Genomic DNA, 230686 nt, shown 5'->3' on the forward strand with positions numbered 1-230686 from the left:
TTCGGCGCCTTGGTCTTGAGCTGCCCCTGGATGGCGTCGCCCTTGGAGTAGATCTTCGAGACGTTGCCGGCGGCGACCTGCCGGCTGAACTCGGTGTAGGAGACCGTCGGCTCGTTGCCCTCGTTGAAGAACGACAGGACCAGGTTGGCGATCAGGAAGACGATCAGGGCGACGAGGATCAGGCCGCGCCATCCGCCGGCCATCTTCCGCTTCGGCGGCGGGGTGGGCGGCGCGCCCTCGGAACGCCAGGGGGTGTCGGCCCGGTCGCGGGGCGGTGCGGGGGTGGGACTGGGCACGGGGCCTCCTTCTGCCGTCCTCCCGGCCGACCATAAGGGAGATACCGGGCCAATGCCCCCCGAAGGGTTCGTCCTGGGAACGGCGGAGGGCCCCGGCCGGCTGGTCGTTCCCGGGCCGGCCAGGGCCCTTCCCCACGGCGCCGCGCGCGCCGCGCCGCCGCTACTTCATGAACTTCTTGAACTCGTCCGGAAGGTCGAAGTCCTGGCCGGGCTGGGCCCCGCCCGCGGGCAGCCCGAACGGGTTGCCGCCGACGGCCGGCTCGACGGCCTGCGGCCCCTGCTCGCGCCGGGCCGCGGCCGCGGCCTCCTCTTCCTTGCGCTTCATCGGGTTGCCGCTCTTGCGCTTGCCCTTGGCCTGCTTGACCTGCTTCTTCTGCCGGCCGGGGCCGCCGCCCATCCCGGGGATGCCGGGCATGCCCGGCATGCCGCCGCCCTGGGCCATACGGGACATCATCTTGCGCGCGTCGAAGAACCGCTCGACGAGGTTCTTGACGGCGCTGACCTCGACGCCGGAACCCTTGGCGATACGGGCGCGCCGGGAGCCGTTGATGATGTGCGGGTCCTGGCGCTCGGCCGGGGTCATCGACTTGATGATGGCGGCGGTGCGGTCGACGTCGCGCTCGTCGATGTTGTTGATCTGGTCCTTGATCTGCCCCATGCCGGGCAGCATGCCGAGCAGCTTGGAGATGGAGCCCATCTTGCGGACCTGCTCCATCTGGGCCAGGAAGTCGTCGAGCGTGAACTCCTTGGGGCCCTTCGCGAGCTTGGCCGCCATCTTCTCGGCCTCGGCCTGCGAAAAGGTCTTCTCGGCCTGCTCGATGAGGGTGAGCATGTCACCCATGTCGAGGATCCGGCCCGCCATGCGGTCGGGGTGGAAGGCGTCGAACTCGTCGAGCTTCTCACCGTTCGAGGCGAACATGATCTGCTTGCCGGTGACGTGCGAGATGGAGAGCGCGGCACCGCCCCGGGCGTCGCCGTCGAGCTTGGAGAGCACCACGCCGTCGAAGCCGACGCCGTCGCGGAACGCCTCGGCGGTGTTGACCGCGTCCTGGCCGATCATGGCGTCGACGACGAAGAGGATCTCGTCGGGGCTGACGGCGTCGCGGATGTCCGCGGCCTGCCGCATCAGCTCCTGGTCGATGCCGAGGCGACCGGCGGTGTCGACGATGACGATGTCGTACTGCTTGGTACGGGCGTACTCGATGGAGTCCTTGGCGACCTGGACCGGGTCACCGACGCCGTTGCCGGGCTGCGGCGCGTAGACCGCGACGCCGGCGCGCTCGGCGACGACGCTGAGCTGGTTGACGGCGTTGGGGCGCTGGAGGTCGCACGCGACGAGGAGCGGGGCGTGGCCCTGCCCCTTGAGCCACAGGCCGAGCTTTCCGGCGAGGGTGGTCTTACCGGCACCCTGGAGGCCGGCGAGCATGATCACGGTGGGGGCGGTCTTGGCGAAGCGCAGGCGCCGGGTCTCGCCGCCGAGGATCGAGACGAGCTCGTCATTGACGATCTTGAGGACCTGCTGCCCCGGGTTCAGGGCCCTGCTGACCTCTTCGCCGCGCGCGCGTTCCTTGACGTTCGCGATGAAGGAACGGACGACGGGGAGCGCGACGTCGGCCTCGAGGAGGGCGATACGGATTTCCCGCGCCGCAGCGTCGATGTCCTGCTCGGAGAGGCGGCCTTTGCCCCGGAGGGACTTGAAGGTCGCGCTGAGGCGGTCGGAAAGCGTATCGAACACGGTGGTCGCGATTCCTCGGGTCGGGGGCGTGTGGTCGTCCCCCAGGGTATCGGCCCTTCACCGGTGGTGGGCCCTGCGGTCCGTCTCCGGTCCGGGGCCCACCGTCGGGTGCGCCCGGCGCGGGGCCCACCGTCTCAGCGCAGGGCCGTCTCGACCGACGCCGCAAGGGCGGCGGCGGCGCGGGGCGGCAGGGGTTTGCCGTCGAGGTCGACCACGTAGAGGGTGTCCACCGCGTTCGCGCCGAGCGTGGAGACGTGGGCGCTGCGGACGCGGACGCCGCCCGCGTCCAGGGCCCGGCCGATCCGGTGGAGCAGGCCCACGGCGTCGGGGGCCCGCACCTCCAGGACGGTGGCCAGGGAGGACGCGTCGGGCATCACCGTCACCCGGGGCGGCGGCGGGACCACCCCGCGCCGTCTGGGGTACGCGGCCTCCCGGTCGGCCAGCTTCGCCGGGACGTCCAGCGACCCGTCGAGCGCCCGGACCAGGTCCGTGCGCAGCCGGGCGGCCTCCGGTAGGGCCCCGTACTCGGCGGCCACCCGCCAGCGGAACACCAGTACCTCCCCCAGCCGGTCCGGCAGCTCCAGCGAGCGCAGGTCGGCCGCTCGGACGGTCAGCCGGTGCAGCGCCAGCACCCCGGCCAGGGCGGGCAGCACCCCGGGCTGGTCGGGGACGGCCACGACCAGGTCCACCCCGACCCCGTCCTCCTCGTGGCGTGCCTCCAGGGCCAGGACCGGCTCCCCGGTGCGCAGCGCCTCCACCGCGAGGCGTTCCTGTTCGGTGACCGGGATGCCCAGTTCGGTGGGGGCGGGTGCCGCGCCCTTGAGGACCGCCCCCACCCGCGAGACGAGGTCCGCCACGAGCGAGCCGCGCCAGGTGCTCCAGGCCGCCGGGCCGGTGGCCAGCGCGTCGGCCTCGGTCAGCGCGTGGAGCAGCTCCAGCGTGCCCGCCGAGCCGACGGCTTCGGCGACGGAGCGCACGGTGGCCGGGTCGTCCAGGTCGCGCCGGGTGGCGGTGTCGATGAGCAGCAGGTGGTGGCGTACGAGGGCGCCGAGCACCGCCACGTCCTCGGCGTCGAAGCCGACGCGGACGGCCATGTCCCGGGCGATGGTCTCCCCCGCCACCGAGTGGTCGCCGGGCCAGCCCTTGCCGATGTCGTGGAGCAGGGCGGCCATCAGGAGCAGGTCGGGGCGGCTGACGCGGCGGGTGAGGGCGGCGGCCCGGACCGCCGTCTCCACCAGGTGCCGGTCCACGGTCCAGGTGTGCACGGGGTTGCGCTGCGGCCGGCAGTGCACCCGCTCCCAGTCGGGCAGCAGCCGGGTGATCAGTCCCTCGGCTTCGAGCGCCTCCCACACCCCGACGGTCGGCTCGCCCGCGCCGAGCAGGGTGATCAGTTGCTCCCGCGCCTCGGCGGGCCAGGGCACGGGCAGCGCCTTGCCCTGGGCCGCGAGGCGGCGTACGGAGTGCAGGGAGACGGGCAGGCCCGCCTGCGCGGCGGCCGCCCCGAAGCGCAGCGCCAGCACGGGGTCCCGGTCGGGCCGGGCGGCGAGGGCGAGGACGGCCTCGCCGTCGGACTCCACGACGCCCTCGGCCAGCGGTGCCCGTTCCACGGCGGGCCCGCGCGCGCCCAGCAGCAGGCCGCGCAGCTTCGGTCGGGCGGCCCGGGACCGCAGGACCCGCCCGACCTCCCGCCAGGTGACGTCCCCGGCGTAGGAGATGACCCGTGCGGCCTCGTACACCTCGCGCAGCAGCGCGTCCGCGTCGAGCAGCCCGAGCCGCGCCGCGACCTGGTCCTGCTCTTGGAGGGAGAGCCGGTCGGTGGCCCGGCCCGTCACCAGGTGCAGGGCGTCCCGGGCGTCGAGCAGCCGCCGCCGGGCCTCGGCCAGCCCCTCGCGCGGGGCGTCGGCCAGCCACGACGCGGCGACGGCGCGCAGCGCGGCGGCGTCGCGGAGCCCGCCGCGGGCCTCCTTGAGGTCGGGCTCCAGCAGGAAGCGCAGCTCACCGGCCTTCTCGGCCCGTTCGCGACAGAGGGCGTGCAGCTGTGGGAGTCGTTTGGCGGCCTGGTTGCGCCAGTCGGCCAGGACGGCGGTGCGCAGCCCGGCGAGGAGTCCGGCGTCGCCGGCGACGGGCCTGGCGTCGAGCAGTCCGAGCTGCACCTTGAGGTCCTCGGCCGCGGTCTTGCGGGCCTCGGCGGGAGTGCGCACGGAGTGGTCCAGGGCCACGCCCAGGTCCCACACCGGGTACCAGAGGCGGTCGGCGAGCGCGCCGAGTGCCTTGGCGGGGGCCTTGCCGTCGTGCAGGAGCAGCAGGTCGAGGTCGCTGCGGGGGGAGAGTTCGGCCCGGCCGTAGCCGCCGACGGCGACGAGGGCCGCGCCCCGGACGCCGGTCTCCCGCGCGGCCCTGGTGAACAGGGCGTTCAGCCAGTCGTCGGTCAGCGCGGACAGGGCGGAACGCCGGGAGGGCCCGGACCGCGACTCCTCCCGGAGGAGTCGCAGCCGGGCCGCGGCGTAGCCGCCGGGTCCCGAGCCGTCCGGATCGGACAGTTCGGCGGTCGTGTTCTCCACACTCGTCACCCGGGGGCTCCCGTCGCCTAGAGCGCGTCCGCGCCGCGTTCGCCGGTGCGGACCCTGATGATCGAGTCCACGGGGACGCTCCACACCTTGCCGTCACCGATCTTGCCGGTGTGGGCGGCGGTGACCAGCACGTTCATCACGTCGTCGGCCGCGTCGTCCTCGACGACCACCTCGATGCGGATCTTCGGTACGAGGTCCACGGTGTACTCGGCGCCCCGGTAGACCTCGGTGTGGCCGCGCTGGCGGCCGTAGCCGCTGGCCTCGGAGACCGTGAGTCCCTGGACCCCGAACCGCTGGAGGGCGTCCTTGATCTCGTCGAGCCGGTGCGGCTTGACGATCGCGGTGATCAGCTTCATGCGTCAACCTTCTTGGTCGCGGCGGCAACGGGGGTGGGTGCGGCGGTGCTCCGGGAGGAGGCGCCGCCGCCCGCCCCGCTGAAGTCGTAGGCGGTCTCGGCGTGCTCGACCTGGTCGATGCCGGAGACCTCGTCGTCCTCGGAGACCCGCATCCCGATCGTCTTGTCGAGCAGGAAGGCGAGGATCGCGGACGCGAGGAGAGAGTAGGCGAGGACGGCGAAGACGCCTACGGCCTGCTTGCCGAGCTGGTCCAGACCGCCGCCGTAGAAGAGGCCCTTGGCGTCGGACTGGACGCCGCCGGTGGCGAAGAGGCCGACGAGGAGGGAGCCGATGATCCCGCCGACGAGGTGGACGCCGACCACGTCGAGGGAGTCGTCGAAATCGAACCGGTACTTCAGGCCGACCGCCATGGCGCAGACGACACCGGCGATGGCGCCGATGGCGATCGCGCCGAGCGGTGAGCAGGAGCCGCCGGAGGGGGTGATGGCGACGAGGCCGGCGACCGCGCCGGAGGCGGCGCCGAGGGTGGTGAAGGAGCCGTGGCGCAGCTTCTCGTAGCCGAGCCAGGCGAGCATGGCGGCAGCGGTGGCGACCTGGGTGTTGACGAACATGACGGCGCCGACGCCGTCGTCGTTGCCGAGCCAGGAGCCGGCGTTGAAGCCGAACCAGCCGAACCAGAGGAGGCCGGCGCCCAGCATGACCAGCGGGAGGCTGTGGGGGCGCATCAGGTCCCTCTTGAAGCCGACGCGCTTGCCGATGACGAGGATCACGCCGAGGGCGGCGGCGCCGGCGTTGATGTGGACGGCGGTGCCGCCGGCGAAGTCGATGACGCCGAGCTTGAAGAGCCAGCCGCCGGTGCCCCAGACCCAGTGGGCGACGGGGAAGTAGACGAGGCTCACCCACAGGGCGGTGAACAACGCCCAGGCGCTGAACTTGACGCGGTCGGCGAGGGCGCCGCTGATCAGGGCGGGGGTGATGACGGCGAACATCAGCTGGAAGACGGCGAAGACGTAGACCGGGATGGTGTAGCCGTCCCAGAGCTCGGTGATGCCGATGCCGCTCAGTCCGACGTAGTCGGAGTTCCAGCCGATGAGGGAGCCCGCGTCGGTGCCGAAGGCGAGGCTGAAGCCGTAGAGGACCCACAGGATCGTGACGATCCCGAGGCTGATGAAGCTCATCATGAGCATGTTGAGGCTGCTCTTGACGCGGACCATGCCTCCGTAGAAGAAGGCGAGTCCCGGGGTCATCAGCATGACCAGGGCGGAGCAGATGAGCATGAACCCGGTGTTCGCGGCAGAGAGGGAGGGGGCGTCTGCCGCGAGGGTCGTGATGGCTGATGCCATCGGCGTCTCCTCGTCGTCGTACGTGCGCGTGCGGGCGATCGTGGCTACTTGAGCGGCGCGGGGTATGGGGCCCGCTGGTGTGGGCCTGGAGGCCGGCCGGTTAATGCCCCTGAGATTCGCGCAGCCCGGTTTCCGGCGCCGCCGCTCGATGTTTCGCACCGGTGACGAAGGCGCTCGTGGTGTTACGGGGGGATGAACGTCACCAAGCCGGCCGCGGCGGGGACCCGGGTGGCCTGGCTGGGGGAGCCTGATCGGGCTTCACGGGGTCGGCCGCCGCGGCCGGGGCTGGGGGGACGGCTGTCAGGGCCGTCAGACGGCCTCCGCCGCTTCGGGGAGCCGGGAGGCGAGGTGATCGGTGAGCCGGACCACCTCGGCGACGTCGCCGTACTCACGGGCCGCGGTGTCGACGGTCTTGCGCAGCCGGGTGTTCACCCGTTCGGACCGTACCTTTCGGGCCACGTCTAGGGCCTGGTCGACGAGGACGGTCGCCTGCTCGGGCTCGCGCTGGAGGAGGTGGACCGTGGCCATGCCGATGAGGTTCAGGGCGTACGAGCGCTGGTGCTCCGGGTCCTTCGCGAACAGCTCGACGGCCCGTTCCATGACGGGTTCGGCGAGGGAGGCGTAGGTGGGGCTGCGGCCGGCGACGTAGGCGAGGTCCCGGTAGGAGTGGGAGTTCTCGCCGTTGAGCTCGGCCTCGGAGAAGAAGCGGATCCAGTCGGGCTCGGGCTCGCCGTCGAAACCGACGTCGCCGAAGGTGTCCTCGGCCATCCGGACGGCGCGCTTGCAGCGGCTGGGCTGGCCCATGTTGGCGTACGCGCGGGCCTCCATCGCATACAGCATGGCCTGGGTGCGGGGACCGGCGCAGTCGCGGCTTCCGTACTGGGCGAGGTGGATGAGTTCCAGGGCGTCCTCGGGGCGTCCGAGGTGGATCATCTGGCGGCCCATGTTGGAGAGGATGTAGGAGCCGAGCGGCTTGTCGCCGCCCTCCTTGGCGGCGTGCAGCGCGAGGACGAAGTACTTCTGCGCGGTGGGGTGCAGGCCGATGTCATAGCTCATCCAGCCCGCCAGTTCGGCGAGTTCGGCGGCGACCTTGAAGAGGCGTTTCATGACGGGCGCCGGGTGGCTCTCCTGGAGCAGGTCGGTGACCTCGTGGAGCTGTCCGACGACCGCCTTGCGGCGCAGGCCGCCGCCGCACTGGGCGTCCCACTGGCGGAACATCACGGTGGTGGCTTCGAGCAGGTCGAGTTCCGGATCGGAGAGCCCGGCCGGCCGGTAGCCTGCGATGGGTCCCGCCGGCCCGCCCTCGATGCGCGATCCGGGGTCGGCGGCCGGGACCGGGACGAGCCAGCGCTGCATGGGCTCGATGAGGGCGGGACCGGCGGAGAGGGCGAGGGAGGTCCCCAGGAAGCCGCGGCGGGCCAGCATCAGGTCGCTGCGGGAGAACTCGCTGAGCAGTTCGACCGTCTGCGGTCCGGCCCAGGGCAGGTCGACGCCGGACACGGACGGGGTCTGGTGGGCGGTGCGCAGGCCGAGCTGTTCGATGGCGACGACGGAACCGAAGCGTTCGGAGAACAGCTCGGACAGGATGCGCGGGACGGGTTCGCGGGGCTGTTCACCGTCGAGCCAGCGGCGTACCCGCGAGGTGTCGGTGCTGATGTGGTGGGCGCCCATCTGGCGGGCCCGGCGGTTGACCTGGCGGGCGAGTTCGCCCTTGGACCAGCCGCTGCGCACGAACCAGGAACTGAGCTGCTCGTTGCGGACGACGGTGTCCGACGGCGCCTCCGAGGACGCGGACGACTGCCCGTTCCTTCCGCTTGCGCCGTTGCCGCTCACTGGAACGCCCCCATCCGTTAAGCCTCTTCCGCACAAACCCTGACCGGAACGTCGGCCACCGCCACGGACTTCACAAGTCCTTCACGTATTGCCTCCGGCATACCCACGGATGGGGTCGCCTCCGGGGTTCGTGCACCGAAAGTAATCCTACGATCACCCCTCCGGCGAGCCCGACCGTGGAAACGCCACCATTCGCCACCCCTTCGAATGAACTCGCCACGGGCCAGGCGCGATTCACTTGACAGGAAGGCGAAACGGAATGGTTGGACGGGAGCGCGGACGGGGCGCGCGCGGCGAGGAGTGCGCCGGGCAGTCCCGAGGGAAGCCGTACCCCGACCCGCCGGACATCAGGTCTCGCCGCGTCGTAACCACCGGCGCGTCCGACCCGTTGGAGGGGGCATGGGCATGGGCTTCACGATCGGCGGCAGCCGCGGCACCAAGGAGTTCCGTTCCGGCTCGCGGCGGCGCGGACGGACCTCGGAGTGCACCGCGGTGGCCGAGTACACCGGACTGTGGGGCTGGGACGCGGTCCCCGGCGCCCGCGCCGCGGCACCCGGACGCGACTGCTCCTGCGGTCATACGAATTGCCGCGCGCCGGGGGCGCACCCGCTGGACTTCGCCCCCACCGTGCCCGCGGGGGCGACCCTGGGCGAGGTCGCCGAAATCTGGGACGAGTACCCGGGCGCCGCGATCCTGCTCCCCGTCGGCCGCGTCTTCGACGTCATCGAGGTCTCCGAGGAAGCCGGCCGGCGCGCGCTGGTCCGGCTGGAGCGGATGGGCCTGCCGCTCGGTCCCGTCACGGTGACCCCGGACGGCCGGGCGCAGTTCTTCGTGGCCCCGGGCGCGGCGGCCGGGCTGCCGCAGTTGTTGTACCGGATGGGCTGGGACGACGCCGATCTGGACCTGCGCGCCCTGGGGACCGGCGCCTTCCTGACGGCCCCACCCTCCGACCACGCGGGCCTCGGCCCGGCCGCCTGGCTGCGGCCGCCCGCGCTCGACTGCGTGGGCGGCGCCCCGCAGGCCCGGCTGCTGCTCGGGACGCTGGCGTACATCTGCCACCGCTTCCGCCACTGAGGACCTGCGCCGCGCCGCCGTACGTACGTATGCCAGTGCCCCCGCGTCCGGTCCGGATGCGGGGGCACTGGCATACGTACGTACGGCGGCGCGGGCGCGGCGCGGCCCGCGGGGCTCAGTCGCCGATCAGGGCGTCGACGAACGCCTCCGGCTCGAAGGGGGCCAGGTCGTCCGGGCCCTCGCCGAGACCGATCAGCTTGACGGGGACGCCCAGCTCGCGCTGGACGGCGACGACGATGCCGCCCTTCGCGGTGCCGTCGAGCTTGGTCAGCACGATGCCGGTGATGTCCACGACCTCGGCGAAGACACGCGCCTGGGTCAGGCCGTTCTGCCCGGTGGTCGCGTCCAGGACCAGCAGGACCTCGTCCAGCGGGCCGTGCTTCTCCACGACGCGCTTGACCTTGCCGAGCTCGTCCATGAGCCCGGTCTTCGTGTGCAGCCGGCCGGCGGTGTCGATGAGCACGACGTCGGCGCCCTCGGCGATGCCCTCCTTGACCGCGTCGTAGGCGATCGAGGCGGGGTCACCGCCCTCGGGCCCGCGGACGGTGCGCGCGCCGACCCGGTCGCCCCAGGTCTGGAGCTGGTCGGCGGCGGCCGCGCGGAAGGTGTCGGCCGCGCCGAGTACGACGCTGCGGCCGTCGGCGACCAGCACCCGGGCCAGCTTGCCGGTGGTCGTGGTCTTGCCGGTGCCGTTGACGCCGACGACCATCACGACACCCGGGGTGTCCACGCCGCTCTCGGTCTTCACCGCGCGGTCGAAGTCCGTGCCGACCAGGGTCAGCAGCTCTTCCTTCAACAGGGTGCGCAGTTCGGCCGGGGTGCGGGTGCCGAGCACCCGGACCCGCTCACGGAGCCGGTCCACCAGCTCCTGCGTCGGGACGACACCGACGTCGGCGATGAGGAGGGTCTCCTCGATCTCCTCCCAGGTGTCCTCGTCGAGGTGCTCGCGGGAGAGCAGCGTGAGCAGCCCCTTGCCGAGCGAGTTCTGCGAGCGGGCGAGCCGCGCGCGCAGCCGGACCAGACGGCCGGCGGTGGGCTCGGGCACCTCGATCTCGGGGGCGGGCGCGAGCCCGACCACCGGGTCCTCGACGGCGACCGGCGACTCGACGGCGGTCTGCGCGTCGGGAAGCTCGACCTCCTCGATCGTGCGGCGCGGCTCTTCCGCCGTCGGTGCGGCGTCCTCCCCGACCTGCGGTTCGGCGGGCGGGGCAGTGATGGTCGGCGTGCTCGGCGGCGCCGTGGGCGGCAGCTGCTTCTTCTTGCGGCTGCTGACCACGAGCCCGCTGACCGCGCCGACCGCGACCAGGGCGATGACTACAGCGAGAATGAGGATTTCCATAACCCACCCAGTATGGCGTGAGGTCTCCCGGGTCCCCTGAGCCGGAGCTGTGCCCGGGGCCGAATCCTCAATTTGTGCTTTTCCGGGCGAAAATACGATGATGTACGACTCCCCCACATCCCCGGAGTCGTACATGCCTGCCGAGCCCGCAGAGTCCGCGGTCGAGACCCGCGGCCTGGAGCCCGTCCCGGACAGCGAGCGCGGCGGTCGCGTCCGCGAGCTCGTCCCCACCTGGGTCGCCGCGAACATCAGCGTGCTGCTGCTGACCATGGGCGCCGGGCTGGTGATCTTCAACAAGTTGAACATCTGGCAGGTGCTCGTCGTCGCGCTCGCCGCGCCCGTCGTCTCGTACGGCATGGTCGGGCTGATCTCGATCGCGGGCAAGCGCGGCGGCTCCCCGGGCATGGCGCTCTCGCGGGCGGTCTTCGGGCAGCGCGGGAACCTCTTCCCCGGCGCGCTGATCTGGGTGGCCCGCTGGGGCTGGGAGACCATCAACGCGGTGAGCGGCGCCTACGCCGTCCTGACCGTCCTGGACCTCCTCTTCGGCGTGCGGCCCAACACCCCGCTGATCGTCGTCACGCTGCTGTTCTTCGTCACCTGCACGTTCGTGGTGTCGGGGCTCGGCATCAACGCCCTGCGGGTCTGCTCGAAGTGGTCGACGTACCTCTTCGGCGCGTTCAGCGTGCTGGTGCTCGGCTATCTGGTCCTCACCACCGACTGGGCCGCCGTCTTCGACAAGCCGGCCGGCTCCACCGCCATGATGATCGCGGGCATCGGCACGATCGCGGCGGGCGGGATCAGCTGGGTCCCGTCCGGTCCGGACTTCACCCGGTACCTGCCGCGCACCGCGTCCGCCAAGGGCATGGTCGGCGCGACGATCGGTGGCGCGGGGATCGTCGTCCTGCCCATGGTGCTCATGGGCGCGGTGATGGCGGTCGGCACTCCCGACCTGGCGTCCGCCGCGGACCCGGTCTCCTTCATCGGGGAGTTGCTGCCGGTCTGGCTGGCGGTCCCGTACCTGCTGATCGCGCTCGTGGGCATGCTGCTGATCAACTCGATGTCCATGTACTCGGCCGGCTTCACCGCGCAGACCCTGGGCATCAGGGTGCCGCGCGCCTGGGCCGTCAGCGTCAACGCCGTCATCAGCCTGGCGTTCGGCTTCCTGCTGATGGTGGTCGCCAAGAGCTTCTTCGGCTCGTTCATCTCCTTCCTGACGCTGCTGGCCGTGGCCTTCTCCGCGTGGATCGGCGTCTTCGGCGTGGACATGCTGCGGCGCGAGACCTACGACGGCCCCGCGCTGCTGGACACGACCCGGGGCAGCGCCTACTGGTACCGCGGCGGCTTCGCCTGGCAGGCCATGACGGCCTGGGGCGCGGCGCTGGTGGTGGGCCTGCTGTTCACCAAGGTGGACTGGTTCGCCGGGCCGCTGTCCGGGAGCTGGATCGGGCGGAACGGGCTGGGCTGGGCGGTCGGCGTCCTCACCTCCGGTGCGCTGTACGCCGTACTGCCGCGCACCGCGCCGTTCGACGGGGCGGCCGAGCCGGAAGAACCCGCGCTCGCCGGATCCCTGTCCAACTGACGCTACGTCAGCTAACGTCCCCCTTCGCCCGTCCACCCCACCAGGCGAAGGGGGACTCCTCCATGCCCATCACCGTGGCCCGGTTCAATCTGGTCGAGCCGAACGGCACCCCCGAGAGCCTGCGCGACCGCTACCGGGCGGCCCTGGAGATGGCCCGGTACGCGGACGACCGCGGGGTCGACACGATCCAGACCGAGGAGCACCACGGCACCGACAACAACTGGCTGCCCTCGCCCTTCGCCTTCGCCGGAGCGGTGTTCGGGGCCACGCGCCGGATCGCCGTCACCGTCTCGGCGATCATCGGGCCGCTCTACGACCCGTTGAAGGTGGCGGAGGACATCGCCGTCCTCGACCTGCTGAGCGGTGGCCGGCTGGTGACCGTCGCGGGCATCGGCTACCGGCCGCAGGAGTACGAGCAGCAGGGGGTGGAGTGGGGCCGGCGCGGCAAGCTCCAGGACGAGTTGCTGGAGACGCTGCTCCGGGCGTGGACCGGCGAGCCCTTCGTCTTCCGCGGCCGCACGGTACGGGTCACCCCGCGGCCGTTCACCCGGCCGCACCCGCTGCTGCTGGTCGGCGGCAGCTCCGAGGCGGCGGCCCGGCGCGCGGCCCGGCTGGGGCTGCCGTTCTTCCCGAGCGCGCACCTCCCGGAGCTGGAGACCTACTACCGGGCCAGGCTGGCGGAGTACGGCACGGAGGGCTTCTGCGTGATGCCCGCCGCCGAGACCCCGCTGCTGCACATCGCGGAGGACCCCGACCGGGTGTGGGCCGAGCACGGCGCGTGCTTCCTGCACGAGGCGGGCATGTACGCGTCCTGGCAGTCCAAGGACATCCGCAGCGCGGTGCGCTCGACCGCGCGCTCGGTGGCGGAGCTGCGCGCGGAGCGCGTGTACCGGGTCCTGACCCCGGAGCAGGCGGTGGCGTACGCCCGGGGGGCGGGCGACGCGGGGAACCTGGTGCTGCACCCGCTGTGCGGCGGGATGCCCGTCGACGAGGGCCGGCGCAGCCTGCAACTGCTGTGCGAACAGGTACTGCCCCGGCTCAAGGGCCGAGCCGGGGCAGTACCTGTCGAAGAGGAGAGGGGGCGGTGGCGGGGATGATTACCCCATCTCCTCCAACGCCTTGCCCTTGGTCTCCGGCACCCACTTGAGGATGAACGGGATCGAGAGCGCGGCGAAGACCGCGTAGATGACATACGCCCCGGACAGGCTCCAGTCGGCCAGCGACGGGAACGTCACGGTGATGACCCAGTTGGCGATCCACTGGGCGGCGGCGGCGACGCCGAGCGCGGCGGCGCGAATGCGGTTGGGGAACATCTCGCCGAGCAGCACCCAGACCACCACGCCCCAGGACAGCGCGAAGAAGAGCACGAAGGAGTGCGCGGCGACCAGCGCGACCGTGCCTTGGGTGTCGGGCATGGAGATGTTGTCGCCGGTGCCCTTCTTGAAGGAGAACGCCCACGCGGCGATGCCGAGGGAGATCGCCATGCCGACGGAGCCGATGAGGGCGAGCGGCTTGCGCCCGAGCCGGTCCACGAAGATCATCGCGATCACCGTGCCGATGATGTTGATGATCGAGGTGGTGAAGGCGTAGAGGAACGAGCTGGTCGGGTTGATGCCGACGGACTGCCACAGCGCGGAGCTGTAGTAGAAGATCACGTTGATGCCGACGAGCTGCTGGAAGACGGAGAGGCCGATGCCGATCCAGACGATGGGCAGGAAGGCGAAGCGGCCGCCGAGCAGGTCCCGGAAGGTGGACTTGTGCTCGGATCGCATCGCGTGCTCGATCTCGGCGGCCCGCGCGTCGAGGTCGACGCCGGAACCCTCGACCTCGCCCAGCACCTTCTTGGCGTCGTCGGTACGGCCGATCGAGATCAGGAAGCGCGGGGACTCGGGGATGACGAAGGACATCAGCCCGTAGAGGACGGCCGGGACGACCATCACGCCGAGCATCCACTGCCAGGCTTCGAGGCCGCCGATCTTGCCGCGCTGGTCGCCGTCCGCGAGGTTCAGGATGCCCCAGTTGACCAGCTGCGAGACGGCGATGCCGATGACGATGGCCGCCTGCTGGAACGAGGCGAGCCGGCCGCGGTAGGCGGCCGGCGAGACCTCGGCGATGTAGGCGGGGCCGATGACCGAGGCCATGCCGATGCCGAAGCCGCCGATGACTCGCCACATGGCGAGGTCCCAGAGGGCGAACGGCAGGGCGGAGCCGATGGCGCTCACGGTGAACAGGGAGGCGGCGATCTGCATGCAGCGGATACGGCCGATCCGGTCGGCGATCCGGCCGGCCGTGGCCGCGCCGATCGCGCAGCCGATCAGGGCTGCCGCGATCACTTGCGCGAGGGTGCCGGAGCCGACGTCGAAGCGGTCCCGGATCGCGACTACGGCGCCGTTGATGACCGAGCTGTCGTATCCGAAGAGGAAACCGCCCATGGCCGCGGCCGCGGTGATGAAGATGACGTGCCCGAGGTGGTCGGGGTGGGGCGGGCGTCCGCCGCCCGAGGCCGACGCCTGCTCTGTTCTGCTGGTCAAGGTCTGCTCCTGCGTGCCCGGCTGCGGTGGCGGGTGGGGGTGGTTCCTTTCAAGTGGCGCACAAGTGGGGAACCGGCACCACCCGAAGGGATAAGGCAGCGGAGCAGAGCTTATGTCTTCAGTTTGTGAAGTCAACACTTCGCTCGGGTTACGTTCATAAGCCTTGAGGTTCACTTCTTGAATGAACGCTGGTCGGATGCCACGATCCGGTCAGCGCAGCCGCTGACTGATGACCTTCGACACGCCGTCGCCCTGCATCGAGACGCCGTAGAGGGCGTCCGCGATCTCCATCGTCCGCTTCTGGTGCGTGATGACGATCAGCTGCGAGCTCTCCCGTAGCTCCGCCATGATGCGGATGAGCCGCTGCAGGTTGGTGTCGTCAAGGGCAGCCTCCACTTCGTCCATCACGTAGAACGGGCTGGGCCGGGCCTTGAAGATGGAGACCAGCAGGGCCACGGCGGTCAGCGACCGCTCCCCGCCGGAGAGCAGGGAGAGCCGCTTGACCTTCTTGCCCGGCGGCCGGGCCTCCACGTCCACCCCGGTGGACAGCATGTCGTCCGGATCGGTGAGCACCAGCCTGCCCTCGCCGCCCGGGAACAAACGCGCGAACACTCCCTCGAACTCGCGGGCCGTATCCCGGTACGCCTCCGTGAAGACCTGTTCCACCCGCTGGTCGACCTCCTTCACGACTTGAAGGAGATCCGCCCGCGTCTTGCGCAGGTCCGCAAGCTGCTCACTGAGGAACTTGTGACGCTCCTCCAAGGCCGCGAACTCCTCCAGCGCGAGCGGGTTGACCTTGCCGAGCTGCTGGTACGCGCGCTCCGCCGCCCTCAGGCGCTTCTCCTGCCGGGCGCGGTCGAAGGGGCCCGGACGGTTGCGCGGGTGCTCCGGGTCCTCGGGAAGCTCCTCCCCCTCGGCGGGCGGCGACGGCGGCACCGGCTGGTCGGGGCCGTACTCGGCGACCAGCCCGGCCGCCCCCACCCCGAACTCCTCCAGGGCCCGGCTCTCCACCTGCTCGATCCGCATCCGCTTCTCGGCGCCGAGCACCTCGCCCCGGTGCACGGAGTCGGTGAGCTTGTCCAGCTCCCCCTTGAGGTCACGCCCCCGGGCGCGGGCGTCGGCGAGCTCCCTTTCCCGCAGGCCCTTGGCCCGCTCGGCGAGGGACCGTTCCTGCTCGGCCCGGCCGATCGACACCTCCAGGTGCGCGAGCAGTTGCCGCGCGCCGTCGGCGACCGCCCGGGCCACCTCCGCCTCGTGGCGCAGCCGCTGCCGGCGGCGCTCCGCCCGGGCGCGGGCCTCGCGCTCGGCGCGGGCGGCGCGGTCGAGGGAGTCCGCGCGACCCGCCAGCCCGCTGACCCGCTCCTCGTGGGTGCGGAGCTGGAGCCGGGCCTCCATCTCGGTCTGCCGGGCGTTGGCGCCGTCGGCGGCGAGCCGGTCCCGGGCGGAGGTGTCGGGTTCCTGTTGCACGGGCATCTCCTCGGCGACCGCGAGCCGCTCGGCGCACTCCTCGACCTCCAGCCGGGCCTGGTCCAACGCGTCCTGCGCCCGGGCCGCGGCGGCGGCGCTCCGCTCGGCCTCGCCGGCGGCGCCCTTGGCCTGTCCGGCGAGCCTGCCGAGCTGCTGCGCGACCTGGGCGCGGGCCTGTTCGCCGGCCCGGCGCCGCTCGCCCAGCTCGTCCACGAGGGCGGCTGCGGCCCGGCGCCCGTCCTGGGCGGCGTCCTGAGCGGCGGCGAGCCGTGCGCACTCGGCCTCCAGACGGGTGAACTCGGCATCGGCCTCGTCCACGGCGGCCTGCACTTCGAGCAGGCTGGGCGCCCCGGCGGAACCGCCGTGGGCGATGTGGGTGCCGAGCACGTCCCCGTCTGCGGTCACTGCCACGAGGTCGGGGTGCTCGGCGACGACCGCCTCGGCCTGCGCCAGGGTCGATACCACTACGTAGTCCCGCAGCACCCACCCGATGGCCCGTACCACCGCTGTGTCGCCCTCCACCAATACGGCGGCGGCCACGGCCGACTCCAGACCCACGGCCCCGTGCCGCGCCGCGCGACGCTCCTGCCCGGCCGCCGTCACGGCCCGCGAGCCGGCCCCGTCCGGGGCGCCGGCGGAGGAGGCTTCGGACCGGCCTGTGCCGTTCCGGAGCGCGCCGGTTGTCCCGTCGGGGACCCCGCCGGGCCGCGCGGGCTGCGCCGGGACCCCGCCGGGCGGGACGGCCCGGGCGGCGGACGCGCTCAAGGGACCTCCGGCGGTGCCGTGTGCCCCCCGCTGCGCGGCCCCGCCGAGGCAGCCCTCCGACCGGCCGGTCCCGTTCCGGAACCCACCGGCTGCGCCGTCGCAGGTGGCCTCCTGCGCCCCACCGACGGCAGCGTCACCACGCTGCGGGACGGCCTGCCCCGAGGAGGCGCCCGGGACGCCGGCCTCGCTCTGCCCCGAGGAGGCGCCCGGCCCCCCGGCCTCGCCCTGCACCGGGGTGCCGTCCGGGGTGCCGACCTCGGAGTCAGTCCAGCCCTGCGCCGAGGTGCCGTCACGGCTGCCGGCCGCGGGACCCGGCACGCCGGCCTCGGAACCGGCCCCGCCCTGCGCCGGGGTGCCGATCGGTGGCGTGGGCTGCGCCGAGGAGGCGCCCGGGGTGCCGGGCTGGTTCGGGAGGGGGAGCGCGGGGTCGGCGCCCGGAGGGGTGATCAGCAGCGTCGCACGGCCCGCGTCCGCCTCGCGGAGGTGGCGGATGGCCTCCGCCGCCTCCCCCGGCGACGCGACCGCCACCGCGTCGGCCGCCGCGCCCAGCGCCGCCGCCACCGCGACCTCGTACCCCGCCGCCACCCGGACCCGTTCGGCCGCGGGCCCCAGCAAACCGCCCAGCCGGTCCCCGGCGTCCGCGGCCAGCAGCGCCCCGGTGCCGTCCTTGCGCCGCAGGCCCAACGCCAGCGCGTCCCGCCGCGCCGACACCGCCGCCCGCGACCGCTCCGCCGCGGTCAGTGCCTCACGCGCCCCGGCCAGCTCCGCGTCCGCCTGCTCCAGCCGGTTCCGCGCCGCCTCGTACTCCCCCTGCGCCGACGGTTCGTCGAGGCCGCCGACCTCCTCCGCCAGCGCCTCGTACTCGGCCTGCGCGGCCTCCGCCCGGGCCCCCGCCTCGTCCCTGGCCGCGATCAACCGGTCGATCTCCGCCTGCGCCGCGCCCGCCCGGGACCGCGCAGCGCCGAGCCGCCCGGTCAGCCGGGCCAGCCCCTCGCGCCGGTCGGCGATGGCCCGCGCCGCGTCCCGCAGCCGCCGCTCCTCCTCCGCCAGCGCCCGCTCCAGCTCCGCCCGGTGTTCGACGGTGTCCTCCAGCGCCCGCGAGGCCGCCTCCAGCGCCGCGGTCAACTCCGCCTCCTGCTCGCGGATCCGCTCGGCCTCCCGTTCCAGCTCCTCGGGATCACGGCCGCGTCGCTCCTCCTCCGCCGGGGCCGAGGCCGACTTGACCCGCGCCTCGGCCAGTGACGCCGTCCCCCGTACCCGCTCGGCGAGCTGCGACAGCTCGTACCAGGTCTGCTGCGCCCGGTGCAGGCGCGGCGCGAGGTCCCGTACCGCCTCCTCCAGCTCCGCCTCGCGCCGCAGCGCCCCCGCGAGTTCACGCTCCGCCGACTCCTTGCGCTCCTTGAGCGCCGCCTCGTCGGCGATCTCCGCCTCCAGCGCGCCCCGCAGCGCGACGAGGTCGTCGGCGAGCAGCCGCAGTCGCGCGTCCCGCAGGTCCGCCTGGATCACCGCCGCCCGGCGGGCCACCGCCGCCTGCCGCCCGAGCGGCTTCAACTGGCGCCGGAGCTCGTCGCCCAGGTCCTGCACGCGCGCCAGGTTGACCTGCATCGCGTCCAGCTTCCGCAGCGCCTTCTCCTTGCGCTTGCGGTGCTTGAGCACACCGGCCGCCTCCTCGATGAAGGCTCGGCGGCCCATCGGGTCGGCGTGCAGGACCGAGTCGAGTTGGCCCTGTCCGACGATGACGTGCATCTCGCGGCCGATGCCGGAGTCGGAGAGCAGTTCCTGGATGTCGAGCAGCCGGCAGGTGTCCCCGTTGATCTGGTACTCGCTGCTGCCGCCGCGGAACATGATCCGGGTGAGGGTCACCTCGGCGTACTCGATGGGCAGGGCGCCGTCGGAGTTGTCGATGGTCAGGGACACCTCGGCGCGGCCGAGCGGGGGGCGTCCCGTCGTGCCGGCGAAGATGACGTCCTCCATCTTCCCGCCGCGCAGGGACTTGGCCCCCTGTTCGCCCATGACCCAGGACAGCGCGTCCACCACGTTCGACTTCCCCGACCCGTTGGGGCCCACGACGCAGGTGATCCCGGGTTCGAACCGCAGGGTGGTGGCGGAAGCGAAGGATTTGAAGCCACGCAGGGTCAGGGACTTGAGGTGCACGCCGCCGGACTCTACCTTTCACGTTCGGTTTCGCCCTCGAAGGTCGCGGGCAGATCAGACGTTGAAGGAAACAGCCCCCACCTGGCCCAATTCCCTCGGACGGCACATCCGTAACCACGGCGGCGGTGGTGGGCGGCGGGGAGAGGGCGACAGGGGCGCCGGGAGGGCCGGGAAAGGAAGAAGGGACGCCGAAGCGTCCCTTGCAGATCGTGCTGGCTGGAGTCTAGCGTCGACGCGAGAGCGCGGATCAGGTGAGCGCAGGCTCCGCCTGGGATACGTCGAGGGTGTCCAGCAACGTGTCTCCGTGCTGAGCGGCGGCCGCGTTCAGTGCGTCGTTTTCGGACTGAATTCGTCCGAGTTCGGACTCGAGGTCCTGGACGCGCTGCTGAAGCCGTCGCATCTCGGCGAGGAGTCGCGGGTCAGAACCGCCGACGTAACCGAGAAGCGCCTTTGCCATGATGGATGGTCCTCCACACTGAGTGACCGACCGAAGCGGTGTGGGTCGTGAGGGAATCGCACCCGCGGCGGTCCGGCAGCAACTGTCAGTTACTGCGCTTACTACTGTCAGCGCTGCCAAACAGCTCAGGTGCGCGGGGCTTCCAGCGTCTCACCAAAAAGTTTGACGGTCAACACGATCACGCCCTGTATCGGCGGGCGGCCCGGCCCTCGCGGCGGAGGCGGAGATCATCCTCGACTCCGAGCCTTCCACGTTCCGGCGCGCGCGGCAATGCCGCAGCGAGAAATCCGCAGTTCCGAGCGGGTGGGGACCGGCCGCGGATCGGATCAGCGCATGATCGGCCGATCCGTCACCGGATCGCGAACCCGTCGTAGCCACCGCGCGGTGTGCCCCAGATCTCTGTCACTCCGTCCACCCTCCCGGGCGTGTCGGCCGAGCGCAGCCAGTCCAGCAGCCGGTGGCAATTCTCACGTTGACCCTCGGCCACGACCTGCACTCGACCGTCGTCCAGGTTCAGCGCGAAGCCGACCAGGCCTCCGATCTCCAGGGCATTGGCCCTGGTGAACCAGCGGAAGCCCACTCCCTGCACACGGCCGCGCACCCATGCGGTCAGCCGGACGTCTTCATTCATGCGTGAACGCTAACCGGACGATCACTTTCCAGACACATCACCCCCCTGGGCCCATGGCGTACAGTCGCGCACCAATGAACTCACCCATTTGGGTGAGTTAGGGATGATCTTGTAAGGAAGGCCAGCCGGATGGGACGCCACCGACTCCACGCCGCGCCGCCCCGCGGCGGCAAGCGCCGCACCGCCGTGCGCAACGGTCTGCTGGGCGTCTCCGTGGCCGTGGCGCTCGGCACGGCGGCGGTCACCACCGGCCTGGTACCGGTCGGGCACTCCTTCCCCTACGTCGGCACGGACTCCGACCCCAAGACCGAGGCCAAGGCTTCGCCGACCCCGGACAGCGCCGGCTCCCTCCGGCAGCAGGGCGGCCTCACCGGACTCCCGGGCCGGGCCGTCCCCTCCTCCGGGGAGAGCGGCAGCGCCTCCGCGACCCCCTCCGCTTCACCTTCCCCCTCCGCTTCGCCCTCCGCCTCCGTCTCCGCCTCCCCGTCCCCGACACCCACCCCCGCCGCGTCGAAGAAGGCCCCGGCGCCGGTGAAGACCACGGTCGCCCCGAAGCCCCCGAAGCCGGCGGCCCCCAAGCCCCCCGCCCCCCTGCCCGCCACCCCCCTGCCCGCCACCCCCGCGACGGGCAACTCCTCCGAGGAGGCGGCCGTCCTCACCCTGGTGAACCAGGAGCGCGCCCAGGCGGGATGCGGCCCGGTCCGGGCCAACCCGCCGCTCGCCTCCCTGGCGGCGGCGTTCAGCAAGGACATGGCGGTCCGGGGCTTCTTCGACCACACCGACCCCGACGGCCGCACCCCCTGGGACCGCGCCCAGGCCGCCGGCATCTCCGGCCTCGGCGGCGAGAACATAGCCCGGGGCCAGGGTGACGCGGCCTCGGTGATGAAGGCGTGGATGGACAGCCCGGGTCACAAGGCCAACATCCTCAACTGCGAGTTCCGCACCCTGGGCGTCGGCGTCTATCTCGCCGCCGGCGGCCCGTGGTGGACCCAGGACTTCGGCTTCTGACCGAAGCGGTCACAAGCCGGCGCGGGTCAGCCGCCGGGCGAAGCGCGTCAGCCGGCCAGCGCGGCGCGACCGGCCACGATGACACGGGTGTGCTCCGCGACGCGGCGGCCGAGGTGCTCGGCGGTGGCTATGTCGGCCTTGTGGACGTCCTCGACACCGTGGTCGGTGTGGGTCTGGGCGGCCGCGCCCGCGAAGAAGCCCAGACGGTTGAGGTCGTACTCCGAGGCGGTGCTGGAGTTCCAGCCCGGCTTGAGACCGAGGTTGACCCAGCTCATGGCGTGCTGCGCGGCGAGCGTCTGGAAGTAGCCCAGCGTGCCGGACTTGTCGCCGCTCTTCGAGCCGGAGTTCGTGAAGCCGGCGGCGACCTTGTCCTGCCAGACATCGCCGAACCAGCGCTTCGAGGTCGCCTCGGCGAACGCGTGGAAGGCGCCGGAGGCGGTGCCCATGTAGGTCGGCGAGCCGAAGACGATCGCGTCGGACGCGTCGAGGAGCGCCCACTGCGCGTCGTCGATCTCGTCGACCTTGATCAGGTGGACCGTGGCTCCGACCTCGGCGGCGCCCTCACGGACGGCCTGCGCGAGGACCGCGGTGTGCCCGAATCCGGAGTGGTAGGCGATGGAGACGACGGGGGCGTGGGCAAGGGCGGACATGCGGTTCTCCTCAAAGGTCTGACAGTGCCCGCCTCGCGACGGCGGCGAAGCGGCGAACCCAGAGAAGCACTAACTTTTTGAAAGCGCAAGCCCCCGGTGAGCGCTGTGGAGGGGTACGCTTTCCGCATGGAGAAACCCCTCTCTACCGAGACGACCTACACGGACCTGCCGTTCGACGTGTTCGCGCGCACCTGCCCCTCGCGGGAGACCCTGGAGCACGTCACCGGCCGCTGGGGCAGCCTCACCGTGGGCGCGCTGCGCGAAGGCCCGTGCCGCTTCAACGAACTGCGCCGCCGGGTCGACGGCGTGAGCGAGAAGATGCTCTCGCAGACCCTGCACGCGCTGGAGCGGGACGGCATCGTCACCCGTGACGCCCAGCCCACCAACCCGCCCCGCGTGGACTACGAGCTGACGCCCCTCGGTCGGGAGGTCGCCGACCGCCTGCTGTCGCTGATCCACTTCCTGGAGGGCAGCATGTCCGAGGTGCTGTCCTCCCGGCAGTCCTACGACTCCCGACGGTCCTACGAGGGCAGCCGCGGCGGTCGCTGACAGCGCGGGCAGAAGTAGCTCGACCGGTTCATCCACGGCCGGCGCCGCATCGGTGTGCCGCAGCGCCGGCAGGGCTCGTCCTCGCGTCCGTACGCGTCGAGCGACCGGTCGAAGTAGCCGGACTCCCCGTTCACGTTGACGTAGAGGCTGTCGAAGCTGGTCCCGCCGACATCGAGGGCGGCGCTCATGACCTCCCGCACGTGCGTGAGGAGTTCCGTGCTCCGGGGGCGCGTGAGCGTGGCGGTGGGGCGCTCGTAGTGCAGCCGCGCCCGCCACAGCGCCTCGTCCGCGTAGATGTTGCCGACCCCGCTGATCAGCGACTGGTCCAGCAGCGCCCGCTTGAGGGTGGTCCGCTTGGCGCGCAGGGCCAAGTGGTAGGAGGGCTCGTCGAACAGGGGGTCCAGCGGGTCGCGCGCGATGTGCGCGATGACGTCGGGCAGTCCCTCGGGGCTGCCGGGGACGGTCTCGTGCAGCGAGAGCCCGCCGAAGGTGCGCTGGTCGACGAAGCGCAGCTCGGTCCCGGCGTCGTCCGTGAAGCGCACCCTGATCCGCAGGTGCTTCTCGTCGGGCGCGTCGTTCGGCTGCACCAGCAACTGCCCGCTCATCCCGAGGTGGCCCAGCACCGAAAGGTCCCGACCCTCCAGCGGCAGCCACAGGTACTTGCCGCGCCGCATCGGCACCCCGAAGGTCTGACCGGTCAACCGCGCGACGAAGTCGGCACCGCCGCCTATATGGCGGCGTACGGCCCGGGGGTGCAGCACCTCCACGGCGCCGACGGTCCGCCCGGCCACCCAGCGCTCCAAGCCCCGTCGCACGACTTCGACTTCGGGCAGCTCGGGCACGGGTTCCTCCGACGGTCTCGGTTCTGCGGTGCTCACTCGTGAGCGTACCGGCCCGGTCCGCCGGGTCGCCGTCCGAGGCCTGGCGCAGCAGAACGCCCGCCCCTGCCAGGCAGGGGCGGGCGGTGCTGATCCGGAAGGAAGCGTCAGGCGCTCGGCGCCGGACCGGCGGGCGTCGGCGCCCCGCCGTCCACGGCCTCGGCGTCGGGCTCGGCCGAGGCCGGGACCACCGCCGGTGCGGCTGCGGCCGCGGCTGCCGCCGCGATCCGCTCGTCCGCCGCGGCACGGATACCGCGCCACGCGGATTCCGCCGCCTGCTGTTCCGCTTCCTTCTTGCTGCGGCCGGTGCCGGTGCCGTACGAGACACCACCGACGCGAGCGGCAGCTGTGAAGGTCTTCTCGTGGTCCGGTCCGGTCTCGGTGACCAGGTATTCCGGTACACCAAGACCTTCGGCCGCCGTGAGCTCCTGGAGACTGGTCTTCCAGTCCAGGCCGGCCCCGAGGTTGGAGGACTTCTCGATGAGCGGGTCGAAGAGCCGGTGAACCAGCTCCGAGGCCGCGTCGAGACCCTTGTCGAGGTAGACCGCGCCGATCACCGCTTCAAGGGTGTCGGCGAGGATGGATGCCTTGTCCCGGCCACCCGTGCCCTCTTCGCCCCGGCCGAGCCGGATGAAGGAGCCGAGGTCGAGGCCGCGCCCGACCTCCGCCAGTGCGCGCGAGTTGACCACCGCGGCCCGCAGTTTGGCCAGCTGGCCTTCGGGCAGGTCGGGGTGGGTCGTGTACAGCGTGTCCGTGACCACCAGGCCGAGCACGGAGTCCCCGAGGAACTCCAGGCGCTCGTTGGTGGGCAGACCGCCGTTCTCGTACGCGTACGAGCGGTGGGTCAGCGCACGCACCAGAAGGGCGGACTCGAGTTGGTACCCGAGCCGCCCTTCCAGAAGCACGTGGGACGAGGCCGCGTTGTTACTGTCTGCCTGCTTCTCAGCGTTGGACAGCTCAGACATTGCGCCTCTCACCAGCCGCTCAGACCTCGAGGACCTGGCGCTTGTTGTAGGTGCCGCAGCTCGGGCACGCAATGTGCTGGAGCTTCGGCTCCTGGCAACGCTCGCACGAAACCAGGGTGGGGACCGCAGCCTTCCACTGCGACCGGCGGTGGCGCGTGTTGCTGCGCGACATCTTCCGCTTCGGAACAGCCACGGCTACTTCTCCTGCTTCTCGGCGGCGCTCTGAACTCCGTCAGATGCAGTGCCGCTCATGTTGTCCTTCTCGTCGTCCTGATCGGTCACGACGAGTTCCTGCAGTGCCGCCCAACGGATGTCGACGGCGTCATGGTGGTGGTCCGGGTCCTCGTTCAGATTGAGCCCGCATTCGGGGCACAGTCCGAGACAGTCCTCCCGGCACACCGGCTGCAGCGGCAGTGCGAGCACCACCACGTCACGCAGCACGGGTTCGAGGTCGAACAAGCCGTCCTCAAGGTGGAGCGTGTCCTCGTCGTCCTCGGCGTCGTCGGCCGGCTCCGCCTTGGAGCGGCTCCGGTCGTCGGCGTCAGGGTACGAGAACATCTCCTGGAAGTCCGCCTTGAGCTCGCGCTCGACGGACTCCAGACACCTTACGCACTCCCCCACGGCCCGGCCACGAGCGGTGCCTGTGACGAGCACCCCTTCCATGACCGACTCCATACGGAGGCTGAGCTTCAGCGGGGCGCCTTCCGGCACTCCGATGACGTCGGCGAGACCGAGGTCCGCCGGCGCCGCGACCTCGCGGGACAGCCGCTGCATGGCACCAGGACGCCGACCCAGCTCGTGCGTGTCGAACACGAGGGGGTTGCGGTGGTCGAGGTGCGTGCTCAGGGTCGTTCCCGCTTTCACAGATCGCTGAAGATCGAACTCGCTGCGCTCAAAAGGCTGAGCCGCTCAAGGGCAGCATGGATCGCGGTGCATACGCGCGACCGAACAGCCAGGATACCCGGCGCCGCGCCCAGCGCCCAATCCGGCCTAGCGTCCCTCACCGTACTGCCGCAGCTGGTCCAGGTTGATCATGCTCGTGTCGAAGAAGCTGGTCTCGTCGAGCGCGGGCTGCTGGGGCGCCTGGGGCTGGTGGTAGGCCGCGTAGGGGTCCGGCTGCTGCTGGTAGGGCATGCCGTACGGGTCCGGCTGCCCGACCTGCGGCTGGTAGCCGTACGGGTCCTGGTAGCCGGGGTACGGGTCGTGCTGCGGCTCTTGCTGCGCCTGCGGCTGCTGCCCGTACCCGTACGCGTCGTAGACCGGTTCCTGTCGGGCCTGGGCGGGGACGGGCACCGGGACAGCCGCGGGCGCGGGTTCGGCGAGGGCCGCCAGGAAGTCCGCGTCGCTCGCGGAGCGGGACTGCGCGGGGCCCGCAGCGTCCTGGGCGGCCATGTGCGCGCCGAGGTCGTCCGTGGGCACCCGGCCCAGCAGCTTCTGGCGGCCCCGGCCGACGGCCTCCAGGGTCTTGGAGAGCACCGCCTCGAAGGTCGCCAGCTTGGTGTCCACGTACGCGTCCGCCTGCTCGCGTTGGGTCTGCGGGTCTCCGCTGCGCTCGGGGGCGTCCGTTTCGGGGTACCCGTGCTCGTCCAGTCCCGGACCGCGCCCCAGCAGCTTCTCGCGGCCCCGGTCCACGGAGCCGATCGTCTTGCTGAGCACGACCTCGAAGTTCGCGAGCTTGCTGTCGACGTAGTCGTCCGCCTCGGCCCGGATCTCCTCGGCCTCCCGGCGGGCCTCCGCCAGGATCCGGTCGGCTTCCGCCTGCGCGCGCCGGGCGATCTCGGTGTCGGAGACCAGGGAACCCCGCTGGGCGTGCGCGGACTCGATGATGCGGTCCGCCTCCCGGCGGGCCTCCTCGACCATCTGGTCCCGACCGCCGATGAGCTCCTGTGCCTGCGCGAGCGATCCGGGGAGCGCCTTGCGGAGCTCTTCCAGTTCGGAGAGCAGCTCCGCGCGGTTGATCACGCAGGAGGCCGACATGGGCATGGACCGGGCGCCGCTGACGGCCGCGACGATCTCGTCGAGCTTCTTCTGCACGTCCATGGGGGCTCGCACTCTCTCGGCCTCGGGCGGTTCCCGAGTCGGTCGGGACGACTTTAAGGCCGCTGGGCCGACGCGCGGGACCGGCCGGGGAAAGGCGGGACGGTCAGCGTTCGGCGAGCCGGGCGAGGAGGGCCGCGTGGACGTGTGCGGGCAGCAGGTGGGCGACGTCACCGCCCCAGGCCGCGACCTCCTTGACCAGGGAGGACGACAGGAAGCTGTAGGTGGGGTTGGTCGGCACGAACAGCGTTTCGACGCCTGACAGCCCCATGTTCATCTGGGCCATCTGGAGTTCGTAGTCGAAGTCGCTGACGGCGCGCAGGCCCTTGACGATGGCCGGGATGTCCCGCTGCTTGCAGAAGTCGACGAGCAGCCCGTGGAAGGACTCGACCTGGACGTTCCCGTAGTCGGCCGTCGCCTCGCGGATCAGCTCGATCCGCTCCTCCACGGTGAACAGTCCCTTCTTGGACTGGTTGATCATCACGGCGACATGGACGACGTCGTAGAGCCGGGAGGCCCGGCCGATGATGTCGAGGTGTCCGTTGGTGATGGGGTCGAACGACCCGGGACAGACGGCGCGGCGCAAGTGAGGTCCCTCGCTCTCCGGTGCGGGCTTCATGATTCTTCGCTGGTGAAGGCGGCGCGACCGTACCAAAGGGTGCCTTCGCCGTACTTCCGCGACCGGAGCGGCTCGAACCCGTCGGGCCAGGGGAAGGCACCGCTCCTGGTGCTGCGTTCCACGGTGACCAGTGCGTCGTCCGTGAGCCAGCCGTTGGACCGGAGTGTGAGCAGGATCTCCTGAAGATCGTCGTGCCCGACGGCGTACGGCGGGTCGAGGAACACGATGTCGTACGGCTCGCCGTGGGCGGCCGCCGCGACGATCTGCTCCGCCTTCCCGGCCCGGAATTCGGCGCCCGGCAGACCGACCGCCTTGATGTTGTCGCGGATCGCCTTGGCGGCCTTCGCGTCGGGTTCGACGAGCAGCGCGTGGTCCGCGCCGCGCGAGAGCGCCTCCAGGCCGACCGCGCCGGAGCCCGCGTAGAGGTCCAGCACGCGGGATCCCTGTACGCCGTGCAGGGACTCCCAGGTGGAGAAGAGCCCTTCGCGCATCCGGTCCGAGGTCGGGCGGGTGCCGGTGCCGGGCGGCACGGCCAACCGTCGCCCGCCGGCGCTGCCGGCGATCACGCGGGTCATCTGGGTCCTTCGCTGTGGGGAGGGCGGGTGTGCGGGGGCTCCAACGATATGTCGTACCGGTCAGCCCTTCTCCAGGTACTGCTCGCGCTCGGTGTCCAGCAGGGCGTCGAGGGCGTCCCGCAGGCCCGGCAGCGCGGTCAGTTCGGGGTCTTCCGCGACCACGCGGCCGGCTTCCTCGCGGGCCTCGGCGATGACCTCCTCGTCGTCGATGACGGCGAGCATCCGCAGCGAGGAGCGCACGCCCGACTGGGCCTGGCCGAGGACATCGCCCTCACGGCGCTGCTCCAGGTCGATCCGGGACAGCTCGAAGCCGTCGAGGGTGGCGGCGACGGCGGCGAGCCGGGCGCGGGCGGGGCTCGCCTCGTGCATCTCGCTGACGAGCAGACACAGTCCGGGTGCGGAGCCCCGGCCGACACGACCGCGCAGTTGGTGGAGCTGGGAGACGCCGAACCGGTCGGCGTCCATGATCACCATCGCGGTGGAGTTCGGGACGTTCACTCCGACCTCGATGACGGTGGTGGCGACGAGGACCTTGACCTCGCCCGCCGCGAAGCGGCGCATCACGTCGTCCTTGTCGGCGGGGTCCATCCGGCCGTGCAGCACTTCGACCGACAGCCCGGCCAGCGGCCCCTCGACCAGTTGCCCGGCGATCTCCAGGACGGCCAGCGGGGGCCGCTTCTCGCTCTCGTCCTCGGCGGACTTCTTCTTCGGATCATCCTCGCCATCACCGATGCGCGGGCAGACCACATACGCCTGGTGGCCGTTCTCGACCTCCTCGCGGACCCGCTCCCAGGCCCGGGCCAGGAAGTGCGGTTTGTCCTTGGCGGGGACCACGTGCGTGGCGATCGGGGAACGTCCGGCGGGCAACTGGTCGAGGACGGAGGTCTCCAGGTCGCCGAAGACGGTCATGGCGACCGTGCGCGGGATCGGGGTGGCGGTCATGACCAGCAGGTGGGGCGGTTGCTTGCCCTTGGACCGCAGCGCGTCGCGCTGTTCGACGCCGAAGCGGTGCTGTTCGTCGACCACGACCAGGCCCAGGTCGTGGAAGCGGACCTTGTCCTCGATCAGGGCGTGCGTGCCGATGACGATGCCGGCCTCGCCCGTGACGAGGTCGAGCAGCGCCTGGCGTCGCGCGGGCATCCCCATGGAACCGGTGAGCAGGACGACCTTGGTTCCCCGGTCGGAACCGCCGAGCATCCCGCCCTCGGCGAGCTCGCCCATCATCTCGGTGACGGAGCGGTGGTGCTGTTGGGCGAGCACCTCGGTGGGCGCGAGCATCGCCGCCTGTCCGCCGCAGTCCACGACGGCGAGCATGGCCCGCAGCGCGACCAGCGTCTTGCCGGAGCCCACCTCGCCCTGGAGGAGACGGTGCATGGGGTGGTCGGTGGCGAGGTCGTCGAAGATCTCCTTCGAGACGGTCTGCTGACCCTCGGTGAGGGTGAAGGGCAGCTTGGCGTCGAAGGCGTCGAGCAGGCCGCCCGGGGCGGGGCGGCGGGGGACGGCGGGGAGCTGGGAGTCGGCGTGCCGGCGGCGGGCGAGGGCGACTTGGAGGACGAACGCCTCGTCCCACTTCAGGCGCCGGCGGGCGTCCTCGATGTCGGCCTTGGTGCGCGGCCGGTGGATTTTCAGCAGCGCTTCGGGGAGCGGGATCAGGCCCCGCCCCTCGCGCAGCGCGGGAGGGAGCGGGTCCAGGGTCTCGCGGACACCGGGCAGGATCGCGTCCACGCACTTGGCGATCTTCCAGGACTCCAGTTGCTTGCAGGCCGGGTAGATCGGGATGAGTTGGTTGGCGAAGGCGGCCGCCACGGCCTCGCCGCCGTCCTCCGCGTCCTTGCCGAGCGGCTCGTAGGCGGGGTGGGCGAGCTGGAGCTTGTGGTTGAACCTGGAGACCTTGCCCGCGAACATGGCGCGGCTGCCGGGCAGCAGGTCCTTGTGCGGTTTGTGGACGCCCGAGCCGAAGAAGACCAACTGGAGCCGGCCGCTGCCGTCGGTGATGGTGACTTCGAGGCGCTTCCCGCCGCCGCGGCTGCCCTGGTAGGTGAGGAGTCTGGCGTCGGCGACCTGGGCGACGACCGTCACGTGCTCGTCGAGCTGGTCGGCGAGGTCGGCGAGGGGCGTCAGTTCGCCGCGCTCCGCGTACCGCCGCGGGTAGTGGTGGAGCAGGTCCAGGGCCGTGTGCAGGCCGAGCTGCTCGTCCAGCACCTTGGCGGTGGCGGGGCCGAGCGTCTTCTTGAGGTCTTCGTCGAGCGCGGGCACGTGTTCATTGCACACCATGGCGCCGACAACGCGGTTATTCGACCCCGATGAGCAGCGGCGCCGAGTACCGGCCGCCGCGGTAGGTGACGGTGTCGACGGCCAGGTGCCCCTGCTGGACGTACGCCTCCAGGCGCGCGGCGAGCGCGTCGGGGACCTCCGGTCCGAGGACGAGGGTGACGAGTTCGCCGCCGGAGCCCAGCATCCGCGCCAGGACGGCCTCCGCGGTCTCCGGCAGCCCGGAACCGATGACGGCGATGTCGCCGTCGATGAGGCCGAGGACGTCCCCGGCCTGGCAGATGCCGGCGGAGGTGAAGGACTGCCGTTCGGCGACGGCCAGTTCCCCGTAGCGGGTGGCGCCCGCGGCCGCGGTCATGGCGACGACGTCCTCGTCGAAGGTGGCGTCCGGGTCGTGCACGGCGAGGGCGGCCAGGCCCTGGACCGCCGAGCGGGTGGGTATCACGGCCACCCGGACGCCGTCGCCGCGTGCCGCTTCGGCGGCCTCGGCGGCCGCCGCGCGCCACTCGGTGCCGCCCGGCAGCACGACCACCTCGCGGGCGTGGGCGCGCCGGATCGCGTCGGCCAGTTCGGCGACCGCCGGCGCCTCCCCGGGGCGGGCGAGGACGGTGGTCGCGCCCGCCTCCCCGCACAGGGCGGCCAGCCCCTCGCCGGGGACGACGGCGACCACGGCCCGCTGGGCGCGCTCGCCCCGCGCGCGGCGCCGCTCGTCGCCGAAGTGGGTGATGCGGATGCGGTAGGGACGTCCGGCGACCACTCCGGCCTCCACGGCCGCCCCGGGGTCGTCGACGTGGACGTGGACGTTCCAGAGGCCGTCGCCGCCGACCACCACGAGCGAGTCTCCGAGCCCGTCGAGCCGGGCCCGCAGGGTCGCCACCGCGGCTTCGGACGCCTCCAGCAGGTAGATCACCTCGTACGCGGGGCCGCCCCGGTCCTGCGCGTCGCAGGGCCGTGGCGGCTGCGGTACGGGCACGGCGCGGCCCCGTACCGGCTCCGCGGCGGGCTCCTGGCCCGACAGCGCCTGCCACAGCGCCCCGAGTACGGCGACCAGCCCGCAACCCCCGGCGTCGACCACCCCGGCCCGGCCCAGCGCGGCCAGCTGTCCCGGGGTCTCGGCGAGGGCTGCGCGGGCCCCGTCGTAGGCGGCGCGGGCCACGTCGGCGGCGGTCCCCGCCGCTGCCCCCGCCGCCCGGGCCGCCGCGCCGGCGACGGTGAGCATGGTGCCCTCGACCGGGTGCGCGACGGCCTGGTACGCCTCTTCCGCGGCCCGGGTCAGGGCCTGCGCGAGCATGGGCCCCGGCGACCGATCCCCGGGTTCGGTGCCGAGTACGTCGGCCACGCCGCGCAGCAGTTGCGCGAGGATCGTTCCGGAGTTGCCCCGGGCACCTATGAGCGCGCCGTGCGCGTAGGCCCGTACGGCTTCGGGGAGGGAGGGGGCGGGCGTGTCCCGCGTCACGTCCTCGAAGGCCGCGGCCAGCTCGCGGTCGGCGGACTCGGCGGTGAGGTAGAGGTTGGTGCCGGTGTCGGCGTCGGCGACGGGGTAGACGTTGATGGCGTCGATGTCCTCGCGGGCCCGGTCCAGGGCGGCCAGGGCCAGCGAACTCCAGGTGCGCACCGCTTCGGCGTCGAGCTCGTCGGCGGGCTGCGGCTGCGGCTCGTGCGGCACCGGGCGTTCCTCCTTGTGCGGGCCGGGGTTCACCGCAGGGTAACGAAGGCCGGGCGCCCGGGGCGGGGGCGGCGGGGCCCATGGTAGTTTTCTTGGACGGGCGCAGTCGTTGTATGCTGCTCCGGTTGCCCGATGAAAGTCGGGCCATTTCCCCCGGCAAACCACTTCGGATCTCTGATTCCGGTGCGCCGGATTCACTGTAAGTGCATCTGAAGTCTTTGGAGTGACCTGTGGCTGCCAACTGCGACGTTTGCGCCAAGGGGCCGAGCTTCGGCAACAACATCTCCCACTCGCACCGCCGCACCTCGCGTCGCTGGAACCCGAACATCCAGCGCGTCCGTGCCGTGGTCAATGGGACGCCGAAGCGCCTCAACGCCTGCACCTCGTGCATCAAGGCCGGCAAGGTCTCGCGCTGACGCCTCCCGTCGTCGTAGCGCAGCCCTTTCCGGTTGCCAAGAAGGCCGGTCCACCTCGTGGGCCGGCCTTTTGCCTTTCCCCGCGCCTGCCGGCGCCCCTGGGGGCGGGGCCGGTCGTGTGACCGGCCCCGTCCCCGTTCGCCGTTCCGGGAGGGGTCTACGCCCGCCACCGCCAGGCGTGGTCGACGGGTCCGATGCCGGCGCCGAGCGGGAACCCGGCCGCGATGGCGCCGGTGACGTACTCCTTGGCCGCCGTGACGGCTCCGGGTACGTCCAGTCCCCGCGCGAGGCCCGCCGCGACGGCACTGGCCAGGGTGCATCCGGTGCCGTGGGTGTGCCGGTTGTCGTACCGGGGCGCGCGCAGCCAGTGTTCCTCGGCGCCGTCGGTCAGCAGGTCCACGGCCTCGTCACCGTGCGCCGCCAGGTGGCCGCCCTTGATCAGGGCCCAGCGCGGTCCGAAGCCGAGGACGGCGTCGGCGGCCCGCCGCATGTCGTCCTCGCTCTCGACCACGACGCCGGTGAGCTGCGCCACCTCGTCGAGGTTCGGTGTCGCCACCGTGGCCCGGGGCAGCAGCTCCGCGCGTACGGCGTCCAGCGCGGAGGCGGCCAGCAGCGCGTCGCCGTGTTTGGAGACGCCCACGGGGTCCACGACCGCCGGGGCCGCGGTGCCGGCGAGGAGTTCGGCCACCGTCTCCACCAGGACCGCCGAGGACAGCATCCCGGTCTTGACCGCCTGCACCCCGATGTCGTCCACCACGGCCCGGTACTGGGCGCGGACGGCTTCGGCGGGCAGCTCCCAGACTCCCCGCACGCCGAGCGAGTTCTGGGCGGTCACGGCGGTGACGACGCTCATCCCGTGCACGCCGAGCGCCAGCATCGTCTTGAGGTCGGCCTGGATCCCGGCGCCGCCCCCGGAGTCCGATCCGGCGACGGTCAGGCACAGCGGCGGACGGTTCACCGCGGGGGCTCCTCGTCTGCCGGGTCGGCGCCGAAGTGGTCCCAGCCGCCGCTGCTGGTCCAGGGGGCGCCGTCGACGGTCACCTGGGGCAGCGCGGAGCGGTTCTGCACCTCGCCGATGACCTTCCAGCGCGCGGGCAGCTTCACGTCGGGCGGGAAGGTCGCCACGATCGCGTGGTCCTCGCCGCCGGTGAGCACCCACTGGAGCGGGTCCACGCCGACGGCCTGGCCGATGTCGTACATCTGGCTGGGGATGTCGACGGCCGCCGAGCGCAGGTCGATCCGTACCTTGCTGGCCTCGGCGATGTGGCCGAGGTCGGCGATCAGGCCGTCGCTGACGTCGGTCATGGCGGTGGCGCCGAGTCCGGCGGCGGCGGGACCCGCGTGGTAGGGCGGCTCGGGGCGGCGGTGGGCCTCCACGAAGGCCCGCGGGGAGCGGAACCCGCGCGAGAGCACGGCGAATCCCGCCGCGGACCAGCCCAGCCAGCCGGTGACGGCCACCACGTCGCCGGGGCGGGCGCCGGAGCGCAGCACCGGTTCGTGGTTGCGCAGGTCGCCCAGGGCGGTGATGGCCACGGTGATCGTGTCACCGCGTACGACGTCACCGCCGACGACGGCCGCGCCGGCGACCTGGCACTCGTCGCGGATGCCGTCCATCAGCTCGGTGGGCCAGGTCACCGGCAGTTCGGCCGGTACGACGAGGCCGAGCAGGAGCGCGGTCGGCACCGCGCCCATGGCGGCGATGTCGGCGAGGTTCTGCGCGGCGGCCTTGCGGCCGACGTCGTAGGCCGTGGACCAGTCGCGCCGGAAGTGCCGGCCCTCCAGCAGGATGTCCGTACTCGCCACGACCCGCCGGTCGGGGGCCGAGACCACCGCGGCGTCGTCCCCGGGTCCGAGCCGGACCGCCGGGGTGGTGGTGAGCCGTGAGGTGAGCTCCCGAATGAGCCCGAACTCCCCCAGCTCGCCCACAGTGCCCTTCATCGCTGTGCCCCTTCTTGCCCAGTCCGCTTGCGGTCGCGAGCCGTCACAGCTCTGGGTACCGTCAACAGATACGTCAACTTCTGCTCTCCGTGCGCCCCGCGGTGCGTGGTGCCGGGCTCGCGGGTCTCCCCGCGGCGCTCGGCGACGCGGTACCGTGGCGTCCCTTCGTCCCCGGGCCCACCCGCAATTCCGGGGCCCACCCGAAGGTTAGGGGAAATGATCCTCGTGGCCGCCCTGGAGGTTCCGTGGTACAGGCGTACATCCTCATCCAGACCGAGGTGGGCAAGGCGTCGTTCGTCGCCGAGTCCATCGGCAAGATCCCGGGGGTGATCCAAGCCGAGGACGTGACGGGCCCGTACGACGTGATCGTGCGCGCCCAGGCCGACACGGTCGACGATCTCGGCCGCATGGTGGTGGCCAAGGTCCAGCAGGTGGAGGGGATCACCCGCACCTTGACCTGCCCGGTGGTCCATCTGTAGCCCCGTCTACTCTTGGCCGGTGATGTCTGTCCACCACCGGCCGCTGCGTCTCCTGGCCCTGCCTGCCTGCACCGCCCTGCTGGCCCTCGCGGGCTGCGCTACGGACGGTTCCCGGGCCCGGCTGGACCCACCGCCCACGCCGCCCGCCGAGGTCGCGGGGCTCTGTGCGGCACTGCGCAAGGAGCTCCCGGACACGGTGGCCGGCCTGGAGCGGACCGGCACCACACCCGAGTCGCCGCTGACCGCCGCGTGGGGCGGCTCGGCGATCGTACTGCGGTGCGGTATCCCCAAGCCCCCGAAGATGGCCGATCCGAAGCAGGACGGGGTCGAGGTCAACGGGGTGGGCTGGTTGGTGGAGAAGGTGCCCGACGGCGAGGGCGGCGGTTACCGGTTCACGACCGGGCTGCGGCTGGCGTACACCGAGGTCCGGGTGGACAAGGAGCACGCCACCGACGCGCAGATGCTGGTCGGGCTCTCCGCGGCGGTCGCCAAGACCGTTCCCGAGGGCATCTCCTCCTACTGAGGGGCGCCCGCTCACCGCTCCCCGTTCCCACGAGGACCGCCCGCCGGATGTCCGGCGGGCGGTCCTTTCGTGCGTACGGCCCCGGCGGGCTCAGCGCAGTCCGGTGGACCGGCGCAGCGCCGCCTGGATCAGGAGGTCGACCAGCTCCGGGTATTCGACGCCCGACTCCTGCCACATGCGCGGGTACATGGAGATGGGGGTGAAGCCCGGCATGGTGTTGATCTCGTTGATGACGAAGGTGCCGTCCTCGGTGAGGAAGAAGTCGGCACGCACCAGGCCCTCGCAGGACGCGGCCTCGAACGCCTCGATCGCGAGCCGCTGTACCTCGGCGGTCTGCTCGGGGGTGAGCGGGGCGGGCACGATCCCGGAAGCGGAGTCGATGTACTTCGCCTCGAAGTCGTAGAAGTCGTGGCTGGATACCGGCGGGATCTCGGCCGGGGCGCTCGCGCGGGGCCCGTCCTCGAATTCCAGCACGCCGCACTCGATCTCGCGGCCGCGCAGCAGCGCCTCCACGATGATCTTCGGGTCGTGGCGCCGGGCCTCGACGACGGCTGCGTCCAGGGCGGAGGCGTCGTCGACCTTGGTGATGCCGATGGAGGAGCCGGCCCGGGCTGGCTTGACGAACAGCGGCCAGCCGTGTTCGGCGGCGAAGTCCAGGATCTTCCCGCGGGCGGCGTCCGGGTCTGACCACTCGCGGGGGCGGATGGTCACGTACGGGCCGACGTTCAGCCCGAAGGAGGTGAACACCCGCTTCATGTAGTCCTTGTCCTGGCCGACGGCCGAGGAGAGGACACCGGAACCGACGTACGGGACTCCGGCGAGTTCAAGGAGCCCCTGGAGGGTTCCGTCCTCGCCGTACGGGCCGTGCAGCACGGGGAAGACGACGTCGACCTCGCCCAGGGCCTTGGGGACGGCGCCCGGCTCGGTGTAGACGACCTCGCGGTGGGCGGGGTCGACGGAGAGGACGACGGAGCCCTCCTCGGAGTCGGCGAGCGCGTCGACGTCCGGGAGCTTGCGGTCGGCGATGGCCATCCGGGCGGGCTCGTCGGCGGTCAGCGCCCACCGGCCGTCCGTGGTGATGCCGATGGGCAGCACCTCGTACTTGGAGCGGTCGATGGAGCGCAGCACGGCGCCCGCGGTGACGACCGAGATGCCGTGTTCCGAGCTGCGACCGCCGAACACGACGGCCACGCGGGGCTTGCGGCCCCGCTGCTCAGGGGTCTGGGGAAGGTTCTCGCTGCTCATATCGCCACGAGAGTACCCGCTCGAACGTCCGGAAAGGACTCAGCGGCGTTCCGGTTTGGCGCTGCGGCTCATGAGTTCCTTCAATGCGACCAGCGTGGGCTTGCCGTGGTGGACGATGTCGACGACCGTTTCGGTGATCGGCATGTCCACTCCGTGCCGGTGGGCCAGATCCGCCACGGACTGGCAGGACTTGACCCCTTCCGCGGTCTGCTTGGTGACCGCGATGGTCTCCTCCAGGGTCATCCCGCGGCCGAGGTTGGTTCCGAAGGTGTGGTTTCGGGAGAGCGGCGAGGAGCAGGTGGCGACGAGGTCGCCGAGCCCGGCGAGGCCCGAGAAGGTGAGCGGGTCGGCGCCCATGGCGAGGCCGAGGCGGGTCGTCTCGGCGAGGCCGCGGGTGATGAGCGAGCCCTTGGTGTTGTCGCCCAGGCCCATGCCGTCCGCGATGCCGACGGCGAGCCCGATGACGTTCTTGACGGCGCCGCCGAGCTCGCAGCCCACCACGTCGGTGTTGGTGTACGGGCGGAAGTACGGGGTGTGGCAGGCGGCCTGGAGGCGCCGGGCGACGCCTTCGTCCACGCAGGCGACGACGGACGCGGCGGGCTGTCGGGCGGCGATCTCACGGGCCAGGTTGGGGCCGGTGACGACGGCGACGCGCTCGGCCGGGACGCCGGCCACCTCTTCGATGACCTCGCTCATCCGCTTGGCGGTGCCGAGTTCGATGCCCTTCATGAGGGAGACGAGCACGGTGTCGGGGGCCAGCAGCGGCGTCCACGCGGCCAGGTTGCCGCGCAGGGTCTGGGACGGAACGGCGATGACCGTGAAGTCGGCGCCCGCCGCGGCTTCGGCCGCGTCGGTGGTGGCCCGGATGTTCGCGGGGAGTTCGACGCCGGGCAGGTAGTCCGGGTTGGTCCGGCCGGTGTTGACGGCGTCGGCCAGCTCCTTGCGGCGGCCCCAGAGGGTCACCTCGCAGCCGGCGTCGGCGAGGACCATGGCGAACGCCGTGCCCCAGGAGCCGGTTCCGTAGACGGCTGCCTTCACGGGACCTGTCACTTCTTGCCCTCCCCCGCGGCCTTGCGCCGCTGTTCCGCCCTGGCCTTGCGATGGTCGTACGGCTGCTCGGGCGCCTTCTCGCCGCGCAACTCCTCCAGCAGCCCGGTGACGGCCGCCATGATGGTCTCGGTGGCCCCCTTGAGCACCTCGGGGGTGGGTTCCCGCTCGTAGAACTCGGAGAGGTCCACGGGCGGTCCGGCGAGTACCTGGAGGGTCTTGCGGGGGAACAGGCGAACCTTGTTCTCCTTGGCGTAGGGCGGCATCGCGAGGTTCGCACCCCACTGGGCCACCGGAATGACGGGCGCCCTGGTGACGAGTGCCACCCTGGCCACTCCGGTCTTGCCGGCCATGGGCCACATGCCGGGATCGCGGGTGAGGGTGCCCTCCGGGTAAAACGCCACGCATTCCCCGCGTTCGATGGCGGCGACGGCCGCCCGGAAGGCGTCCAGGGCGTTGGTGGTCTCCCGGTAGACGGGGATCTGTCCCGAACCGCGCAGGATCGTACCGACGAAAGGCACCTTGAAGAGGCCGGCCTTCGCGAGCAGCCGCGGCACCCGGCCGGTGTTGTACTGGAAGTGCGCGTAGGACAGCGGGTCCAGGTACGAGTTGTGATTGACCGCGGTGATAAACCCGCCGTCGGCCGGAATGTGCTCCATTCCCCGCCAGTCCCGCTTGAACAGCACTACCAGCGGCGGTTTCGCGATGACCGCCGCCAGGCGGTACCAGAAGCCGATTCTGCGGCGGGACACTCGGACACCTTCCTCTAGGACCGGGGCACGGGTGTACCGCCCAGCGGTGGCTGGGGGACTGGGCACCTCGTGGGCCGGACAAGTCTCGCCCCAGGTCCGGTCTCTGTCGAGAACACCGTACGCCCCAGTCGGGCCGCCGAGTCCACCCGTGTCCGGGTGGAGGGGACAATGGGCCGACTGACGACCGGGCCGTGACTGAGGGCGGCCCACAGGCGTGCGGGGGCGCACCGGAGGGAAGGGGTCGTGACGAACGCCGTCTGGAGCTTGGTGGTGCCGCTGAAGCCGCTCGCGCTGGCCAAGAGCCGGCTCGCCGCGGCCGTCGGCGGCTCGCGCCCGGGGCTCGCGCTGGCCTTCGCCCAGGACACCGTGGCGGGGGCGCTGGCCTGCGCGGTCGTGGCGGATGTGGTGGTCGTCACGGACGACGCGGTGGCGGGCGCGGAACTGGCGCGGCTCGGGGCGCGGATCGTCCCGGACGTCCCGGGCGCCGGCCTCAACGCGGCGCTGGCCCACGGGGCGCGGGCCGTACGGTCGCGCCGGCCCGGGTCGGCGGTGGCGGCGCTGAACGCGGACCTGCCCGCGCTGCGGCCACCCGAATTGCTACGCGTGCTCGATACCGCTTCGGTATTTCCGCGGGCTTTTCTGGCGGATGCGGCGGGAATCGGGACGACCCTGCTTTCCGCTGCTCCGGACGTGGAATTGGCGCCGTCGTTCGGCGGTCCGTCGCGGGCCCGGCATTCGGCGTCCGGGGCGGTGGAAATCTCCCTGACCGGCGTCGACAGCGTCCGCCGGGACGTGGATACGGGCGCCGATCTGCGGACGGCCCTCGCCCTCGGGGTGGGCCGGCACACGGCCCGATACAGTGCCGGTATGCAGGCGACCGCGTACACGTACGACTCCCAGACCCGCAGCGGCAGTGTGCTGCTGGACGACGGCACCCCGGTGCCCTTCGAGGCCGCCGCGTTCGACGCGGGCGGCCTGCGGCTGCTGCGGCCCGGACAGCGCGTGCGGATCGAGACGCAGGGCTCGGGCCCGGACCTGCGCATCACCCTGGTCACCCTGCAGACGTTCTGACGGGGGCCGCACGCCCCTTCCACCCGCGCTGATCGGCCGGGTGAACGCACCGCGGGCCGGCTTCCCCGCCGTGGGGAAGCCGGCCCGGCGTGTGTGACTCGTGCCCTGCTTACTTCTTGCGGGCGGTGGTCTTCTTCGCGGTGGTCTTGCGCGCCGTCGTCTTCTTGGCGGGCGCGGTGGTCTTCGCGGTGGTCTTCTTGGCCGCCGGAGCCGTCTTCTTGGCCGTGGACGTGGCCTTCTTGGCGGTGGTCTTCTTCGCCGCGGCGGTGGAGGACCCGGCCGCCGTCTTCTTCGCGGCGCCGGTGGTCTTCTTGGCGGCCGCGGTGGTCTTCTTCGCGGCGGCCTTCTTGGTGGTGGCGGCGGTCGTGGTCTTCCGCGCGGAGGTCGACTTCGCCGCCGTCTTCTTCGCGGTGGCCTTCTTGCCGACGGCCTTGGCGATGGTGGGCGGGGCGCCCGAAAGGCTGCCCTTGGGCGCCTTCTTGACGGAGACCTCTCCACCCTTGGGGAGCTTCTTGGTGCCGCTGACCAGGTCCTTGAAGCCCTGGCCCGCGCGGAACCGGGGAACCGAGGTCTTCTTGACCCGGACGCGCTCACCCGTCTGCGGGTTACGGGCGTAGCGGGCCGGACGGTCGACCTTCTCGAACGAGCCGAAGCCGGTGACCGAGACCCGGTCGCCCGCGACGACCGCGCGGACCATGGCGTCCAGTACCGCGTCGACCGCGTCCGCGGCCTGCTGGCGGCCGCCGAGCTTGTCGGCAATCGCTTCTACGAGCTGCGCCTTGTTCACGTCTTCCCCTTCGGAGACTTCGCCAGAACGAATGTGTTCAAGCTTATTTCGCACGTTAGGCGGATATATACCGCAAATCAAACACGAAACGGGCTAATCACCCTAGTGCCGCAACGTTGTAAGCCGTTACGGAGTTCCTTCGCATCAGTCGCCTTCAGGGAATCGACCCTCGTCGAGGTCCTTCATCAACCTGTCCAGGCGCCTTGCCGCATCGGCGAGATCATGCTTCGCCGCGGCCGTGACGACCAACAGCTTCCGGGACAGCGCCATCCTTACGCCCTCCGGGACTTGCAGCGTGCGCACCCTTGCGTGTGCTTCTTTCAATCGGCTCGCGACCACTTCGTAGAGCTCAAGTTGACTGTCGCGTTCCATGCACAGATTGTGCCATCTGGGGCGAGTTGTCGCCTCACGGGGCCTCAACACACGGCTGTGCCCCCCGCCGGAAAGCGGGGGGCACAGTGGGGGCGATGTGATCACCCGAGGGTGAATAAGCGCTGATCAGGCAGGAATCACGCCTGAATCGTGCGCGGCTTGAAGGTCGGGCGGGTGCTTTCGTACGTGGCGATGTCCGCTTCGTTCTGAAGGGTGAGGGAGATGTCGTCCAGACCCTCCAGCAGACGCCAACGGGCGTTGTCGTCGAGTTCGAACTCCGCCTCGACGCCTTCGGCTCGGACCTTGCGGTCCACCAGGTCGACGGTGATCTCGGCGGTGGGGTCCGCCTCGGTCAGCTGCCACAGCCGCTCGACGGTCTCCTGCGGCAGGACGACGGTCAGCAGACCGTTCTTCAGCGAGTTGCCGCGGAAGATGTCCGCGAAGCGCGAGGAGATGACGGTCTTGAAGCCGAAGTTCTGCAGCGCCCAGACGGCGTGCTCGCGCGAGGAGCCGGTACCGAAGTCGGGGCCGGCGACCAGCACGGTCGCGCCGGCGCGCTCCGGACGGTTGGTGACGAACTCCGGGTCCTTGCGCCATGCCTCGAAGAGCCCGTCCTCGAAGCCGTCGCGGGTGATCTTCTTCAGCCAGTGGGCCGGGATGATCTGGTCGGTGTCGACGTTGCTGCGGCGCAGCGGGACGGCCCGACCGGTGTGGGTGGTGAAAGCTTCCATGATTCAGACTCCGGCGGGGGCGGTGACGTCGGACAGGTCGGCGGGCGAGGCCAGGTGGCCCAGTACCGCGGTCGCGGCGGCCACCTGCGGGGAGACCAGGTGGGTGCGTCCGCCCTTGCCCTGGCGGCCCTCGAAGTTGCGGTTGGAGGTGGACGCGGAGCGCTCACCGGGGGCCAGTTGGTCGGGGTTCATGCCCAGGCACATCGAGCAGCCCGCGTGCCGCCATTCGGCCCCGGCCTCCTTGAAGACCTTGTCCAGTCCCTCTTCCACGGCCTGCAGCGCGACCCGGACCGAGCCCGGGACGACCAGCATCCGTACACCGTCGGCGACTTTGCGGCCCTCGATGATGCCGGCGACGGCGCGCAGGTCCTCGATGCGGCCGTTGGTGCAGGAACCTACGAAGACGGTGTCTACCTTGATGTCCCGCAGCGGCTGCCCGGCCGCCAACCCCATGTACTCCAGGGCCTTTTCGGCGGCGAAGCGCTCCGAAGCGTCCTCGTACGAAGCCGGGTCGGGGACGTTGGCGGACAGCGGCGCGCCCTGGCCCGGGTTGGTGCCCCAGGTGACGAACGGGGAGAGCGAGGCGCCGTCGATGACGACCTCGGCGTCGAAGACGGCGTCGTCGTCGGTGCGCAGCGTCTTCCAGTAGGCGACCGCCGCGTCCCAGTCCTCGCCCTCGGGGGCGTGGTCGCGGCCCCGGAGGTAGTCGAAGGTGGTCTCGTCGGGGGCGATCATGCCCGCGCGGGCACCGGCCTCGATCGACATGTTGCAGATGGTCATGCGGGCTTCCATCGAGAGCTTCTCGATGGCCTCGCCGCGGTATTCCAGGATGTAACCCTGGCCGCCGCCGGTGCCGATCCGGGCGATGATCGCCAGGATGAGGTCCTTGGCGGTGACGTCATCGGCCAGCGCGCCGGTGACGGTGATCGCCATCGTCTTGGGGCGGGCCAGCGGCAGCGTCTGGGTGGCCAGCACGTGTTCGACCTGGCTGGTGCCGATGCCGAAGGCCAGCGCGCCGAAGGCGCCGTGCGTGGAGGTGTGGGAGTCGCCGCAGACCACGGTGGTGCCGGGCTGGGTCAGTCCCAGCTGCGGTCCCACCACGTGGACGACGCCCTGCTCGACGTCACCCAGCGAGTGCAGGCGGACGCCGAACTCGGCGCAGTTGCGCCGCAGCGTCTCCAGCTGGGCCCGGGAGACCGGGTCCGCGATCGGCTTGTCGATGTCGATGGTGGGGGTGTTGTGGTCCTCGGTCGCGATGGTGAGGTCCAGGCGACGGACCTTGCGGCCGGCCTGACGCAGGCCCTCGAAGGCCTGCGGGCTGGTCACCTCGTGCAGCAGGTGCAGATCGATGAAGAGGAGATCGGGCTCGCCCTCGGCGCGCCGGACGACATGGTCGTCCCAGACCTTCTCCGCGAGTGTCCTACCCATCGCTTTCCCTCCGGCCGGCCGGTTGTGCCGGCGCTTCATAGAGATCTTGTGCGCCTGTATCGCCCGTACCCCACGTCCCGGACGACGGCTCGGACCCAGTGGTTCGTGGACCCGCACATACAGACTCGCTCGTTCTTGGAAAAATTGAACTTGCGTTTCACACTGTGAGACGTGAATATCGTTTCATGGACAACTCTAGCGGCGTCGGCGTTCTCGACAAGGCAGCTCTGGTACTGAGCGCACTGGAGTCCGGTCCGGCCACCCTCGCCGGGCTGGTCGCGGCGACAGGGCTCGCACGACCCACGGCACATCGCCTTGCCGTGGCACTGGAACACCACCGGATGGTGGCGAGGGACATGCAGGGCCGGTTCATCCTCGGTCCGCGGCTGGCAGAGCTTGCCGCCGCGGCCGGCGAGGACCGTCTGCTGGCCACGGCCGGACCGGTGCTCACCCACCTCCGCGACGTGACGGGCGAGAGCGCGCAGCTCTACCGGCGTCAGGGCGACATGCGCATCTGCGTGGCAGCGGCCGAGCGGCTGTCGGGCCTGCGGGACACCGTCCCGGTGGGCTCCACGCTCCCGATGAAGGCCGGTTCGGCCGCGCAGATCCTGATGGCCTGGGAAGAGCCCGAGCGGCTCCACCGCGGTCTTCAGGGCGCGCGTTTCACGGCGACGGCACTGTCCGGCGTACGGCGCCGCGGCTGGGCGCAGTCGATCGGCGAGCGGGAGCCCGGCGTGGCCTCCGTCTCGGCGCCGGTACGCGGGCCGTCGAACCGGGTCGTGGCCGCCGTATCGGTCTCCGGCCCGATCGAGCGCCTGACCCGGCACCCTGGTCGGATGCACGCCCAGGCGGTCATCGACGCCGCCGGCCGGCTGACGGAGGCCCTGCGCCGCTCCGGCTGACCTCCCCCGCCCTTTCCCCCCGTCCCTCCGGGCCCGGGGGCGCGTACGACGCCGCACACGTCCGAACACGCGCCTCCGGGCCCGTACTTCTGCCGCTCCCCGGGCCGGTCATGACGAAGAGGCCCTCCGCGACGATCGCGGAGGGCCTCTTCTTCTGTACCCCCGACCGGATTCGAACCGGCGCTACCGCCTTGAGAGGGCGGCGTGCTAGGCCGCTACACAACGGGGGCAAGCACTGCGTTACTACTGCACTGCGCTGGGCTACCAGGACTCGAACCTAGAATAAGGGAACCAGAAACCCTCGTGTTGCCAATTACACTATAGCCCATAGTGGTCTAGACCATGCCAGACATAGTACCCCCGACCGGATTCGAACCGGCGCTACCGCCTTGAGAGGGCGGCGTGCTAGGCCGCTACACAACGGGGGCCCTAGCGATCCTGCATCAAGACGTCCGGGAGCTACCCGATGGAGGTCTTGCGGGAAGGATCTGTACCCCCGACCGGATTCGAACCGGCGCTACCGCCTTGAGAGGGCGGCGTGCTAGGCCGCTACACAACGGGGGCAAGCACTGCGTTACTACTGCACTGCGCTGGGCTACCAGGACTCGAACCTAGAATAAGGGAACCAGAAACCCTCGTGTTGCCAATTACACTATAGCCCACCAAAACGCAAGCCCCTGGGGGACTTTCATTCGGTTAGCGCCTCCGTCCGGCCTTTCGGCCCGCTCGGGCGGCGCAGAAAGAACATTACCGGATGCCTGACCGTGCTCCAAAACGGGTATCTGCGCCCAGCAGCGCGGGGAGCCGGCCCAGACCGGAGATCCTGTGCACTCCTTCGGGCGTCGGTCCGGGCGCGCCGGACCGGTCGAGCCACACGGCCGTGAGCCCCGCGTCCCGGGCGCCGCGGGCGTCGATCTCCGGCTGGTCGCCGACGTAGGCCACCTCCCCCGGCGGCAGCCCGAGCGCCTCGCAGGCCCCCAGGAAGGCGGCGGCGTCCGGCTTGCTGACACCGAGCTCGGCGGCGCAGACCAGCACTTCGAAGCGCTCGCGCAGGCCGAGCCGGCGCAGCTTGGGGTCCTGGTTGGCCGTGGAGGAGTTCGAGAGCACCCCGTGCCGGTAGTCGGCGGCCAGGGCGTCCAGTACGGGGAGCACGTCCGGGAACAGCGCCCATGCCGCCTGGTAGTGCACGAGGTACCGGTCGAACCAGTCGTCGGCCTCGGCGGCGCTCATGTCGGGGGCCGAAAGGAAATCCCGCACCCGGTCCTGCCGCTGGGCCAGGAAGGTCGTCTCGCCGGCGGCGAAACGCGCCCAGTGGCGTTCGGTCGTGGCCCGCCACAGGGCGAGGGCCGCGCCCGGGGTCCCGTAGCGTTCCGCCAGCCCGTCCTCGGCCAGGTGCCGCGCGAGCCCGGCGGTGTCGGCCCCGGTGTAGTCGAACAGGGTGTCGTCGATGTCCCACAACAACGCACGGATCGGCATACGGCCGAGACTACTGGGCGCCCCCGTCCGGTGAGGGGACGACGAAGAAGTTCGTCACGCGGCCGCCGAAACGCCGCAGGGGCGGTCGCCGGGGAGGCGGCCGCCCCTGCGGGGAGTGCGTACGGTCAGGCGGCGAGCTTCGCCAGGGCCGCGTCGATGCGGGCCAGGGAGCGCTCCTTGCCCAGGATCTGGAGGGACTCGAAGAGCGGCAGGCCGACCGTGCGGCCGGTGACGGCGACGCGGACCGGGGCCTGGGCCTTGCCCAGCTTGAGGCCGTGGGCCTCGCCGGCGGCCAGGACGGCCTGCTTGAGGGCCTCCGGGTCGTTCCAGTCGGCGGTCTCCAGGTGGGCCCGGACGGTGGTGAGCAGGGCCGCGGGCTCGCCCTTCATCGCCTTGTCCCAGGACGCCTGGTCCTCGACCGGCTCCTTGCGGAAGAGGAAGTCGACGTTCGCGGTGATGTCCGACAGGACGGTCACGCGGGTCTGGGCGTACGGCGCGATGGCCTCCCACGCCCGCTCGTCGAAGTCCTCCGGCTCCCAGTTGGCGTGCGGCGCGCGCAGCCACGGCCTGCACGCGTCGGCGAACGCCTTCGGGTCCATCCGGCGGATGTGGTCGGCGTTGATCGCCTCGGCCTTCTTCAGGTCGAAGCGGGCCGGGTTGGCGTTCACGTCCGGGATGTCGAACTTCGCCACCATCTCCTCGACGGTGAAGATGTCCTGGTCCTTGGAGAAGGACCAGCCGAGGAGCGAGAGGTAGTTCAGCAGGCCCTCGGGGAGGAAGCCGCGCTCGCGGTAGAGGTTGAGCGAGGACTCCGGGTCGCGCTTGGAGAGCTTCTTGTTCCCCTCGCCCATGACGTACGGCAGGTGGCCGAACTCGGGGACGCCGGTGGCGATGCCGAGCTCCATCAGCGCCTTGTAGAGCGCGATCTGGCGGGGCGTGGAGGACAGCAGGTCCTCGCCGCGCAGCACGTGCGTGATCTGCATCAGCGCGTCGTCGACCGGGTTGACGAGCGTGTACAGCGGGGCGCCGTTGGCCCGCAGGATGCCGAAGTCCGGCACGTTCTCCGGGGTGAAGGTCAGCTCGCCGCGGACCAGGTCGGTGAAGGTGATCGGCTCGTCGGGCATCCGGAAGCGGACGATCGAGAGGCGGCCCTCGGCCTGGTACGCGGCCACCTGCTCGGCGGTCAGGTCGCGGCAGTGGCCGTCGTAGCCGGAGGGCTTGCCGGCGGCGCGGGCGGCGGTGCGGCGCTCGTCGAGCTCCTCGGTGGTGCAGTAGCAGTCGTACGCGTAGCCGCCGTCGCGCAGGCGCTGGGCGACGTCCGCGTAGATGTCCATGCGCTGCGACTGGCGGTACGGCGCGTGCGGGCCGCCGACCTCGGGGCCCTCGTCCCAGGTGAAGCCCAGCCAGCGCAGCGAGTCGAGCAGCTGGTGGTAGGAGTCCTCGGAGTCGCGGGCCGCGTCGGTGTCCTCGATGCGGAAGACGAACGTACCGCCGTGGTGGCGGGCGAACGCCCAGTTGAAGAGGGCGGTCCGGACCAGGCCCACGTGGGGGTTGCCGGTCGGGGAGGGACAGAAACGTACGCGGACGTTCGCGTTAGCCACGCTTGATCACCTTGTTGGTGAGAGTGCCGATGCCTTCGATGGTGACGGCGACCTCGTCGCCGACGTTGAGGGGGCCGACTCCGGCCGGGGTCCCCGTGAGGATGACGTCGCCCGGGAGCAGCGTCATGGCCTCGGTGATGTGCACGATCAGGTCCTCGATCGAACGGACCATGTCGCTGGTGCGGCCGAGCTGGCGTTGTTCGCCGTTGACCGTGCACTGGATGGTCAGGTCGCTCGGGTCGAGGTCGGTCTCGATCCAGGGGCCCAGCGGGCAGGAGCTGTCGAAGCCCTTGGCGCGGGCCCACTGCTTCTCGCGCTGCTGGACATCGCGCGCGGTGACGTCGTTGGCGCAGGTGTAGCCGAGGATCACGTCCTTGACGCGCTCCTTGGGGACCTCCCGGCACATCCGGCCGATGACCACGGCCAGCTCCGCCTCGTGGTGGAGGTCCTGGGAGAAGGAGGGGTACGTGATGGGGTCGCCCGGGCCGACCACCGAGGTGGAGGGCTTGAAGAAGGTGATGGGCGTCTCCGGGACCGCGTTGCCGAGCTCCGCCGCGTGCTCCGCGTAGTTGCGGCCGATGGCCACGACCTTGTTCGGGAGCACGGGCGGCAGGAGCCGGACCTTGTTCAGCGGCACCTTGGTGCCCGAGAGCTCGAAGTCCGCGAACGGAATGCCCTTGATGATGTCGAGGACGAGCTCGCTTTCGGCGCCGGGGGCAGTGCTGCCCTCGACCGCGCCGAACGCGACGTTGCCGTCGATCGAGAACCTGGCGATGCGCACCTGTTGCGTCTGCCCCTCTGTATTTCCGTCGGCCGGAATCTGCGGACTCCAGGCTAACGCGGTGGGCGGCGGCGCTTCGCGTCCGTACCGGCGGGTCTACTGCGCGGCGGCGGCGACCGGGGCGTCCATCAGGACGGTGCGGCGGGGGTTCGCGGTCTGCGTGGGCAGCTCGACGGAGTGCTCCGGGGCCAGGGGCGACTGCAGTTCCTCGGCGTCCTGGAGGTGCGCCAGGGTGGTGCGGCGGGGGTTGGCTATGTTGCGGAACATCAGCGTCGTCTTCTGCGGATTCTGCGGAGTCATCGGAGTTCGGGGCCCTCGGCTCGGTCGTCGTGTGGTGGTTGTCGGATGCGCCAACCCTGCAAAGGGAAAGGCTAAACATCTGAATCCCCCACCGAACCGGGAAGTAATGGCCACGACTGTGTGAGTTTCCTCACCAGCGACCCGGCATTACGGGCATAACAGACAGTCAATTGGGAGCCCCAAAACGGACATTGCGCCACTGAACGCGTTATTCCGCTCCTGATCATCTCGACTGGGACACCTTGACAGCCACGGGGTTTGGTCGGCGTAAGTCCGGTTCATCCCGAAAGAGGTTCCACATCGCGTAGCGCGTCCGTCACAAGCCGTGACGGGCTCGCCGGGGGGAACCGCACACCTTGTTGGAGATCCCCCACTGTGCTGGAATTCGCGGGACCGCCGCGGGAATCAGCCGGCGCGCAGGTGGCGCGACTCAGCGCCCAGCGCGGCGGCAAGGAGAGGGAGACGCGCCGGTCACCGACGACCACCATGGGGCCGTCAGTGCCCCACGACTCGACACCGTCCCACCGCTCCACCGGCGGGACGCCTGGTCCAGAGGTTGCGACGCTAGTGCAGGGACGATTCAAGAGGGATGGCAAGGGTTCTCCCCAGGCCCATGAGGGCCGAGGGGAAGCTGCGTCGGAGCAGGAGCCGCGCGGCGGGACCGACCGTGGCTCCTCGCCCCAGCACGCCCAGAACCGAGGGCCGGCTGTCGAAGGAGCGCGCCCCGATGCCGCCGACCCCGTGAAGGGGAAGGCCAAGGGCCGTGCCAAGCCGAAGGGCCCGGCACGGGCCAAGGGCAAGGGCGAACCGGCTCCCGAGCAGGACGTGGCGATACCGAAGGCCCCCAGCGGGCCCGGTTCACGCATGGCCATGCAGAACTGGCGCATCAGCACGCGACTGGTGTCGCTGCTGACCCTGCCGGTCGTCGCCGCCACCACGCTCGGTGGCTTCCGTATCAACGACTCGCTCAACGAGATCGCGCAGCTGGACCACATGCAGCTGCTGACGACGATGACCCGGCAGGCGACCAACCTGGCCGCCGCGCTCCAGGAGGAGCGCGACAAGTCCGCCGGTCCGCTGTCGGTCGACAAGTCGGGCAAGCCGAACTCCCTCGTCCAGGGCGTCCGCGACCAGACCAACACCGCGATCGAAGCGTTCAGCGTCGCGACCGACAAGGTCGACAGCACGCAGGCCAAGGACGACACCCTCAAGTCGATCCGCAACAACATCCTGCAGATCGGCCGCCAGCTCACCGGCATCGAGGACATCCGCAAGAAGGCGTACCAGAGCGGCGCCCAGCAGACGGTCACCGAGTACAACGCGCTCATCGTGTCGCTGCTCTCCCTCTCCCAGGACATGGCCCAGGCCACCTCCAACCCGGAGATGATCAAGCGCACGCGCGCCCTGGCGGCCTTCTCCGCCGCCAAGGAGTACGCATCCATCCAGCGCGCGATCATCGCGGCCTCGCTCCCCGAGAGTGGCGACAAGCCTGGCTCGCTGGGCGAGAACGACCGCCTGTACGCGCTGTCCGCGCTGCGCGGCGAGAGCCAGGCGAAGAAGACCTTCGAACTCGTCTACCAGGGCAAGTCCGAGGAACTCCTCGCGAGCCTCGGCGACGGCAACGCGGAGATCAGCAAGGCCGACCACTACACCCGTCGCGTCCTGTCCACGCAGGGCCAGTTCACCAAGGAGCAGGCGTACCACTCCTGGATGGACTGGTACGACGCCGACGGCACCAAGCTCACGGCCATGAAGGTCATCGAGCTCACCCTGCTGGAGGACATGGAGCAGAAGGCCCGCGAGCTGAAGAGCTCGTCGCAGCAGGACGCCATCATCAACGGTGCGCTGATCCTCCTCGTGCTCGGTGTCTCCCTCGTCGGCGCCTTCGTCATGGCCCGGTCCATGATCCGCTCGCTGCGCCGCCTCCAGGACACGGCGACCCGCGTCGCCCAGGACCGGCTGCCCGAGCTCGTCAAGCAGCTGTCCGAGACCGACCCGCAGGACGTCGACACGACGGTGGAGTCCGTCGGTCTGCACACCCGCGACGAGATCGGCCAGGTGGCCGCGGCCTTCGACGACGTGCACCGCGAGGCCGTCCGCCTCGCCGCCGAGCAGGCCCTGCTGCGGGGCAACGTCAACGCGATGTTCACCAACCTCTCGCGCCGCTCGCAGGGTCTGATCCAGCGCCAGCTCTCGCTCATCTCCGAGCTGGAGTCGCGCGAGGCCGACCCGGACCAGCTGTCCTCGCTCTTCAAGCTCGACCACCTCGCGACCCGTATGCGCCGTAACGGCGAAAACCTCCTCGTCCTCGCGGGCGAGGAGCCGGGCCGCCGGTGGACCCGCCCCGTCCCGCTCGTCGACGTGCTCCGCGCCGCGGCGTCCGAGGTGGAGCAGTACGAACGCATCGAACTCGCGTCGGTGCCCGGCACCGACGTCGCCGGCCGCGTCGTCAACGACCTCGTGCACCTCCTCGCCGAGCTGCTGGAGAACGCCACCTCGTTCTCCTCCCCGCAGACCAAGGTCAAGGTCACCGGTCACGCCCTGCCGGACGGCCGCGTGCTCGTCGAGATCCACGACACCGGTATCGGCCTGTCCCCCGAAGACCTCGCCGCGATCAACGAGCGGCTCGCGTCGCCGCCGACCGTGGACGTCTCCGTCTCCCGCCGCATGGGCCTGTTCGTGGTCGGCCGCCTGTCCCTGCGACACGGCATCCGCATCCAGCTGCGCCCCTCCGACTCGGGCGGTACCACCGCGCTCGTCATGCTGCCGGTGGATGTCGCCCAGGGCGGCAAGAAGCCCGCGCCGATGCCCGGCCAGGGTGGGCAGGGCGGTCCTGGGTCCGGTGCCCCGCAGGGCGGCCCGGGCGGTTCCGCGGGACAGGGTGCGGTCGGCTCCGGCGGCGCGCGTCCCCCCGTGGGCGCCGGTCCGCAGCGCGGTCAGGTCTCCGCCGCCGGGCAGCGTGCCGCGCTGCCCGGGCGGGACGCGTCAGCCGGCATGCAGCAGCGGTCCCAGGGTCAGGGTCCCGGCCCGCAGGGCGGTCCCGCAGGCCGGCCGCAGCAGCAGGGCGGCCCGATGGCGCGTCCGCAGGCCGGTCCGGGTGCCCCGACGGGTCAGGGCGCGGGCGGGTTCACCCCCGGTGCCCCGCTCCCGGGCCGTGGTCCGGTCGCGGGTCCGGCGGGCGGTGCGCTCGGCGGTCCCGTCGGTGGTGCGCCGCAGTCCCGGCCCGGTACCTCTCCCTCCGCCTTCCCGCAGGGCAACGGCTTCGAGCGGCCGCAGCAGCAGCCCGCTCCGGCCGGCTCCCAGAACCAGGGTCAGCCCCCGGCTCCCGTCCAGCGCAAGCGGCCACAGTTGCCGCCGCGCGGCGGCGCCCCGCGTCCGGAACTCCCGGGTGCGGGCGGCGCGGCCCCGCAGGGCACCAGCTGGGGCGCGGGCCAGGGTGGTCACGAGGTCCCGCGCGGGCATGACGAGCTGTCGGGCCCCGGTGCGACGGCCGAGTTCCCCCGCCCGGACTTCAACGCCCCGGCCCCGTACGCCGGCGGCAACCCCGCCGACGGCACCACGGGACAGTTCGAGCGCCCTGACGTGCGCGGTCCCCTGGACCCGTCCGCCACCGGGCAGTTCGAGCGCCCGGGCGACTTCCAGGCACCCCGCGGCGGCGGCCCCGGCGTGGGTGGCCCCGGCGGCGGTCGGCCCCAGGCTCGGCAGCCCGGCGGCTACTTCCCGCCGCAGCGTCCGCAGGCCCGGCCCGAGGCGCTGCCGCCGGCCTCGGGTCCCGGCGAGGCGCGCAGCCCCATCTTCGACACGCTGGAGTCCAACTGGGTCCGCCAGGACGGCGGCCCCTCCGTACCCCAGCAGCCGCAGCAGTACCAGCAGCAGGCTCCGACCGCGCCGGCTCACCAGCAGCCGCTCCCCCAGCGTGGTCAGGAACCCTCCGCCGACCAGACGGCGACCGGCGCGGTGCCGACCGTCAGCTGGCGGTCCTCGCCCAACGACGAGCTGATGCGGCAGGCCGAGCGCGTGCGCCAGCCCGCCGCCGGTGGCATCACCACCTCGGGCCTGCCCAAGCGGGTACCGCGGGCGAACCTGGTGGCCGGTACCGCTCAGCAGCAGGCCGAGACCCAGCCGGGCCCGCAGGTCTCACGCGCCCCGGACGACGTCCGCGGTCGCCTCACCAACCTCCGACGCGGTATCCAGCAGGGGCGCCAGGCCGGCACCACCGGCCCCGCGACCGGCAGTTACCAGATCGACCCCACTTACCAGCAGGAGCGTTAGTTGAGTTCGATGAGCCAGGCGGCACAGAACCTGAACTGGTTGATCACCAACTTCGTGGACAACACCCCCGGGGTGTCCCACACCGTGGTGGTCTCCGCCGACGGACTCCTTCTGGCGATGTCGGAAGGTTTCCCCCGTGACCGGGCCGATCAGCTGGCGGCCGTGGCCTCCGGCCTGACGTCGCTGACCGCCGGAGCCTCCCGCATCTTCGAGGGCGGCGCCGTCAACCAGACCGTGGTGGAGATGGACCGGGGATTCCTGTTCCTCATGTCCGTCTCCGACGGTTCCTCGCTGGCCGTACTGGCGCACCCCGAGTGCGACATCGGCCTCGTGGGCTACGAGATGGCCCTCCTCGTGGACCGGGCCGGCAGCGTCCTCACCCCGGAGCTGCGCTCGGAACTCCAGGGAAGCCTGCTCGGCTGACCGCAATCCTCCCGGCCGGACGGTACTTCCGGCCGGGGGGCCGGGGCGCCCGCCCCGCACCCAAGTACCACCGCCAGGCCGTCATACCATCCCCCCCCACCGGCCGCCCCGTGAGACGGCACGCTGACCACTGCTGTCCAGCCCGGAGGATCAATGACCCCGCCCCCCGCCTACCCGGACTCGTACGGAGACTCGTACTCGGAAGGCGACCAGCCGCTGGTGCGTCCCTACGCGATGACCGGCGGCCGGACCCGGCCCCGCTACCAGCTCGCCATAGAGGCGCTGGTCAGCACCACGGCCGATCCGATGCACCTGTCCGGCCTGCTGCCGGAGCACCAGCGCATCTGCACCCTGTGCCGTGAGGTGAAGTCGGTCGCGGAGGTCTCCGCACTGCTGTCGATGCCGCTCGGTGTCGCCCGGATCCTCGTCGCCGACCTGGCCGAGGCCGGAATGGTGGCCATCCACCAGCCGGGCAATGGAGAGGCCGGCGGAACGCCGGATGTAACGCTGCTCGAGAGGGTTCTCAGTGGACTTCGCAAGATCTGACGGCGGAGCGGCTCGCTCCACCACCTCCGCGAAGATCGTGGTGGCGGGCGGCTTCGGCGTGGGCAAGACCACGTTCGTCGGCGCGGTCTCCGAGATCAATCCGCTGCGTACCGAGGCCGTGATGACGTCCGCGAGCGCGGGCATCGACGACCTCACCCACACCGCGGACAAGACGACCACCACGGTCGCCATGGACTTCGGCCGCATCACCCTGGACCAGGACCTGATCCTGTACCTGTTCGGTACCCCGGGTCAGGACCGCTTCTGGTTCATGTGGGACGACCTGGTCCGCGGCGCCATCGGCGCCATCGTCCTGGTCGACACCCGCCGGCTCGCCGACTGCTTCCCCGCCGTCGACTACTTCGAGAACAGCGGCCTGCCGTTCGTGGTGGCGCTCAACGGTTTCGAGGGGCACCAGCCGTACACCCCGGAGGAAGTCCGCGAGGCCCTGCAGATCGGCCCGGACGCCCCCATCATCACCACCGACGCCCGCCACCGCGCGGACGCCAAGAGCGCGCTCATCACGCTCGTGGAGCACGCACTGATGGCGCGACTCAAGTAACAGGGCTCCGTGTCGTGTTCGGAGAGGGCGGGCTGTGTCATAGAACACGGCCCGCCCTCCTCGTTCATAACGTTTCGACAGAGAATTACCGCCGGTCGGGCACAGGGTGCGTTCGCGCGGTACCGCTGCGCTCACAACGAGCCCGGCTTTTGCAGCAGGTCGCTCTGTATGTCCGATTTATGCGGGACATAAGGTTGTTGGAATGGCCGATTCCAACTGTTTGGAACAGGGCCGTCAACCGTGCTGGAATTCAACGAACTAGCTAGTAGCACCGCCGAGAGGTTGTTGGTCGAGTGAGGCGAAGCAACGCGAGCCCCGGGGTCGAACCCGCGCGGGGCAACTTCACCCCGCCGCCGCGAGCGGCCGCGTCGCCCGTCGACGTGCCCGTGGAGCCACCCGCCGCCAAGGGGAGTGCCAGCAAGTTCGCCCCGCGCAACTGGCGTGTGCCGACCAAGCTGAACGCCATCCTGCTCGTACCCGTCCTCGTCGGACTGGTCATGGGCGGCTTCCAGGTGAAGGGCTCGATCGACAGCTGGAACGAGGCCAAGGACGCCGAGAAGACGGCCCGCATCGTCCAGGCGGCGGCCGAATACGGCCAGGCCCTCCTCAACGAGCGTGACCTCACCGCCGAACCGCTCCTCAAGGGCGAGCGCAACAGCCCTGTCGTCACGAAGGCGTACGCGGCCACGGACGCGGCCAAGGACAAGTTCGCCGCAGCCGCCAAGGACCTCCCGGCCAACCAGAGCCTGGAACACCGCCTGGCGCTCTTCCGCCAGGAGGAGCCCAAGCTGGAGCAGGTCCGCAAGACGGCCTACGTGGCTCCGGAGACGCCGAAGAAGGCACTTCCCAACCAGGCGGGTCCCATCCCGACCGAAGAGGGATACGTGCTGGTCCAGCACTACCTCATGACGTTCTCCAACGAACTGGGCCTCGGCACCGGCAACGTGACCAGCTACGGCCGCATGGTCTACGCGGTCGAGCTGGCCAAGGCCGCCAACTCGCTCCAGCGCTCGGTCGGCACGCACCTCCTGGTCCGCCCGAACGAGAACGAGGAGGTCCGCAGGGGCCAGCTCGTCGCGTTCTCCTCCTACGCCTACCTCGAAGAGATCGCCATCGGCGAGTACGTCGCGGCGGGCACCGACGCGGACACCAACCGCCTCAAGGAGGTCATGGCCGACAAGGCCAAGGACGGCGCCGCCAAGCTCACCGCCGCCAAGCTGGCGGCCGACCAGGCCGGCACCACCTTCAAGGCACCGCCGGTCGTCAACGGGTCCGCCCTCACCGGCATGACCGAGGCGATAGCCTCCGGCTTGAGCAAGGAGAAGCTCGCCGCCGGCGGCACCTCCGCCCCGGCCTGGCAGGCCGCGGCCACCGCCAAGTTCGACGGCTACGCCGAGATCGAGAAGGAACTCCTCGACAAGGCCGTCAAGGACTCCGTCGCGGTGTCCGACTCGGCCCGCAACGACGCCATCATCACCGGTGCCGCCGTGGTCGTGGCGCTGCTCGCCGCGTTCATCCTGGCCGGCATGATGGCCCGCCAGATGAGCCGCTCCATGCGCCGCCTGCGCAGCGCCGCCTTCGACGTCGCCGAGCAACGCCTGCCGATGCTCGTCGACCAGCTCTCGCGCACCGACCCCGGCAAGGTCGACACCCGTGTGACGCCGATCCCGATCGACTCCCAGGACGAGATCGGGGAGGTCGCCCGCGCCTTCGACCAGGTCCACCGGGAAGCGGTCCGGCTCGCCGCCGAGCAGGCCCTCCTGCGAGGGAACGTCAACGCGATCTTCACGAACCTCTCCATGCGCAACCAGTCGCTGATCGAGGGCCAGCTGACCCTCATCACCGACCTGGAGAACAACGAGGCCGACCCCGACCAGTTGGAGAACCTCTTCCGGCTGGACCACCTGGCCACCCGTATGCGCCGCAACGGCGAAAACCTCCTCATCCTCGCGGGTGAGGAGCCGGGCCGCCGCTGGGACCAGCCGGTGCCCCTCGTCGACGTGCTGCGCGCCGCCTCCTCCGAGGTGGAACAGTACGAGCGCATCGAGTTCTCGGGCGTCTCGGAGGCGGAGATCCACGGTCAGGCCGTGACCGACCTCGTGCACCTGCTCGCCGAGCTGCTGGAGAACGCGACCACGTTCTCCTCCCCCCAGACCAAGGTCCGCGTCAACGCCACGCGTCTGCCCGACGGCCGCGTCATGGTGGAGATCCACGACAAGGGCATCGGCCTCACCGCCGAGGACTTCGCGGACATCAACCACAAGCTGGCCAACCCGCCGACCGTGGACGCCGCGATCTCGCAGCGCATGGGTCTGTTCGTGGTCGGCCGGCTGGCGGACCGCCACGGCATCCGCGTCCAGCTGCGCCCCTCCGGCGAAGCGGCCGGCACCACCTCGCTGGTCATGCTCCCGGACGCCATCACCCACGGTGGCGGTGGCGAGGCCATACCGGACGACGACTTCACGGTCTCCTCGATCATCCCGGAGCAGCGGGCCCAGTCGGCCCCGGCGCTGCGCACGGCCGCCGAGCTCGGCTTCGACGACTCGCGCTACGACGGGCAGGGCGGCGAGGAGCTCTCGCTCGACCCGGTCGGGCGGTCCCTGACCCAGCAGGAGCGCCGGGCCGCACTGGCGGCCCAGGTCGGCTACCCGCAGGAGCAGGACCAGGACCAGCAGTCGGGTTACTCCGCGCAGGAGTATCCGGAACCGCAGCCGGAACACGGGTACCAGGAGTACCAGGGCTACGAACAGCAGTCCGCGCAGGGCTACGAGTCTTCGTACGGGACTTCCGGATCCGAGCAGGCGTACGAGGCATACCCGGAACAGAACTACGCTTATCCGGAAGCCGGATACCAGGACCAGGGGCACAGCGCCCAGTCCTACGAGGACGGCTACGCATCGCAGTCCCCGCAGGCGGAGTGGCCCGAGCAGAACACCTACTCGGACGCCTACCAGCAGGACTACGGGACCGAATCGGAATCCCGGGTCGCTCCCGAAGCGGCTCCGGACCGCGTAGGCTTCGACCGTCCGGGTGCCGCTGCCGACACCGGTCACCAGGTGACCGGGGCGGGCCTGCCGCGTCGCGGCAGCCAGCAGCAGGGGCAGTCGGGCCAGCAGAAAGCGGAGTCCACCGGATCCCTCTTCGAGCAGCGGCCGCAGCGTCAGCAGCAGCCCGCTGAGGCGCAGAGTGCCCCGGAGGAGACGGAAGACAGCTCGTCGTGGCGTTCGAGCAACGACGAGCGCTGGCAGCAGGCCGCCAAGCTCCGTGAGCCGAAGGCGGGCGGGGTCACCCCGTCCGGTCTCCCTCGGCGGGTACCCAAGGCCAACCTGGTCGAGGGTGCTGCGGAGACGACCCCGCAGGGCGGCCCCCAGGTCTCCCGCGCCCCGGAGGACGTCCGCGGCAGGTTGAGCAACCTGCGGCGCGGTGTCCAGCAGGGACGCAGCGCGGGTTCCGAGCAGTCAAGTAACAGCTATGACCAGGAGCGTTAGTGTGAGCCCGATGAGCCAGGCGGCACAGAACCTGAACTGGTTGATCACCAACTTCGTGGACAACACCCCCGGGGTGTCCCACACCGTGGTGGTCTCCGCCGACGGCCTTCTTCTGGCGATGTCCGACGGATTCCCGCGCGACCGCGCCGATCAGCTGGCGGCCGTGGCCTCCGGTCTGACGTCGCTGACCGCCGGAGCCTCCCGCATCTTCGAGGGCGGCGCCGTCAACCAGACCGTGGTGGAGATGGACCGGGGATTCCTGTTCCTCATGTCCGTCTCCGACGGTTCCTCGCTCGCGGTGCTCGCGCACCCCGAGTGCGACATCGGCCTCGTGGGCTACGAGATGGCCCTCCTCGTGGACCGGGCAGGCAGCGTCCTTACCCCGGAACTGCGTTCGGAGCTGCAGGGAAGTCTTCTCAACTAGCAAACAGGCAGTGCGTTTCGCGTCATCGCACCATAGGGTGCGGTGGCGCGGTTCTACAGGGAGTACTGCGTTCTTGGAGCAGGAGGAGGAAACGTGACAACACCCGGAGGACATCCTTATGGCGGCGCGCAGCAGCCGCAGGGTGGGCACGACCAGAACCGCTTCAACTTCCCCTCCGCTCCCAGCCGGCCGGTGCCGGAGCAGGACCCGTACCAGCAGCAGTACGGTCAGCAGCAGTACGGTCAGCCCCAGCAACCGCAGCAGCCGCAAGCTCCTCACCGACTGCCGCAGCCGCCGCCGCGGGCCTCGCGCCCGCAGGCCCCCAAGGCGCACAACCCGCTGGTGCGTCCGTACGCGATGACCGGCGGCCGTACCCGGCCGCGCTACCAGCTCGCCATCGAGGCGCTGGTCAGCACCACGGCCGATCCCGCTCGGCTGCAAGGGCAGTTGCCCGAGCACCAGCGCATCTGCCGTCTGTGCCAGGAGATCAAATCCGTCGCGGAGATCTCGGCACTTCTCTCCATTCCTCTTGGTGTCGCCCGCATCCTCGTCGCCGACCTGGCGGAGGCGGGCCTTGTCGCCATTCATCAGCCCGGCGGCGACGAGTCTGCCGGCGGCCAGCCAGATGTGACACTGCTCGAAAGGGTGCTCAGTGGACTTCGCAAGCTCTAACGGCGGAGCGGCTCGCTCCACCACCTCCGCGAAGATCGTGGTGGCGGGCGGCTTCGGCGTGGGCAAGACCACGTTCGTCGGCGCGGTCTCCGAGATCAATCCGCTGCGTACCGAAGCCGTCATGACCAGCGCTTCCGCCGGTATCGACGACCTGACCCACACCGGGGACAAGACGACCACCACGGTCGCCATGGACTTCGGCCGCATCACCCTGGACCAGGACCTGATCCTGTACCTGTTCGGTACCCCGGGTCAGGACCGCTTCTGGTTCATGTGGGACGACCTCGTGCGCGGCGCCATCGGCGCGGTGGTGCTGGTCGACACCCGCCGGCTCGCCGACTGCTTCCCCGCAGTCGACTACTTCGAGAACAGCGGCCTGCCGTTCGTCATCGCCCTCAACGGCTTCGACGGCCACCAGCCGTACACCCCGGAGGAAGTCCGCGAGGCCCTGCAGATCGGCCCGGACGCCCCCATCATCACCACCGACGCCCGCCACCGCGGCGACGCCAAGAGCGCGCTCATCACCCTGGTCGAGCACGCGCTGATGGCGCGCCTGCGGTAACCGGCCGGCCCGGCCCACACGAAAGGCCCCCGCACTCCTCGGAGTGCGGGGGCCTTTCGACGTTCCGGCCGCCAGGTCGTCTCTTTCGACCTGGGGGTTCAGCCGCGCCAGCTGTGGGCGGAGCGGAAGCCGGGGCTGCGTTCCAGGCGGCGCCAGCGGGCCTGGGTGCCGATGGTGTGCACCGGGGTGGCCACCGGGGCGGCGGCGGCGCGGGCGAGCAGGATCGCGGTGATCGCGGCCAGCTCCTCGGGCTCGGCGTTGCCCTTCTCGACCTTGAGCAGGGTGTCTGCGGTGACGCTCATGGGTGGCAGGTCTCCTTCGCTCTTACTGCGGCGGGTTGCCGTGCTTGCGGGACGGCAGATCGGCGTGCTTGGTGCGGAGCATCGCGAGGGCGCTGACGAGCACCTCGCGGGTCTCGGCGGGGTCGATGACGTCGTCGACGAGGCCGCGCTCGGCCGCGTAGTACGGGTGCATCAGTTCGGCCTTGTACTCCTTGACCATGCGGGCGCGCATGGCCTCGGGGTCCTCGGCGTCCGCGATCTGCTTGCGGAAGATGACGTTGGCCGCGCCCTCGGCGCCCATCACGGCGATCTCGTTGGTGGGCCAGGCGTAGGTGAGGTCGGCGCCGATGGACTGGGAGTCCATGACGATGTACGCGCCGCCGTACGCCTTGCGCAGGATCAGCGAGATCCTCGGCACGGTCGCGTTGCAGTAGGCGTACAGAAGCTTGGCGCCGTGGCGGATGATGCCGCCGTGCTCCTGGTCGACGCCCGGCAGGAAGCCGGGGACGTCGAGCAGGGTGATGATCGGGATGTTGAAGGCGTCGCACATCTGGACGAAGCGGGCGGCCTTCTCGGACGCCTCGATGTCCAGGACGCCCGCCAGGTGGCCGGGCTGGTTGGCGACGATGCCGACGACCTGGCCGTCCATCCGGGCGAGGGCGCAGATGATGTTGCGGGCCCAGCGCTCGTGGATTTCGAGGACGTCGCCGTCGTCGACGAGCTCCTCGATGACCTTCAGCATGTCGTAGGGGCGGTTGCCGTCCGCGGGCACCAGGTCCAGCAGGACCTCGGAGCGGCGGTCCGCCGGGTCGGAGGTCGGGTGGAGCGGCGGGTTCTCGCGGTTGTTGGAGGGCAGCATCGTGATGAGGTAGCGGACCTCGGAGATGCAGGTCTCCTCGTCGTCGTACGCGAAGTGCGCGACGCCCGAGGTCTCGGCGTGCACGTCGGCGCCGCCGAGGCCGTTCTGGGTGATCTCCTCGCCGGTCACCGCGCGGACCACGTCCGGGCCGGTGATGAACATCTGCGAGGTCTCACGGACCATGAAGACGAAGTCGGTCAGGGCCGGGGAGTACGCGGCGCCGCCGGCGCAGGGGCCGAGCATGACCGAGATCTGCGGGATGACGCCCGACGCCTTGGTGTTGCGCTGGAAGATGCCGCCGTAACCGGCGAGGGCGGAGACGCCCTCCTGGATGCGGGCGCCCGCGCCGTCGTTCAGCGAGACCAGCGGGGCACCGGCCGCGATGGCCATGTCCATGATCTTGTGGATCTTCGTGGCGTGGGCCTCGCCCAGGGCGCCGCCGAAGATCCGGAAGTCGTGCGCGTAGACGAAGACCGTGCGGCCCTCGACCGTGCCCCAACCGGTGATCACACCGTCGGTGTAGGGCTTCTTGCCCTCCAGGCCGAAACCGCTCGCCCGGTGCCGGCGCAGCTGCTCGACCTCCTTGAAGGAACCCTCGTCGAGCAGCAGCGCGATGCGCTCGCGCGCGGTCAGCTTGCCCTTGGCGTGCTGCGCCTCGGTCGCCCGGTCACTGGGGCCGCGCCGCGCCTGCTCTCGCAGGGAATGCAGTTCGGCCACGCGCCCGCGGGCGTCCGTCGGCTCGCTCGGAGTCTGGTCCACAACGGTCATGTACCGACCTTACGAAGTGACGGGGCGAAAACCCTCCGTTGGTTCCACACAGTCTCCGACGCGATCCGCTGTCCGGCCCGGACAGAACCGCCGGACGATGCGTGAACTCCACCAGGCGGAGCAGCCACCCGTTATGGAGATCCCACAAATCACCCCGCACGAGGTGAAGAGGTTGAAATTTGAACGGAATAGGTCTAACGTCATTGTCGTTGAAACTTAAACAAAGCTTCGACCGCCGACTACCGAGGAGTGATCATGGGCATCTTCACCCGCCGCAACAGCAGTCAGGACGTCACCGGCACCGCCGCCGTCACCACCCTGGACGTGGACCCCGCGCTCGCGGCCCTCACCGGCGACTACGCCATCGACCCCGCCCACAGCAGCATCGGCTTCACCGTCCGGCACGCCATGGTGACCAACGTCCGCGGCGCCTTCACCGACCATGAGGGTTCCCTGCACCTGGACGGCTCCGACCCGTCCCGCTCGACGGTCTCCATCGACGTGAAGACCGCCTCCGTGGACACCGGCATCGCCGACCGCGACGCCCACCTGCGCGGCGCCGACTTCTTCGACGCCGAGACCTTCCCGCTTATGAGCTTCCGCTCCACCGGCGCGGCCGCCCTCGGCGGGGACACGTACCGCGTCACCGGCGACCTGACGATCAAGGACGTCACCCGCCCGCTCTCCATCGACCTGGAGTTCAACGGCTCCGCCACCGACGTCTACGGCAACCAGCGCGTCGGCTTCGAGGGCTCCACCCAGATCCTGCGCTCCGACTGGGGCCTGACCTGGAACGCCGCGCTGGAGGCCGGCGGCGTGATGGTCAGCGACAAGGTGAAGCTGACCTTCGACATCTCGGCCGTGAAGCAGGCGTGAGCCGGCGGCGGCGCCACCGGGGGCGGCCGGCCTAGAAGCCGCCCCCGCCGTCGAAGCCCCCGCCCCCGCCCCCACCGTCGAAGCCACCACCGCCGCCGTCGAACCCGCCGCCGAAGTCCGCCGGGTTGAAGTCGGCGCCCGACACGTCACCGCCGTCGAACCCGCCGCCCACTCCCCCGAAGTCGGAGGCGTACGCGGGTCCCGACATCATCGAACCGAGCATCGTGCCCACCAGCAGACCGGGCAGGATGCCGCCGCCGAAGTAGCCGCCCGCCCAGGGGCCGTAGGCCGGGCCCGCGTCGTAGTAGGGCCGCCGCCCGTAGTCGGTGTCGACCGTGCGCACCGCCGGGTCCAGGCCGTCGCGCAGCCGCACGGCGTCCGCCGTACAGACGGGGACGGTACGGGCCGCTCCGCCCGGCGGGGCCCAGCCGGCGTCCTCCGTGCTCGGACCGTGGCGCGGGTCGAAGAAACAGGGCGCCCGCCGCTCCGGTACCGGCCGGCCCTGCCGGCGCGCGTCGAGGCGGGCCAAGGCGTAGCGGCCGTCCTCCAGTGCCTGGGTGACGCCCTGCACCTCCTCCGGGTACCGGACCTGGGCCATGATCTGTTTGGCCTTCTCGTACGAGTCCAGGGCCTGCCCGTAGTCCGCGCGCATCGCGTCGTCTGCACCGGGTTCACCGGGTCGGAAGTCCAGCCGGTCGAGTTCCTCGCCGAACGCGGTGATGTCCTCGTCCACGACGACGGCGAGGCGGGCGATCGCCTCGCGCCGCGCCTCTTCCTTCTTCTTGCGGTTGCGCCGGACCAGCGCGTAGGCGCCACCGCCACCGAGCACGGCGACCGCGCCGAGCGTGACCAGACCGCCGACCGGGGCGCCCTGATCGGCTCCCGTGTCACCCCAGGAGGCCGGCGCCCTGCCCTTGGTCTGGGTGAGGGCCTGGTCCACGAAGTTGTTCAGTTCGGTGGCCGCGTCGACCGGCCCGCCCGCCTTCACCGCGTCGGCGAGATTGCGTACGGCCACCCGCGGCATGACGGACGCGTCGGCCCCGGCGTCGAAGCCGGCGCCGAGGCGGATCGCGTACAGCCCCGTGATGCCCGTCTGGGCGCGCACGGCGCTCAGCAGCCCCTGCGGCGGGAACTCGGCGGTGGCCGGGAGGACCGCGACGAAGACCGGCTTCCCGGCCTTCTCGATCTTCCGGGCCAGCGCGTCCGCCTGCGCCTTCGGCAGCTGTGCCTCGGCGCGGGGGTCGACGTAGACGGGGCCCTGCTTGAGGGCCCGCGCGACGGCAGCGGTCCCGGTGTCGGCGGACGCCTGCGGTACGCCCACGAGAGCGAACGCGAACAACCCCAGCAACAGACCGGACAATACGGACATAAGCCTGGTCTTCATGTCTACGACGCTACCCGAACCGCCCCTCGCACGGGCGAACGGGACACCAGGCCTGTCCGGGCCCGCCGGGCGGCGCGCCTACTCGGCCGGTTCGACGCCCGCGCGCAGGAGACCGTAGGTGAAGGCGTCCTCCAGGGCCTGCCAGGAGGCCGCGATCACGTTCGGGGCGACGCCGACCGTGGACCATTCGCGGGCGCCGTCCGTCGTGGAGATCAACACCCGGGTCGTGGACTCCGTGCCGTGCTTGCCCTCCAGGATGCGGACCTTGTAGTCCACCAGCTCGAACTTGGCCAGCTGCGGGTAGAACCGCTCCAGCGCCACCCGCAGCGCGCGGTCGAGCGCGTTGACCGGGCCGTTGCCCTCGGCCGTCGCCACGATCCGCTCGCCCTTGGCCCACAGCTTGACCGTGGCCTCGTTGGCATGGGTGCCGTCGGGACGGTCCTCGACGATCGCCCGCCAGGACTCGACCCGGAAGTACTTGCGGGCCCGGCCCTCCGCCTCGGCGCGCAGCAGCAGCTCGAAGGAGGCGTCGGCGGCCTCGTACGTGTAGCCCTGGAGCTCGCGCTCCTTGACCCGCTCCACGACCCGGGAGATCAGCGCGCGGTCGCCGCCGAGGTCGACGCCGAGCTCCTTGCCCTTGAGCTCGATGGAGGCGCGGCCGGCCATGTCGGAGACCAGCATCCGCATGGTGTTGCCGACGCGCTCGGGGTCGATGTGCTGGTAGAGGTCGGGGTCGACCTTGATGGCGGAGGCGTGCAGGCCCGCCTTGTGCGCGAAGGCGGAGACGCCCACGTACGGCTGGTGCGTGGACGGCGTCAGGTTGACGACCTCGGCGATGGCGTGCGAGATCCGGGTCATCTCGGCGAGCGCGCCGTCGGGCAGCACCCGGCGCCCGTACTTGATCTCCAGCGCGGCGACGACGGGGAACAGGTTGGCGTTGCCGACGCGCTCGCCGTAACCGTTCGCGGTGCACTGGACGTGGGTGGCGCCCGCGTCGACGGCGGCCAGCGTGTTGGCCACGGCGCAGCCGGTGTCGTCCTGGGCGTGGATGCCGAGGCGGGCACCGGTGTCGGCGAGGACGGTGGCGACGGTGGCGGTGATCTGGGCGGGGAGCATGCCGCCGTTGGTGTCGCAGAGGATGACGACGTCCGCGCCGGCCTCGTACGCGGTCCGCACGACGGACTTCGCGTACTCGGGGTTGGCGCGGTAGCCGTCGAAGAAGTGCTCGCAGTCGACGAACACCCGGCGGCCTTCGGCGACCAGGTGGGAGACGGTGTCGCGGACCATCTCCAGGTTCTCGTCCAAGGTGGTGCGCAGCGCGAGTTCGACGTGCCGGTCGTGGGACTTCGCGACCAGGGTGATCACGGGCGCGCCGGACTCCAGCAGGGCGCGGACCTGGGGGTCCGTGGCGGCGGAGCCGCCGGCGCGGCGGGTGGCGCCGAAGGCGACCAGCTTCGCGTGCTTGAAGTCGATCTCGGCGCGGGCGCGGGCGAAGAACTCGGTGTCGCGGGGGTTGGCGCCGGGCCAGCCGCCCTCGATGAACCCCACCCCGAAGTCGTCCAGGTGCCGGGCGATCGTCAGCTTGTCCGCGACGGTGAGGTTGATGCCCTCACGCTGGGCACCGTCGCGCAAGGTGGTGTCGAAGACGTGGAAGCCGTCTGCGGGGCCCGTGCGCGGCCCGGTCGGCTCCGTAGCCTCTGTCGTCGTCATGCTGGTCTGACTCCTGTCGGATGAGTGGTTCCGGAGACCGGGGATCCACTGCCCCCATCATCGCGCGCTGCCGGGCCCCGGCAGGAATGGGCCGGGAAACGAAAAAACCTCTCGCGGGTGCGAGAGGTCTGCGCGCGGGTCTGGGGCACGGCGGCCGCGTTCCCGTGGTTGTTCCACGGCTCAGCGGCCACTGCGGACCGGCGCGCTGCTGTCGATAATCATGAGCTGAGCAGGCACGTCCGCAGTGTGCCACAGGGGTCCACGCGCGCGGACCGACGTCTCACGATGCGAGCGGTTCACGGTGCCGGCGGGCCCGGTCCGCGGGATCACGCCCGCGGCGCCGCCAGCGTCTCGTCCACGAATTCCCGCACGTGGTCGAGGATGTCGGCGCGCCCTATCCCGGGCAGGCCGACGGCGACCTGGATGCTGAACCCGTCGAGCAGGGCCCGCATCCGGGCCGCGAAGCGGTCGGCGTCCACCGGCCGGAACTCCCCGCGCGAGATGCCCTCGGCGAGCAGTGCCACCAGGTCGCGGTGCCAGGCGCCCTCGATGGCGGCCTGCCGCTCGCGTTCGCGCGGCCCGGCGTTCTGCGAACGGTTCCAGACCTCCAGCCACAGGGTCCAGTGCGGGTCCCGGGCGCCGTCGGGGACGTAGAGGTCCACGTAGGCGGCCAGCCGTTCGCGCGCCGTGCCGCTGCGGGCGAGCAGGGCCCGCCGCTCGGTGCCGAGCGCGGCCTCGCTCCATTCCAGTGTCCGCAGCAGCAGTTCGTCCTTGCTGCCGAAGTAGTAGAGGAGATGGCCGCTGCTCATGCCGACCTGGCGGCCCAGGCCGGCCATGGTCAGACCGTCCAGGCCGCGTTCGGCGATCGTGGCCATGGCGGCGACGAGTACGTCCTCGCGCGGTGGGGCGTTCTTCCGCGCCGGCCGCACTCCACCCGCCACCATGGGCCTCTCCTCACATCGGGTCCGTCCTGGGGATCAGACCTTCGGCTGCTGCTGGGTGATGCAGTGGATACCGCCACCCCCGGCGAAAATCGTACGTGCGTCAACGAGGGTCACGGTCCGCTCGGGGAACAGACCGCGGAAGATTTCCGCCGCCTCCTCGTCGCGCGGGTCGTCGAAGGAGCACAGGACGACGCCGTCGTTGCACAGGTAGTGGTTGATGTACGAGTAGTCGACCCACTCGCCGTCCTCCTCCAGCACCGTCGGCGCCGGGATCTCGACGACCTCCAGGAGCCGGCCGCGGGCGTCGGTGGAGGCGCGCAGGAGGGCCGCGATGGCCTTGCAGCGCTCGTGGTCCGGGTGGGCCGGGTCGGGCTGGTTGTGGACCATGACCACGCCGGGGCGTGCGAAGGCCGCGACGATGTCCACGTGGCCCTGGGTGCCGTAGGTGCCGTAGTCGCCGGCCAGCCCGTACGGCAGCCAGATCGCCTTGGTGGTGCCGAGGTGGGCGTGGATCTCCTCCTCGACCTGCCGGCGGGTCCAGTCGGGGTTGCGGCCCTCGCCGAGCTGCACGGTGTCGGTGAGGAGCACGGTGCCCTCGCCGTCGACGTGGATGGCGCCGCCCTCGTTGACCAGCGGGGTGCTGTACGTCCGGGTGCCGACCAGATCCGAGACGTGTCGGGCGATCTTCTCGTCGTGGTCCCAGCGGGCCCACTCCTGGGCGCCCCACCCGTTGAAGGTCCAGTCGACGGCGGCCAACTCGCCCGCGTCGTTGGTGACGAAGGTGGGCCCGATGTCGCGCATCCAGGCGTCGTCGAGCTCCCGCTCCACCAGATCGACGTCCCCGCCCACGATCGCGCGGGCGCTCTCCACGTCGCCGGGCGCGACGACGAGCGTCACGGGCTCGTAGGCGCGCACGGCGCGGGCGACGGCGCCCCACGCCTCGCGGGCCTCGGCGAGTTCCTGCTCGTTGGTGAAGGTGGGGTTGGGGCTGGGCCAGGCCATCCAGGTGCGCTCGTGCGGCGTCCACTCGGCAGGCATCCGGAATCCGTCGGCGGCGGGCTTGGTCATGGAGGGGTCCTTACGGGCTGTCTGTTACAGGAAGTACAGGCGGTTGAGGGAGACCGAATCGGCCGCTTCGGAGCGCAGCGGGTCACCGTCGAGGGTGACGAGACCGCTGCGCGCGTCCACATCGACCGCGCCCACCCGGGAGTTGAGGAGGAGGTCGGCGGGACCGATGCCGCGGGTGCCGCGTACGGCGACGCGGCGCCTGCGGGTGGGCATCTGGTCGGAGCCGAGCGTGGCGGCCGCGGCGGAGACGAACGCGACGGAGATGTCGGCGGCGGTGGCCCCGTAGGCGCCGAACTGCGGTCCGAGTACGAGCGGTTCGCAGGTGTCGGTGGCGGCGTTGGGGTCGCCGGTGACCCCGTACGCCGGGAAGCCGGACTTCAGGACGAGCTGGGGCTTGGCGCCGAAGAACTGCGGGCGCCACAGCACGATGTCGGCGAGCTTGCCGACCTCGATGGAGCCGATCTCGTGGGCCAGGCCGTGGGCGATGGCGGGGTTGATGGTCAGCTTGGCCATGTAGCGCAGGACGCGGGCGTTGTCGTCGCCGTGGCCGTCGCCGGCCAGCGGGCCCAGCTCGCCCTTCATCTTGGCGGCCATGGCGAAGGTGCGCCGGATGGTCTCGCCGGCGCGGCCCATGCCCTGCGCGTCGGAGGAGGTGATGCCGATGGCGCCCAGGTCGTGCAGGACGTCTTCGGCGCCCATCGTCCCGGCGCGGATGCGGTCGCGGGCCATCGCCGCGTCGCCCGGCAGGTCCGGCTTGAGGTCGTGGACGGAGACGATCATGCCGTAGTGCTCGGCGACCGCGTCCCGGCCGAAGGGCAGGGTCGGGTTGGTGGAGGAGCCGATGACGTTCGGCACGCCGGCCATCTTGAGCACGTTGGGGACGTGGCCGCCGCCGCAGCCCTCGATGTGGAAGGCGTGGATGGTGCGGCCGTCCAGGACGCGCAGGGTGTCCTCGACGGAGAGGCATTCGTTGAGGCCGTCGCTGTGCAGGGCGACCTGTACGTCGTGCTCCTCGGCCACCCGCAGGGCGGTGTCCAGGGCGCGGGTGTGCGCGCCCATGTCCTCGTGGACCTTGAACCCGCTCGCGCCGCCCTCGGCCAGGGCCTCCACCAGGGGCGCGGCGTCCGAGGAGGAGCCGCGGGCGAGGAAGCCGATGTTCACGGGCCAGGCGTCGAAGGCGTTGAAGGCGTGCTTCAGCGCCCAGGGGGAGTTGACGCCCACGCCCCAGACGGGGCCGAACTCCTGGCCGATGACGGTGGTGACACCGGCGGCGAGCGACGCCTCCATGATCCGCGGGGAGAGCAGGTGGACGTGGGTGTCCACGGCGCCGGCGGTGGCGATGAGTCCCTCACCGGAGACGATCGAGGTGCCGGTGCCGACGACGACGTCCACGCCGTCGAGGGTGTCGGGGTTGCCGGCCCGGCCGATCGCGTGGATGCGGCCCTCGCGGATGCCGATGGAGACCTTGCGGATGCCGAGGACGGCGTCGATGACCAGCACGTTGCTGATCACGACGTCACAGGTCTCGCGGACGGCGGCGGCCTTCAGGTGCAGGCCGTCGCGGGCGGTCTTGCCGAAGCCGGCCAGGAACTCGTCGCCCGGCTTCTGCGCGTCGTGCTCGACGCGGACGGTCAGGCCCGAGTCGCCGAGTCGGACCCGGTCGCCGGCGCGGGGGCCGAAGACGGAGGCGTACTCGTGCGGGTCGATGTGCCGGCTCGCGCCCGGCGCGCAGTGGTCGCTGTGCTTGGTCTGCTTGCTCACGCCTGGTCTCCGTCAGTGGCCTCGTGCGTGGGGGCGTCCGCGGTCCCGCCCTGGGGTCCGCCGGTGCCCAGGTAGCCGCACGCGGCGGCGCGGCGCAGGGCCTCCTCCTTGGCTCCGGGGGCGTCCAGCGGTCCGTCGACCAACCCGGCGAAGCCGATGGCCACCCGCTCGCCGCCGATCGGGACCAGTCCGACCTCGGCCTCGCCGTGCGGGTCGAACCGTACGGAGGAGCCCGCGAGCACGCACAGCCGCATGCCGTACGCGGCGGCGCGGTCGAAGTCCAGACGCGGGTTGGCCTCGAAGAAGTGGAAGTGGGAGGTGACACTCACCGGCACGGAGGCCGTGTTGCGCACCCGCAGGTGGACCACGGGCTCCGGCTGGGGCGCGCCCGGGCCGGGCACGACCGCGCCGGGCGCGTCGTCGCCCAGGCCCACGGCGCCGCGGATCGGCGCCGAGACCACGGCGAGGCGTGATCCGTCGTCGAAGACGGCCTCGACGTGCACCTCGGTGACCACGTCGGACACGCCGGGCAGTACGTCGTCCGGACCCAGCACGCTGCAGGCCTCCTCGATGGCCTCGGCGAGCCGCTTGCCGTCGCGGGCCGCCTCGCAGACCGTGTCCGCGATGAGCGCGGTGGCCTCCGGGACGTTGAGCCTCAGGCCCCGGGCCCGCCGGGCCCTGGCCAGTTCCGCCGCGCCGCGCAGCAGCAGGCGGTCGCGCTCCGTAGGGGTCAGCCGCACGCCGATCCACCACCTTTTGAGTCGATGGGTTAGAGCATCACTCTAACTCTTCGCTTCCCGGCAATGAAGCATTGACCTGGGACCAGCACTTAGGTCAGATTGAATGTCGCTCAAACACAGCGCAGGCACCACTGCGCACTCATCCCCCGCCCCTCCAAGGGAGCTGCCCCATGCCCATCGAACAGCGCGGAGTCGACACGATCCCCGAGGAGGAGCGGACGAGCGGTCCCCGTGACCTGATATCGATACTGCTCGGCTCCAATCTCTGCCTCGGCGTGATCGTGTTCGGCTGGCTGCCCCCGTCCTTCGGACTGGGTCTGTGGCCCTCGCTCACGGCCATCGTGACCGGCACCCTCGTCGGCATCGCCTTCACCGCGCCGCTGGCGCTGGTCTCCCTGCGGACGGCCACCAACCTCTCCACCTCCAGCGGCGCCCAGTTCGGCGTCCGCGGTCGGCTCGTCGGCTCCGTCGTGGGCCTGCTGCTCGCCCTCGGTTACACCGCCCTGACCCTGTGGATCGGCGGTGACGTGATGGTCGGCACCCTGGCGCGGCTGGTGGGGCTCCCCGACACCGGCCTCACCCACGCGGTCATGTACGGCGTACTGGCCGCCTTCACCGTCGTCGGAGCCGTCTTCGGCTACCGGCTGCTGCTGCGCATGAGCAAGGTGCTCTCCATCGGCATGGTGATCCTGCTGGCCATCGGCCTCTACGCCTACGCGCCCGACTTCACCACCGCGGCGCCGGCCGGGACCTCGTACCTGCTCGGCTCGTTCTGGCCGACCTGGCTGCTGGCCGCCGTCGCGGCCGGTCTGAGCGGTCCCGTCGCCTTCATCACCCTGCTCGGCGACTACACCCGCTACATCTCCCCGATCCGACACAGCTCCCGCAAGGTCTTCTGGGGCACCTGTCTGGGGCTCGCGATCGGCCTCCTGGTCCCGCAGCTCTTCGGTACGTACACCGCGCTCGCCGCCAAGGCCGGCGCCGACTACGCCGGGCCGCTCGTCGAGGCCGCGCCCTTCTGGTACCTGGTCCCGCTGCTCGCGGCCGCCGCCGCCGGTTCGGTGGGCAACGCCGGGCTGATGCTCTACTCCATGGGCCTGGACCTGGACGCGATCGTCCCCAAGGCCACCCGGACCAAGGCCACCGTGATCGCCGCCGCCGTCGCCACCGCGTTCGTCTTCTTCGGCTCGTTCGAGTGGGACGTCCAGTCCGCGATGACCTCGTTCGTCCTGCTGCTGACCGCGATCGGCACCCCGTGGGCCGTCATCACCCTGATCGGCTACGTCCGCTGCCGCGGGCAGTACGACGCCGACGCGCTCCAGGTCTTCAACCGCCGCTCGGTGGGCGGGATCTACTGGTACCGGGCGGGATGGAACGTCCAGGCCACCGCCGCCTGGGCGATCGGCGCGGGCGTCGGCCTGCTGGCCGTCACCACCCCCTTCTACGAGGGTCCGCTGCTGGCCCTGACCGGCGGGGTGGACTGCTCCTTCATCCTGTCCGGCCTGGCGGGCGGCCTCGCCTACACCGCCCTGACCACCCTGACCGGCCGCGGCGCCCCCCTCCCGGCCACCGACAACCCGGCCGAGGAACCCGTCGCGGCGTAGCGCCCCCGGCGCCGCACGCACGAAAGGCCCGCCCCCGATGGGGGCGGGCCTTTCGTGCGTACCCGGGAGTCGAACCTGGTAAAGGTCTAGCCGAGCGGGTGCATCCAGCCGTGGGTGTCGGCGGTGTGGCCGGTCTGGAGGTCCAGCAGCGCCTTGCGGAGCCTCATGGTGACCTCGCCCGGCTCGCCGGTGCCCTGCGTCCAATCGGCGCGCTGCGACTTGACCGAGCCGACCGGGGTGATCACGGCGGCGGTGCCGCAGGCGAACACCTCGGTCAGGGTGCCGTTCTCGTTGTCGCGCTTCCAGTCCTCGGTGCTGATGCGACCCTCCTCGGCGGTGTAGCCGAGGTCACGGGCGATGGTGAGGAGGGAGTCACGGGTGATGCCCGGGAGGAGCGAACCGGTGAGCTCGGGGGTGACGATGCGGTCGCCGTACACGAAGTACAGGTTCATGCCGCCCATCTCCTCGATCCAGCGGTGCTCGACGGCGTCGAGCCACACGACCTGGTCGCAGCCGTGCGAGGCCGCCTGGGCCTGGGCCACGAGGGAGGCCGCGTAGTTGCCGCCGGTCTTGGCCGCGCCCGTACCGCCCTTGACGGCGCGGACGTACTCCTCCGAGAGCCACACGGAGACGGGCTTGACGCCACCGGGGAAGTACGCGCCGGCCGGCGAGGCGATGACCATGAACAGGAACTCGTTGGCCGGACGGACACCGAGACCGACCTCCGACGCGAACATGAACGGACGCAGGTACAGCGACGCCTCGCCGGAGTCCGGCACCCAGGCGCGGTCCTGTGCGATCAGCGCGTCGCAGGCGGCGATGAACAGGTCGGCGGGGAGTTCGGGCATCGCCATGCGGCGCGCGGAGGTCTGGAAGCGCTCGGCGTTGGCCTCGGGGCGGAACGTGGCGACGGTGCCATCGGGCTGCCGGTACGCCTTGAGTCCCTCGAAGATGGTCTGCGCGTAGTGCAGGGTCATGTTCGCCGGGTCGATCGACAACGGCGCGTACGGGACCAGCTCGGCGTCGTGCCAGCCGCGACCCTCGGTCCACTTGATCGTCACCATGTGATCGGTGAAGTGGCGGCCGAACCCGGGGCTGGCCAGGATCGCCTCGCGCTCCGCGTCGGACAGGGGGTTCGAGGAGGGCTTCAGCTCGATGGTGGGCGTCGTCATGAGTGCTTGTCCTTCACCGGTTGTGTATGGCGGACCGCGCTCACGCCTACCAGGACGTCCAGCTTCCCCGTATTCCGCGGCCTCGCGTTCGATTATCGCGCGCGAGGTGGTCTCGAAGAAACGGGGTGATGCGGCCCAGGGGAGATGGTGGCACCCGGGGCCGCGCAGGAGAAGCCGCCGGGTGCGGTGTTCGCGACCCGGCGGCTTCCTGGGTGTGGAGCTCTGCCGGGTCAGCCGGCTACGCGCGCGGCGAGGGCTTCGCCGATCGCGTCGGTGGAGCGGAAGGTCCCGTCCCGCTCGGCGAGGTCGACGGAGACCGCTTCCTCGATGCGGACCGCCTGGGCCTCGTAGCCCAGGTGGCGCAGCAGGAGGGCGACCGAGAGGATCGTCGCGGTCGGGTCGGCCTTGCCGGTGCCGGCGATGTCCGGGGCCGAGCCGTGGACGGGCTCGAACATGGACGGGAAGGCGCCGGTCGGGTTGATGTTCCCGGAGGCGGCCAAGCCGATTCCGCCGGTCACGGCCGCGGCGAGGTCGGTGAGGATGTCACCGAAGAGGTTGTCCGTGACGATGACGTCGAAGCGCTCGGGCTGCGTGACGAAGAAGATCGTCGCGGCGTCGACGTGCAGGTAGTCGGTGGTGACCTCGGGGTACTCCCGGCCGACCGCGTCGAAGATGTTCTTCCACATGTGGCCGGCGTACACGAGGACGTTGTTCTTGTGGACCAGCGTCAGCTTCTTGCGGGGGCGGGCGTTGGCCCGCTCGTACGCGTCACGGACGACGCGCTCCACACCGTACGCGGTGTTGACGCTGACCTCGGTGGCCACCTCGGCCGGGGTCCCCGTGCGCAGGCTGCCGCCGTTGCCGGTGTACGGACCCTCGGTGCCCTCGCGGACCACCACGAAGTCGATCTCCGGACGGCCGGCCAGCGGCGTGGCCGTGTTGGGGAAGAGCTTCGAGGGGCGCAGGTTGATGAAGTGGTCGAAGGCGAAGCGGAGCTTCAGCAGCAGACCACGCTCCAGGACGCCCGAGGGGACGGAGGGGTCGCCGATGGCGCCCAGCAGGATCGCGTCGTGGTGCTTGAGGGATTCGAGCTCCGCGTCCGGGAGGGTCTCGCCGGTGCGGTGCCAGCGCTGGGCGCCGAGGTCGTATTCCTTGGTCTCCAGCTTCACATCCTGGGGCAGGACCGCGGTAAGGACCTTGAGGCCCTGAGCCACGACTTCCTGGCCGATGCCATCACCGGGGATCACTGCGAGATTGATGCTGGTCGACATGTCGGAACCGTACTCCCTGTCCCAACCCTCAGACATCTTCCGTCCACCATGTGGACGTGCGTGAACGGGGAACGTGCCGGTCCGCGTCCGGGTCGCGGCCCGGGCGGGGCTGGGACGGCAGGGCGTCCGGGTGGCTCAGTGGCCCGTCGAGCCGCCGTTGTCGCGGCGGTCCAGCGCCCGCTGGAGGGCGGCGGCCGCGTTCTTGCGGTCGGCGTCGGCGGTAGAGGAGTGGCGGACGCGGCGGGTCGCGGTGGTGGTGGTCATGGTGATCGACTCCTTGAGATCACGGCGTGGCGGGGCCACGGATGAGGGGTTCCTTCAAGGCGCCGGAAGAGGCGGGGAGCGGAGCGCCGCAGGGGTTGCCTGCCAAAGGGCGCGCGCTCTCGACCGCCATTCGCCGGATCGGCGAGACGTTCGGCTCCTACAAAGCTAGGGCAGGTCCCGCTGTCTGTCTCCGCAATTACTCGGACTTCCTAGTATCTGAGACGGGAATGACTCCAACGGAGCGCCCCCGCGACCCCGGGCCGGTTCCCTTTTCAGCCGACCTCCGAGCGAAGTTCCCTGATCAGAGCCCGTACGGCGAGAGTGGACGCCGATTCCGGTGTGGTGACGTATCCCACCTGCCTCACCGGCCTCCCGAGCCCCAGATCGGCGATCTCGACGGTTGCCCCCGCCTCCCGCAGGGACAGCTCGGGCAGGATCGCCATCCCCAGCCCCCGGCCGACCATGGTCAGCACCATGCCGTCGTCCTCCGCCTTGACGGTGGCCCGCGGGATCCAGTCCTGGGCGTCCCACCAGGCCCGGGTGTAAGAGCCGCAGTTCTCGTCCCAGTCCAGCAGGGGCAGCGCCCTGGGCTCCGGGTGTCCCACCGGGTGCACCAAGGCATACGCCTCCTCGGTGATGACCCCGCTCAGCAGGCCGGCCGGCAGCCCGGCCGAGCCGCCGAGGGTGGCGATGCCCAGGTCGGCCCGGCCGGCCAGGACCTCGCCGGCGGTCCCGGCGCCGAGTTCGCGCACCACCCGGACCTCGGGGAGCAGCCCCGGGTGGCGGGCGGTGAGCCGCTCCAGTGCGGGCGGCAGCAGGTGCAGGGCCGCGCTGCGGAACGCCGCGACGCGCAGCACGCCCTCCACCGCCTCGGCCGGGGACCGGCCCGCGGACCGGGCTTCGGCGCCCATGACTTCGTAGAGGCGCAGGATGCGGCGGGCCAGGGCGACGGCCCGCCCGCCCGCCGGGGTGGGCGTCGCCCCCGCGCGCCCGCGGTCGAAGAGCACCGCGCCGATCTTGGCCTCGCTGCCGCGCACCGCGTGCGAGACGGCCGACTGGCCGATGCCGAGCACGGCGCCCGCGGCGGAGAAGCCGCCGGTCTCGGCGACGGCGACCAGGATGCGCAGTTCCTGCGGAGCGAGCTCGGCCACGCGTGCTCTCACCTCGTTCTATGAGCGCGATTCATGGATGTGCGGCTTCCATGAGCCCAACCCCCTGACCGGGCCCGGGATTCCTTCCTACGGTCACTGCCATGACCACGCAGACCGGCTACGCCGTCCACCAGATCACCCGCCCCACCGGCTTCCCCACCGCCGCCGACTTCGCCCACGTGCGCACCCCGGTCCCCTCGCCCGCTCCCGGGACCGCCCTGGTCCACAACCTCCTGCTCTCCGTGGACCCGTACCACCGCGGGCTGATGGACGGCGGCGAGGGCGGCTTCGAACTGCACACCCCGCTGGAGGGGCGCGCGGTCGGCCGGGTGGTCGCCTCCCGTGACCCCGGCCTGGCCGAGGGCGACCTCGTCTTCCACCGGCAGGGTTGGCGCACCCACGCGCTGGTCACCTCGGGCGCGGACGGCACCCGCACGCTGCGGAACCACGAGGGCGTCCCCCTGGAGGCGTACCTCTCGATCCTCGGCGGCACCGGCCTGACCGCGTACGCCGCCCTCACCCGGACGGCGGCCCTGCGCGGGGGCGAGGACCTCTTCGTCTCCGCCGCCGCGGGCGGGGTGGGCACGGCGACGGGGCACATCGCCCGACTGCTCGGCGCCCGCCGGATCATCGGCAGCGCGGGCTCGGCAGCCAAGGTCGCCCACCTGACCGGCGAGCTGGGCTTCGACGCCGCCTTCGACTACCACGACGGCCCGGTCGGCGAGCAGCTGGCACAGGCCGCGCCGGGCGGTATCGACGTGTACGTGGACAACGTCGGCGGGGACCACTTGGAGGGCGCGATCGACGTGCTGCGCGAGTTCGGGCGGATCGCCTGGGTCGGCGCGATCTCGATGTACAACGGCGACCGCTCCCCCGCCGCGCCCCGCAATCTCTTCGAGGTCGTGCACAAGTCCCTGCGGCTGGAAGGGGTATTGGTTCGCCATCACACCAATCTGCAGGACGAGCTGGAGGAGTTCCTGGTCCCGCACCTGCGCGGTGGGAGGATCGGTACGGATACCACCGTTGTGCAGGGATTCGAGCACACGGTGGACGCCTTCCTGGGCATGCTCCGCGGGGACAATCTCGGCAAGATGCTCGTTCGTCTCGTCGGCTGATTCCGGCCACCCGGAAGTTCACCGACTTCTTACCGCACGCATGTAGACCTTTGACCCGGCGCCCGCCACTCTTTCGGTCAATGTGCCGAAGGGGCACTGGAGTTGGAGGCGAGTAGCCAGTGACACCGATCAGCCGCAGAGGTTTCGTGGGTATCGGCGCCGGGCTGGTGGCGGGGGCCGCCCTGCCCGCGGTCACACCGACGACGGCCGCCGCGGCCGCCGCGACCGGCACGATCACCGATGTGAAGCACGTGGTCGTCCTCATGCAGGAGAACCGCAGCTTCGACCACTACTTCGGCCGGCTGAAGGGTGTCCGCGGCTTCGGCGACCGCGCGGCGGGCAACATCCCGGGCGGCTGGGGCACCTTCAACCAGTACAACTGGGGCGGGCGCCAGTACCCCTGGAAGCTGAGCGCCACCCCGGCCGCCGGCGGCGTGGACGGCGAGACCCTCGCCCAGTGCGACGGCGACCTCCCCCACAGTTGGTCCTCGCAGCACGCCGCCTGGAACAAGGGCCGGATGGACAACTGGGTCACCGGCGTCGGCAACACCCGCACCCTCGGCTACCTCGACCGGGGCGACATCCCGTTCCACTACGGGCTCGCCGACAACTACACCATCTGCGACGCCTACTTCTGTTCCACCCTCAGCGCGACCGGTCCCAACCGCACCTTCCTGTGGAGCGGCAAGGTCGACGCGGGCAGCAAGGACGGCGGCGACGAGTCCGGCCTGACCTGGGAGACGTACGCCGAGGCCCTCCAGCGGGCCGGGATGAGCTGGAAGGTGTACCAGAACGCCCAGGACAACTACGGCGACAACGGCCTGGCCTACTTCAAGAAGTTCACGGACGCCACCCCCGGCAACCCGCTGTGGGACCGGGGCATGGGCTCGGTCCCCAAGGTCACCGGCTCCACCCCGGACGACATCGCCGCCGCCATCCGCGCCGATGTGATCGCCGGCACCCTCCCCCAGGTGTCCTGGGTCGTGGCGAGCGAGGCGTTCTCGGAACACCCCTACGCGCCTCCCGGTGACGGCGCGCACTTCGTCGACCTGGTCTACCGGGCGCTCGCCGCGAACCCGGAGGTCTTCGACTCCACGGTCCTCTTCCTCAACTACGACGAGAACGACGGCTTCTTCGACCACGTCGCGCCGCCGGTCGCACCGCCCGGCACCCCCGGGGAGTACATCGACGACACCCCGATCGGCCTCGGCTTCCGTGTGCCGATGATCGTGATGTCCCCGTGGACCCGGGGCGGCTGGGTCAGCTCCGAGGTCTTCGACCACACCTCCGTCCTGCGCTTCATGGAGACGTGGACCTCGGCCCTGGGCACCCCGGCGACCTGTCCCAACATCAGCGCGTGGCGCCGCAAGGTGACGGGTGACCTGACCGGCGTCTTCGACTTCGCGCACCCCGTCTACGGCGTCCCCGCCGGGCTGCCCCCGACCGCCAAGGTCATCGGGCAATCTACCTGTGGCCCGCTGCCCAACCCGGCGCCGCAGGACAACGCCCTCCCGGCGCAGGAGGCCGGGACCCGTCCGGCGCGCGCCCTCCCGTACCAGGTGAACGGAAACCTCGACCGCTTCGAGTTCGGGGCGGCGGGCAAGATCCTGGCCTGGTTCTCGATGACCAACCAGGGCGCGCAGGCCGAGCGGGCCGCGCACTTCTCGATCCACCCGCACCAGTACCGGGACACGGCGGCCTGGCAGTACACGGTCGACGCCGGCTCGACCGCGACGGACTACTTCAACATCGGGCTGGGCAGCGGCTCCGGCAAGTACGACATCTCCATGTACGGCCCCAACCGCTTCCTGCGGCGTTTCATCGGCGACGCGTCGAAGGCGGGGAAGTCGGTCGAGGTCGCGGCCCGCTACGCCGTGGAGCCGGGCACGGGGAAGACTGCGCTCTACTTCAAGATGGCCAACGCCTCGGCCGCGCCGGTCACCTTCACGATCCGCTCGAACGCCTACCGCACGGACGGCCCGTGGACGTACACCGTCCCGGCGAACTCCTCCCGCGAGGACTACTTCAACGCCGTCGCGTACAACAACGGCTGGTACGACTTCACGATCCTGGCGGACTGCGACGGCACCTGGTCGCGCCGCTACACGGGCCACATCGAAACGGGCGCGCCGAGCATCTCGGGCTCGTAGTGGCGTGACCGGAAAGGTCCACCGCACCGGCTACAGCACGTCCCCGTTCCGCCAGTCGAAGTCGAGCCGCCCGGCGGGGTCGAGCCGGATCCCGCCGGGTGGCGTCCACACGGGTGGAGCCCTCGTCCTCGGCGAGCCGCTCGGGTCCCCGGCGGGTCCCAGGACGCCGATCGGGCCGGGGTGCGGCCGCCGGCCCCGCTGGGCCACCCGGCGTTGCACGACGCTCCCGTGGGCGAGCAGCCCGCCGTCCTCGCGGACCGGCACGTGCAGCCCGCCCAGGGCGTGCTCGAAGCCCTCGTCGGCGAAGTCCCCGTCGAATGCGGCGTCGAGGAAGCGCGGAGCTCCCGCAGTTCCCCGCCGGTCAGATCGGCCGTGTGCGCGACGCGTACGGTCACCCGGCGACGGTGCCAAGGCGCCGGGGACGCCGGGAAAGGCCGGAAACGCGCGGAGGCCGCGGCACCGGTCGGGGCCGCCGCGCGACGGGTGATCGCCCGGCGGGCGCCGTGGGGGGGCCGGGCGGGCCGGCCACGGCTCCGGCTCCGGCTCCGGCTCCGGCTCCGGCTCCGGCTCCGGCTCCGGCTCCGGCTCCGGCTCCGGCTCCGGCGACACGGTGGAGGCGTACGAGCTGCCGGTGCGCGGCGCGTCGGTGATCGGCTTCCAGATGCGGATGCTCGCCTTCGGCAAGCCCGCGCGCTACGCCCGTCGGCTGCGCGAGGTGTGGGAGATGCGGGACGCCGGCGCCCTGCGCGTGTCCGTGTACGAGGAGATCCCGCCGACCGAGGCGGCCCGTGCGCACGCGCTGATCGAGGACCGGAGCAACCTCGGCAAGGCCGTCCTGGTGCTGTGACGCCCTGGTGACGTGAGATGGAGACCGCCCCCGCTCCGGGCTTGGGGGTACCGGAGCGGGGGCGGGGTTCAGCGGGGGCGGGCAGCCCTGTGAAGGGGGCGGCCCCGTGGAGCGGGTCAGCCCATGTGGGGGTACGTGTAGTCCGTCGGCGGGACCAGCGTCTCCTTGATGGAACGGGTCGAGGTCCAGCGCAGCAGGTTCGACGCCGCGCCCGCCTTGTCGTTCGTACCCGAGGCACGGCCGCCGCCGAAGGGCTGCTGGCCGACGACGGCGCCGGTCGACTTGTCGTTGATGTAGAAGTTGCCCGCCGCGAAGCGGAGCTTGTCCATCGCGTCGGCGACCGCGTAGCGGTCCTGGGCGATGACGGCGCCGGTCAGGGCGTACGCCGACACCGACTCCATCTGCTCCAGCATCGCGTCGAACCGCTCGTCCTCGTAGACGTGGACGGCCAGGATCGGGCCGAAGTACTCGGTCGTGAAGACCTCGTTCTCCGGGTCCGTGCACGCGATGACGGTCGGGCGGACGAAGTAGCCCTCCGAGTCGTCGTAGGTGCCGCCCGCGATGATCGTGCAGGTCGGGTCCGCCTTGGCGCGGTCGATCGCGGCCTTGTTCTTGAGATACGAACGCTCGTCGATGACGGCGCCGATGAAGTTGGTCAGGTCGCGGACGTCACCCATGGTGATGCCGTCGACCTCGGCCGCGAACGCCTCCTTGAAGCCGTCGTTCCAGATCGACGCCGGGATGTAGGCGCGGGAGGACGCAGAGCACTTCTGGCCCTGGAACTCGAAGGAGCCGCGGGTCAGGGCCGTCTTGAGGATGTCGCGGTCCGCGGACGGGTGCGCGACGACGAAGTCCTTGCCGCCGGTCTCGCCGACCAGGCGCGGGTAGGACCGGTACTTCTCGATGTTGTTGCCGACCGTCTTCCACAGGTACTGGAAGGTCTTGGTCGAGCCGGTGAAGTGGATGCCGGCCAGCTCGGGGTGGTTCAGGGCCACCTCGGAGACTGCGATGCCGTCACCCGTCACCAGGTTGATGACGCCCTTGGGCAGACCGGCCGCCTCCAGGAGCTCCATCAGCAGGACCGCGGAGTGCGTCTGCGTCGGGGACGGCTTCCACACGACCACGTTGCCCATCAGGGCCGGGGCGGTCGGCAGGTTGCCGGCGATGGCCGTGAAGTTGAAGGGGGTGATCGCGTAGACGAAGCCTTCGAGCGGCCGGTGGTCGCTGCGGTTCCACACGCCGGCGCTGTTCGCGCTCGGCTGCTCCGCGATGATCTGGCGGGCGAAGTGGACGTTGAAGCGCCAGAAGTCGACGAGCTCGCAGGGGGTGTCGATCTCGGCCTGCTGGGCGGTCTTCGACTGGCCGAGCATGGTGGACGCGGCCAGCTTCTCGCGCCAGGGGCCGGCCAGCAGGTCGGCGGCGCGCAGGATGATCGCGGCGCGGTCGTCGAAGGACATGGCGCGCCAGGCCGGGGCGGCGGCCAGGGCGGCGTCGACGGCTTCGCGGGCATCGTCCTCGGTGGCGTTGGCGTAGGTGCCGAGCACCGACTTGTGGTCGTGCGGCTGCACGACGTCGAAGCGCTCGCCGCCGCCCATCCGCTTGACGCCGTTGATCGTCATCGGGAGGTCGATCGGGTTCTCGGACAGCTGCTTGAGCTGGATTTCGAGACGTGCGCGCTCCGGGCTGCCGGGGGCGTACGAGTGGACCGGCTCGTTGACCGGCGCGGGGACCTGGGTCACAGCGTCCATGGGTCACCTCTTCCGAGTGAATATCTGAACTTCAGCTGAGAGGGACTGAAGTGGTGGCATAGCTTGAGCAACGGTCAGGGCTTGACCATCAGGAGTCCGCCGCAGCGGGTGATTGAGAAGCCCCTGCGGGGGCGGAGTCACGGGGCTGGTAACTCCTTCGGGAGCAAACAACCAGTCGTGGACCGGCTCAGCCGGCCGGTGAGTGGCCGTTGCCATCGTCCGGGGCGCACCCGGACGGCGGCAACCGCCACTCGCATTCATCAGTTCTTGGTGATCATCGAGCGCAGGAAGAAGAGGAGGTTGGCCGGCTTCTCCGCCAGGCGGCGCATGAAGTAGCCGTACCAGTCCGTCCCGTAGGCGGTGTAGACGCGCATCCGGTGACCCTCGGCGGCCAGCCGCAGGTGCTCTTCGCCGCGGATGCCGTACAGCATCTGGAACTCGTACTCGTCCAGTTTGCGCCCGGCCGCCCGCGCGAGCTCCTGTGCGATGGCGATCAGGCGCGGGTCGTGGGACCCGATCATCGGGTACCCCTCGCCCTCCATCAGGATCTTCATGATCCGGACGTACGCCTTGTCGATCTCGGCCTTGTCCTGGTACGCGACCTCGGCGGGCTCCTTGTAGGCGCCCTTCACGATCCGCACGCGGCTGCCGGCGGCGGCCAGCCGGCGGGCGTCGGCCTCGGTGCGGAAGAGGTACGCCTGGATGACGCAGCCGGTCTGCGGGAAGTCCCGGCGCAGCTCCTCGTGGATGGCGAACATCGAGTCGAGGGTGGTGTGGTCCTCGGCGTCCAGGGTGACGGTCGTGCCGATCGCGGCGGCGGCCTCGACGACGGGGCGGACGTTGGCGAGCGCCAGCTCGTGGCCGCCCGGGAATGTGGCGGTGAGCCCGGAGGGCTCTCCGTTGAGGGTGGTGGCGGGCGACGGGAGGGACTGGCCGAACATGGACAGCTTGACCGACATCTCGGCCTTGTCGCCCAGACCCAGGGCGGCGAGGCGCTCGATCAGCTCCAGGTAGGCGTCCCGCGCGGCGTGGGACTGCTCCACGGTGGTGATGTCCTCGCCGACGACGTCGAGGGTGACCTCGAGGCCCTTGCGCGTGAGCTCCCGGACGATCGGGATGACCTGGTCGACCGTCTCACCGGGGATGAACCGGTTCACCACGGGCTTGGTCACGGGAGCGGCAGAGACGATTCGGCGCATCTTGTCGCTGCGCGACGCGGCGAGGATCGCGGGACCCAGCACGGGGCACCTCCAACGGGTGGCAGAAGCGGACATACGATCCGTCGCCGGATGGGCGGAGGACGTAGGAAAAACGCAAGTAAAACCACCGTGAAACCTAAGGATCTCCACGATCCTCTGCCATCGACAGCTGTCACGCATCCGTGGCGGCTATCTCATACATATGTCTGACGACTGGGCGCGCGGGTGGGAGAATGTGCGGGTGAAGGGCGATTACCAGGATTTGGTGGACGAGATCTCGGCGTTGGTCGGCGCCCCGGCGACGCTGGAGAACCGGGACTTCCGCCTCGTCGCCTTCGGCGCGCACGACGGCGACGGTGAATCCGGCGAACTCACCGTGGACCCGGTACGGACCCGGTCGATCCTCACCCGGCAGTCGACGGCGGCGGTCCGCGCCTGGTTCGAGGCGTTCGGCATCGCCCGCGCCACCGGACCGGTACGCATTCCCGCGGCCCCGGACGCCGGGGTCCTCCGGGGCCGGATCTGTCTCCCCGTGCGCTACCGGGGCATCGTGCAGGGCTACGTGTGGCTGCTGGACCCGGAACCCGGGTCGGGCGCGGGACCCGGCCCGGCCGCGCTGGCCTCCGCCATGGAGGTCGCCGAACGGATCGGGGTCCTCCTCGCGCAGGAGGCCAGGGCGGGAGCGGACCTGTCGCGGGAGTTCCGCGCGGCACTCACCGCCGGTCGGGGTTGGGAGCGGGACATGGCGGAGTCCGCGCTGCGCACCGCCCTGGGCCCGGACGGCGACGGCCTGCACGCCGTGGTCTGCCTGACCCCGTGGGCCGGCGAGGCGCCGGGCTCGGTGCCGGGCGCGGCGGCGGTGTGCGTGGCGCCCTGCCCGGGGTCGCCCGGCGCCGGGCCCGGGCAGGGCCTGGCCCTGCTGGTCAGGCTCCGTTCGGCGGATGTCCTCACCCCGGCCGAGACGGTGGCGGCCCGACTCCTGCCCCGGGACGCCGCCCCGGTGACGGCCCGGCCGCCGGCCCCGCCCGTCGCCGCCACGGCCACGGTCCCCGCGCCTGCCGGCGGGAAGGTGACGGCCGGGATCGCCGAGCCGGGGCGCGGGCCGGCGGGGCTCGCCGACGCCTGGCAGCAGGCATGGGCGGCGGCCCGCGCGGCGACCGCCCGACCCGGGCTCGGCCCGGTGGCGCGGTGGTCGGCGATCGGCCCGTACCGGATGCTGGCCGCGCTGGCGACGGCCCCCCTCGACGACCCGGCGACCCGGACCCTGCTCGACCCGTCCCACCGGGAACTGGCCCGCACCGCCGAGATGTTCCTGGACTGCGCGGGCCAGGCGGGCCGGGCGGCGGCCGCCCTCGGCATCCACCGGCAGACCCTGTACTACCGGTTGGGCAGGGTGGAGCAGCTGACGGGGCTCGACCTGGACGAGGGCGAGGACCGGCTGCTGCTCCACATGGCCCTCAAGACGGCCCGCCTGGTCTGACGGCCCGCCCCGTCAGGCGCCCTTCGCCGCGAACGGCCCGCCCTCACCGAAGGTCCGCTCCGCGAACCTCTCCCCGATCCGGCGGTGACCGGCGGCGTCGGGGTGCAGCCCGTCCGGCAGCGGCGATCCGGCGAGGTCGGGCTCCCCATAGAGCTCGCGGCCGTCCAGGTAGTACAGGTGCGGGTCCTCGGCCGCGCGCGACGCGGTGATCCTTGCCAGCTCCTCCCTGATGACGGCCAACGTCAGCTTCCCGGCCGCCCGTTCCGCCGGGTCGCCCGTCGCGCGGAAGCGCAGCCTCCCGTCCTCGAACTCCGGCGCGAGGGGCCCGGGCGTGTCCTCCTGGATCGGGCACAGGATCGGGGAGACGACCAGCAACGGCGCGCTCGGATGCCCCTCGCGGAGGGTGTCGAGGAAGCCGTGGACCGCCGGGCCGAAGGCGCGCAGCCGCATCAGGTCCGTGTTGACCAGGTTGATGCCGATCTTGACGCTGATCAGGTCGGCGGGGACGTCACGCATGGCGCGGGCGGTGAAGGGGTCGAGCAGCGCGTTGCCACCGAACCCGAGGTTGATCAGCTCCACGCCGCCCGCGCGCGCCGCCACGGCCGGCCAGGTACCCGTGGGGCCGGAATCCCTCGAACCGTGGCTGATCGAACTGCCGTGGTGCAGCCACACCCGGCGGTCGCGGTCGGCCGCCGCCGTGACGGGGGCGTCGGTGCGCAGCGCCACCAGCTCGGTTACCTCGGCCTGCGGCAGCCAGATCTCGATGTCCTTCTCGCCGTCGGCCAGCCCGGCGAACCGGACGGTGGCGACCGGCCCGGGCTCGGTCACGGCGGCCCCGGTCGTCATGTCGACGGTGCGCACGTTGCCCCCGACGGCAACCGCCCGGGCCGTCACGAGGCCGTCGACGACCAGCTCGTAGAGGCCGTCCGGCGTTGTGGGGGCGTTCCGGTAGACCACCTTCGTGGGCAGGACGTCCAGTTCCACGGCGGTGGCCCGGGTGCGGAACGCGAGCCGGACGCCCGAGGGCTGGGACTCGACCATCGCGAGGTAGGGATCGGGGCATTGCCGTCGGGCCCGGGCGGGCAGCCGGTGCGGGAGCAAGCCGTGGGCGGTGCGCTCCAGTTCGAGTGTGCCGCGCAGGACGTGCGGTCCGACAGGGGTGGTGGTCCAGTCCGTCACATTGACCTCCTCGGGGGGTGCCCAGCGACGATAGACGCACGGCACGGCCCGGTGCCGCGTGTTTCCCCCCGGGACGTCCGGCGGCCGCCGCGCCTCCGGCCGTGTCCCGTGCCCTACACGCCCTCGTCGCCCTCCGCCTCTCCTCCCCCGGCCCGGGAGATGCCCTCCGCCGCCTGCCGCATGCCTTCGGTGAACTCCTCCGCGGTGGCCGCCGAGTCGGGATCGAAGATCCAATGGATCATCAGGCCGTTCAGCAGCGCCTGGTAGAAGGCGCCCAGCGTGCGGACGTCACGCTCCGTCAGCTCCTCCTCGGGGCGCCCCGTGAACATCGCGATGATGCCCTTGCGCCCCTCCCCCTGGGAGGTCGCGAGCAGGCTCCGCAGCTCCGGCAACCGGTCCCCGCTCAGCGCCACTTCAAGGCTGGCCGCCCAGATCGGGCCGCCGTCCGCCTGTTGGGACAGGACCCCGTCCCAGACCGCGCGGAAGCGCTCCAGCGAACCGCCCGCGCCGCCCAGACCGCCCTGGAAGCCCTCGCCCCACTCCTGGATGAGCTCGATGAACGCCTGGGTGAGCAGGGCGTCCTTGGAGCCGTAGTGGTAGCCGATCGACGCCAGGTTGGTGCCGGACGCCTTCACGATGTCGCGCGCCGTCGTGCGCACGAACCCCTTGTCCACCAGGCACTGCTTGGCGCCTGCGAGCAGATCTTCACGATGTCCCATGCCGCCACGGTATCAAGACGACCGTCCTAGACAGCAGTCCTATACGCACGTACTAGACAGTCGTATAGAAGCCTTGTACTGTCCTGCCCATGACGAACCCCGTTGCTCCAGCCCGCCTCGCCGGCCGCCGTGAATGGATCGCCTTCACCGTCCTCGTGCTGCCACTGCTCCTGGTCTCGATGGACGTCTCCGTCCTCTACTTCGCCATCCCCGCCATCACCCGACAGCTGGACCCGAGCGCGACCCAGCAGCTGTGGATCTTCGACAGTTACGCCTTCGCCCTCTCGGGACTGCTCATCACCATGGGGTCGCTGGGCGACCGGATCGGCCGCCGCAAGCTGCTGCTGATGGGCGCGACCGCCTTCGGTCTCGCCTCCGTCGGCGCCGGCTACGCCACCAGCCCCGAGATGCTCATCGCGGCCCGCGTCCTGCTCGGCATCGGCGGCGCGACCCTGATGCCCTCCACACTGGCCCTGGTGCGCAACCTCTTCCAGGACGCCAAACAGCGCGGCCGGGCCATCGCCATCTGGTCCGGAGCCATGACCGGCGGCATCGCCCTCGGGTCGGTCATGAGCGGTCTGATGCTCAACCACTTCTGGTGGGGTTCGGTCTTCCTGATCAACGTCCCCGCGATGCTGCTCCTGCTGCTCCTGGTCCCCGTGCTGGTCCCGGAGTTCAAGGACCCGGCCCCCGGCCGCTTCGACCTGCCGAGCGTCCCGCTGTCGACGGCCGCCGTCCTGCCTCTGGTCTACGGCCTCAAGGAGATCGCCGCCGAAGGCTTCGAGCCGCTCTACCTCGCCTGCATCACCGTCGGCCTGGTCTTCGGCCACGTCTTCCTCCGCCGCCAGCGCACCCGGGAGGACGCCATGATCAGCCGGGCCCTCTTTCGGGCCCGCGGCTTCGGGGCCGGCATCGGCCTGAACACCCTGGCCGCCTTCGCCATGATGGGTTCGGCCTACTTCACCACCCAGTACCTGCAGTCCGTCCTGGGCATGGGCACCCTGGAAGCGGCCCTCTGGAGCCTCGCCCCCTCACTGGCCATCGGCGCCGCCGCCCCCGTCGGCGCGGCCATCGCCCAGAAGATCGACCGGGCCTACGTCATCGCCGGGGGGTTCGTCCTCGCCGCCACGGGGTTCGCCCTGATGGGGCTGGTCGACACCGACTCCCTGTGGCTGCTGCTGGTCGGGGCGGGCGTCCTCGCCTCCGGCATCGTGACGGTGATGTCCCTCGTCTCCGACATGGCGCTCGGCTCGGCCCCCGCCGAGAAGGCCGGCTCGGCCGCCTCCCTGCTGGAGACGGGCCAGGAGTTCGGCGGGGCCCTCGGGATGGCGCTCCTCGGCAGCCTCGGCACCGCCGTCTACCGCGGCGACCTGGCCGGCGCCGACCCCGCCGTACGGGAGACCCTGGGCGGCGCGGTCGCGGTGGCCCAGCGGCTCGGCGGCGAGACGGGCGGCCAGGTCCTGACACTGGCCCGGGACGCCTTCGTGCACGGGATGCGGTACGCGGCCTGGGGCGGTACGGCACTGCTGCTCGCGGCGGCGGTACTCGCGGTCGTCTCGATGCGCGGCATCACGGCTCCCGCCCCGCTCGCGGCGGAGCCGGCCGAGGTTCCCGAAGCCCTCGTGCACTGAGCCTCGTACGACCGGAAAAGCGGAAGGGCCCGGGGAATTCCCCGGGCCCTTCCGCCGTGCCTGTTCGAGCCTTCCCGGCGATCAGGTCAGGCTGACCGTGCGCGCCGAGACGGCGCCGATCTCGGATGCGATGTCCGCGAGGACGTTGACCGGGACCTCGGCGTCGACCGTGAGGACGCCGAGCGCCTCGCCGCCCTCCTCCGCGCGGGCGACCTGCATGCCCGCGATGTTCAGGCCGGCCTCGCCGAGGATGCGGCCGACGGTGCCGACAACACCGGGACGGTCGGAGTAGCGCAGGACGACCATCTGGTCGGCGAGCGCGAGGTCCACGTCGTACTCGCCGATGCCGACGATCTTCTGGAGGTGCTTCGGACCCGCGAGCGTGCCGGAGACCGAGACTTCCTGACCGTCCGACAGGGTGCCGCGCACGGTGACCACGTTGCGGTGGTCGGGCGACTCGGAGCTGGTGGTCAGGCGGACCTCGACACCGCGCTCCTGCGCGAACAGCGGGGCGTTGACGTAGGAGACCGTCTCGTCGACGACGTCCTCGAACACACCCTTGAGGGCGGAGAGTTCCAGCACCTTGACGTCGTGCTGGGTGATCTCGCCGCAGACCTCGACATCGAGGCGGACCGCGACCTCGCCCGCGAGGGCGGTGAAGATGCGGCCGAGCTTCTCGGCGAGCGGCAGGCCGGGACGCACGTCCTCGGCGATGACGCCACCCTGGACGTTGACCGCGTCGGGCACGAGTTCACCGGCGAGGGCGAGGCGCACCGACTTGGCGACGGCGATGCCGGCCTTCTCCTGGGCCTCGTCCGTGGACGCGCCGAGGTGCGGGGTGCAGACGACCTGGTCGAGCTCGAACAGCGGGGAATCGGTGCAGGGTTCCTTCGCGTACACGTCGAGGCCGGCGCCGGCGACGCGACCTTCCTTGATCGCCGAGTACAGCGCGGCCTCGTCGACGATCCCGCCGCGGGCGGCGTTGACGATACGGACCGACGGCTTCACCTTGTGCAGGGCCTCGTCCCCGATGAGACCGAGGGTCTCGGGGGTCTTGGGCAGGTGCACGGTGATGAAGTCGGCGGCCTCCAGCAGCTCGTCCAGCGTCAGCATCTTCACGCCCATCTGGGCGGCGCGCGCGGGCTGCACGTAGGGGTCGTACGCGACGACCTTCATGCCGAAGGCCGACATGCGCTGGGCCACCAGGACGCCGATGCGGCCGAGGCCGACGACACCAAGGGTCTTCTCGCTCAGCTCGACGCCGGTGTACTTGTTCCGCTTCCATTCACCGTTCTTGAGCGCGGTGTTGGCCTGCGGGATGTTGCGGGCGGTGGCGACGAGCAGGCCGCAGGCCAGCTCGGCGGCGGTGACGATGTTGGAGGTCGGGGCGTTCACGACCATCACGCCGGCCTTGGTGGCGGCGGAGACATCGACGTTGTCGAGGCCGACACCGGCGCGGGCGACGACCTTGAGCTTCTTCGCGGCGGCGATCGCCTCGGCGTCGACCTTGGTCGCGGAGCGCACCAAGATCGCGTCGACGTCGACGATCGCGGGCAGCAGCTCCGCGCGGTTGGCTCCGTTGACGTGCCGGATCTCGAAGTCCGGGCCGAGCGCGTCCACGGTGGCGGGCGACAGCTCTTCGGCGATGAGTACGACAGGTTTCGAGCTCACGTGGGTCCTCACAAGTCCAGTGCGGAACAAGTCCGGTGCGGACGGCCGTCCCGACGGCCGCAGGCGGTGGAGGGGTTAGCCGCGTGGAAGACGCACGACACTGTGGGCCTGACGCGTTGTGTTGAGCAGTGTAGTAGCGGTTCCGGGCCGGGACTCCGCCTGTACGGAGAGATCACCCGTCCGTGATTGGCCGGGGTGGACAATCGGCGGCTTCGCAGGGGGCCGATCCGGCCGAATCCGGTCCGGCCGGTGGTGCGCGGCGGGGCCGGGACACGGTCCCGGCCCCGCCGCCTCACGAGATCAGCTCTCGTCGTTGTCGACCCAGCTCATCAGCTTGCGCAGCTTCTTGCCGGTGGTCTCCAGCAGGTGCGCCTCGTCGGCCTTCTTGTACTCGTTGTACTTCGGCAGACCGGCCTTGTACTCGGCCATCCAGGTGTTGGCGAACTCGCCGCTCTGGATCTCCGCGAGGACCTTCTTCATCTCGGCCTTGGTGGCGTCGGTGATGATGCGGGGGCCGGTGATGTAGTCGCCCCACTCGGCGGTCTCGGAGACCGACCAGCGCATCTTCTCCAGGCCACCCTCGTACATGAGGTCCACGATGAGCTTGAGCTCGTGCAGGCACTCGAAGTACGCGATCTCCGGCTGGTAGCCGGCCTCGGTCAGGGTCTCGAAACCGGCCTTGACCAGCGCGGACGCGCCACCGCAGAGGACGGCCTGCTCACCGAACAGGTCGGTCTCGGTCTCCTCGGTGAAGGTCGTCTTGATGACGCCGGCGCGGGTGCCGCCGATACCGGCCGCGTACGAGAGCGCGAGCGCGAAGGCGTTGCCGGTGTAGTCCTGCTCGACGGCGGCGATGCAGGGCACGCCGCGGCCTTCCTCGTACTGGCGACGGACCAGGTGGCCCGGGCCCTTCGGGGCGACGAGCGCGACGTCCACGTTGGCCGGGGGCTTGATGAAGCCGTAGCGGACGTTGAACCCGTGGCCGAAGAAGAGCGCGTCGCCGTCCTTGAGGTGGTCCTTGACGGACTCCTCGTAGATCTCGGCCTGGAGCGGGTCCGGGGTCAGGATCATGATGACGTCGGCCCACTCGGCCGCCTCGGCCACCGGGAGGACCTTGAGGCCCTGCTCCTCGGCCTTGGCCTTGGACTTGGAGCCTTCCTTCAGACCGACCACGACAGGGACGCCGGAGTCGCGCAGCGACAGCGCGTGGGCGTGGCCCTGGCTGCCGTAGCCGATGACCGCGACCTTGCGGCCCGCGATGATGGACAGGTCGGCGTCGTTCTCGTAGAACAGCTCGGCCACTGGGATATCTCCTTGGTGCGCTGGTGTTGCTCCCACCGTACGGCGGGGAACGGAATGTGAGTTTGTCGGTCTCGCCATGCGGGCGGCTCGCGTGTCGTCCCCGGGTCACCGGCGAGTCGTGGCGGGAGCCGCCGCGCGGGGCGGTCGGTCAGGCGCTGCGGTCGGTCAGGCGCTGCGGTCGAGCGCGCGCAGGCTGCGGTCCGTGATGGACCGGCCGCCACGCCCTATGGCGATCGTGCCGGACTGCACGAGCTCCTTGATGCCGAAGGGTTCCAGCATCTTCAGCATGGCGCCGAGCTTGTCGCTGCCGCCGGTGGCCTCGATGGTGACGGCATCCGGGGAGACGTCGACCGTCTTGGCGCGGAACAGCTGGACGATCTCGACGATCTGGGAGCGGGTCTCGTTGTCGGCGCGGACCTTCACCAGAACGAGTTCGCGCTCGATGGCGTTGTGCGGCTCCAGCTCGACGATCTTGAGCACGTTGACCAGCTTGTTGAGCTGCTTGGTCACCTGCTCCAGCGGGAGGTCCTCGACGTTCACGACGATGGTGATGCGGGAGATGTCGGGGTGTTCGGTGACGCCGACCGCGAGGGAGTCGATGTTGAACCCGCGGCGGGAGAACAGCGCGGCGATCCGGGCGAGGATGCCGGGCGTGTTCTCGACCAGGACGGAGAGCGTGTGCTTGGACATGTGAGGCGTTCTCTCTCTCAGGCTCTCTCGGCTCAGTCGTCTTCGTTGTCGCCGAAGTCGGGACGGACGCCCCGGGCTGCCATGACCTCGTCGTTGGAGGTGCCGGCGGCGACCATCGGCCACACCATGGCGTCCTCGTGGACGATGAAGTCGACGACCACCGTACGGTCGTTGATCGCGTTGGCCTCGGCGATGACGCGGTCCAGGTCGGCCGGGTCCTCGCAGCGCAGGGCGACGCAGCCCATGGCCTCGGACAGCTTGACGAAGTCCGGGACGCGGGTGCCCTTGCGGGGGGCGATGGACTCGCCGAGCTGGGAGCCGACGGTGTCGTGGCCGGTCTCGTCCGCGTGCAGGACGGTGTTGGAGTACCGCTGGTTGTAGAACAGGGTCTGCCACTGGCGGACCATGCCCAGCGCGCCGTTGTTGATGATCGCGACCTTGATCGGGATGTTGTTCAGCGCGCAGGTGACCAGTTCCTGGTTGGTCATCTGGAAGCAGCCGTCGCCGTCGATCGCCCAGACGGTGCGCTCGGGCATGCCGACCTTGGCGCCCATCGCGGCCGGGACCGCGTAGCCCATGGTTCCGGCGCCGCCGGAGTTCAGCCAGGTCCGGGGCTCTTCGTAGTTGACGAAGTGCGAGGCCCACATCTGGTGCTGGCCGACGCCGGCCGCGTAGATGGTGTGTTCGGGGGCGAGTTCGCCGATGCGCTGGATGACCTGCTGCGGCGAGAGCATGCCGTCCGCCGGCAGGTCGTAGCCCAGCGGGTACGTCTCGCGCCAGCGGTTGAGGTCCTTCCACCAGGCGCTGTAGTCACCGGCGTTGCCCTCGGTGTGCTCGGCCTGGACGGCCTGGATCAGGTCGGCGATGACCTCGCGGGCGTCGCCGACGATCGGGACATCCACCTCGCGGTTCTTGCCGATCTCCGCGGGGTCGATGTCCGCGTGGATGACCTTCGCGAAGGGGGCGAAGCTGTCCAGCTTGCCGGTGACGCGGTCGTCGAAGCGGGTGCCGAGGGCGATCAGCAGGTCCGACTTCTGCAGCGCGGTGACGCCGGTGACCGAGCCGTGCATGCCGGGCATGCCGACGTGCAGGGGGTGGCTGTCGGGGAACGAACCGAGCGCCATCAGCGTGGTGGCGACCGGGACGCCGGTCAGCTCGGCGAGGACCTTCAGTTCGGCGGTCGCGCCGGACTTCATGACGCCGCCGCCGACGTACAGGACCGGACGCTTGGCCTGACAGATGAGCTTGGCGGCCTCGCGGATCTGCTTGGCATGCGGCTTGGTGACCGGCCGGTAACCGGGGAGGTCGTGGGTGGGCGGCCAGGAGAAGGTGGTCTTCGCCTGGAGCGCGTCCTTGGCGATGTCGACCAGGACCGGGCCGGGGCGGCCGGTGGAGGCGATGTGGAACGCCTCGGAGATCGTCCGCGGGATGTCCTCGGCCTTGGTGACCAAGAAGTTGTGCTTGGTGATCGGCATGGTGATGCCGACGATGTCCGCCTCCTGGAAGGCGTCGGTGCCGATCGCCTTGGAGGAGACCTGGCCGGTGATCGCGACCAGCGGGACCGAGTCCATGTGGGCGTCGGCGATCGGGGTGACCAGGTTGGTGGCGCCGGGGCCGGAGGTGGCCATGCAGACGCCGACCTTGCCGGTCGCCTGGGCGTAGCCGGTGGCGGCGTGGCCGGCCCCCTGCTCGTGGCGGACCAGGATGTGACGGACCTTCTTGCTGTCCATCATCGGGTCGTAAGCGGGGAGGATGGCGCCACCCGGGATGCCGAAGACGGTGTCGCACCCCACCTCTTCGAGAGAGCGGATGAGGGACTGCGCACCCGTGACGTGCTCAACTGCGGCGGCGGACTGCTGTCCGCCCGTACGGGGCCGCGGCTGCGGATGGTGGGCCCCGGTGGCCTGGTCGGTCATCGGCATTCTCTTCTCGAAGCTGAGGGTTTTACGAGGAGCGGGGATTCCCCGGACCGTGTCCGGGGCGTGTGCCAGTGCAACAAAAAACCCCTCGTGCCGGGAGGCAAGCGAGGGGAGCGCGTCGGGTGTTGTGGAGCGGGGACGTACTGACCCCAGCTTCAGCCGACGCGCTTTCCAAGTACGAGAATTCGGGTGCGCATGGCATTGACCCTCCCTCCGGCGGGAGGTCGATGTCAAGTAGGTGGGACGGGCGTCTCATTATGTGAGCCTCTATGGGTGACCATCGAGCCACTGGGCGAGCCACCGGCCAAGGCGGGCTGGGCCAATGCCCCCGGTACTGGGAACGTACCGCGCACGAGCGCGCGCCGCAGCCTGTATTCGTCGAGCGGCCCGGAGAAGGCCATCCCCTGGCCGTGGGTGCACCCCATCGAGCGCAGCGCCATGACCTGCTCGGGCAGGTCCACGCCGTCGGCCACGGACTGCATGCCGAGGTCGTTTGCGATGCGCAAGAGCCCTGCGGTGATCTTATGGAGGCGGGCGGACTCGACGACTCCCTCGACCAGGCCCCGGTCCAGCTTGAGCATGTCGACCGGGAGGCGGCGCAGGGCGCTGATGGCCGCGTAGCCGCTGCCGAAGCCGTCGAGCGCGATCAGGACGCCGAGCCTGCGCAAGGCCGCCAGGCGCCGCTCCAGCTCGTCGAAGGGGACTCTGGGGTCGTTGTCCGCGAGTTCGATCATCAGCGCCCCGGAAGGCAGCCCGTGCCGGGTCAGCAGGGCCTCCACCGAAGCCGGCGGCGCGGCTCCCCCGGCCGCGGCCCGCGGCACTCCCAGCTCCAGGAGCCGCTCGGCGGTCATCCGGACGGCCACCGGCACGTCGTGCCCGACCCGGTGCCGCTCCGCGGCCTGCTCCACCGCCTCCTCCAGCAGCCGGCGACTCAGCTCGGCGGCGCGCAGGGCCGCGGCGCCGGCACGCGGGCGGGCGGCGGGCCCGCCCTCACCGGATTCGGCGACGCGCAGGAACTCGGCCGGGGTGAACAGGATGCCCTGGGCGGAACGCCAGCGGGCCTGCGCGGCCACCGCGGTGACCTCCCCGGTGGCCAGCGACACCACGGGCTGGTGCAGCAGCGCGAATTCGCCCTCGTGGAGCGCGGTGCGCAGCCGGCCCGCCAGTTCCGCCTTGCGTACGACCTCGGCCTGCATCTGCGGCGCGTACAGCTCGACGCGGTCCTTGCCGCCGGCTTTGGCCCGGTACATGGCCAGGTCCGCGTTGCGCATCAGGTCCGAAGGGGTGATGCCGGGATCCGCGAAGGCCACCCCGATGCTGGCGGCGACACGGACCTCGTTCCCCGAGATCCGGTAGGGCTGGGAGAGGGTGACCCGCAGCCGGTCGGCGATCTCGCGCACCTGGTACTCGCGGGCGCTGCGGTCGCGGTTGCCGTCGCCCAGGATCAGCGCGGCGAACTCGTCCCCGCCGAGGCGGGCCGCCGTGTCCCCGGCCCGGACGGAGTCCTGGAGCCGGCGCGCGGCCTCGATGAGAAGCTCGTCACCGGCCTGGTGCCCGATGGTGTCGTTGACCGCCTTGAAGCCGTCGAGGTCGATGAAGAGCACGGCGGTGCTGTGGTCGCCGGCCCGGCGGCCGGTGAGCGCCTGGCGGACACGGCGGGTGAACAGGGCCCGGTTGGGCAGGTCCGTCAGGGCGTCGTGCTCGGCGCTGTGTTGGAGCTGGGCCTGGAGGCGGACCCGCTCGGTGACGTCCCGACTGTTGAGGATCAGGCCGCCCTGGTGGCGGTTGACGGTGGACTCGACGTTCAGCCACTCGCCGCCGCCCGACTTGAACCGGCACTCGATGCGGGTGGTCGGTTCCTCGGTGGGCGGCGCCGCGAGGAAGCGGCGTACCTCGTGCACCACACGGCCCAGGTCGTCGGGGTGGATCAAGGTAGCCAGTTCACTGCCGACGAGCTCCTCCGCCTCGCGGCCGTAGACCCCGGCGGCGGCGGGGCTGACGTAGCGCAGGGTTCCCGTGGGGGCCGCGATCATGATCACGTCGCTCGAACCCTGGACCAGGGAGCGGAAGTGGTTCTCCTTCTGGGCCAGTTCTTGGGTGAGCGCGATGTTGTCGAGCAGCATGATGCCCTGGCGGATGACGAGGGCGAGGACGACGGTGCACCCGGTGAAGACGACCACGCGGTCGACCTTCCGGCCGTCCACGACGTTGTACAGGATGCCCAGCGTGCACACGGCGGCCGCGAGGTACGGGGTGAGGGCGGTCAGCGATCCGGTGATGGGACGGCTGACCGGGCGGTCGCCCCGGGGATGCCGGGGGACGGCGGGGCCCGGGGTGCCGCGCCGGGCGCCCCAGGGCGCGTAGGCCAGGAGCAGCGAGCCGGCGAACCAGCCGGCGTCCAGCAACTGACCGGACTTGTACTCGGCGCTGAGCAGCGGCGAGGTGAACAGGGCGTCGCTGAGCACGGTCAGGGCCAGCGCCGCGATGGCGGTGTTGACGGCGGACCGATTGGTCTCGGAGCGCCGGAAGTGCAGGACCAGGACTATCGAGACGAGGGCGATGTCCAGGATCGGGTAGGCGAGGGTGAGCGCGGCGCTCAGCACGCTGCTGGGGGCCCCGGACTGGGCGGTCCGCGCGGCGTTCGCGAGGGCCAGGCTCCAGGACAGGGTCAGCAGGGAGCCGCCGATCAGCCAGGAGTCCAGCCCGAGGCAGACCCATCCGGCGCGGGTGACGGGGCGTTTGGCGAGCACGAGCAGGCCCACGATCGCCGGCGGCGCGAAGCACAGGAAGGCGAAGTCGGCGAGCGAGTGCTTGGGCACCTCGGCGCCGAGGACGACCTCGTACCAGCCCCAGATGGCGTTCCCGCAGGCTCCCATGAGGGAGGAGAAGGCGAACAACAGCCAGGCGGGGCGCTCCCGCGGATCGATGGTGCGCGCGTAGCCGTAGCAGGAGACGGCGGCGAGTAAAGCGGCCCCGCTGAGGCCGAAGTCGCCCATGAAGTCGGCGGTGAACTTGGTTCCCCAGCCGAGGCCCGAACCGACGGCGTACCCGGCGCACAAGGCGGCGAGGAGCAGTTGCATCGCCGGGCCCCTGCTCCCGCCGCGGCCCGGCGGCCGGGTCAGGAGCGCCGACCCCGGGGCGCTCACCGGTCCACCTCGCCGGCTGGTTCGGGGGCACCCCATCGTCGCTTCCGGCGGCTGTGCCGCACCGGATCCTTCGTCCATTCGCCGTGCATCGCCCGTCGCCCCCCAAATGGTCCGATCACTCCCCAGCGCCAGACGTTCGTGGCGCAGCCCCTTCTTCCGGACGATACACCATTTTCGTCACTCAGGGACATAGCACCTCTACGCACAGTAACGGCGGAGAAGATGAACGACACCGCTCGCACTCATCCGAATGCGCATGGTGACCATCCTGCCCTCACTCCGTGATCAACACCGTGTTCTCCACGGGTTCACCCGCGGCGAACCGGGTGAGCTGGCGGGCGACGAGGCGCTTCGCCCGTGGCTCGAACGCGCTGCTGCTGCCGCCCACATGAGGGGTGATCAGAAGGTTGGGCGCGTGCCACAGCGGATGTCCGGCGGGCAGCGGTTCCGGGTCGGTGACGTCGAGCGCCGCCCGCAGCCGCCCCGACCGCAGCTCCGCCAGCAGCGCCCCGGTGTCGACGACGGGCCCGCGGGCGACGTTCACCAGGAGGGCGCCGTCCTTCATGCGGCCGAGGAAGCCGGCCCCCGCCAGGCCCCGGCTCTCCTCGGTCAGCGGTGTGGTGAGGACCACCACGTCCGCGTCCGCCAGCAGCCGCGGTAGCTCCGCCAGGGCGTGGACCGGACCGCGCGCCACGGACCGCGCCGACCGGGCGACGCGCGTGATCCGCCGGCATTCGAACGGCTCCAGCCGGTCCTCGACGGCCGCGCCGATCGATCCGTAGCCGACGATCAGGACGGACTTGTCGGCGAGCGCCTCGTAGAAGCCGGAGCGCCACTCCTCGCGGTCCTGGCCGCGGACCATGCCGGGGATGCCGCGCAGGGAGGCGAGGATCAGGGTGAGGGCCAGTTCGGCGGTGCTCGCCTCGTGGACGCCGCGCGCGTTGCACAGCCGTACGCCCGCGGGCAGGTCGTCGAGGCCGGGCAGGACGTGGTCGATGCCGGCCGTCAGGGTCTGGACGACCCGGATCGCGGGCATGGCGGCCAGGGGACGCAGGGTCACCGCCGAGGACTTCATGTACGGGGTCACGTAGAAGACACATGCCTCAGGGTCCGCCGGGAACCGCTCCTCGCCGTCCCAGAGGCGGTAGTGGAAGCGGTCGGGAAGGCCGTCGACCTCGTCGGCGGGGAAGGGGAGCCACACGTCCCCGGTCGGTGCAGTCATGATCACGAGGCTATGCGAAGGCGAGACGATCAAGCCGTTAGTTTGAGGGCCGGACCGAGAGGGGGACTCAGGGGTGGAGCGCAGGTCGATCGGGGCGGGATCGCTGACAGTGGGCGCCATCGGACTCGGCTGCATGCCGATGAGCTGGGGGTACGCGCCCTCGCACCGCCGGGGCGAGGAGTCGCTGCGCACCCTGCACACGGCGCTGGACCTGGGCGCGAACCTGCTGGACACGGCCGATGTGTACGGGCCGTACACCAATGAGCTCGTGCTCGGGCGCGTGCTGCGGGAGCGGCGCTCCGACGCCTTCGTCTCCGCCAAGGTGGGGTTGCGGGCGGGCGAGCAACACGTGGTGGCCGACGGGCGACCCGGGTACGTGCGGCGGGCCTGCGACGCGTCTCTGCGGCGGCTGCGGACCGACGTCATAGACCTCTACCAACTGCACCGGGTGGATCCGGACGTCCCGGTGGAGGAGACGTGGGGAGCCATGGCGGAGCTGGTGGGCGCGGGGAAGGTGCGGGCGCTCGGCTTCTGCGCGCTGGGGGCGGCCGCCGGTCCGGGGGCGGGGCGGAGCGGGGACCGCGGGTACCGGTCGACCGTGCGGCACCTGGAGCGGGCGCAGCAGGTGTTCCCGGTGAGCGCGGTGCAGGCGGAGCTGTCGGTGTGGTCGCCGGAGGCGGCCTGGCAGCTGCTGCCGTGGTGCGCGGCGCGGGGGGTGGGGTTGGTGGCGGCGATGCCGCTGGGCAGCGGGTTCCTGACGGGGACACTGCGGCCGGGGGCGGGCTTCGAGCCGGAGGACGTGCGGGCCCGGCATCCGCGGTTCACGGCGCACGCCATGGCCTCGAACCAGGCGCTGGTGGCGGGGCTGCGGCGGGTGGCCCTGCGGCACGGACCGGAGGTGACCGCGGCGCAGGTGGCGCTGGCGTGGGTGCTGGCGCAGGGGCCGCACGTGGTGCCGGTGCCGGGCGCGGACCGTGCGCACTGGGCGGCGGAGAACGCGCGGGCGGCGGAGGTCCGGCTGACGGCCGCCGATCTGGCGGAGATAGCGGGGCTGCCGGCGGCGGTGGGGGCCTGGGACTGAACGCGCCCGCTCCGGGGCCTGCTCGCGGGTCTGCTCACCGGGTCTGCTCGGGTCCGCTCGGGTCCGCTCACACGTCCACTCGATCGGGTGTACGAGCGGTGGAACTTCGGCTAGGGCCGTGGCGGTTGAGTCAGGTGGATGGGCACAGTCGGAGGACCGAGGGGAGCAGGGCGATGCGATACGGACTGGGACCGGCGGGCGCGACGCGGGGCGGGGCGCAGGGGCAGGGGCAGGGGCAGGGGCAGGGGCAGGAACAGGAAGCACAGATGTCGTACGAAGGCCCGCGCGCCCGGCCCCGAGGAGCGCTGGCGGCCCTCGCCCTGGCGGGATGTGGGGCCTTGCTGGCGGCGGGATGCGCACCGCCGGGCGGCGCGTCCCCGCGGCCGGGCACCTCACCACCGGACGCGGCGGCCTCCGCGACGGCCACGACTGCCTCGGGCGGCCCGTCCGGCTCGCCGGACGCTTCGGCGCCTCCCGCCAAGGGATCGGTGACCGTCACGGGCGAGGTCGCCAAGGACCTGGAGTCACCGTGGGGCGTGGCGCCGTTGCCGGAGGGCGACCTGCTGGTGGCCTCGCGGGACAAGGGCACCATCAGCAGGGTGGATGTGGGCACGGGCACGGTGACGCAGATCGGCAAGGTGTCGGGGGTGGCCCCCGGCGGCGAGGGCGGACTGCTCGGCTTGGCCCTGTCCCCCGCCTTCGCTTCGGACCATCTGGTGTACGCCTACTTCACCACCGAGTCGGACAACCGCATCGCCCGGATGCGCTACGACGCCGACCGGCCCTCGGGGCAGCAGCTGGGGGCTCCCGACACCATCCTGCGGGGCATCCCCAAGGGGGTGATACACAACGGCGGCCGGATCGCCTTCGGCCCGGACAAGATGCTCTACGCCGGGACGGGGGAGACGGGCGAGACGGGGCTGGCTCAGGACAAGAAGTCGCTCGGCGGCAAGATCCTCCGGATGACCCCGGACGGGCAGCCGGTGCACGGCAATCCGGATCCCGATTCCGTCGTCTACTCCTACGGCCATCGCAACGTGCAGGGTCTGGCCTGGGACAAGGACAAACGGCTGTGGGCATCCGAGTTTGGCCAGCACACCTGGGACGAGCTCAATCTCATCGAGCCGGGCGGGAACTACGGCTGGCCCGAGGCCGAGGGGAAGGCGGGGAAGCCCGGCCTGCGGGACCCGGTGGCGGTGTGGAAGACGGACGAGGACTCGCCGAGCGGAATCGCGTGGGCGCAGGGCTCGATCTGGATGGCCGGTCTGAAGGGCGAGCGGCTGTGGCGCATCCCCCTGGCGGGGGCGGCCCCGGTGGCGCAGCCCGAAGCGTTCCTCCAGGGCACCTACGGCCGGCTGCGGACGGTGGTGGCCCTCGGCGGGGACAGATTGCTGCTGGTCACGAGCGAGACGGACGGCCGCGGATCGCCGAGCGCCGGTGACGACAGGATTCTGACCCTGACAGTGCGGTGACCGGCAGGCCCCGGCGGAAGGCAGGAGGTGGTAGGCGGTAGGCGGTAGGCGGTAGGCGGTAGGCACGGTGGCCGCGCGCGGCGGGGTCGGCTCCTGCCGAGGCCGGAGGGGCGCGGGGGCCCGCGGGCGCGGTTCCTTCACCGGTCGTGTGCCGCCCGGGCGGGCACGTGGACGACCGGGCCGAACAGCCGGAGCCGGTGCGCGAGGGCCGCGGCCTCGCCGCGGCCGGAGACGCCCAGCTTCGCCAGGATGTTGGAGACATGCACGCTCGCCGTTTTCGGGGAGATGAACAGCTCCTCCGCGATCTGCCGGTTGGTGCTGCCCGTCGCGACCAGGCGGAGCACCTCCCGCTCGCGGCCGGTCAGGCCGAGTGCCTGGACCGCGTCCTCCTCCGGCGGGACCGGTCGCCGGGTCGGCCCGTCGTCGGTGAGGGGGAGCCGGGCCCGCTGCGCCAGCAGTGCCAGGTCCTCGCGCAGCCGGCGGGCGCCGAGCCGGTCGGCGGTGGCGTAGGCGTCGCGGAGCAGGGCCGCGGCCCGGTCACGGGCGCAGCCGGCCGCCAGCAGGGTCTCGGCCAGCCGGTGGCGGGCGCGGGCGAGCAGGTAGGGGCGCTCCAGTGGGGTGATCGCCTCGACGACCGCGTTCCAGTCGCGGACGGTGTCGCGGCCCTCGGCCCGGCGCAGCTCGGCCCGGAGGTATTCGGCGTGCGCGGCCCACACCGGGACGGGGGTGGCCAGGTCCCGGGCGGCGTCGCGCAGGGCGGCCACGGCGGCGTCACGGCCGGCGTCTGCGACCGGGAGGCCGCGGGCGTCGGCTTCCGCGGTGGCCGCTGCGAGGAGCAGCGGCCAGGCGTAGCGGTGGTGGCCCAGCGGGAAGCCGGCGGCGATCGCGTCGGCGACCTCCGCGCGGACGTCCGCGATCCGACCTTCGCCGGCGGCCAGCCCGACCGCGAGGCGGTAGAGCGGTATCCGGTGCTGGGGCTGGGTGTCGTGCGTTCCGAAGTGGGCGTGAGCGGCGGCGAGCTGCGCCGCCGTCTCGCTCAGCTCTCCGCGCGCCAGCGCGAGGTAGGCGAGGCGGGCGGCGCCGGAGCCGCGCGGGGCCGCGCTCTGGCCGACCCGCAGCGTGCGCTTGGCCGCGTCGGCGGCCTCGTCCCAGCGGCCGAGGCTGTAAAGGCTCTCGGCCATGTTTCCCCAGATCCATGCCTGGATGTCCAGGAGCCGGGCCTTGCCGACGCGTTCGACGCCCTGCTCGGCCACTTCCACGGCCTCCCGGGACTTGCCCAGACTCTCCAACTGGGAGCTGAGGTTGATGTGGGCCCGGCCCGCCAACATCACGTGACCGAGGGCGGTGGCCCGTTCCTTGACCTCGTGCATCACCGCCAGACCGCGCTCGCGCTCCCCCGAGTCGGCGAGCAGCGAACCCATCGTGATCCGGGCGTTCAGCTCGATCTCCTCGGCGTCGACCATGTGCGCGTAGTCGACGGCCCGTTCCGCGGCCTCCAGGTTGCCCGGGCCGGGGTTGTGGAGCATGCCCCACCCGGCGGCCCGCACCAGCACCTGCGCGTGCACGTGCGACGGGGGCAGCCCTTGGACGAGTCCCTGCGCCTTGGCGAGTTCCTCCCACCCGTCGCCCCGGCCGAGGCCGGCGATCAGGGAGGAGCGCTCGGTCCAGAACCAGGCGGCCCGCAGGGGGTCCGGGTCCTCTTCGAGGAACCTCAGCGCCAACTTGGTCGTCTTGAGGGCGCGTTCGCGTTCACCGCCGAAACGCGCCGCGACGGTCGCCTCGGCCAGCAGGTCGAGGCGGGCGAGCGGGGTGGTGGCCGGGTCACAGCCGCACGGCGGGTACACGTCGGTGTAGTCCACCGGGCGCAGCGCCTCGCGGACTTCGGCGGGGGCGCTGTCCCACAGGTCCAAGGCGCGCTCCAGCAGCCGCAGCTGCTCGGAGTAGGCGTGCCGGCGCCGGGCGGCCACCGAGGCGGCGAGCACGGCGGGGAGCGCCTTCGCCGGGTCGTTGGCGTAGTACCAGTAGGTGGCCGTCCGGATGACCCGCTCCTCGGCGCGGACCAGCGAGTCGTCGCCTTCCATGGCCTCCGCGTAGCGGCGGTTGACGCGGGCCCGCTCGCCGGGCAGCAGGTCGTCGCTGACGGCCTCGCGCACCAGCGAGTGGCGGAAGCGGTAGCCGTCCCCATCTGCGGTGGCGAGGAGGATGTTGGCTCCGACCGCGGCCCGCAGGGCCTCGATCAGTTCGTCCTCGGTGAGTCCGGCGACGGCCCTGAGCAGCGGGTACTCGACGGTGGAGCCGCCCTCGGCGACGAGGCGCACCACGCGCTGGGCCGCCTCGGGCAGCACCTCCACCCGTACCAGCAGCAGGTCGCGCAGCGACTCGGTGAGGCCGGTGCGGCAGCCGCTCGCCTTGGAGGCGACGAGCTCCTCGACGAAGAAGGCGTTGCCGTCGGAGCGGTCGAAGACGGAGTCGACGAATCCCTCTTCGGGCTGGGCCGCGAGGATGCCGGCGAGCTGACGGCGTACTTCCGCCCGGTTGAAACGGGGAAGCTCGATCCGCCGGACGGTACGGAGGCGGTCCAGTTCGGCGAGGAGGGGTCGCAGCGGGTGACGGCGGTGGACGTCGTCCGCGCGGTAGGTGCCGACGACGACGAGACGGCCGCTGCCCAGCGTCCGGAAGAGGTAGGCGAGAAGGTGCCGGGTGGAGGCGTCGGCCCAGTGCAGGTCCTCCAGGACGAGCACGATGGTGCGGTCCGCGGCGAGCCGCTCCAGCATCCGGGCCGTGAGCTCGAACAGCCGGGCGGTGCTCTCCTCGTCGTGCGGCCCCCGGGGGGTGTCGCCGAGTTCGGGGAGGATGCGGGCCAGTTCGTCCGCCTGGCCGGCGGCCGCGGCGGCCAACTCGTCGGGGAGGCGACGGTGCAGGCTGCGCAGGGCGGTCGAGAAGGGGGCGAACGGCAACCCCTCCGCCCCGATCTCCACGCAGCCTCCGACGGCCACCACGGCGCCCCGGCGGTCGGCGACCTCCAGGAACTCCTCGGTGAGGCGGGTCTTGCCGACCCCCGCCTCTCCCCCGATGAGGAGGGCTTGCGGCTCCTGTTCGGCGGCGCGCGTCAAAGCATCGACGAGTACGGCCAGTTCGTCGGCTCGGCCGACGAACACCGGGCTGACGGATCTGGTCTCCACGGCGTCGAGCATCGCACAGGGGCCCTGCCCCGCGGCACTCGTTATCGGTGCGCTTCTCATCACGCGTCAGTGGGGCCGCGTGGCGGGGCGGGTCAGGCCGCCCGGGTGAAACGGCTGCGCAGCGCCCTCACTGATACCCCTTCGGGTTCTTGACTCCGCGAGGACGCGGCGCGGCGCGCGTTCTTGGCCTCCCGGACCAGCCGGTACCGGTCGGCCCGGCGGATCAGGTCGGCGTGGCGGGCGGTGGCGAGTTCGTAGGCGAACATCTCGTACTCCCTGGTTGCTTTTCTCGGGCACCTCGTTCGGTGTGATCCAAGATTCGCGTCCCAGGGGGTACCGCCACATCGGGCGCATGCCGCATCTACACGGTCCGGGGGGCCTTAGGCGGGGGCCGTCGGCGCCTGACGCGGGTGCGGGTGGAGCGCGGCGGGCGAGGGGGAGGTAAGGCGGTGCCCAGCGGTGTAAGGCGGCGCCTAGGCGGGCTGGGCGGGGGCCGTCGGGACGGGGAGGAGGACATCGAAGTACATGAGCCCGAAGAGCAGGATGCCCAGGACGCCGAGGGCGACGGCCGCCCAGGCGACGGACCGGATCCAGGTGGGCAGGGTGCGGCCGGGCGTGCCGAAGGCCGGACGGGCCAGGACGAAGACGGCCAGCAGCAGCGCGAGGGTGGCGAGGACGCCGTTGACCAGGGCGGTCGCGTGCCACGGCGCGCTGTAGAGCGCGGCGATCTTCTGGTTGTTGTCGGCGGTGGCGCTCAGGTCGAGCTGGTTCGCGAGGTTCTCGCGCTCGGCGGCAACGCGGGAGACCCAGCTGCCGCTGAGGGCTACGGTCCCCAGCGCGGCGGCGACGATGGCGGTGGCGGCGGACCCGACGCCACCGGCGCGCTCGTCGGTGTCATCCGCCCCGTGCGTCTCGTCGTCCTCGTCGTCCTCGTCTGCCTCATCCAACTCGTCCGTCTCGACGGAAGCGTCCGCCCCGGCGGTGGCGTCCTTGGTCAGTTCGACGGGCCGGTCGGCCGGTTCGGCCTGCGCCGCGCCGGCCGGGGTGTCCGCCGCCGTGTCGGCCGCCGTCACGTCCTCGGGGGTCTCGGCATCGGCGTTGGCGGGGGTGGGGGTGGGGGTCTTGGTGGTCTCCATGCGGGGCACCGTAGGCGGCGTTTCTGAGAGGTTCCTGAGAGGTCCCTGAGAAGCCCGCGGCGCATCGGCCCAGGTGGGCACCGGTCAGGGAGGCCGCCGGCGTCGGCCTCGGCTACCGCGCGGCGCGTTCCGGCCACTCCGACGCCGCCACCGCCCGGATCTCGCCGTTCTGGCGGACACCCCGGAGCGGTAGTGCCGTGGCCGGGAAGTCCTGCCGCAGGACACCCTCCCGCCTCATGCCGAACCGCTCGGCCGCGGCGAGGCTCCTGCGGTTGGCGGAGGAGGCTCACCACTCCGCGCGGTGCACGCCGCGCTCCCGGAAGGCCCGGGCGATGAGGACCCGGCACGCCGCGGTGACCGGTCCCCGGCCGGCGGCGGATGTGCCGCTTCCTTCGGGTCGGTCGGCCTGCGGTGCGTACGGCGGGTCACCGGATCACCGGGATGTCGTGGCGGGCTCGACGCCGTCCGCGCTCGTGGCGGTCTCGCTACCGGCCCGCTGTGCGGGCGGTCTCGCACGGTCGCGGCACTCGGGCGGCTCGATGCTGATCCGCGGCAACCGGCGATCCAACCACGCGGGGAGCCACCAGTTGGCGCCGCCGAGCATGTGCATGAGCGCGGGGACCAGCAGCGTGCGCAGGACGAAGGCGTCGAGCGCGACCGCGGACGCGAGGGCGATGCCGAACATCGCGATGAGGCGGTCGCCGCTGAGGACGAACGCGAGAAAGACGGAGATCATGATGACGGCCGCCGAGTTGATCACCCGACTGGTCTCCGCGAGTCCCACGCGTACGGCGCGACGGTTGTCGCCGGTCTCCAACCACTCCTCGTACATCCGGCTCACCAGGAAGACCTGGTAGTCCATGGAGAGCCCGAAGAGCACCGACACCATGATCACGGGAAGGAACGGCTCGATCGGTCCGGCGCGGCCCAGGCCCAGCAGCTCACTGCCCCAGCCCCACTGGAAGATGCCGACGACGACGCCGAAGGAGGACGCCACGGCGGCGACGTTCATGGCGGAGGCCTTGACCGGGACCCCGACGGACCGGAAGGCCAGCAGCAGGAGCACACACCCGAGGGCGATGACCACCCCGACGAAGAGCGGCAGTTTTCCGATGATCACCTCGGCGAAGTCGTCGAAGGAGGCGGTGGCACCCCCGACGTGGGCCTCCATCGAGCTGCCGCGCGCGGCGCGCGGGATGACCTCCCGGCGCAGCCTGTCGACCAGGTCACTGGTGGCGCGGGACTGGGGCGCGTAGTCCGGTACGACGGTCAGGACGGCGGTGTCACCGCTCCGGTTGAAGAGGGGAGGGACGGTGGAGGCCACACCCCTGGTCGCGCGCAGCGCCTCGGCCAGTCGGTCCACGGCGATCCGGTCCGCCGCGCCGACGAGTCGGGCGACGACGGTGAGCGGACCGTTCGTCCCGGGGCCGAAGCCCTCCGCCGGCGCCTGCGCCCGCGCTGTTCCGCGCTCCCGGGGGCGGGAGGGGCTGCCGGCCAGCAGGTCGTAGGCCCGGCGGGTGGTGGAGCCGGCCGGGTTGTTGCCCTGGTCGGAGGTGCCGAGGTGCAAGGAGACGGTGGGGAGCGCCAGCACCACCATCACCGCGGCGGCGACCAGTCCGAGCGCTTTGGGGTGTCGTTCGACGAAGGCGGACCACCGGGCGGCGAAGCCCGCGGGCGCCTCGGTCCGCGGCCCTTCGGCCGCCAGCCTGCGGCGCTCACGGCGTGAGAGGGCGCGCGGGCCGATGAGGGAGAGGAGAGCGGGAAGCAGGGTGACCGACGCGGCCACCGTGAGGACAACGGTGAGGGCGGCCGCGATCGCGACGCCGTCGAGGAAGTCGAGCCGCAGTACGAGCATGCCGAGCAACGCGATGCACACGGTGGCCCCGGCGAACACCACGGCCCTGCCGGTGGTGGCCACCGCGTGCGCGGCCGCCTCCTCGACGGGGAGGCCGCGGCGCAGGCCCCTGCGGTGCCGGGTGACGATGAACAGGGCGTAGTCGATGCCCACGCCGAGCCCAACGAGGGTGCCCAGCATCGGCGCGAAGTCGGCGACGGGCATGGCGTGCCCGAGGAGCGTGATCCCGAAATAGGCGGTGCCCACGCTGACCAGGGCGGTGGCGATGGGCAACAGGCTCGCGGCGAGGGAACCGAACGCGAGGAAGAGGACCACGGCCGCGATGACCACGCCGACGACCTCGGCGTAGTGGGCGTCGGGCGCCTCGGTCAGGGCGATGGCCCGGCCGCCGAGTTCCACCTGTAGCCCGTCGGTCTCGGTGGTGGGGTTCTTGGCCGCCTTTACGACTGCCTCGGCTTGGGCTTTGGGTACGGAGTCGGCCTGCCGGTCGAAGGTGACGACGGCGTAGGCGGTGCGCCCGTCGGGGCTGATCTGGGCGGCCTGTCCGGGGTGGGGACCGTAGGGGCCGGCGACCGATCCGACGCCGTGGAGGCGGGACACCGCTTCCAACGCCGCCGTCATGCGCTGCTCGACGGCGGGGGTGCGGGCCGTCTGGTGGTCGGGGGCCCGCCAGACGATGGTGTCGGCGTCGCCGCCCCCGCCGTGGAAACCCTCGCGCAGGAGGGTGGCGGCCCGGCCGGACTCGGTCCCGGGGACCTCGTAGTCGTTGGAGAACGCCGAACCGGCGACGCCGGCGGCGAGTGCCGTTGCGGCGAGTGCGAGCAGCCAGATCAGGACGGTGGCCAGGCGGTGCCGCAGGCACCACCGTGCGATTGCTGCCAACGGACGTGCTCCCTGGGGGCGGATCGGTTTGGATCTGTTCGGGTCTTCACGGGAGACAGGCCGTCGCCATCCGGGGTCTCGATGGTCCGCTCTTGAGGATCGCAGCGTCTTGTGATCATTTGCCCCCTTCGTGCGCATCGTCACAGGGGGCGGAGGTGTCTCGTCAGGAAGTCGGGGATGGTGCGTCGGCCGGCGCTTCGGCTCGGTAGCCGGGGAGCGAGGGCCAACGGACCGTGAGGACCACCGTGTCCTCTTCCGCGTACCAGGAGTGGTCGACGCCGCGGCCCCAGACCACGTAGTCACCTTGTTCGGCGAGGACGACGGTGCGGCCGGGGAACTCCAGCCGGAAACGCCCGCTGATGAGTACCTGGAGCGCGGTCCGCTCCTCTCCGGTGACCCACCGCGCCCGCTCGTCACCCTTGGGGTGGACACCCCACTTGATCTCCACGTCCTCGCTGTGTCGGGGATCGCCGGCGGCCTTGAAGTGGCCGAGGAGCCAACCTCGGTCGGCGGCGGCATCGGGGGCGGCCTTGCCGGTGTAGATGGTGGGGGTGGGAGTAGGGGCGGGGGTGGTTGTCGTCGAGTGGTCCGTCACGGGGCGAGGCTAATGCAGTTGTGCGGAGCTGATGCCTGGTGGTGGTCTGAGCGGATGGCGGCAGCGATGGATCGTGACGATGTGATGCGGGTACGTGCCCTCTACGACGCGGAGATGCGCCGTGACGCCCGGCCGGACTCGGCCGGGGCCCGGGTGGAGCGGGTGGGTGCGGTGGTCCGGCAGACGGTGCCCGGGCTGCTGGGTTGGAACGGCGTGCTCTGGTCGGAACTGGACGAGGAGAACGCGGACGCGGAGATCGCGGCGCAGATCGCCCACTTTGGGCAGTTCGCGGGTTCCGGGCAGCCGGGGGGGTTCGAGTGGAAGCTGTACGACTACGACCGTCCGGCGGACTTGGGGGAGCGACTGCGTGCGGCCGGCTTCGTGCCGGAGCCGCCAGAGACCCTGCTGGTCGCCCGGACGGCCGATCTCGCCGCACTGCCGGTGGAACCGCCGGAGGGCATCACCCTGCGGGTGGTACGGGATGAAGCAGGGGTTGACCTGATGATGGAGGCCCGTGCCCGGGCCTTCGGCACCGAGCGGCCGCGCATCCGTGAGCAGATCCTCGGGCTGCTGCGGGAGCGGCCTGACACCATCGAAGCGGTGCTCGCCATGGCGGGCGACACCCCCGTCAGCGCGGCACGGATGGAGATGCCCGCAGGGTCGTCGTTCGCGGGCTTGTGGGGTGGCGGCACGGACCCGGAGTGGCGCGGCCGGGGCATCTACCGTCTGCTGGTCGCCCACCGGGCCCGCGTCGCGGCGCAACGCGGCATCCCGTACCTCCAGGTGGACGCGTCGGCCGACAGCCGCCCGATCCTGGAGCGGCTGGGCTTCCAGGTGCTGGGGGTAACGGTGCCGTACGTGTGGGAGGGGTGAGGGGCGGGCGGGGCGGTCTCGGGGAGGTGCTGGGGGCGGAACGGTCGGGGGTCACGCTTCAAGGCCCCGGTCTCAGCGATGCCCGACCGAAGCCCCGGTCCGGCCTGGGCCGCCTGGGCAGTTCCAGCCTCGCCGGCGTTTGAGGCGCGGGGCCTGGGGCGGAGTCCCAGAAGCCCCGAGCACAGCGAGAGGACCCACCCACCGGCGCCCCAGATCGCTACGCGCTCCCCCCGTCACGCGTCCGCGACCCGTCCGGGGCCGGTCATAGGCCGCCACGGATCGTGGAACGGCTGACGTGCCCCGGCGACGAACCGCACGTCATCGGCTGGACATAGACCGCCCAAACAGGCACCAACCACCGCCGGGAGGGCGTCCACAGGCCGAGAAGGACGAAGGGCATCGGCCCGGGGTGGCTGACATGACCTGGCGCCGATCTGACCGGCGGCAGGGCGGCTCACGCCGGTTACGACCTCAACCCGCTTCCCGTGGACGGGCTGAAGGGGACAGGAGGTGGATGACGTCGTCTGGCGCCGAACAGATGACCAGCAGGCGGGATCAGAGGCCGGGGCCGTAGCCCGGGTCCGGGAGTTGGCGGGGCGTGTACCACTCGGCCAGCCCCCAGACCCCCAGCGCGAGCACGGCCACGGCGGCGAGCGCCGCGAGTCAAGGGGGCCGCCCCCACCGGGTGGTCAAGGTCCAGGTGGAGAACGGGACCGCCGTGCAGCCGAGCAGAATCAGCGGCAGGTCGACGAAGACCACGCTCAGGTCACGCGCGTGATGCTCGAACCCGCCGTCGATACTGAAGGCCGCCCGCGGCAGCCATACGACCAGCGCCGTCACGGCACCGAGGGCGATGACGAGGCGTCCGACGATGCCTACGGGCCTCGGCTTCGCACCCGAGGTCGGTCCAGCTGGATTTTCCGTCATGCCCGCGACAGACGCGACCGCCCGCCACACGGTTCCGGCGATCGACCGGTCAACGCGTGCCCACCGCCCAAGACCGGCCGAAGAGTGGCATCGGACCGCCCTCCGGGCGGTGGTTGGTGCCCGTTTCGGCGGCCTGTGTGCAACCGATGACGTGCGGTTCGTCGCCGGCACACGTCAGCCGTTCCACGACCCGTGGCAGCGTATGACCAGCCCGGGACGGGTCGCAGAAGGGGGGCAACGCCCCCGAAACCCCCTTCCGCCCCGACCCCCCGCCCTGCAAGATCCGTACATGCAACCCGTCATGAAACCCGTCGTAGAGCCCGTTGATCCCCCCTTCACCGCCGGCGAGCGCGAAAGCCTCCGCGGCTACCTCGACTACCACCGCGCCATCCTCGCCGGAAAGTGCCGGGAACTCTCCGACGAAGACCTGCGGCGGCAGGCTTCGCCGCCCTCGACGCTGTCCCTGTTGGGTCTCGTGCGGCACATGGCCGAGGTCGAACGGCATTGGTTCCGCCGCACGATCGGCGCCACCGACGTCCCGCACGTGTGGTCCGACCGGCACGACTTCCAGGCCGCCTACGACGCCTCCTCCGCCACCCGCGCCGAAGCCTTCGCGGCCTGGGAGGCGGAGGTCGAGCACTCCCGCGCCGTGGAAGCCGCCGCCGAGTCCCTCGACGTCAGGGGCTATGTCACCAAGTGGGAAGAGGAGGTCTCGCTCAGGTTCGTGATGCTGCACATGATCCACGAGTACGCCCGCCACAACGGCCACGCCGACTTCCTCCGCGAGGCGATCGACGGCACCGTCGGCGACTGACCCCCCGCTCCCACCCCACCCACCCCGCCCCCGATAACGAGCTCAACAGTTAGGCTAGCCTTACCTAAAGCCGACCCCCGGGGGAGCCCCAGCATGCGCAGCCGGACCACCACAGACGGCTCCACCACCGACCCCACCTCCCACGGCGTCTACCGCGACCCCTGGGGCATCCCCCACCTCCGCGCCGCCGACCACCTCCGCCTCGCCCACGCCCAAGGCCGCGTCACCGCTCTGGACCGGGCCTGGCAGGTGGAGGTGGAGCGGCACCGCGCCCAGGGGACGAGTGCCGCGTTCCTCGGGGCCGGGGCGGTCGCCTGGGACCGGTTCGCGCGGCAGGCCCGGCTCGACGACACCGCGCGCCGCTGCCACGAGGCCCTCGACGCCGAGACCGCCGCCTGGGTGGGGGCGTACGTCGACGGCGTCAACGACGGCCTCGCCGAAGGAGCCGCCCGCGACGAGCGGTTCGCGCGCGCCGTGCACCGCCCCACTCCGTGGGAGCCGTGGGTACCGCTCTCCATCTGGATCGCCACCCACATCCTCTTCGCCGGCTTCGCCACCAAGCTCTGGCGCGAGCGCGTCGCCCGCGCCCTCGGCGACGGCGCCGTCACCCTCTTCGCCACCGACGGCCCCGGCACCGCCGGCAGCAACGGCTGGCTCGTCCCCGGCGAGCGCACCGCCACCGGCGCGGCGATCATCGCCGGCGACCCCCACCGGTTCATCGAAGACCCCGGCGTCTACCAGCAGATACGCCTCTCCTGCCCCGAGTACGACGTGATCGGCCTCGCCGTCCCCGGCGTCCCCGGGCTCGCCCACTTCGGTCACACGGGAAGCGCTGCCTGGGCCATCACCAACGCCATGGCCGACTACCAGGACCTGTACGTCGAACAGTTGCGCCCGGCCACAGGAGGTGACGCCGTCGAGGCGCTGGGCCCGGACGGCACCTGGGAACCGGTCCACCGGCACACCGAGACCATCACGGTCGCCGGCGCCGACCCCGTCACCGTCGAGGTACTCGAAACCGCCCGGGGCCCGGTCGTCGTCCACGACACCGACATCGACGCCGACACCAGCCTGTCCCTGCGCTACCCGCCCCGCGTCCGCCGCGACCTCGGCTTCGCCGCCCTCCCCGCGCTGCTGCGCGCCCGCACGGTCGCCGACATCGACCGCGCCCTCGACGGCTGGGCCGAACCCGTCAACGTCGTCCACGCCGCCGACACCGAGGGCGGCCTGCTGCACCGCGTCGCCGGAGCCGTCCCGCACCGCGACCCCGCCAACCGGCTGCGCCCCGTGCCCGCTTGGGAGGCGCGGTACGCCTGGCAGGGTTGGGCCGTGACCCCCGCCGAGCCGGTCCAGGGCTTCGCCGTCATGGCGAACGCGCGCGGCATCGCCTCCCCGCTCGGCGTCGAGTTCGCGCCCCCGCACCGCGCGAACCGCATCCGCGAGCTGCTCTCCGGCTCGGCCGACTGGTCCCCGAAGGCGATGGCCGCCGTACACCGGGACACCCACCTGGCCTCCGCCGAGCCCCTCCTGGCGCTGCTGCCCGGGCTCGACGGCCTCTCCCCCGACGCGGCACTCCTGCGCGCACGCCTCCTGACCTGGGACCGGCGCATGGAGGCCGACTCCACCGACGCCACCGTCTTCTCGGCCTTCCGAACCGCGACCGTACGCCGCTTCGCCGCCGACCCCGTCTTCGCCGGCCTGGCCGACGCGCCGACCGCTCCCGAGGTGTTCCACCCCTGGCTGTACCTCGTCCCGCGCGTCGGCTACGCCTTGGAGGGGCTGCTGACCACGCCCCTCCTCCCCGACCTGGACCGCGCCCGTCACGTCCGCGCCGCCCTGGAGGAGACGGCGGCCGGGCGCAGCGCCGACAGGCCCTGGTCGGAGGTCCACCGGCTGACCCCGTGGTCGGCGCTCCCCGACCCGGACGCCGAGTGGCCCGGCCTCGGCGGCGACCACGACTGCGTGAACGCCACCTCTTCCGTCCCCGGTTTCACCGACCTCACCGCCCGCGCATCGGCGGCCCGTTACGTCTGGGACCTCGCCCGGCGCGAGGACAGCCTCTGGGTGGTCCCGCTGGGCGCCGACGGGGTCACCGGCTCCCCCCACCACCGCGACCAGCTCCGCTTCTGGGCCCGCTGCGAACTCGTACCCGTCGTCACCGACTGGGCCCGCCTCACCAAGGAATCCGCATGACCACCCCCGCCACCCCCGCCGCGACCACCCTCGCCGCCCCCACCCGGCAGCCCGTCTTCACCCGTCTCGTGGAGGGCTTCGGGACCGTCACGCTCACCCCCCTCGACCCGGCCGCCGACTCCGCCCTGATCCACGGCTGGGTCACCGAGGAACGGGCCCGCTTCTGGGGCATGGCAGAGGCGAGCCGCGAGCTGGTGCGGGAGATCTACGAGGACGTGGACCGCCGCACCACCCACCACGCCTTCCTGGTCCGCCGCGACGGTCTGCCGGTCGCGCTGTTCCAGACGTACGACTGCGCCGAGGACCGGATCAGCGAGTGCTACGAGGTGCGGCCGGGCGATGTCGGCATCCACCTGCTGCTCGGCCCGGCCCAGGGCGCGCCGGAGCACGGGTTCAGCGCGGCCCTGGTGGGCGTGTTCACGGCGTACCTGTTCTCCGACGGCGGCGCCCGCCGCGTGGTCGGTGAGCCGGACGTCCGCAACACCAAGGTCATCGCCTTCCTCCGGCGCTCCGGCTTCGTCCTCGGTCCCGAGATCGAGCTGCCGGAGATCGACCTGCCGGAGGTCTACCTCCCGGCGAAGAAGGCGCGCCTCGTCTTCCTCAACGCGACCGCAGGAACCCGCTGATCAACGCCGCCCACTCGGCCGGTCGTTCGGCGAAGGGGAGGTGGCCGGTGGGGAGTTCCGCGTACTGCGCGCCCGGGAGGGAGTCGGCCAGTTCCCGCTGGAGGTCGAGCGGTACGAGCCCGTCCTCGGTCGTCGCGATGACGAGGGCGGGTACGTCGATCCGCGCGAGGTCGGCGCGCAGGTCGGCGCCCTTGATCAGCTCGACGTGGTCCCCGCTGCCGGGCGGTATGGAAGCGGCGGTGGCCCGCACCAGCTCTTCGAGCTCCTCGGGGCTGAGCGCCTCCAACGTCCGCGCGCTGAGGGCGAGCGGGGTCAGGAACCGTGCGAGCGATCCGCTGTCGCCCCGAGCGGCCAACGCCGACCAGAGGTCGGCGACCAGTCCCAGCCGGTTCCCGGCGCGGGCGAAGGTCGCGGTGAGGACGAGCGCGGTGACCCGCTCGGGGTACCGGGCGGCGAGCCGGATGGCGACGTTCCCGCCGAGCGAGTAGCCGAGCACGGCGAACCGCTCCAACCCTTCGGCGTCGGCCGCCGCGACCAACTGGTCGCCCAGCACGTTGAGTTCGAGTGGCACGCCGGCACGCGGCGTGCCGCCGGTCCCGGGGTAGTCGACCCCGACGACGCTGTATGCGGCGGCCAGGTCGTCCAGGATCGCCCCGAAGTTGGACTCGACGGAGCCACCGCCGCCATGGGCTAGCAGCAGCCCGGGGCCACCGCTTTCCTTGCGGACGGTGCGGGCGTAGGGGGCGACAGGCGTGAGGGTGGACATGGTGTTGACACCTCGCGACTTCTGTATCGGTCGTTGCAGATTCAACCTACCGGCATTTGCTAGCGCCCGCTACACAACTTTGGACGGGTCGCTCGTACACGCCCTTTGTACGGGTGCCGTAGGGGTGATACGTGGGTCGGCGCGAGGCCGGCGGGGGATGTGACCGGCATGCCCAAAAGCAACCGGCCCCAGAAGAACGCCTCTTGGAAGGTCGTCGGCGTCCTGCTGGCCCACCATCGCAAGCGCGCCCTGCTCACCCAACAGCAGCTGGCCGACCTGGTCTTCTGCGACGTCGAGTCCATCGCCTCGGTGGAACAGGGCCGCCGGCCACTGTCCCTGAAGCTCGCCGTCGCCCTCGATGCGGTCCTGGACGCGAAAGGAGCACTGCGAGAGGCGGCGGAGGCAATCCCCAGGCGGGAGCGGTATCCGGCGTTCGCACGCGAGTACATCGAGCACGAGGAGGAAGCGCTCAGCCTGCTCTCGTATCAGAATGCCTCGGTCCCAGGCATGCTTCAGACGCCGGAGTACGCAGAGGCGGTCTTCGCCAACTTCTTCCCCCCGCTCCCAGCCGACCAGATCGCCCAACAGGCCGAGGACAGGATCGCCCGCCAAGCCCTGTTCCATCGCGAACCGCAACCACCGGTGATGCACTTCATCATCGAGCAGTACGTGTTGGAGCGCCCCGTCGGTGGGCCGCAAGTGCTACGCGGACAACTCGAACGCCTGCGAGTCCTCGCGGAACTTCCTTTCGTCGGACTTCAAATCATGCCCCGTTCTCGCGAGACACACGCCGGACTGGACGGGGCGATGGTTCTGCTGGAGACATCCGATCATGAGCAACTCGCCTACGTAGAGGGTCAGCGTGTCAGCTTCCTCCTGGATGACCCCGATGAGGTCCATCCCCTCCATCTCCTGTATGGGATGCTGCGTTCCCAGGCTCTGTCCGTGGAAGACAGCGAGAGCCTGCTGGACGAGATGCTGGGAGAGTCATGACGCACCAACTGGCCTGGTTCAAGTCGAGTTACAGCGGTAGCCAGGGCGGCGACTGCATCGAAGTCGCCTACCACTGGCACAAGTCGAGCTACAGCAGTGATGCGGGCGGCAACTGCGTCGAGGTCGCCGCGCACCCCGCCGCCGTGCACGTCCGGGACTCCAAGGTGACCGACGGGCCCGTCCTGACGGTCTCCCCCGGGACCTGGGCCGCCTTCGTGTCGGGCGCGGCAAACTGACCGTTCCGATTGACCGTGTGATTCAGGCCACGCCAGACTGACCCCCACGCAAACCAGTGCCGCTGGGGGGAAATTGACCAGCCAGAATCTGCACATCGGACCGGATTCCGCAGCCGACCGTTATCGGTTGCTCCGGTCCATCGGGCGTGGCGGGGAGGCCGTGCTCTACCTCGCCGAGATCGAGCTCGCGGGTGGCAGTGAACCGGTGGTCGTCAAGGTGCTCGACTCCAAGACGACCATCACGCCCGACATCTTCGACCGGATCAGCCAGAAGTGGAACGAGCAGGCCGAGTTGCTCCGCTTCGTCCACCGCCCCGGTGTCGTCGGTGTCCGGGAGCATTTCGAAGGGCCTCCGATCCACCGGCCCGGGGAGTCCGGGACGCTGACCGGGCGGGCCCTCGTACTCGTCATGAACCACGTCGACGGGCTCGACCTGCGCGACTGGCGGGCCGAGCGGACCCTCACCACCACCGCCGAGCGGCGCGAGGTCATGCGCACGCTGGAGCAGTTGGCGGACGTGCTGGACTGGCTGCACTCGGGGAAGGCGACCCCGTCCGGGCGCCAGGTCATCCACGGTGACCTCTCCCCCGGCAACGTGATGGTCGACGCGCACGGGCAGGCGACCCTGGTGGACTTCGGCCTGAGCAAGCTCACCGCCGACCACCAGACGGCCGAGGTCTGGTTCACCCCGGGCTACGCGGCCCCCGAGGTCTTCGACGGCAAGCGGACCCCGGGCGCCGACCGGTACGCCTTCGGGGCCATCGCGTACTTCCTGCTGAGCGGGGAGTCCCCACCCTCCTCGCCGGAGCAACTGGCCCGGGCCATGCAGGCGTTGCCGCAGATCGCGGCGCTGGACGCCGAGCAGCGGAGCCGGATCACCGCGGTCTACGCCTACGACCCCGCCGAGCGGCCGGTGAGCCTGACGGGGTGGATGAAGGACGTCCGGCACGCGGTAGTGTCCACGACCAGCTCCACCTCCCAGCGCGCCACGGCCGTCCAGGACGCCGTACCCGGCGCGGTCCCGCCCCGGCCGGTGGTGGCCCCGGTGGTGCCCCCGCAGCCCGCGAGTACGCCGCCTCCCGTACCGGCCGCGTACGCGCCCACTTACGCCCTGCACGCCACCCCGCCCCCGGAGCCGCCGGGCAGCCAGAAGGAGAAGAAGAAGCGGGCCGGGCTGGTCCTGGGCTCGGTGGCCGCCGTGCTGGTCATCGCCGCTCTCGCGGTGATCGGCGTACAGCTCCTGAACGGGAACCACGACAAGGGGCGGGACCAAGCGGCCTCGAACAGCAAGGCGGAGAGCACCGCCTCCGACGAGACCACCCCGGAGGAGACCCCGACGCCCACCCCGTCGGAGAGCGAGAGTGCGGAGCCCACGGCCGACCCCACCGCCTCCGGCACCGCGCCGGCGGGCATCGCGGCGAACATCAAGGCGGCCGACCTGACCGTCATGACGCCCGTGTCGGACCTGGGCAACTTCAAGGTCGGCTCGGCGAAGATCAATACCAAGCAGTACGGGGCCGCCTTCATCGCCCAGCCCGATTGCAACGACGAGGCCGTCACGGAGTTCGACCTCAACCGGGAGTGGAAGCACCTGGACTTCACCGCCGGGATCGACGACGGCTCCTTGCAGCAGAAGGGGCGGGTCACCATCTCGCTCGACGGCCGGCCGGCGGCCTTTTCCGAACTGGTGGAGCTCGGCAAGCCGATCACCAAGTCGGTGGACGTGAACGGCGCCCTGCGGCTGCGCGTCAAGGTGGACATGGGCTGCGACAACGGCACCGTCGTGATCGCCGCCCCGCAGCTCACCCGCTGACCGGGGACACGACCGCGGCCCCGCACCGGAGGGTTCCGGTGCGGGGCCGCGGGCCTGTGGCGGGGTTCTACTCCGAGACGCCCAGCCGCTCCAGGATGAGCTCCTTGACGCGCGCCGCGTCCGCCTGGCCGCGGGTGGTCTTCATGACCGCGCCGACCAGGGCGCCGACCGCCGCGATCTTGCCGCCGCGGATCTTGTCCGCGATGGCGGCGTTGCCCGCGATGGCCTCGTCCACGGCCGCGCCCAGCGCGCCCTCGTCCGAGACGACCTTGAGGCCGCGCTTGTCGACGACCTCGTCCGGGGTGCCCTCGCCGGCGAGGACGCCCTCGATGACCTGGCGGGCCAGCTTGTCGTTGAGCGAGCCCTCGGCGACCAGCGCCGCGACCCGGGCGACCTGCGCCGGGGTGATGGGCAGCTCGTCGACGGAGACGCCCTGCTCGTTGGCGTTGCGGGCCAGCTCGCCCATCCACCACTTGCGGGCGGCGGCCGAGTCGGCGCCCGCCTCGATGGTGGCGACGATGGAGTCCACCGCGCCCGCGTTGAGGATCGACTGCATGTCGTGCTCGTTCACGCCCCACTCCTCGCGGAGCCGGTTTCGGCGCACGCGCGGCATCTCGGGCAGGCCGCCCCGCAGTTCCTCGACCCAGTCGCGGGCCGGGGCGACGGGGACCAGGTCGGGCTCCGGGAAGTACCGGTAGTCCTCGGCGTTGTCCTTGATGCGGCCGGCCGTGGTGGAGCCGTCCTCCTCGTGGAAGTGCCGGGTCTCCTGGATGATGGTGCCGCCGGAGGAGAGGACCGCTGCGTGGCGCTGGATCTCGAAGCGCGCCGCGCGCTCCACGGAGCGGAGCGAGTTGACGTTCTTCGTCTCCGAGCGGGTGCCGAACTTCTCGGTGCCGTTCGGGCGCAGCGACAGGTTCACGTCGCAGCGCATCTGGCCCTTGTCCATCCGGGCCTCGGAGACGCCGAGGGCCTTGATGACCTCGCGCAGCTCGGCGACGTACGCCTTCGCGACCTCGGGGGCCCGCTCGCCCGCGCCCTCGATGGGCTTGGTGACGATCTCGATGAGCGGGATGCCGGCGCGGTTGTAGTCCAGCAGGGAGTGGGACGCGCCGTGGATACGGCCGGTGGCGCCGCCGACGTGCAGCGACTTGCCGGTGTCCTCCTCCATGTGGGCGCGTTCGATCTCCACGCGGAAGATCTCGCCGTCCTCCAGCTGGACGTCCAGGAAGCCGTTGAAGGCGATCGGCTCGTCGTACTGGGAGGTCTGGAAGTTCTTCGGCATGTCCGGATAGAAGTAGTTCTTCCGGGCGAAGCGGCACCACTCGGCGATCTCGCAGTTGAGCGCGAGACCGATCTTGATGGCGGACTCCACGCCGATCGCGTTGACGACCGGGAGCGCGCCGGGCATGCCGAGGCAGACGGGGCAGGTCTGCGCGTTGGGCTCGGCGCCCAGCTCGGTCGAGCAGCCGCAGAACATCTTGGTCTTGGTGCCGAGCTCGACATGGACCTCCAGGCCCATGACGGGGTCGTACGACGCGAGGGCGTCCTCGTACGACAGCAGTTCGGTGACGGTCACAGTGAAACTTCCCTCTCAGCCCAGCAGGACGTCGTCGTCGCCGAGGCGCTTCAGCTCGCGGTACAGGATCGCGAGGCCGGTGACGATGGCGGCGGCGGACACAACGGCGTCGACCAGCTTCAGCGTGTCGTTCTCGGTGCGGGCCTTCTTGGCCTGCTTGATCACGCTGATGGCACCGAAGGCGGTGGTGCCGATCGACAGGTACGTACCGGACTTGGACTTCTTGAAGCCCTTGGCCTTGGACAGTGCGCTACCACTCACAGCGACGGAGCCTCCTCAAGCAGCGGGTGACCCCAACGCTCCGTGAAGGCGGCCTCGACGGCGGCACCGACCTTGTAGAGCCGGTCGTCCTTCATGGCGGGGGCGATGATCTGCAGTCCGACCGGCAGGCCGTCCTCCGGTGCCAGGCCGCAGGGGAGCGACATGGCGGAGTTGCCGGCCAGGTTGGTCGGGATGGTGCACAGGTCGGCGAGGTACATCGCCAGGGGGTCGTCGGTGCGCTCACCGATCGGGAAGGCGGTGGTCGGGGTCGTCGGGGAGACGATCACGTCGACCTGCTCGAAGGACTTCTCGAAGTCCTTCGAGATCAGCGTGCGGACCTTCTGGGCGGAGCCGTAGTACGCGTCGTAGTAGCCGGAGCTGAGCGCGTACGTGCCGAGGATGATGCGGCGCTTGACCTCGTCGCCGAAGCCGGCTTCGCGGGTCAGGGCGGTGACGTCCTCGGCGGACAGGGTGCCGTCGTCGCCGACGCGCAGGCCGTAGCGCAGACCGTCGAAGCGGGCCAGGTTCGAGGATGCCTCGGACGGGGCGATCAGGTAGTACGCGGCCATGGCGAGGTCGAAGGACGGGCAGTCCAGCTCGACGATCTCGGCGCCGAGTTCCTTCAGGAGCTCGACCGACTCGTTGAAGCGCTGGACGACACCGGCCTGGTAGCCCTCGCCCGCGAACTGCTTGACGACGCCGACGCGCATGCCGGCGACGGAGCCGTTGCGGGCCGCCTCGACGACCGGCGGGACCGGGGCGTCGATGGAGGTGGAGTCCATCGGGTCGTGGCCGGCGATCACCTCGTGGAGGAGCGCGGCGTCCAGGACCGTACGGGCGCAGGGGCCGCCCTGGTCGAGGGAGGAGGAGAAGGCGACCATGCCGTAGCGGGAGACCGAGCCGTACGTGGGCTTCACGCCGACGGTGGCCGTGACGGCGGCGGGCTGGCGGATGGAGCCGCCGGTGTCCGTGCCGATGGCGAGGGGCGCCTGGAAGGCGGCGAGGGCCGCGGCGGAGCCGCCGCCGGAGCCGCCGGGGATGCGGGTGAGGTCCCAGGGGTTGCCAGTGGGGCCGTACGCGCTGTTCTCGGTGGAGGACCCCATGGCGAACTCGTCCATGTTGGTCTTGCCGAGGATGACGACGTCGGCTTCCTTGAGCCGGCGCGTCAGGGTGGCGTCGTAGGGCGGGATCCACCCTTCGAGCATCTTCGAGCCGACGGTCGTCGGGACGCCGACGGTCGTGAAGATGTCCTTGAGGGCGAGCGGTACGCCGGCCAGCGGGCCGAGCTTCTCGCCGCGCTCGCGCTTGGCGTCGACGGCGCGGGCCTGGGCGAGGGCGCCTTCGCGGTCGACGTGGAGGAAGGCGTGGACCTTCTCGTCGGTCGCCTCGATGCGGGACAGGTGGGCCTCGGTGACCTCGACGGCCGTGAGCTCGCCGGAGGCGATCTTCTCGGCGGTCTCGGCGGCCGTGAGCTTGATGATGATGGTGTCAGCCATGGTTGTTAGTCCTCCCCCAGGATCTGCGGCACCTTGAAACGCTGCTGCTCCTGGGCGGGAGCGCCGGAAAGCGCCTGCTCGGGGGTGAGCGACGGACGGACCTCGTCCGCGCGCATGACGTTGGTCAGCGGCAGCGGGTGGGAGGTCGGCGGGACGTCTTGGTCGGCGACCTCGGATACGCGGGCGACCGCGCCGATGATGTCGTCGAGCTGTCCGGCGAAGTGGTCCAGCTCTTCGGCCTTGAGCTCCAGACGTGCCAGCCGAGCGAGGTGGGCGACCTCCTCGCGCGTGATGCCAGGCATGCAGCGATCCTCTGGGGGTGGTGAGCGTGTAGGTTTCGCTGCCAATCCTATGGGGCGGGGGGCCGCAGCCACTAAACGGTTTGCCGTCCGGGGCCGTCGGCGTCCGCTGCGCGGTGCCCGTCGGGCGCTGCCCGGACCCGCGCGGGGCTCCGCCCCGGACCCCGCCTCGAACGCCGGCGGGCCGGGGTGCCCCCGGCGACGCCCGGATTACCACCCCGGGCCCCCGGTGCTCCCTGCGGGGACACGCCGGGCGAAACCAGCCCCGCCGGCGTTCGAGGGGCGGAGCCCCGGGGAACCCGCCGGGACACGCCGGGCGAAACCAGCCCCGCCGGCGATTGAGGCGCCGGGGCCCGGGGGTACGGGGCGGAGCCCCGGGGGTACGGGGCGGAGCCCCGGGGGTACGGGGTAGGCGTGACCGCGGCGCGGGGGCTGCGAGGGGCGCGCCGGTAGGGGCGGGGGTCAGGAGGCCTGGGATTCGTTGGCCGCCGCGGCGGCGAGTTCGGCAGTGATGTCGGCCGGGCGGCGCCAGCCGCGTTCGCCCCGGGCGAGGAGCCAGGCCGTGGCCTCCTGCGGGGGCATCGCGGCGGCGATCAGCCAGCCCTGGACGGCGTCGCAGCCCAGGTCCCGCAGCCGCTCCCAGGTCTCGTCGTCCTCGACGCCCTCGGCGACGACCAGCAGACCCAGCGAGTGCGCGAGGTCCACGGTGCAGCGGACGATCTCGGCATCCTGGGCGTCCACGGCCAGCCGGGCCACGAACGAGCGGTCGATCTTGAGCTCGCTGACGGGCAACCGCCGCAGGTGGACCAGCGAGGAGTAGCCGGTGCCGAAGTCGTCCAGGGACATCTTCACGCCGTGCCCGGTCAGCCCGGCCATGGTGTCGGCCGCCCGCTGGGGGTCCTCCAGCAGGACGTGTTCCGTTATCTCCAGTTGGAGGCCGCTGGCCGGGACCCCGTGCCGGGCGAGTCTGGCGGCCACGGCTCCCGCGAAGCCGGGGGTGTGGACGTCACGCGGCGAGACGTTGACGGCGACCGGCACCTTGAGGCCCTGGGCGCGCCAGCGGGCCACCTGGGCCAGGGCCGTCTCCAGCACGTACTCCGTCAGGTGCGGCATGAGGCCGGAGGTCTCGGCGATCGCGATGAACTCGTCCGGGGAGACCCGCCCGCGCTCGGGATGGACCCAGCGCACGAGCGCCTCCAGGCCGGCCACCTTGCCGTCGAATCCGACCTTCGGCTGGTAGTGGAGTTCGACCTCGCCCGCGTCGAGCGCCCGGCGGAGGTCTCCGAGGAGGCCGAGCCGGTCGGGCGTGTTGCTGTCGCGCTTGGACTCGTACACCTCCACACCGGTGCGGTCCCGCTTGGCCTGGTACATGGCGACGTCGGCCCGGCGCAGCAGGCCCTCCGCGTCCAGGGCGTGGTCGGGGAAGACGGCGAGCCCCGCGCTGGCCTCCAGGACGAGGGTGAGGCCGTCCAGGTCGAGCGGGGAGCTGAGCTCCGAGACCAGGTGGCGGGCGACGCGCTGGGCGCTGGTGGTGGAGTCGGCGAGCGGCAGCAGGACGACGAACTCGTCGCCGCCGAGGCGGGCCGCCTCGGCGTCCGGCGGGAGCGCCTGCCGTAGCCGTTCGGCGATCTGGAGGAGCAGTCGGTCCCCGGCGAGGTGGCCGAGGGTGTCGTTGACGGCGCGGAAGCGGTCGAGGTCGATGAGGACGAGGGCGGAGCGGGTGCCCAAACGTTCAGCCTCGTCCAGTGCGGACCAGGTGCGCTCCAGCAGCCACTGGCGGTTCGGCAGGCCGGTGAGCGGGTCGCGCAGTTGTTCCTCGGCGCGGGCGCGGGCGATCCACAGGGTGGAGTCCAGTGCGATGAGCGGTACGGCGAACAGCGGCAGCAGTACGGGCTGGTTGCCGGCGACGACGCAGATCAGCGGAGCGATGCCGAGCAGCGCGGCGGCGACCAGCGCCTGCCGCAGCAGGGCGGTGCGGGCGACGGTGGGCAGTCCGGCGCCGCGCGGGGCGAGCGCGAACCACAGGACGATCCGGGTCACCAGCAGGTAGGCGACGGCGACGAGGACCACCTCGGGGATCGCGACCAGGCCCCAGGTGCCGGGGAACCAGGGGATCTCGACGGTCGGCGTCTGGCCGAAGGCGGCCAGGACGAGGGCGCCCGCGCCGATGCCGAGGATGTCGGCGGAGCCGTGCAGCAGGCCCTGCCGCCAGCGGTGCCGGCGGGCGGCCCCGACGAGCGAGACGACGGCGAGCGAGACGAGTCCGGCGGGGACCCATCCGTAGAGGAGGAGCACGCCGAGGGTGAGCGCGGCTCCCGAGCCGGTGCCGCCCCACCAGCGGTCGCGGCCGAGCGCCACGAGGTGGCCGACGATGACCCCGGTGAGGAGCGCGAGCGCCCAGCCCACGGGCCCGCCGGGGAACAGGGCGTGACGGTCGGCCAGCGCGGTGCCGACACCTGCCGCCAGTACGGCGACGGCCAGGCCGACGACGGCGAAGGGCAGCACGGTACGCCCTTGTCCGCCGCTCGCGCCCGCCCCGGTGTCGGGGGTGCGCGTCTCCGGTGTCCTGGCACCCAGGACACGGAGCCGGCCCGTCCGCATGGACGGGGGTTCCCCGCCGAATTCAGGTGACGGGTCGGCGCTTTCGGTGGGTTTCATGCCCGTCCCTCTCACAGCCGGCGATGCCGATGTCACGCGATGGCCCCTGTGTCATGCCATCACGGCTGAAAGCGCATCAGGCAGCCGTGCACGACAGGCGCACCCCTCAACAGTAGGACGCGAGAGGCACCCAAGGGCAGCGGTCGGCGCTGGTTGCCCGAATGCGACCCAGCCATCCTCATCAGTACGGTATCCGCCGAACGGGTGAGTTTGGACCAGGACTTCGAGGTCACCCGTCCGATGATCCGACAGCTCACGGCCGTGCCACCAGCCTTGTACCGGCCGTTTACCCCTGGGTCCCGCGCCGGGCGTGCGCCCGCCCGTACGGCCGCACGCCACGCATCCGTTGGTTCCGCCACTCCCTCGGACGGGCGTTCATCCGGTTATTACTCCGCTTCGGTGGCGCCGTCCACCGGGAGGCCGCCGTCCAGGGGGAGGGCCACGGCGCGCGCGGCGTCGGGCCCCTGTTCCAACAGCACCGCGAAACCCGCGTCGTCGAGGATGGGGAGTTTCAACTGCACGGCCTTGTCGTACTTGGAGCCGGGGTTCTCGCCGACGACGACGAAGGAGGTCTTCTTCGAGACGGAGCCGGTGACCTTGGCGCCCCGGCTCTGCAATGCCTCCTTGGCGCCGTCGCGGGTGTGGCTCTGGAGGGTGCCGGTGACCACGACGGTCATCCCCTCCAGCGGACGGGGTCCCTCCTGTTCGCCGGAACCTTCCTCCTCCATCCGGACACCGGCTTCCCGCCACTTGCGCAGGATCTCCTGGTGCCAGTCGACGGCGAACCACTCCTTGAGGGAGGCGGCGATGATCGCGCCGACCCCGTCGGTGGCGGCCAGTTCCTCCTCGGTGGCCTGTTCGATGCGCTCGATCGACCGGAACTCGCGGGCGAGGGCCTCGGCGGCGACGGGCCCGACGTGGCGGATGGACAGCCCGTTGATGATGCGGGCCAGCGGGCGGTCCTTGGCGGCCTCGATGTTCCGGAGCATCGCCAGGGCGTTCTTCTTCGGTTCGCCCTTCTGGTTGGCGAAAACCCGGACGATCTTCTCCTCGCCCGTCTTCGGGTCCCGCTTGGGCAGTCCGCTGTCCTGGTCGAGCACGTACGCCTTGATCGGCAGCAGGTCCTCGATGGTGAGGGTGAACAGGTCGCCCTCGTCGAGCATCGGCGGCGCGGCCGGCTCCAGCGGTCTGGTCAGCGCGGCGGCGGCGACCTTGCCGAAGTTCTCGATGTCCAGGCACTGCCGGCCGACCAGGTAGAACAGCCGCTCGCGCAGTTGGGCGGGGCAGGTCTGCCCGTTGGGACAGCGCAGGTCGATGTCGCCTTCCTTCATCGGCCGCAGCGGGGTACCGCACTCGGGGCACTCGGCCGGCATCACGAACTCGCGCTCGGTGCCGTCGCGCAGGTCCACCACCGGGCCGAGGATCTCGGGGATGACGTCGCCCGCCTTGCGCAGCACGACGGTGTCCCCGATGAGCACGCCCTTGGCCTTGACGACCTCCTGGTTGTGCAGGGTCGCGAACTCGACCTCCGAGCCGGCCACGGTCACCGGCTCGACCTGGGCGTACGGGGTGACGCGCCCGGTCCGGCCGACGCCGACCTTGATGTCGAGCAGCTTGGTGTTGACCTCTTCGGGGGCGTACTTCCAGGCGATGGCCCAGCGGGGGGCGCGCGCGGTGGAGCCGAGCCGCCCCTGGAGCGGGATCTCGTCGAGCTTGACGACCACGCCGTCGATCTCGTGCTCCACGGAGTGCCGGTTCTCGCCGAAGTAGGCGATGAACTCGCGGACCTCTTCGAGCGAGGAGACCACCTTGTTGTGCCGGGCGGTCGGCAGGCCCCACTCGCCGAGGAGTCCGTACGCCTGCGACAGCTTGTCGATGTCGAAGCCCTCGCGGGCGCCGATGCCGTGCACGACCATGTGCAGCGGGCGGGTCGCGGTGACCTTCGGGTCCTTCTGGCGCAGCGAACCGGCGGCGGCGTTGCGCGGGTTGGCGAAGGGCTTGTCGCCCGCCTCGACGAGGCGGGCGTTGAGCTCCTCGAACTTCTCCATGGGGAAGAAGACCTCGCCGCGGATCTCCACCAGCTTCGGGATCCGGTCGCCCTTGAGGCGGTCGGGGATCTCGGCGATGGTGCGGACGTTGGGCGTGATGTCCTCGCCGGTGCGGCCGTCGCCGCGGGTGGCGGCACGGGTGAGGCGGCCGTTCTCGTAGGTGAGGTTGACGGCGAGGCCGTCCACCTTCAGCTCGCAGAGGTAGTGGTGGTCACCGGTGTTCACGTCCCGGGCGACCCGCTCCGCCCAGGTGGCCAGTTCCTCGTCGTCGAAGGCGTTGTCGAGCGAGAGCATGCGCTCGCGGTGCTGTACGGAGGCGAAGTCCGTCTCGTACGCCCCGGCCACCTTCTGGGTGGGCGAGTCGGGCGTGCGCAGCTCCGGGTACTCCTCTTCCAGTGCCCCCAGCGAGCGCAGCAGTTGGTCGAACTCGGCGTCGCTGACGACCGGCTGGTCGTTCACGTAGTACCGGAAGCGGTGCTCCTCGACCTGCTCGGCGAGCAGCGCGTGCTGTTCGCGCACCGCCGCCGGTGCCGTCGTGTCGCTTGCCTGCTTCTGTTCGGCTGCCATGCCGTGTCCTCCCGTGGCCCGTCTCGACCGTCACTCAGGGTTGTCGGCGAGCGACCTCGCCGCTCTGACGCAGTGCGCCTGTACCGCGCGGGCGTAGGCGGGCGAGGCGCCCGCCAGACCGCACGACGGGGTGACCACGACGGACTCGGCCAGAGTCCCCGGGGCCAGCCCCAGCCTGCGCCAAAGCTTCCTGACACCCATGACGCTACCGCCCGGGTCTGACAACGGGGCGTCGGTGCCCGGCACCACTCCGGCGAAGAGTTTCAGGCCGTCTTCGACCGCTTCGCCGATGGCGTCGTCCTCGCGCTCGGTGAGCAAGGAGAAATCGAACGAAGCGCCCGAGGCGCCGGCCCGCCGCAGGAGGGCGAAGGGGACCTCGGGGGCGCAGGAGTGGACGATGACCTCGCCGCCCCCGACGGAATCCGTGACGGCGAACAGCTCGCGGAGGGTGCCCTCGACGACCTGCCGGTCGACCGCCCGGTAGGTGCGGTAGCCGCTCGCGGAGCGGACCCGGCCGAGCAGGACGGCGGTCAGCGACGGCTCGTCGAACTGGAGCACGATCTCGGCGCCGGGTACCCGCCGGCGTACGTCGGCCAGGTGCTCGCGCAGCCCCTCCGCGAGGGACGCGGCGAGGTCGCGGCAGGCGCCGGCGTCCTGGAGCACGGCCTCGCCGCCGTGCAGCTCCAGGGCGGAGGCCAGGGTCCACGGGCCGACGGCCTGGACCTTGAGCTTGCCCCGGTAGCCCTGGGTGAACTCCTCCAGGGCGTCGAGGTCCTCCCCGAGCCATGACCGGGCGCGCCTCGTGTCGCGGCCGGGCCGGTCGCTGAGGCGCCAGCCGCTGGGTTCGACGTGGGCGTACATCTCCACGAGCAGCCCGAGCGTACGGCCGATCATGTCCGCGCCGGGGCCGCGGGCGGGGAGTTCGGGGAGGTACGGGAACTCCTCGAAGGAGCCGGTGACGGTCTTGGCGGCTTCGCGGGCGTCGCCGCCGGGCAGCGAGCCGACGCCGGTGGCGTTCGCGGTCATCGGCCGGGCCTCACGGACAGGTCGTTTACCTCGGCGTCGCGGGGCAGGTCGACGGCCATGACGATGGTGGTGGCCACCGACTCGGGGTCGATCCAGGCGGCGGGGTCGTACTCCTTGCCCTCCTGCGAGTGCACCTTGGCCTGCATGGGGCTCGCGGTGCGGCCCGGGTAGACGGAGGTGACGCGGATGCCGTGGGGCTTCTCCTCCTCGCGGAGGGAGTCGGCGAGCGCCTTGAGGCCGTGCTTGGAGGCGGCGTAGGCGCTCCAGTCGGCGTGCGCGTTCAGTCCGGCGCCGGAGTTCACGAAGACGACGGTGGCGTGCGAGGCGCGCAGCGTGGGCAGCAGCAGGCGGGTGACCTCGGCCGGGGCGATGAGGTTGACGTTGAGCTGCTGGTGCCAGGTCTTGGGACGCAGGTCCCCGACCGGTCCGAGGTCGACGATGCCGGCGATGTGCAGGAGGGAGTCGATCCGCTCGGGGACGGCCTGCTTGGAGAACGCCCAGGAGAGCCGGTCGGGGTCGGCGAGGTCGCCGACGAGCGCGCGGGCGCCTGGGTAACGGTCGGTGAGCTGCCTGGCGCGGCCGGCGTCGCGGGCGAGCAGGACGAGGTCGTCGCCGCGCGCGTGGAGGCGGGCGGCGACGGCGGCGCCGATGCCGGATCCGGCACCGGTGATCAGGTGAGTAGCCATGTGGCCATGCTCGCACCCCGCGGGAGGCCGGCGTCCGTGCCGGGGTGGGGTGGGATGGGGTGGGATGGGATGGGGTGGGGGGCCCGCGGTCAGAGGCCGGCGGCCTCGCGCAGGCCGGCGGCGGTCTGGCGGGCGTCGTAGCCCGGCGGGACGCCGTCGACCAGGATGATCTCGCCGGGGATGTGACGGGTGCGGAGCGGGATGAGGGCCTGGTAGGCGGGGGACGCGTACCAGGCGCGGGCCCGCTCGATGTCCGGGAAGCCGATCACGACGAGAGTGCCGGGGAACGTGCCTTCCATGACCTCCACCTCGGCCCCGTGGACGAGGAAGCGGCCGTCGAAGGGATCCATGGTGGCCTGGATCTCCTGGATGTAGCGCAGGATCTCCTCGTTCATGGTCTCCGGACGTATGTGGCCGATGGCGTACGCGGTCATGGTGGTTCCTCCGCAAGTCGTGGACCGGATCGGTTCGTTGGCCCGATCCTGCCAAGCTGCGGCCGGCGCGGCGATTACCTCGGAGGTCATGCTTTTCGGACCTCACGCCTCCACGAGGGCCGGGCGGTAGGTGCGCCGGTAGGCGATCGGGGAGATGCCCAGGGTGGCCCGCATGTGCTGGCGCAGGGAGTTTGCGGAGCCGAAGCCGGAGCGGTGGGCGACGAGGTCGACGGGCAGGTCGCTGGATTCGAGCAACTGCCGTGCCAGGTCGAGGCGCTGGCCGGTGAGCCATTGGACGGGGGTCATGCCGACCTCGTCGCGGAAGCGTCGGGTGAAGGTGCGCAGGCTCATCCTGGCGTGCCTGGCCAGCTCGGCGAGGGTGAGCGGCTGGGCGAGCCGTTCCAGTGCCCAGGCCCGGGTGGCGGTGGTGGTGGCGACGGTCGGTTCGGGCACCGGCCGGACGATGTACTGGGCCTGTCCCCCGTCGCGCCACGGCGGTACGACGCACAGCCGCGCGGCGCGGTTGGCGACGGCGGTGCCGTGGTCGGCGCGGACGAGGTAGAGGCAGAGGTCGATGCCGGCGGCGACCCCGGCGGAGGTGAGGATGTCGCCGTCGTCGACGAAGAGCACGTCCTCGTCGACCTTGACGCGCGGGAAGGCCCGCTGGAACGCCGGCGCGTGCACCCAGTGGGTGGTGGCGGGCCGGCCGTCGAGCAGTCCGGCGGCGGCGAGCACCTCGGAGCCGGTGCAGATGGACACGACGCGGGTGCCGGGGCGGATGGCCGCGAGGGCGTCGGCGAGGGCGGCCGGCAGCGGTTCGCAGCGCAGCAGCCCGGGCATGGCGTGGGTCGGCGGGACGATCACGGTATCGGCGGTGGCGAGGGCCTCGGGGCCCGCGCCGACACCGACCGTGAAGCCGGCGTCGCTGGCGACGGGCAGGCCGTCCGCGGTGCAGATGGTGACCTCGTAGAGGGCGCCGCCGTCCGCGGTCAGCGCGTTGCCGAAGACCCGCGAGGGCATGCCGAGCTCGAAGGGGGCGACGCCGTCGAGGGCGAGTACGGCGATTCGATGCAAAGCGGGCATGGCCAGATTCTGTCACATGGTGGCCGTCCGGCCATGACCACGCGGACTTCCGAGCGGCCAAGCTGGTGGCACGGCCGGGAAAACCGGCACAGAGCGCAACCAAGGAGACATTCATGCGTGCCGTCGTCGTCAGCCAGTGGGGTGGACCCGAGGTTCTCACCGAGGTCGAGGCCGAGCGGCCCGAGCCCGGTCTGAACGAGATCCTCGTACGGGTCCACGCGGCCGGTGTGAACCCCGTCGACTTCAAGACCCGGACCTCCGGCGCACTGATCGACTGGGCCGAGGTCCCGGCGGTCGGCTGGGACGTTTCGGGCACCGTCGAGGCGGTCGGGCCGGGCGTGACGGTGTACCGCCCGGGCGACGAGGTGTACGGCATGCCGCACTTCCCGCGCCAGGCCGGCGCCTACGCCGAGTACGTGACCGGCCCGGCGCGGCACTTCGCGCCCAAGCCGGCCTCGCTCGACCACGTGGCGGCGGCTGCGCTCCCGCTGGCGGCCCTGACCGCCTGGCAGGCCCTGGTGGACACCGCCCGGCTGAAGGCGGGAGAGCGGGTCCTGGTGCACGCGGCGGCGGGCGGGGTCGGTCACCTGGCCGTGCAGATCGCGAAGGCGCGGGGCGCGTACGTGATCGGCACCGCCAGCGCCGCCAAGCACGAGCTGCTGCGGGAGCTCGGCGCGGACGAGGTGATCGACTACCGGACCACCGCCTTCGAGGAGGCCACCTCGGACATCGACGTCGTCATCGACGCGATCGGCGGGGACTACGGGAAGCGCTCGCTGGACGTCCTGCGGCCGGGCGGCCGGCTGGTGACCCTGCCGGGCCCGGACGCCGTCCCGGCCGACGCCCCGGGCGTCCGCACCGGCTGGACGCTGGTGGAGCCGGACTACCGCGGCCTGCTGGAGATCGCCGCGCTGGTCGAGGCGGGCGAGCTGCGGGTGGTCGTCGACACGGTCCTGCCGCTGGAGCAGGCGGCGAAGGCCCACGAGATCGGCGAGCAGGGCCGCACCACCGGCAAGATCGTCCTGACGGTGGCCTGACGGTCATCCGGGCGCTCGCCCGGGCGCTCGCCCGGGCGGGGGCTCGGGCGGGGGCCCGGGCGGGGGCTCGGGCGGGGGCCCGGGCGGGGGCCCGACCGGCTCAGACGGCCGCGGCGGCGCGGGTGGTGGTGGCGATGGTGGCGGAGCCGACCACGCGCGTGCCGTCGTAGAGCACGATCGCCTGGCCGGGGGCCACGCCGCGTACCGGCTCCGTGAAGGAGACGCGCAGTTCGCCGTCCACGACCTCGGCGAAGACCTCGGTCTCGCCGCCGTGGGCGCGCAGCTGCGCGGTGTACGTCCCCGTGGCGGCCGGGGTGGAGCCGCACCAGCGGGGGCGGATCGCGGTGAGCGCGCTGACGTCGAGGGCCTCGACGGGGCCGACGGTCACCGTGTTGTTCACCGGCGAGATGTCGAGCACGTAGCGCGGCTTGCCGTCGGGGGCCGGGTGCCCGATGCGCAGACCCTTGCGCTGGCCGATGGTGAAGCCGAAGGCACCGTCGTGGCTGCCGACCTTCTCGCCGGTCGCGCCGTCCACGATGTCGCCCTCGGCCTTGCCCAGCCGGCTCGCGAGGAAGCCCTGGGTGTCGCCGTCGGCGATGAAGCAGATGTCGTGGCTGTCGGGCTTCTTCGCGACGGCCAGGCCCCGGCGCTCGGCCTCGGCGCGGATCTCGTCCTTGGTGGTGAGGGTGTCGCCGAGCGGGAAGAGGGCGTGGGCGAGCTGCTTCTCGTCCAGGACGCCGAGGACGTACGACTGGTCCTTGGCCATGTCGGAGGCGCGGTGCAGCTCGCGGGTGCCGTCCTCGTTCAGGACGACGGTGGCGTAGTGGCCGGTGCAGACGGCGTCGAAGCCGAGGGCGAGCGCCTTGTCGAGCAGCGCGGCGAACTTGATCTTCTCGTTGCAGCGCAGGCAGGGGTTGGGGGTGCGCCCGGCCTCGTACTCGGAGATGAAGTCCTCCACCACGTCCTCGCGGAAGCGTTCGGCGAGGTCCCAGACGTAGAACGGGATGCCGATGACGTCGGCGGCGCGCCGGGCGTCGCGGGAGTCCTCGATGGTGCAGCAGCCGCGGGCGCCGGTCCGGAAGGACTGCGGGTTCGCGGAGAGCGCGAGGTGGACGCCGGTCACGTCGTGCCCGGCTTCGACCGCGCGGGCGGCGGCGACGGCGGAGTCCACGCCGCCGGACATGGCGGCCAGGACGCGAAGAGGGGGTCCCCCCAGCGAAGCGAGGGAGCGGGCGGTGCGCGGGAGGTTCTCAGTCATAGCACCGTCCAGAGTACGGGGGAACCGGGCGGGGTCCCAGCGCGTTCTCGGGTACGGGGGGTGGATCACATGGGGAGCAAGGACCGGGGCCAGGGGGAGGGCAACCGCAGGGGCGGGGGCAGGACCCGCAGGGCGGTGCTCATCGGTGGGCTCGGGGTCGTCGCGGTGGCGGCGGTCGCGGGGCGGGAGGAGATGGGGCGCGCCTGGTGGATGCTGCCGGGGGTGTCCAAGCCGCGCGAGGAGGGGGCGCTGGACCACGCCGGCGCGAGTTGGACGGCGGCCTCGCCGGCGAACTGGCGGAGGGCGGACCGGCCGGACGACTACCGGGTGGACCGGATCGTCGTCCATGTCACGCAGGGGAGCTTCAAGACCTCGGTGGACGCCTTCAAGAACCCGTGGCACAAGGCGTCGGCGCACTACATAGTCCGCCAGGACGGGCATGTGGAGCAGATGGTCCGCGAGCTGGACGTGGCGTTCCATTCCGGGAACCGCTCGATGAACGAGCGCAGCGTCGGCATCGAGCACGAGGGCTTCGTCGACCGGCCGCAGGACTTCACCGACGCGATGTACGCGGCGTCGGCGCGGCTGGCGGCGGACGTCTGCCGCAGGTACGGCATACCCGTCGACCGCAAGCACCTCCTGGGCCACTCCGAGGTCCCGGGCACCGACCACACCGATCCCGGCCCGCTGTGGGACTGGGACCGGTACCTGCGCATGGTCGGGGAGGCGCTGCGCGCGGAGACGGCTTAGGACGACACCCCTCAGCTGAGGCCGGCGGTGCGGGCGCGCGCCACGGCGGTGCCGATGGCGGCGGCCACGGCGTCGATGTCCTCCTGGGTGGAGGTGTGGCCGAGGGAGAACCGCAAGGTGCCCCGGGCCAGCTCGGGATCGGTGCCGGTGGCGAGCAGGACGTGGCTGGGTTGGGCGACGCCCGCGGTGCAGGCGGAGCCGGTGGAGCATTCGATGCCCTGGGCGTCGAGGAGGAGCAGCAGGGAGTCGCCCTCGCAGCCGGGGAAGCTGAAGTGGGCGTTGGCGGGGAGCCGCTCGGTGGGGTCTCCGCCGAGGACGGCGTCGGGCACTTCCCGCAGCACGGCGGTGATCAGTTCGTCGCGCAGGGCGCCGACGCGGGCGGCGAAGGTCTCGCGCCGCTCGGCGGCGAGCACGGCGGCGACCGCGAAGGCGGCGATGGCGGGCACGTCGAGGGTGCCGGAGCGCACGTGGCGCTCCTGGCCGCCGCCGTGGAGGACGGGTACGGGGCTCTGGTCGCGGCCGAGGAGCAGCGCGCCGATGCCGTAGGGGCCGCCGACCTTGTGGCCGCTCACGGTCATGGCGGCGAGGCCGCTGTCGCCGAAGCGGACGTCGAGCTGCCCGAACGCCTGGACCGCGTCGGAGTGCAGGGGGACACCGAACTCGCCCGCGACGGCCGCGAGTTCACGGACGGGCGAGACGGTGCCGATCTCGTTGTTGGCCCACATGACGGTGGCGAGGGCGATGTCGTCGGGGGAGCGCTCCACCGCCTCGCGGAACGCCTCGGGGTGGACACGGCCGTACCGGTCCACGGGCAGGTACTCGACGCGGGCACCCTCGTGCTCGGCGAGCCAGTGGACGGCGTCGAGGACGGCGTGGTGCTCGACGGGGCTGGCGAGGACGCGGGTCCGGGCGGGGTCCTGGTCGCGGCGGGCCCAGTAGAGGCCCTTGACGGCGAGGTTGTCGGCCTCGGTGCCGCCGGCGGTGAAGACCACCTCGCTGGGGCGCGCGCCGAGGGCTTCGGCGAGTGCCTCGCGCGCCTCCTCGACGGTGCGGCGGGCGCGGCGGCCGGCGGCGTGCAGGGAGGACGCGTTACCCGTGGCGGCGAACTGCGCGGTCATCGCCGCAGCCGCCTCCGGCAGCATCGGCGTGGTTGCGGCGTGATCGAGGTAGGCCATGATCCCCCGATTCTACGAGGCCCTCACCACCACCCCGCCCCCTCCGACCCCCGGAGCCGCCCCACGACCCGCCCTTCCACCGTTCCGCGGGCCGCCAGGCCGCCAGGTGCTCCGCCCGAGCCCCGCGCCCCGAACTTCCCCACCCCCTCCTGACCGGCCCTCTCGCGGCGCCGGCTGTCCTGGTGACACGCGATGGGTACACCCCGGGTACGGCACCGCCGGACGGAGTCCGGTGCGGCGGCCCGAAGCCCGGGAGGCCCTCCAGGGCCGAGCGGCGCGAGAGCCGCGTCAAGAAGTGGCGCGCGGCGCGCGGGCCAGTTGGCGGGATTGGGCGACCAGGCGGTCCGCCGAGTCCCAGACCTCGGCGTCTTCCTCCAGGAAGCCGCCGGCCAGGTTGCGCGTGGTGATGGCGACCCGCAGCGGGCCCGGGGCGGGGCGGTGGCGGACGTGGGTGGTGAGTTCGACGGTCGGGGTCCAGCCCATCAGGCCGAGGTCGAAGGAGGTCGGCGGCAGCGCGTCCACGGCCAGCAGCAGGGAGAGCGGGTCCGCGTCCCGGCCGTCGGCCAGCTCGAACCAGGCCCGCATCTCGCCCTTGCCGGAGGGCGCGCCGACGGCCCAGCCGGCCGTCGCGGGGTCCAGCCGCAGCCGCAGTCGGTCGACGATCGCGGAACTGCCCGGGATGGGCGCCGGGCCGGCTTCGGCGCCGAGGCAGTCGTCGTACGCCGGGATGGCCGGGGGCCGCGCGGTGGTGTGCACGGAGTCGGGGAGCGAGTCGAGGTCGCCGTAGGAGGCGAGGACGCGGATGCGCTCGATCTCGGCGCCGTTCCCGTCGTACTGGAAGAGCGAGGCCTGCCCGGTGGACAGGCTGCGTCCGGTGCGGACGACCTGGGTGCGGATCACGGCGGGGCCGGGCACGGACGAGGTCAGGTAGTGGGCGGAGACGGTGAACGGGTCCGGGTGCGGCAGGGCCGCCGACAGTGCCCGACCGACCAGGGCGAGCAGGTATCCGCCGTTCACGGCGGTGATGATCGTCCAGCCCGCCGAGAGTTCCGTGTCGTACACCCCGGGCTCGCCCGCGCGGGGGGCGATGGCGGTGTCGCGGTCGAACTCGCTGTCTCCGATGGCCGCCTGGGCCGCTGTGTGTGCCATGGGGCGACGGTACACCCGCATGCTACTAAGCGGTAGCTTTGGTCTGCTACGGCGATGTTACGGCTCTTCGGCCACCGCCGAGCGCCGGTTCCAGGCCAGCGGCGCCCGCCAGTGGTAGCGGATCGCGAGCAGCCGGAGCACGAAGGCGGTGACGATGGCGACGCCCGTGGTGAAACCGTTCAGCACGTCGAGGCCGATGAACAGGGCCACCATCGACGCCCCGACCACGGCCGGGACCGCGTACATCTCCCGGTCGCGCAGCAGCGACGGCACCCCGCCCGCGAGGACGTCGCGCATGACGCCGCCGCCGACCGCCGTCGCCACTCCCAGCGCGGCGCAAGCGGTGAGCCCCAGTCCGTACTCGTAGGCCTTCGTGGTGCCCGACACGCAGAACAGCCCGAGGCCGGCGGCGTCGAAGACGTTGATGGCGCGGTTGATCCGCTGGACCTCGGGGTGCAGGAAGAAGACGATCGCGGCGGCGACCAGCGGGGTCAGGAAGAAGCTGAGCTCGCCGAACGCGGCCGGCGGGACGGCCCCGATCACCAGGTCGCGCAGGAGTCCACCGCCGAGGGCGGTGACGAGCGCGAGCACACAGATGCCGAAGACGTCGAAGTTCTTGCGGACGGCGAGCAGGGCGCCGGCGGTGGCGAAGACGAAAATGCCCGCGAGGTCCAGGGTGTGCTGGATACCGGGCGGGAAGAGATCGTGGGACACGCCCCCATTGTGCGGGTTGTCGGCGTCGGCCCCGACAAGGCCCCGACCGCCCGACCCGGCCCGACCGGCCCGCCCACCGCCCCGACCCCGGCCGCCACGCATGGGCGGCGGGGGGACGGGGGGCGGGGGGCGGGGCGGGGGCCCGCTATACGGTGGGCGTCTCCACCGCTTCCGCCGCGCCCGGCAGGGCCTTGTCGCCCGGGGCCTGGTCGGGGGCGTTCTCCGGGTGGTGGCAGGCGACCTGGTGCCCGGTCTTGAGGGCGACCAGCGGCGGTTCCTGCGTCGTGCAGAGCTCCGTCGCCTTCCAGCAGCGGGTGTGGAAACGGCAGCCGCTCGGCGGCGAGATGGGCGAGGGCACGTCGCCCTTGAGCAGGATGCGGCCGCTCTTGGCGCCCCGCCGCCTCGGGTCCGGCACCGGTACGGCCGACATCAGCGCGTTCGTGTACGGGTGCATCGGCGCCTGGTACAGCGAGTTGCGGTCCGCCAGCTCCACGATCTTACCGAGGTACATCACCGCGATCCGGTCGGAGACGTGGCGGATGACCGACAGGTCGTGCGCGATGATCACGTAGGTTAGGCCGAGTTCCTCCTGGAGGTCGTCCAGCAGGTTCACCACCTGGGCCTGGATCGACACGTCCAGCGCCGACACCGGCTCGTCCGCGACGACCAGCTTGGGCTTGAGGGCCAGCGCCCTGGCGATGCCGATGCGCTGGCGCTGGCCGCCGGAGAACTCGTGCGGGTAGCGGTTGTAGTGCTCGGGGTTGAGGCCCACCAGCGACAGCAGCCGCTGGACCTCCGCCTTGACGCCGCCCTCGGGGGTGACCTTCTGGAGCTTGAACGGCGCTCCGACGATCGTGCCGACCGTGTGGCGGGGGTTCAGCGAGCCGTACGGGTCCTGGAAGATCATCTGTACGTCGCGGCGCAGCGGTCGCATGCCGACCACACCGAGGTGCGTGATGTCCTTGCCCTCGAACTCGACCTTCCCCGCGCTCGGTTCCAGCAGGCGCGTGATCAGTCGGCCCATCGTGGACTTGCCGCAGCCGGACTCGCCGACGATGCCGAGGGTCTCACCCCGGCGGACGTCGAAGTCGATGCCGTCGACGGCCTTGACCGCTCCGGCCTGGCGGCGCAGCAGCCCCTTGTTGATGGGGAAGTGCTTGACCAGCCCGGTCACCTTGAGGAGCGGCTCCTCGTTCATGTCGCTCACAGCTTCGGCGCAATCTCTTCGGTCCAGATCCGGGTCCGCTCCTCCTGCGACATGTGGCAGGCGGACCAGTGCCGGGTGTCGTCCTGGGTCAGCTCGGGGCGCTGGGTGCGGGTGATGCCGCCCTTGGGCACGTCGGCGTAGGGGCACCGGGGGTTGAAGGCGCAGCCGCTCGGGATGTTGATGAGGCTGGGCGGGGAGCCCTTGACCGGGATCAGGCGCTCGGTCTGGTCGCGGTCGATGCGCGGCATCGAGCCCAGCAGGCCCCAGGTGTAGGGGTGGCGGGGGCCGTAGAAGACCTTCTCGGCGGTGCCGCGCTCGACGCACCGGCCGCCGTACATCACGAGGATGTCGTCGGCCATCTCGGCGACCACGCCGAGGTCGTGCGTGATCATGATGACGGCGGAGCCGAACTCCTTCTGGAGGTCGCGGATCAGATCCAGGATCTGTGCCTGGACGGTGACGTCCAGGGCGGTCGTGGGCTCGTCGGCTATGAGCAGTTCGGGGTTGTTGACCAGCGCCATCGCGATCATCGCACGCTGGCGCATGCCGCCGGAGAACTCGTGGGGGTACGCGTCCACGCGCCGGTGGGGCTCCGGGATGCCGACGCGGTCGAGCATCTCGACGGCCCGGGTGCGGGCCGACTTCTTGTCGACGTCGTTGTGGGTCCGGTACGCCTCGACGATCTGCTTGCCGACGGAGTAGTACGGGTGCATCGCGGACAGCGGGTCCTGGAAGACCATCGCCATCTTGCGACCGCGGAGCTTGCGGACGTGATCGGCGTCGGCCCGGACGAGGTCCTCGCCGTCGAGCACGACCTCGCCGGAGATGTGCGGGCGGCTGCGGGCCTGACCGGTGCGGTGCAGGCCCATGATGGCCAGCGAGGTGACCGACTTGCCGGAGCCGGACTCGCCGACGATGCCGAGCGTCTTGCCGCGTTCCAGGTCGAAGGAGAGCCCGTCGACGGACTTGACGAGCCCGTCGTCGGTCGGGAAGTGGACCCGGAGGTCGCGTACGGACAGGAAGGACGTCGCCGAGGCCCGGGAGTCGGGCGTCGCCTGCTCGGGTACGAACAGGGGGCCGGCGGAGGTGGAGGGGTTGTCGGTCACGTCAGCCTCACGCGCGGGTCGATGACGGCGTACAGCAGGTCCACGACCAGATTGGCCAGGACCACGAACAGCGCGGCGAGCAGCGTCACACCCATGATGACGGGAAGGTCGCCCTGGCTGATGGCGGCGACGGCCGCCGTTCCCAGGCCCTGGAAGTTGAAGGTCGTCTCGGTGAGCACCGCGCCGCCGAGGAGGCCGCCGAGGTCGAGGCCGAACATGGTGACGATCGGGGTCAGAGTGGAACGCAGGGCGTGCTTGCGGATGACGACGCCCTCGGTGAGGCCCTTGGCGCGGGCCGTGCGGATGTAGTCCTCGCCGAGGACCTCCAGCATGGTGGCGCGGGTGATGCGGGCGTAGGTGGCGGCGAAGAGGAAGGCCAGGGTGACCCAGGGCAGGATCAGGCTGTTGAGCCAGGCCAATGGATCTTCGGTCAGCGGTTTGTAGTTGGACACGTCCAACCAGCCGAGGCCGTAGACGAAGATCGCGGGGGCCACCATGCCGGTGAAGAAGATCGGCAGGGACACGCCCGCGAGCGCTCCGATCATCACGGTCCGGTCGATGGCGGTCCTGCGTTTGAGCGCGGAGACCACTCCGGTGGCCACACCGGCGATCACCCAGATCACGGCCGCGCCGAGGGCGAGCGAGAGGGTGACCGGCATGCGGTCGAGCATGGTCTCCCAGACGGGGGCCTCGCTCTTGAAGGAGTAGCCGAAACACGGTGCCGCGCAGTGCGTGACCTCGGTGCCGGCGTCGTAGTCGCGGCCGACGAAGATGCCCTTGAGGAACACCCAGTACTGCTCGGAGATGGGCTTGTCGAAGCCCATCTTCACGCGGATGCCCGCCAGGGCGGTCGGGTTGGTCTCGCGGCCGGCGTACATGAGCGCGGGATCGCTGCCGGTCAGTTTCGGGACCGCGAAGAAGATGCCGAAGGTGACCACGGAGACCACCAGCAGCGTGGCGGCGACGTTGAACAGCCGCCGTATGAGGTAGACGAGCACTGCAGTCGGCCGCCCGGGGCGGGCGGTCGCCGCCCCTCGTGGGGACGACGACCGCCGCCTGCGGCCTTCACCTGCCCTTCGGACTAGCGCACGTGCGGTGAAGGCACTTACTTACGTACTTGCTGACCTGCTGGTGTCCGGCGGCCGCCTCGCGGGGCGCCGGACGGTCGGGCGACTGGGCGCCGACTACTGGCTGCCGTGCCCGCGGGCTACTTGGCGACGCCGACGACCGCGAGGTCGATCTTGCCCATCGAGTCGTTGAAGTAGACGTTCGTCAGACGCGGGTTGTGGTAGACGAGCGCCTTGTCGAAGTTGATGGGCAGGTAGAGCGCCTTCTCCATGATCTTCTTGTTGATGTCGGTGTAGAACGGCGCGGCGGCGTCCGGCGTGGGGGCGGCGGCGGCCTTGTCGAACAGCCCGTTGACCTCGGGGTCGTCGAGCATCGTGTAGTTGTTGTTGCCGGTCTGGGCGATGAACGAACCGTCGACCAGCGGCTGGAGGAAGCCCGCGCCGGAGTTGTAGTCGGCGCCCCAGCCCATGACGATGATTCCGTAGTTCTTCTTCTTCACGTTCTCGGGCGAACCGATGGTGGAGGAGGAGAGCTTGCCGTCGTACTGGTCGATCGTCGCCTTGATGCCGACCTTGGCGAGCGCGGCCTGGAGGGACTCGGCGGACTTGACCTCGGGGGCCTTGTTGTTGCGGACCGCGATGGTGGTCTCGAACCCGTCGGGCTTGCCGCACGCCTTGAGGGCGGCCTTCGCCTTGTCCTCCTGCGGCTTGCCGGCGGTCAGGTTCCACGGGTCGTAGGACTTGTCGGCGCCGGGGACACCGGGCGGCAGCATGTTCGCGCCGAGGTCACCGCTGGTCGGGCCGCCGCGGGCGTTCTGCAGCGACTTCGGGTCGGCCGCGTAGATGACGGCCTTGCGGCACTCGACGTTGTCGAACGGCGCGACCGTCTGCGGGAAGGCGAAGTAGCGGATGTAGCCCGTGAACGGGTTGTCCGCGTTCTTCTTGAGGTTCGCGTCCTTGAGGATCTTGTTCTTCGCGGCCTGCTGGACACCGGTGCCGTCGACGGCGAGGTCGATGTCGCCGGAGAGCAGGCGCTGGTCCATGTCGTCCGGGTTGGTGGTGACCGTGAAGGTGACCTTGTCCGGCAGACCCTTGCGGATCGTGTCGGTCTTCGGGTCCCAGTTCTCGTTGCGGACGAAGGTCGCGCCCTTGCCGGAGGCGAAGCTCTCGACCTTGTACGGGCCCGTGGAGACCGGCTTGTTGGTGTAGGTGGCACCCGTGTCCTTGCCCGCCGGGACGGGCGAGGAGGACGGCATGGCCAGCAGGTACTTGAAGTCGGAGTTCGCGCTCGCCAGGTTGAAGACGATCGTGCGGTCGTCCGGCGTCGAGACGGACTTCAGACCCATCTTGTCGGCGTCGGTGTCCTTGTAGGGACCCGGGTACTTCTGGCCCTGGTCGAGCTGGTCGATCAGGTAGGTCGGACCCCCGGCCAGCACGTCCTGCGCGAAGACGCGCTCGATGCCGTACTTGAAGTCCTTCGCGGTGATCGGCGTGCCGTCCTCGAACTTCACGCCGTCCTTGATCTTGACGGTGTACGTCTTACCGTCGTTGCTCAGGACGGGCTCGCCCTCGGCGAGGTCCGGGACCAGCTTGGTGCCCGCGGCGCCCGGCTTGCTGTCGTACGCGTAGAGCTGGCGTATGAACAGGCGCTGCATGTTCCACACGAAGCCGTAGTAGGCACGCGCCGGGTCGAGGAAGTCGACGTCCTGGGGGGACCAGAGCTTGAGCTCGCCGCCCTTGGCGTCGGAGGCGTTCACGACACCGGCGGCAGCACCGCTGTAGCCCTTGTCGCCCTTGTCGCCCTCCGCCTTCTTGGTGTCATCGCCACCGCACGCGGCGGTCAGCGACAGGGCGGCGATCACGGCGGTGATCGCGAGTGCCTGCTTTCTGCGGATCACGGTTGTCCAACCTCCAGAAGTGGGTGAATCGGTAGAGCGGTTCAGCTGCCCTTGGGGTCGAGTGCGTCACGCAGCCCGTCCCCGAAGAGGTTGAACGCCAGGACGGTGATGAAGATCGTGATACCGGGAACCACCATGTACATGGGGTCGTCCTGGTAGATGGGGATGGCGTCGGACAGCATCTTTCCCCAGGAGGCGGTGGGCGGCTTGACGCCGGCGCCGAGGAAGCTGAGGGCCGCTTCCGTCAGGATGTTGGTCGGGATGATCAGCGTCGAGTAGACGAGGATCGGCGCGACCAGGTTGGGGAGCAGTTCCTTGATCAGGATGTAGCCGCGGCCGGCGCCGAGGCTGCGTGCCGCCTCCACGTACTCGCGCTCGCGCAGGGACATCGTCTGGCCTCGGACGATGCGACCGATGTACGGCCAGCCGAAGAAGCCGATGACGAGGATGAGCACCGCCATGCGGACGCTCGAACCCTCCATCCCCAGCAGGCTGTTGGGCACCACGGAGACGAGCGCGATGGTGAACAGCAACTGCGGGAAGGCCAGCAGCAGGTCCATCAGGCGGCTGATGAGGCCGTCGACCCAGCCGCCGAGGAAGCCGGCGAGCGCGCCCAACAGGCTGCCGATGACGACCGAGACGAAGGCCGCGAGGAAGGCGACGATCAGGGAGATGCGGGCGCCGTAGACGATCCGGCTGAAAACGTCGCGTCCGTTGGTGGGTTCGACGCCCAGCAGGAAGTCGGAACTCACACCGCCGAAGGAACCGATCGGCGTGCCGAGGTCGGGATCGATCATGTCCTCGTGGAACTCGTTGGGCGGGTGGCCCAGCAGGCTCACGATCTGCGGTGCGAAGACGGCCACCAGGATCAGGAGGATCACGACTACGCCGCCGGTCAGCGCGACCTTGTCGCGCTTGAGCCGCATCCAGGCGATGCGGCCGGGCGAGCGGCCTTCGATGGCCTTGGCAGGGACGTCGGCTACGGACACGGGTGCGGGCGTCTCCGCGCTCGTGTCGTGCAGTGGTGCCGTCATCGTGGTGGGGACCCCTCTCGGCCGACGGGTGTGCCGGCCCATGCCCGCCGCTGTGGCGGCGTTGGTGCGGAGTGGCGCTCGGAGTGCGTGGGACACGCTGAACGCGTGTGAAGTGCAGGAAGTGCGGGAAATGCTGCGGGAACCGCGGCGCGGGACCACGGGTGCGGAACACGTGCCGAGCCGCGTTCGGGAGGACTGAGCGGCTCTTGGGTGGGGAGTCTTCATCGGGCGCTCGACCAGCCGCCAGACCCGCAGTTGAATGGATGCGCAACCGTGATCTGACGCCCCGATTCCCGTTATCCGGACTGCACTCACACCTCAGCGGAGCAAGACCGTCCGTTCGGTACGCAACCGGACATCCGACCCAACTCGCATGAGGGGAGTGCTTTTCAGGCTCACAACGGCGGCGAAATCCGGACAAGACGAAGGCCGCCGGGAACCGTGGGTCCCGGCGGCCTCGCGATGGCTCGTTATCGCCGTCTCAAAACATGGGCGGGCTTCCGGAGGAACGAATTCCGGCACCCGGGGCCCGGGCGAGGTGCCCGGGCGGGGGTCAGTACGAGGGTGCCTGGCCCTCACGGTCGTAGAACGGACGGGTCTGCGACCGCAGCCACATCGCCACCGGATCGTGCTCGTCCGCGAGCGCGACGGTGCACACCGGAACCCCTTCCGGAACCGCCCCGACCGACTGCCGCATCATCTCCCGTACGGATTCCAGCGCGGGCGCGGAGGCGTCGTACAGGTCCAGCCCCACCGCCAGGTACGCCGAGCCCAGCGACGGCTGCACCCAGGCGCGGCGGAGCGAGCGGACGGCGGGCGTCCGGTGCGCGTGCTGGGTGAGCAGCCCGTAGAACTGCGGGAGCTCCAGCGCCGGCTCCGACAGCCGCAGCGGACCGGCCGGCATCCGGTCGAGGCCGGTGGCGATCCGGCGCAGGTCCGCCCAGGGGAGGCCGAGGCCGCCGCCCTGGGCATGGGGGTTGAGCCACAGGCCCCAGCGGTCCGGGTACAGGGCCCGGGCGATGTCCCGGCCGGTGACCACCTCGTAGCCGCGGTTCCATCCGCTGGCGGCCAGCTCCTGCGGGGAGGTCACGCAGGGCGCGTAGCCCAGGCCGTCGACCTCCATGCCGCCGTACTGGGCGTCCGGGGATCCCGGCTGCCCCTGCCAGAGCAGCATCCACAGGCGACCCTCGGCGAGGGCGTGCAGGAGCGACTCGTAGCTCTCATAGCGCCCGGGAGTCACCTGGCGCAGCATGTGCTCGACCTGTCCGGCCGCGGCCGTGCCTGACGCACTCACCCGGTACCCCTCTTCGTCCGCCCGTCATCCACGCGTATCGGCCCCCAGCTTAAGCGGCCCTAGGGCAGGTAGAAGGGGCGTACGCGCTCACGGATGTAGTCGACCACCGGGTCCTGGGCGGCGTCGAGGAGGATCAACTGCACCGGCCAGGGCGGCGGTACGCGGGTCAGCGCCCGGCCGAGGGCCTCCAGCGGGGCGTTCCGGGACTCGGGATCCCATCCCGTCAATCGGACACCGATGTAGAGCTGGGGCGCCCCGCCCTCGACGCTGGCGAGGCAGCGGTGGGCGGCGGCGACCACGCCGATGGCGCGGAACTCCTCGGTGGCGGCGGTGAGGAAGTCCACCGGGTCGTCCTGCCAGTCGGGCTCGTAGAGCCGGACGCGGCCGCCGGTGGCGGGGCCGTCGAGTGGGGTACGGCCGGTGCGGCAGAGTTCCGCGACGGCGGGCGGGGGGAGCGGGACGCCGACGGCGCCCTCGGGGTTGAGGGCGATGCCGAGCTGCGGCGGCAGGCCGCGGGCGAACTCGACGGCGGGGGCGACGGCGAAGTCCATGGCGGTGCCGACGCAGACGCGGAACTGGGCCTCGGAGCTGTAGACGGGGACGTACGCCGCGCCGCCGATGAGCATGGTCGGCAGGTTGAGGGCGGTGTGCTCGGGGCCGCCGCCTGTAGGCAGCGGCACCCAGACCGGGCTGCGGCCGAGCACCTCCAGGATCCGGGCGCCGGCGTCCGCCTGCCCCAGGGCCGCGCCGAGCACGTGTTCCAGCTCGTTGTCGGGCCACCCGCCGCCGTGCATCTGCCGCCTCCGCCTGTCGCTCCGCGTTGTCCCGCCGACCCTATTCCGTCGCCCCCGTCCCCCGGGCCCCGGGTCGCCTCCCGGCCGGGGCCGCCCCGGCGCGAACCCGGCTCCGCCGGCGTTTGAGTGGGGGTCCCCTCAGTGGGGGTCCCCCCGGAACGGAGTCTGGGGGAGGGTCCGGGCAGAGCCCGGTGCCCGGCGGAGCCGGGTTTCCTGGGGCTCCGCCCAAGACCCCGCGCCTCAAACGCCGGCGAGGCTGGGTGTGCCGGCCCTGCGCGGAAACAGCGGGAAGGCCGGGATGTGCCGGCCCGGCGCTGAAAGCGGGCGGGGGCGACAGTGCGGACCGCTTGCCGCGAGCGGCGGCGGGGCCGGATTGTCCGGCGGGGCCGGGAGTCGCCCCGCGCCCCGGGCCCCGCGGGGCTGAGGCGCCGGGCCGACCAGGGACCGCGCCGGGCACGCGTGGGCGCGGGGCGACCCCGGCCCGCCGCCCCACCCCGCCCGATACGGGGCGCCGGCCCGGTCAGGGGAACGTGATGCCGGTGAGCGCGGCAGCGGAGGGGCGGTCGAGGAGGGTGACCGAGGCGCAGCCGGCCGGGGGGCGGCCCGCTTCCGCGGCGCGGATCAGGCGGGTCACCGCCGCCCGGTGGCGGGCGAAGGCGTACGCCGACACCCGCCGCCCCCGCTCCGCCTGCCCCGCCAATGCCTCCCCCGCGGTCGCGTCCAACAGCAGCAGGTGCAACGCCCGGCCCCGCCGCCGCGCCGCCGCCGCCAGGAGCCGCCGTACCCACGCCTGGCTCCCGCAGTCGTGCACCACCACCGAAGCCCCCGAGCGCACCACCCGCCACAGTCCCCAGTAGTGCGCCGCCCGAACCACCGGCCGGTACACGGCGTACGGGACCGCCCCCGGCACGCGCCGCTCCCACCGCTCCCGCGTGTCCTGCGAGTCGATCGCGACGACCCCCGCGACCCGTCTGATCAGCGTGCTCTTGCCGCCGCCGGGCAGGCCGGACACCACCACGATGTCCCCCGCGGCGAACCCGAGCCGTCGCGGCCCCCGCGCCCCCGACCCCCGCAGGTCGCGGACCCGCCCCGGCCGCACCGACGCCGGTGGCCGCCGCTGCGCCGGGACCCCGTCGAGCGTCCCCGTCAAAGCCGGCAATCCGAACCTCCGCACAGCGATCGCCTCCCCCGCACACTGAATGTAAAGAGACGGTAATCCGGCCCCCCCGGTTCCACCCCGCCCGCAAGCCCCGCTCGCGCCGGCCCGCTCAAGCCCCGGTCGGGTCCGCACGGACTTTCGGGGCCGCCCGCCCGCTCCCGCCCACCTCGTGCAATGATGTGCGCCATCTGGACACCAACTGCATACCGGCCGCTTGAATCCGCGCGGGAGAGTCCCGGCACGCCGTGAGGTCGTGCCCGGGCGCCGAAGGAGCAAGTTCCTCCCTTGAATCTCTCAGGCCCCGTACCGCGTGGATGAGGCAGATCTGAAAAGCGGGCTGTTCGACAGCTCCACCCAAGGTGCAAGCCGACGACGCGTCCCGCCCGGTGCGGGAACTCTCGGCGAACCTCTCAGGTTCCGATGACAGATGGGGAGGATCGTCCTCGTCATGTCATGCCCTGGGACCCGGGAGCCACACCCATGAGCACTGCCCCCCGCCTGACCGCGCTCGACGCGCTGCACCGCTCGCTCGGTGCGACCATGACCGACTTCGCGGGCTGGGACATGCCGCTGCGCTACGCCAGTGAGCGCGACGAGCACACCGCCGTGCGCACGAAGGCCGGTCTCTTCGACCTGTCCCACATGGGCGAGATCACCCTGACCGGCCCCGAGGCCGTCAAGGCGCTGGACTACGCGCTGGTCGGCAACATCTCCACCGTGGGTGTCGGCCGCGCCCGTTACACGCACATCTGCCAGGAGGACGGCGGCATCCTCGACGACCTGATCGTCTACCGCCTCGGCGAGAGCGAGTACATGGTCGTCGCGAACGCCTCCAACGCCCAGGTCGTCCTGGATGCCCTGACCGAGCGCGCCGCCGGCTTCGACACCGAGGTCCGCGACGACCGGGACGCGTACGCGCTGATCGCCGTCCAGGGCCCCGAGTCCCCCGGCATCCTGGCCTCCCTCACCGACGCCGACCTCGACGGGCTCAAGTACTACGCGGGCCTGCCCGGCACGGTCGCCGGCGTCCCCGCGCTGATCGCGCGTACGGGCTACACCGGCGAGGACGGCTTCGAGCTGTTCGTCTCCCCCGAGCACGCCGTGGAGCTGTGGCAGGCGCTGACGAAGGCCGGCGAGGGCGTCGGCCTGGTCCCGGCCGGGCTGTCCTGCCGCGACACGCTGCGCCTGGAGGCCGGCATGCCGCTGTACGGGCACGAGCTGACCACCTCCCTCACCCCGTTCGACGCCGGTCTGGGTCGGGTCGTGAAGTTCGAGAAGGAGGTCGACTTCGTCGGTCGCCGGGCGCTGGAGGAGGCCGCCGAGCGCGCCGCCACGAATCCGCCGCGCAAGCTGGTCGGCCTGATCGCCGAGGGGCGCCGGGTCCCGCGCGCCGGTTTCCCGGTGGTCGCCGACGGCAAGGTCATCGGCGAGGTCACCTCCGGCGCCCCGTCGCCGACGCTGGGCAAGCCGATCGCGATGGCGTACGTGGACGCGGCGCACGCCGCGCCCGGTACCTCCGGCGTCGGCGTGGACATTCGCGGTACGCATGAGCCGTACGAGGTCGTGGCCCTGCCCTTCTACAAGCGGCAGAAGTAGTTCCGCACCGACCCCGTACCGCGTCACCGCCGCACGGAGCCCCGTACGGCGGCCGTACGGCGCTGTCCCAGTACCCGAGACCACCGTTCGTATCCACTCCCCCGCATCCAGGAGAATCAGGTCATGAGCAACCCCCAGCAGCTGCGTTTCAGCAAGGAGCACGAGTGGCTGTCGAACGCCGAGGACGGCGTCTCGACGGTCGGCATCACGGAGTTCGCGGCCAACGCGCTCGGTGACGTCGTCTACGCCCAGCTCCCCGAGGTCGGCGACACGGTGACCGCGGGCGAGACCTGCGGCGAGCTGGAGTCGACCAAGTCGGTCAGCGACCTGTACTCCCCCGTCACCGGTGAGGTCGTCGAGGCCAACCAGGACGTCGTCGACGACCCGTCGCTGGTGAACTCGGCCCCGTTCGAGGGTGGCTGGCTCTTCAAGGTGCGCGTCACGGAGGACCCGACCGACCTGCTGTCCGCCGACGACTACGCCGCGTTCACCCACTCCGACAACTGACCCCCGGGGACTCCTGATGTCCGTACTGAACACCCCTCTCCACGAACTCGACCCCGACGTCGCCGCCGCCGTCGACGCCGAGCTCGTGCGCCAGCAGTCGACCCTGGAAATGATCGCGTCGGAGAACTTCGCTCCGGTCGCCGTCATGGAGGCCCAGGGTTCGGTCCTGACCAACAAGTACGCCGAGGGCTACCCCGGCCGCCGCTACTACGGCGGCTGTGAGCACGTCGACGTCGTCGAGCAGATCGCGATCGACCGGATCAAGGCGCTCTTCGGCGCCGAGGCCGCGAACGTGCAGCCGCACTCCGGTGCCCAGGCGAACGCCGCCGCGATGTTCGCGCTGCTCAAGCCGGGCGACACGATCATGGGCCTGAACCTGGCCCACGGCGGTCACCTGACCCACGGCATGAAGATCAACTTCTCCGGCAAGCTCTACAACGTGGTCCCGTACCACGTCGACGAGACCGGCCGGGTCGACATGGCCGAGGTCGAGCGCCTCGCCAAGGAGTCCAAGCCGCAGCTGATCGTCGCCGGCTGGTCCGCGTACCCGCGTCAGCTCGACTTCGCCGCCTTCCGCCGCATCGCGGACGAGGTCGGCGCGTACCTGATGGTCGACATGGCGCACTTCGCGGGCCTGGTCGCCGCGGGGCTGCACCCGAACCCGGTCCCGCACGCCCACGTCGTCACCACCACCACGCACAAGACCCTCGGCGGTCCGCGCGGCGGTGTCATCCTGTCGACTCAGGAACTGGCGAAGAAGATCAACTCCGCGGTCTTCCCCGGTCAGCAGGGCGGCCCGCTGGAGCACGTGATCGCCGCCAAGGCCGTCTCCTTCAAGGTCGCCGCGTCGCCCGAGTTCAAGGAGCGCCAGGAGCGCACCCTGGAGGGCGCGAAGATCCTCGCAGCGCGCCTGGTGCAGGACGACGTCAAGGCCGTGGGCGTGGACGTCCTGACCGGGGGCACCGACGTGCACCTGGTCCTGGTGGACCTGCGCAACTCGGAGCTGGACGGTCAGCAGGCCGAGGACCGCCTCCACGAGGTCGGCATCACGGTCAACCGCAACGCCATCCCGAACGACCCGCGGCCTCCGATGGTCACCTCGGGTCTGCGGATCGGTACGCCGGCCCTGGCCACCCGCGGTTTCGACGCCGAGGCGTTCACCGAGGTCGCCGAGATCATCGCGCAGGCGCTCAAGCCGGCGTACGACAGCGAGTCCCTGAAGGCGCGCGTCTCCGCGCTCGCGGCGAAGTTCCCGCTGTACCCGACGCTCTGACGCGGCCGGGCGGGGCCCGGTGCCTGTTCCCACAGGCCCGGGCCCCTTTTCACGCCTGATCGCGCCGCCCGGGCGAACGGGACGTGTGAGCCGACACACACACGCGCTTCCTGTTGTGGCCCTTCCGGGCAGGGGGTCGTTCGCCTCGTCGCGTTAAGCTCGACTGTCGGACAAAATCCGAACAAACCTCCCTGATCGCCTCCCGCTGATCAACCCGCTCTCCTGTGCCCCTCTCCCACCCCACGAGCAGACAAGGGAGTCTCGCCACCGTGGCCATCTCCGTCTTCGATCTCTTCTCCATCGGCATCGGTCCCTCCTCCTCCCACACGGTCGGCCCGATGCGGGCGGCACGCATGTTCGTGACCCGCTTGAAGAAGGAAGGTGCCCTCGCCCAGACGGCCTCGGTCCGCGCGGAGCTGTTCGGCTCGCTCGGCGCGACCGGCCACGGCCACGGCACCCCCAAGGCGGTCCTGCTGGGCCTGGAGGGCCACTCCCCCCGCACGGTGGACGTGGAGAACGCCGACGCCGAGGTCGAGCGCATCCGTCAGAGCGGCCGGCTTCGCCTGCTGGGCGCCGAGATAGGCCAAGCCCACGAGATCGCCTTCGACGAACCGAGCCAGCTCATCCTGCACCGCCGCCGGTCGCTGCCCTACCACGCGAACGGCATGACGCTCTTCGCGTACGACGCCGCCGGCGCGCCGCTGCTGGAGAAGACGTACTACTCGGTCGGCGGCGGCTTCGTCGTGGACGAGGACGCGGTCGGCGAGGACCGGATCAAGCTCGACGACACCGTCTTGAAGTACCCGTTCCGCAGCGGGGACGAGATGCTGCGGCTCACCCGCGAGACGGGCCTGTCGATCTCCGCGCTGATGCTGGAGAACGAGAAGGCGTGGCGCACCGAGGAGGAGATCCGCGAGGGTCTCCTGGAGATCTGGCGCGTCATGCAGGCGTGCGTGGCGCGCGGGATGTCCCGCGAGGGCATCCTCCCGGGTGGTCTGCGGGTCAAGCGCCGTGCCGCGACCACCGCCCGCAAGCTGCGCTCCGAGGGCGACCCGCAGGCGCTGTCGATGGAGTGGATCACGCTCTACGCGATGGCCGTGAACGAGGAGAACGCGGCGGGCGGCCGGGTGGTCACCGCCCCCACGAACGGCGCGGCGGGCATCATCCCGGCCGTGCTGCACTACTACATGAACTTCGTGCCGGGCGCCGACGAGGACGGCGTGGTGCGCTTCCTCCTCGCGGCGAGCGCGATCGGCATGCTCTTCAAGGAGAACGCCTCGATCTCCGGCGCCGAGGTCGGCTGCCAGGGTGAGGTCGGCTCGGCCTGCTCGATGGCGGCCGGCGCCCTCGCGGAGGTCCTGGGCGGCAGCCCGGAGCAGGTCGAGAACGCCGCCGAGATCGGCATGGAACACAACCTCGGCCTCACCTGCGACCCGGTCGGCGGTCTGGTGCAGATCCCGTGCATCGAGCGCAACGGCATGGCGGCGGTCAAGGCCGTCACCGCGGCCCGGATGGCGATGCGCGGCGACGGCTCGCACAAGGTCTCCCTGGACAAGGTCATCAAGACCATGAAGGAGACCGGCGCCGACATGAAGGTGAAGTACAAGGAGACCGCCCGCGGCGGCCTCGCGGTCAACGTCATCGAGTGCTGAGCCGACACCGGCGTCCGCGCCTGACGGCGGCCGGGAAGTAGCGACGGCAGGGCCGGGTGCGCGTGCGCCCGGCCCTCCCGCACGTCCGCGCCCGGCCCTCCCGCACGCCGCGCTACTTCCTGCGGATCGTGGTCAGGCAGCCCTTGGCGAAACCGTTCACCGCGTCGTCCAGCGCCTTGAGGCTCTCGGGCGTGGGGGGCTTGCGGGCCTCCCCGGTGACCGTGATGTCCAGCATGAGGTTGCTGTCCCGCACCCGTAGCTGCCTGACCTGGCGCTGGTCGTCCGGCTTGGTGTAGGCGAGACGGTACGCCTCCTTGCCCACGCCCTTGACCTCGACCGGGGCGCCGCCCGGCGCGTCCTTGCCCGCGTCGCCCCGCACCTTGGCGAAGACCTCCTTCGCCTCGTCCACGCTCGGGACGTAGGCGAAGTCCAGCTCGACCTTGGCCCCGCCGTAGGTCGCGGAGCCGCGCTCGACGAGCTGCTGGACGCACTCGGCGCCCGGGTAGCCCCCGGTGGTCCTGCGGGTGCGGTCGGCCACGTCCTGGCGGGCCCCGAGCGGGTCGGCCAGTTCGCCGTACGGCAGCGCGTTGCATATCTCGTCAGTGGCGACCCAGGGGTAGCCGCCCTTTCCCTCCTGGGAGACCTCCTGATCGCCGCCCCCTCCGCACGCGGTGGCCGCGAGGACGAGGGCCGCGGTGCTGACGGCATGACGGTGACGGCGGGTGTGAAGGCGGTGACGGTGCATCCGGTGCTCCCCTGTCGCACGGTCCGTGTCCAGGCCGCCACCCTGCCAGGAAAGGCGCGCCGCCACCCCGTGATCCGTGCAACCGCGGCGGCCTCCGGAGCGTCTTCGGCAGTGTCACCCTTGTCCCCGTCTCCCAGAATCGAGGGGACGTCATGCAGCACGTACGTCGCCGTCAGGTCACCGCACTGCTCGCGGGCGCTCTGCTCGCCGCCGGGGTCGCGCTCGCCGCGCCGGCCTCCGCCGCCACCGGTACGACACTGGTCACCAACGCCCGTTGGGGCGGCCACTGCACCTACGACCGGTTGGTCATCGACCTCCAGGGAACCGCCCCGCCCGTCACCGTCACGCCCGTCTCCCAGCTGGTCTACGACGGGTCCGGCAAGCCCGTCCCGCTGCCGGGGAAGTACTTCCTGGAGATCAGGCTGCACCCGGCCGCCGCGCACAACGCCGCCGGTCAGAACGTCTACGTGGGGCCCAAGCTCCATCAGATCGCCCTGAGCAAGCTCAAGGGCATCGCCCTGACCGGCGACTTCGAGGGGTACGTCACCTTCGGCGCCGCCTTCGACACCCCGCCCACCTACAACACGAGCGTGCTGCACGCCCCGGAGCGGTTCGTCGTGGACTTCCCGCACCCGGCTACCTGCTGACCCGTCCCGCGCCCGGCACTACCGGTGCTCGGGGTTCGGGAAGTCGAAGCGGCACCCGGCGTCCCACTCCGAGCGCTGGTTGCCGTGGGCGGGGATGCCGCCCGCCCGCTTCAGGAGGGCGGCCAGGTGCATGAGGTTCCAACTCATGAAGGTCGTATTCCGGTTGGTGAAGTCGTTCTCGGGTCCGCCCGAGCCGGGGTCCAGGTACGAGGGCCCCGGGCCGGCCTCGCCGATCCACCCGGCGTCGGCCTGCGGCGGGATCGCGTACCCGAGGTGCTGGAGGCTGTATAGGACGTTCATGGCGCAGTGCTTGACGCCGTCCTCGTTGCCGGTGATGAGCGCCCCGCCGACCCGACCGTAGTAGGCGTACTGGCCCCGCTCGTTCAGTAGCGAGGAGCAGGCGTAGAGCCGCTCGATGACCTGCTTCATCACGGAGCTGTTGTCCCCGAGCCAGATCGGGCCGCACAGCACCAGGATGTCGGCGTCCATGATCCGGCTGTAGAGGACGGGCCACTCGTCGCTCTCCCAGCCGTGCTCGGTCATGTCGGGCCAGACACCGGTGGCGATGTCGTGGTCGACGGCGCGGACGAGTGCGGTCCGGGCCCCGGCGGCCTCCATGACCGCGCGGCTCCTGGCGATCAGCCCCTCGGTGTTGCTGGTTTCGGGGGACCGTTTGAGGGTGCAGTTCACGTAGAGGGCGCTCAGGTCGCCGTAGCGGGGGGTCTGCGGGGATGCGGAGTCGTCGGTCATCCCACCACCCTGCGTTCCGCCGGACGCGGCTGCCGGCGGGCGCGCCCGGAAGGGGCGGGTTGTGACCCGTCCGCGCGGCCGACTAGGGTCATGGGGCCTTGGTGTTCGGGAAACCGGTGGGAAACCGGTGCGGCCCTCGCCACTGTGATCGGGAAGTCCGGCTCCACTCTCCCCCAGACACCGTCCGGGAGGTGCCCCCAGCGGGAAGCCACTGGGCCCGCGCGGGAGACCGCACGGCCCCGGGAAGGCGGAGCCAGGACATCGGCACCCGTGAGCCAGGAGACCGGCCAGGGCGCGTTGTCCATCCACGAGGTGCTGGAGAGGTCTCCCCACTCATGCATATCGCCGAGGGCTTCTTGCCCCCGTTGCACGCGGCCGCCTGGGGCGTCGCGTCCGCCCCCTTCGTCGTACACGGTGTCCGCGCCCTGACCCGCGAGGTGAAGGCGAACCCGGAGAGCACGCTGCTGCTCGGGGCGTCGGGGGCGTTCACCTTCGTCCTGTCGGCCCTGAAGATTCCCTCGGTCACCGGAAGTTGCTCCCACCCCACCGGGACGGGGCTCGGCGCGATCCTGTTCCGGCCACCGATCATGACGGTGCTGGGGACCATCACCCTGTTGTTCCAGGCCCTGTTGCTGGCGCACGGCGGGCTGACCACGCTCGGTGCGAACGCCTTCTCGATGGCGATCGCCGGGCCCTGGGCGGGGTACGGGGTCTACCGGCTGCTCAAGCGGTTCGACGTGCCGCTGATGGTGACGGTTTTCTTCGGCGCGTTCTTCGCCGACCTCGTCACGTACTGCGTGACCAGTGTGCAACTGGCCCTGGCCTTCCCGGACCCGGCGAGCGGTTTCCTCGGCGCGCTCGCGAAGTTCGGCGGCATCTTCGCGGTCACGCAGATCCCGCTGGCCGTCAGCGAGGGGCTGCTGACCGTACTCGTCATGCGGCTGCTGATGCAGTCCAGCAAGTCGGACCTGGTCCGACTGGGCGTCGCCAAGCTGACGTCCCGCGGCCGCGACGCGCAAGAGGCGGCGGCCTGATGAGCGGCACGAGCAAGAACACGAAGATCAACGCCCTGCTGCTGCTCCTGGTGGCCGCGCTCGCCGTCCTGCCGATCGCGCTGGGCATGGGCGAGGGCAAGAAGGAGCCCTTCGCGGGCGCCGACAGTCAGGCCGAGTCGGCGATCACCGAGATCAGGCCGGATTACAAGCCGTGGTTCTCCCCGCTGCACGAACCCCCCTCGGCGGAGGTCGAGTCGGCCCTGTTCGCCTTGCAGGCGGCCCTCGGCGCGGGCGTGCTCGCCTACTACTTCGGGTTGCGCAAGGGCCGCCGCCAGGGGCTCGCCCAGGCGCACGGCCCACAGGATCCTCCGGCGCCCCCGGCGGAGTCCTAGCCGGTGCTGCTCATCGACGTGGCGGCGCACGGCAGTCGCTGGCGCCACCGCCATCCGCTGGAGAAGGCGCTGCTCGGGCTCGGGCTCACCGTCACCGCCGTCGGCCTGCCGCCCTGGCCCGGCGGCCCGCTGGTCGCGGCGGCGACCCTGGCCGTGCTCCTCGGCCCGGCCGGGGTGACCGGACGACAGCTCTGGCGGGCCTTCCGGATCCCGCTGGGCTTCTGTTTCACCGGGGCGCTGCCGCTGCTGTTCGCGGTGGGCGGCCCGGCCGGGCCGGTCTCCCTGGCCCCGGACGGACCCCGGCACGCGGCGGAGCTGCTGCTGCGCACCTCGGCGGCTTCGCTCGGGGTGCTGCTGTTCGCGTTCACCACCCCGGTGTCGGACGTGCTGCCCCGGTTGGTACGGGCCGGCGTCCCGGCGCCGGTGGTGGACGTGGCGCTGGTCATGTACCGGATCGGGTTCCTGCTGCTCGACTCGGTGGCCCAGGTGCACCGGGCGCAGGCGGCCCGGCTCGGCCACACCGGCCGGGCGGCGCTGTGGCGTTCGCTCGCCGGGCTCGCCGCGACCTCGTTCGTCCGGGCCTTCGACCGCGCCGCGCGGCTCCAGGAGGGGCTGGCGGGTCGGGGCTACGACGGGACGCTGCGGGTGCTGGTGCCCGGGGCGGCGCTGTCGTGGCGGTTCCTGGCGGCCTCCGCCGCCCTGCCGGCCGCGCTGGTCATCGTGACTCTCACCCTGAAAGGGCTGTACCTGTGAACCCGTTGGTGGAACTGGTGGGCGCGGGTTACGCGTACGAGGACGGTCCGGCGGTGCTGTCCGGCGTGGACTTCGCTATCCCGGAGGGCCGGGCGCTGGTCCTGCTGGGCCGCAACGGCAGCGGCAAGACCACGCTGATGCGGCTGCTGAGCGGGGGCCTTCGTCCGGTGGCGGGCGTACTGCGGCTGGACGGTGCGGCGGTGCGGTACGACCGGGCGGGCCTGACCCGGCTGCGCGGCCGGGTGCAGTTGGTCGTGCAGGACCCGGACGACCAACTGTTCGCGGCCTCGGTGGAGCAGGACGTGTCCTTCGGACCCATGAACATGGGTCTGGCCGCGGCGGAGGTACGGGCCCGGGTGGACGCGGCGCTCACCGCGCTGGACATCACCGCCCTGCGGGACCGGCCGACGCACCTGCTCTCGTACGGGCAGCGCAAGCGGGCGGCGATCGCGGGGGCGGTGGCGATGGCCCCGCGAGTGTTGATCCTGGACGAGCCGACGGCGGGACTGGACCCGGACGGGCAGGAGCGGCTGCTGGACGTGCTGGCGGGCCTGCGCGCGAACGGCACGACGGTGGTGATGGCCACGCACGACGTCGACCTCGCCGTACGCTGGGCCGACGACGCGGCGGTCCTCACCCCGGCGGGCATTCGCGTCGGCCCCGCCGCGGCCCTGCTGTCGGACCCGGGGCTGCTGGCGTCGGCGGGGCTGCGCCAGGCGTGGTCCCCCGCCGTGACGGCTTTCCTGCGGGCCCGCGACCTGCTGGAACAGGACGCCCCGGGGCCGACGACGCCGGAGGCGCTGGCCGCCTGGGCCCGGTCCGGGTCCTGAACGGCACGCGTGCCCGGACCCGCGGCGAACCTAGGATGTGCGCATGTCGCTCCCGCACGCCATCCTCACCGCCCTGCTCGAGAAGCCCTCGTCCGGGCTGGAGCTGACCCGGCGGTTCGACAAGTCGATCGGGTACTTCTGGTCCGCGACGCACCAGCAGATCTACCGCGAGCTCGGCCGGCTGGAGGAGGCCGGGCTGATCCGGGCGCTGCCCAGCGAGGTGCCCGTGCGGGGGCAGAAGAAGGAGTACGAGGTGCTGCCCGCCGGCAGCGCGGAGCTGGCCCGGTGGGTCGGCGAGAGCCAGGACCCGAAGGCGATCCGGGATCCGCTGCTGTTGCGGGTGCGGGCGGCCGGTGTCGTGGGCCCGCAGGGGCTGGCCGCGGAGTTGCGGCGGCACCTGGACCTGCACAGGGGGCAGTTGGCGGAGTACGAGGCCATCGAGGCGAAGGACTTCCCGCCCGGGCGGGACTCCGACCAGGACCGGCTGCGCCGGCTCGTGCTGCGCGGCGGGATCGGCCTGGAGACGTTCTGGCTGCGCTGGTTGGAGGAGGCGCTGGCCGAAGTCGACGACATGACGGGGCCGCCCGCGTGACGCGACCCCGTCCGGCGTCCGCTACTTGTTCAGGGCGTTCCAGAACTCGTCGAAGCTCAGCAGGCCGTCGCCGTTCGTGTCCTTGGCGGCGATGACGGCGTCCGCGACGGCGCCGGTGACGTACGCGTCACCCATGGCCTTCATGGCCGCGCTGTACTCGTCGGCGGTGACGAAGCCGTCGCCGTCCGCGTCGAACTTGCCGAACGTCGCCCGCGCGCTCTCGATGTCCGCCACTGGGTCCACCCCTTCTCGGTGCTTGTTGACGGCTCAGGGTAGCGCCCCCGGCGGGTCGCGTTCACCCCGGGTCCCGTTCGGCCGGCAGAAAGAAATTCATTTACTCCCCGGCCACCCGGAAGCGATAATTCCAGCCAACAAATCCGGCCCCCACTTGTCACGCTCCGGGATCACGGCATAACGTACCGACATTGCCGCCACACCAGGAGCGCAGGGCTCCCAGGGACAAGCGGCAACAAGGGCGATCAAAGGTGACGATCAAAACTGACGCATCATTCGAAGTTCTGCCCTTCACCCGCACCTGCCGCCATATCTGGGAAGACGGCGACCATGTGCTCATCGGAGTGAGTCCCGGCAACAGCTACTTCAGCTCCGAGCGCATCGGCAGTCTTGCCCGATGGGCGACGACCCGCTTCGCGCAGGTCGACTTCGTCTACGCGGACCTCCACGTGGACCGGATGTTCGCCGCCTTCGGCTACACCCGGGAGCACGCGGAGAAGCGTGCGACGAAGGAGATCAAGGCAGTGCGGCGAAGGATTCTCAAGGGTGTCGAGGAGTCCGGGTCCACGCACGCCGAGATACGAGTGAGGGCACTTTCCGAGTTCGAGTCGAATCCCGTGTACCAACTACTGCACCGACGCGTTCTGCATTTTCTTGAGACTGATGACGAGTTCCGTAAGAGCTGCGAGAAGATGGCTCTCCAGTTCGTCGGTTCGAAGTTGCCGGAAGGTGAATCGATGACCGACAGCCAGTTGCAGGTCTGTTTCGATTACATGGCGGCGGAGTTGCCGTTCTTCGTGGACACCCCGAGCATTCTCGACGTGCCGTCCTCGGTGGCGGCCTATCACGTCAAGATGCCGATGACGGATGTCCTGTTCGCGCGCGGTGGGGGACTGCGCGCGACCCGCAACCAGGCGTACGCCGTCGTACGTCCGGAGGCCGCGGAGTCCGCCCCGCACCCGGCGGCCGACCACCACGCGAGCGGCGATCACCACGCGAGACCCGCGAACCACGCACCGACCGAAGGGACCGTCGATGAGCGTCGAGCAGCTTGAGGGCCGGGAGACCGGGCACGGCGCGGGGACCGACGAGGTCCTCCTCGACTTCCCGCTGTCGCGGCGCGGTGACGTGCTCCCCGAGGAGTGCGCCTGGCTGCGCGAGAAGGCGCCGGTCGCCAAGGTCCGCACCCTCACCGGGGACCCGGCGTGGCTGGTCAGCAGTTACGCGCTGGCCAAGCAGGTCTTGGAGGACGAGCGGTTCAGCCTCAAGGACACCGCGAACACCGGCGTGCCCCGCCAGTACGCGCTGACGATACCGCCCGAGGTCGTCAACAACATGGGCAACATCAACAGCGCCGGGCTGCGCAACGCGGTGATGAAGGCGCTCAACCCGCGCCAGAAGGGGCTCCAGGACTGGCTGCGCGCCAAGGCCGGCGAGCTCATCGACGAGATCGTGGCAGAGGGCGGTCCGGCGGACCTCCGGGCGGGGTTCGCCGACCCCTTCTCGGCGGCGCTGCACTGTCAGGTGCTGGGTGTTCCCTTCGAGGACCGACGCCGGTTGATGTCGGGGCTGGACGTCGCGTTCATGACCGCGCGCGAACCGTTCGCCGACTCCGAGCTGAACTGGTACAAGGACGTCGGTTACTTCGTCGAGCAGTTGAAGGTCCAGCTCGCGCTGCCGGCCGAGGAGCGTACGGGGCTCCTCGGCAAGTTCGCCGAGCTGAAGGAGGCCGACCCCGAGTCGGCGCACCTGACCGACGAGATGTTCGCGACGGTCGCCGTCTCGCTCTTCGGGGCGGGTGCGGTGTCCACGTCCGCGTTCCTGGTGCTCGCCGTCCTCGCGCTGCTCCAGCGACCGGAGCTCATCGGGTACCTGCGGGCGCATCCGGAGCGGATGGGCAAGGCGGTGGACGAGCTCCTGCGCTGGAACCTGTCGGTGGGCGACGGCCTGCCGCGCATCGCCATGGCCGATGTGCGGGTCGGGGACGTGCTGGTGAAGGAGGGCGAGCTGGTCCTCGTCCTGCTGGAGGGGGCCAACTTCGACCCCGATGCCTTCGAGAACCCGGACGAGCTGGACCTGGAACGGGAGAGCGCCAACGCCCATCTGGCCTTCGGGGCCGGGCGGCACTTCTGCCCGGCGTCCGCGCTGGGCCGGGCCCACGCGGAGATCGCGCTGGAGGTACTGGTGGAAAGGTTGCCGGGGCTGCGGCAGGCGGTGCCGGCGGAGAACCTGGTCTGGCGCACCGGCTTCATCAAGCGGCTGCCCGAACGACTCCCCGTCGCCTGGTGACGCCTTCGGCGTGAGGCGGCGGGACAGGACGGCGGTGCCCCGGGTGCTGTGCGAGCTCCCGGGGCACCGTCATGCCGTGCCGCTTGCCGGCTAGCGGAAGATGCCGGTGTGGCCGAGCGAGTAGCGGCCGGGTTGCGGGTAGACGGCGAGGCCGTGGGGCCCTGAGCCGACCGGGATCTTGGCCAGTTCCTCGCCCGTCTTCGTGTCGATCGCGTAGACCTCCGAGTTGTAGCGGCCCGAGAGCCACAGCACCTTGCCGTCCGCGGAGACCCCGCCCATGTCGGGGCTGCCGCCGTCGGGGAGCTCCCATTTCTTGGTGAGCTTGTTCGCCTTGAAGTCGAAGACGGAGATGCTGCCCTCCCCCCGGTTGGAGATGTACATCTCCCTGGAGTCACGGCTCACGTACAGGCCGTGGCAGCCCTTTCCGGTGGGGAGGAGCTTCGGAGTCCCGAACTTGTCGCCACTGAGCACCCACATGCCGTGCGCCATCATGTCGGCGACGTAGAAGGTCTTCCCGTCGGGCGACACCTTGACGTCCTGGGGCATGGCCCCTTCGAAGGGGAGTTTCTGCTGGCCGACGATCTCCATCTTCTCGGTGTCGACCTTGAGCAGTTCGCCGGAGAACTCGCAGCTCACGATGAAGTACCGGCCGTCGAGGGAGAAGTCGGCGTGGTTGACGCCGTAACAGGTCACCGGGACGCTCTTCACACGGTTCATGGTGTGCGGGTCGCGGAAGACCAACTCGCGGTCCATCGAGGCCATCACGATCGCGTACTTGCCGTTGGGCGTGAAGTACAGGTTGTACGGGTCGTGCACCTCGACGGGGTCGCCCGCCTCGCCCGTGGCCGGGTTGATGGGGGTGAGGGTGTGCCCGCGGTTGTTGTTGACCCACAGGGTCTTCATGTCCCAGGACGGCACGACGTGCTGGGGCTGGGTGCCGACCGGGATGGTGTCGATGACCTTGTACGTCTTGGGGTCGATGACCGACACGGTGTTGGAGCCGGTGTTCGGTACGTAGACGCGGGACGGGAAGTTCTTGACGACCGGGGACAGCTGGTTCGGCCGGTCGGCCGCGTAGACGTCGTGGGGGTCGAGCACGGGCGGCATTCCGGCCAGTCCGGGCGGGACCGCGGGTTGCGCTTTCACCGGTTGGGCGGGCCCCTTGGTGCCGAGCGCCTCGGTCGCGCCCTTTCCCCCGGATCCGCACCCGGCCAGGGCCGTGAGAACCAGTCCGGCAAGCAGCACGGTGGCCTTCCGTGGAAGGCGATTCGTCGTCATGGGGTCAGCAGCTCCGTGGTGGTCACCGCGCGCAGTTGGCGACGCGCGAGTTCTTCGAGGAGGGGTGGCATCGCGTCGACCGTGTCCGCGTAGCCGAAGTGCAGGCTCACCACCGATCCGGCGTGGATCGTCCCGGTGACGTTGCGGATGACGGCCGCGGCGCCGGGTGAGGTGAAGTCGAGGGAGTCCACGTCGTACGAGAGGACGTGCGGGTAGCCGGCCCGCTGGGCGAGTTTCCGGACCAGGGGGGTCGCGTACTGGGTCTGCGAGGGGCGGAACCAGGTGCCGATCGAGCCGGTGAGCCGCTTGAGGCGCTGGGCGCAGCCGGTGATCTCCGCGTACGCCTCGTCCTCCGGCATGGTGTTGATCGCGAGGTGGCGCTGGGTGTGGTTGCCGAGTTCGTGGCCGCCGTCCAGGACCCGGCGGGCCATGTCGGGGTGCTCGTCGAGCCAGGTGCCGATGGCCAGGACGGTGACGCGGGCGCCCGCGCGCTCCGCCTCGGCGAGGATCGCGCGTCCCGTGGCGGGGTCGCCGTTGCCGTGGAAGGTGAGGGCGACGCGGGGCCGGTCTCGGGAGCCGTGGCCGATCTCGACGGGCTGCCCGGCGAACCGGCGCGGGCCCGGTGCGGCGGCGGCCGCAGGGGCGGGACGGGCCGGTGTGGGGGTGGCGGGGACGGAGGCGGGCGCCTTGGGTGGGGTCGCGGTTCCGCAGGCGGCGGTGAGGGCGCCGGCGGCGACCGCGGCACCGGCGAGGAGGGCGGTTCGGCGGTCCGGGTAGCAGGGCACCTGCCCATTTAAGGTCCGGATGCCCCCGTACACGCTGATTGACCCAGTTCGGCACCCGCGCCAAAGCGCTTCAGCAGTGCGGTCGTCCGCTATGTGATCAACGAATTACGCAGAGCGGTCGATACTTATTCATTGATTGCGAGGCGAGTGGGCCACCTCACCTAGGATTTAGCCGTGAACTCTTAGGTTATACACACTTATGTCCGAGTTTGAGGTTTTGGCATTTGGTCGCTCGTCTGCCATAGTCGGAATCACGGCTTCCCTTTGACCCGAGCGAAGTCCCACGCCGAGGATCACACCCCCTTCGATCCTCGGCGCACCCATGAAACCCCCGCGGCGCCCCATCACACGGCGACAGGGGGTTTCAGGCGTTTACAAGGGAGGGACAGGCGTGCGCGCCGGGCCGGCATCCGGCGTCTCAGCGGTCGGCCACCCGCATCTCGAACCAGGTGATCTTGCCCCTGGGCAGCAGATCGGCGCCCCAGCGGTCGGACAACTTGTCCACGAGGAAGAGCCCCCGGCCCGTGATGTCCATCTCGTGGACCGGCATCAGACAGGGCAGCCCCCGCGAGGGGTCGCGCACCTCGACCCGGATCCACCCGCGCCGGCGCACCAGCCGCAAGCCGAACGACCGGGCCCCGGTGTGCCGTACGGCGTTTCCCACGAGTTCCGAGACCAGCAGGACCGTGTGCTCGGCGATCTGCGGCGACAGGCCCCACAGCCGGATCACCACGGACTGGGTCAGCCGGCGCGCCGTACCGGCGGATTCGGGCATGGACGGCAGCGTCACCTCCGCCTCGGCGGGATTGCCGTACAACTCCACGGCCCTGAGGCCCTGTTCCTCCTCAAGAGCCGCCGAGATCCGTACCGCCGGAGCGCCGCCGCGCTGCCGCGGCTGCTCCACACCCTCCAGGCCCGCCATGCACCCATCATGGACGGCCGCACCGCCGCTCCGGGCCGTTCCCCGGGAAAACACCCCCCGGGGTCCACCGATTCCCGGGGGGTGTTCCGGCATATGCGGAAGGCAATCGGAGGGCCACGCCACCGGTCTGACCTGGTGTGACGCGCTGCGCTCCGATGATCACGGTGAGTGGATCACCGTTTCGGCTTAAGGCTGCGTTAATGCCCGGCTAATCCACTCCCAGGGAGGAACGGCCGGCGAGGGTCAGCCTCAGAGGAACTTGGCCTTCCCCGGGCCCTCCTCGACGAAGCTGCGCATGCCGCGCTCGCGGTCCTCGGTGGCGAACAACCCCGCGAACCAGTTGCGTTCGATGGTCAGTCCGGTGTCGATGTCCGCCTCCAGCCCGGCGTCGACGCACTCCTTGGCGGCGCGCAGCGCGAGGGCCGGGCCCTGTGCGAGCTTCGCCGCCCAGGCGTGCGCCTGCTCGTACACCTCGGCGGCCGGCACCACCCGGTCCACCAGCCCGAGGGCGAGCGCCTCGTCGGCCTTGACCATGCGGCCGGTGAAGATGAGGTCCTTGGCCTTGGACGGGCCGATCAACCGGGACAGTCGCTGGGTGCCGCCGGCGCCCGGGATCAGGCCGAGCAGGATCTCGGGCTGGCCGAGCTTGGCGTTGTCCGCGGCGATCCGGTAGTCGGCGCACAGCGCGAGCTCGCAACCGCCGCCCAGGGCGTAGCCGGTAACGGCCGCGACGACCGGCTTGGGGATCCGGGCGACGGCGGTGAAGGCGTCCTGGAGCCCGCGGGACCGGGCGACCATGGCCGCGTGGTCCATCGTCTGCATCTCCTTGATGTCCGCACCGGCCGCGAACACCTTCTCGCCGCCGTAGAGGATCACCGCGCGCACGTCGGCGCGGTCGGTGGCCTCCACGGCGAGCTCGCGCAGCCGGTCCTGGGTGGCGATGTCCAGGGCGTTCATGGGCGGCCGGTCCAGGCGGAGGGTGCCGACGCCTTCGGAGACTTCGAGAGAGAGGGTCATACGGGGAAGGTTAGCGGCGGTTAACGCGAAGTGGCCCGGTGCTGTGGGTCACAGCACCGGGCCGACGATCACCTGCGGGTCAGGCGGGAGGGAACTACTTGATCCACTCCGACCAGTCCATGTTCCAGCCGTTGAGGCCGTTGTCCGGGGCGATCTGCTTGTCCTTGGAGTTCTTCACGACGACCACGTCGCCGATGAGGGACTCGTTGAAGAACCAGGCGGCGGGCTGGTCGTCGTCGCCCGCGCCGCGGGCGTCCTTGAGGCCGACGCAGCCGTGGCTGACGTTCTCCGAGCCGAACGTGCTCGCGGCGGCCCAGTAGTTGCCGTGCACGAAGGTGCCGGAGTTCGACAGGCGCATGGCGTGCGGGACGTCGGAGATGTCGTACTCCCCGCCGAAGCCGACGGTCGCGCCGTTCATCCGGGTCACCTTGTACTTCTCGCTGATGACCATCTGACCGTTGTACGTGGTGGTCGACGGGGCGCCCGCGGTGATCGGCAGGTTCTTGAGCACCTGGCCGTCGCGGACGACCTCCATCGTGTGCGCGGCCGCGTCGACGGTGGAGACCTGGGAGCGGCCGATGGTGAAGTGGACGGTACGGGTCTGCTTGCCGTAGACGCCCGGGCGGCCTTCGACGCCGTCGAGGGCGATCTTCACGGTGACCTTGGTGCCCGCCGCCCAGTACTTCTCGGGGCGGAAGTCGAGCCGGTCGTTGCCGAACCAGTGGCCCTCGACCGGTACGTTCGGCTCCGCCGTGACGGTGATGGCCTTCTCGACGGCCTCGGTGTTGGTGATGCCCCGGGTGAAGTTGATCGACACGGGCATGCCTACGCCGACGGTCTCCCCGTCCTCGGGGGTGTAGTGGCCGACGAAGGTGTTCGTCGGGGTGAGGGTGGTGAAGGTGGTGTCCTTGGCGGACTCCCGACCGGCCTCGTCCTTGGCGACGACGTGCACCTTGTACTCGGTGGCCGCGGCCAGGTTGCGGGCGGGCTCCCAGCTTGCCCCGTCGGTGCCCATCTTGCCGTCCACCGCGTTGCCCTTGGTGTCGGCGACCGTCACCGTGGCGAGCTTGCCGCCGGTGCTGGATATCTTCAGAACGCCGCTCGTGGCGACTTCCTTGGAGCCGTCGTCCGGCTTGACGTTGACCACGGCCTTGGACGCCTCGGTGCCGGTCTTGCCGCCACCCTTGCCGCCGGCGTCGCCGGCGGCACCGCCCCCGCCGTCTGCGCCGCCGCTGCACGCGCTGGTGAACAGCAGCGCCGCTCCCAGCAGAAGGGCCGGCAGGCCGGTGCGGACGCGGCCGCGAATCGGCTGCAGGTTCACTCGTGTTCTCCCCATGTCCCCCGCGCGGACAATCGCGCGCTTGACGTCAGGAAATCACATGGGGAGATCACGTGAAGGCACGGTCTTGTCACCGTTCCGTCCCAACTGGTGCGCGGGCCGTGCCCCGGCCGGCGGCCCGGAGCCGTCGGCCGCGCGGGTCAGCCGATGGCGGAGCCGGTGACCCAGTCGGACCAGGAGAGGTTCCAACCGCCCAGGCCGTTGTCCCCGGCCACCGTCTTGTCCTGCGAGTTGACCACCTCGACCACGTCCCCGACGAGCGAGCGGTCGAAGAACCAGCCGGCCGGGGTGTCCGAGCCGCCGCCCTTGTCATCGCGCAGGCCCACGCAGCCGTGGCTGGTGTTGAGGGAGCCGAAGGTGTCGGGGCTGGCCCAGTAGTTGCCGTGCAAGAAGGTGCCCGAGGTGGTGAGCCGCATGGCGTGCGGCACGTCGGGGATGTCGTACTCGCCGCCGAACCCGACGGTCTGGCCGTTCATGCGGGTGACGTCGAACATCTCCATCACCACCATCTTGCCGTTGTAGGTGGTGTTCTTGGGCGCGCCGGCGGTGATGGGCAGGGTCTGCACCAGTTGCCCGTCCCGGCGGACCTCCATGGTGTGCGCGGCCGCGTCGACGGTGGAGATCTGGGAACGGCCGACCTTGAAGGTGACCGTCTTGTCCTGGATGCCATACGCGCCGGGCGAGCCCTCGACGTCGCGGAGGTTCATGCGGACGGTGACCTCGGTGCCGGCCTTCCAGTACTCCTTGGGCCGGAAGTCGAGCCGGTCGTCGCCGAACCAGTGGCCGACGACCTTCACGGCGGGGACGGAGGTGATGGTGATGGCCCGTTCCACCGCGGCCCGCTGCTTGATGGAGCGGTTGAACCGGAAGGAGACGATCATGCCGGTGCCCACGGTCGAGCGGTTCTCGGGCCGGAAGTAGCCGATGAACCGTTCCTCGGGCACGTAGGTGGTGAAGGTGGTGTGCCGAGCCTGACGGCGGTCGTGTCCGTCGACCGCGACCGCGTCGACGGTGTACTTGGCCGCGAGCGCGAGCCGTCCGGCCGTCGGGTCGGGGCTCCAGCTCAGCCCGTCGTCGGCGATCGCGCCCGGGACCTTCTCCTCCTGGGCGTCCTCGACCTTGGTGACCACCACCCGCTCCAGCCGGCCCTCGGTGACCCTCACGGTCAACGGGCCGTCGGCGGGAACCCCCTTGGCGTTGTCCTCGGGGGTGATCCGAATGGCCTCGTCCGGCGACCGGGGTTTTCCGGGAAGCTGGATCTCGACCGGTGAGCGGCCGTCCTCGGTGCAGCCGCTCAGGGCTCCCAGCAGGGCCGCCCATACCGCGACGGCCGCCAAGCCCGCCCCTGCCCGCCTCGTCAGAAGAGTCACGTCCTGTCCAACGACCGGCCCCCTCGCAGGGAAACGTGGGCGCGGCCGACGTTCCGGGCGGGTCCGTGCGGGCAGAACAGTGGGAAGGACCAGACGGGGGCGGGCCCGGGCCGGGACGCCGGGGGCCGCACTCCCCTGCCCTCGCAGGTACCGAGAGCCGTGGAGGCGGGCAGTGTCGAGCGCAGCCGAGCAAGAGGCGGTGGAAACCGTCGCCGGAGAGGTACGGGTCAACGGGAGCGCGCCCGCGCCGCCCGTCGACGGACAGCCGGACGGTCACCCGCGGGCGCGGCCGAACGGCCAGGTCACCGGCCGGACGGGCGGCCGGGCCGTGCGGGTGCCGGCGCCTCCGGGGCCGCCGGTGTGGCCCGGGTCCTCGCACCCGCTGGGTGCCCGCTACCGGTCGGGCCCGGACGGGGTCGCGGGCACCAACTTCGCGCTGTGGGCGCCGGGTGCTGAGCGGGTGGAGCTGTGCCTGTTCGACGGGCGGGGCGCCGAGACCCGCTGTGCGCTGGCGGAGCTGACCCACGAGATCTGGCACGGCTTCGTCCCGGGCGTGCGGCCGGGGCAGCGGTACGGGTTCCGGGTGCACGGCCGCTGGGATCCCTGGACGGGGGCCCGCCACAATCCGGCGAAGCTGCTCCTGGACCCGTACGCGCGGGCCGTGGACGCGCGGCCGGGCAACGACTACGGCGCGCTGCCGCCCGAGGTGTACGGGCACGTGCGGGACTGGCCGCAGCAGTACATCGCCGACACCGTGCGCGACGACCGGGACTCGGCCCCGTACGTCCCCAAGGGCGTCGTGGTCCACGATGACGACGACTGGGCGGACGACGTCCGGCCGAAGACCCCGTGGGCCGATTCGGTGATCTACGAGCTGCACGTGCGCGGCTTCACGATGCGCCATCCGGGTATTCCCGAGCGCCTGCGCGGCACCTACGCGGGGCTCGCCCATCCCGCGGCGATCGAGCACCTGACCCGGCTCGGGGTGACGGCGGTGGAGTTGCTGCCGGTGCACCAGTTCGCACACGAGGACCACCTGCTGCGCAGGGGGATGCGCAACTACTGGGGCTACAACTCGATCGGCTACTTCGCCCCGCACGCCGCCTACTCGTCGAGCGGCACGGCCGGTCAGCAGGTCGGCGAGTTCAAGCGGATGGTACGGGCGCTGCACACGGCCGGGATCGAGGTCATCCTCGACGTGGTCTACAACCACACGGCGGAGGCGGGCGAGCTGGGGCCGACGCTGTCGTTGCGCGGGATCGACAACCGGGGCTACTACCGGCTGCAGAACGACCAGCGGCGGTACGCGGACTACACGGGTTGCGGCAACACCCTGCACGCCGGGCGGCCGAACGTGCTGCGGCTGATCACCGATTCGCTGCGGTACTGGGTGACGGAGATGGGGGTCGACGGCTTCCGCTTCGACCTGGCGGCGGCCCTGGCCCGCTCCATGCACGACGTGGACATGCTCTCGCCGTTCCTGGCGGTGATCGCCCAGGACCCGGTGCTGCGGCGGGTCAAGCTGATCGCCGAGCCGTGGGACGTGGGCTCGGGCGGCTACCAGGTGGGCGCGTTCCCGCCGCTGTGGACGGAGTGGAACGACCGCTACCGGGACGCCGTCCGGGATTTCTGGCGGGGCGCGCTGCCCGACGTAAGGGACCTGGGGTACCGGCTGTCGGGGTCGAGCGACCTCTACGCGTGGGGCGGCCGGCGCCCGTACGCCTCGGTGAACTTCGTGACCGCGCACGACGGTTTCACGCTGCGGGACCTGGTGTCGTACGAGCGCAAGCACAACGAGGCCAACGGGGAGGACGGCCGGGACGGCACCAACGACAACCGCTCATGGAACTGCGGGGCGGAGGGCGAGACGGACGACCCGCGGATCGGGGCGCTGCGCCGGCGGCAGTTGCGCAACCTGCTCACCACGCTGCTGCTGTCGACCGGCGTACCGATGTTGGTGGCGGGTGACGAGTTCGGCCGGACGCAGGGCGGCAACAACAACGCGTACTGCCAGGACAACGAGACGAGCTGGCTGGACTGGTCGCTGCCACGGGACCCGGCCTGGGCGGAGCTGCTCGCGCTGACCACCCGGCTGACGGCGCTGCGCCGGGAGCATCCGGTGTTGCGCAGGCGGGCGTTCTTCTCCGGGCGGGCCCAGGACGCGGACGGACTGCGCGACCTGGCGTGGTTCACCCCGGCGGGGACGGAGATGACGGAGCGGGACTGGTACGCGCCCGCCGCGGCGCTGGGCCTGTACCTGTCGGGGCGGGACATCCCGGGCCGGGACGAGCGGGGGCGGCAGGTGAGCGACGACAGCTTCCTGGCGCTGCTGCACGCCGGGGACCGGCCCGTGGAATGGATGCTGCCGGGCGCGCCGTGGGCGGCGTCGTACGAACTCGTGCTCGACACCTCCCGGGAGGAGCAGTCGGCGGCGCCCGGCACGCGGCACCGGGGCGGGGAGCCCCTGACGGTCCCGGCGCGGGCGGTGCTGCTGCTGCGGGTGGCGAGCTGAGACGCCCCCGCCTCAGCCCGTCTCGGCCTGGAGCAGCATCCGCTTGAGGAGGGCGGCGAGCACCGCGCGGTCGGCGGCGTCGAGGGGGGCGATCAGCCGCGCCTCGGCGACACCGATCCAGCGCATCGCCTCGGTCCAGCGGCGGTGGCCGTCGTCGGTGAGTTCGACGTCGACGCGGCGGCGGTCCTCGGCCGGGCGGATGCGGCGGACCAGGCCGGACTTCTCCAGGGTGTCGAGGCGGCCGGTCATCCCGGCCGAGATGGGGCCGCGGGGGTTATTTCGTTGACGAATCATTCGCTGCCGAAACACCCGTCGCCCGCGTTCGTGCCGCCTCCGCTTCTGGCGGCCGTGGTCACCGCCGCGAACCTCTCCGTACCGCTGCTTCAGGACGTAAGGGCTCATCCGGAGCCGAAAGCCGTGGACGCCCTGCGATGATGTGCCCTTCGTACACACATACGTCGTACACACATCCGTTCCGAAGGGGGCTTGCGTCGATGCCGAGAGTCGGGACCGCACTGCGGGAGCTGCGCGGGGCGCAGAAGTCGGCGAAGGGGGTGTCGCTCTACTCGCGGTTCGTCAACCGGCCCGCCGGGCGGTACCTGGCCGCCGGTTCGTACGCCCTCGGGCTCACCCCGAACCAGGTGACGCTGGTCAGCGCCGCCTTCAGCTTCGCCGCGGTGGCGGCGGTCGCGCTGGCCGAACCCTCCTGGGGACTGGGGACCGCGGTGTGGGCGGCGCTCGCGGTCGGCTTCGCCTTCGACTCGGCGGACGGACAGCTCGCCCGGCTGCGCGGGGGCGGCAGCGCTTCCGGCGAGTGGCTCGACCACGTCGTGGACTGCGCCAAGCTGACGGTCCTGCACACCTGTGTGCTCATCGCCTTCTACCGCTTCCCGGACGCGTACGGCATCGGCGGCGACGGCACCGGCGCAGGCCGGGCCGGGCTCGGCGGCTGGCTGCTGGTTCCGCTGGGCTTCCAGTTCGCCTCCGTCGTCACCTTCTTCGGCGGGCTGCTCACGGAGAAGCTCAAGCCCAAGCCGGCGCCCGGGAACCCCGCCGCCGCCCCGTCGGCGCTGCGGGCGGTGGCGTTGCTGCCCGTGGACTACGGGGTGTTCTGTCTGGTGTTCCTCTTGCTCGGCGACGGCGCGCTGTTCCGGTGGGCCTACGCCGGGCTGGGGGCGGTCGCCGCGCTGTTCCTGGCGGCGTTCCTCGCGAAGTGGTTCCGGGAGCTCAGCGCAGTTCCGCGGTGAGGGCCTCGGGTGCCGGCTGCGCCAGGACGTCCAGCGCCCGGCGCAGTTGGGTGCTGGAGGTGTGGACCGTGTAGGGGAAGTAGACGACGTCGACGCCGTGTGCGGCGAAGTCCTTCTCCAGCCGGTCGCCCTTGGGGGTACCACGCCAGTCGTCGCCCTTGAAGATGACGTCGAAGCGGACCTGCTTCCAGGTCTCCACCTTGTCGGGAACCGTCTCCACGAAGGCCGCGTCGACGTACTTGACGCTGCGGACGATCTCCAGTCGCTCGACGAGCGGGATCATCGGGCGGCGGCCCTTGGCGAGTTCGGCCATCTCGTCGGACACCACCCCGGCCACCAGGTAGTCACACTGACTGCGGGCGTGCCGAAGGATGTTGAGGTGTCCGATGTGGAACAGGTCGTATGCGCCGGGCGCGTAGCCGACCCGATACGGCCTGTGTGCGGGCGCGCCAAGGTCGGCCATGTCCTGCTCCGTCATCTCTTACCCCCCAGAAGCCACACCCCCCGGTGTGGCGGATTAGCAGACAATAGCGTGCACGTTCCGCACCACGCCGGTGAACGAATAGGGTGACGTGCGCATCATTCAGGGGGGAAGGGGACGTCCAGTGTCCAGATCCGGTCATCGGCGACTGCTGCTGGTTTCCACCAATTACGCTCCCGAGCACGCGGGGATCGGGCCGTACGCCACCCAGATCGCGGAGCACTGGGCGGATTTCGGCCATGAGACGCACGTCCTCGCGGGCATGCCGCACTACCCGGCCTGGTCGTTGGAACCGGAGTACAAGGGGGCGCTCCGGCGCACGGAACAGCGCGCGGGAGTCACCGTGCACCGGCGTGCGCACACCGTGCCCCCGCGCCAGACCGCCTTGCGGCGGGCCCTGTTCGAAGGATCGATCCTGCTGCACGGCGCCGTGGCCCCGCCCCGGATGCCGAAGCCGGATGCGGTCCTCGCCCAGATGCCCAGCCTGGCCGGCGGGGTGCTCGCCGCGCGCCTCGCCGCGAAGTGGAAGGTCCCCTACGTCCCGGTCGTCCAGGACCTGATGGGCGCCGCCGCCGCGCAGAGCGGCATCAGCGGCGGCGACAAGGCGGCCGCGCTGGCCGGACGCGCCGAGGCGTACGCGCTGAAGCGCGCCACCCTGGTCGGCGTCATCCACGAGACCTTCGTGGACCGGGTCGTCGGGATGGGCGTGCCCGAGGAGAAGATCCGCCTGGTGCCCAACTGGTCGCACGTGGCCGCGCCGACCAAGCCGCGCGGCGAGACCCGCCGCCACCTCGGCTGGGCGCCGGGCCAGACGGTGGTGCTGCACTCCGGGAACATGGGCCTGAAGCAGGGCCTGGAAGTCCTGGTCGGCGCCGCCCGGCTCGACCCGGACGTGCGGTTCGTCCTCATGGGCGACGGCAGTCAGCGCGCGGCCCTCGCCGACCTCGCGGCGGACGTACCGAACCTCGACATCATCCCCCCTGCCGCCGACGGGGAGTTCCCCGATATCCTCGCGGCGGCGGACGTGCTCGCGGTCACCCAGCACGCGGCGGTGCTCGACATGAGCGTGCCCTCCAAGCTGACCTCCTACTTCCAGGCCGGCCGGCCCGTCGTCGCGTCGGTGGCGGCGCGGGGCGGGACCGCCCAGGAGGTGGAACGTTCCGGCGCGGGGGTGCTCGTACCGCCGGAGGACCCGGGCGCACTGCTCAAGGCCGTACGGGCACTGGCCGGGGACCCGGAGACCGCGGACACCCTCGGTGCCGCCGGGCCCGTGCACGTGGCGGCCCACCTGAGCCGCGAGGCGGGGCTGGCCCGTATCGACGCACTGATGGACGAAGCACTTGGGGGTTCCCGGCCGTGATCGAGACGAACCGGCCGGCAGCGGCCCCCGCCGAGGACGAACCGGACCTCCTGCGGGACCAGTTCCGACAGCTCCTGCGCTACCGCCGGCTCCTCGGCGCGGGCATCGGCATCGGACTGCTGGGCGGCGTCTACCTCGGCGTCTCCACGGCGGACACCTACGTCGCGACCGCCGACATCGTCCTCCGCGCACCGACCGACGACCCCTTCAACCCGAGCCTGGCGCCCGACAAGGCGATCAACATCGGCTCGGAGCGCCAGGTCGCGCTCAGCTCCTCCACGGCCGACGAGGCGGCGAAGAAGCTCGGCGTGGCCGAGTCCGGCGTCGCCTCCCTGCGCAGCGGCCTCCAGGTCACCAACCCGCCGCAGACGATGGTGCTCCGCTTCACGTACACCTCCTCCTCCCCCGGGGAGGCCGCGAAGCGCGCCAACGCGATGACCACGGCCTACCTGCTCAAGCGGCAGGAGGCCCTGGACGTCACCCGGGACAAGATGGTCAAGGGCTACCAGGACCAGCGCGATCCGGTGGCCAAGCAGCTCGACGACCTCGTCAAGCAGATCAACGCCATGCCCTCGGGCCCCGGCCGCGACGCGGCGTACTCCTCCAAGACCGACCTCCAGAGCAAGGTCAACACCCTCAACAGCAACATCGCCAAGCTCCAGGCGCTGGACATGGCTCCGGGCCGGGTCACCAGCCCCGCGACCCCGCCCGGCGACTCCGACGGGCCGGGCCTGCCGATGTCCCTCGCGCTCGGCGCGGCCGTGGGCCTGGCCCTCGGTCTGCTGGCCGCCTGGGTCCGACTCGTCTTCGACCCGGCGCCGCGCTCCGACGGCGATGTGGCGCGGGCCCTGCGCGCCCCCGTACTGGGCTCCCTGCCGCGCGACAAGACCGGTGGCGGGCCGCTGCTCGCGGCCGGTGAGGAAGACCCGCGCCTCGCGGAGGAGTTCCGGTCGGTGGCCTTCCGGCTCGCCTACGACTCCCGCTTCGCCGACCGGCGCCGGCTGCTGGTGGTCGCGCCGCGCGGCAGCAGCGAGACCGCCGCCGCGGTCGCCGTGAACCTGGCCGCCTCCTTCGCGGAGACCGGCAAGGACGTCCTGCTGATCGAGGCCGACCTGCGCACTCCGGTGCTGGCCAGCCAACTGCCGACCGACGCGGGCGGGCGCCCGCGCTGGAGCCAGATGCCGGGCGGCCCGGGCGCGGGCGGTCAGCCGGGGCAGCAGGGCGACTCCGACTGGCCCGACGGGCGCCAGCTCGTCGTGGACGCCGGGGAGTCGGGCGCCTTCGACCTGATCCCCGGTGAGCGGGTGCGCAACGTCGCCCGCGCCCTGACCTCACCGCGCGCCACCCGGCTGATCTCCGAGGCCGACTCCCCCAACTCCACCGTCGTGGTACTCGCGCCACCCGTGCTCTCGTACGCCGACGCGCTCGCGCTCGTCGACCGCGTCGACGGCGTCCTCGTGGTCTGCGACCCCCGCGCGGTGCACCGCAGTGACCTGTCCCGCATCCGCGAGCTCATCAGCGGCGCCGGCGGGACCGTGCTCGGCGCGGTGCTGCACACGCCGCTGCCCGGCGAGAAGCGTGGCGGCCGGGGCAAGGGGAAGGGCAAGGGGGCCGCCCCGGCGGCCCCGGCTCCGGCTCCGACTGGGGCCGGCAAGCAGGCGCCGCGGCCCATCCCGTACGAGGTCGCCGAACAGGAGCAGCACATCCCCGGTGACGGCACCGACACCGTCGCGCTGCGCACGGTCCGCATGGGCCGGCGGTGAGGCGGGGCGGTCTCGCCGCGCTCGCCTCGGTCCTTGACCAGGCCGCTTCCAGCGCCACCAACATCCTGGTGCTGGTGCTGGCCGCCCGGCTGTCGTCGGCGTCCGGCTTCGCCGACTTCTCGATGGTGTACGTGACCTTCACGGTGCTCCTCGGGCTGAACATGGCGTACGTCGGCCAGACCGTGGTGCTGGAGAAGGACGGGGAACGGCTCGGCGCGGCGTGCCGTTCGGGCCTCGCCTTCACCGGGGCCGCCTCGGCCGCGGCCGGGGTGGTGCTCGCCCTGGTGGGCCTCGTGTTGCCCGGGGCCGGGGGGTGGGCGTTCCTCGCGCTGGGGCTCGTCCTGCCGTTGGTGCTCGTACAGGACGGGCTGCGGTACTGCTTCTCGGCGCTGCGCGCGCCGGAGCGGGCGCTGGCCGCCGACGTGGTGCGGCTGGTGGGTGTGGTCGGCGCGCTGCTCGCGCAGCCCGAAGGGGCGTCGGCGGGGCGGCTGGTGCTGGTGTGGGGGGTCTCGGCGCTGCCGGCGCTCGCGCTGGGGCTGTGGCTGCTGCGGCCGTACGTGCGCGGGGCGCGGGTGGACCTGCGGCCGTACGTGCGGCGCGGGCACCTGGGGCAGCGGTTCGTGGTCGAGTTCGCGGTGGGCAACGGCTCCAGCCAGCTCGCGGTGCTGGGGCTCGGGGTGTTCGCGACGCCGCTGGCGGTCGGTGCGCTGCGGGGTGCGACGACGTTGTTCGGGCCGCTGAACGTGCTGTTCAACTCGGCGAACGCGTTCGGGCCGCCGGTGGTGGGTCGGGCGTCGGGCAAGCGGGGCGTGGTCCGGCTGACGCTGCTGATGGGCGGGGTGCTGGCGGCGCTCGGCGCGGGGTGGGGCGCGGTGCTGTACGCGCTGCCGGAGACGGTGGGGCGGCAGTTGCTGGGCGAGACGTGGGGGGCGGCGGCGACGCTGCTTCCGGCGACGGGGGCGCAGTACGCGGTGATGGGGCTGGGGACGTGTGCGTTGCTGACGCTGCGGGTGCTGAACCCGAGGGCGACGCTGTCGTTGCAGGTGGTGTTCTCGTTGCTGTCGGTGGCCCTCTTGTTGGGCGGGTACGCGGTGTGGGGGGTGGCGGGCGCCGCGTGGGGCCTGGCGGCGGGCTCGGCCGCGAAGGCGGCGGCGGCCTGGACCCGCGTCTCCCGCCTCCCGGACCCCGCCGTCCCGACCCCGACCCCGACCCCGTCGACGGAACCGGCCTGACCGGCCGGGGCCGCCCCGCCCGGGGTGCGGCGCCACCGCGCAAGCGCCCCGGCTCCACCGGGCTCCCTGGGGCTCCGCCCCAGACCCCGCGCCTCAATCGCCAGCAGGCTGATTTCGCGCCGGCCCGGCGATTGAGAGCGCGGGAGTCGGTGGCTCAACCGTGGCACGTCGGGCAGCATTTCAGCCCCGCCGGCGATTGAGGCGCGGGGCCGACGGATCAGCGGAGGCGGGCCGATTTGTCCTCGCGGAACGTCGCGACGAGCGCCAGGCAGAGCGCCGCGATGGCGATCCGCCCCGACGCCTGGAGCAACGGGCCGCGCAGCAGGATGAAGGAGTACCCCGCGACCAGCGGGACCACCACCGAGATCAGGCTCCCCGGTGGCGACCTCCTCGTGGCCCGCTTCGCGTAACGGCGGTCCACCCGGGCGGCCGCGTAGCCCATCCCCAGCAGTCCGGCCCCCATCCCGAGCGGCCCGAAGTCGATCCACAGCTCCGCCCAGATCGGGGACGACAGGTTGGTGTTGACCGTCCCCATCCACTCCCCGATCATCACGCCCGTGTCCTTCGGCTTTCCCGGCCACACCGACCGCGGCACCGCGAAGAACACCGACCCCGCGAGCTGACGCCCGTACAAATGGCCCGGGCCGGAGTTGGAGTAGGTGATGGTGTTCGCGAACATGCCGATCTGGTCGTAGTCCTTGAGGGCCATGGGCTCCAGGAAGGACGTCGTCTCGACCGGCTTGTAGTTCTTCTCGTCGTACCGGAAGCGGTCCGCGAACGGGAAGACGAGGAGCGCGATCACCACGGCCATCGACAGCGCCACGCGGTACATCGCCGCGCTCACCGGGAAGACGGTGAACAGCAACGCGAACATGACCGTCAGGAACCAGTAGCGCGGGTTGGAGATCGGGTTGTTGACCACCAGGTTCAGCAGCGCGAGCGCGCCCCACGTCGCGAGGATCGAGACCTTGCGCCGGGCGTACTTGGAGGTGATCAGCCAGCGCGTGTACAGCAGCAGCGCCAGCAGCGCCGGCACCGTGCCGAAGCCGCGCAGCAGTGCTTGGCCCGCCTGGCCGTCGCCGTTGGAGACGCCCGCCTCCTCGATGCCCGCGATGATCTCCTGGCGGCTGGAGAAGAAGACCGCCGGGCCGCCCAGCTTCATGATGAACGCCGCGCTGCACAGGAACGCGAGCGCGGTGAGCAGGTACAGGCGCCGCCGGTGCGCCAGGACCGGCCGTTTCTCCTTCTGCGAGCCGCCCGCGCGGCCCGTCGGCCGGTGGCGGGCCAGCAGTACGCCGACGTCGAAGGCGGTACACCCCAGCAGGACGAGGGCGATGGCGGTCGTGAGGTCGTAGCGGGGGCCGACGACGGGCGTCGGGACCCGGCCGAGGACGGCCTGGGCGAGCGGGGCCACGCCCATCGCCATGTAGACGAAGAGCCAGAACGAGCCCTGGAGCAGTTTGCGCCGGCTGGTCAGGACCATCGCGGACAGGCGGGCGCCCGCGTACATCGTCAGCAGCAGTTGCAGCCAGAAGGCGGCGTCGTGCTGCCCGTCGCCGGGCTGGACGGCGACGAAGAGCGGCAGGAAGACGGTGAACCCGAGGATCAGCGGGACGGACAGCGCGCGCGAGAGCAGGGTGCGCGGGGTGGTGACGCGGCCCCACTGCGCCTCGTCCCGCGGCGTCGGTGCCAGGGCAGCTACGGGCGGCCTGCGTATGTCCGTTGCCACTGCCGCCCCCACCCCATGTGCCTGGTCCGCGCGCAGTCTAGTCTGAGCGGGCCGCGCCCGGGGAGGCGCGGCGGGGTGGTTGTCGGGGGCGGACTATGGGGGCGACTTTTGCGTGATCTTCCTTCCTTCACGCTGGCCGGGTACGACAAGGGGCGCGGGCTGCTGACGCAGGCGCTCTGGTTCGCCGTGATGAACACGCTGTTCACGGCCTGGTTCTGTCCGGCCCAGGTGCGGGTGGCGTTGCTGCGCGCGTTCGGGGCGCGGATCGGCGAGGGCGTGCTGATCCGGCACAAGGTGCGGGTGCTGTGGCCGTGGAAGCTGACGGTCGGCGACCACGCGTGGATCGGGGAGGGAGCCTGGCTGCTGAACCTGGAGCCGGTGACCATCGGTGCGAACGTGTGCGTCTCGCAGGAGGCGATGCTCTGCACCGGTTCGCACGACCACCGGGCCGCCGACTTCCGCTACCGCAACGCGCCCATCGTCGTGGAGGACGGTGCGTGGGTGGCCGTACGGGCCACCGTGCTGGCGGGTGTGACGATCGGGCGGTGCGCCGTGGCGGGCGCGGGCGCGGTGGTCCACAAGGACCTGCCCGCGCTGACCCTGCAGACCCAGGACGGGCGGCGCCGCCCGGTGGAGGAGCCGAAGTGAGTGCCACCCTGAAAGTCCTGCACGCGGTGACGCTGCACTCCCCCTCGCACGCCTTCGGCGGGCCGGTCCGGGTCGCGTTGAACCTGGCCAAGGGGCTGCGGGCGCGCGGTCACGAGGCCCGCCTGCTGGCGCTCGGCGAGGGGTTCCCCGATCCGTGGCCGACCTCCGTGGAGGGGGTGCCCGCGAAGCTGTTCCCGGCCCGGCGGCTGCTCCCGCTGGGCTTCAGCGGGATGACCTCGCCGGCGCTGCTCGCCTCGGCGGGGCGGCTGGTGCGGGAGGCGGACGTCGTCCACGTCCACCTGGCGCGGGACCTGGTGACGCTGCCGGTGGCGCTGGCCGCGCTGCGGGCCCGCAAACCGCTGGTGCTCCAGACCCACGGGATGGTGGACCCAAGCGGGAAGCTGTTGGCCAAGGTGCTGGACGCGGTGGCGGTACGCCGGTTGCTGCGCGGGGCGGACGCGGTGCTGTACCTGACCCCCCACGAACGGGACGGCCTGGACGCGGTGGCGGGCCCGCCGGCGCTGGCCACGGCGGTGCGGCTGGTCAACGGCACCCCGGCGCAAGAGGAGCGTCCGGTGCCGGCGGGGGCGCCGCGCATCCTGTACTCGGCGCGCCTGCAGGCGCGTAAGCGGCCGGTGGACTTCGTGGACGCGGCCCCGGCGGTGCTGGCGGCGCACCCGAACGCGGAGTTCGTGGTGGCGGGGCCCGACGAGGGCGAACTGGCGGCGGTCCGGGCCCGGATCGCGTCGCTGGGGCTGGGCGCGCGCTTCACGGTCACCGGGGCCCTGTCGAGCGCGGAGGTCCTGGCGGAGCTGCGCCTCGCCCACGTGTACGTGTTGCCGTCGGTGGAGGAGCCGTTCCCCATGTCGGTGTTGGAGGCGCTGGCGGTGGGCGTGCCCTCGGTGGTGACCCACTCCAACGGTCTGGCCCGGGACATCGCCGCGGCGGGGGCCGGGCGCGCGGTGGACCCGGGTGCGGCGGGGGTCGCGGAGGCGGTCCTCGCCCTCCTGGACCCGGACGCGAACCGGTCGGCCTCGGCCGCCGCCCGGAAGTTGGCGGCGGAGTCGTTCTCGATGGACGCGGTGGTGGACACCCTCCTGCCGGTGTACGCGTCGGCCCGCGGCGCGGGGGCGTAGCCGCTCCCCCGCCCCGGCGGGTCAGATGATGTCGCGGCCGCGTTCCTCGACCACCGGGAGCACCCCGGCGGCCCGACGACGGCGCAGGACGCTGGAGTACACGGCCAGGCCGATCGCGCCCGCCGCCATCATGATCAGGCCGACGAGAGGGAGGTTGACGCCCTCCATCCGCCAATCGCTCGCGAAGGTGAGGATCGCCCCCACCACGATCAGGGCTATGCAGCCGCCGATGCCTCGCATGTCAACTCGCCTCCACATTCGTGGTCTTGTGACGGCGCGAGTACCCCGGGCCGGGACATGGAAACGCCCCCGCGGGCAGTGTCACCGCCCGCGGGGGCGTGGAGTGGGACGGCGGGCCCCTACGCGGGGACCCAGGCGTAGCAGGCGGTCGAGGTGAACTCGGCGGTGCCCGCCGGGATCGTCGCCGTGATCTTGTCGCCGGCCTTCGGCGGGGTCGCCGGGCCCGAGGCGAGGACGGAGCCGTCCTTGCCCTTGGCCTCCCAGGCGCAGGTGGTGCTCTGGGTCAGCGCCCGGTAGGTGCCGGGGGCGGGCGACTGCCGGCGACCGTCGCCGAAGCCCTTCTCGGCCGCGTCCAGGATCGGCTTCTGCTCCGGGCACAGGAACGGGATGGCGTCCTTCGCGCCGGGGATCTCCCCGGCGACGACGGCCCCGATCGCCGCGTCCTTGTCGTGCTTCGCCGTGCGCTCCACCCGCTGGCAGGACTCCTGGCCCGTCTGGAGGACGGCCGCGGGGTCCATCTTCTCCGGGACCCGGCCGCTCAGGTACTTCTTCTCCGTCTCGGTGAAACTGCCCGTCTTGGGGACGAGTTTCGCGTCGGGCAGGACCGGGCCGGTCGGCTTGCCCCCGGCGGGGGTCGGCGCCGCCGGGCTGTCGGCCGGGTCCGGCACCGAGGAGGAGGCCGGCGGTTTCGGCTTGTCGGCCGCGGAGTCGGCCTTCCGGTCACCGCCCGAACCGCAGGCGGTCAGGGTCAGGGCGGCGGCCAGCAGAACAGCAGCCGCTGCGGAGCGTCGGTACATCAGGGGGCTCCCGTACTTGCCGGTGGTGGACAAAGGAGTACGGGGCCTGCCGCCCGGGCAGGCCCCGTACTCCGTCAGGCGGGTGGTGCCTCGGCCGTTACTTGGGGCCGAAGGTGAGGATCAGCTGCGGCGCGGCGTCCGCGGCCGTCGCCTCCGAGGACCAGAGCCACAGCGGGTCGGTGCCCGTGCTCGTCAGGGCCATGCTGTAGCCGTTGGTGCCCAGCACCGCGGAGACGGCGGTGGTGTCCAGTTCGACGTTCTGGATCGCCGAGCCGTCCGGCACGCCCGCGAGGGATCCGAGCGGGGTGGTGCCGAGGGTCGGCTTGGTGTTGAACGTCGTGCCCGCGGCGCTCCAGGTACCGGTGACCGGTACCACGGACACGGTGTCGGCCGTACCGGCACCGGTCTGCGTCGTGGTCTTGAACTGCAGCGAGGCCGCCTTCAGGACCGTCCCGGCCGGAGCGGCCGGGATGTTGAAGCGCAGGTACGTCTCGTACGCGGAGGTGCCGCGCACCGCGAGCGAGGTGGACGTGCCGTAGGCCTGGCCGGGGGCGCCCTGGTTGATGTAGGTGTCCTCGGTCGTGACGACCTTGGAGACCGTGTCGGTGGGGGCCTTGGCGAGGTCGTAGTGGTTCTTGACCTGGGCCTGGGTCAGCGCCGTCGGGTAGACGGCCGTCTCGTCGATCTGTCCGGCGAAGAAGTTGCTCGTCGGCCGGTTCGGCCAGCTGCTCAGGTTGTCGCCACCCACGTGCCAGAAACCGGCGTACTGCTGGAAGTTGGTGACGTTCAGCGTGCCCTTGTTTTGACCGTCCACGTACAGTGCCATGCCCGAGGGGCCCTGGGTGCCGACGACGTGGTGCCACTTGTTGTCGTTGTACGTCTCGAACAGACCGGTGGAGACGGTGCGGGTCGAGCCGTTGTAGACGCCGAAGACCAGGCGGCCCGTGTTGGTCATGTACAGCTGCTTGTCGTACGAGCCGCTGTTGCGGTCGGTGTTGTTGCCGAAACCGATCAGCTTGCCGCCGCGGGTGGTGTTCGTCTTGAACCAGGTCTCGATGGTGTAGCTGCTGCCGACCGTCTGGCGGTGGTCGCTGTAGACCTGCTGGCTGGTGCCGTTGAAGCCAATGGCGGTACTGGCGCCGGAGATGGCGCCGGGCGTCTGGCGCAGGGCCGGGGCGTTGAGCTGGATGCCGCTGGTGTTGCCGTCCGTGGAGGAGTCGGCGACGTAGGGGCTGACGGTGTCGTCGTAGCGCCAGTACAGGTTGGCGCCGTCCGCGCGGACCTGGTTCGGGTACGACTGGATCGAGGCGGGGACCGTCACCGAGGCGGTGGCCGACAGCGCGCTGGTGTTTCCGGCGGCGTCGGTCGCGGTCACGCGGTAGGTGTAGGACTGGCCGGCCTTGACCGTGGTGTCGGTCCAGGACGCCTGCTGCCGCTCGAACTCCAGGGAGTCGGCGGTCATGGTGTGCGCCGGCGTGGACGAGCCGTTCCGGTAGATCCGGTAGGTCAGCTTGCTGTCGTCCTCGTCGTAGCTGGTGCGCCAGCGGACCTGGACCTCGCCGGGCTTGACGCTCGCGGCACTGGCGACCGGGGTGGTCGGCGCGCCGACGTCACCGGTGGAGGCGAAGCGGGTCAGGCCCTGCTGCGCGACGCCGTTGACGGTGGTGAACTCGCCGCCGACCCACATGTACTTGGTGTCGCCCTTTTCCGCGACGGCCATCACGCGCGGGCCGATGCCCTCGCCGAGGCCGTCGTTGGTGTCGGGGAACCAGCCGAGCTTGCGGGGGCTGGCCACGAAACCGTCCACCGGCGCGGGCGGCGTGCCCTGGTAATTCGTGGGCTGGGCCAGCAGGTGGTGCCGGCGGCCGTCGGGGTACTCGCCGTTGAGGGTGCAGTCGTGGGCGTGCGAGGAGCTGTAGAGCACTCCGTCGTACGGCAGGACGAATTGGGTCGCGCCGAGGCAGCGGTCCCGCCACTTCTCGCTGAAGTCGCTGAGGTTGAGACCGATGCGGCCGTCGAAGACACCGCCGCCGGAGCCCTCGTTGCCCGTGTAGAAGCCGGTCGCGTCGGTGGCGATCGACTTGACGACCGAGTTGGACGGGATGGTGCTGTAGGTCTTGGCGACGGCGCCGGTGGCGGAGTTCACGACCGCCAGCGCGTGCGTGTTCTGGCCGTTGACGGTGAAGAAGTCGCCACCCAGGAGCACGTTCTTGCCGTCGGGGGTGACCGCGACCGCCCGGCCGGGCTCGTCGGCGTCGGCCGTGAAGGGCTTGAGCGCACCGGAGCCGGCGTCGACCGCGGCGAACCGCTCGCGGGTCTGGCCCTCGACGGTGGTGAAGTCACCGGCGGCGTACAGCGTGTCGTCGGTGACGGCGAACGCGCGCACGGTGGCGGGGAAGCTTGGGTGGAACGACGCCTTGGGGGTGCAGGTGTCGATGTCGATCGCGGCGACGCTGGAGACCGGCGTGCCGTTGACGGCGCCGAAGTAGCCGCCCGCGTACAGGGTCTTCTTGTCCTTGGAGACGGTCAGGGCGCGGACGGTCGCGCTGCCGTCGCCGACGGTGAAGGCGAGCTTGCAGGAGGTCGGGGCGCCCGTCGCGGCGTCGAGCGCCACGAAGTTCACCGCTTCCTGCTCCGTGCCGCTGCCGCTGCCGTCGGGCGGCCGGACCGCCGAGAAGGTGCCGCCGGCGAAGACCGTGCCGTTCGCCTGGGCCATCGCCCAGACGATGCCGTTGGGCTGCCAGGTGGGCAACTCGTCGGCGGTGAATGCCACGGGAGGCGTGATGGCGGACGCCTCGGGCATCAGCACCAGCCCTATACCGGTGCCGGCACCGGCCAGTGACAGGACGAGGGCAGCAGTCAGCCCTCTGGATCTACGCATGAGCCCCCCAGGGCAATCGCCCGGTTTGATGGCTGGAACTATCCGATCAGCCATATGTACTGGCGCAGAGTAGGGCTCACGCGAGAGCCCGGTCACCTCACTTGACCCATTGCATACCAACTTGGAATCAACAGGACCTACAGGGAGGGCGCGCGGCGGACATACGACGGTTCGCCCCGGTCATGCGGCAGGGATCTGCACGGCATGACCGGGACACGGCAAATCAATAGGCGAAATATAAGGCGTCTAGCGGTCGATGCGGACCGTCACGCCCGCCAGTTGGTCCTCGACCTGACGGATGTCGGCCTCGACCATGATCCGGGCGAGTTCCTCCACCAGGACCGTCGGCTTCCAGCCGAGGATCTCCTGCGCCTTGGAGGCGTCGCCGATGAGGGCGTCGACCTCGCTGGGGCGCTCGTACTTCGGGTCGTAGCGGACGTGCTCGTTCCAGTCGAGGCCGGCGTGCCGGAACGAGGACGCGACGAACTCGCGGACGGTCGCCGCGACGCCCGTGGCGACCACGTAGTCGGTGGGCACGTCCTGCTGGAGCATCCGCCACATGGCGTCGACGTACTCCGGCGCGTAGCCCCAGTCGCGGACGGCGTCGAGGTTGCCGAGGTAGAGGTGGTCCTGGAGACCGGCCTTGATCCGGGCGACCGCGCGGGTGATCTTGCGGGTCACGAAGGTCTCGCCGCGACGCGGGGACTCGTGGTTGAAGAGGATGCCGTTCACCGCGAACATGTCGTACGCCTCGCGGTAGTTCACCGTGGTCCAGTACGCGAAGACCTTGGCGGCCCCGTACGGGCTGCGCGGGTGGAACGGGGTCAGTTCGTTCTGCGGCGGCGGGGTGGAGCCGAACATCTCCGAGGACGACGCCTGGTAGATACGGGTGTCCACACCGCTGGCCCGGATGGCCTCCAGCAGGCGCAGCGCCCCGAGGCCGGTGACGTCGCCGGTGTAGAGGGGCGCGTCGAAGGAGACGCGGACGTGGGACTGGGCGCCGAGGTTGTAGACCTCGTCGGGGCGTATGTCGCGGAGCAGGTTCACCAGGGCGACGCCGTCGGACAGGTCCGCGTGGTGCAGGACGAGGGAGCGGTTCTCGGTCTGCGGGTCCTGGTAGATGTGGTCGATCCGCTCCGTGTTGAAGCTGGAGGACCGCCGCACGAGCCCGTGCACCGTGTAGCCCTTGGAGAGCAGGAGCTCGGCGAGGTACGAGCCGTCCTGCCCGGTGACGCCGGTGATCAGTGCGGTCTTGCCCATGTGGGGTCCCCCTGGTTGTCGTGGTGCGCTGTTGCGGTGAGCGGGGCTCGCCCCCACCCGATCTGCGGGGCTGCGCCCCCTGGTCTCTCACCGGGCCTCGCGGCCCGGTGTGCCGGGGCCGTCCCGCCGCCTCGTACGGTGGGCGCCCGCGCGGCCCGGGGCCGGATGGGTACCGTACACGGCCCCTGCGGAACCCCTCGCGCCGCATTCGGCCCGCCCGTTCCGTCGGGGAGGCTCCGGGAAAGTGCGTGGCGGCGGACTGGCATCATCGGCGGTATGACAAGTTCGCTGCCGCTCCTGCCCCCGCACGCCCGGGTCTTCGTCGCCGGCCACCGCGGCCTCGTGGGGTCCGCGGTCGCCCGGCGGCTGACCGCCGACGGCCACGAGGTGCTCACCCGCAGCCGCGCCGAGCTCGACCTGCGCGACGGCGCCGCCACCGAGGCGTACCTGCGCGACGTCCGCCCGGACGCCGTGGTGCTGGCCGCCGCCAAGGTGGGCGGGATCATGGCCAACAGCACGTACCCGGTGCAGTTCCTGGAGGACAACCTCCGCATCCAGCTGAGCGTCATCGCCGGCGCGCACGCCGCCGGGGTGGGCCGGCTGCTGTTCCTCGGCTCCTCGTGCATCTATCCGAAGCTGGCCCCGCAGCCCATCAGCGAGGACGCGCTGCTGACCGGCCCGCTGGAGCCGACCAACGAGGCGTACGCCCTGGCCAAGATCGCCGGGATCGTGCAGGTCCAGTCGTACCGCAAGCAGTACGGCGCCTCGTACATCTCGGCCATGCCCACGAACCTCTACGGTCCGGGGGACAACTTCGACTTGGAGTCCTCGCACGTCCTGCCCGCGCTGATCCGCCGCTTCCACGAGGCCGCAGCTAAGGGGCGCGAAGAGGTCACCCTGTGGGGATCGGGCACCCCGCGCCGCGAGTTCCTGCACGTCGACGACCTCGCGGCGGCCTGCGCGGTGTTGCTGGAGAGCTACGACGGCGACGAGCCCGTGAACATCGGCTGCGGCGAGGACCTCACCATCAAGGCCCTGGCCGAAACGGTCGCCGAGGTGACCGGCTTCGAGGGCCGGCTCGCCTGGGACACCTCCAAGCCCGACGGGACGCCCCGCAAGCTGCTGGACGTCACCCGCCTGACCTCCTTGGGCTGGAAGCCCGGCATCCCGCTGCGCGACGGGATCGCGTCCACCTACCGCTGGTGGCTCGACTCCCTGACGTCGCCCTGACCCCGAGGCTGATCGCAAGGCCGGCCCTCAGTACGCTCCGCGGCCGTCGACGACGGCGCGGAGCGTACGGCCCATGACGTCGACATCGCTGGTGAAGGACCAGTTGTCGACATACTGCAGATCAAGCTGAATCGTTTCGTCCCAGGACAGGTCCGACCGTCCGCTGATCTGCCACAGGCCCGTCATCCCGGGGCGCACGCTCAACCGGCGCAGCTCCACCTCGTCGTACCGGGCCACCTCGTCCGGCAGCGGCGGGCGCGGTCCCACCAGCGACATGCTGCCCGTCAGCACGTTGAAGAGCTGGGGCAGTTCGTCGAGGGAGGTCCGGCGCAGCAGGCGTCCCACCCGGGTCACCCGCGGGTCCCGGCGCATCTTGAACATCAGGCCGTCGTTCTCGTTGGCCCCTTCCAGCCCGGGCTTGAGCCGGTCGGCGTCCACGACCATCGTGCGGAACTTCCACATGACGAACGGGACCCCGTCGCGCCCGATCCGGCGCTGGCTGTAGAGGGCGGGGCCGGGCGAGCCGAAACGTATCGCCAGGACCAGGGCGAGGAACAGCGGCGACAGCAGCAGCAGTCCGACGGCGGCCCCCGCGCGGTCCAGGGCCGACTTGAGCAGCGTCTGCACGCCCCTGCTCAGGGGCGGCGCGATCCGCAGCACGGCGAGGCCGCCGGCGGAGAGGGTTTCCAGCCGCTTGACGGATATCTCCACCAGACCGGGGAAGACGGCCAGTTCCAGACCGGCGTCGTGCAGGGCCCAGGCGACCCGGCGCAGCCGTTCCCCGGTGATGCGCACGCCCGGGGCGACGAGCACCAGGTCGGCCTGGTGGCTGCGGACGGCGCCCAGTACGGCGGTGGCGTCCGTGTTCGGGCCGTGCGGGGTCGCGCCCAGCCGGTTCGCGACGGGTACGCCGCTGTCGAGTCGCCCCTCGCCGACCGGGACGACGCCGACGACGACGTAGGGGTGGTCGGTGCGCGAGGCGAGGTGTGCGATCACGCCTTCGGCCGCCTCGGGTTCACCGACGACCAGGACCCGGCTGACCGCCTGGGCCTCCCGGCGGGCGGCGGTGAGGTGGCGGTAGGTCAGTTTGTGGCAGGCGACGGTGATGAGCAGGGCGGGCAGCAGCGCCCCCAGCGCCGCCAGTCGCGGGGTGCTCTCACCGGTCACCACACGGGCGACGGCGAGGACACCGATCAGAATCAGCCAGTCATGGACGACGGGCAGCACCCCGCGGGATTCCCCCAGCACGCGGGTCGCGTAACGTCGGCGCAGTGCCTGGACCGCCGTCCACGCCAGGGCCGCGCCGACCGCGCAGTAGACGGGCCGGGTCTGCTGCGCCGCGTCGAAGACGAGGCCCACGGGAACCGCGGCGCCGAGCAAGTCGGCCGCGACCGCCGCGGGAAGGTACCAGCGCGCCTTGTCGCCGAGTCGGCGCGAAGGCGCGGACGTCGGCCCGGTCGGTTCAACGGCCGTCCCGGCCACTCTTTGCGCAGGAAAATGGACATGCCTCATGGGCCCCCCTGGCACGTGGTCTATGACAGTGGCGTAGGCCCGTGGCTTCCCCTGGCGACGGGCATCTGACGCACCGGCAAACAGTACGACAAACACCCGTACGCTAGGTGCCGTTTGCGTTAACGGGACTCCTCGTTGCTCAAGTGTCACCAAGCGGTGTCTGTTGTTCCGGGCGTTTCACCCTCCTCTCTCACACAAAAGTGAATGGTTCGGATACCGGATACGTCTCTTCGGACAACGGACTGTTTCCAGCCAACCTTTTGATGTGGCCCTGACATCGACGCCCGCAGGTGACACTCTTCGACCGTTCATCGCACCAACCCTGATCTGCCCGGAGGCCCACCCAGCGTCCGGAACCCCCCTCGCAGAAGGAGTTTGCGTTGAGTTTCACCCCCCAGCGGCGTGCCACCGCGGCCGGCGCTCTCGTTGCAGCCGCAGCCCTGCTCGCCGTAGGCATTCAGGCCGGAACCGCCACCGCCGACGCCACCGCGTCGCAGTCCACCAAGGCGGCTCAGCCCAACCCGGGCGCGGCCGCACGCCTACTCAGCGCTTCGGAGCGTGCGACGCTCCTCGCCGATGCCAACTCGACCACCGTGCAGGCGGCGAAGGCCCTCGGCCTCGACGCCAAGGAGCGCCTGGTCGTCCGTGATGTGGTCCAGGACGCCGACGGCACCACCCACACGACGTACGAGCGCACGTACGACGGCATACCCGTGCTCGGCGGAGACCTGACGGTCCACGCCAAGGGCGGCGTCACCAAGAGCGTGACCAAGGCCACCAACCACGAGATCAAGGTGGCGGACACCAGCCCTTCCGTCGCCCCCTCGGCGGCCGAGAGCCAGGCCGTCTCCTCGGCCAACGCAGCCGGCGCCAAGCAGACCAAGCCCTCCAAGAACGCCCGCAAGGTGATCTGGGCGGCCGAAGGCGCGCCCGTCCTCGCCTTCGAGACCGTGGTCAGCGGCCTCCAGGACGACGGCACGCCGAGCGAACTGCACGTGGTCACCGACGCCAAGACCGGCGCGAAGATCACCCAGTGGGAGGCCGTCGAGCGCGGCACCGGCAACACCATGTACAGCGGCCAAGTGACCCTGGGGACCTCGCAGTCGGGTAGCAACTACACGCTGACCGACGCCGGGCGCGGCGGCCACAAGACCTACGACCTCAACGGCGGCAGCTCCGGCACCGGCACGCTCTTCACGAGCACCAGCGACACCTGGGGCAACGGCGCCGCTTCCAACCGGGCGACCGCCGCCGCCGACGCGCACTACGGCGCGCAGGTGACGTGGGACTTCTACAAGAACGTGATGGGCCGCAACGGTCTGCGCAACGACGGCGTGGCCCCCTACAGCCGCGTCCACTACGGCAGCGCCTATGTCAACGCGTTCTGGGACGACGGCTGCTTCTGCATGACGTACGGCGACGGCACCGGCAACACGCACCCGCTGACGTCCATCGACGTGGCCGCGCACGAGATGACCCACGGTCTGACCTCCGTCACCGGCAACATGACCTACAGCGGTGAGCCCGGCGGTCTGAACGAGGCCACCTCGGACATCATGGGCTCCGCGGTCGAGTTCTACGCGAACAACCCGACCGACGTCGGCGACTACCTCATCGGCGAGAAGATCGACATCAACGGCGACGGCTCCCCGCTGCGCTACCAGGACAAGCCGAGCAAGGACGGTTCGTCCGCGGACGCCTGGTACAGCGGCGTCGGCAACCTCGACGTCCACTACTCCTCGGGCCCGGCCAACCACTGGTTCTACCTGGCCTCCGAGGGCTCCGGCGCCAAGGTCATCAACGGCGTGAGCTACAACTCGCCCACCTCCGACGGCTTGCCCGTCACCGGGATCGGCCGCGACGCCGCCTCCAAGATCTGGTTCCGCGCGCTGACGGTCGGCTACTTCAAGTCGAACACCAACTACGCGGCCGCCCGTACGGCGACGCTCCAGGCCGCCGCCGACCTGTACGGCCAGGGCTCGACGACGTACAACAACGTGGCCAACGCCTGGGCCGGCATCAACGTCGGGGCGCGCATCACCTCCGGCGTCTCGGTCACCCCGATCGCCAACCAGACCACCCAGGTCAACACCGCTGTGAGCCTTCAGGTCCAGGCGACCAGCACCAACGCGGGTGCGCTGAGCTACGCGGCGACCGGTCTGCCGGCCGGCCTGTCGATCAACTCCTCGACGGGTCTGATCTCGGGTACCGCCACCACCGCGGGCACGTCCAACGTGACCGTCACGGTGACCGACTCCGCGGGCAAGACGGGCACGGCGTCCTTCACCTGGACCGTCGGCACGTCCCAGCAGAACGTGTTCGAGAACACGAACGACTACCAGATCGCGGACAACTCGACCGTCGAGTCCCCGATCACGGTGACCCGCACGGGCAACGCCCCGAGCACCCTCAAGGTGGACGTCAACATCGTCCACACCTACGTCGGTGACCTGAGGGTCGACCTGGTCGCGCCCGACGGCTCCGTCTACAACCTGCGCAACCGCACCGGCGGCAGCGCGGACAACATCGTCCAGAGCTTCACCGTGAACGCCTCCTCCGAGGTCGCCCAGGGTGTCTGGAAGCTGCGGGTGGCGGACCTCGCCTCCGCGGACACCGGCTACATCAACAGCTGGAAGCTCACGTTCTGACCCCTGACGGGGTGACGGGGGCCGAGCCGCTCGACGGCTCGACCGATTGATCGCGGGGCCGCCCGGGAGACGACCTCCCCGGGCGGCCCTGTTCCACGACGCGGGAGAGCCCGGCACCCACGGGGGTGCCGGGCTCTCCCGTCGTGCGTGGCGGGTCAGCCGATGGAGCGGAAGATGCGGTCGAACATGTCGGGACCCTGTTCGGCGGGCCGGCCCTGCTCCTCCTCCTGACGGGCCTGCTCGTCGCGCATCCGCTGTTCGTCGCGGGCCTGCTGCTCCTGCCGGGCCTGGTCGTCCCGGCGGGCCTCCTCCTGGCGTGCCTGCTCCTCGCGCCGGATCTGGTCCTGCCGGGCCTGGTCCTCCCGCTGGGCCTGCTCGTCACGGGCCTGCTGGTCACCGGCCTGGTCCTCGCGGGCCTGGTCCTCGCGGGGCTGGTCCTCGCGGGCCTGGTCCTCGCGGGGCTGCTCGTCACGAGCCTGCTCCTCGCCGGCCTGCTGCGAGCCGGGCCCGTCCGTCCGCGGCTTCACCGACGGGCGCACGGCCGGCTTGGTGGCGTTGTGGTGCGGCGCACCCGGCAGGCCCGGCCGGGCGTCGTGACGGCCGCGGTCCTCGTCCCCGTTGCCGAAGTCGTCGCCCCGTCCGTCGCCCCGTCCGTCGCCCCGTTCGTCGCCGCGCCCGTCGCCCCACCCGTCCTGACGTCCCTCGTGACGGCCTTCGTTGTCGTCGTCCACCGGCTTGAAGAGCACCGAGCGGACCTGCACGCCGTGCACCCGCTGCCCCGGCTCCAGCACGCGCTCCGCGCGCTCGCCGCAGTCGCGGTCCCGGAACAGCACCGCCAGCGACTCCGTCTCGTTGCGCACGGTGGTCGCCGGGTTCTCCCACGAGGTGCCCGTCAGCCGGTAGCAGGTGTCGTTGTCCGCCGGACGGATCTGGCGGTGCTCGTTGCCACCCTCGTCGTCATCGTCGACGAGGTACTCCAGCCGGCCCAGCGAGCGGCGGCCGTCATCATCGTCGTGGTCGACCGCCAGTGAGGTACCGGCGGTGGGCAGAACGAGCGCGAGAGCACCGAGGAGTGCGGCGGCGGTGGTACGAGCACGCATGAAGAGTCCGTTCTCTGGTCGGCTGGAATGCCGGTCCGGTGGCATCCAGCCGGCAGCGTAGGAGCGGACGGATCAGACGAAACGATTCAGCATGGCCGGCGCGTTCGAAGGTTCACCCTCCTGGATCGGTCGGCGGGGCCCATACGGCAGTCCCCGCGCCCCGCCCCGAAACCGACCCGGCCGACCCTGCCCCGCCCCGCTTCCGCTACGAACCCGGTCCGGGCGCCGGCACCGTCAGACCCGGTCCGACACCGCGACGGCCCCCGCCGCCCGGGCCCCGGTCTTCGCCGCGTCCCCACTCCGTCCCGCCGAACGGATCAGCAGGACGACGGCGAGGGCTCCCACCAGTCCCATCACCCCCGAGGCGACGAAGGTCTCCCGCAGCCCGCTCACGAAGGCCGCCTCCACCCAGGACTTCGCCTCCGGGACCGTCGCCAGCAACCGCCCCGCCCCGCCCGACGCCAGCGCCTCGGCGGTCCCGCGCGGCCGACCGGCGTCGGCGAGTCCGTCCGCCAGCCCGGAGTGGAAGAGGGAGCCGAGCACCGCGATGCCGAAGGCCATGCCCAGTTGCCGCGCCGTGTTCAGCGCACCGCCGGCCATACCCGCCCGGGCCGGGGCCACCGCCCCCATCACCGTGGCGGCCAGCGCGGGGATCGCCGCTCCCACCCCGGCGCCCGTCACCAACAGGCCCGGGACCAGCGCCGGCCAGCCGTCGCCCGTGTCCAGCATCCACGCCTGGAGCAGCGCGCCCGCCCCGATCAGCACCCCTCCGCCGCCGATCGTCAGCCGCGCCGGGGCCCCGTGCAGGAGCCGCCCGGCCAGGGCCGAGACGAGGAACGCGGCCAGGCTCATCGGCACCAGCACCAGGCCCGCGCCGATCGGGTTCATCCCCTCGACGGACTGGAGCCAGAGGGAGACGTACATCAGGTACGAGAACGCCGCCCCGGACAGCAGCAACGCGGCGGCCATGACGCCGACGAAGGTCCCGCTGCGGAACAGCGAGAGGTCCAGCATGGGGTGGCCGCTGCGCAGTTCGACGAGGACGAAGACGGCGAAGGCGACCGCGCCCAGGCCGAGGAGGCCGAGGGTGGCGGCGGAGGTCCAGCCGTTCTCGCCGGCGCGTATCAGCGCGTACGTGACGGCACCCGCCCCGGTGGTGAAGGCGGCCATGCCGGGCAGGTCGAGGCCCTTGGCGTGCGGGTCGCGGGAGTCGGTGACGGCCTTGAGTGTGACGTACACCGCCAGGGCGCAGACGGGCAGGTTGATGTAGAAGATCCAGCGCCAGCCGAAGTGCTCGGTCAGCAGCCCGCCGATGATCGGGCCGGCCGCGGCGGCGGCGCCGTTGACGGCGCCCCACACGCCGAAGGCGATCCCACGGTCACGGCCCTGGTAGGCGGAGCTGAGCAGGGCCATGGTGGTGGCGAACATCGCCGCGCCGCCGAAGCCCTGTACGGCGCGGAAGGCGATCAGCGCGGCGGGGCCGGTGGCCAGGCCGCAGGCGAGCGAGGCGGCGGCGAAGACCACGATGCCGCCGAGGTAGACGCTGCGGCGGCCGATCCGATCGGCGAGGGAGCCCGCGCCGAGCAGCAGGGCGGCCAGCGCCAGGGCGTATATGTCCATCACCCACTGGAGGGCGGAGAACCCGGTGTGCATGTCGGCGGCCATGTCCGGCAGGGCGACGGTCACGATCGTGACGTCGACCAGGAGCATGAAGGCCCCCAGACAGACCGCCGTCAACGGCAGCCACTTGCGCATGAATCTCTCCTCGTCGGGGTGGTGGTTCGGTGGGCCCACGGTCCCAGCCCGCACCCCCGGTCCCCCACCCGTCACCCGTCTGCCGCCGGATTTCCGTCATGGACGGCCCTGGGATGATGGAAACCATGAACCGGACCGCACCGACCGAGGAGCTCGATCTCCTCGACCGCTCCCTGATCCAGGCGCTGATGATCGACGGACGGGCCTCCTTCAGCCGGCTCGCGGAAGTGCTGGAGGTCTCCGACCAGACGGTGGTGCGCCGCTACCGGCGGATGCGCTCCGGCGGCACGATCCGGGTGATCGGTCTCCCCCAGGGCCGCCGCGTCGGACTGTTCGAGTCGTGGCTGCGCGTGCAGTGCGCGCCCGACGCGGCTCTGGTGGTGGCCGAGGCACTGGCCCGGCGGCCGGACATCTCCTGGGTGAAGCTCGGCTCGGGTGGAACCGAGATCCACTGCCTGACCAAGGCGCGCACCCGCGCCGACCGCGACGGCCTGCTGTTGGAGAAGCTTCCGCGCACCCGCCGGGTGACCGGGGTCAGCGCGCACACCCTGTTGCGGATCTTCGTCGGGGGCCCGGAGCGGTGGTGCGGGCTGGACGTGCTGCGGCCCGAGCAGGTGGCCGCGCTGGAGCGGCCGCCGGTCCTCCCGGGGCGGGAGCGGCACACCCTGGACGATGTGGAGTCGGCGCTGCTGTCGGTGCTGGGCCGGGACGGGCGGGCCGGCTACCCCGAACTGGCCCGCGCCGCGGGCCTCTCGGAGTCCACGGCGCGCCGCCGCCTGGAACGGTTGCGGGAGCTGGGGGCGCTGTACCTGGACGTGGAGCTGGTCCCCACCCGGCTCGGCTACGAGGCGGAGGCGACCTTGATGCTGACCACGGCGCCCTCCCGGCTGGCGGAGGCGGGCGCCGCGGTCGCCCGGCACGATGAGGTGCCCTTCGCGGCGGCGGTGACCGGGGCGGCGAACCTGCTGGCCGTGGTGGTCTGCCGGGACACGGAAGCGCTCTACACGTACCTGACCGAGCGGATCGGCGCCGTGCCGGGCATCGAGCGGGTCGAGGTGATCCCGACCCTGCGGAACATCAAGCGGGCCGGGATGCTGGTGGAGGACGGGCGGCTGATCGACCCCTGAGGTCCGGGCCGCCGCCCGCCCTCCCGTGCCTCACCTCACCTCAGCAGGACCCCGCCCACCGCGTCGGTGTCGGCGGCGTCCGGGGGCCCGGCGACCAGTCCGAGTTCGGCCGGGCTCGCCAGCAGCGGATGGGCGGGCAGGATCCGTACGGTGTAGCCGTAGGGCCCCGTACGGTCGAGGGCGAGCGGGCCCTCGTATACCCAGCGGCCCTCCAGGTCCGGCCCGGAGGCCGGCTTCAGCGGGAAGGTCCGGGCGCCCTGGATCACGTCCTGGGCGTCCACCCGGCCCGCCACGGCCTGCACCTCGACGTCCTCCGGCGCGAGCGCGTCGAGCGCCACCCGTACCCGCAGGGTGAGGGTGGCCCCCAGCTCGGCGGTCCCGCCGACGGGGGCGGCGGCGAGCGCCTCCACGTGCTCGACGGCGACCCCGGGCCAGGCCGCGCGGACCCGGCCCTTCCACCAGGCGAGGTCCCGCGCCACCTCGGGGCCGAGGGCGCGGTGCGCGAGGGCCGCGGGGGCGTAGAGCCGTTCCACGTACTCCCGCACCATCCGCCCCGCGAGCACCTTGGGGCCGAGGGAGACCAGCGTGCGCCGGACCATCTCGATCCACCGCTCGGGCAGTCCGCTGCGCCCGGCCCGGTCGTAGAAGCGGGGCGCGACCCGGCTCTCGATGAGCTCGTAGAGGGCGTTGGCCTCCAGGTCGTCGCGCCGGTCCACGTCCGTCCCGGCGCCGTCGGCGGTGGGGATGGCCCAGCCGAAGTCGGGCTCGAACCACTCGTCCCACCAGCCGTCCAGCACGGAGAGGTTCAGGCAGCCGTTGAGGGCGGCCTTCATCCCGCTGGTGCCGCAGGCCTCCAGCGGGCGCAGCGGGTTGTTCAGCCAGATGTCGCAACCCGGGTAGAGCTTCTGGGCCATGGCCATGCCGTAGTCGGGCAGGAAGACGATCCGGTGCCGTACCCGGGGGTCGTCGGAGAACCGCACCAGCTCCTGCACCAGGCGCTTGCCGCCGTCGTCGGCGGGGTGTGCCTTGCCCGCGACCACGATCTGCACCGGCCGGTCGGGGTCGAGCAGCAGCCGGCGCAGCCGCTCGGGGTCGCGGAGCATCAGGGTGAGCCGCTTGTAGGAGGGGACCCGGCGGGCGAAACCGATGGTCAGCACGTCGGGGTCGAGTACGGAGTCCACCCAGCCGAGTTCGGCGTCGGCGGCCCCGCGCTGCTTCCAGGAGGCGCGGAGGCGGTCGCGCACCTCCTGCACCAGCTTTTCGCGGAGCACCCGGCGCAGGTCCCAGACCTCCTGGTCGGCGATGCCCGCCACGGCGTCCCAGCGCGGGGAGCCGCCGACGGACAGGGCGTCCTCGGTGCGGCCGGCCCCGATCTGGCGTGCGCCGAGCCGGACCACTTCGGGCGCCACCCAGGTCGGCGCGTGCACCCCGTTGGTGATGGAGGTGATCGGCACGTCGACCGGGTCGAAGCCGGGCCACAGGCCGGCGAACATGCCCCGGCTGACGGCGCCGTGCAGGGTGGAGACGCCGTTGGCTCGCTGGGCGAGGCGCAGGCCCATGACGGCCATGTTGAACACCCCGGGGTCGCCGCCGGGGTAGGACTCCGCGCCCAGTTCGAGGATCCGCTCGACGGGTACGCCGGGCAGTTCGCCGCCCTCGCCGAAGTGGCGGGCGACCAGGGCGCGGTCGAAGCGGTCGATGCCGGCGGGGACCGGGGTGTGGGTGGTGAACACGGTGCCGGCGCGGACGGCCTCGACGGCCGCGTCGAAGCCCAGGCCCTGCTCGCCTTCGAGTTCCCTTATGCGTTCGAGGCCGAGGAAACCGGCGTGTCCCTCGTTGGTGTGGAACACCTCGGGGTCGGCATGGCCGGTGAGCCGGCAGTACGTCCGTACCGCGCGGACCCCGCCGATGCCGAGCAGCATCTCCTGGAGCAGCCGGTGGTCGCTGCCGCCGCCGTAGAGACGGTCGGTCACCTCGCGGGCGGCGGTGTCGTTGTCCTCCACGTCGGAGTCGAGCAGCAGCAGCGGGACCCGTCCGACGCGGGCTTGCCAGATGTGCGCGTGCAACGACCGCCCGCCGGGGAGACTCAGGGTCACCCGGGCGGCCGTACCGTCGGCCTCGCGGACGAGGGCGACGGGGAGCTCGTTGGGGTCGAGGACGGGATAGTGCTCCTGCTGCCAGCCGTCGCGGGAGAGCGACTGGCGGAAGTAGCCGTGGCGGTAGAGCAGTCCCACTCCGATGAGCGGGACCCCGAGGTCGCTGGCGGACTTGAGGTGGTCGCCGGCGAGGATGCCGAGCCCGCCGGAGTACTGCGGGAGGGCTGCGGTGATGCCGAACTCGGGGGAGAAGTAGGCGATGGCGGCGGGTAGGTCCCCACTGTTCTCGTGGGTCTGGTACCACCTCCCGCCGTGGACGTAGTCGTCGAGGTCGGCGGCGGCCACGGCCAGCCGCCGCAGGAACCGCCGGTCGCCGGCGAGCTCCTCAAGACGGCCGGCGGACACGGCGCCGAGCAGTCGCACGGGGTCGCCGGCAGCGGCCTGCCAGCCCTCGGGGTCGACGGATTGGAAGAGTTCGCGGGTTTCCGCGTGCCAAGACCAGCGCAGGTTGCGCGCGAGGTCGGCCAGTGGCAGCAGCGGCTCGGGGAGGACGGGGCGCACGGTGAATCGACGGATAGCCTTCACGTGTTCCACCTTCGCAGGGGATCGCGGATCGGAGCGGCCGCACCACGCTGTGCGCCCGCGCATCCGTCCACTTCGGTCCACTTCCGGAGCCACGAGACTAGCCGGCGACCGGCACGCACCGCCACGGCGCCGACGGGCGGGCGGGCCGCGAACGCGGTATACCGGTGTAGGTCCGGGAGTCCTCAGCCGACTTGACGGAGCCTCGGTGAATGTCGAGCCGGGGCTTGGTTGTCGGCGTGCCACTACGTACGAGTAGTTAACCAAGCACGCGGATTGGGCGGGACGAGAGTGGGAAGGGCTCCCCGGGTACACGCACGGCGCACACCGCCCACCACCTCCCGCCACCCGAGTGAACGCGGACAGGAGCGGCCATGCCCGCAGCCCAGCCGTCTTCTGAACGGCTAGAAACAGAGCGAACAGAGCGTGCACTGCCGGCTGCCCCGTCAGCCGGAGCGTTGCCACCGAGCCCCGCGAACTGCCTCCAGGTGATCCCATCATGATCGGTCGCATTCCCGTGCTGGACGTCCGCCCTGCCGTCGACTGCGGCGCCAGACCCGCCAAGGCGGTCGTGGACGAGGTCTTCCGGATCTCGGCCACCGTGTTCCGCGAGGGCCACGACGCGGTGTCGGCCCACGTCGTGCTCCGAGATCCGAGCGGACGGCTGCGGCCGCCCGTGCCCATGTACGAGCTGGCCCCCGGTACGGACCGGTGGGGAGCGAGGGTCTGCGCCGACACCGAGGGGCGGTGGACGTACACCGTCGAGGCGTGGAGCGACCCGATCGCGACCTGGCGGGCGCACGCCGCCATCAAGATCCCCGCGGGCATCGACACGGGACTGATGCTGCTGGAGGGCGCGGAGCTGTACGCGCGCGCCGGCGCCAAGATCCCCAAGAAGGACGGGCGCGCGCACGTGCTGGCCGCCGCCGAGGCGATGCGCGACGAGGACCGGGAGGTCTCGGTGCGGTACGCGGCCGCCCTGGCGGCGCCGGTGACCGAGGCCCTCGCGCGGCGCCCGTACCGGGAGCTGGTCAGCGCCGCGAAGCCGCTGCCGCTGCTCGTCGAGCGCAAGCGCGCCCTCTTCGGCTCCTGGTACGAGATGTTCCCCCGGTCCGAGGGAGCCGTGGTGGAGCCGGGGGCGGCCCCGGTGAGCGGCACCTTCCGGACCGCCGCCGAGCGGTTGCCCGCGATCGCCGCCATGGGCTTCGACGTCGTGTACCTCCCGCCCATCCACCCGATCGGGAGCACCTGGCGCAAGGGGCCGAACAACACGCTCTCCGCGGGCAGTTGGGACCCGGGCGTGCCGTGGGCCATCGGGTCCACCGAGGGCGGCCACGACGCCGTCCACCCCGAGCTGGGCACGATCGAGGACTTCGACGCCTTCGTGGCGCGGGCCCGGGAGCTGCGGATGGAGATCGCCCTCGACTTCGCGCTCCAATGCTCGCCCGACCACCCGTGGGTGGAGAAGCGGCCGGAGTGGTTCCGCCACCGGGCGGACGGGACGATCGCGTACGCCGAGAACCCGCCGAAGAAGTACCAGGACATCTACCCGATCCACTTCGACACCGACATGGCCGGCATCGTCGAGGAAACGGTCAGGATCCTTCGGCACTGGATGGACCACGGCGTCCGGATCTTCCGCGTCGACAACCCGCACACCAAACCCGTCGTCTTCTGGCAGAAGGTGATCGCGGACATCAACAAGACGGACCCGGACGTGATCTTCCTGGCGGAGGCGTTCACCCGCCCCGCGATGATGCGCGCCCTGGCCTCCGTGGGCTTCCAGCAGTCCTACACGTACTTCACCTGGCGCAACACCAAGGCGGAGCTGACCGAGTACCTGACCGAGCTCACCGACGACCGTTCCGCTGCCGTCATGCGGCCGAATTTCTTCGTCAACACGCCGGACATCCTGCACGAGTACCTTCAGCACGGCGGACGTGCCGCCTTCGAGGTGCGGGCCGTGCTCGCCGCCACCCTCTCCCCCACCTGGGGGATCTACGCCGGGTACGAGCTCTGCGAGAACGAGCCGGTCAAGCCGGGCAGCGAGGAGTACCTGAACTCCGAGAAGTACGAGTTCCGGCCACGCGACTGGGCCGCCGCCGACCGCGAGGGCCGCACCATCGCCCCGCTGATCACCACCCTGAACCGGGTCCGCCGCCGCAACCCCGCCCTCCAGCAGCTGCGCGAGCTCCACTTCCATTCGACCGACAACGAACAAGTGATCGCCTATTCGAAGCACGCCGGGGCCAATTCCGTACTGGTGGTCGTCAACCTCGATCCGCACCACACCCAGGAGGCGACCGTCTCGTTGGACATGCCGGTACTCGGCCTCGACTGGCACGGGTCCCTCGCGGTGCGCGACGAGCTCACCGGCGAGACCTATCACTGGGGCAGGGCGAACTACGTGCGCCTAGAGCCGGGTCGGACGCCCGCGCACGTACTGGCCGCTCTGCGACCGTCCCCGCCCACCGGAGGGTCACCCATCACATGATGATCAACGATCCCGTCCACGACACGTTCGAGGACACCCCTGCCAAGGACCGCGACCCCGACTGGTTCAAGCGGGCGGTGTTCTACGAAGTCCTCGTCCGCTCGTTCCAGGACAGCAACGGCGACGGCGTGGGCGACCTACAGGGCCTCACCTCCAAACTCGACTACCTCCAGTGGCTGGGCGTGGACTGCCTCTGGCTTCCGCCGTTCTTCGCCTCCCCGCTGCGCGACGGGGGCTACGACGTCTCCGACTACACCTCCGTCCTGCCGGAGTTCGGCGACCTCGCCGACTTCGTGGAGTTCGTGGACGCCGCCCACCAACGCGGCATGCGGGTGATCATCGACTTCGTCATGAACCACACCAGCGACCAGCACGAGTGGTTCCAGCAGTCGCGCAAGGACCCGGACGGACCGTACGGCGACTACTACATGTGGGCCGACAACGACAAGCAGTACCAGGACGCCCGCATCATCTTCGTCGACACCGAGACCTCCAACTGGACGTACGACCCGCTGCGCAAGCAGTACTACTGGCACCGCTTCTTCTCGCACCAGCCGGACCTGAACTACGAGAACCCCGCCGTCGTCGAGGAGATCATCTCGGCGCTGCGCTTCTGGCTGGACCTCGGCATCGACGGCTTCCGCCTCGACGCCGTGCCCTACCTGTACGCCGAGGAGGGCACCAACTGCGAGAACCTCCCGCGCACCCACGCCCTCCTCAAGCGGGTCCGGGCCGAGATCGACGCGCACTACCCCGACACCGTCCTGCTCGCCGAGGCCAACCAGTGGCCCGAGGACGTCGTCGACTACTTCGGTGACTTCGCCAAGGGCGGGGACGAGTGCCACATGGCGTTCCACTTCCCCGTCATGCCGCGCATCTTCATGGCGGTGCGAAGAGAGTCGCGCTATCCCGTCTCCGAGATCCTGGCCAAGACCCCGGCGATCCCGGACCGCTGCCAGTGGGGCATCTTCCTGCGCAACCACGACGAGCTCACCCTCGAAATGGTCACGGACGAAGAGCGCGACTACATGTACTCCGAGTACGCCAAGGACCCGCGGATGCGGGCCAACATCGGCATCCGGCGCCGACTCGCCCCGCTCCTCGACAACGACCGCAACCAGATGGAGCTGTTCACCGCCCTGCTCCTGTCGCTGCCCGGCTCGCCGGTGCTCTACTACGGCGACGAGATCGGCATGGGCGACAACATCTGGCTCGGCGACCGCGACGGCGTGCGCACGCCCATGCAGTGGACCCCGGACCGCAACGCCGGTTTCTCGTCCTGCGATCCGGGCAGGCTGAACCTGCCGGTCATCATGGACCCCGTCTACGGGTACCAGGTCACCAGTGTCGAGGCGGCGATGGCATCGCCCTCCTCGCTCCTGCACTGGACGCGCCGGATGATCGAAGTCCGCAAGGCGAACCCCGCCTTCGGGCTGGGGTCGTACACCGAACTGCCGTCGAGCAACCCGGCGGTGCTCGCCTTCCTGCGCGAGTACGGGGACGACCTGGTGCTGTGTGTGCACAACTTCTCGCGCTTCGCCCAGCCCACCGAGCTGGACCTGCGCTCGTTCAACGGGCGGGTGCCCGTGGAACTCACGGGCGATGTGCGGTTCCCGCCGATCGGCGAGTGGCCGTACCTGCTCACGCTCGCGGGCCACGGCTTTCTGTGGTTCCGCCTGCGCAGTGAGTAGTCCGGCTTCGAAAAGCGGGTAACGGCGGTACGGGGCGGGCGCGCGAATGGGTCAATCGCCCGCCCCTGTACGGATCATCCTGACCCGACACTCGCCCACCGCCGGACAGCAACCATCGCCATCCGGGACACTCTGCGCATTCTGTGACGGCCCGGGGAAAGGACGCGACGCCATGTCGGAGGCTGCATCCGCCCGGAGCCGCCAGGGAAGCCTGGCAGGAGTCCCGCTCGGACCGCTGGAGCCCATGCTGCGAGCCTGGCTGCCGAGACAGCGCTGGTTCGCCGGCAAGGGACGCCCCATCACCCGGCTCCGGCTGGTCTCGGCCGTCGAACTGCTGCCGCCCGGCGCCTCGCCCGGGCTGCTCCACCTGCTCGTCGGGGTGGACGCCGAGGGCAGTTCGGACTGCTACCAGTTGCTGCTCGGGGTACGCCCCAACCTGCCCCCGGGACTGGCTCCCGCGCTCATCGGGTACGCCGAACAGGGCCCGTACGCCGGGCACGCCGTGTACGAGGGACTCGGTGATCCGCGGCTCGCGGCGCTGTTGCTGGAACGATTGCGCTCCCCGGGCGCGCTGGGCCCGTTGCGCTTCGAGCGGGACCCGCACGCGATGATCCCGGCGGCACCCGCCCCCCGGCCGCTCTCCGGCGAGCAGACCAACTCCTCGCTCATCTACGGGGATTCGCACATCCTCAAGGTGTTCCGCCGGGTCGGCCCCGGGGTCAACCCGGACCTGGAGCTGCCCCGCGCGCTGGCCGCCGTCGGCTGCGCGCGGGTGCCCGCGCCCGTCGCCTGGTACGAGGCCGAACTGCCCGGTTCCGAACCGCTGACCCTGGGCGTGCTCCAGCCGTACCTGCGCGGCTCCGACGACGGGTGGCAGCTCGCGCTGCGCCGGCTCGGCGCGGGGGCCGACTTCACCGCCGAGGCGCACGCGCTGGGCCGGGCCACCGCCGAGGTGCACAGCGCGCTCGCCGACGCCCTGCCCACGCTGGCGCTGGACCCGGAACAGACCGCCCGGCTCGCCGCCGGGATGACGGCCCGGCTGGCCGCCACCGCCCGGGAGGTGCCCGCGCTGCTGCCCTACGAGGCGGGGCTGCGCGGGGCGTTCGACGCGCTGGCCGCCTCCCGGGGCACCGGGGTCGCCGCCCAGCGCATCCACGGGGACCTGCACCTGGGGCAGACCCTGCGGACACCCGACGGGAGCTGGGCACTGATCGACTTCGAGGGCGAACCGGCCCGGCCGCTGGCCGACCGGCGCCGTCCCGAACCGGCGGTGCGCGACATCGCCGGGATACTGCGTTCCTTCGACTACGCCGCCCGCTCGCACCGGCCGTTCGCCCCCGCGTGGGCCGACGACTGCCGGGCCGCGTTCTGCGAGGGCTACGCCCGCACCACCGGGCGCGACCCGCGCGAGGACCCCGTCCTGCTGCGCGCGTACGAGACCGACAAGGCCGTGTACGAGGCCCGCTACGAGTCCCGGCACCGCCCCGACTGGCTGCACGTCCCGATGGCGGCGATCCGACGGCTCTCGGAGCCGCAGCGACCGGCCCACAGGCTGCCGCCGGCCCCGGGCGCCGCCGCCCATCCCCAACCCCGCCCGAAGCCCCCGAGGAGGCCGCTCGCGTGAGTGCCGCACGACAGCCGTCATCGACCGTCCGCGACAAAGCGGCCACCGCACCCGAGCCGGCGCCGAAGGCTCGTGCGCCACGGGCCCGGCGGGCCGCCGCGCCCCGGGGCGTCGCCCCCGCCCCCGCCCCCGCGCTCGACGCCGGGGAACGGGCCCGGCTGCTGGAGGGCCGCCACCACGATCCGCACGCCGTGCTGGGGGCCCGCCCCGAGCCGGGCGGGGTCACCTTCCGCGCGCTGCGCCCGTACGCGAAATCCGTCACCGTGATCGCCGAGGGGCTGCGGGCCGAGCTCCACGACGACGGGGACGGGCTGTTCTCCGGGCTGCTGCCGCTGCCCGAGGTGCCGGAGTACCGCCTGCTGGTCGGGTACGACGGCGACGAGATCGAGGTCCACGACCCCTACCGGTTCCTCCCCGCACTGGGCGAGCTGGACCTGCACCTGATCGGCGAGGGCCGGCACGAGGAACTGTGGACGGCCCTCGGCTCCCGCGTCATGGAACACCAGGGCGTGTCCGGCACCCGCTTCACGGTGTGGGCGCCGAACGCGCAGGGCGTGCGGGTCACGGGCGACTTCTCGTACTGGGACCCGGGCGCCTACCCGATGCGCTCGCTCGGTTCGACGGGGGTGTGGGAGCTGTTCCTGCCGGGGATCGGCGAGGGCACTCTCTACAAGTACGACATCACCCGCCCCGACGGCGGCCACACGGTACGGGCCGACCCCATGGCGCGGTACGCCGAGGTCCCGCCGGCCACCGCCTCGGTCGTCACCGACTCCCACTACGCGTGGCAGGACGCCGAGTGGATGGCCACGCGCGGCGCCCGGCCGGCGCACCTGGCGCCCATGTCGATCTACGAGGTGCACCTGGCGTCCTGGCGGCCGGGGCTGTCCTACCGCGAGCTCGCCGAGCAGCTCCCGGCGTACGTGCGGGAGCTCGGCTTCACGCACGTGGAGCTGATGCCCGTCGCCGAGCACCCCTTCGGCGGCTCCTGGGGCTACCAGGTCACCGGCTACTACGCGCCGACCTCGCGGATGGGCACCCCGGACGACTTCCGGTTCCTCGTGGACTCGCTGCACCGGGCCGGGATCGGCGTGATCGTCGACTGGGTGCCGGCGCACTTCCCGCGCGACGAGTGGGCGCTGGCGGAGTTCGACGGCCGGCCGCTGTACGAGCACCACGACCCGCGGCGGGCCGCCCACCCGGACTGGGGGACGCTGGAGTTCGACTACGGGCGCAAGGAGGTGCGCAACTTCCTCGTCGCCAACGCGGTGTACTGGTGCCAGGAGTTCCACATCGACGGGCTGCGGGTGGACGCGGTGGCCTCGATGCTCTACCTCGACTACTCGCGCGACGAGGGCCAGTGGGTCCCGAACGAGCACGGCGGCCGGGAGAACTGGGACGCGGTGGCGCTCCTCCAGGAGATGAACGCGACGGTCTACCGGCGCTGCCCGGGGGTGGTGACGATCGCGGAGGAGTCCACGGCCTGGGAGGGGGTGACCCGGCCCACGGACGCGGGCGGTCTGGGCTTCGGCCTCAAGTGGAACATGGGCTGGATGCACGACACGCTGCGCTACATGGCCAAGGAGCCGGTGCACCGCAAGTACCACCACCACGACATGACCTTCGGGATGATCTACGCGTACAGCGAGAACTACGTGTTGCCGATCTCGCACGACGAGGTGGTGCACGGCAAGCGGGCGCTGGTGTCGAAGATGCCCGGCGACTGGTGGCAGCAGCGGGCCTCGCACCGCGCCTACCTGGGCTTCATGTGGGCCCATCCCGGCAAGCAACTGTTGTTCATGGGACAGGAGTTCGCCCAGGGGGCGGAGTGGTCGGAGGAGCACGGGCCGGACTGGTGGCTGGTGGACTCCGGGTACTCGGCGGCCGGTGACCACCGGGGGGTGCGCGACCTCGTGCGCGACCTGAACCACACGTATACGGCGACGCCGGCGCTGTGGGAGCGGGACACCGTGCCGGAGGGCTTCGCCTGGGTGGAGGCGGACGCGACGGACGACAACGTCTTCGCGTTCCTGCGGTACGCGCAGGACGGCTCTCCGCTGCTCGCGGTGTCCAACTTCTGCCCGGTGGTGCGGCACGGTTACCGGATCGGGGTGCCGGAGCACGTGGCGCAGTGGCACGAGGTGCTCAACACGGACTCCGAGGCGTACGGCGGCAGCGGGGTGCGCCACCTCCGGCCGCTGCGCCCCGAGCCGATGTCGGCCCAGGGCCGCCCGGTGAGCCTGCGCCTCACGCTGCCGCCGATGGCGACGATCTGGCTCAGGCCGTAACGGCCGGCCCGCCGGCCCGCAAGACGAGCACGGTCGGCGCGGACAGCACCCGTACCGGTGACGGTGGCGGGGTCGCCGTCCGCGTCGATCCGGACGACCTCGATCCGGTCCGCCTCGTCGTCGTCAGCGGCGGCGAAAGGCGGAGAGGGCGGGTGGGGGCGCGACTCGGCTCACGGGTTCAACTCGCATGCGGGCCGATCGTTCCCCCCGGCGGCGACCTCGGCGTCGGTCAGCTGCCGCGCGACCTGCTCGCGCACGTCGGCCAGCCGGCCGATCAGCTCGTCGAGCTCGGCGAGCTTGCGCCGGTAGACGGCGAGGGAGGCCGGACAGGAGTCCCCCGCGGGGTGGCCGGCGCGCAGACAGTCGACGAAGGGCCGGGTCTCCTCCAGCTCGAAGCCGAAGTCCTGGAGCACCCGGATCTGGCGCAGCAGGCGCAGGTCGTCCTCGTCGTAGGTGCGGTGGCCGTTGGCACCGCGCCGCGCCGGGAGGAGGCCGCGGGCCTCGTAGTAGCGCAGGGTCCGCGTGCTGGTTCCGGCGCGCTCCGCCAGTTCACCGATTCGCATGCCGAGACCGTAAGCCTTGACGCCGACGTCAAGGCAAGGGGCTTTCGGGGCCCTCGCCACCCCCGTATGCGAGGGCCCCGGTATGGATCACGCAGGGGAGCGCCGGCCGGTTCACGACCTGTGACGGGTATCACTCGCCCTTTGTTCCGATACCGCTGAAATGGAGTGGCCTGATCCGTACGCTGAAATTGGATCTTTACCCTCTCCGATTACCGGACGGTCGCCGGGAAACCCGCCCAAAGCGCCGAACTCCATAGGACGTTCCTACGAGTTATGGGCTTGTTTGAATGGTCTGTAGTCGCCACCCCTTGGTGACTCCTACCGTGTGGCCTGTGCATTCCAGCCCCCCTTTCAATGCCCCCGCCGCGCGTCGTCTCCGCGCGGCCCTGGGCATGGCTCCCGGTCATGTCGCCTACGGCCTGCGCGCCCAGTACGGCCTGACGGTCGCGCCCGAGACCGTGATGGCGTGGGAGCGCGGCGAGATCTCGCCCTCGTCCGCCGAACTCACGGCGCTCGCCGGCGTGCTGTGGTGCGCCCCCGGCGAACTGCTCGCCGAGCCCGTGACCTTGAGGGAGCACCGGATCGCCCGCGGTCTGGCCCCCGACGACCTGGCCCGGCGCATCGGACTGGAGACGAACGCGTACCAGAAGATGGAGGACTCCGGCCGCTGGAAGGGCAACGAGCGGCAGTCGGCCGCCCTCGCCTCGACACTGGGGCTGACGCTGGCCCAGTTCGTGACGGCGACCGGCAAGGAGCAGGAGCTGGCCGAGATGTTGCGCAGTGCGGTGACCACGCGCTGGCAGGCGTACGGGAAGCCGCTCGCGAAGCTGTTGCCGGTGCCCCGGGCGAACCTGGACCGGGCGCTGGAGAAGATGCACGGCGAGTACCAGTCGCGGATGGTCGCCACCTTGAGCTGGGGCGGCGGCGGGGGCGCGGGGGCGACGGGGGACGCCGGCCGGGAGTACCTCGCGGAGATCGTGGACCGGTTCTGGGCGGTGGCCGGGGGCGCCGGGTAGGACGCCCCGCGTGTTCCCACGGCCCCCGCGCCCGTCCCCCTGCCCCTGTTTCCCTATGGCCCGCGCCGTCAGAAGACCGACTCGGCCTCGTACATGCGGTGGTCGGGGACCCGCTTGAGCTCGGTGACGGCCGAGGCCAGGGGGGCCATGACGATGTCGGTGCCGCGCAGGGCGGTCATGTTCCCGAAGTCGCCGCGGTGCACGGCCTCGACGGCGTGCCAGCCGAAGCGGGTCGCGAGGACGCGGTCGTACGCCGTCGGCGTGCCACCGCGCTGGACGTGGCCCAGGATGACCGGGCGGGCCTCCTTGCCCAGGCGGTGTTCCAGCTCGACGGCCAGGCGGTTGCCGATGCCGGCGAAGCGCTCGTGCCCGTACGCGTCGATGGCGCCCTTCTCGTACGGCATGGAGCCCTCGGCCGGGTGCGCGCCCTCGGCGACGCAGATGACCGCGAACTTCTTGCCACGGGAGAAGCGTTCCTCCACCATCTTCACCAGGGCGTCCACCTCGAACGGGCGCTCCGGCAGGCAGATCCCGTGGGCGCCGCCGGCCATGCCGGACTCCAGGGCGATCCAGCCGGCGTGCCGGCCCATGACCTCGACCACCATGACCCGCTGGTGGGACTCGGCGGTGGTCTTGAGGCGGTCGATGGCCTCGGTGGCGACCATCACGGCGGTGTCGAACCCGAAGGTGCGGTCGGTGGAGGAGATGTCGTTGTCGATGGTCTTCGGTACCCCGACGACCGGCATCCCGGCGTCCGCGAGCATCCGGGCGGCGGTCAGCGTGCCCTCGCCGCCGATCGGGATCAGCGCGTCGAGACCGTACCGTGTGGACAATTCCTGCGCGTGCTCGGCGGCTTCGTGCAGTCGGGCGCGCTCCATGCGGGCCGAACCGAGGATCGTCCCGCCGCGGGCCAGGATGCCGCTGACCGCGTTGATGTCCAGGGGGCGGTAGTGGCCGTCGAGCAGACCCTTGAAGCCGTCCTCGAAGCCGATGACTTCGTCCCCGTGTCCGACCAGCGCGCGGTGTACGACCGAACGGATGACGGCGTTCAGCCCCGGGCAGTCGCCGCCTGCGGTGAGAACTCCGATACGCATCGTGCTGTGTCTCCTGCTCCTGGTCGTACCTGGCCGTGCGCGTGCGGGCGGGCGGCCGTACATGTGAAGGACGTATTACTGAAGCCTTGTCCGATTCTTCCACGGGGGCGGGGGGAGGCGCTCATCGCGCCCCCGGCCCCGTCGGGCCTTTAGGCCCTCCCGGCCGGGCCCTTTCCCGGCCTGCGCCTTAGCTACACGCAGAGGTATTGTCAAGAGGTCAAGCCCACACCAACTGGGACAACCGACTCGGAGATCCGCCGGGGGCCGTCTGAGCGGCTCCGGGGGCGACACATGGACGGAGAGCACGCGTGACGCGCAGCGTGTACGTGACCGGTATCGACCGGGGGGACGGCCGACAGGTCGTCGAGCTGGGGATCATGGAGCTGCTGGCCCGGCAGACGGGCCGGGTGGGCGTCTACCGTCCGCTGCTGCACGACGGTCCCGACCGGCTCTTCGACCTCCTGAAGGCCCGCTACCGGATAGACCAGGACGCGGCGTCCGCCCACGGCATGGAGTACCAGGAGGCGTCGGCCGTCCTCGCCGAGAAGGGTACGGACGAGCTGGTCTCGCGGCTCGTCGACCGCTACCACCGGGTGGCCCGCGACTACGAGGTCATGCTGGTGCTGGGCACCGACTACGCCGACACGAACCTGCCGGACGAGCTCGCGCTGAACGCCCGCCTCGCCAACGAGCTGGGGGCCGTGGTCGTGCCCGTGGTGGGCGGTACGAAGCACTCCGCCGAGGCCGTCCGCGCGGAGGCCCGCAACGCCTACCGGGCGTACGAGGGCCTGGGCTGTCACGTGGTCGCGATGGCGGTCAACCGGGTCGCCGCCGAGGACCGGGACGTCATAGCCGAGTGGCTGGCCGCCCGCCTGCCCGTGCCCTGCTACGTCCTGCCCGACGAGAAGTCCCTCTCCGCCCCGACGGTCGCCGAGATCACCCGGGCGCTCGGCGGCGAGGTACTGCTGGGGGACGACGCCGGGCTGGCGCGCGACGCCCTCGACTTCGTCTTCGGCGGCGCGATGCTGCCGAACTTCCTGGGCGCGCTGACCCCCGGCTGTTTGGTCGTCACCCCCGGGGACCGCTCCGACCTGGTGATCGGCGCGCTGGCCGCGCACACCTCCGGCACCCCGCCGATCGCCGGGATCCTGCTGACGCTCAACGAACGCCCGGGCCGGGACATCCTGACGCTGGCCTCGAAGCTGGCGCCCGGTACGCCCGTGGTGTCGGTGGCCGGGAACAGCTTCCCCACCGCCGCGGAACTCTTCTCGCTCCAGAGCCGTTTGAACTCCGCGACCCCGCGCAAGCTGGAGACCGCGCTCGGCCTGTTCGAGCGGCACGTGGACACCGCCGAGCTGCGCGACCTGCTGTCGGTGGCCCGCTCCGAGCGGGTCACGCCGATGATGTTCGAGAACGAGCTGCTGGAGCGCGCCCGCTCCGAGCGCCGCCGGGTCGTGCTGCCCGAGGGCACCGAGGAGCGCGTGCTGCGCGCCGCGGACGTGGTGCTGCGGCGCGGGGTCTGCGACCTGACCCTGCTCGGCGAGGAGCCGGCGATCCTCAAGAAGGCCGCCGACCTGGGCATCGACATCTCCGGCGCCCAGCTGATCGACCCGGCCACCTCCCCGCTGCGGGAACGTTTCGCCGAGTACTACGCCCAGGCCCGCGCCCACAAGGGCATGACCGTCGAGCTGGCCAACGACGTGGTCACCGACGTCAACTACTTCGGCACCCTCATGGTCCAGGAGGGCCTGGCCGACGGCATGGTCTCCGGCGCCGTCCACTCCACCGCCGCGACCATCCGCCCCGCCTTCGAGATCATCAAGACCAAGCCGGAAGCGTCCATCGTCTCCTCCGTCTTCTTCATGTGCCTGGCCGACCAGGTGCTGGTTTACGGGGACTGCGCGGTCAACCCGGACCCGGGCGCGGAGCAGCTCGCCGACATCGCCGTCCAGTCCGCCGCCACCGCCGCCGCCTTCGGTGTCGAGCCGCGGATCGCGATGCTCTCGTACTCGACCGGCACGTCCGGCACCGGCGCGGACGTGGAGAAGGTCCGCAAGGCCACCGAGATCGTCCGCGAGCAGCGGCCCGACCTGCTGATCGAGGGGCCGATCCAGTACGACGCCGCGGTCGAGCCCTCCGTCGCCGCGACGAAGCTGCCGGGGTCGGAGGTGGCCGGCCGGGCGAGCGTGCTGATCTTCCCCGACCTCAACACGGGCAACAACACGTACAAGGCCGTCCAGCGCTCGGCGGGCGCCGTGGCGGTCGGTCCGGTGCTCCAGGGGCTGCGCAAGCCGGTCAACGACCTGTCGCGCGGCGCCCTGGTCCAGGACATCGTCACGACGGTGGCGATCACGGCGATCCAGGCCCAGTCGCCCGCTCCCTCGCCGTCCCGGCCGTAGCGGTAACCGTGGCCGTGGCGCTCGGCCGGCCGGCCCGTACGTCCCTCTTCGACCACCCTCACCAGAGAAGGCATCCGCACCTGTGACCGCATCACGCATCCTCGTCCTCAACTCCGGCTCGTCCTCGCTCAAGTACCAGCTCCTCGACATGGCCGACTCCTCCCGCCTCGCGGTGGGCCTGGTCGAGCGGATCGGCGAGGGGAGCTCCCGCCTCGTGCACGAGCCGCTGACCGGACCCGGCGCCGACGGCGGCAAGCGGGAACGCGTCGGGGCGATCGCCGACCACGAGGTCGCGCTGAAGGCGGTCGCGGCGGAGCTGGCCGCCGACGGGACGGGGCTGGACTCCCCCGAACTCGCCGCCGTGGGTCACCGGGTGGTGCACGGCGGGACCCGGTTCACCCGGCCGACGGTGATCGACGAGGACGTGCTGGCGGAGATCCGCAGCCTGATCCCGCTGGCCCCGCTGCACAACCCGGCCAACGTCACCGGCATCGAGGTGGCCCGCTCGCTGCGCGCCGACCTCCCGCAGGTGGCCGTCTTCGACACGGCGTTCCACTCGACGCTGCCGGAGTACGCGGCCCGGTACGCGATCGACGCCGAGACGGCGCGGAAGTACGCCGTCCGGCGGTACGGGTTCCACGGCACGTCCCACGCCTACGTGTCGCGAGCGACGGCCGCCCTGCTGGGCAGGCCGGTGGAGGACGTCAACGTGATCGTGCTGCACCTGGGCAACGGCGCCTCGGCCTCGGCAGTCCGGGGCGGGGTGTGCGTGGAGACGTCGATGGGGCTGACCCCACTGGAGGGCCTGGTCATGGGAACCCGGTCGGGTGACCTCGATCCGGCCGTGATCTTCCACCTGGCGCGGGTAGGCGGCCTCTCGGTGGATGAGATCGATTCGCTCCTGAACAAGAAGAGCGGTCTGCTGGGCATGTGCGGGGACAACGACATGCGCGAGGTGCTGCGGCGCGCGGGCGAGGGGGACGAGGCGGCGTCGATGGCGTTCGCCGCATACGTCCACCGGCTGAAGAAGTACATCGGCGCCTACTCGGCGGTGCTCGGGCGGGTGGACGCGGTGACGTTCACGGCCGGGGTCGGCGAGAACGCCCACCAGGTCCGGGAAGCTGCGGTGGACGGGCTGGCCGAACTGGGCCTGGCGCTCGACCCGGAGGCCAACGCGGTGCGCTCGTCGCGGCCACGGCTGATCTCGGCGCAGGACGCCCGGGTCGCCGTGGCCGTGGTACCGACGGATGAGGAGCTGGAGATCGCCACTCAGGTCTACGCGCTGGTTACCCGGTAGTCACTTGGACTTTCCACCAGACGGAATATTCCGCTACGAAACAAACCGATAGGATCCGCTCCATGCGCCGTTCCAAAATCGTCTGCACGCTGGGCCCCGCCGTCGACTCGTATGAGCAGCTGAAAGCGCTCATCGAGGCAGGCATGAACGTGGCCCGATTCAACTTCAGCCACGGATCCCAGGCAGAACACCAGGAGCGGTACGACCGCGTCCGGAAGGTCTCCGAGGACACCGGGCGCGCGGTCGGCGTCCTCGCCGACCTCCAGGGCCCGAAGATCCGACTGGAGACCTTCGCCGAAGGTCCCGTCGAGCTGGTGCGCGGTGACGAGTTCACCATCACCGTCGAGGACGTCCCGGGCGACAAGTCCATCTGCGGCACGACCTACAAGGGCCTGCCGGGCGACGTCGCCAAGGGCGACCCGATCCTGATCAACGACGGCAACGTCGAGCTCCGGGTGACCGAGGTCGACGCCGTCCGCGTCAAGACCATCGTCATCGAGGGCGGTGTCATCTCGGACCACAAGGGCATCAACCTGCCCGGTGCGGCCGTGAACGTGCCGGCCCTGTCGGAGAAGGACATCGACGACCTGCGCTTCGCGCTGCGGATGGGCTGCGACATGGTCGCCCTGTCCTTCGTGCGGGACGCCAGCGACGTCAAGGACGTCCACAAGGTGATGGACGAGGTCGGCCGCCGGGTCCCCGTCATCGCCAAGGTGGAGAAGCCGCAGGCCGTCGAGAACATGGCCGCCGTGGTGGACGCCTTCGACGCGGTCATGGTGGCCCGTGGCGACCTGGCCGTCGAGTACCCGCTCGAGAAGGTCCCGATGGTGCAGAAGCGGCTCATCGAGATGTGCCGCCGCAACGCCAAGCCGGTGATCGTCGCGACCCAGATGATGGAGTCGATGATCACGAACTCCCGCCCGACCCGCGCGGAGGCGTCCGACGTCGCCAACGCGATCCTGGACGGCGCGGACGCGGTCATGCTCTCGGCGGAGTCCTCGGTGGGCGCCTACCCGATCGAGACCGTCAAGACGATGTCGAAGATCGTCGCGGCGGCCGAGGAGGAGCTCCTCTCCAAGGGCCTCCAGCCGCTGGTCCCGGGCAAGAAGCCCCGTACGCAGGGCGGCTCCGTCGCCCGCGCGGCCTGCGAGATCGCCGACTTCCTCGGCGGCAAGGCGCTGATCGCCTTCACGCAGTCCGGCGACACGGCCCGGCGGCTCTCCCGCTACCGCGTGCAGCAGCCGATCCTGGCCTTCACCACGGACCAGAACACCCGCAACCAGCTCACGCTGAGCTGGGGCGTCGAGTCCTACATCGTCCCGCACGTGGACACCACGGACGCGATGGTCGACCTGGTGGACGGTGAGCTGCTCAAGCTCGGCCGCTACAACGCCGGCGACACCATGATCATCACGGCCGGCTCGCCCCCCGGCGTCCCGGGCACGACCAACATGGTCCGCGTCCACCACCTCGGCGGCAACCCCGCCGCCTGACCCACCCCGCTCACCTCTGCCGCACAGAGACCGAGGGCGGCGCCCACCCCCTCCCGGGGACCTGGGCGCCGCCCTCGGTGTACCGGGCGCGCCGTGGGCGCCGGCCCACGAGAGACCGCGGCCCGCACCTCCCGGAACGGGGGGTGCGGGCCGCGGTCGTGTACGACACGGGTCGGACTACCGCTCGGGCGGGCCGACGTAGTTGTGGAGGCCCGGGACCGTGAGGTTGCCGCCGAACTGGCCGGCCTGGACGACCTTGACGTTCGTGAAGAACGCGAAGGGGACGTTCAGGGGCGGCGGGGAGTTCGGGGTGAACTCGATCGGGATCAGCCCGAAGAGGTTCCCCTTGAGGCTCTCGGTGTACATCGTCACCTTGCCGCCGCGGATCGTGGAGGTCGAGCCGGGGCGGGACTTGAGGTGGGCGACGTTGCCCGTCTTCCCGACCGTTTGGTAGAGGTCCTTGATGTCCAGCGAGTCCGCGGTGAACTTGAGGACCTTCTTGGTCTTGCCGCCCGCCGTCTTCACCTCCACGATGCCCGCGTAGTCCAGGCCGTAGAGGGTCAGCAGGGAGCTGTCGAGGTACCACGGCTCGTCCGGCAGCAGCGGGATGCCCTGTTCCAGGGAGGCGTCGGCGAGAGCCTTGGCGTCGTAGGTCGGGCAGGGGAAGGGTTCCTTCCCGTTCGCGTCCTTCGTCGCCGAGGGGGAGCCGGACGGGGACGGAGAAGCCGTGGATGTCGCGTCGGCCGTCTTGCCCGTCTCGTCCTTGGGGGTCTTCGCCGTGTCCTTGACGTCCTGCGGCAGCTCCTGGACCGAGGCGCCCGCCTTCTTGGCCGCCTCGCGGATCGCGTCCGCGGAGGGGTCGGGGGCGGGCGTGGCCGTCTTGGTGGGCGCCGGCGTCGCCGGGGTGGCCGGCTGCTTCGCGTCCTGGAGGGGCTTGGTGAGCCCCCCGACGAGGCCCGAGAGGGCGTCCCCGACACCCAGCGGGTCCAGGGGGTTCTTCGGCTTCGTCGGCGCGGAGGCCGAGGGCGTGGGAGAAGAGGACTGCGGGGTGCTCTGCTTCGGCACCGACTTCGGTGCCTCCGCGGCCGGCTTCGACGCCGACGGAGTGGGCCCGGGCTTCGGGACGGCGCTCGCGCCGGGCGAGGCGGACGCGCCGGGCGAGGGCGAGGCGGCGGGGGAGGCCGAGTCGGACGGCGTCGGGGACGCCGACGGCGTGGGCTCGTCGGAGCGGGTCACGCACGGGCCGGGCGCGAAGGGGATGTCCTTGTCGTCGGCCAGGGCCAGCTTCGGGGCGAGGCCCATCCCGACGAACACGGCCGTCGGCATCGCCGCCAGCGCCATCGTCTTGCCGACGGGTATCTGGATCTTGTTCAGCAGCGACTTCCGGGGCGCCGCGTGGCGCGGCCCCCTTCTTTCGCGGGACTGCGCGTCAGGGACCACGCCCTGCTGCGTCTCGTCACCCCGCACTGTTCCTCCCGCCATCGGCGTGGGCAGTCGTCTCGCTCGGGTAGCTCGGGTAGCTCGGGTAGGCCGTTTCCGTGCCGCGGGGGCCGGGGACGCCGCCCACTGGGGCGTCCGCGAACGCCTCCTGGTGGTCCGTCGCGCCGTCGGCCTCGGGATCTACCGGCTTGCCCGGTGCCCACGACAGCGCGAGCGCGCCGCCGAGCAGCGAGAACAGGAAGCCGATGAAGAAGCCGCCGAGGTTGGAAACCGGCAGGGACACCAGGGCGAGGAGGATCGACGCCACACCGGCGAAGACCCGGATGCCCTGCTGGAACCAGAGGGCCACGCCGAGGGTCATCAGCAGGATGCCGATGATCAGCGAGCCCGCGCCCGCGGTGGTCGCCATGGCGATGGTGATGTTGCCCAGCCGGAGGTCCGCGTAGGGGAAGTACGCGATGGGAAAGCCGCCGATGAGAGTGAAGAGGCCCGCCCAGAAGGGCCGGCCACCCCTCCAGGCGCGGAAGCGGTAGTACACCACGGTGAGCCAAGCGTCGTCTGCGGCGCGAACCGGGGCCTGGGGGTTCATGGACAACAGCTCCCTGGAAACGGTGGTACGGAGAACTCTGTGGTGCGCGGAGGGACGGGCGGCGACGGCCGCCACCGCCCGCCTCTACCGGTCACCTGCCAGGAGTGACTACTTCTCGTCCTGGTAGCACGGCTGGTCACCGCTGAGCAGACGCAGCTTCAGGTCGGGCAGCGTGAAGGTGCCCGCCGTCGTCGCCCACGCCTTCTGGCGCACGTTCGTCAGCACGGCCTTCTTGGCGCGCTGCGAGAACAGGGCACCGTTGGCCACCGTGCCGGCCTGCGGCGCGGTGGGGTGGTCCTTGTCGGCCGCCGCGTCCACCGCGACACCGATGTCCAGGTTGGTGAACGTGGCGTCGGTGTCGAGCTCGGCGACATCCAGGTAGATGTTCTCCGCGACCGCCGGCTTGCCCTTGTTGCCGGTTTGGAGCTTCATCGTGATGGCGCCGAGCCCGGGGATCGGCGTGACCAGCGACTGGCACATGTTGGTGATCTCGGCGTGCCGGAACCCGGAGATCGTGACCGGGTGCGCCGCGTCCTTGCCGTCGAGACCCTTGCCCTTGGCGACGCTGCCGTACTGCAGCAGGTCGTCACCGTCCAGCTTGTCGGCCGAGACCTTGAAGTCCTGGCCGGAGACGCTGAAGGATGCCGCGAGGGCACCCTGCGCCAGACCGACACCGACCGCGGCCGTGGCCGCGATGCTCGGCACCATGACGAGCGCGAAGCGCTTCCATCTGGTCCCGCCACGAACCTGAGAACTCATCTTGTTCCTCCTTCTCGGACGTACATCTCCGGTCCGGGCCGTGCCCGTCCTGGGATGGGAGAAGTGCTACGTCCTCGGGAAGGAGCGCAGGCGGCCCCGCCGCGGCGGAGCCGCGTCGCGTACACCGGCGTTCACCCCCGAGCGACAACCACTGGGCCACGCGTTCGCGCAACCAGGAGGACAGGCTCCGCCGGTGCGGCGAAGACCCCCCTGTCCCACGGCCGGTGCCATTGCCACCGGCCGGCTCGGTGGGGACCCTCACCGCGGCTCCGGATGAGCGGCTCTGCGGGAAGGACCGAGCGTCGCCGATCGTGGTCCATTCCAGGCCGGTACACAAGGGGGTTCGTTACTGGCGGGTAACGGCTGGATAACCACAGTGGGTCGCGCCGTCGTCGGGCGGCAACACAGGGTGTTACCCAGGGCCACGACAATGAGGAGGAAGCGGAACCAACCGGACAGAACACGGGGTTCGATTTACTGGGAGTAACAGCAGCCGCGATTGCCAAGTTTTGGCAAAGCGCGGCCGCTGTTTATCTCCGTGTCAACAAATCGTCGGTGGCGCCCAGAACGACGCCACCCACGACACGGCCGTCGGGACCGGCCTAGAAGAGCACCCGGGCCAGCGCCGTGCGGGCCGCCGACACCCTCGGGTCGTCTGCCCCGATCACCTCGAACAGCTCCAGCAGCCGCACGCGCACGGCGTCCCGGTCCTCACCGAACGTGACGCGCACGGTGTCGACCAGTCGCGCGAAGGCGTCCTCCACGTGACCGCCGACCAGGTCGAGGTCCGCGGCGGCGATCTGCGCCTGCGGGTCCTTCGGGTTCTCGGCCGCCGCCGCGCGCACCTCCTGCGGGTTCATCTGCTGCACCCGGGAGAGCAGTGCGGCCTGGGCCAGGCCCAGCTTCGCCTCGGTGTTGCCCGGGTCGTCGACCAGTACGTTCTTGTACGCCTGCACCGCTCCGGCGAGGTCACCGGCGTCCAGCGCCACGACCGCCGCCTCCAGCAGCGCGTCGTACGGGCCGGCGGCGGGACCGGCGGACGCCGCGGTCGTGGCCGGGGCACCCTCGGCGGCCGGGTCGACCTGGAGGCCGAGCAGCCCGAAGCGCTCCTCGGCTACCTGGACCAGCTGGGCCAGCGTCGCGCGGATCTCCTGCTCCGGGGCCGCGCCCTGGAACAGGGGCAAGACCTGGCCGGCCACCACGGCGAAGACCGCCGGGATGCCCTGGATGCCGAACTGCTGCATCAGCGTCTGGTTGGCGTCGACGTCGATCTTCGCCAGCACGAGCCGGCCGTTCGCCTCGACGGTCAGCCGCTCCAGCAGCGGACCGAGCTGCTTGCACGGCTCGCACCACTCGGCCCAGAAGTCGAGGACGACCGGTACCTGGTCGGAGAGGCTGATGACGGTGCTGTCGAAGGCGGCCTCGTCTACGTCGATGACGAGTGCGGACGGCGGTACGGCGCCGGCGGACGCGGCGCCGGCGCCGCCGCCCTGCCGGGCGGACGCGGCGCGCGCCTGCTCGGCCTTCGCCTTGGCGTCGGCGGCCGCCTTCACCGCGGCGAGGTCGACGACGCCGCTCATGGACATGTTTCTGGGCTGCATGCGTACATCCTCCCCCGTGTGCGCGCGCCGACGAAAAGGATCGGACAAGCCGGCCCGGAAATTCCCGCGCCGGTGTTCCGTCGTGCGACGCCGGGTCCCCACCTGGCGCCTGTAGCTTCGCGTGGTTGTCGCTCTTACGCTACGAGCCGTAGCGTAACTCGCCGCCATGCCCTGTCGACCGTCCGGGGATCGTGATCTGAACCACAGCGTCAGCGGGGCCGGCCATTCCGCTACTGGCGGGTATGGTCTCGGCCATGCGCAACCCCAGCCCCGGCACCAGCCCCCCGCCCGGTCGCACCGGCCGCCCCCGCAGCGCGGCGGCGGACGCCGCGATCCTGGCGGCGACCCGGGAGGCGCTGGTGGAGCTGGGCTGGTCGAAGCTGACGATGGGCGACGTCTCGGCCCGGGCCGGAGTCGCCAAGACCACCCTCTACCGGCGCTGGGCGGGCAAGAACGAGCTGGTGGTGGACGCGGTCGCGGAGCTCTTCGACGCGCTGGAACTCCCCGACCGGGGCTCGCTGGAAGCCGACATCGAGTACGTGGTGCTCCAGTTCGCGCAGCTGCTGCGACGGCCGGAGGCACGTACGGCCCTGATGGCCGTCGTGGCCGAGTCCACCCGGGACGCGGCGCTGCGCGATCGCATCCGGTCCGCGATCGTCGATCGGCAGAAACGTCTCGTCGTACTGGGCCGCGAACGCGCGCAGGCCCGCGGGGAACTCCCGTACGAGGAGGACGAGTCCCTCACCGGGCACACCACCGACCTGATCTTCGACGTGATCGCGGGCACGGTGGTGCACCGGGCGCTGGTGAGCTGTGAACCGGTGGACGAGCTGTGGGTGGCCACCTTCACCGCCCTCCTGATGCACGGCCTCCGGGGGCCGTCCGGCGACTGACCGCCCCACCCCCGGCCCTACGGCTCCGACTTCGGCTCACGCTCCGACTTCGGCTCCGACTTCGGCTCCGGTCGGGGCTTTCCGGGGTAGTGCACGACGACCTGCCGGCCCCAGCCCTCCACCGGCGGCCCGAGCCCCGCGCCCGCGAGCGCGGCCCGGCCCGCGTACCGGCCGGCCTCCCGGTAGCCCTCGTCGCGGGAGTCGATCTCGTGGAATCCCCCGTCGGTGAGCAGCACGCTCGCCGCCACCCCGTCGAGCCCTTCCCGGATGCCCTCCCACACGGCGGGCAGGAACTCGTGGGGCAGCCGCGACGCGGGCACGGTGTGCAGGAACTCCGTCTCGCCGCCGGGGCCGGGCGGCTCGAAGTCGACGACGACGTAGGCGTACGGTCCGCAGCCGGTCTGCTTGACCACGCGGACGCTCACCCCGGGAACGGGAACAGGAAGGCCGGTCATGTCCGCCACCCTAGGCGGCTCCCGACCGGCCGTTCCACACCATTACGAGCGGGCACGGGGCCCGGGCCCGCTCGTCTCAGAAGCCCGGCGGCTCGGTGTAGGTGCCCCACTCGTCCCGCAGCACGTTGCAGATCTCGCCCAGCGTGGCCTCGGCGCGTACCGCGTCCAGCATCGCAGGGATCATGTTCGAGCCGTCCCGGGCGGCGTCCAGCATCCGCGTCAGCGCCTCGGTCACCTTGGCGTCGTCGCGGCGGCCCTTGCGTTCGGCGAGGACGCGGACCTGCTCGCGCTCGACCTCGTGGCTGACCCGCAGGATCTCCAGATCGCCGGTGACGGAGCCGTGGTGGACGTTGACGCCGACGACCCGCTTGTCGCCTTTCTCCAGCGCCCGCTGGTAGCGGAACGCCGACTCGGCGATCTCGCCGGTGAACCAGCCGTCCTCGATGCCGCGCAGGATGCCCGAGGTGATCGGCCCGATCGGGTGCCGGCCGTCCGGGTGGGCGCGCAGCCCGCGCTCACGGATCTGCTCGAAGATCTTCTCCGCGTCGGCCTCGATGCGGTCGGTGAGCTGCTCGACGTACCAGGAACCACCCAGCGGGTCGGCCACGTTGGCGACACCGGTCTCCTCCATCAGCACCTGCTGCGTGCGCAGGGCGATCTCGGCAGCCTGCTCGCTCGGCAGCGCGAGGGTCTCGTCGAGGGCGTTGGTGTGCAGCGAGTTGGTACCGCCGAGGACGGCCGCGAGGGCTTCGACGGCGGTCCGGACGACGTTGTTGTACGGCTGCTGGGCGGTGAGGGAGACACCGGCGGTCTGGGTGTGGAAGCGCAGCCACATCGTCTTGTCGGACTTCGCCCCGTACACCTCCTTCATCCAGCGGGCCCAGATCCTGCGCGCGGCACGGAACTTGGCGATCTCCTCGAAGAAGTCGAGGTGCGCGTCGAAGAAGAAGGAGAGCCCGGACGCGAAGTGGTCCACGTCCAGCCCGCGGGAGAGTCCCAGCTCCACGTAGCCGAAGCCGTCGGCGAGGGTGTACGCCAGCTCCTGCGCGGCCGTCGCCCCGGCCTCGCGGATGTGGTAGCCGGACACGGACAGCGGCTTGTAGGCCGGGATGCCGTTCGCGCAGTACTCCATGAGGTCGCCGATGAGGCGAAGGTGCGGCTCCGGTTCGAAGAGCCACTCCTTCTGGGCGATGTACTCCTTGAAGATGTCGGTCTGGAGCGTGCCGTTGAGCAGGGCGGGGTCGACGCCCTGCCGCTCGGCGGCGACCAGGTACATGCAGAACGCGGGCACGGCCGGTCCGCTGATGGTCATGGAGGTGGTGACGTCGCCCAGCGGGATGTCCTTGAACAGGACCTCCATGTCGGCGGCGGAGTCTATGGCGACCCCGCAGTGGCCGACCTCGCCGAGCGCGCGGGGGTCGTCGGAGTCGCGTCCCATCAGGGTGGGCATGTCGAAGGCGACGGAGAGCCCGCCACCGCCGGCGGCCAGGATCATCTTGTAGCGCTCGTTGGTCTGCTCGGCGTTCCCGAACCCGGCGAACTGCCGGATGGTCCAGGTGCGGCCGCGGTAGCCGGTGGCGTGCAGGCCCCGGGTGAAGGGGTACTCCCCCGGCCAGCCGATGCGCTCGAATCCCTCGTACGTGTCGCCGGGCCGGGGCCCGTAGACGGGGTCGACGTCATCTCCGGAGAGCGTCGTGAAATCGGCCTCGCGCTTGCGGGCCTTGTCATACCGGGCCTGCCAGCGACGGCGGCCCTCCTCGATGGCGTCAGCGTCCATACCCATGAATTTACTAGGACGTCCTAGTAAATGTCGATGGCAAACCCCCGGGAGTCCTCCCGGGGGCGGATGGATCAGGCGCGGCGCGAGCCGGACGCCGGGCGGAGCCTGCCGGGGCGCTAGGCGCGGGCGGTGGCCAGACCGTCGGTGACCAGCGGCTCGATCTCCGCGCGGACCTTGCGCTCGACGAAGAACGCGGCGAGCGGGATCGTGCCGCTCGCCAGCACCCAGATCATCTTGCCGAAGGGCCACTTCGCCTTGGAGCTCAGGTCGAAGGCGAAGACCAGGTAGATCATGAAGAGCACGCCGTGGATCTGGGAGACCACCAGGGTCAGGTCCGCGCCCTTGTCGAATCCGTACTTGAAGATCATGCAGGTGCAGAGCACCAGCAGCATGACGGCGGTGGCGAAGGCCATCACCCGGTACCGGGTCAGCACGCTCTTTTTCATGCCATCGAGACTAGCCGTCCGAAATGCGCGATCTTGACGGGGGCCCGGCGCCGGCGTTGTGACGCCGCGCACCCCGCCCGACGTCACTTCTCGTCGAAGTCCCCGGCCGCCACCCGCAGCGGGCGCAGCAGCGCGAAGATCTCGGCGCACTCCTCGGCGTCGTACGCGCCGAGCCCGAAGTCGATCTCCATCAGGTCCCGGGTGGCGGCCTCGACGACCTCGCGCCCCTTGTCCGTGATGGACGCGAGCGTGCCGCGACCGTCGTTCGGGTTGGGGCGCTTGTCCACCAGCCCCGAGCGCACCAGGCGGTCGACGGTGTTGGTCACCGAGGTCGGGTGGACCATCAGCCGCTCGCCGATCTTCGACATCGGCAGCTCACCGGCTTGCGAGAAGGTGAGCAGCACCAGCGCCTCGTAGCGGGCGAAGGTCAATCCGTACGGCTTCACCGTGGCGTCGACCTCGCCGAGCAGGATCTGGTGCGCCCGCATGATCGAGGTGATGGCGGCCATCGAGGGCACCGGCCCCCAGCGCTGCTGCCACAGTTCGTCGGCGCGGGCGATGGGGTCGAAGGGAAGGCTGAGCGGCTTGGACACCCGGCAGACCCTACCGGGCGGTCATTTGACGGTCAGCCCCGTCTCACGCTTCGGCCCCCACGGGTTCCGCCGTGGCCCGCAGCCGGGCGAGGAGCAGCAGGACGACGGCCGTGCCGAGCACGCCCGAGCCGGTCACGACGACGTGCACCGGCCAGAACTCGGCGGCGACCCCGGCCAGCGCCATGCCCACGCCCTGAAGGGTCATCAGCCCGGTGCTGAGGACGGTCATCGCCCGGCCGCGCAACTCCTCGGGGACCGCGTCGAGGTACATCCGGTCGAGGCCGAGGGTGTACGCGTGCGCCAGCCCGGCCAGCAGCAGTGCGACCAGGACGCCTACCACGCCCGGCCGCAGCGCGTACCCGAGCAGCGGCAGCATCCCGACGGAGGCGAGCGGCGCCGTGATCCGCGAACGCGTTCGGGCGGTGAGCGCGGAGCCCGCCCACAGTTCACCGGCGATGGTGCCGACCGGCAGCGCGCACAGCATCAGCCCGAGCAGTGCCGTGGAGACGCCGATGTCGTCCGCGTAGGGGGCGAGCAGCGCCTCGGGCACGACGACGAAGACCGGCGGCAGCCAGAACAGCAGGATCAGCACCCGCCTGCGCCGGTCCCCGAAGACGGCGCCGAGTCCGGCGAGCGGCGTGCTGCGCGAGGTGCGCGCACCGGTGCGGGCGGGCCGGTCCGCGGTGCCGAAGCGCAGCAGCAGCGCGGAGGCCAGCAGTCCTGTGGCGGTGAGGGCGAGCGCCCCGCGCGGGGCGAGCACGGTGAGCAGGAGCCCGCCGAGCCCGAAGCCGACGAGCTGCGCGCTCTGGGCCACCATGCGCAGCAGCGAGCGGCCGAGGACGAACGCCTCGCCGGGGCCGAGGACATCGGCGAGGGAGGCGTTGCGGGTGCCCTGGAACAGCGGTGCGACGAAGGCCATGGCGCAGCGCAGGACGAGCAGCCCCGCGACCGGGGTCCCCGGCAGGACCATGGCCGCCGCGCAGACCGCGCAGACGAGGTCACAGGTGACGAGCACCCGCCGGGCGGGGTAGCGGTCGGCGATCCCGGCGAGCAGGGTCCCGCCGAGGACGTAGGGCAGGAAGCCGAGCGCGAAGGTGAGCGCGCTCATCAGGGGTGAGCCGGTGACGCGGTAGACGAGGACGGTCAGCGAGATCTCGGCGACGACGAGGCCGAGTACGGACATCAGGTGCGCGACGAAGACGGCGCGGAACTCCCCGCCCGCGAGGACAAAGCGGTAGCCGGGGGTGGTGTTCTGATCGACGGAAGCCATACCGCAGACCCTGGTCGAAGGGGGCCCGCGCGGACAGGGATTCGGCCCGGTCCGAATCCCTGGGAGGTCCTGGGGAGGGAACCGGGACACTGGGCGGATGGCCTACCACTTCCGCTTCGACCCCGTGGACCTGCTGCGCTGCCGGTTCTCGCTCTCCCCCCGCTGGGAGACGCAGGAGGCGGTGCGGGTGCTGCGCGACGCGCGCCGCCAGGCGTTCCACCTGCCCTCTGATCGCGGCCCGCCACGGCCGGCAGGTGCTCTACGAACGCGCGCCCCTGGCCATCGCCCTGACCGCCCTGACGGAGGCGGCCCAACCTGATCGCCTGCGGAAGTGTCGCGACCCGACCGTTGTGACCGTTATGTCACCATGTCCCGGTCCGTTGCCCACCCTTCGCCCCGAGGAAGCCGCCGGATGTCAGGCCGTCGACGCAGAACCCGCCCCCGCGCCCCCGCCCTCGCCCTCGCGCTGCTCCTGGCCGGCGCGCCCGGCTGCGGCGGCCCCCCGCGGGCCCGCCCGGAGCCCGCGCCGCCGGGCGGCTCCCGCTCCGGAGCCGCACCGTCGATCACCGCCACGACCACCGCCTCCACCGACGGCTCACCGTTCTGGGTCGACCCGCAGAGCGACGCCGCCCGGCAGGTCGCCGCCTGGGACGCGGCCGGCCGCACGGGCGACGCCCAGGTTCTGCGCCGCATCGCGGACCGGCCGATGGCCCTGTGGGTGCCCGAGGACGACCCCGGCCCCGAGATCCGCCGCACCGCGCAAGGCGCGCACGCCGCCGGCCGGACCCTGCTCCTCACCGCGTACAACATCCCCGACCGCGACTGCGGCCGGCACTCCGCCGGCGGCGCCGCGGACGCCGGCGCCTACCGCGGCTGGATCGGCGCCGTCGCCGACAACATCGGCCGGCAGAAGACGGTGGTCGTCCTGGAGCCGGACGCCGTGCCCCACCTCGTGGACGGCTGTACCCGGGCCGAGCGCCGCCGGGAGCGCTTCCTCCTGCTCTCCGAGGCCGTCGACCGGCTCAAGCGCAACCGCGAGACCAAGGTCTACCTGGACGCGGGCAACCCCGCCTGGGTCAAGGACACCGGCAAGCTCGTCGACGCCCTGTACCAGGCGGGCCTCGACCGCGCCGACGGCTTCTCCCTCAACGTCTCCAACTTCCAGTCGGACGCCGACAGTCGGGCCTACGGCGCCGAACTGTCCAGGGCCGCCAAGGGCAAGCACTTCGTCATCGACACCAGCCGCAACGGCGCCGGCCCGCTGCCGGGACACGGGCAGGAGGCGTGGTGCAACCCGCCGGGCCGGGCCCTCGGCACACCCCCGACCGACGACACCGGCGACCCGCTGGTGGACGCGTACCTCTGGATCAAACGGCCCGGCGAGTCCGACGGCCCCTGCCGGGGCGGCCCGCAGGCCGGGCGCTGGTGGCCGGACTACGCCCTGGGCCTCGCGCGCCGCTCGAAGGACGAGTAGGCCCCCGCCGAACCCACCGCGCACCGCGCAGCCCGCTCCGCGCGGGCCCGTACGACTCAGGACTCCGGCCGCTGCGGCCCCTCGGGCTGCCGTTCCTCGGGCTGTGGTTGCACCTGTGGTTGCACCGGCCTCGCCACGGGCGCATTCACCCGGAACCACTTCGCCGGCGACGGCGTCCCGTCCGCGTCCGTCACGAACAGCATGTACCAGCCCGGCGGGACCAGCGTCGGGTCGCCCGGCACCTCGACCGTCACCGACCCGGCCGCCTTCGTCAGTCCCAGTTCGACCGACCGCTGCTCGACGTCCGTCGTGTGCGTGACGGCGCTCGGTCGCATCAGCCGGGCCCGCCGGATCCGTCCGGCGTCCGCCGCCTGGAAGGTGGCCCGCCCGCCCCGGTCGACCTCCTGCGGCCCCGCGCCCAGGACGGGCCGCCGCGCCGGGTCCCGGTACAGGTAGGGCGGGGTGTAGACCTCCAACCGGTGCTCGAACTTGCCCAGTTTGGTGTTGTCCTTGTCGTTGAAGAGCGGGTCGGAGCCGAAGGTCGCCACCCGCCCGTCCGGCAGCAGCAACGCCTCGGAGTGGTAGTTGCGCCCGACCGTCGGGTCGGCGGCGGCCACGAAGGTGTCGGTGCGCGCGTAGTAGAACTGCGCCTTGTGGATGTCGCTGGCGCTGCGGCCCCGGTAGTCGGTGGAGCCGCCCGTGGTGAAGACGGAGTCGTCCGGCAGCAGCACGCTGCTCAGGTACCGGGTCCCCTGCGGCAGCCGGGCGGTGTTGCGGAAGACCGGGTTGTCCTCCTTGAGGTCCACGACCGCGGTGCGCCGGGTGGCCCGCTTGGACTCGCCCACCCCGCCGCCGCCGAGCACCATCACCTTCTGGTCCTGGGCCGGCGGCAGCAGCACCGAGGAGGACGTCTCCAACTGGTCCGGGTCCTCCAGGCCTTCGACCTTGGTGAACTCGTTCGTCCTCAGGTCCCACACGCCCGGCTCGCGCCCCTTGTCCTTGGGCCCGTAACCGGCGTTGGACCCGGTGAAGAGCAGCTTGCCGCCCCGGGTGAGGAAGAGCGCCGGGTAGGTCGGGAAGTAGCGGAACGGCCCCTTGGTCCACTTCTTCGTCCGCGGGTCGTAGAACTCGTTGTCCCCGGGCACGACGTCGCCGACGTCGTTGAGGCCGGACACCGCGAGCACCCGCCCGTCCTCCAGCGTGACCAGGGTCGGGTACCAGCGGGCGTCCTTCATCGGATCGACGGGGACGTACCGCTCCGCCCGCGGGTCGAACTCGTACGCCGACTTGATGCCCTGGAAGTCCTGCTTGTCGACGCTGAGGCGCTCCGCGAGCCCGTAGACGTTGTCGGCGTCCTTGCCCTTGAGGCCGACCACCTCGTACTGCGCGGCCTCGGTCGTCAGACCTCGTGCCCCGGCCCGGACGGCCTCGACGAACACCCGCGCCTCGGCGGCGACCACCTTCGTCTTCCAGGGCATCATCCGCCCGCCCCGGCCGTAGGTGACCTCGAACTCGCGCTTGGCCTTCGGCACGGTGACATCGAACTTCGCCGCGTACTCGACGCCGGTCGGGGACCGGAAGAGGGTCCCCTTGGGCAGGGTGACGGCCTTGTCGGGGTCCTCGTTCTTGACCCGCATGCCGCCTCCGGCGCGGGTGACCTTCCCGTCGACCCGCGATCAGCAGCACCTTGCCGGTGTGGAGCAGCGCCGCGTGCATCGCGTTGATCCGGTACTGCTCGGGCAGGTCGACCAGCGCCCAGGAGCCGTACTGGATCCGGTAGCTGGACTGCCCGATCTTGTACGAGTGGTACGTGCCCTCGGCGAAGGTCAGCGCGGCCGGGGCGTTGAGCGCGGCCAGCAGGACGGCCGCGCCGCTGCCGAGGGCGGTCTTCCTGAGGTTCTTCGAGGGCCGGTAGGCCATGTCTCAGTTCCCTCCGGTCGTCGTGGCGAACGCCGGCTCCGGCTCGTCGCCCGGCTCCGCGCCGCCGCTGCCGACGGGGGCCGCTCGCGCAGCCGCGCGCGGTATCGGGCCCAGCGCTCGCGGCCGAGGGCGGTGCCCCAGACGAGGGGCGGCGCGAGGGCGATGAGCAGCGCGAGGACGGCCCAGATCCGCATGGCCGCGTGGGTGTGTCCGTAGCGGACGGAGGCCACCAGCGACGAGATCAGGACGGCCGCCCAGAACAGGTGGACGCGGAAGGTCGCCATCCGGTCGGGGCTGGCGTCACCGCCCTTGGGGGTGACGACGAACCGGCCCTCGGTGCGCAGGACCGCCGCCCCGAGCGACCGCAGGTAGACGGGAGCACAGACCGCGGACATGGCCATGCCGGCCAGGCCGCCGGAGCCCGCGGGCTCGTGCGGGGAGACGTTGTGCCGCCGGTTCCACAGGTACAGGCCGACCTGGAGGGCCGCCGTGTCGGTGTAGAGCATCAGCCACACCTCGGAGGACACCTCGATGCCGGAGGCGCCGAACCACAGGAACAGCACGCAGCTGAGGATGCCGAGCAGCCAGTTGACGGCCGTCATGGGGTAGTGGACGAGCATCAGGGTGTAGTTGAGCCGGCGCCCCGGGGGCATCCGGAAGAGGCCCTTCCAGTACTGCCGGAGGAGGGTTTCGTAGGTGCCCCGCGACCAGCGCAGTTGCTGGGTGAAGAAGTCGGTCCAGGAGGCGGGCCCCTCCCCGACGGCGAGTACGTCGGGGGTGTAGACGGAGCGCCAGAACCGGCCGGTGGCCGGGTTGCGCCGGCGGTGCAGTTCGAAGCCGGTGGCCATGTCCTCGGTGACGGAGTCGTAGAGGCCGCCGACCTCGCGCAGGGCGGTGATCCGTACCGCGTTGTTGGTGCCGACGAACATGGGGGCGCCGTAGCGGTTGCCGGCGCGCTGGATGAGGGCGTGGAAGAGGTACTGCTGGGACTCCGCCGCCTTGGTGACGGGCTCGGTGTAGTTGCCGTACACCTGGGGGCCGACGACGAAGGCGACATCGGGGTCGCGGAAGTAGCCGAGCATCCGCTCCAGGTAGTTCGGCAGGGGCACGTGGTCGGTGTCGACGGAGGCGAAGAAGTCGTAGTCCTCGCCGTACCGGCTCAGCCAGGCGTTGTAGTTCCCGTGCTTGGCCCTGGCCCGGTAGGGGCCCGACGGAGTGTTCCATCCCGGGTTCCCCTTGCGGGTGAAGTGGCGTACGCCGAGTTCCGCGCAGAGCGCCTTGATCTCGGGGTCGTCGCCCTCGTCCAGCAGCCAGACGTCCAGCGGGCCGTCGTGGCGGACGCGCACCGCGCCGAGGAGGGTGGACCGCACCATCTCCAACGGTTCCTTGCCGGGTACGTACGTCGTCAGGAACGCGACGCGGGTGCCCGGTTCGGCGGGGACGGGACCGGGTCCCGGGCGACCATCGTGGCGTGGGCGATCGACACCACGTTGACCAGCGTGAAGAACATGATCAGCCCGATGGAGCCGAGCATCACGGCGTCCAGTGCGACGAGCCGGCGCTCGCCGCCCTCGCGCACGGTCCAGTGCGTGGGCCAGACGAGGTAGAGCAGCAGCCCGGCGGCGGCCGGCGGCGCGAGCGTCATGAGGGCGACCGCGCGTATTCGCGTACGGGTGTCCTCGCGCGACAGCAGCGAGCGGTACCTCACCCGGTAGGCGGTGGGGTCCGGCTCCGCGAACGGGCCGGCGAGCCGGCTGTGGGTCTCGTAGTCGAAGCCTTCCGGCCGCACGGTCCCTCCAGTGCTCGACGCCGATGTCTCGACGGGTTGGTATCACCACAAAAGGTGACGGACACCCGGCGTGTCGAACGGGGTTCCGCCGACAGGGCGGTTCTGCCGCGGGCGGCCGGCTCAGGGCCGTACGGGGGACGCGGGGGCGGCCCGGGGACATGCGAACGCCCCCGGCCGGTGGGCCGGGGGCGTTCGGCACGAGCGGGGGCCGGAGGCGGGATCAGCCTCCGGCGAGGTGCCGTTCGACCGTCTCCACCTTCGAGGTCATGCCGTCGGTGACGCCGGGGCGGACATCTGCCTTCAGGATGAAGGAGACCCGGGGCGCACGCGCCTCCACGGCCGCGACCGCCCGCTTGACCACGTCCATCACCTCGTCCCACTCCCCCTCGACGGTGGTGAACATGGCGTCGGTACGGTTCGGCAGCCCGGACTCCCGTACGACGCGGACCGCGTCGGCGACGTACTCGCCGACTTCCTCCCCCACGCCCAGCGGCGTCACCGAGAACGCGACGATCATGCCTTCGCCGCCTCGCGGGCACGGGCCGCCAGCAGGCTTCGGGCCTCGTCGCGCTTGAGCACGCGGTCGCCGTAGAGACCGCCGAAGGGCACCAGGGCCAGCAGGAAGAACAGCGCGACCTTCTTCCTCGGCCACTTGGCCCGGTTCCAGACGTCCAGCAGGAAGACCAGGTACAGGAGGAAGAGGATGCCGTGCAGGGCGCCGAGCGGCATCACCAGGTTGATGTCCGAGATCCGGCTGAGCAGCGAGCCGAAGATCAGCAGGGCCGGGAACGACAGCGCCTCCGGTACGGAGACGAGGCGCAGCCGGTGGAGGGCGGAGGCGGTCTTGATGTCCACGAGGAACCTTCGGGGGGGTCGAGGCCATGGTCCGAACCAGTGTCTCAGCCGGCCGGGGAGATCTTGACCGGACCCCCGGCCGCCTCGGAGGTGTGGCGTATATCGGTCCGGGCGCCCTGTTCCGCCAGGCCCGCTACGGATACCGTCTCCCCGTGGCTCAGTTCCGACTCCAAGGCAGCAAGGTGCTCGCCGTCGACCTGACCGGGGACGCCGTGAAAGCGAAGAACGGCTCCATGGTCGCGTACGACGGCCAGATGGCCTTCAAGAAGATGACCGGCGGCGGTGAAGGGTTGCGCGGCATGGTGACCCGCCGGCTGACCGGCGAACAGATGACGGTGATGGAGGTCCAGGGGCACGGCACCTGCTTCTTCGCCGACCGCGCGAGCGAGATCAACCTCGTCGACCTGCGCGGCGAGAAACTGCACGTCGAGGCCAGCAACCTGCTGTGCACCGACGCCGGGCTGCGCACCGGCACCACCTTCACCGGCCTGCGCGGCGGGGCGACGGGCAACGGCCTGTTCACCACCACCGTCGAGGGCTCCGGCCAGGCCGCGATCATGTCGGACGGCCCGGCGGTGGTACTGCGCGTCAGCGGCCAGTACCCCCTCTCGGTGGACCCGGGGGCGTACATCGCCCACACCGGCGACCTGCGGCAGTCGTTCCAGTCGGGGATCAACTTCCGGACGCTGATCGGCGAGGGCTCGGGCGAGTCCTTCCAGATCCGCTTCGAGGGCGAGGGCCTGGTCTACGTGCAGCCCAGCGAGCGGAACACCATCGGGGGCGACCTCTGATGCCGTTCCGCGAGATCAACTCGAAGATGGTCGAGGCGCAGGTCGTGCCCGGGCAGACGATGTACAGCCAGCGCGGGGCGATGCTCGCCTACCGCGGTGAGGTGTCCTTCACCCCGAGTGTGACCGGTGGTCAGGGCGGGGTCATGGGCATGATCGGGCGCCGGGTGGCGAACGAGCAGACCCCCCTGATGACGGTCGAGGGCAGCGGCACCGTGATGTTCGGCCACGGCGGCCACCACATCCAGGTGATCAACCTGTCCGGCGAGACCCTCTACGTGGAGGCGGACCGATTGCTCGCCTTCGACGGGACCCTCCAGCAGGGCACCATGTTCATGGGCTCGCAGGGCGGTGTCATGGGCATGGTGCGCGGCCAGGTGACCGGGCAGGGCCTGTTCACCACCACCCTCAAGGGCCACGGCTCGGTCGCCGTGATGGCCCACGGCGGAGTCATCGAGCTGCCCATCACGCCCCAGCGGCCGGTCCACGTCGACCCGCAGGCGTACGTCGCCCACCACGGGGACGTGCGCAACAAGCTGTCCACGGCGCTCGGCTGGCGGGACATGGTCGGACGCGGTTCGGGCGAGGCGTTCCAGCTGGAGCTGTCCGGCCAGGGCGCGGTATACGTACAGGCTTCGGAGGAGAAACTGTGAGCTTCGGCCCCGTGACCGGCGGCCCCGGCGGCCCGACGGTGTTCGACCCGTACACCCTGCCCTCCGACGACAACGTGAACGCGTACACCTTCTGCGTGGAGCTCAAGGGGAGTCAGTGGTTCCTGCAGAAGGGCAAGATGATCTCCTACTACGGGAGCATCGAGTTCACCGGCGTCGGCAACGGCCGCTTCGACCGGCTGCTGCGGACGAGCTTCCACTCGCCCCTGCACGCGAGCGACTGGGTGGTGGCCGAGGGCCAGGGCAAGATGTTGCTGGCCGACCGGGCGTTCGACGTGAACTCCTACGACCTGGACGACGGGAACCTGACGATCCGGTCGGGGAACCTGCTGGCCTTCCAGCCCACCCTCGCGCTCAAGCAGTCGATCGTTCCCGGCTTCCTGACCCTGATCGGGACGGGGAAGTTCGTGGCGGCGTCCAACGGGCCGGTGGTGTTCATGGAGCCGCCGCTGCGCGTGGACCCGCAGGCGCTGGTGGGCTGGGCGGACTGCCCCTCGCCGTGCCACCACTACGACCACCGGTACATGTCCGGGGTGATCGGGGGCCTGCGCTCGCTGACGGGCATCGGGGGCTCCTCGGGCGAGGAGCACCAGTTCGAGTTCGTCGGGGCCGGGACGGTGCTGCTGCAGTCCTCGGAGACGCTGATGGCGGAGCAGTCGGTCGGGGCGGTGGGCACGGGCGCCACCGCCGGCCAGAACGACGGGGTACCGGGCGCGGGCCAGGGGCCGCTGGGACAATTGGGCGTGCCGCGGATGCCGGGACAGCTGGGTGATCTGCAACGGCGCCTCGGACTGTGACGTCCCCCGGGCACCTGCGGACGGGAGCCGACCGGGACCGTCTTCCACGATCGTCCTATTTTTGTACGTAATTCAACTTCTTAGGTAGAGTTCAATCATGGAGACCATGGAGACCGAGACGGCCACGCGCTGGCTGACCGAAGCCGAGCAGTGCGCCTGGCGCACCCATCTGGACGTCAGCAGGCTGCTGATGCACCAGCTGGAAAAGGATCTCCAGCCTTTCGGACTCACCAACAACGACTACGAGATCCTCGTGAACCTCTCGGAGTCGGAGCACCACCGGATGCGGATGAGCGACCTCGCGACCGCCACCCTCCAGTCGAAGAGCCGGCTCTCCCACCAGATCACCCGAATGGAGGCGGCCGGCCTGGTCACCCGCGTGAACTGCGAGTCCGACCGTCGCGGCCTGTACGCGGTGCTCACCGATGAGGGCATGGAGACCATGCGCAAGGTCGCCCCGCACCACGTGGCGTCGGTCCGGCAGCACTTCATCGACCTGCTCAGCCCGCAGGACCTGGCGGCGCTGCGCGCCTCCCTGGGCCCGGTGGCCGACCACCTGCGCGACCAGCGCGGCAAGGCCTGAGGGGCTCCCCGCGCCGGATCCGGCGGGCGCCCGGACAATGGTCGGTGACGCCCGCCGGCCGACCGCCGCGCAACCCCAGGCGCCCCGGCCGGCCCGAGGAGGTTCTGCCGATGAAGCGCAACGCGATCATCTCCACAGCCGCAGCCGTCGGCCTCATGGCCGGCGGCCCCGTCGCCCCGTCGCCGCGGCGACGGGTGACGCGGCCCGAGCCGTGACCACGGCCGCCGCCCGCGCCGACGTGAACGCCGACGGCGCCGTGGACGCGGCCCTCAAGCACTATCCCGGGGTCGTGGAGTCCCTCGACCAGGACGGCTCCGTGTGGCACGTCAATGTGGTCTCCAAGAACGGCAAGCAGGCCGAGATCGATGTCACCGGCAGCGGCAAGGCGACGACCCGCGACTCCGGCAACGACAACGACAACGACAACGACAACGACAACGACAACAACGGCAACGAGTACGCGCCGCTGATCGCCGCCAAGGTCAACGCCAAGCAGGCGATGAAGGCGGCCCTGGCCGCCGGTCCGGGCAAGGTCACGACCGTCGACTGGGACGAAAGCGACAACGGCGGCACCCGGTACTGGAACGTGCAGATCAAGGGGAACGACGGGAACACCAAGAGCGTGCACGTCGACCCGGCGTCGGGCAAGGCCACCACGGCGCCCACGGACTCGGGCGACAACAACTAGCACCGCTCGGCGGAACGCGAGGAAGCCGCGCCTCCTTCCCGGGGGGCGCGGCTTTCTCGTTCGGTCAGGCGTTGGGACGCTTGCCGTGGTTCGCCTTCTTCTTCTTGCGGGCCCGCTTCTTGTTGCCGCGCTTGGCCATGACGCCACTCCCTTCGCGGGGCACCCCGAAACCGCCGGGGCGCCTTTCAGGCATTCCGGACGCCGCCAGCTTAGGGGCGCAGCGGGTCCGGCGCCTCCGCTTCGGTGAGGGTGGCCAGCAGGGCGTCGGAGGCCGCGTACGGGTCCAGCTCGCCGGCGGCGACCTTGGCGGCGAGGGTCCCGAGGTGCGCGTCGCCGTGCAGATCCGCCATCCGGGCCCGCAGGGCCGTCACCGCGATGGTCTCCACCTCCCGGGCGGCGCGGGCGTTCCGGCGCTCGGCGAGCACCCCGCACTCGTCCATCCACGCCCGGTGCTTCTCCAGCGCCTCGACCAGCTCGTCGATGCCCTGGCCGCGCGCGGCGACCGTCTTGACGATCGGCGGCCGCCAGTCGCCCGGCCCGCGGGATTCCCCGAGACCGAGCATGTGGTTCAGCTCGCGGGCGGTGGCGTCGGCGCCGTCCCGGTCGGCCTTGTTCACCACGTACACGTCGCCGATCTCCAAGATGCCCGCTTTCGCGGCCTGGATCCCGTCGCCCATGCCGGGCGCCAGCAGCACCACGGACGTGTCGGCCTGCGAGGCGATCTCCACCTCGGACTGCCCGACCCCGACCGTCTCGACCAGGATCACCTCGCAGCCGGCCGCGTCGAGCACGCGGATCGCCTGCGGCGCCGCCCAGGCGAGACCGCCCAGGTGACCCCGCGTGGCCATGGACCGGATGTAGACCCCCGGGTCGGAGGCATGGTCCGACATGCGCACCCGGTCCCCGAGCAGGGCGCCCCCGCTGAACGGCGAGGACGGGTCCACCGCGAGCACGCCGACCCGCTTGCCGGCCTTGCGGTACGCCGACACCAGGGCCGACGTGGACGTGGACTTCCCCACGCCCGGGGAGCCCGTCAGGCCCACCACGTACGCCCCGCCGGTCAGCGGGGCCAAGGCGGCCATCACCTCGCGCAGGTGCGGGGACGCCCCCTCGACCAGGGAGATCAGCCGGGCCACGGCCCTCGGGCGGCCTTCTCGGGCCTGGGCCACGAGCGTGGGGACGTCCACCGTCGTCATCCTCGCGGTACCTACGCCTTCGCGCCGTTGCCGGGCACGCGGACGATCAGGGCGTCACCCTGACCACCGCCGCCGCACAGGGCTGCCGCGCCGACCCCGCCGCCGCGCCGGGCGAGCTCCAGGGCCAGGTGCAGCACCACGCGGGCGCCGGACATGCCGATCGGGTGCCCCAGGGCAATGGCGCCCCCGTTGACGTTCACCTTTTCCGGGGTCACGCCGAGGTCCTTCATTGACTGCACGGCGACCGCCGCGAACGCCTCGTTGATCTCGATCAGGTCGAGGTCGGAGACCTCCAGCCCCTCCTTCTTGAGGGCGTGCAGGATGGCGTTCGAGGGCTGCGACTGGAGCGAGTTGTCCGGGCCGGCCACGTTGCCGTGGGCGCCGATCTCGGCGATCCACTCCAGGCCCAGCTCCTCGGCCTTGGCCTTGCTCATCACGACCACGGCGGCGGCGCCGTCGCTGATCTGCGAGGAGGTGCCGGCGGTGATCGTGCCGGCCTTGGCGAAGGCGGGGCGCAGCTTGCCGAGGGACTCGGTGGTGGTCTCGGGACGGATACCCTCGTCGTGCGCGAAGATCACCGGGTCGCCCTTGCGCTGCGGGATCTCGACCGGGGTGATCTCGGCCTCGAAGACGCCGTTCTTCTGCGCGGCCGCGGCCCGCTGGTGGGAGGCGGCGGCGAACTCGTCCTGCGGGGCGCGCTCGATGCCCAGGCGGGTGTTGTGCTTCTCGGTGGACTCGCCCATCGCGATGTTCTCGAACGCGTCGGTGAGGCCGTCGTAGGCCATGGCGTCGAGCATCTCGATGGCGCCGTACTTGAATCCCTCGCGGGACTTCGGCAGCAGGTGCGGGGCATTGGTCATCGACTCCTGGCCGCCGGCGACCACGATGTCGAACTCCCCGGCGCGGATCAGCTGGTCCGCGAGGGCGATGGCGTCGAGGCCCGAGAGGCACACCTTGTTGATCGTGAGCGCGGGCACGTTCATGGGGATGCCGGCCTTGACGGCGGCCTGGCGGGCGGGGATCTGGCCCGCGCCGGCCTGGAGCACCTGGCCCATGATCACGTACTGGACCTGGTCGCCCGAGATCCCGGCCCGTTCCAGCGCGGACTTGATGGCGAAGCCGCCGAGGTCGGCGCCGGAGAAGGACTTCAGCGAGCCGAGCAGACGCCCCATGGGCGTGCGGGCCCCGGCGACGATCACGGAAGTGGTGTTGTTCGTTCCGGACATGAGGCACAGCCCCTTGGATGAGAGGAGTGAACGAGGGTTTACCCGAATGTACTGAGCGGTACCCGCCCCGTCACCGGGCTGTCGGTGTGATCGCTGGCACGTTGCGTGACCACCCTCCTCGGCTGTGCACTGTTCCCATGCTGACAAGAATCGACCACATCGGGATCGCCTGCTTCGACCTCGACAAGACCGTCGAGTTCTACCGTGCCACGTACGGCTTCGAGGTGTTCCACACCGAGGTCAACGAGGAGCAGGGTGTGCGCGAGGCCATGCTCAAGATCAACGAGACTTCGGACGGCGGGGCCTCCTACCTCCAGCTCCTGGAACCCACCCGCGAGGACTCCGCGGTCGGCAAGTGGCTGGCCAAGAACGGCG

The 230686-nt window shown here is 71.4% G+C and carries 195 protein-coding genes, 5 tRNA genes, 3 pseudogenes and 2 riboswitches (2 of these 205 cut by a window edge); of the genes and pseudogenes, 74 read left to right on the forward strand and 129 right to left on the reverse strand.

What is annotated here, in order from left to right:
• The 6 genes from ftsH to ABZ934_RS05780 all read right to left on the reverse strand — a co-directional run.
• Positions 1-296 carry the beginning of an ATP-dependent zinc metalloprotease FtsH gene (ftsH, locus tag ABZ934_RS05755; RefSeq protein ID WP_361308918.1) on the reverse strand. It extends 1654 nt beyond the left edge of the window, so the window shows 296 of its 1950 coding nt (coding positions 1-296); it begins with the start codon at positions 294-296; its stop codon lies off the left edge, out of view.
• Positions 297-456: 160 nt separating this feature from the next.
• Positions 457-2031, reverse strand: a complete 1575-nt coding sequence (gene ffh / locus ABZ934_RS05760; protein ID WP_361308921.1) for a signal recognition particle protein — start codon at positions 2029-2031, stop codon at positions 457-459.
• Positions 2032-2165: 134 nt separating this feature from the next.
• Complete coding sequence (locus ABZ934_RS05765; RefSeq protein WP_361308923.1) at positions 2166-4601, reverse strand: [protein-PII] uridylyltransferase; 2436 nt, start codon at positions 4599-4601, stop codon at positions 2166-2168.
• Positions 4602-4618: 17 nt separating this feature from the next.
• Complete coding sequence (locus ABZ934_RS05770) at positions 4619-4957, reverse strand: P-II family nitrogen regulator (protein ID WP_361308925.1); 339 nt, start codon at positions 4955-4957, stop codon at positions 4619-4621.
• Positions 4954-6300 carry an ammonium transporter gene (locus tag ABZ934_RS05775; protein WP_361308928.1) on the reverse strand — a complete coding sequence of 449 codons (1347 nt, stop codon included), beginning with the start codon at positions 6298-6300 and terminating at the stop codon, positions 4954-4956. The genes ABZ934_RS05770 and ABZ934_RS05775 overlap by 4 nt, the downstream gene beginning before the upstream one ends.
• A 309-nt stretch (positions 6301-6609) precedes the next feature.
• Complete coding sequence (locus ABZ934_RS05780; protein WP_361308931.1) at positions 6610-8133, reverse strand: hypothetical protein; 1524 nt, start codon at positions 8131-8133, stop codon at positions 6610-6612.
• A 405-nt stretch (positions 8134-8538) separates the two neighbouring features.
• On the opposite strand from ABZ934_RS05780, the gene ABZ934_RS05785 reads away from it, so the two are divergent.
• On the forward strand, positions 8539-9207 hold the full coding sequence (locus tag ABZ934_RS05785; protein ID WP_361308934.1) for a bifunctional DNA primase/polymerase: 669 nt from the start codon (positions 8539-8541) through the stop codon (positions 9205-9207).
• A 115-nt stretch (positions 9208-9322) separates the two neighbouring features.
• On the opposite strand, the gene ftsY is transcribed toward ABZ934_RS05785, so the two are convergent.
• Complete coding sequence (gene ftsY, locus ABZ934_RS05790; protein ID WP_361308936.1) at positions 9323-10546, reverse strand: signal recognition particle-docking protein FtsY; 1224 nt, start codon at positions 10544-10546, stop codon at positions 9323-9325.
• 133 nt (positions 10547-10679) lie between these two features.
• Here ftsY and ABZ934_RS05795 point away from each other — a divergent pair, with 133 nt between their 5' ends.
• The gene (locus ABZ934_RS05795; protein ID WP_361308939.1) at positions 10680-12125 is read left to right on the forward strand and encodes a cytosine permease; all 1446 of its coding nucleotides are present in this window, start codon (positions 10680-10682) and stop codon (positions 12123-12125) included.
• Between the two features lie 62 nt (positions 12126-12187).
• Positions 12188-13222: an LLM class flavin-dependent oxidoreductase gene (locus ABZ934_RS05800; protein WP_361308942.1), complete on the forward strand. Its 1035-nt coding sequence runs from the start codon at positions 12188-12190 to the stop codon at positions 13220-13222.
• Here ABZ934_RS05800 and ABZ934_RS05805 read toward each other — a convergent pair whose 3' ends face one another.
• The 4 genes from ABZ934_RS05805 to ABZ934_RS05820 all read right to left on the reverse strand — a co-directional run bounded on the left by ABZ934_RS05805 (position 13223) and on the right by ABZ934_RS05820 (position 20130).
• Positions 13223-14656 carry a sugar porter family MFS transporter gene (locus ABZ934_RS05805; protein WP_361308944.1) on the reverse strand — a complete coding sequence of 478 codons (1434 nt, stop codon included), beginning with the start codon at positions 14654-14656 and terminating at the stop codon, positions 13223-13225.
• A gap of 210 nt (positions 14657-14866) precedes the next feature.
• Positions 14867-19042 (reverse strand): AAA family ATPase, encoded by a 4176-nt coding sequence (locus ABZ934_RS05810; RefSeq protein ID WP_361308947.1) that lies wholly within the window; start codon positions 19040-19042, stop codon positions 14867-14869.
• 247 nt (positions 19043-19289) lie between these two features.
• Positions 19290-19499 (reverse strand): hypothetical protein, encoded by a 210-nt coding sequence (locus tag ABZ934_RS05815; RefSeq protein WP_136213338.1) that lies wholly within the window; start codon positions 19497-19499, stop codon positions 19290-19292.
• Between the two features lie 349 nt (positions 19500-19848).
• The gene (locus ABZ934_RS05820) at positions 19849-20130 is read right to left on the reverse strand and encodes an acylphosphatase (protein ID WP_361308950.1); all 282 of its coding nucleotides are present in this window, start codon (positions 20128-20130) and stop codon (positions 19849-19851) included.
• A gap of 129 nt (positions 20131-20259) precedes the next feature.
• On the opposite strand from ABZ934_RS05820, the gene ABZ934_RS05825 reads away from it, so the two are divergent.
• Complete coding sequence (locus ABZ934_RS05825) at positions 20260-21138, forward strand: CAP domain-containing protein (protein ID WP_361308952.1); 879 nt, start codon at positions 20260-20262, stop codon at positions 21136-21138.
• A gap of 47 nt (positions 21139-21185) precedes the next feature.
• Here ABZ934_RS05825 and ABZ934_RS05830 read toward each other — a convergent pair whose 3' ends face one another.
• A complete protein-coding gene (locus tag ABZ934_RS05830; protein WP_361308955.1) occupies positions 21186-21788 on the reverse strand; it encodes a flavodoxin family protein in 603 nt (200 codons plus the stop codon).
• Between the two features lie 126 nt (positions 21789-21914).
• Between ABZ934_RS05830 and ABZ934_RS05835 the strand changes: the two genes are divergently transcribed.
• Positions 21915-22337 carry a helix-turn-helix domain-containing protein gene (locus tag ABZ934_RS05835; RefSeq protein ID WP_361308956.1) on the forward strand — a complete coding sequence of 141 codons (423 nt, stop codon included), beginning with the start codon at positions 21915-21917 and terminating at the stop codon, positions 22335-22337.
• On the opposite strand, the gene mutM is transcribed toward ABZ934_RS05835, so the two are convergent.
• From mutM to ABZ934_RS05880, 9 genes are all read right to left on the reverse strand, one after another.
• On the reverse strand, positions 22310-23179 hold the full coding sequence (gene mutM, locus ABZ934_RS05840; RefSeq protein WP_361308959.1) for a bifunctional DNA-formamidopyrimidine glycosylase/DNA-(apurinic or apyrimidinic site) lyase: 870 nt from the start codon (positions 23177-23179) through the stop codon (positions 22310-22312). The two genes, ABZ934_RS05835 and mutM, sit on opposite strands and share 28 nt — an antisense overlap.
• Positions 23180-23322: 143 nt before the next feature.
• Positions 23323-24180: a ribonuclease III gene (rnc, locus tag ABZ934_RS05845; RefSeq protein WP_361308961.1), complete on the reverse strand. Its 858-nt coding sequence runs from the start codon at positions 24178-24180 to the stop codon at positions 23323-23325.
• Between the two features lie 19 nt (positions 24181-24199).
• Positions 24200-24373 carry a 50S ribosomal protein L32 gene (gene rpmF / locus ABZ934_RS05850; RefSeq protein ID WP_003965982.1) on the reverse strand — a complete coding sequence of 58 codons (174 nt, stop codon included), beginning with the start codon at positions 24371-24373 and terminating at the stop codon, positions 24200-24202.
• A 2-nt stretch (positions 24374-24375) separates the two neighbouring features.
• Complete coding sequence (locus tag ABZ934_RS05855) at positions 24376-25026, reverse strand: DUF177 domain-containing protein (protein ID WP_361310236.1); 651 nt, start codon at positions 25024-25026, stop codon at positions 24376-24378.
• A 144-nt stretch (positions 25027-25170) separates the two neighbouring features.
• A complete protein-coding gene (locus ABZ934_RS05860) occupies positions 25171-26220 on the reverse strand; it encodes a cell division initiation protein (protein ID WP_361308963.1) in 1050 nt (349 codons plus the stop codon).
• 103 nt (positions 26221-26323) lie between these two features.
• Positions 26324-26803, reverse strand: a complete 480-nt coding sequence (gene coaD, locus ABZ934_RS05865; RefSeq protein ID WP_190186917.1) for a pantetheine-phosphate adenylyltransferase — start codon at positions 26801-26803, stop codon at positions 26324-26326.
• A 29-nt stretch (positions 26804-26832) separates the two neighbouring features.
• On the reverse strand, positions 26833-27411 hold the full coding sequence (rsmD, locus tag ABZ934_RS05870; RefSeq protein WP_361308965.1) for a 16S rRNA (guanine(966)-N(2))-methyltransferase RsmD: 579 nt from the start codon (positions 27409-27411) through the stop codon (positions 26833-26835).
• Positions 27412-27471: 60 nt separating this feature from the next.
• Positions 27472-29685, reverse strand: a complete 2214-nt coding sequence (gene recG, locus ABZ934_RS05875; protein WP_361308967.1) for an ATP-dependent DNA helicase RecG — start codon at positions 29683-29685, stop codon at positions 27472-27474.
• A gap of 16 nt (positions 29686-29701) precedes the next feature.
• Positions 29702-31348, reverse strand: coding sequence for a DAK2 domain-containing protein (locus tag ABZ934_RS05880; RefSeq protein WP_361308969.1), 1647 nt, complete (start codon positions 31346-31348; stop codon positions 29702-29704).
• A gap of 230 nt (positions 31349-31578) precedes the next feature.
• Between ABZ934_RS05880 and rpmB the strand changes: the two genes are divergently transcribed.
• Entirely contained in the window at positions 31579-31764 is a 186-nt protein-coding gene (rpmB, locus tag ABZ934_RS05885) for a 50S ribosomal protein L28 (RefSeq protein WP_007266795.1), read from the forward strand.
• Positions 31765-31921: 157 nt separating this feature from the next.
• Here rpmB and thiD read toward each other — a convergent pair whose 3' ends face one another.
• Both thiD and ABZ934_RS05895 read right to left on the reverse strand, forming a co-directional pair.
• Entirely contained in the window at positions 31922-32722 is an 801-nt protein-coding gene (thiD, locus tag ABZ934_RS05890; RefSeq protein ID WP_361308972.1) for a bifunctional hydroxymethylpyrimidine kinase/phosphomethylpyrimidine kinase, read from the reverse strand.
• Complete coding sequence (locus ABZ934_RS05895; RefSeq protein ID WP_361308975.1) at positions 32719-33702, reverse strand: thiamine-phosphate kinase; 984 nt, start codon at positions 33700-33702, stop codon at positions 32719-32721. Before ABZ934_RS05895 ends, thiD begins: the two co-directional genes overlap by 4 nt.
• A gap of 245 nt (positions 33703-33947) precedes the next feature.
• Between ABZ934_RS05895 and ABZ934_RS05900 the strand changes: the two genes are divergently transcribed.
• Complete coding sequence (locus ABZ934_RS05900) at positions 33948-34181, forward strand: Lrp/AsnC ligand binding domain-containing protein (RefSeq protein ID WP_136213327.1); 234 nt, start codon at positions 33948-33950, stop codon at positions 34179-34181.
• A gap of 22 nt (positions 34182-34203) precedes the next feature.
• Positions 34204-34704 (forward strand): DUF3515 domain-containing protein, encoded by a 501-nt coding sequence (locus ABZ934_RS05905; RefSeq protein ID WP_361310239.1) that lies wholly within the window; start codon positions 34204-34206, stop codon positions 34702-34704.
• Between the two features lie 90 nt (positions 34705-34794).
• Here ABZ934_RS05905 and ABZ934_RS05910 read toward each other — a convergent pair whose 3' ends face one another.
• The 3 genes from ABZ934_RS05910 to ABZ934_RS05920 are packed head-to-tail and all read right to left on the reverse strand — an operon-like array spanning position 34795 to position 37748.
• Entirely contained in the window at positions 34795-35949 is a 1155-nt protein-coding gene (locus ABZ934_RS05910) for a D-alanine--D-alanine ligase family protein (RefSeq protein WP_361308976.1), read from the reverse strand.
• A gap of 39 nt (positions 35950-35988) precedes the next feature.
• Positions 35989-36999 carry an NAD(P)H-dependent glycerol-3-phosphate dehydrogenase gene (locus ABZ934_RS05915; RefSeq protein WP_361308978.1) on the reverse strand — a complete coding sequence of 337 codons (1011 nt, stop codon included), beginning with the start codon at positions 36997-36999 and terminating at the stop codon, positions 35989-35991.
• Positions 36996-37748: a lysophospholipid acyltransferase family protein gene (locus tag ABZ934_RS05920; protein WP_361308980.1), complete on the reverse strand. Its 753-nt coding sequence runs from the start codon at positions 37746-37748 to the stop codon at positions 36996-36998. The genes ABZ934_RS05915 and ABZ934_RS05920 overlap by 4 nt, the downstream gene beginning before the upstream one ends.
• A gap of 243 nt (positions 37749-37991) precedes the next feature.
• On the opposite strand from ABZ934_RS05920, the pseudogene cofC reads away from it, so the two are divergent.
• A pseudogene (cofC, locus tag ABZ934_RS05925) lies at positions 37992-38612 on the forward strand (2-phospho-L-lactate guanylyltransferase); the annotation flags it as partial.
• A 316-nt stretch (positions 38613-38928) separates the two neighbouring features.
• Here the strand turns inward: cofC and ABZ934_RS05930 are convergent.
• From ABZ934_RS05930 to leuC, 4 genes are all read right to left on the reverse strand, one after another.
• Positions 38929-39606, reverse strand: a complete 678-nt coding sequence (locus ABZ934_RS05930) for an HU family DNA-binding protein (RefSeq protein ID WP_361308983.1) — start codon at positions 39604-39606, stop codon at positions 38929-38931.
• Positions 39607-39750: 144 nt separating this feature from the next.
• Entirely contained in the window at positions 39751-39978 is a 228-nt protein-coding gene (locus ABZ934_RS05935) for a hypothetical protein (protein WP_361308985.1), read from the reverse strand.
• 137 nt (positions 39979-40115) lie between these two features.
• Positions 40116-40709, reverse strand: a complete 594-nt coding sequence (gene leuD / locus ABZ934_RS05940; protein ID WP_329198621.1) for a 3-isopropylmalate dehydratase small subunit — start codon at positions 40707-40709, stop codon at positions 40116-40118.
• Positions 40710-40712: 3 nt separating this feature from the next.
• Positions 40713-42137, reverse strand: a complete 1425-nt coding sequence (leuC, locus tag ABZ934_RS05945) for a 3-isopropylmalate dehydratase large subunit (protein ID WP_361308988.1) — start codon at positions 42135-42137, stop codon at positions 40713-40715.
• 185 nt (positions 42138-42322) lie between these two features.
• Here leuC and ndgR point away from each other — a divergent pair, with 185 nt between their 5' ends.
• A complete protein-coding gene (gene ndgR / locus ABZ934_RS05950) occupies positions 42323-43039 on the forward strand; it encodes an IclR family transcriptional regulator NdgR (RefSeq protein ID WP_136213317.1) in 717 nt (238 codons plus the stop codon).
• 157 nt (positions 43040-43196) lie between these two features.
• Here ndgR and ABZ934_RS05955 read toward each other — a convergent pair.
• The 9 genes from ABZ934_RS05955 to ABZ934_RS05995 all read right to left on the reverse strand — a co-directional run bounded on the left by ABZ934_RS05955 (position 43197) and on the right by ABZ934_RS05995 (position 47197).
• Positions 43197-43269: transfer RNA gene (locus tag ABZ934_RS05955), tRNA-Glu, on the reverse strand.
• A 26-nt stretch (positions 43270-43295) separates the two neighbouring features.
• Positions 43296-43367 (reverse strand) — tRNA-Gln (locus tag ABZ934_RS05960).
• Between the two features lie 27 nt (positions 43368-43394).
• Positions 43395-43467: transfer RNA gene (locus ABZ934_RS05965), tRNA-Glu, on the reverse strand.
• A gap of 63 nt (positions 43468-43530) precedes the next feature.
• A tRNA-Glu gene (locus ABZ934_RS05970) sits at positions 43531-43603 on the reverse strand.
• 26 nt (positions 43604-43629) lie between these two features.
• Positions 43630-43701: transfer RNA gene (locus tag ABZ934_RS05975), tRNA-Gln, on the reverse strand.
• A gap of 85 nt (positions 43702-43786) precedes the next feature.
• A complete protein-coding gene (locus tag ABZ934_RS05980; RefSeq protein WP_361308990.1) occupies positions 43787-44515 on the reverse strand; it encodes an HAD family hydrolase in 729 nt (242 codons plus the stop codon).
• A 125-nt stretch (positions 44516-44640) separates the two neighbouring features.
• Positions 44641-46116, reverse strand: coding sequence for a glutamate--tRNA ligase (gene gltX, locus ABZ934_RS05985; protein ID WP_361308993.1), 1476 nt, complete (start codon positions 46114-46116; stop codon positions 44641-44643).
• On the reverse strand, positions 46109-46897 hold the full coding sequence (locus ABZ934_RS05990; RefSeq protein WP_361308995.1) for a fumarylacetoacetate hydrolase family protein: 789 nt from the start codon (positions 46895-46897) through the stop codon (positions 46109-46111). The genes gltX and ABZ934_RS05990 overlap by 8 nt, the downstream gene beginning before the upstream one ends.
• Before the next feature lie 96 nt (positions 46898-46993).
• Complete coding sequence (locus tag ABZ934_RS05995; protein ID WP_361308997.1) at positions 46994-47197, reverse strand: hypothetical protein; 204 nt, start codon at positions 47195-47197, stop codon at positions 46994-46996.
• A 567-nt stretch (positions 47198-47764) separates the two neighbouring features.
• Here ABZ934_RS05995 and ABZ934_RS06000 point away from each other — a divergent pair.
• From ABZ934_RS06000 to ABZ934_RS06035, 8 genes are all read left to right on the forward strand, one after another.
• Positions 47765-51469, forward strand: coding sequence for a nitrate- and nitrite sensing domain-containing protein (locus ABZ934_RS06000; protein ID WP_361309000.1), 3705 nt, complete (start codon positions 47765-47767; stop codon positions 51467-51469).
• Between the two features lie 9 nt (positions 51470-51478).
• Positions 51479-51892, forward strand: a complete 414-nt coding sequence (locus ABZ934_RS06005; protein WP_306432442.1) for a roadblock/LC7 domain-containing protein — start codon at positions 51479-51481, stop codon at positions 51890-51892.
• A gap of 153 nt (positions 51893-52045) precedes the next feature.
• Positions 52046-52438 (forward strand): DUF742 domain-containing protein, encoded by a 393-nt coding sequence (locus tag ABZ934_RS06010; protein ID WP_136214587.1) that lies wholly within the window; start codon positions 52046-52048, stop codon positions 52436-52438.
• Entirely contained in the window at positions 52419-53000 is a 582-nt protein-coding gene (locus ABZ934_RS06015) for an ATP/GTP-binding protein (RefSeq protein ID WP_361309003.1), read from the forward strand. Before ABZ934_RS06010 ends, ABZ934_RS06015 begins: the two co-directional genes overlap by 20 nt.
• A 293-nt stretch (positions 53001-53293) precedes the next feature.
• Positions 53294-56488, forward strand: a complete 3195-nt coding sequence (locus ABZ934_RS06020; RefSeq protein WP_361309005.1) for a nitrate- and nitrite sensing domain-containing protein — start codon at positions 53294-53296, stop codon at positions 56486-56488.
• A 10-nt stretch (positions 56489-56498) separates the two neighbouring features.
• Positions 56499-56912 (forward strand): roadblock/LC7 domain-containing protein, encoded by a 414-nt coding sequence (locus ABZ934_RS06025; RefSeq protein ID WP_008739857.1) that lies wholly within the window; start codon positions 56499-56501, stop codon positions 56910-56912.
• A gap of 93 nt (positions 56913-57005) precedes the next feature.
• The gene (locus ABZ934_RS06030; protein WP_361309007.1) at positions 57006-57584 is read left to right on the forward strand and encodes a DUF742 domain-containing protein; all 579 of its coding nucleotides are present in this window, start codon (positions 57006-57008) and stop codon (positions 57582-57584) included.
• On the forward strand, positions 57565-58146 hold the full coding sequence (locus tag ABZ934_RS06035) for an ATP/GTP-binding protein (protein ID WP_079429940.1): 582 nt from the start codon (positions 57565-57567) through the stop codon (positions 58144-58146). The genes ABZ934_RS06030 and ABZ934_RS06035 overlap by 20 nt, the downstream gene beginning before the upstream one ends.
• Before the next feature lie 98 nt (positions 58147-58244).
• On the opposite strand, the gene ABZ934_RS06040 is transcribed toward ABZ934_RS06035, so the two are convergent.
• Both ABZ934_RS06040 and ABZ934_RS06045 read right to left on the reverse strand, forming a co-directional pair.
• Positions 58245-58448 (reverse strand): acyl-CoA carboxylase epsilon subunit, encoded by a 204-nt coding sequence (locus ABZ934_RS06040; RefSeq protein ID WP_361309010.1) that lies wholly within the window; start codon positions 58446-58448, stop codon positions 58245-58247.
• Positions 58449-58470: 22 nt separating this feature from the next.
• On the reverse strand, positions 58471-60054 hold the full coding sequence (locus ABZ934_RS06045; protein WP_361309013.1) for an acyl-CoA carboxylase subunit beta: 1584 nt from the start codon (positions 60052-60054) through the stop codon (positions 58471-58473).
• 255 nt (positions 60055-60309) lie between these two features.
• On the opposite strand from ABZ934_RS06045, the gene ABZ934_RS06050 reads away from it, so the two are divergent.
• Positions 60310-60930, forward strand: a complete 621-nt coding sequence (locus ABZ934_RS06050) for a YceI family protein (RefSeq protein ID WP_361309016.1) — start codon at positions 60310-60312, stop codon at positions 60928-60930.
• 31 nt (positions 60931-60961) lie between these two features.
• On the opposite strand, the gene ABZ934_RS06055 is transcribed toward ABZ934_RS06050, so the two are convergent.
• The 6 genes from ABZ934_RS06055 to ureA all read right to left on the reverse strand — a co-directional run bounded on the left by ABZ934_RS06055 (position 60962) and on the right by ureA (position 68537).
• Entirely contained in the window at positions 60962-62314 is a 1353-nt protein-coding gene (locus tag ABZ934_RS06055) for a hypothetical protein (protein ID WP_361309018.1), read from the reverse strand.
• 78 nt (positions 62315-62392) lie between these two features.
• Complete coding sequence (gene cimA, locus ABZ934_RS06060) at positions 62393-64024, reverse strand: citramalate synthase (RefSeq protein WP_361309020.1); 1632 nt, start codon at positions 64022-64024, stop codon at positions 62393-62395.
• A 326-nt stretch (positions 64025-64350) separates the two neighbouring features.
• The gene (locus ABZ934_RS06065; protein WP_361309022.1) at positions 64351-64968 is read right to left on the reverse strand and encodes a TetR/AcrR family transcriptional regulator; all 618 of its coding nucleotides are present in this window, start codon (positions 64966-64968) and stop codon (positions 64351-64353) included.
• 33 nt (positions 64969-65001) lie between these two features.
• Positions 65002-66036, reverse strand: a complete 1035-nt coding sequence (locus ABZ934_RS06070) for an agmatine deiminase family protein (RefSeq protein ID WP_361309024.1) — start codon at positions 66034-66036, stop codon at positions 65002-65004.
• Between the two features lie 24 nt (positions 66037-66060).
• A complete protein-coding gene (locus ABZ934_RS06075; protein WP_361309026.1) occupies positions 66061-67797 on the reverse strand; it encodes an urease subunit alpha in 1737 nt (578 codons plus the stop codon).
• Entirely contained in the window at positions 67794-68537 is a 744-nt protein-coding gene (gene ureA, locus ABZ934_RS06080; RefSeq protein WP_361309028.1) for an urease subunit gamma, read from the reverse strand. Before ureA ends, ABZ934_RS06075 begins: the two co-directional genes overlap by 4 nt.
• Before the next feature lie 170 nt (positions 68538-68707).
• On the opposite strand from ureA, the gene ABZ934_RS06085 reads away from it, so the two are divergent.
• Positions 68708-70141, forward strand: a complete 1434-nt coding sequence (locus ABZ934_RS06085; protein ID WP_361309030.1) for a cytosine permease — start codon at positions 68708-68710, stop codon at positions 70139-70141.
• Between the two features lie 86 nt (positions 70142-70227).
• On the opposite strand, the gene ABZ934_RS06090 is transcribed toward ABZ934_RS06085, so the two are convergent.
• The 4 genes from ABZ934_RS06090 to ABZ934_RS06105 all read right to left on the reverse strand — a co-directional run bounded on the left by ABZ934_RS06090 (position 70228) and on the right by ABZ934_RS06105 (position 73999).
• Complete coding sequence (locus ABZ934_RS06090) at positions 70228-71313, reverse strand: branched-chain amino acid aminotransferase (protein ID WP_361309033.1); 1086 nt, start codon at positions 71311-71313, stop codon at positions 70228-70230.
• A 230-nt stretch (positions 71314-71543) separates the two neighbouring features.
• The gene (locus tag ABZ934_RS06095) at positions 71544-72584 is read right to left on the reverse strand and encodes a 3-isopropylmalate dehydrogenase (protein WP_361309035.1); all 1041 of its coding nucleotides are present in this window, start codon (positions 72582-72584) and stop codon (positions 71544-71546) included.
• 135 nt (positions 72585-72719) lie between these two features.
• The gene (locus ABZ934_RS06100; RefSeq protein ID WP_361309037.1) at positions 72720-72848 is read right to left on the reverse strand and encodes a hypothetical protein; all 129 of its coding nucleotides are present in this window, start codon (positions 72846-72848) and stop codon (positions 72720-72722) included.
• A 272-nt stretch (positions 72849-73120) separates the two neighbouring features.
• Complete coding sequence (locus tag ABZ934_RS06105; protein WP_361309040.1) at positions 73121-73999, reverse strand: LysR family transcriptional regulator; 879 nt, start codon at positions 73997-73999, stop codon at positions 73121-73123.
• A gap of 101 nt (positions 74000-74100) precedes the next feature.
• Between ABZ934_RS06105 and ABZ934_RS06110 the strand changes: the two genes are divergently transcribed.
• Both ABZ934_RS06110 and ABZ934_RS06115 read left to right on the forward strand, forming a co-directional pair.
• On the forward strand, positions 74101-75114 hold the full coding sequence (locus ABZ934_RS06110; RefSeq protein ID WP_361309043.1) for an NADP-dependent oxidoreductase: 1014 nt from the start codon (positions 74101-74103) through the stop codon (positions 75112-75114).
• Between the two features lie 119 nt (positions 75115-75233).
• On the forward strand, positions 75234-77264 hold the full coding sequence (locus ABZ934_RS06115; RefSeq protein WP_361309045.1) for a phosphocholine-specific phospholipase C: 2031 nt from the start codon (positions 75234-75236) through the stop codon (positions 77262-77264).
• 30 nt (positions 77265-77294) lie between these two features.
• Here the strand turns inward: ABZ934_RS06115 and ABZ934_RS06120 are convergent, their stop codons facing one another.
• The gene (locus ABZ934_RS06120) at positions 77295-77675 is read right to left on the reverse strand and encodes a hypothetical protein (RefSeq protein ID WP_361309048.1); all 381 of its coding nucleotides are present in this window, start codon (positions 77673-77675) and stop codon (positions 77295-77297) included.
• Positions 77676-77874: 199 nt separating this feature from the next.
• Here ABZ934_RS06120 and ABZ934_RS06125 point away from each other — a divergent pair, with 199 nt between their 5' ends.
• On the forward strand, positions 77875-78111 hold the full coding sequence (locus ABZ934_RS06125) for a zinc-binding dehydrogenase (protein WP_361309050.1): 237 nt from the start codon (positions 77875-77877) through the stop codon (positions 78109-78111).
• A 116-nt stretch (positions 78112-78227) separates the two neighbouring features.
• Here the strand turns inward: ABZ934_RS06125 and pruA are convergent, their stop codons facing one another.
• The gene (gene pruA / locus ABZ934_RS06130) at positions 78228-79859 is read right to left on the reverse strand and encodes an L-glutamate gamma-semialdehyde dehydrogenase (protein ID WP_361309052.1); all 1632 of its coding nucleotides are present in this window, start codon (positions 79857-79859) and stop codon (positions 78228-78230) included.
• 260 nt (positions 79860-80119) lie between these two features.
• Positions 80120-81100: a proline dehydrogenase family protein gene (locus ABZ934_RS06135; RefSeq protein ID WP_361309054.1), complete on the reverse strand. Its 981-nt coding sequence runs from the start codon at positions 81098-81100 to the stop codon at positions 80120-80122.
• 199 nt (positions 81101-81299) lie between these two features.
• On the opposite strand from ABZ934_RS06135, the gene ABZ934_RS06140 reads away from it, so the two are divergent.
• Complete coding sequence (locus ABZ934_RS06140) at positions 81300-82538, forward strand: helix-turn-helix domain-containing protein (RefSeq protein WP_361310241.1); 1239 nt, start codon at positions 81300-81302, stop codon at positions 82536-82538.
• A 12-nt stretch (positions 82539-82550) separates the two neighbouring features.
• Here the strand turns inward: ABZ934_RS06140 and ABZ934_RS06145 are convergent, their stop codons facing one another.
• Complete coding sequence (locus ABZ934_RS06145; protein ID WP_361309056.1) at positions 82551-83717, reverse strand: GDSL-type esterase/lipase family protein; 1167 nt, start codon at positions 83715-83717, stop codon at positions 82551-82553.
• A 113-nt stretch (positions 83718-83830) separates the two neighbouring features.
• Complete coding sequence (locus ABZ934_RS06150; RefSeq protein WP_361309059.1) at positions 83831-84436, reverse strand: TetR/AcrR family transcriptional regulator; 606 nt, start codon at positions 84434-84436, stop codon at positions 83831-83833.
• A gap of 89 nt (positions 84437-84525) precedes the next feature.
• Here ABZ934_RS06150 and ABZ934_RS06155 point away from each other — a divergent pair, with 89 nt between their 5' ends.
• Complete coding sequence (locus tag ABZ934_RS06155; protein ID WP_361309061.1) at positions 84526-86067, forward strand: MFS transporter; 1542 nt, start codon at positions 84526-84528, stop codon at positions 86065-86067.
• Between the two features lie 81 nt (positions 86068-86148).
• Here the strand turns inward: ABZ934_RS06155 and serA are convergent, their stop codons facing one another.
• The 6 genes from serA to ABZ934_RS06185 all read right to left on the reverse strand — a co-directional run bounded on the left by serA (position 86149) and on the right by ABZ934_RS06185 (position 96017).
• Positions 86149-87738 (reverse strand): phosphoglycerate dehydrogenase, encoded by a 1590-nt coding sequence (gene serA / locus ABZ934_RS06160; RefSeq protein WP_361309064.1) that lies wholly within the window; start codon positions 87736-87738, stop codon positions 86149-86151.
• A gap of 300 nt (positions 87739-88038) precedes the next feature.
• On the reverse strand, positions 88039-89040 hold the full coding sequence (gene ilvC / locus ABZ934_RS06165) for a ketol-acid reductoisomerase (protein WP_136214557.1): 1002 nt from the start codon (positions 89038-89040) through the stop codon (positions 88039-88041).
• Between the two features lie 165 nt (positions 89041-89205).
• Entirely contained in the window at positions 89206-89730 is a 525-nt protein-coding gene (ilvN, locus tag ABZ934_RS06170) for an acetolactate synthase small subunit (protein WP_361309067.1), read from the reverse strand.
• Positions 89731-89762: 32 nt separating this feature from the next.
• Entirely contained in the window at positions 89763-91652 is a 1890-nt protein-coding gene (locus tag ABZ934_RS06175; RefSeq protein WP_361309070.1) for an acetolactate synthase large subunit, read from the reverse strand.
• Positions 91653-91879: 227 nt separating this feature from the next.
• Positions 91880-94729, reverse strand: coding sequence for an EAL domain-containing protein (locus ABZ934_RS06180; RefSeq protein ID WP_361310244.1), 2850 nt, complete (start codon positions 94727-94729; stop codon positions 91880-91882).
• Positions 94730-95069: 340 nt separating this feature from the next.
• Positions 95070-96017 (reverse strand): 2-hydroxyacid dehydrogenase, encoded by a 948-nt coding sequence (locus ABZ934_RS06185; RefSeq protein ID WP_361309072.1) that lies wholly within the window; start codon positions 96015-96017, stop codon positions 95070-95072.
• A 73-nt stretch (positions 96018-96090) separates the two neighbouring features.
• Between ABZ934_RS06185 and ABZ934_RS06190 the strand changes: the two genes are divergently transcribed.
• Both ABZ934_RS06190 and ABZ934_RS06195 read left to right on the forward strand, forming a co-directional pair.
• Entirely contained in the window at positions 96091-97098 is a 1008-nt protein-coding gene (locus ABZ934_RS06190; RefSeq protein ID WP_361309075.1) for an aldo/keto reductase, read from the forward strand.
• A gap of 266 nt (positions 97099-97364) precedes the next feature.
• The gene (locus ABZ934_RS06195; protein WP_361310247.1) at positions 97365-98570 is read left to right on the forward strand and encodes a PQQ-dependent sugar dehydrogenase; all 1206 of its coding nucleotides are present in this window, start codon (positions 97365-97367) and stop codon (positions 98568-98570) included.
• 137 nt (positions 98571-98707) lie between these two features.
• Here ABZ934_RS06195 and ABZ934_RS06200 read toward each other — a convergent pair whose 3' ends face one another.
• From ABZ934_RS06200 to ABZ934_RS06220, 5 genes are all read right to left on the reverse strand, one after another.
• Positions 98708-101764: an AAA family ATPase gene (locus ABZ934_RS06200; protein ID WP_361309078.1), complete on the reverse strand. Its 3057-nt coding sequence runs from the start codon at positions 101762-101764 to the stop codon at positions 98708-98710.
• 80 nt (positions 101765-101844) lie between these two features.
• Positions 101845-102018 carry a hypothetical protein gene (locus ABZ934_RS06205; protein WP_361309081.1) on the reverse strand — a complete coding sequence of 58 codons (174 nt, stop codon included), beginning with the start codon at positions 102016-102018 and terminating at the stop codon, positions 101845-101847.
• 207 nt (positions 102019-102225) lie between these two features.
• Positions 102226-102888 carry a hypothetical protein gene (locus ABZ934_RS06210; RefSeq protein WP_361309084.1) on the reverse strand — a complete coding sequence of 221 codons (663 nt, stop codon included), beginning with the start codon at positions 102886-102888 and terminating at the stop codon, positions 102226-102228.
• Between the two features lie 433 nt (positions 102889-103321).
• Positions 103322-105625 carry an MMPL family transporter gene (locus tag ABZ934_RS06215; RefSeq protein ID WP_361309086.1) on the reverse strand — a complete coding sequence of 768 codons (2304 nt, stop codon included), beginning with the start codon at positions 105623-105625 and terminating at the stop codon, positions 103322-103324.
• Between the two features lie 163 nt (positions 105626-105788).
• On the reverse strand, positions 105789-106220 hold the full coding sequence (locus ABZ934_RS06220) for a signal peptidase I (protein ID WP_361309089.1): 432 nt from the start codon (positions 106218-106220) through the stop codon (positions 105789-105791).
• 66 nt (positions 106221-106286) lie between these two features.
• Between ABZ934_RS06220 and ABZ934_RS06225 the strand changes: the two genes are divergently transcribed.
• Positions 106287-107093 carry a GNAT family N-acetyltransferase gene (locus ABZ934_RS06225; protein WP_361309091.1) on the forward strand — a complete coding sequence of 269 codons (807 nt, stop codon included), beginning with the start codon at positions 106287-106289 and terminating at the stop codon, positions 107091-107093.
• A gap of 663 nt (positions 107094-107756) precedes the next feature.
• Here ABZ934_RS06225 and ABZ934_RS06230 read toward each other — a convergent pair.
• Positions 107757-108020, reverse strand: coding sequence for a hypothetical protein (locus ABZ934_RS06230; protein WP_361309093.1), 264 nt, complete (start codon positions 108018-108020; stop codon positions 107757-107759).
• Between the two features lie 301 nt (positions 108021-108321).
• Here ABZ934_RS06230 and ABZ934_RS06235 point away from each other — a divergent pair, with 301 nt between their 5' ends.
• From ABZ934_RS06235 to ABZ934_RS06245, 3 genes are all read left to right on the forward strand, one after another.
• Positions 108322-108834, forward strand: coding sequence for a DinB family protein (locus tag ABZ934_RS06235; protein ID WP_361309095.1), 513 nt, complete (start codon positions 108322-108324; stop codon positions 108832-108834).
• 93 nt (positions 108835-108927) lie between these two features.
• Positions 108928-111027 carry a penicillin acylase family protein gene (locus ABZ934_RS06240; protein ID WP_361309097.1) on the forward strand — a complete coding sequence of 700 codons (2100 nt, stop codon included), beginning with the start codon at positions 108928-108930 and terminating at the stop codon, positions 111025-111027.
• Complete coding sequence (locus ABZ934_RS06245; RefSeq protein WP_361309099.1) at positions 111024-111653, forward strand: GNAT family N-acetyltransferase; 630 nt, start codon at positions 111024-111026, stop codon at positions 111651-111653. Before ABZ934_RS06240 ends, ABZ934_RS06245 begins: the two co-directional genes overlap by 4 nt.
• Here the strand turns inward: ABZ934_RS06245 and ABZ934_RS06250 are convergent.
• Positions 111628-112419: an alpha/beta hydrolase gene (locus tag ABZ934_RS06250; RefSeq protein WP_361309101.1), complete on the reverse strand. Its 792-nt coding sequence runs from the start codon at positions 112417-112419 to the stop codon at positions 111628-111630. The two genes, ABZ934_RS06245 and ABZ934_RS06250, sit on opposite strands and share 26 nt — an antisense overlap.
• A gap of 168 nt (positions 112420-112587) precedes the next feature.
• Between ABZ934_RS06250 and ABZ934_RS06255 the strand changes: the two genes are divergently transcribed.
• The 3 genes from ABZ934_RS06255 to ABZ934_RS06265 all read left to right on the forward strand — a co-directional run bounded on the left by ABZ934_RS06255 (position 112588) and on the right by ABZ934_RS06265 (position 115461).
• On the forward strand, positions 112588-113412 hold the full coding sequence (locus ABZ934_RS06255; protein ID WP_361309104.1) for a helix-turn-helix transcriptional regulator: 825 nt from the start codon (positions 112588-112590) through the stop codon (positions 113410-113412).
• Positions 113409-113648, forward strand: a complete 240-nt coding sequence (locus ABZ934_RS06260) for a DUF397 domain-containing protein (protein WP_361309106.1) — start codon at positions 113409-113411, stop codon at positions 113646-113648. Before ABZ934_RS06255 ends, ABZ934_RS06260 begins: the two co-directional genes overlap by 4 nt.
• A gap of 73 nt (positions 113649-113721) precedes the next feature.
• Entirely contained in the window at positions 113722-115461 is a 1740-nt protein-coding gene (locus tag ABZ934_RS06265) for a protein kinase (protein WP_361309108.1), read from the forward strand.
• 67 nt (positions 115462-115528) lie between these two features.
• Here the strand turns inward: ABZ934_RS06265 and gatB are convergent, their stop codons facing one another.
• The 10 genes from gatB to ABZ934_RS06315 all read right to left on the reverse strand — a co-directional run bounded on the left by gatB (position 115529) and on the right by ABZ934_RS06315 (position 127595).
• Positions 115529-117037: an Asp-tRNA(Asn)/Glu-tRNA(Gln) amidotransferase subunit GatB gene (gene gatB, locus ABZ934_RS06270; RefSeq protein ID WP_361309111.1), complete on the reverse strand. Its 1509-nt coding sequence runs from the start codon at positions 117035-117037 to the stop codon at positions 115529-115531.
• Between the two features lie 15 nt (positions 117038-117052).
• The gene (locus ABZ934_RS06275; RefSeq protein WP_136214541.1) at positions 117053-117298 is read right to left on the reverse strand and encodes a hypothetical protein; all 246 of its coding nucleotides are present in this window, start codon (positions 117296-117298) and stop codon (positions 117053-117055) included.
• Positions 117295-118794 (reverse strand): Asp-tRNA(Asn)/Glu-tRNA(Gln) amidotransferase subunit GatA, encoded by a 1500-nt coding sequence (gene gatA / locus ABZ934_RS06280; protein ID WP_361309113.1) that lies wholly within the window; start codon positions 118792-118794, stop codon positions 117295-117297. Before gatA ends, ABZ934_RS06275 begins: the two co-directional genes overlap by 4 nt.
• Positions 118795-118799: 5 nt before the next feature.
• Positions 118800-119096, reverse strand: coding sequence for an Asp-tRNA(Asn)/Glu-tRNA(Gln) amidotransferase subunit GatC (gene gatC / locus ABZ934_RS06285; protein ID WP_010984178.1), 297 nt, complete (start codon positions 119094-119096; stop codon positions 118800-118802).
• Between the two features lie 459 nt (positions 119097-119555).
• A complete protein-coding gene (locus tag ABZ934_RS06290; RefSeq protein WP_361309117.1) occupies positions 119556-121751 on the reverse strand; it encodes an EAL domain-containing protein in 2196 nt (731 codons plus the stop codon).
• A 386-nt stretch (positions 121752-122137) separates the two neighbouring features.
• Positions 122138-124366, reverse strand: a complete 2229-nt coding sequence (gene ligA, locus ABZ934_RS06295) for an NAD-dependent DNA ligase LigA (protein ID WP_361309119.1) — start codon at positions 124364-124366, stop codon at positions 122138-122140.
• Positions 124367-124396: 30 nt separating this feature from the next.
• Complete coding sequence (locus ABZ934_RS06300) at positions 124397-125392, reverse strand: methionine synthase (protein WP_361309122.1); 996 nt, start codon at positions 125390-125392, stop codon at positions 124397-124399.
• Complete coding sequence (locus ABZ934_RS06305) at positions 125389-126078, reverse strand: SDR family oxidoreductase (protein WP_361309125.1); 690 nt, start codon at positions 126076-126078, stop codon at positions 125389-125391. Before ABZ934_RS06305 ends, ABZ934_RS06300 begins: the two co-directional genes overlap by 4 nt.
• An 89-nt stretch (positions 126079-126167) precedes the next feature.
• On the reverse strand, positions 126168-126512 hold the full coding sequence (locus ABZ934_RS06310; RefSeq protein ID WP_361309127.1) for a DUF1330 domain-containing protein: 345 nt from the start codon (positions 126510-126512) through the stop codon (positions 126168-126170).
• Between the two features lie 102 nt (positions 126513-126614).
• Complete coding sequence (locus ABZ934_RS06315; protein WP_361309130.1) at positions 126615-127595, reverse strand: helix-turn-helix domain-containing protein; 981 nt, start codon at positions 127593-127595, stop codon at positions 126615-126617.
• Between the two features lie 113 nt (positions 127596-127708).
• Here ABZ934_RS06315 and ABZ934_RS06320 point away from each other — a divergent pair, with 113 nt between their 5' ends.
• A complete protein-coding gene (locus tag ABZ934_RS06320) occupies positions 127709-128632 on the forward strand; it encodes an NADP-dependent oxidoreductase (protein ID WP_361309132.1) in 924 nt (307 codons plus the stop codon).
• Between the two features lie 100 nt (positions 128633-128732).
• On the opposite strand, the gene mnmA is transcribed toward ABZ934_RS06320, so the two are convergent.
• Positions 128733-129890, reverse strand: coding sequence for a tRNA 2-thiouridine(34) synthase MnmA (gene mnmA / locus ABZ934_RS06325; protein WP_361309135.1), 1158 nt, complete (start codon positions 129888-129890; stop codon positions 128733-128735).
• Between the two features lie 69 nt (positions 129891-129959).
• On the opposite strand from mnmA, the gene ABZ934_RS06330 reads away from it, so the two are divergent.
• Positions 129960-130640: an N-acetylmuramoyl-L-alanine amidase gene (locus ABZ934_RS06330; RefSeq protein WP_361309138.1), complete on the forward strand. Its 681-nt coding sequence runs from the start codon at positions 129960-129962 to the stop codon at positions 130638-130640.
• An 11-nt stretch (positions 130641-130651) separates the two neighbouring features.
• On the opposite strand, the gene ABZ934_RS06335 is transcribed toward ABZ934_RS06330, so the two are convergent.
• The 11 genes from ABZ934_RS06335 to ABZ934_RS06385 form a co-directional block, all read right to left on the reverse strand.
• Positions 130652-131815 (reverse strand): cysteine desulfurase family protein, encoded by a 1164-nt coding sequence (locus ABZ934_RS06335; RefSeq protein WP_361309140.1) that lies wholly within the window; start codon positions 131813-131815, stop codon positions 130652-130654.
• A gap of 288 nt (positions 131816-132103) precedes the next feature.
• Positions 132104-132964: a thioesterase family protein gene (locus ABZ934_RS06340; RefSeq protein ID WP_361309143.1), complete on the reverse strand. Its 861-nt coding sequence runs from the start codon at positions 132962-132964 to the stop codon at positions 132104-132106.
• Positions 132965-133021: 57 nt separating this feature from the next.
• Positions 133022-133678: a trimeric intracellular cation channel family protein gene (locus tag ABZ934_RS06345; protein WP_361309144.1), complete on the reverse strand. Its 657-nt coding sequence runs from the start codon at positions 133676-133678 to the stop codon at positions 133022-133024.
• 145 nt (positions 133679-133823) lie between these two features.
• Positions 133824-134876 carry a dipeptide ABC transporter ATP-binding protein gene (locus tag ABZ934_RS06350; protein WP_361310250.1) on the reverse strand — a complete coding sequence of 351 codons (1053 nt, stop codon included), beginning with the start codon at positions 134874-134876 and terminating at the stop codon, positions 133824-133826.
• Positions 134877-134881: 5 nt separating this feature from the next.
• Positions 134882-135958: an ABC transporter ATP-binding protein gene (locus ABZ934_RS06355; RefSeq protein WP_361310253.1), complete on the reverse strand. Its 1077-nt coding sequence runs from the start codon at positions 135956-135958 to the stop codon at positions 134882-134884.
• Between the two features lie 29 nt (positions 135959-135987).
• Positions 135988-136989 (reverse strand): ABC transporter permease, encoded by a 1002-nt coding sequence (locus ABZ934_RS06360; RefSeq protein WP_361309146.1) that lies wholly within the window; start codon positions 136987-136989, stop codon positions 135988-135990.
• Positions 136990-137198: 209 nt separating this feature from the next.
• Entirely contained in the window at positions 137199-138956 is a 1758-nt protein-coding gene (locus ABZ934_RS06365) for an ABC transporter substrate-binding protein (protein WP_361309147.1), read from the reverse strand.
• Positions 138957-138997: 41 nt separating this feature from the next.
• Positions 138998-139990: an ABC transporter permease gene (locus tag ABZ934_RS06370; protein ID WP_361309150.1), complete on the reverse strand. Its 993-nt coding sequence runs from the start codon at positions 139988-139990 to the stop codon at positions 138998-139000.
• Between the two features lie 553 nt (positions 139991-140543).
• Positions 140544-141284 carry an enhanced serine sensitivity protein SseB C-terminal domain-containing protein gene (locus tag ABZ934_RS06375; protein ID WP_351384798.1) on the reverse strand — a complete coding sequence of 247 codons (741 nt, stop codon included), beginning with the start codon at positions 141282-141284 and terminating at the stop codon, positions 140544-140546.
• Positions 141285-141343: 59 nt separating this feature from the next.
• Entirely contained in the window at positions 141344-142078 is a 735-nt protein-coding gene (locus ABZ934_RS06380) for an enhanced serine sensitivity protein SseB C-terminal domain-containing protein (protein WP_361309153.1), read from the reverse strand.
• A 520-nt stretch (positions 142079-142598) separates the two neighbouring features.
• Entirely contained in the window at positions 142599-143177 is a 579-nt protein-coding gene (locus ABZ934_RS06385; RefSeq protein ID WP_361310256.1) for an ABC transporter ATP-binding protein, read from the reverse strand.
• Between the two features lie 275 nt (positions 143178-143452).
• Positions 143453-143556, forward strand: a riboswitch (glycine riboswitch).
• Positions 143557-143717: 161 nt separating this feature from the next.
• On the opposite strand from ABZ934_RS06385, the gene gcvT reads away from it, so the two are divergent.
• The 4 genes from gcvT (at position 143718) to ABZ934_RS06405 (ending at position 148265) form a co-directional block, all read left to right on the forward strand.
• Positions 143718-144833 (forward strand): glycine cleavage system aminomethyltransferase GcvT, encoded by a 1116-nt coding sequence (gene gcvT / locus ABZ934_RS06390; RefSeq protein ID WP_361309156.1) that lies wholly within the window; start codon positions 143718-143720, stop codon positions 144831-144833.
• 123 nt (positions 144834-144956) lie between these two features.
• A complete protein-coding gene (gene gcvH, locus ABZ934_RS06395; RefSeq protein ID WP_361309159.1) occupies positions 144957-145340 on the forward strand; it encodes a glycine cleavage system protein GcvH in 384 nt (127 codons plus the stop codon).
• 16 nt (positions 145341-145356) lie between these two features.
• Positions 145357-146613, forward strand: coding sequence for a serine hydroxymethyltransferase (gene glyA, locus ABZ934_RS06400; protein WP_361309161.1), 1257 nt, complete (start codon positions 145357-145359; stop codon positions 146611-146613).
• A gap of 269 nt (positions 146614-146882) precedes the next feature.
• Positions 146883-148265 carry an L-serine ammonia-lyase gene (locus tag ABZ934_RS06405; RefSeq protein WP_361309164.1) on the forward strand — a complete coding sequence of 461 codons (1383 nt, stop codon included), beginning with the start codon at positions 146883-146885 and terminating at the stop codon, positions 148263-148265.
• Between the two features lie 112 nt (positions 148266-148377).
• Here the strand turns inward: ABZ934_RS06405 and ABZ934_RS06410 are convergent, their stop codons facing one another.
• Positions 148378-149010, reverse strand: coding sequence for a hypothetical protein (locus ABZ934_RS06410; protein WP_361309166.1), 633 nt, complete (start codon positions 149008-149010; stop codon positions 148378-148380).
• Between the two features lie 152 nt (positions 149011-149162).
• Here ABZ934_RS06410 and ABZ934_RS06415 point away from each other — a divergent pair, with 152 nt between their 5' ends.
• Positions 149163-149657: a hypothetical protein gene (locus ABZ934_RS06415; RefSeq protein WP_361309167.1), complete on the forward strand. Its 495-nt coding sequence runs from the start codon at positions 149163-149165 to the stop codon at positions 149655-149657.
• Positions 149658-149675: 18 nt separating this feature from the next.
• On the opposite strand, the gene ABZ934_RS06420 is transcribed toward ABZ934_RS06415, so the two are convergent.
• Entirely contained in the window at positions 149676-150407 is a 732-nt protein-coding gene (locus tag ABZ934_RS06420) for a flavodoxin family protein (RefSeq protein WP_361309170.1), read from the reverse strand.
• An 82-nt stretch (positions 150408-150489) separates the two neighbouring features.
• A riboswitch (cobalamin riboswitch) is annotated at positions 150490-150714 on the forward strand.
• Between the two features lie 28 nt (positions 150715-150742).
• Between ABZ934_RS06420 and ABZ934_RS06425 the strand changes: the two genes are divergently transcribed.
• From ABZ934_RS06425 to ABZ934_RS06445, 5 genes are read left to right on the forward strand one after another with little or no spacing between them, the layout of a single operon-like run.
• Complete coding sequence (locus tag ABZ934_RS06425) at positions 150743-151441, forward strand: energy-coupling factor ABC transporter permease (protein WP_361309172.1); 699 nt, start codon at positions 150743-150745, stop codon at positions 151439-151441.
• Positions 151441-151794 carry an energy-coupling factor ABC transporter substrate-binding protein gene (locus ABZ934_RS06430; RefSeq protein ID WP_361309174.1) on the forward strand — a complete coding sequence of 118 codons (354 nt, stop codon included), beginning with the start codon at positions 151441-151443 and terminating at the stop codon, positions 151792-151794. The genes ABZ934_RS06425 and ABZ934_RS06430 overlap by 1 nt, the downstream gene beginning before the upstream one ends.
• 3 nt (positions 151795-151797) lie before the next feature.
• Positions 151798-152547, forward strand: a complete 750-nt coding sequence (gene cbiQ, locus ABZ934_RS06435; protein ID WP_361309177.1) for a cobalt ECF transporter T component CbiQ — start codon at positions 151798-151800, stop codon at positions 152545-152547.
• Positions 152544-153377 carry an ATP-binding cassette domain-containing protein gene (locus ABZ934_RS06440; protein ID WP_361309180.1) on the forward strand — a complete coding sequence of 278 codons (834 nt, stop codon included), beginning with the start codon at positions 152544-152546 and terminating at the stop codon, positions 153375-153377. Before cbiQ ends, ABZ934_RS06440 begins: the two co-directional genes overlap by 4 nt.
• A 43-nt stretch (positions 153378-153420) precedes the next feature.
• Positions 153421-153969: a PadR family transcriptional regulator gene (locus ABZ934_RS06445; protein ID WP_361309182.1), complete on the forward strand. Its 549-nt coding sequence runs from the start codon at positions 153421-153423 to the stop codon at positions 153967-153969.
• Positions 153970-153990: 21 nt separating this feature from the next.
• On the opposite strand, the gene ABZ934_RS06450 is transcribed toward ABZ934_RS06445, so the two are convergent.
• Positions 153991-154203, reverse strand: a complete 213-nt coding sequence (locus ABZ934_RS06450) for an EF-hand domain-containing protein (protein WP_136214509.1) — start codon at positions 154201-154203, stop codon at positions 153991-153993.
• Positions 154204-154454: 251 nt separating this feature from the next.
• Between ABZ934_RS06450 and ABZ934_RS06455 the strand changes: the two genes are divergently transcribed.
• Both ABZ934_RS06455 and ABZ934_RS06460 read left to right on the forward strand, forming a co-directional pair.
• Positions 154455-155258 (forward strand): tRNA-dependent cyclodipeptide synthase, encoded by an 804-nt coding sequence (locus tag ABZ934_RS06455; protein WP_361309185.1) that lies wholly within the window; start codon positions 154455-154457, stop codon positions 155256-155258.
• A complete protein-coding gene (locus tag ABZ934_RS06460; RefSeq protein WP_361309187.1) occupies positions 155239-156492 on the forward strand; it encodes a cytochrome P450 in 1254 nt (417 codons plus the stop codon). The genes ABZ934_RS06455 and ABZ934_RS06460 overlap by 20 nt, the downstream gene beginning before the upstream one ends.
• Before the next feature lie 90 nt (positions 156493-156582).
• Here the strand turns inward: ABZ934_RS06460 and ABZ934_RS06465 are convergent, their stop codons facing one another.
• From ABZ934_RS06465 to ABZ934_RS06490, 6 genes are all read right to left on the reverse strand, one after another.
• Positions 156583-157770, reverse strand: a complete 1188-nt coding sequence (locus ABZ934_RS06465; RefSeq protein WP_361309189.1) for a YncE family protein — start codon at positions 157768-157770, stop codon at positions 156583-156585.
• On the reverse strand, positions 157767-158555 hold the full coding sequence (locus ABZ934_RS06470; protein ID WP_361309192.1) for a polysaccharide deacetylase family protein: 789 nt from the start codon (positions 158553-158555) through the stop codon (positions 157767-157769). Before ABZ934_RS06470 ends, ABZ934_RS06465 begins: the two co-directional genes overlap by 4 nt.
• Before the next feature lie 418 nt (positions 158556-158973).
• The gene (locus ABZ934_RS06475; protein WP_361309195.1) at positions 158974-159477 is read right to left on the reverse strand and encodes an ATP-binding protein; all 504 of its coding nucleotides are present in this window, start codon (positions 159475-159477) and stop codon (positions 158974-158976) included.
• 249 nt (positions 159478-159726) lie between these two features.
• The gene (locus tag ABZ934_RS06480) at positions 159727-160494 is read right to left on the reverse strand and encodes an enoyl-CoA hydratase-related protein (RefSeq protein WP_361309197.1); all 768 of its coding nucleotides are present in this window, start codon (positions 160492-160494) and stop codon (positions 159727-159729) included.
• A 94-nt stretch (positions 160495-160588) separates the two neighbouring features.
• The gene (locus ABZ934_RS06485) at positions 160589-161809 is read right to left on the reverse strand and encodes an Ig-like domain-containing protein (protein ID WP_361310259.1); all 1221 of its coding nucleotides are present in this window, start codon (positions 161807-161809) and stop codon (positions 160589-160591) included.
• 164 nt (positions 161810-161973) lie between these two features.
• Positions 161974-163194, reverse strand: a complete 1221-nt coding sequence (locus ABZ934_RS06490) for an Ig-like domain-containing protein (RefSeq protein ID WP_361310261.1) — start codon at positions 163192-163194, stop codon at positions 161974-161976.
• Positions 163195-163375: 181 nt separating this feature from the next.
• On the opposite strand from ABZ934_RS06490, the gene glgX reads away from it, so the two are divergent.
• Positions 163376-165715 carry a glycogen debranching protein GlgX gene (glgX, locus tag ABZ934_RS06495; protein ID WP_361309200.1) on the forward strand — a complete coding sequence of 780 codons (2340 nt, stop codon included), beginning with the start codon at positions 163376-163378 and terminating at the stop codon, positions 165713-165715.
• Positions 165716-165727: 12 nt separating this feature from the next.
• Here the strand turns inward: glgX and ABZ934_RS06500 are convergent, their stop codons facing one another.
• On the reverse strand, positions 165728-165964 hold the full coding sequence (locus ABZ934_RS06500) for a hypothetical protein (protein ID WP_361309202.1): 237 nt from the start codon (positions 165962-165964) through the stop codon (positions 165728-165730).
• Between the two features lie 245 nt (positions 165965-166209).
• Here ABZ934_RS06500 and ABZ934_RS06505 point away from each other — a divergent pair, with 245 nt between their 5' ends.
• Positions 166210-166962 carry a CDP-alcohol phosphatidyltransferase family protein gene (locus ABZ934_RS06505; protein WP_361309205.1) on the forward strand — a complete coding sequence of 251 codons (753 nt, stop codon included), beginning with the start codon at positions 166210-166212 and terminating at the stop codon, positions 166960-166962.
• On the opposite strand, the gene ABZ934_RS06510 is transcribed toward ABZ934_RS06505, so the two are convergent.
• Positions 166943-167425 (reverse strand): adenylyltransferase/cytidyltransferase family protein, encoded by a 483-nt coding sequence (locus tag ABZ934_RS06510; protein WP_361309207.1) that lies wholly within the window; start codon positions 167423-167425, stop codon positions 166943-166945. The two genes, ABZ934_RS06505 and ABZ934_RS06510, sit on opposite strands and share 20 nt — an antisense overlap.
• A 172-nt stretch (positions 167426-167597) precedes the next feature.
• Here ABZ934_RS06510 and ABZ934_RS06515 point away from each other — a divergent pair, with 172 nt between their 5' ends.
• From ABZ934_RS06515 to ABZ934_RS06525, 3 genes are read left to right on the forward strand one after another with little or no spacing between them, the layout of a single operon-like run.
• On the forward strand, positions 167598-168803 hold the full coding sequence (locus tag ABZ934_RS06515) for a glycosyltransferase family 4 protein (RefSeq protein WP_361310262.1): 1206 nt from the start codon (positions 167598-167600) through the stop codon (positions 168801-168803).
• Entirely contained in the window at positions 168800-170566 is a 1767-nt protein-coding gene (locus tag ABZ934_RS06520; RefSeq protein WP_361309210.1) for a lipopolysaccharide biosynthesis protein, read from the forward strand. Before ABZ934_RS06515 ends, ABZ934_RS06520 begins: the two co-directional genes overlap by 4 nt.
• Complete coding sequence (locus ABZ934_RS06525; protein WP_361309212.1) at positions 170563-171798, forward strand: hypothetical protein; 1236 nt, start codon at positions 170563-170565, stop codon at positions 171796-171798. The genes ABZ934_RS06520 and ABZ934_RS06525 overlap by 4 nt, the downstream gene beginning before the upstream one ends.
• Before the next feature lie 217 nt (positions 171799-172015).
• On the opposite strand, the gene ABZ934_RS06530 is transcribed toward ABZ934_RS06525, so the two are convergent.
• Positions 172016-173491, reverse strand: a complete 1476-nt coding sequence (locus ABZ934_RS06530) for a hypothetical protein (protein WP_361310264.1) — start codon at positions 173489-173491, stop codon at positions 172016-172018.
• 144 nt (positions 173492-173635) lie between these two features.
• Between ABZ934_RS06530 and ABZ934_RS06535 the strand changes: the two genes are divergently transcribed.
• Positions 173636-174175: a WcaF family extracellular polysaccharide biosynthesis acetyltransferase gene (locus ABZ934_RS06535; RefSeq protein ID WP_361309215.1), complete on the forward strand. Its 540-nt coding sequence runs from the start codon at positions 173636-173638 to the stop codon at positions 174173-174175.
• An 8-nt stretch (positions 174176-174183) separates the two neighbouring features.
• Positions 174184-175311: a glycosyltransferase gene (locus ABZ934_RS06540; protein WP_361310266.1), complete on the forward strand. Its 1128-nt coding sequence runs from the start codon at positions 174184-174186 to the stop codon at positions 175309-175311.
• A gap of 21 nt (positions 175312-175332) precedes the next feature.
• Here the strand turns inward: ABZ934_RS06540 and ABZ934_RS06545 are convergent, their stop codons facing one another.
• From ABZ934_RS06545 to gmd, 4 genes are all read right to left on the reverse strand, one after another.
• Entirely contained in the window at positions 175333-175551 is a 219-nt protein-coding gene (locus ABZ934_RS06545) for a hypothetical protein (RefSeq protein ID WP_329198438.1), read from the reverse strand.
• 119 nt (positions 175552-175670) lie between these two features.
• Positions 175671-176348 carry a hypothetical protein gene (locus ABZ934_RS06550; protein ID WP_361309218.1) on the reverse strand — a complete coding sequence of 226 codons (678 nt, stop codon included), beginning with the start codon at positions 176346-176348 and terminating at the stop codon, positions 175671-175673.
• Positions 176349-176445: 97 nt separating this feature from the next.
• Complete coding sequence (locus ABZ934_RS06555) at positions 176446-179229, reverse strand: LamG-like jellyroll fold domain-containing protein (RefSeq protein WP_361309220.1); 2784 nt, start codon at positions 179227-179229, stop codon at positions 176446-176448.
• Between the two features lie 246 nt (positions 179230-179475).
• Entirely contained in the window at positions 179476-180489 is a 1014-nt protein-coding gene (gene gmd / locus ABZ934_RS06560; RefSeq protein WP_361309223.1) for a GDP-mannose 4,6-dehydratase, read from the reverse strand.
• 276 nt (positions 180490-180765) lie between these two features.
• Between gmd and ABZ934_RS06565 the strand changes: the two genes are divergently transcribed.
• The gene (locus ABZ934_RS06565) at positions 180766-181719 is read left to right on the forward strand and encodes a GDP-L-fucose synthase (RefSeq protein ID WP_361309226.1); all 954 of its coding nucleotides are present in this window, start codon (positions 180766-180768) and stop codon (positions 181717-181719) included.
• Positions 181720-181746: 27 nt separating this feature from the next.
• Here the strand turns inward: ABZ934_RS06565 and ABZ934_RS06570 are convergent, their stop codons facing one another.
• On the reverse strand, positions 181747-183231 hold the full coding sequence (locus ABZ934_RS06570; protein WP_361309228.1) for a sugar transferase: 1485 nt from the start codon (positions 183229-183231) through the stop codon (positions 181747-181749).
• Between the two features lie 380 nt (positions 183232-183611).
• On the opposite strand from ABZ934_RS06570, the gene ABZ934_RS06575 reads away from it, so the two are divergent.
• Positions 183612-185879 carry a M4 family metallopeptidase gene (locus ABZ934_RS06575; protein WP_361309231.1) on the forward strand — a complete coding sequence of 756 codons (2268 nt, stop codon included), beginning with the start codon at positions 183612-183614 and terminating at the stop codon, positions 185877-185879.
• A 155-nt stretch (positions 185880-186034) separates the two neighbouring features.
• Here ABZ934_RS06575 and ABZ934_RS06580 read toward each other — a convergent pair whose 3' ends face one another.
• Both ABZ934_RS06580 and ABZ934_RS06585 read right to left on the reverse strand, forming a co-directional pair.
• Positions 186035-186979 carry a hypothetical protein gene (locus tag ABZ934_RS06580; protein ID WP_361309233.1) on the reverse strand — a complete coding sequence of 315 codons (945 nt, stop codon included), beginning with the start codon at positions 186977-186979 and terminating at the stop codon, positions 186035-186037.
• 234 nt (positions 186980-187213) lie between these two features.
• The gene (locus ABZ934_RS06585) at positions 187214-188734 is read right to left on the reverse strand and encodes a DHA2 family efflux MFS transporter permease subunit (RefSeq protein WP_361309236.1); all 1521 of its coding nucleotides are present in this window, start codon (positions 188732-188734) and stop codon (positions 187214-187216) included.
• A gap of 125 nt (positions 188735-188859) precedes the next feature.
• Between ABZ934_RS06585 and ABZ934_RS06590 the strand changes: the two genes are divergently transcribed.
• Complete coding sequence (locus tag ABZ934_RS06590) at positions 188860-189861, forward strand: AsnC family transcriptional regulator (RefSeq protein WP_361309239.1); 1002 nt, start codon at positions 188860-188862, stop codon at positions 189859-189861.
• Between the two features lie 35 nt (positions 189862-189896).
• Here ABZ934_RS06590 and glgP read toward each other — a convergent pair whose 3' ends face one another.
• Positions 189897-192542: an alpha-glucan family phosphorylase gene (gene glgP, locus ABZ934_RS06595; RefSeq protein ID WP_361309242.1), complete on the reverse strand. Its 2646-nt coding sequence runs from the start codon at positions 192540-192542 to the stop codon at positions 189897-189899.
• A 496-nt stretch (positions 192543-193038) separates the two neighbouring features.
• Here glgP and ABZ934_RS06600 point away from each other — a divergent pair, with 496 nt between their 5' ends.
• The 4 genes from ABZ934_RS06600 (at position 193039) to glgB (ending at position 200636) form a co-directional block, all read left to right on the forward strand.
• Complete coding sequence (locus ABZ934_RS06600; RefSeq protein WP_361309245.1) at positions 193039-195033, forward strand: alpha-1,4-glucan--maltose-1-phosphate maltosyltransferase; 1995 nt, start codon at positions 193039-193041, stop codon at positions 195031-195033.
• Positions 195030-196724, forward strand: coding sequence for a maltose alpha-D-glucosyltransferase (treS, locus tag ABZ934_RS06605; RefSeq protein ID WP_361309247.1), 1695 nt, complete (start codon positions 195030-195032; stop codon positions 196722-196724). Before ABZ934_RS06600 ends, treS begins: the two co-directional genes overlap by 4 nt.
• A gap of 172 nt (positions 196725-196896) precedes the next feature.
• Positions 196897-198348, forward strand: coding sequence for a maltokinase (locus ABZ934_RS06610; protein WP_361309250.1), 1452 nt, complete (start codon positions 196897-196899; stop codon positions 198346-198348).
• Complete coding sequence (gene glgB, locus ABZ934_RS06615; protein WP_361309253.1) at positions 198345-200636, forward strand: 1,4-alpha-glucan branching enzyme; 2292 nt, start codon at positions 198345-198347, stop codon at positions 200634-200636. The genes ABZ934_RS06610 and glgB overlap by 4 nt, the downstream gene beginning before the upstream one ends.
• Positions 200637-200806: 170 nt before the next feature.
• On the opposite strand, the gene ABZ934_RS06620 is transcribed toward glgB, so the two are convergent.
• Positions 200807-201199, reverse strand: a complete 393-nt coding sequence (locus tag ABZ934_RS06620; protein ID WP_361309256.1) for a MerR family transcriptional regulator — start codon at positions 201197-201199, stop codon at positions 200807-200809.
• A 287-nt stretch (positions 201200-201486) separates the two neighbouring features.
• Between ABZ934_RS06620 and ABZ934_RS06625 the strand changes: the two genes are divergently transcribed.
• A complete protein-coding gene (locus tag ABZ934_RS06625) occupies positions 201487-202215 on the forward strand; it encodes a helix-turn-helix transcriptional regulator (protein WP_361309258.1) in 729 nt (242 codons plus the stop codon).
• 68 nt (positions 202216-202283) lie between these two features.
• Here the strand turns inward: ABZ934_RS06625 and ABZ934_RS06630 are convergent, their stop codons facing one another.
• Positions 202284-203309: an ATP-dependent 6-phosphofructokinase gene (locus tag ABZ934_RS06630; RefSeq protein WP_361309261.1), complete on the reverse strand. Its 1026-nt coding sequence runs from the start codon at positions 203307-203309 to the stop codon at positions 202284-202286.
• Between the two features lie 308 nt (positions 203310-203617).
• Between ABZ934_RS06630 and pta the strand changes: the two genes are divergently transcribed.
• The 3 genes from pta (at position 203618) to pyk (ending at position 208498) form a co-directional block, all read left to right on the forward strand.
• Positions 203618-205708 (forward strand): phosphate acetyltransferase, encoded by a 2091-nt coding sequence (gene pta, locus ABZ934_RS06635; protein ID WP_361309263.1) that lies wholly within the window; start codon positions 203618-203620, stop codon positions 205706-205708.
• 82 nt (positions 205709-205790) lie between these two features.
• Positions 205791-207005 (forward strand): acetate kinase, encoded by a 1215-nt coding sequence (locus ABZ934_RS06640; RefSeq protein ID WP_361309266.1) that lies wholly within the window; start codon positions 205791-205793, stop codon positions 207003-207005.
• 62 nt (positions 207006-207067) lie between these two features.
• A complete protein-coding gene (gene pyk / locus ABZ934_RS06645) occupies positions 207068-208498 on the forward strand; it encodes a pyruvate kinase (protein WP_361309269.1) in 1431 nt (476 codons plus the stop codon).
• Between the two features lie 177 nt (positions 208499-208675).
• Here the strand turns inward: pyk and ABZ934_RS06650 are convergent, their stop codons facing one another.
• From ABZ934_RS06650 to ABZ934_RS06665, 4 genes are all read right to left on the reverse strand, one after another.
• Positions 208676-209965 carry a hypothetical protein gene (locus ABZ934_RS06650; RefSeq protein ID WP_361309271.1) on the reverse strand — a complete coding sequence of 430 codons (1290 nt, stop codon included), beginning with the start codon at positions 209963-209965 and terminating at the stop codon, positions 208676-208678.
• Entirely contained in the window at positions 209955-210527 is a 573-nt protein-coding gene (locus ABZ934_RS06655) for a DUF6114 domain-containing protein (protein WP_361309274.1), read from the reverse strand. The genes ABZ934_RS06650 and ABZ934_RS06655 overlap by 11 nt, the downstream gene beginning before the upstream one ends.
• 108 nt (positions 210528-210635) lie before the next feature.
• On the reverse strand, positions 210636-211286 hold the full coding sequence (locus ABZ934_RS06660; protein WP_190183474.1) for a DUF6230 family protein: 651 nt from the start codon (positions 211284-211286) through the stop codon (positions 210636-210638).
• A gap of 602 nt (positions 211287-211888) precedes the next feature.
• Positions 211889-212887, reverse strand: a complete 999-nt coding sequence (locus ABZ934_RS06665; protein WP_361309277.1) for a tetratricopeptide repeat protein — start codon at positions 212885-212887, stop codon at positions 211889-211891.
• Positions 212888-213141: 254 nt separating this feature from the next.
• On the opposite strand from ABZ934_RS06665, the gene ABZ934_RS06670 reads away from it, so the two are divergent.
• On the forward strand, positions 213142-213780 hold the full coding sequence (locus ABZ934_RS06670; RefSeq protein ID WP_361309280.1) for a TetR/AcrR family transcriptional regulator: 639 nt from the start codon (positions 213142-213144) through the stop codon (positions 213778-213780).
• Positions 213781-213797: 17 nt separating this feature from the next.
• Here ABZ934_RS06670 and ABZ934_RS06675 read toward each other — a convergent pair whose 3' ends face one another.
• The 5 genes from ABZ934_RS06675 to ABZ934_RS06695 form a co-directional block, all read right to left on the reverse strand.
• Positions 213798-214235 carry a hypothetical protein gene (locus tag ABZ934_RS06675; RefSeq protein ID WP_361309283.1) on the reverse strand — a complete coding sequence of 146 codons (438 nt, stop codon included), beginning with the start codon at positions 214233-214235 and terminating at the stop codon, positions 213798-213800.
• Positions 214236-214311: 76 nt separating this feature from the next.
• Entirely contained in the window at positions 214312-216012 is a 1701-nt protein-coding gene (locus ABZ934_RS06680) for a methylmalonyl-CoA mutase family protein (protein ID WP_361309286.1), read from the reverse strand.
• A gap of 119 nt (positions 216013-216131) precedes the next feature.
• Positions 216132-216461, reverse strand: coding sequence for a DUF3817 domain-containing protein (locus ABZ934_RS06685; protein WP_190183469.1), 330 nt, complete (start codon positions 216459-216461; stop codon positions 216132-216134).
• Between the two features lie 83 nt (positions 216462-216544).
• Positions 216545-217054, reverse strand: a complete 510-nt coding sequence (locus tag ABZ934_RS06690) for a MarR family transcriptional regulator (RefSeq protein WP_361309289.1) — start codon at positions 217052-217054, stop codon at positions 216545-216547.
• Positions 217055-217097: 43 nt separating this feature from the next.
• Complete coding sequence (locus ABZ934_RS06695; protein ID WP_361309291.1) at positions 217098-218324, reverse strand: MFS transporter; 1227 nt, start codon at positions 218322-218324, stop codon at positions 217098-217100.
• A 412-nt stretch (positions 218325-218736) separates the two neighbouring features.
• On the opposite strand from ABZ934_RS06695, the gene ABZ934_RS06700 reads away from it, so the two are divergent.
• The gene (locus ABZ934_RS06700; protein ID WP_361309293.1) at positions 218737-219798 is read left to right on the forward strand and encodes a glycoside hydrolase family 6 protein; all 1062 of its coding nucleotides are present in this window, start codon (positions 218737-218739) and stop codon (positions 219796-219798) included.
• Between the two features lie 146 nt (positions 219799-219944).
• Here the strand turns inward: ABZ934_RS06700 and ABZ934_RS06705 are convergent.
• The 4 genes and pseudogenes from ABZ934_RS06705 to ABZ934_RS06720 form a co-directional block, all read right to left on the reverse strand.
• A pseudogene (locus ABZ934_RS06705) lies at positions 219945-221718 on the reverse strand (kelch motif-containing protein); the annotation flags it as partial.
• A 3-nt stretch (positions 221719-221721) separates the two neighbouring features.
• Positions 221722-223507: pseudogene (locus tag ABZ934_RS06710) on the reverse strand (glycosyltransferase family 2 protein).
• Positions 223508-223727: 220 nt separating this feature from the next.
• Positions 223728-224024 carry an MTH1187 family thiamine-binding protein gene (locus tag ABZ934_RS06715; RefSeq protein ID WP_361309296.1) on the reverse strand — a complete coding sequence of 99 codons (297 nt, stop codon included), beginning with the start codon at positions 224022-224024 and terminating at the stop codon, positions 223728-223730.
• Positions 224021-224362: a DUF3817 domain-containing protein gene (locus tag ABZ934_RS06720; RefSeq protein WP_361309299.1), complete on the reverse strand. Its 342-nt coding sequence runs from the start codon at positions 224360-224362 to the stop codon at positions 224021-224023. The genes ABZ934_RS06715 and ABZ934_RS06720 overlap by 4 nt, the downstream gene beginning before the upstream one ends.
• A 152-nt stretch (positions 224363-224514) precedes the next feature.
• On the opposite strand from ABZ934_RS06720, the gene ABZ934_RS06725 reads away from it, so the two are divergent.
• The 5 genes from ABZ934_RS06725 to ABZ934_RS06745 all read left to right on the forward strand — a co-directional run bounded on the left by ABZ934_RS06725 (position 224515) and on the right by ABZ934_RS06745 (position 227889).
• A complete protein-coding gene (locus ABZ934_RS06725; protein WP_361309301.1) occupies positions 224515-225153 on the forward strand; it encodes an AIM24 family protein in 639 nt (212 codons plus the stop codon).
• A complete protein-coding gene (locus tag ABZ934_RS06730; protein ID WP_361309304.1) occupies positions 225153-225803 on the forward strand; it encodes an AIM24 family protein in 651 nt (216 codons plus the stop codon). Before ABZ934_RS06725 ends, ABZ934_RS06730 begins: the two co-directional genes overlap by 1 nt.
• Positions 225804-225814: 11 nt before the next feature.
• A complete protein-coding gene (locus ABZ934_RS06735; protein ID WP_361310268.1) occupies positions 225815-226618 on the forward strand; it encodes an AIM24 family protein in 804 nt (267 codons plus the stop codon).
• Positions 226619-226724: 106 nt separating this feature from the next.
• The gene (locus tag ABZ934_RS06740) at positions 226725-227201 is read left to right on the forward strand and encodes a MarR family transcriptional regulator (protein ID WP_361310271.1); all 477 of its coding nucleotides are present in this window, start codon (positions 226725-226727) and stop codon (positions 227199-227201) included.
• Positions 227202-227412: 211 nt separating this feature from the next.
• Positions 227413-227889, forward strand: a complete 477-nt coding sequence (locus ABZ934_RS06745; protein WP_361309307.1) for a PepSY domain-containing protein — start codon at positions 227413-227415, stop codon at positions 227887-227889.
• Between the two features lie 64 nt (positions 227890-227953).
• Here ABZ934_RS06745 and ABZ934_RS06750 read toward each other — a convergent pair whose 3' ends face one another.
• The 3 genes from ABZ934_RS06750 to ABZ934_RS06760 are packed head-to-tail and all read right to left on the reverse strand — an operon-like array spanning position 227954 to position 230311.
• Positions 227954-228082, reverse strand: a complete 129-nt coding sequence (locus ABZ934_RS06750) for a hypothetical protein (RefSeq protein WP_361309310.1) — start codon at positions 228080-228082, stop codon at positions 227954-227956.
• A gap of 16 nt (positions 228083-228098) precedes the next feature.
• Positions 228099-229085, reverse strand: coding sequence for a methylmalonyl Co-A mutase-associated GTPase MeaB (meaB, locus tag ABZ934_RS06755; protein ID WP_361309313.1), 987 nt, complete (start codon positions 229083-229085; stop codon positions 228099-228101).
• An 11-nt stretch (positions 229086-229096) separates the two neighbouring features.
• Positions 229097-230311: an acetyl-CoA C-acetyltransferase gene (locus ABZ934_RS06760; protein WP_361309316.1), complete on the reverse strand. Its 1215-nt coding sequence runs from the start codon at positions 230309-230311 to the stop codon at positions 229097-229099.
• A 137-nt stretch (positions 230312-230448) separates the two neighbouring features.
• On the opposite strand from ABZ934_RS06760, the gene mce reads away from it, so the two are divergent.
• Positions 230449-230686 carry the 5' portion of a methylmalonyl-CoA epimerase gene (mce, locus tag ABZ934_RS06765; RefSeq protein WP_361309318.1) on the forward strand. 191 nt of this gene lie beyond the right edge of the window, so the window shows 238 of its 429 coding nt (coding positions 1-238); it begins with the start codon at positions 230449-230451; the stop codon falls past the right edge of the window.

It is taken from the genome of Streptomyces sp. NPDC046557, assembly GCF_040645975.1.
Taxonomy (GTDB): domain Bacteria; phylum Actinomycetota; class Actinomycetes; order Streptomycetales; family Streptomycetaceae; genus Streptomyces.

What these genes read in the sequence shown, in the direction of transcription:
- ABZ934_RS06505 (WP_361309205.1), top strand. Translation starts at nt 166,210, where the DNA reads ATGCCGAGAGTCGGGACCGCACTGCGGGAGCTGCGCGGGGCGCAGAAG.
- ABZ934_RS06740 (WP_361310271.1), top strand. Translation starts at nt 226,725, where the DNA reads ATGGAGACCGAGACGGCCACGCGCTGGCTGACCGAAGCCGAGCAGTGC.
- ABZ934_RS06660 (WP_190183474.1), bottom strand. Translation starts at nt 211,286, where the DNA reads ATGAGTTCTCAGGTTCGTGGCGGGACCAGATGGAAGCGCTTCGCGCTC.
- ABZ934_RS05835 (WP_361308956.1), top strand. Translation starts at nt 21,915, where the DNA reads ATGGAGAAACCCCTCTCTACCGAGACGACCTACACGGACCTGCCGTTC.
- ABZ934_RS06305 (WP_361309125.1), bottom strand. Translation starts at nt 126,078, where the DNA reads ATGGCTACTCACCTGATCACCGGTGCCGGATCCGGCATCGGCGCCGCC.
- ABZ934_RS06315 (WP_361309130.1), bottom strand. Translation starts at nt 127,595, where the DNA reads ATGCCCGCTTTGCATCGAATCGCCGTACTCGCCCTCGACGGCGTCGCC.
- leuC (WP_361308988.1), bottom strand. Translation starts at nt 42,137, where the DNA reads ATGGGTAGGACACTCGCGGAGAAGGTCTGGGACGACCATGTCGTCCGG.
- recG (WP_361308967.1), bottom strand. Translation starts at nt 29,685, where the DNA reads ATGGTGTGCAATGAACACGTGCCCGCGCTCGACGAAGACCTCAAGAAG.
- ABZ934_RS06585 (WP_361309236.1), bottom strand. Translation starts at nt 188,734, where the DNA reads ATGCGCAAGTGGCTGCCGTTGACGGCGGTCTGTCTGGGGGCCTTCATG.
- ABZ934_RS06230 (WP_361309093.1), bottom strand. Translation starts at nt 108,020, where the DNA reads ATGACGGAAAATCCAGCTGGACCGACCTCGGGTGCGAAGCCGAGGCCC.
- ABZ934_RS06195 (WP_361310247.1), top strand. Translation starts at nt 97,365, where the DNA reads ATGTCGTACGAAGGCCCGCGCGCCCGGCCCCGAGGAGCGCTGGCGGCC.
- meaB (WP_361309313.1), bottom strand. Translation starts at nt 229,085, where the DNA reads ATGACGACGGTGGACGTCCCCACGCTCGTGGCCCAGGCCCGAGAAGGC.
- ABZ934_RS06255 (WP_361309104.1), top strand. Translation starts at nt 112,588, where the DNA reads ATGCCCAAAAGCAACCGGCCCCAGAAGAACGCCTCTTGGAAGGTCGTC.
- ABZ934_RS06095 (WP_361309035.1), bottom strand. Translation starts at nt 72,584, where the DNA reads ATGTCGACCAGCATCAATCTCGCAGTGATCCCCGGTGATGGCATCGGC.
- ABZ934_RS06150 (WP_361309059.1), bottom strand. Translation starts at nt 84,436, where the DNA reads ATGGGACATCGTGAAGATCTGCTCGCAGGCGCCAAGCAGTGCCTGGTG.
- ABZ934_RS06620 (WP_361309256.1), bottom strand. Translation starts at nt 201,199, where the DNA reads ATGCGAATCGGTGAACTGGCGGAGCGCGCCGGAACCAGCACGCGGACC.
- ABZ934_RS06205 (WP_361309081.1), bottom strand. Translation starts at nt 102,018, where the DNA reads ATGTTCGCCTACGAACTCGCCACCGCCCGCCACGCCGACCTGATCCGC.
- ABZ934_RS06290 (WP_361309117.1), bottom strand. Translation starts at nt 121,751, where the DNA reads ATGAAACCCACCGAAAGCGCCGACCCGTCACCTGAATTCGGCGGGGAA.
- cimA (WP_361309020.1), bottom strand. Translation starts at nt 64,024, where the DNA reads ATGACGACGACAGAGGCTACGGAGCCGACCGGGCCGCGCACGGGCCCC.
- ABZ934_RS05995 (WP_361308997.1), bottom strand. Translation starts at nt 47,197, where the DNA reads ATGACTCCGCAGAATCCGCAGAAGACGACGCTGATGTTCCGCAACATA.
- ABZ934_RS05910 (WP_361308976.1), bottom strand. Translation starts at nt 35,949, where the DNA reads ATGAGCAGCGAGAACCTTCCCCAGACCCCTGAGCAGCGGGGCCGCAAG.
- ABZ934_RS06670 (WP_361309280.1), top strand. Translation starts at nt 213,142, where the DNA reads ATGCGCAACCCCAGCCCCGGCACCAGCCCCCCGCCCGGTCGCACCGGC.
- ABZ934_RS05820 (WP_361308950.1), bottom strand. Translation starts at nt 20,130, where the DNA reads ATGAATGAAGACGTCCGGCTGACCGCATGGGTGCGCGGCCGTGTGCAG.
- ABZ934_RS06300 (WP_361309122.1), bottom strand. Translation starts at nt 125,392, where the DNA reads ATGACCGCGAACGCCACCGGCGTCGGCTCGCTGCCCGGCGGCGACGCC.
- ABZ934_RS06600 (WP_361309245.1), top strand. Translation starts at nt 193,039, where the DNA reads ATGATCGGTCGCATTCCCGTGCTGGACGTCCGCCCTGCCGTCGACTGC.
- ftsY (WP_361308936.1), bottom strand. Translation starts at nt 10,546, where the DNA reads ATGGAAATCCTCATTCTCGCTGTAGTCATCGCCCTGGTCGCGGTCGGC.
- ABZ934_RS05775 (WP_361308928.1), bottom strand. Translation starts at nt 6,300, where the DNA reads ATGGCATCAGCCATCACGACCCTCGCGGCAGACGCCCCCTCCCTCTCT.
- ABZ934_RS06680 (WP_361309286.1), bottom strand. Translation starts at nt 216,012, where the DNA reads ATGGACGCTGACGCCATCGAGGAGGGCCGCCGTCGCTGGCAGGCCCGG.
- ABZ934_RS06750 (WP_361309310.1), bottom strand. Translation starts at nt 228,082, where the DNA reads ATGCCTGAAAGGCGCCCCGGCGGTTTCGGGGTGCCCCGCGAAGGGAGT.
- ABZ934_RS06570 (WP_361309228.1), bottom strand. Translation starts at nt 183,231, where the DNA reads ATGAGGCATGTCCATTTTCCTGCGCAAAGAGTGGCCGGGACGGCCGTT.
- treS (WP_361309247.1), top strand. Translation starts at nt 195,030, where the DNA reads ATGATGATCAACGATCCCGTCCACGACACGTTCGAGGACACCCCTGCC.
- ABZ934_RS05980 (WP_361308990.1), bottom strand. Translation starts at nt 44,515, where the DNA reads ATGCCGATCCGTGCGTTGTTGTGGGACATCGACGACACCCTGTTCGAC.
- pruA (WP_361309052.1), bottom strand. Translation starts at nt 79,859, where the DNA reads ATGGACGCTGTGACCCAGGTCCCCGCGCCGGTCAACGAGCCGGTCCAC.
- gatA (WP_361309113.1), bottom strand. Translation starts at nt 118,794, where the DNA reads ATGGCTGACACCATCATCATCAAGCTCACGGCCGCCGAGACCGCCGAG.
- ABZ934_RS06045 (WP_361309013.1), bottom strand. Translation starts at nt 60,054, where the DNA reads ATGACCGTTGTGGACCAGACTCCGAGCGAGCCGACGGACGCCCGCGGG.
- ABZ934_RS05770 (WP_361308925.1), bottom strand. Translation starts at nt 4,957, where the DNA reads ATGAAGCTGATCACCGCGATCGTCAAGCCGCACCGGCTCGACGAGATC.
- ABZ934_RS05860 (WP_361308963.1), bottom strand. Translation starts at nt 26,220, where the DNA reads ATGGACGTGCAGAAGAAGCTCGACGAGATCGTCGCGGCCGTCAGCGGC.
- ABZ934_RS06310 (WP_361309127.1), bottom strand. Translation starts at nt 126,512, where the DNA reads ATGACCGCGTACGCCATCGGCCACATACGTCCGGAGACCATGAACGAG.
- ABZ934_RS06180 (WP_361310244.1), bottom strand. Translation starts at nt 94,729, where the DNA reads ATGCAACTGCTCCTCGCCGCCTTGTGCGCCGGGTACGCCGTCGGTTCG.
- rnc (WP_361308961.1), bottom strand. Translation starts at nt 24,180, where the DNA reads ATGTCTGAGCTGTCCAACGCTGAGAAGCAGGCAGACAGTAACAACGCG.
- ABZ934_RS06715 (WP_361309296.1), bottom strand. Translation starts at nt 224,024, where the DNA reads ATGATCGTCGCGTTCTCGGTGACGCCGCTGGGCGTGGGGGAGGAAGTC.
- ABZ934_RS06040 (WP_361309010.1), bottom strand. Translation starts at nt 58,448, where the DNA reads ATGAGCGTCACCGCAGACACCCTGCTCAAGGTCGAGAAGGGCAACGCC.
- leuD (WP_329198621.1), bottom strand. Translation starts at nt 40,709, where the DNA reads ATGGAAGCTTTCACCACCCACACCGGTCGGGCCGTCCCGCTGCGCCGC.
- ABZ934_RS06155 (WP_361309061.1), top strand. Translation starts at nt 84,526, where the DNA reads ATGACGAACCCCGTTGCTCCAGCCCGCCTCGCCGGCCGCCGTGAATGG.
- ABZ934_RS06110 (WP_361309043.1), top strand. Translation starts at nt 74,101, where the DNA reads ATGACCACGCAGACCGGCTACGCCGTCCACCAGATCACCCGCCCCACC.
- ABZ934_RS06065 (WP_361309022.1), bottom strand. Translation starts at nt 64,968, where the DNA reads ATGGTGGCGGGTGGAGTGCGGCCGGCGCGGAAGAACGCCCCACCGCGC.
- ABZ934_RS06250 (WP_361309101.1), bottom strand. Translation starts at nt 112,419, where the DNA reads ATGTCCACCCTCACGCCTGTCGCCCCCTACGCCCGCACCGTCCGCAAG.
- ABZ934_RS05935 (WP_361308985.1), bottom strand. Translation starts at nt 39,978, where the DNA reads ATGGAACGCGACAGTCAACTTGAGCTCTACGAAGTGGTCGCGAGCCGA.
- ABZ934_RS06055 (WP_361309018.1), bottom strand. Translation starts at nt 62,314, where the DNA reads ATGAAGACCAGGCTTATGTCCGTATTGTCCGGTCTGTTGCTGGGGTTG.
- ABZ934_RS06025 (WP_008739857.1), top strand. Translation starts at nt 56,499, where the DNA reads ATGAGCCAGGCGGCACAGAACCTGAACTGGTTGATCACCAACTTCGTG.
- ABZ934_RS06100 (WP_361309037.1), bottom strand. Translation starts at nt 72,848, where the DNA reads ATGACCACCACCACCGCGACCCGCCGCGTCCGCCACTCCTCTACCGCC.
- ABZ934_RS06175 (WP_361309070.1), bottom strand. Translation starts at nt 91,652, where the DNA reads ATGCCGATGACCGACCAGGCCACCGGGGCCCACCATCCGCAGCCGCGG.
- ABZ934_RS06050 (WP_361309016.1), top strand. Translation starts at nt 60,310, where the DNA reads ATGGGCATCTTCACCCGCCGCAACAGCAGTCAGGACGTCACCGGCACC.
- pyk (WP_361309269.1), top strand. Translation starts at nt 207,068, where the DNA reads ATGCGCCGTTCCAAAATCGTCTGCACGCTGGGCCCCGCCGTCGACTCG.
- mnmA (WP_361309135.1), bottom strand. Translation starts at nt 129,890, where the DNA reads ATGACTGAGAACCTCCCGCGCACCGCCCGCTCCCTCGCTTCGCTGGGG.
- ABZ934_RS06410 (WP_361309166.1), bottom strand. Translation starts at nt 149,010, where the DNA reads ATGCACCGTCACCGCCTTCACACCCGCCGTCACCGTCATGCCGTCAGC.
- ABZ934_RS06685 (WP_190183469.1), bottom strand. Translation starts at nt 216,461, where the DNA reads ATGAAAAAGAGCGTGCTGACCCGGTACCGGGTGATGGCCTTCGCCACC.
- rsmD (WP_361308965.1), bottom strand. Translation starts at nt 27,411, where the DNA reads ATGACCCGCGTGATCGCCGGCAGCGCCGGCGGGCGACGGTTGGCCGTG.
- ABZ934_RS06480 (WP_361309197.1), bottom strand. Translation starts at nt 160,494, where the DNA reads ATGACCCTCTCTCTCGAAGTCTCCGAAGGCGTCGGCACCCTCCGCCTG.
- ABZ934_RS06510 (WP_361309207.1), bottom strand. Translation starts at nt 167,425, where the DNA reads ATGGCCGACCTTGGCGCGCCCGCACACAGGCCGTATCGGGTCGGCTAC.
- ABZ934_RS06235 (WP_361309095.1), top strand. Translation starts at nt 108,322, where the DNA reads ATGAAACCCGTCGTAGAGCCCGTTGATCCCCCCTTCACCGCCGGCGAG.
- ABZ934_RS06665 (WP_361309277.1), bottom strand. Translation starts at nt 212,887, where the DNA reads ATGCAGCCCAGAAACATGTCCATGAGCGGCGTCGTCGACCTCGCCGCG.
- ABZ934_RS06070 (WP_361309024.1), bottom strand. Translation starts at nt 66,036, where the DNA reads ATGACCAAGCCCGCCGCCGACGGATTCCGGATGCCTGCCGAGTGGACG.
- ABZ934_RS06610 (WP_361309250.1), top strand. Translation starts at nt 196,897, where the DNA reads ATGTCGGAGGCTGCATCCGCCCGGAGCCGCCAGGGAAGCCTGGCAGGA.
- ABZ934_RS06465 (WP_361309189.1), bottom strand. Translation starts at nt 157,770, where the DNA reads ATGACGACGAATCGCCTTCCACGGAAGGCCACCGTGCTGCTTGCCGGA.
- ABZ934_RS05815 (WP_136213338.1), bottom strand. Translation starts at nt 19,499, where the DNA reads ATGGCAAAGGCGCTTCTCGGTTACGTCGGCGGTTCTGACCCGCGACTC.
- ABZ934_RS06010 (WP_136214587.1), top strand. Translation starts at nt 52,046, where the DNA reads ATGACCCCGCCCCCCGCCTACCCGGACTCGTACGGAGACTCGTACTCG.
- ABZ934_RS06240 (WP_361309097.1), top strand. Translation starts at nt 108,928, where the DNA reads ATGCGCAGCCGGACCACCACAGACGGCTCCACCACCGACCCCACCTCC.
- ABZ934_RS06370 (WP_361309150.1), bottom strand. Translation starts at nt 139,990, where the DNA reads ATGACGGCACCACTGCACGACACGAGCGCGGAGACGCCCGCACCCGTG.
- ABZ934_RS06625 (WP_361309258.1), top strand. Translation starts at nt 201,487, where the DNA reads ATGGTCTGTAGTCGCCACCCCTTGGTGACTCCTACCGTGTGGCCTGTG.
- ABZ934_RS06555 (WP_361309220.1), bottom strand. Translation starts at nt 179,229, where the DNA reads ATGCGTAGATCCAGAGGGCTGACTGCTGCCCTCGTCCTGTCACTGGCC.
- ABZ934_RS06760 (WP_361309316.1), bottom strand. Translation starts at nt 230,311, where the DNA reads ATGTCCGGAACGAACAACACCACTTCCGTGATCGTCGCCGGGGCCCGC.
- ABZ934_RS06550 (WP_361309218.1), bottom strand. Translation starts at nt 176,348, where the DNA reads ATGTACCGACGCTCCGCAGCGGCTGCTGTTCTGCTGGCCGCCGCCCTG.
- ABZ934_RS06005 (WP_306432442.1), top strand. Translation starts at nt 51,479, where the DNA reads ATGAGCCAGGCGGCACAGAACCTGAACTGGTTGATCACCAACTTCGTG.
- ABZ934_RS06630 (WP_361309261.1), bottom strand. Translation starts at nt 203,309, where the DNA reads ATGCGTATCGGAGTTCTCACCGCAGGCGGCGACTGCCCGGGGCTGAAC.
- gatC (WP_010984178.1), bottom strand. Translation starts at nt 119,096, where the DNA reads ATGCCTGGCATCACGCGCGAGGAGGTCGCCCACCTCGCTCGGCTGGCA.
- gcvH (WP_361309159.1), top strand. Translation starts at nt 144,957, where the DNA reads ATGAGCAACCCCCAGCAGCTGCGTTTCAGCAAGGAGCACGAGTGGCTG.
- ABZ934_RS06085 (WP_361309030.1), top strand. Translation starts at nt 68,708, where the DNA reads ATGCCCATCGAACAGCGCGGAGTCGACACGATCCCCGAGGAGGAGCGG.
- ABZ934_RS05785 (WP_361308934.1), top strand. Translation starts at nt 8,539, where the DNA reads ATGGGCTTCACGATCGGCGGCAGCCGCGGCACCAAGGAGTTCCGTTCC.
- ABZ934_RS06730 (WP_361309304.1), top strand. Translation starts at nt 225,153, where the DNA reads ATGCCGTTCCGCGAGATCAACTCGAAGATGGTCGAGGCGCAGGTCGTG.
- gmd (WP_361309223.1), bottom strand. Translation starts at nt 180,489, where the DNA reads ATGGGCAAGACCGCACTGATCACCGGCGTCACCGGGCAGGACGGCTCG.
- ABZ934_RS06545 (WP_329198438.1), bottom strand. Translation starts at nt 175,551, where the DNA reads ATGCGAGGCATCGGCGGCTGCATAGCCCTGATCGTGGTGGGGGCGATC.
- ABZ934_RS06655 (WP_361309274.1), bottom strand. Translation starts at nt 210,527, where the DNA reads ATGAACCCCCAGGCCCCGGTTCGCGCCGCAGACGACGCTTGGCTCACC.
- ABZ934_RS05825 (WP_361308952.1), top strand. Translation starts at nt 20,260, where the DNA reads ATGGGACGCCACCGACTCCACGCCGCGCCGCCCCGCGGCGGCAAGCGC.
- ABZ934_RS06245 (WP_361309099.1), top strand. Translation starts at nt 111,024, where the DNA reads ATGACCACCCCCGCCACCCCCGCCGCGACCACCCTCGCCGCCCCCACC.
- gcvT (WP_361309156.1), top strand. Translation starts at nt 143,718, where the DNA reads ATGAGCACTGCCCCCCGCCTGACCGCGCTCGACGCGCTGCACCGCTCG.
- ABZ934_RS06260 (WP_361309106.1), top strand. Translation starts at nt 113,409, where the DNA reads ATGACGCACCAACTGGCCTGGTTCAAGTCGAGTTACAGCGGTAGCCAG.
- ABZ934_RS06700 (WP_361309293.1), top strand. Translation starts at nt 218,737, where the DNA reads ATGTCAGGCCGTCGACGCAGAACCCGCCCCCGCGCCCCCGCCCTCGCC.
- ABZ934_RS06090 (WP_361309033.1), bottom strand. Translation starts at nt 71,313, where the DNA reads ATGACGACGCCCACCATCGAGCTGAAGCCCTCCTCGAACCCCCTGTCC.
- ABZ934_RS06340 (WP_361309143.1), bottom strand. Translation starts at nt 132,964, where the DNA reads ATGGCACACACAGCGGCCCAGGCGGCCATCGGAGACAGCGAGTTCGAC.
- ABZ934_RS05830 (WP_361308955.1), bottom strand. Translation starts at nt 21,788, where the DNA reads ATGTCCGCCCTTGCCCACGCCCCCGTCGTCTCCATCGCCTACCACTCC.
- ndgR (WP_136213317.1), top strand. Translation starts at nt 42,323, where the DNA reads ATGGACAACTCTAGCGGCGTCGGCGTTCTCGACAAGGCAGCTCTGGTA.
- ABZ934_RS05795 (WP_361308939.1), top strand. Translation starts at nt 10,680, where the DNA reads ATGCCTGCCGAGCCCGCAGAGTCCGCGGTCGAGACCCGCGGCCTGGAG.
- ABZ934_RS05895 (WP_361308975.1), bottom strand. Translation starts at nt 33,702, where the DNA reads ATGAAGGGCACTGTGGGCGAGCTGGGGGAGTTCGGGCTCATTCGGGAG.
- ABZ934_RS06335 (WP_361309140.1), bottom strand. Translation starts at nt 131,815, where the DNA reads ATGGCCTACCTCGATCACGCCGCAACCACGCCGATGCTGCCGGAGGCG.
- glyA (WP_361309161.1), top strand. Translation starts at nt 145,357, where the DNA reads ATGTCCGTACTGAACACCCCTCTCCACGAACTCGACCCCGACGTCGCC.
- ABZ934_RS06430 (WP_361309174.1), top strand. Translation starts at nt 151,441, where the DNA reads ATGAGCGGCACGAGCAAGAACACGAAGATCAACGCCCTGCTGCTGCTC.
- ABZ934_RS06580 (WP_361309233.1), bottom strand. Translation starts at nt 186,979, where the DNA reads ATGCGTGCTCGTACCACCGCCGCCGCACTCCTCGGTGCTCTCGCGCTC.
- ABZ934_RS06695 (WP_361309291.1), bottom strand. Translation starts at nt 218,324, where the DNA reads ATGGCTTCCGTCGATCAGAACACCACCCCCGGCTACCGCTTTGTCCTC.
- ABZ934_RS06185 (WP_361309072.1), bottom strand. Translation starts at nt 96,017, where the DNA reads ATGACTGCACCGACCGGGGACGTGTGGCTCCCCTTCCCCGCCGACGAG.
- ligA (WP_361309119.1), bottom strand. Translation starts at nt 124,366, where the DNA reads ATGGCAGCCGAACAGAAGCAGGCAAGCGACACGACGGCACCGGCGGCG.
- ABZ934_RS06500 (WP_361309202.1), bottom strand. Translation starts at nt 165,964, where the DNA reads ATGACCGGCCGCCTCGACACCCTGGAGAAGTCCGGCCTGGTCCGCCGC.
- ABZ934_RS06225 (WP_361309091.1), top strand. Translation starts at nt 106,287, where the DNA reads ATGGATCGTGACGATGTGATGCGGGTACGTGCCCTCTACGACGCGGAG.
- ABZ934_RS06675 (WP_361309283.1), bottom strand. Translation starts at nt 214,235, where the DNA reads ATGACCGGCCTTCCTGTTCCCGTTCCCGGGGTGAGCGTCCGCGTGGTC.
- ABZ934_RS06320 (WP_361309132.1), top strand. Translation starts at nt 127,709, where the DNA reads ATGCGTGCCGTCGTCGTCAGCCAGTGGGGTGGACCCGAGGTTCTCACC.
- ABZ934_RS06350 (WP_361310250.1), bottom strand. Translation starts at nt 134,876, where the DNA reads ATGAACGAGGAGCCGCTCCTCAAGGTGACCGGGCTGGTCAAGCACTTC.
- ABZ934_RS06565 (WP_361309226.1), top strand. Translation starts at nt 180,766, where the DNA reads ATGACAAGTTCGCTGCCGCTCCTGCCCCCGCACGCCCGGGTCTTCGTC.
- ABZ934_RS06380 (WP_361309153.1), bottom strand. Translation starts at nt 142,078, where the DNA reads ATGCACGGCGGCGGGTGGCCCGACAACGAGCTGGAACACGTGCTCGGC.
- ABZ934_RS06415 (WP_361309167.1), top strand. Translation starts at nt 149,163, where the DNA reads ATGCAGCACGTACGTCGCCGTCAGGTCACCGCACTGCTCGCGGGCGCT.
- ABZ934_RS06590 (WP_361309239.1), top strand. Translation starts at nt 188,860, where the DNA reads ATGAACCGGACCGCACCGACCGAGGAGCTCGATCTCCTCGACCGCTCC.
- ABZ934_RS06425 (WP_361309172.1), top strand. Translation starts at nt 150,743, where the DNA reads ATGCATATCGCCGAGGGCTTCTTGCCCCCGTTGCACGCGGCCGCCTGG.
- ABZ934_RS06445 (WP_361309182.1), top strand. Translation starts at nt 153,421, where the DNA reads ATGTCGCTCCCGCACGCCATCCTCACCGCCCTGCTCGAGAAGCCCTCG.
- ABZ934_RS06420 (WP_361309170.1), bottom strand. Translation starts at nt 150,407, where the DNA reads ATGACCGACGACTCCGCATCCCCGCAGACCCCCCGCTACGGCGACCTG.
- ABZ934_RS06210 (WP_361309084.1), bottom strand. Translation starts at nt 102,888, where the DNA reads ATGGAGACCACCAAGACCCCCACCCCCACCCCCGCCAACGCCGATGCC.
- ABZ934_RS06330 (WP_361309138.1), top strand. Translation starts at nt 129,960, where the DNA reads ATGGGGAGCAAGGACCGGGGCCAGGGGGAGGGCAACCGCAGGGGCGGG.
- ilvN (WP_361309067.1), bottom strand. Translation starts at nt 89,730, where the DNA reads ATGTCCAAGCACACGCTCTCCGTCCTGGTCGAGAACACGCCCGGCATC.
- ABZ934_RS06460 (WP_361309187.1), top strand. Translation starts at nt 155,239, where the DNA reads ATGAGCGTCGAGCAGCTTGAGGGCCGGGAGACCGGGCACGGCGCGGGG.
- ABZ934_RS05905 (WP_361310239.1), top strand. Translation starts at nt 34,204, where the DNA reads ATGTCTGTCCACCACCGGCCGCTGCGTCTCCTGGCCCTGCCTGCCTGC.
- ABZ934_RS05800 (WP_361308942.1), top strand. Translation starts at nt 12,188, where the DNA reads ATGCCCATCACCGTGGCCCGGTTCAATCTGGTCGAGCCGAACGGCACC.
- ABZ934_RS06200 (WP_361309078.1), bottom strand. Translation starts at nt 101,764, where the DNA reads ATGCTCGACGCCGTGGAGACCAGATCCGTCAGCCCGGTGTTCGTCGGC.
- ABZ934_RS06475 (WP_361309195.1), bottom strand. Translation starts at nt 159,477, where the DNA reads ATGGCGGGCCTGGAGGGTGTGGAGCAGCCGCGGCAGCGCGGCGGCGCT.